General features: G+C 63.2%; 199 protein-coding genes and 4 pseudogenes (1 of these 203 only partly in view). 93 read left to right on the top strand and 110 right to left on the bottom strand.

What is annotated here, in order from left to right; genetic code table 11:
• The 5 genes from OHD62_RS01865 to OHD62_RS01845 all read left to right on the top strand — a co-directional run.
• Positions 1-862, top strand: the 3' portion of a protein-coding gene (locus tag OHD62_RS01865; RefSeq protein WP_263780532.1) for an efflux RND transporter periplasmic adaptor subunit. 311 nt of this gene lie to the left of the window's left edge; the window shows 862 of its 1,173 coding nt (coding positions 312-1,173); its start codon lies beyond the left edge, outside the window; it ends in the stop codon at positions 860-862.
• Complete coding sequence (locus tag OHD62_RS01860) at positions 859-3,999, top strand: efflux RND transporter permease subunit (RefSeq protein WP_263780531.1); 3,141 nt, start codon at positions 859-861, stop codon at positions 3,997-3,999. The genes OHD62_RS01865 and OHD62_RS01860 overlap by 4 nt, the downstream gene beginning before the upstream one ends.
• 1,052 nt (positions 4,000-5,051) lie before the next feature.
• Positions 5,052-5,621, top strand: coding sequence for a hypothetical protein (locus tag OHD62_RS01855; RefSeq protein ID WP_263780529.1), 570 nt, complete (start codon positions 5,052-5,054; stop codon positions 5,619-5,621).
• Positions 5,622-5,684: 63 nt separating this feature from the next.
• Positions 5,685-6,590, top strand: a complete 906-nt coding sequence (locus OHD62_RS01850) for a hypothetical protein (protein ID WP_263780528.1) — start codon at positions 5,685-5,687, stop codon at positions 6,588-6,590.
• Positions 6,591-8,002: 1,412 nt separating this feature from the next.
• Positions 8,003-9,061 (top strand): AraC family transcriptional regulator, encoded by a 1,059-nt coding sequence (locus tag OHD62_RS01845; RefSeq protein WP_263780527.1) that lies wholly within the window; start codon positions 8,003-8,005, stop codon positions 9,059-9,061.
• Positions 9,062-9,344: 283 nt separating this feature from the next.
• Here OHD62_RS01845 and OHD62_RS01840 read toward each other — a convergent pair whose 3' ends face one another.
• Both OHD62_RS01840 and OHD62_RS01835 read right to left on the bottom strand, forming a co-directional pair.
• Positions 9,345-10,871: a Do family serine endopeptidase gene (locus OHD62_RS01840; protein WP_263780526.1), complete on the bottom strand. Its 1,527-nt coding sequence runs from the start codon at positions 10,869-10,871 to the stop codon at positions 9,345-9,347.
• A 262-nt stretch (positions 10,872-11,133) separates the two neighbouring features.
• Complete coding sequence (locus tag OHD62_RS01835) at positions 11,134-11,430, bottom strand: hypothetical protein (protein ID WP_263780525.1); 297 nt, start codon at positions 11,428-11,430, stop codon at positions 11,134-11,136.
• A 540-nt stretch (positions 11,431-11,970) separates the two neighbouring features.
• Here OHD62_RS01835 and OHD62_RS01830 point away from each other — a divergent pair.
• The 6 genes from OHD62_RS01830 to OHD62_RS01805 all read left to right on the top strand — a co-directional run bounded on the left by OHD62_RS01830 (position 11,971) and on the right by OHD62_RS01805 (position 20,867).
• Positions 11,971-14,415, top strand: coding sequence for a PAS domain-containing protein (locus tag OHD62_RS01830; protein WP_263780524.1), 2,445 nt, complete (start codon positions 11,971-11,973; stop codon positions 14,413-14,415).
• Complete coding sequence (locus OHD62_RS01825) at positions 14,412-15,059, top strand: response regulator transcription factor (protein WP_263780523.1); 648 nt, start codon at positions 14,412-14,414, stop codon at positions 15,057-15,059. The genes OHD62_RS01830 and OHD62_RS01825 overlap by 4 nt, the downstream gene beginning before the upstream one ends.
• The gene (locus tag OHD62_RS01820) at positions 15,056-15,457 is read left to right on the top strand and encodes a response regulator (RefSeq protein ID WP_263780522.1); all 402 of its coding nucleotides are present in this window, start codon (positions 15,056-15,058) and stop codon (positions 15,455-15,457) included. The genes OHD62_RS01825 and OHD62_RS01820 overlap by 4 nt, the downstream gene beginning before the upstream one ends.
• Positions 15,447-16,199, top strand: coding sequence for a response regulator transcription factor (locus OHD62_RS01815; RefSeq protein ID WP_263780521.1), 753 nt, complete (start codon positions 15,447-15,449; stop codon positions 16,197-16,199). The genes OHD62_RS01820 and OHD62_RS01815 overlap by 11 nt, the downstream gene beginning before the upstream one ends.
• 598 nt (positions 16,200-16,797) lie before the next feature.
• Positions 16,798-19,677 (top strand): ATP-binding protein, encoded by a 2,880-nt coding sequence (locus OHD62_RS01810; RefSeq protein ID WP_263780520.1) that lies wholly within the window; start codon positions 16,798-16,800, stop codon positions 19,675-19,677.
• Between the two features lie 389 nt (positions 19,678-20,066).
• The gene (locus OHD62_RS01805) at positions 20,067-20,867 is read left to right on the top strand and encodes a sensor histidine kinase (RefSeq protein ID WP_263780519.1); all 801 of its coding nucleotides are present in this window, start codon (positions 20,067-20,069) and stop codon (positions 20,865-20,867) included.
• Between the two features lie 157 nt (positions 20,868-21,024).
• Here OHD62_RS01805 and OHD62_RS01800 read toward each other — a convergent pair whose 3' ends face one another.
• The 7 genes from OHD62_RS01800 to OHD62_RS01770 all read right to left on the bottom strand — a co-directional run bounded on the left by OHD62_RS01800 (position 21,025) and on the right by OHD62_RS01770 (position 31,538).
• Positions 21,025-21,261, bottom strand: coding sequence for a hypothetical protein (locus OHD62_RS01800; protein ID WP_263780518.1), 237 nt, complete (start codon positions 21,259-21,261; stop codon positions 21,025-21,027).
• A gap of 278 nt (positions 21,262-21,539) precedes the next feature.
• Positions 21,540-22,790 (bottom strand): efflux RND transporter periplasmic adaptor subunit, encoded by a 1,251-nt coding sequence (locus tag OHD62_RS01795; protein ID WP_263780517.1) that lies wholly within the window; start codon positions 22,788-22,790, stop codon positions 21,540-21,542.
• A complete protein-coding gene (locus tag OHD62_RS01790) occupies positions 22,787-25,960 on the bottom strand; it encodes an efflux RND transporter permease subunit (RefSeq protein WP_263780516.1) in 3,174 nt (1,057 codons plus the stop codon). The genes OHD62_RS01795 and OHD62_RS01790 overlap by 4 nt, the downstream gene beginning before the upstream one ends.
• A 353-nt stretch (positions 25,961-26,313) precedes the next feature.
• Positions 26,314-27,039: an alpha/beta fold hydrolase gene (locus OHD62_RS01785; RefSeq protein WP_263782260.1), complete on the bottom strand. Its 726-nt coding sequence runs from the start codon at positions 27,037-27,039 to the stop codon at positions 26,314-26,316.
• A 358-nt stretch (positions 27,040-27,397) separates the two neighbouring features.
• Positions 27,398-27,967 carry a hypothetical protein gene (locus OHD62_RS01780; RefSeq protein ID WP_263780514.1) on the bottom strand — a complete coding sequence of 190 codons (570 nt, stop codon included), beginning with the start codon at positions 27,965-27,967 and terminating at the stop codon, positions 27,398-27,400.
• Positions 27,968-28,157: 190 nt separating this feature from the next.
• Entirely contained in the window at positions 28,158-30,446 is a 2,289-nt protein-coding gene (locus OHD62_RS01775) for an FdhF/YdeP family oxidoreductase (protein ID WP_263780513.1), read from the bottom strand.
• A 99-nt stretch (positions 30,447-30,545) separates the two neighbouring features.
• The gene (locus tag OHD62_RS01770; protein ID WP_263780512.1) at positions 30,546-31,538 is read right to left on the bottom strand and encodes a helix-turn-helix transcriptional regulator; all 993 of its coding nucleotides are present in this window, start codon (positions 31,536-31,538) and stop codon (positions 30,546-30,548) included.
• 521 nt (positions 31,539-32,059) lie between these two features.
• Between OHD62_RS01770 and OHD62_RS01765 the strand changes: the two genes are divergently transcribed.
• On the top strand, positions 32,060-32,434 hold the full coding sequence (locus tag OHD62_RS01765) for a response regulator transcription factor (RefSeq protein ID WP_263780511.1): 375 nt from the start codon (positions 32,060-32,062) through the stop codon (positions 32,432-32,434).
• A gap of 366 nt (positions 32,435-32,800) precedes the next feature.
• Positions 32,801-33,460, top strand: coding sequence for a response regulator transcription factor (locus tag OHD62_RS01760; protein ID WP_263782259.1), 660 nt, complete (start codon positions 32,801-32,803; stop codon positions 33,458-33,460).
• Positions 33,461-33,621: 161 nt separating this feature from the next.
• Here the strand turns inward: OHD62_RS01760 and OHD62_RS01755 are convergent, their stop codons facing one another.
• The 14 genes and pseudogenes from OHD62_RS01755 to OHD62_RS01690 all read right to left on the bottom strand — a co-directional run.
• The gene (locus OHD62_RS01755) at positions 33,622-34,218 is read right to left on the bottom strand and encodes a sigma-70 family RNA polymerase sigma factor (protein ID WP_263780510.1); all 597 of its coding nucleotides are present in this window, start codon (positions 34,216-34,218) and stop codon (positions 33,622-33,624) included.
• Between the two features lie 307 nt (positions 34,219-34,525).
• Positions 34,526-35,368 carry a formate/nitrite transporter family protein gene (locus OHD62_RS01750; RefSeq protein WP_263780509.1) on the bottom strand — a complete coding sequence of 281 codons (843 nt, stop codon included), beginning with the start codon at positions 35,366-35,368 and terminating at the stop codon, positions 34,526-34,528.
• 169 nt (positions 35,369-35,537) lie between these two features.
• On the bottom strand, positions 35,538-35,969 hold the full coding sequence (locus OHD62_RS01745; protein WP_263780508.1) for an organic hydroperoxide resistance protein: 432 nt from the start codon (positions 35,967-35,969) through the stop codon (positions 35,538-35,540).
• 48 nt (positions 35,970-36,017) lie between these two features.
• Entirely contained in the window at positions 36,018-36,950 is a 933-nt protein-coding gene (locus OHD62_RS01740) for an acyltransferase domain-containing protein (protein WP_263780507.1), read from the bottom strand.
• Positions 36,947-37,837 (bottom strand): triphosphoribosyl-dephospho-CoA synthase MdcB, encoded by an 891-nt coding sequence (gene mdcB, locus OHD62_RS01735; protein WP_263780506.1) that lies wholly within the window; start codon positions 37,835-37,837, stop codon positions 36,947-36,949. The genes OHD62_RS01740 and mdcB overlap by 4 nt, the downstream gene beginning before the upstream one ends.
• Positions 37,813-38,475 (bottom strand): malonate decarboxylase holo-[acyl-carrier-protein] synthase, encoded by a 663-nt coding sequence (gene mdcG, locus OHD62_RS01730; RefSeq protein ID WP_412177333.1) that lies wholly within the window; start codon positions 38,473-38,475, stop codon positions 37,813-37,815. The genes mdcB and mdcG overlap by 25 nt, the downstream gene beginning before the upstream one ends.
• Positions 38,468-39,199, bottom strand: coding sequence for a biotin-independent malonate decarboxylase subunit gamma (mdcE, locus tag OHD62_RS01725; protein WP_263780504.1), 732 nt, complete (start codon positions 39,197-39,199; stop codon positions 38,468-38,470). Before mdcE ends, mdcG begins: the two co-directional genes overlap by 8 nt.
• Complete coding sequence (locus tag OHD62_RS01720; RefSeq protein ID WP_263780503.1) at positions 39,186-40,115, bottom strand: biotin-independent malonate decarboxylase subunit beta; 930 nt, start codon at positions 40,113-40,115, stop codon at positions 39,186-39,188. Before OHD62_RS01720 ends, mdcE begins: the two co-directional genes overlap by 14 nt.
• Entirely contained in the window at positions 40,108-40,425 is a 318-nt protein-coding gene (gene mdcC, locus OHD62_RS01715; RefSeq protein ID WP_263780502.1) for a malonate decarboxylase acyl carrier protein, read from the bottom strand. Before mdcC ends, OHD62_RS01720 begins: the two co-directional genes overlap by 8 nt.
• 11 nt (positions 40,426-40,436) lie before the next feature.
• The gene (gene mdcA / locus OHD62_RS01710) at positions 40,437-42,107 is read right to left on the bottom strand and encodes a malonate decarboxylase subunit alpha (protein WP_263780501.1); all 1,671 of its coding nucleotides are present in this window, start codon (positions 42,105-42,107) and stop codon (positions 40,437-40,439) included.
• Positions 42,108-42,401: 294 nt separating this feature from the next.
• The gene (locus OHD62_RS01705) at positions 42,402-42,674 is read right to left on the bottom strand and encodes a hypothetical protein (protein ID WP_263780500.1); all 273 of its coding nucleotides are present in this window, start codon (positions 42,672-42,674) and stop codon (positions 42,402-42,404) included.
• 974 nt (positions 42,675-43,648) lie between these two features.
• Positions 43,649-44,023, bottom strand: coding sequence for a DUF1330 domain-containing protein (locus OHD62_RS01700; protein ID WP_263780499.1), 375 nt, complete (start codon positions 44,021-44,023; stop codon positions 43,649-43,651).
• Positions 44,024-44,438: 415 nt separating this feature from the next.
• Positions 44,439-44,705: a hypothetical protein gene (locus OHD62_RS01695; protein WP_263780498.1), complete on the bottom strand. Its 267-nt coding sequence runs from the start codon at positions 44,703-44,705 to the stop codon at positions 44,439-44,441.
• A 209-nt stretch (positions 44,706-44,914) separates the two neighbouring features.
• Positions 44,915-45,538: pseudogene (locus tag OHD62_RS01690) on the bottom strand (transposase); the annotation flags it as partial.
• Between the two features lie 267 nt (positions 45,539-45,805).
• Between OHD62_RS01690 and OHD62_RS01685 the strand changes: the two are divergent.
• Together OHD62_RS01685 and OHD62_RS01680 are read left to right on the top strand one after the other, a co-directional pair.
• Complete coding sequence (locus OHD62_RS01685) at positions 45,806-48,613, top strand: ATP-binding protein (RefSeq protein WP_263780497.1); 2,808 nt, start codon at positions 45,806-45,808, stop codon at positions 48,611-48,613.
• On the top strand, positions 48,558-49,316 hold the full coding sequence (locus tag OHD62_RS01680) for an SDR family NAD(P)-dependent oxidoreductase (RefSeq protein ID WP_412177332.1): 759 nt from the start codon (positions 48,558-48,560) through the stop codon (positions 49,314-49,316). Before OHD62_RS01685 ends, OHD62_RS01680 begins: the two co-directional genes overlap by 56 nt.
• A gap of 523 nt (positions 49,317-49,839) precedes the next feature.
• On the opposite strand, the gene OHD62_RS01675 is transcribed toward OHD62_RS01680, so the two are convergent.
• From OHD62_RS01675 to OHD62_RS01655, 5 genes are all read right to left on the bottom strand, one after another.
• Complete coding sequence (locus OHD62_RS01675; protein WP_318528588.1) at positions 49,840-50,724, bottom strand: MBL fold metallo-hydrolase; 885 nt, start codon at positions 50,722-50,724, stop codon at positions 49,840-49,842.
• Positions 50,725-50,837: 113 nt separating this feature from the next.
• The gene (locus tag OHD62_RS01670) at positions 50,838-51,623 is read right to left on the bottom strand and encodes an alpha/beta fold hydrolase (RefSeq protein ID WP_263780495.1); all 786 of its coding nucleotides are present in this window, start codon (positions 51,621-51,623) and stop codon (positions 50,838-50,840) included.
• Positions 51,624-51,751: 128 nt separating this feature from the next.
• On the bottom strand, positions 51,752-51,934 hold the full coding sequence (locus OHD62_RS01665) for a hypothetical protein (RefSeq protein ID WP_263780494.1): 183 nt from the start codon (positions 51,932-51,934) through the stop codon (positions 51,752-51,754).
• A gap of 294 nt (positions 51,935-52,228) precedes the next feature.
• Positions 52,229-52,501 (bottom strand): hypothetical protein, encoded by a 273-nt coding sequence (locus OHD62_RS01660; protein WP_263780493.1) that lies wholly within the window; start codon positions 52,499-52,501, stop codon positions 52,229-52,231.
• A gap of 508 nt (positions 52,502-53,009) precedes the next feature.
• Positions 53,010-53,258 (bottom strand): DUF1127 domain-containing protein, encoded by a 249-nt coding sequence (locus tag OHD62_RS01655; RefSeq protein WP_263780492.1) that lies wholly within the window; start codon positions 53,256-53,258, stop codon positions 53,010-53,012.
• Between the two features lie 126 nt (positions 53,259-53,384).
• Between OHD62_RS01655 and OHD62_RS01650 the strand changes: the two genes are divergently transcribed.
• A complete protein-coding gene (locus tag OHD62_RS01650; protein ID WP_263780491.1) occupies positions 53,385-54,902 on the top strand; it encodes a winged helix-turn-helix domain-containing tetratricopeptide repeat protein in 1,518 nt (505 codons plus the stop codon).
• Positions 54,903-54,984: 82 nt separating this feature from the next.
• Here the strand turns inward: OHD62_RS01650 and OHD62_RS01645 are convergent, their stop codons facing one another.
• The 4 genes from OHD62_RS01645 to OHD62_RS01630 all read right to left on the bottom strand — a co-directional run bounded on the left by OHD62_RS01645 (position 54,985) and on the right by OHD62_RS01630 (position 58,338).
• A complete protein-coding gene (locus tag OHD62_RS01645) occupies positions 54,985-55,377 on the bottom strand; it encodes a GFA family protein (protein ID WP_263780490.1) in 393 nt (130 codons plus the stop codon).
• Positions 55,378-55,581: 204 nt separating this feature from the next.
• Complete coding sequence (locus OHD62_RS01640) at positions 55,582-55,893, bottom strand: UBP-type zinc finger domain-containing protein (RefSeq protein WP_263780489.1); 312 nt, start codon at positions 55,891-55,893, stop codon at positions 55,582-55,584.
• Positions 55,894-56,031: 138 nt separating this feature from the next.
• Positions 56,032-57,675 (bottom strand): FAD-dependent oxidoreductase, encoded by a 1,644-nt coding sequence (locus OHD62_RS01635; RefSeq protein ID WP_263780488.1) that lies wholly within the window; start codon positions 57,673-57,675, stop codon positions 56,032-56,034.
• 306 nt (positions 57,676-57,981) lie between these two features.
• Positions 57,982-58,338, bottom strand: coding sequence for a hypothetical protein (locus OHD62_RS01630; protein WP_263782340.1), 357 nt, complete (start codon positions 58,336-58,338; stop codon positions 57,982-57,984).
• On the opposite strand from OHD62_RS01630, the gene OHD62_RS01625 reads away from it, so the two are divergent.
• Together OHD62_RS01625 and OHD62_RS01620 are read left to right on the top strand one after the other, a co-directional pair.
• The gene (locus OHD62_RS01625) at positions 58,219-58,560 is read left to right on the top strand and encodes an NAD(P)-dependent oxidoreductase (RefSeq protein WP_263780487.1); all 342 of its coding nucleotides are present in this window, start codon (positions 58,219-58,221) and stop codon (positions 58,558-58,560) included. The genes OHD62_RS01630 and OHD62_RS01625 overlap by 120 nt on opposite strands.
• Positions 58,482-58,745, top strand: coding sequence for a nitrilase-related carbon-nitrogen hydrolase (locus OHD62_RS01620; protein ID WP_263780484.1), 264 nt, complete (start codon positions 58,482-58,484; stop codon positions 58,743-58,745). The genes OHD62_RS01625 and OHD62_RS01620 overlap by 79 nt, the downstream gene beginning before the upstream one ends.
• 44 nt (positions 58,746-58,789) lie before the next feature.
• On the opposite strand, the gene OHD62_RS01615 is transcribed toward OHD62_RS01620, so the two are convergent.
• Both OHD62_RS01615 and OHD62_RS01610 read right to left on the bottom strand, forming a co-directional pair.
• Complete coding sequence (locus tag OHD62_RS01615; protein WP_263782256.1) at positions 58,790-59,545, bottom strand: IclR family transcriptional regulator C-terminal domain-containing protein; 756 nt, start codon at positions 59,543-59,545, stop codon at positions 58,790-58,792.
• Between the two features lie 240 nt (positions 59,546-59,785).
• Complete coding sequence (locus OHD62_RS01610) at positions 59,786-60,727, bottom strand: dihydrodipicolinate synthase family protein (RefSeq protein WP_263780483.1); 942 nt, start codon at positions 60,725-60,727, stop codon at positions 59,786-59,788.
• A 219-nt stretch (positions 60,728-60,946) separates the two neighbouring features.
• Here OHD62_RS01610 and OHD62_RS01605 point away from each other — a divergent pair, with 219 nt between their 5' ends.
• Positions 60,947-62,083, top strand: coding sequence for an NAD(P)/FAD-dependent oxidoreductase (locus OHD62_RS01605; RefSeq protein ID WP_263780482.1), 1,137 nt, complete (start codon positions 60,947-60,949; stop codon positions 62,081-62,083).
• A 2-nt stretch (positions 62,084-62,085) separates the two neighbouring features.
• Here OHD62_RS01605 and OHD62_RS01600 read toward each other — a convergent pair whose 3' ends face one another.
• From OHD62_RS01600 to OHD62_RS01575, 6 genes are all read right to left on the bottom strand, one after another.
• Positions 62,086-62,823, bottom strand: a complete 738-nt coding sequence (locus OHD62_RS01600) for an amino acid ABC transporter ATP-binding protein (protein ID WP_318528589.1) — start codon at positions 62,821-62,823, stop codon at positions 62,086-62,088.
• The gene (locus OHD62_RS01595; protein ID WP_263780481.1) at positions 62,735-63,490 is read right to left on the bottom strand and encodes an amino acid ABC transporter permease; all 756 of its coding nucleotides are present in this window, start codon (positions 63,488-63,490) and stop codon (positions 62,735-62,737) included. The genes OHD62_RS01600 and OHD62_RS01595 overlap by 89 nt, the downstream gene beginning before the upstream one ends.
• Entirely contained in the window at positions 63,490-64,164 is a 675-nt protein-coding gene (locus OHD62_RS01590; RefSeq protein ID WP_263780480.1) for an amino acid ABC transporter permease, read from the bottom strand. Before OHD62_RS01590 ends, OHD62_RS01595 begins: the two co-directional genes overlap by 1 nt.
• A gap of 108 nt (positions 64,165-64,272) precedes the next feature.
• A complete protein-coding gene (locus tag OHD62_RS01585) occupies positions 64,273-65,115 on the bottom strand; it encodes a transporter substrate-binding domain-containing protein (RefSeq protein ID WP_263780479.1) in 843 nt (280 codons plus the stop codon).
• Between the two features lie 272 nt (positions 65,116-65,387).
• Positions 65,388-66,155 (bottom strand): SDR family NAD(P)-dependent oxidoreductase, encoded by a 768-nt coding sequence (locus OHD62_RS01580; RefSeq protein WP_263780478.1) that lies wholly within the window; start codon positions 66,153-66,155, stop codon positions 65,388-65,390.
• Between the two features lie 42 nt (positions 66,156-66,197).
• On the bottom strand, positions 66,198-66,956 hold the full coding sequence (locus OHD62_RS01575) for an SDR family NAD(P)-dependent oxidoreductase (RefSeq protein ID WP_263780477.1): 759 nt from the start codon (positions 66,954-66,956) through the stop codon (positions 66,198-66,200).
• Positions 66,957-67,103: 147 nt separating this feature from the next.
• Here OHD62_RS01575 and OHD62_RS01570 point away from each other — a divergent pair, with 147 nt between their 5' ends.
• The 3 genes from OHD62_RS01570 to OHD62_RS01560 are packed head-to-tail and all read left to right on the top strand — an operon-like array spanning position 67,104 to position 70,927.
• On the top strand, positions 67,104-68,072 hold the full coding sequence (locus tag OHD62_RS01570) for a 3-hydroxyacyl-CoA dehydrogenase (RefSeq protein WP_263780476.1): 969 nt from the start codon (positions 67,104-67,106) through the stop codon (positions 68,070-68,072).
• Positions 68,069-69,760: a 2Fe-2S iron-sulfur cluster-binding protein gene (locus OHD62_RS01565; RefSeq protein WP_263780475.1), complete on the top strand. Its 1,692-nt coding sequence runs from the start codon at positions 68,069-68,071 to the stop codon at positions 69,758-69,760. The genes OHD62_RS01570 and OHD62_RS01565 overlap by 4 nt, the downstream gene beginning before the upstream one ends.
• A 6-nt stretch (positions 69,761-69,766) precedes the next feature.
• Positions 69,767-70,927 carry an NAD(P)/FAD-dependent oxidoreductase gene (locus OHD62_RS01560; protein WP_263780474.1) on the top strand — a complete coding sequence of 387 codons (1,161 nt, stop codon included), beginning with the start codon at positions 69,767-69,769 and terminating at the stop codon, positions 70,925-70,927.
• Between the two features lie 68 nt (positions 70,928-70,995).
• On the opposite strand, the gene OHD62_RS01555 is transcribed toward OHD62_RS01560, so the two are convergent.
• Positions 70,996-71,757: an SDR family NAD(P)-dependent oxidoreductase gene (locus tag OHD62_RS01555; RefSeq protein WP_263780472.1), complete on the bottom strand. Its 762-nt coding sequence runs from the start codon at positions 71,755-71,757 to the stop codon at positions 70,996-70,998.
• A gap of 159 nt (positions 71,758-71,916) precedes the next feature.
• Between OHD62_RS01555 and OHD62_RS01550 the strand changes: the two genes are divergently transcribed.
• Positions 71,917-72,525 carry a TetR/AcrR family transcriptional regulator gene (locus OHD62_RS01550; protein ID WP_263780471.1) on the top strand — a complete coding sequence of 203 codons (609 nt, stop codon included), beginning with the start codon at positions 71,917-71,919 and terminating at the stop codon, positions 72,523-72,525.
• A gap of 4 nt (positions 72,526-72,529) precedes the next feature.
• On the opposite strand, the gene OHD62_RS01545 is transcribed toward OHD62_RS01550, so the two are convergent.
• Both OHD62_RS01545 and OHD62_RS01540 read right to left on the bottom strand, forming a co-directional pair.
• The gene (locus OHD62_RS01545) at positions 72,530-73,363 is read right to left on the bottom strand and encodes an IclR family transcriptional regulator C-terminal domain-containing protein (protein ID WP_263780470.1); all 834 of its coding nucleotides are present in this window, start codon (positions 73,361-73,363) and stop codon (positions 72,530-72,532) included.
• On the bottom strand, positions 73,363-74,817 hold the full coding sequence (locus tag OHD62_RS01540; protein ID WP_263780469.1) for an NAD-dependent succinate-semialdehyde dehydrogenase: 1,455 nt from the start codon (positions 74,815-74,817) through the stop codon (positions 73,363-73,365). Before OHD62_RS01540 ends, OHD62_RS01545 begins: the two co-directional genes overlap by 1 nt.
• A gap of 288 nt (positions 74,818-75,105) precedes the next feature.
• Here OHD62_RS01540 and OHD62_RS01535 point away from each other — a divergent pair, with 288 nt between their 5' ends.
• The 9 genes from OHD62_RS01535 to OHD62_RS01495 all read left to right on the top strand — a co-directional run bounded on the left by OHD62_RS01535 (position 75,106) and on the right by OHD62_RS01495 (position 84,870).
• Positions 75,106-76,470, top strand: coding sequence for an ABC transporter substrate-binding protein (locus OHD62_RS01535; protein WP_263780468.1), 1,365 nt, complete (start codon positions 75,106-75,108; stop codon positions 76,468-76,470).
• A 72-nt stretch (positions 76,471-76,542) separates the two neighbouring features.
• Complete coding sequence (locus tag OHD62_RS01530) at positions 76,543-77,454, top strand: carbohydrate ABC transporter permease (protein WP_263780467.1); 912 nt, start codon at positions 76,543-76,545, stop codon at positions 77,452-77,454.
• Positions 77,451-78,287, top strand: a complete 837-nt coding sequence (locus OHD62_RS01525; protein WP_263780466.1) for a carbohydrate ABC transporter permease — start codon at positions 77,451-77,453, stop codon at positions 78,285-78,287. The genes OHD62_RS01530 and OHD62_RS01525 overlap by 4 nt, the downstream gene beginning before the upstream one ends.
• A gap of 32 nt (positions 78,288-78,319) precedes the next feature.
• Positions 78,320-79,429 carry a sn-glycerol-3-phosphate ABC transporter ATP-binding protein UgpC gene (locus tag OHD62_RS01520; RefSeq protein WP_318528591.1) on the top strand — a complete coding sequence of 370 codons (1,110 nt, stop codon included), beginning with the start codon at positions 78,320-78,322 and terminating at the stop codon, positions 79,427-79,429.
• A 20-nt stretch (positions 79,430-79,449) separates the two neighbouring features.
• The gene (locus OHD62_RS01515; protein WP_263780464.1) at positions 79,450-80,856 is read left to right on the top strand and encodes an aminotransferase; all 1,407 of its coding nucleotides are present in this window, start codon (positions 79,450-79,452) and stop codon (positions 80,854-80,856) included.
• A 34-nt stretch (positions 80,857-80,890) separates the two neighbouring features.
• Complete coding sequence (locus tag OHD62_RS01510) at positions 80,891-81,796, top strand: dihydrodipicolinate synthase family protein (protein WP_263780463.1); 906 nt, start codon at positions 80,891-80,893, stop codon at positions 81,794-81,796.
• Positions 81,797-81,842: 46 nt separating this feature from the next.
• Positions 81,843-83,273: a diaminopimelate decarboxylase family protein gene (locus OHD62_RS01505; RefSeq protein WP_263780461.1), complete on the top strand. Its 1,431-nt coding sequence runs from the start codon at positions 81,843-81,845 to the stop codon at positions 83,271-83,273.
• A 71-nt stretch (positions 83,274-83,344) separates the two neighbouring features.
• The gene (locus OHD62_RS01500) at positions 83,345-84,127 is read left to right on the top strand and encodes an SDR family oxidoreductase (RefSeq protein ID WP_263780460.1); all 783 of its coding nucleotides are present in this window, start codon (positions 83,345-83,347) and stop codon (positions 84,125-84,127) included.
• Positions 84,128-84,129: 2 nt separating this feature from the next.
• On the top strand, positions 84,130-84,870 hold the full coding sequence (locus OHD62_RS01495) for an SDR family NAD(P)-dependent oxidoreductase (protein WP_263780459.1): 741 nt from the start codon (positions 84,130-84,132) through the stop codon (positions 84,868-84,870).
• On the opposite strand, the gene gcvPB is transcribed toward OHD62_RS01495, so the two are convergent.
• Together gcvPB and gcvPA are read right to left on the bottom strand one after the other, a co-directional pair.
• Complete coding sequence (gcvPB, locus tag OHD62_RS01490; RefSeq protein ID WP_263780458.1) at positions 84,867-86,429, bottom strand: aminomethyl-transferring glycine dehydrogenase subunit GcvPB; 1,563 nt, start codon at positions 86,427-86,429, stop codon at positions 84,867-84,869. The genes OHD62_RS01495 and gcvPB overlap by 4 nt on opposite strands.
• Positions 86,426-87,826 carry an aminomethyl-transferring glycine dehydrogenase subunit GcvPA gene (gcvPA, locus tag OHD62_RS01485; RefSeq protein WP_263780457.1) on the bottom strand — a complete coding sequence of 467 codons (1,401 nt, stop codon included), beginning with the start codon at positions 87,824-87,826 and terminating at the stop codon, positions 86,426-86,428. The genes gcvPB and gcvPA overlap by 4 nt, the downstream gene beginning before the upstream one ends.
• A 175-nt stretch (positions 87,827-88,001) precedes the next feature.
• On the opposite strand from gcvPA, the gene OHD62_RS01480 reads away from it, so the two are divergent.
• Positions 88,002-89,165 (top strand): ATP-NAD kinase family protein, encoded by a 1,164-nt coding sequence (locus OHD62_RS01480; RefSeq protein ID WP_263780455.1) that lies wholly within the window; start codon positions 88,002-88,004, stop codon positions 89,163-89,165.
• A gap of 26 nt (positions 89,166-89,191) precedes the next feature.
• On the opposite strand, the gene OHD62_RS01475 is transcribed toward OHD62_RS01480, so the two are convergent.
• Genes OHD62_RS01475 through OHD62_RS01445 form a run of 7 tightly spaced genes read right to left on the bottom strand, consistent with a single transcriptional unit; the run spans position 89,192 to position 97,143 of the window.
• Positions 89,192-90,994: an ABC transporter ATP-binding protein gene (locus OHD62_RS01475; protein WP_263780454.1), complete on the bottom strand. Its 1,803-nt coding sequence runs from the start codon at positions 90,992-90,994 to the stop codon at positions 89,192-89,194.
• Positions 90,991-91,935, bottom strand: coding sequence for an acetamidase/formamidase family protein (locus OHD62_RS01470; RefSeq protein WP_263780453.1), 945 nt, complete (start codon positions 91,933-91,935; stop codon positions 90,991-90,993). Before OHD62_RS01470 ends, OHD62_RS01475 begins: the two co-directional genes overlap by 4 nt.
• Positions 91,925-93,568: an ABC transporter substrate-binding protein gene (locus OHD62_RS01465; RefSeq protein WP_263780452.1), complete on the bottom strand. Its 1,644-nt coding sequence runs from the start codon at positions 93,566-93,568 to the stop codon at positions 91,925-91,927. The genes OHD62_RS01470 and OHD62_RS01465 overlap by 11 nt, the downstream gene beginning before the upstream one ends.
• Positions 93,569-93,613: 45 nt before the next feature.
• Positions 93,614-94,534, bottom strand: a complete 921-nt coding sequence (locus tag OHD62_RS01460; RefSeq protein WP_263780451.1) for an ABC transporter permease — start codon at positions 94,532-94,534, stop codon at positions 93,614-93,616.
• Positions 94,531-95,439 carry an ABC transporter permease gene (locus OHD62_RS01455; RefSeq protein ID WP_412177331.1) on the bottom strand — a complete coding sequence of 303 codons (909 nt, stop codon included), beginning with the start codon at positions 95,437-95,439 and terminating at the stop codon, positions 94,531-94,533. The genes OHD62_RS01460 and OHD62_RS01455 overlap by 4 nt, the downstream gene beginning before the upstream one ends.
• Positions 95,417-96,019: an ANTAR domain-containing response regulator gene (locus OHD62_RS01450; RefSeq protein ID WP_263780450.1), complete on the bottom strand. Its 603-nt coding sequence runs from the start codon at positions 96,017-96,019 to the stop codon at positions 95,417-95,419. The genes OHD62_RS01455 and OHD62_RS01450 overlap by 23 nt, the downstream gene beginning before the upstream one ends.
• Complete coding sequence (locus tag OHD62_RS01445) at positions 96,016-97,143, bottom strand: transporter substrate-binding protein (protein WP_263780449.1); 1,128 nt, start codon at positions 97,141-97,143, stop codon at positions 96,016-96,018. Before OHD62_RS01445 ends, OHD62_RS01450 begins: the two co-directional genes overlap by 4 nt.
• Positions 97,144-97,576: 433 nt before the next feature.
• Between OHD62_RS01445 and OHD62_RS01440 the strand changes: the two genes are divergently transcribed.
• The 3 genes from OHD62_RS01440 (at position 97,577) to OHD62_RS01430 (ending at position 100,251) form a co-directional block, all read left to right on the top strand.
• A complete protein-coding gene (locus OHD62_RS01440; RefSeq protein WP_263780448.1) occupies positions 97,577-98,428 on the top strand; it encodes a MetQ/NlpA family lipoprotein in 852 nt (283 codons plus the stop codon).
• Between the two features lie 91 nt (positions 98,429-98,519).
• A complete protein-coding gene (locus OHD62_RS01435) occupies positions 98,520-99,614 on the top strand; it encodes a methionine ABC transporter ATP-binding protein (RefSeq protein ID WP_263780447.1) in 1,095 nt (364 codons plus the stop codon).
• Positions 99,595-100,251 carry a methionine ABC transporter permease gene (locus OHD62_RS01430; RefSeq protein ID WP_263780445.1) on the top strand — a complete coding sequence of 219 codons (657 nt, stop codon included), beginning with the start codon at positions 99,595-99,597 and terminating at the stop codon, positions 100,249-100,251. The genes OHD62_RS01435 and OHD62_RS01430 overlap by 20 nt, the downstream gene beginning before the upstream one ends.
• A gap of 3 nt (positions 100,252-100,254) precedes the next feature.
• On the opposite strand, the gene OHD62_RS01425 is transcribed toward OHD62_RS01430, so the two are convergent.
• From OHD62_RS01425 to OHD62_RS01410, 4 genes are all read right to left on the bottom strand, one after another.
• Positions 100,255-101,370, bottom strand: coding sequence for an aminomethyltransferase family protein (locus tag OHD62_RS01425; protein ID WP_263780444.1), 1,116 nt, complete (start codon positions 101,368-101,370; stop codon positions 100,255-100,257).
• Positions 101,371-101,541: 171 nt separating this feature from the next.
• A complete protein-coding gene (locus OHD62_RS01420) occupies positions 101,542-102,318 on the bottom strand; it encodes an ABC transporter substrate-binding protein (protein WP_263780443.1) in 777 nt (258 codons plus the stop codon).
• 123 nt (positions 102,319-102,441) lie between these two features.
• On the bottom strand, positions 102,442-104,187 hold the full coding sequence (locus OHD62_RS01415) for a hydantoinase B/oxoprolinase family protein (RefSeq protein ID WP_263780442.1): 1,746 nt from the start codon (positions 104,185-104,187) through the stop codon (positions 102,442-102,444).
• A 1-nt stretch (position 104,188) separates the two neighbouring features.
• Positions 104,189-106,273, bottom strand: a complete 2,085-nt coding sequence (locus OHD62_RS01410) for a hydantoinase/oxoprolinase family protein (protein ID WP_263780441.1) — start codon at positions 106,271-106,273, stop codon at positions 104,189-104,191.
• A 210-nt stretch (positions 106,274-106,483) separates the two neighbouring features.
• On the opposite strand from OHD62_RS01410, the gene OHD62_RS01405 reads away from it, so the two are divergent.
• From OHD62_RS01405 to OHD62_RS01385, 5 genes are all read left to right on the top strand, one after another.
• The gene (locus OHD62_RS01405) at positions 106,484-107,311 is read left to right on the top strand and encodes a ferredoxin--NADP reductase (RefSeq protein ID WP_263780440.1); all 828 of its coding nucleotides are present in this window, start codon (positions 106,484-106,486) and stop codon (positions 107,309-107,311) included.
• Between the two features lie 167 nt (positions 107,312-107,478).
• Positions 107,479-108,528: a deoxyribose-phosphate aldolase gene (gene deoC / locus OHD62_RS01400; protein WP_263780439.1), complete on the top strand. Its 1,050-nt coding sequence runs from the start codon at positions 107,479-107,481 to the stop codon at positions 108,526-108,528.
• Positions 108,529-108,595: 67 nt separating this feature from the next.
• Positions 108,596-110,968 (top strand): aldehyde dehydrogenase family protein, encoded by a 2,373-nt coding sequence (locus tag OHD62_RS01395; protein WP_263780438.1) that lies wholly within the window; start codon positions 108,596-108,598, stop codon positions 110,966-110,968.
• A 186-nt stretch (positions 110,969-111,154) separates the two neighbouring features.
• Positions 111,155-111,886, top strand: coding sequence for an SDR family oxidoreductase (locus OHD62_RS01390; protein WP_263780437.1), 732 nt, complete (start codon positions 111,155-111,157; stop codon positions 111,884-111,886).
• A 33-nt stretch (positions 111,887-111,919) separates the two neighbouring features.
• Positions 111,920-112,765: a fumarylacetoacetate hydrolase family protein gene (locus OHD62_RS01385; RefSeq protein WP_263780436.1), complete on the top strand. Its 846-nt coding sequence runs from the start codon at positions 111,920-111,922 to the stop codon at positions 112,763-112,765.
• A 45-nt stretch (positions 112,766-112,810) separates the two neighbouring features.
• Here the strand turns inward: OHD62_RS01385 and OHD62_RS01380 are convergent, their stop codons facing one another.
• From OHD62_RS01380 to OHD62_RS01355, 6 genes are all read right to left on the bottom strand, one after another.
• Positions 112,811-113,809, bottom strand: a complete 999-nt coding sequence (locus OHD62_RS01380) for an ABC transporter ATP-binding protein (RefSeq protein ID WP_263780435.1) — start codon at positions 113,807-113,809, stop codon at positions 112,811-112,813.
• Between the two features lie 15 nt (positions 113,810-113,824).
• Positions 113,825-114,886 carry a Gfo/Idh/MocA family protein gene (locus tag OHD62_RS01375; protein ID WP_263780434.1) on the bottom strand — a complete coding sequence of 354 codons (1,062 nt, stop codon included), beginning with the start codon at positions 114,884-114,886 and terminating at the stop codon, positions 113,825-113,827.
• On the bottom strand, positions 114,883-115,722 hold the full coding sequence (locus OHD62_RS01370; RefSeq protein ID WP_097577214.1) for a carbohydrate ABC transporter permease: 840 nt from the start codon (positions 115,720-115,722) through the stop codon (positions 114,883-114,885). The genes OHD62_RS01375 and OHD62_RS01370 overlap by 4 nt, the downstream gene beginning before the upstream one ends.
• A gap of 11 nt (positions 115,723-115,733) precedes the next feature.
• A complete protein-coding gene (locus OHD62_RS01365) occupies positions 115,734-116,657 on the bottom strand; it encodes a carbohydrate ABC transporter permease (protein WP_263780433.1) in 924 nt (307 codons plus the stop codon).
• Positions 116,658-116,892: 235 nt separating this feature from the next.
• A complete protein-coding gene (locus OHD62_RS01360; protein ID WP_263780432.1) occupies positions 116,893-118,152 on the bottom strand; it encodes an ABC transporter substrate-binding protein in 1,260 nt (419 codons plus the stop codon).
• 2 nt (positions 118,153-118,154) lie between these two features.
• Positions 118,155-119,114, bottom strand: a complete 960-nt coding sequence (locus OHD62_RS01355; protein ID WP_263780431.1) for an N-acetylmuramic acid 6-phosphate etherase — start codon at positions 119,112-119,114, stop codon at positions 118,155-118,157.
• A 199-nt stretch (positions 119,115-119,313) separates the two neighbouring features.
• Here OHD62_RS01355 and OHD62_RS01350 point away from each other — a divergent pair, with 199 nt between their 5' ends.
• From OHD62_RS01350 to nagA, 4 genes are read left to right on the top strand one after another with little or no spacing between them, the layout of a single operon-like run.
• The gene (locus OHD62_RS01350; protein WP_263780430.1) at positions 119,314-120,192 is read left to right on the top strand and encodes an N-acetylglucosamine kinase; all 879 of its coding nucleotides are present in this window, start codon (positions 119,314-119,316) and stop codon (positions 120,190-120,192) included.
• The gene (locus OHD62_RS01345) at positions 120,189-120,971 is read left to right on the top strand and encodes a GntR family transcriptional regulator (RefSeq protein ID WP_263780429.1); all 783 of its coding nucleotides are present in this window, start codon (positions 120,189-120,191) and stop codon (positions 120,969-120,971) included. The genes OHD62_RS01350 and OHD62_RS01345 overlap by 4 nt, the downstream gene beginning before the upstream one ends.
• Positions 120,968-121,999 (top strand): SIS domain-containing protein, encoded by a 1,032-nt coding sequence (locus OHD62_RS01340; RefSeq protein ID WP_263780428.1) that lies wholly within the window; start codon positions 120,968-120,970, stop codon positions 121,997-121,999. The genes OHD62_RS01345 and OHD62_RS01340 overlap by 4 nt, the downstream gene beginning before the upstream one ends.
• A complete protein-coding gene (gene nagA / locus OHD62_RS01335; protein ID WP_263780426.1) occupies positions 121,996-123,156 on the top strand; it encodes an N-acetylglucosamine-6-phosphate deacetylase in 1,161 nt (386 codons plus the stop codon). The genes OHD62_RS01340 and nagA overlap by 4 nt, the downstream gene beginning before the upstream one ends.
• Here nagA and OHD62_RS01330 read toward each other — a convergent pair.
• On the bottom strand, positions 123,153-124,223 hold the full coding sequence (locus tag OHD62_RS01330; RefSeq protein ID WP_263780425.1) for an SDR family oxidoreductase: 1,071 nt from the start codon (positions 124,221-124,223) through the stop codon (positions 123,153-123,155). The two genes, nagA and OHD62_RS01330, sit on opposite strands and share 4 nt — an antisense overlap.
• A gap of 283 nt (positions 124,224-124,506) precedes the next feature.
• Between OHD62_RS01330 and OHD62_RS01325 the strand changes: the two genes are divergently transcribed.
• From OHD62_RS01325 to OHD62_RS01300, 6 genes are all read left to right on the top strand, one after another.
• A complete protein-coding gene (locus tag OHD62_RS01325; RefSeq protein ID WP_263780424.1) occupies positions 124,507-125,379 on the top strand; it encodes a sugar phosphate isomerase/epimerase family protein in 873 nt (290 codons plus the stop codon).
• 29 nt (positions 125,380-125,408) lie between these two features.
• A complete protein-coding gene (locus OHD62_RS01320; protein ID WP_263780423.1) occupies positions 125,409-126,209 on the top strand; it encodes an SDR family NAD(P)-dependent oxidoreductase in 801 nt (266 codons plus the stop codon).
• A 234-nt stretch (positions 126,210-126,443) separates the two neighbouring features.
• Positions 126,444-127,487, top strand: coding sequence for a sugar ABC transporter substrate-binding protein (locus tag OHD62_RS01315; RefSeq protein ID WP_263780421.1), 1,044 nt, complete (start codon positions 126,444-126,446; stop codon positions 127,485-127,487).
• A gap of 87 nt (positions 127,488-127,574) precedes the next feature.
• The gene (locus tag OHD62_RS01310) at positions 127,575-129,083 is read left to right on the top strand and encodes a sugar ABC transporter ATP-binding protein (protein ID WP_263780420.1); all 1,509 of its coding nucleotides are present in this window, start codon (positions 127,575-127,577) and stop codon (positions 129,081-129,083) included.
• A 1-nt stretch (position 129,084) separates the two neighbouring features.
• Positions 129,085-130,101: an ABC transporter permease gene (locus OHD62_RS01305; protein ID WP_263780419.1), complete on the top strand. Its 1,017-nt coding sequence runs from the start codon at positions 129,085-129,087 to the stop codon at positions 130,099-130,101.
• A gap of 72 nt (positions 130,102-130,173) precedes the next feature.
• Complete coding sequence (locus OHD62_RS01300; RefSeq protein WP_263780418.1) at positions 130,174-130,977, top strand: SDR family NAD(P)-dependent oxidoreductase; 804 nt, start codon at positions 130,174-130,176, stop codon at positions 130,975-130,977.
• A gap of 13 nt (positions 130,978-130,990) precedes the next feature.
• Here OHD62_RS01300 and OHD62_RS01295 read toward each other — a convergent pair whose 3' ends face one another.
• The 7 genes from OHD62_RS01295 to OHD62_RS01265 form a co-directional block, all read right to left on the bottom strand.
• Positions 130,991-131,878 (bottom strand): NAD(P)-dependent oxidoreductase, encoded by an 888-nt coding sequence (locus tag OHD62_RS01295; RefSeq protein WP_263780417.1) that lies wholly within the window; start codon positions 131,876-131,878, stop codon positions 130,991-130,993.
• A 45-nt stretch (positions 131,879-131,923) separates the two neighbouring features.
• Positions 131,924-133,126 (bottom strand): CobW family GTP-binding protein, encoded by a 1,203-nt coding sequence (locus OHD62_RS01290; protein WP_263780416.1) that lies wholly within the window; start codon positions 133,124-133,126, stop codon positions 131,924-131,926.
• A 125-nt stretch (positions 133,127-133,251) separates the two neighbouring features.
• On the bottom strand, positions 133,252-134,505 hold the full coding sequence (locus OHD62_RS01285; RefSeq protein WP_263780415.1) for a M24 family metallopeptidase: 1,254 nt from the start codon (positions 134,503-134,505) through the stop codon (positions 133,252-133,254).
• A 38-nt stretch (positions 134,506-134,543) separates the two neighbouring features.
• The gene (locus OHD62_RS01280) at positions 134,544-135,893 is read right to left on the bottom strand and encodes a dihydrolipoamide acetyltransferase family protein (protein WP_263780413.1); all 1,350 of its coding nucleotides are present in this window, start codon (positions 135,891-135,893) and stop codon (positions 134,544-134,546) included.
• Positions 135,890-136,879: an alpha-ketoacid dehydrogenase subunit beta gene (locus OHD62_RS01275; protein WP_263780412.1), complete on the bottom strand. Its 990-nt coding sequence runs from the start codon at positions 136,877-136,879 to the stop codon at positions 135,890-135,892. The genes OHD62_RS01280 and OHD62_RS01275 overlap by 4 nt, the downstream gene beginning before the upstream one ends.
• The gene (locus OHD62_RS01270) at positions 136,867-137,895 is read right to left on the bottom strand and encodes a thiamine pyrophosphate-dependent dehydrogenase E1 component subunit alpha (protein ID WP_263780411.1); all 1,029 of its coding nucleotides are present in this window, start codon (positions 137,893-137,895) and stop codon (positions 136,867-136,869) included. The genes OHD62_RS01275 and OHD62_RS01270 overlap by 13 nt, the downstream gene beginning before the upstream one ends.
• An 87-nt stretch (positions 137,896-137,982) precedes the next feature.
• Positions 137,983-138,354 (bottom strand): hypothetical protein, encoded by a 372-nt coding sequence (locus tag OHD62_RS01265; RefSeq protein WP_263780410.1) that lies wholly within the window; start codon positions 138,352-138,354, stop codon positions 137,983-137,985.
• Between the two features lie 30 nt (positions 138,355-138,384).
• On the opposite strand from OHD62_RS01265, the gene OHD62_RS01260 reads away from it, so the two are divergent.
• The 14 genes from OHD62_RS01260 to OHD62_RS01195 all read left to right on the top strand — a co-directional run bounded on the left by OHD62_RS01260 (position 138,385) and on the right by OHD62_RS01195 (position 152,626).
• On the top strand, positions 138,385-140,136 hold the full coding sequence (locus OHD62_RS01260) for an extracellular solute-binding protein (RefSeq protein ID WP_263780409.1): 1,752 nt from the start codon (positions 138,385-138,387) through the stop codon (positions 140,134-140,136).
• A gap of 238 nt (positions 140,137-140,374) precedes the next feature.
• Positions 140,375-141,529, top strand: coding sequence for an ABC transporter substrate-binding protein (locus OHD62_RS01255; protein WP_263780408.1), 1,155 nt, complete (start codon positions 140,375-140,377; stop codon positions 141,527-141,529).
• Between the two features lie 67 nt (positions 141,530-141,596).
• Positions 141,597-143,117 carry a sugar ABC transporter ATP-binding protein gene (locus OHD62_RS01250; RefSeq protein ID WP_263780407.1) on the top strand — a complete coding sequence of 507 codons (1,521 nt, stop codon included), beginning with the start codon at positions 141,597-141,599 and terminating at the stop codon, positions 143,115-143,117.
• Positions 143,114-144,076 (top strand): ABC transporter permease, encoded by a 963-nt coding sequence (locus tag OHD62_RS01245; protein WP_263780406.1) that lies wholly within the window; start codon positions 143,114-143,116, stop codon positions 144,074-144,076. Before OHD62_RS01250 ends, OHD62_RS01245 begins: the two co-directional genes overlap by 4 nt.
• The gene (locus OHD62_RS01240; protein ID WP_263780405.1) at positions 144,076-145,044 is read left to right on the top strand and encodes an ABC transporter permease; all 969 of its coding nucleotides are present in this window, start codon (positions 144,076-144,078) and stop codon (positions 145,042-145,044) included. Before OHD62_RS01245 ends, OHD62_RS01240 begins: the two co-directional genes overlap by 1 nt.
• Before the next feature lie 56 nt (positions 145,045-145,100).
• Positions 145,101-145,868 (top strand): SDR family NAD(P)-dependent oxidoreductase, encoded by a 768-nt coding sequence (locus OHD62_RS01235; protein ID WP_263780404.1) that lies wholly within the window; start codon positions 145,101-145,103, stop codon positions 145,866-145,868.
• Positions 145,869-145,890: 22 nt separating this feature from the next.
• Positions 145,891-146,958, top strand: coding sequence for a 2,3-butanediol dehydrogenase (locus tag OHD62_RS01230; RefSeq protein WP_263780402.1), 1,068 nt, complete (start codon positions 145,891-145,893; stop codon positions 146,956-146,958).
• 55 nt (positions 146,959-147,013) lie between these two features.
• Positions 147,014-147,793, top strand: coding sequence for an SDR family NAD(P)-dependent oxidoreductase (locus OHD62_RS01225; protein ID WP_263780401.1), 780 nt, complete (start codon positions 147,014-147,016; stop codon positions 147,791-147,793).
• 48 nt (positions 147,794-147,841) lie between these two features.
• A complete protein-coding gene (locus tag OHD62_RS01220) occupies positions 147,842-148,858 on the top strand; it encodes a Gfo/Idh/MocA family protein (protein ID WP_263780400.1) in 1,017 nt (338 codons plus the stop codon).
• A 20-nt stretch (positions 148,859-148,878) separates the two neighbouring features.
• On the top strand, positions 148,879-149,856 hold the full coding sequence (locus OHD62_RS01215; RefSeq protein WP_263780399.1) for a zinc-dependent alcohol dehydrogenase: 978 nt from the start codon (positions 148,879-148,881) through the stop codon (positions 149,854-149,856).
• A gap of 17 nt (positions 149,857-149,873) precedes the next feature.
• Entirely contained in the window at positions 149,874-150,173 is a 300-nt protein-coding gene (locus tag OHD62_RS01210; protein ID WP_263780398.1) for a putative quinol monooxygenase, read from the top strand.
• Between the two features lie 19 nt (positions 150,174-150,192).
• A complete protein-coding gene (locus OHD62_RS01205; RefSeq protein ID WP_263780397.1) occupies positions 150,193-150,912 on the top strand; it encodes an SDR family NAD(P)-dependent oxidoreductase in 720 nt (239 codons plus the stop codon).
• Between the two features lie 26 nt (positions 150,913-150,938).
• Positions 150,939-151,334: a cupin domain-containing protein gene (locus OHD62_RS01200; RefSeq protein WP_263780395.1), complete on the top strand. Its 396-nt coding sequence runs from the start codon at positions 150,939-150,941 to the stop codon at positions 151,332-151,334.
• 173 nt (positions 151,335-151,507) lie between these two features.
• A complete protein-coding gene (locus tag OHD62_RS01195; protein ID WP_263780394.1) occupies positions 151,508-152,626 on the top strand; it encodes an NADH:flavin oxidoreductase/NADH oxidase in 1,119 nt (372 codons plus the stop codon).
• 11 nt (positions 152,627-152,637) lie between these two features.
• Here the strand turns inward: OHD62_RS01195 and OHD62_RS01190 are convergent, their stop codons facing one another.
• Together OHD62_RS01190 and OHD62_RS01185 are read right to left on the bottom strand one after the other, a co-directional pair.
• The gene (locus tag OHD62_RS01190) at positions 152,638-154,164 is read right to left on the bottom strand and encodes a malonate--CoA ligase (RefSeq protein ID WP_263780393.1); all 1,527 of its coding nucleotides are present in this window, start codon (positions 154,162-154,164) and stop codon (positions 152,638-152,640) included.
• A gap of 123 nt (positions 154,165-154,287) precedes the next feature.
• On the bottom strand, positions 154,288-155,652 hold the full coding sequence (locus tag OHD62_RS01185; RefSeq protein WP_263780391.1) for a malonyl-CoA decarboxylase: 1,365 nt from the start codon (positions 155,650-155,652) through the stop codon (positions 154,288-154,290).
• Positions 155,653-155,795: 143 nt separating this feature from the next.
• Here OHD62_RS01185 and OHD62_RS01180 point away from each other — a divergent pair, with 143 nt between their 5' ends.
• Entirely contained in the window at positions 155,796-156,566 is a 771-nt protein-coding gene (locus OHD62_RS01180) for an SDR family NAD(P)-dependent oxidoreductase (protein ID WP_263780390.1), read from the top strand.
• 23 nt (positions 156,567-156,589) lie between these two features.
• Here OHD62_RS01180 and OHD62_RS01175 read toward each other — a convergent pair whose 3' ends face one another.
• From OHD62_RS01175 to OHD62_RS01165, 3 genes are all read right to left on the bottom strand, one after another.
• Positions 156,590-157,333: a GntR family transcriptional regulator gene (locus OHD62_RS01175; protein WP_263780389.1), complete on the bottom strand. Its 744-nt coding sequence runs from the start codon at positions 157,331-157,333 to the stop codon at positions 156,590-156,592.
• A 109-nt stretch (positions 157,334-157,442) separates the two neighbouring features.
• Positions 157,443-158,441, bottom strand: coding sequence for a Gfo/Idh/MocA family protein (locus OHD62_RS01170; RefSeq protein ID WP_263780388.1), 999 nt, complete (start codon positions 158,439-158,441; stop codon positions 157,443-157,445).
• Positions 158,442-158,473: 32 nt separating this feature from the next.
• Positions 158,474-158,767: a YciI family protein gene (locus OHD62_RS01165; protein WP_263780387.1), complete on the bottom strand. Its 294-nt coding sequence runs from the start codon at positions 158,765-158,767 to the stop codon at positions 158,474-158,476.
• 147 nt (positions 158,768-158,914) lie between these two features.
• On the opposite strand from OHD62_RS01165, the gene OHD62_RS01160 reads away from it, so the two are divergent.
• From OHD62_RS01160 to OHD62_RS01150, 3 genes are read left to right on the top strand one after another with little or no spacing between them, the layout of a single operon-like run.
• Complete coding sequence (locus tag OHD62_RS01160; RefSeq protein ID WP_263780386.1) at positions 158,915-159,787, top strand: fumarylacetoacetate hydrolase family protein; 873 nt, start codon at positions 158,915-158,917, stop codon at positions 159,785-159,787.
• Between the two features lie 47 nt (positions 159,788-159,834).
• Positions 159,835-160,698 (top strand): dioxygenase, encoded by an 864-nt coding sequence (locus OHD62_RS01155; RefSeq protein ID WP_263780385.1) that lies wholly within the window; start codon positions 159,835-159,837, stop codon positions 160,696-160,698.
• A complete protein-coding gene (locus OHD62_RS01150) occupies positions 160,698-162,071 on the top strand; it encodes an amidohydrolase family protein (protein WP_263780384.1) in 1,374 nt (457 codons plus the stop codon). Before OHD62_RS01155 ends, OHD62_RS01150 begins: the two co-directional genes overlap by 1 nt.
• Positions 162,072-162,080: 9 nt before the next feature.
• On the opposite strand, the gene rpe is transcribed toward OHD62_RS01150, so the two are convergent.
• The 3 genes from rpe to OHD62_RS01135 all read right to left on the bottom strand — a co-directional run bounded on the left by rpe (position 162,081) and on the right by OHD62_RS01135 (position 168,834).
• A complete protein-coding gene (gene rpe / locus OHD62_RS01145; protein WP_263780382.1) occupies positions 162,081-162,758 on the bottom strand; it encodes a ribulose-phosphate 3-epimerase in 678 nt (225 codons plus the stop codon).
• Positions 162,759-162,958: 200 nt separating this feature from the next.
• Positions 162,959-166,870 carry a DUF11 domain-containing protein gene (locus tag OHD62_RS01140; RefSeq protein ID WP_263780380.1) on the bottom strand — a complete coding sequence of 1,304 codons (3,912 nt, stop codon included), beginning with the start codon at positions 166,868-166,870 and terminating at the stop codon, positions 162,959-162,961.
• An 11-nt stretch (positions 166,871-166,881) separates the two neighbouring features.
• Entirely contained in the window at positions 166,882-168,834 is a 1,953-nt protein-coding gene (locus OHD62_RS01135; protein ID WP_263780379.1) for a hypothetical protein, read from the bottom strand.
• Between the two features lie 512 nt (positions 168,835-169,346).
• Between OHD62_RS01135 and dnaK the strand changes: the two genes are divergently transcribed.
• The 6 genes from dnaK (at position 169,347) to OHD62_RS01105 (ending at position 175,115) form a co-directional block, all read left to right on the top strand.
• Positions 169,347-171,263 carry a molecular chaperone DnaK gene (dnaK, locus tag OHD62_RS01130; RefSeq protein WP_097574666.1) on the top strand — a complete coding sequence of 639 codons (1,917 nt, stop codon included), beginning with the start codon at positions 169,347-169,349 and terminating at the stop codon, positions 171,261-171,263.
• 212 nt (positions 171,264-171,475) lie between these two features.
• Positions 171,476-172,606, top strand: a complete 1,131-nt coding sequence (dnaJ, locus tag OHD62_RS01125; protein ID WP_263780376.1) for a molecular chaperone DnaJ — start codon at positions 171,476-171,478, stop codon at positions 172,604-172,606.
• Positions 172,607-172,836: 230 nt separating this feature from the next.
• Complete coding sequence (pmtA, locus tag OHD62_RS01120; RefSeq protein ID WP_263780375.1) at positions 172,837-173,442, top strand: phospholipid N-methyltransferase PmtA; 606 nt, start codon at positions 172,837-172,839, stop codon at positions 173,440-173,442.
• 45 nt (positions 173,443-173,487) lie between these two features.
• Positions 173,488-174,084: an NADPH-dependent FMN reductase gene (locus OHD62_RS01115; protein ID WP_263780374.1), complete on the top strand. Its 597-nt coding sequence runs from the start codon at positions 173,488-173,490 to the stop codon at positions 174,082-174,084.
• A 17-nt stretch (positions 174,085-174,101) separates the two neighbouring features.
• Positions 174,102-174,800, top strand: coding sequence for an orotidine-5'-phosphate decarboxylase (gene pyrF / locus OHD62_RS01110; protein WP_263782252.1), 699 nt, complete (start codon positions 174,102-174,104; stop codon positions 174,798-174,800).
• A 27-nt stretch (positions 174,801-174,827) separates the two neighbouring features.
• The gene (locus OHD62_RS01105; RefSeq protein ID WP_263780373.1) at positions 174,828-175,115 is read left to right on the top strand and encodes a DUF1330 domain-containing protein; all 288 of its coding nucleotides are present in this window, start codon (positions 174,828-174,830) and stop codon (positions 175,113-175,115) included.
• A gap of 56 nt (positions 175,116-175,171) precedes the next feature.
• Here the strand turns inward: OHD62_RS01105 and OHD62_RS01100 are convergent, their stop codons facing one another.
• The 13 genes from OHD62_RS01100 to OHD62_RS01040 form a co-directional block, all read right to left on the bottom strand.
• Positions 175,172-175,525, bottom strand: a complete 354-nt coding sequence (locus OHD62_RS01100; RefSeq protein ID WP_263780371.1) for a cupin domain-containing protein — start codon at positions 175,523-175,525, stop codon at positions 175,172-175,174.
• A 26-nt stretch (positions 175,526-175,551) separates the two neighbouring features.
• Positions 175,552-176,937: an NAD(P)/FAD-dependent oxidoreductase gene (locus tag OHD62_RS01095; protein ID WP_263780370.1), complete on the bottom strand. Its 1,386-nt coding sequence runs from the start codon at positions 176,935-176,937 to the stop codon at positions 175,552-175,554.
• 24 nt (positions 176,938-176,961) lie between these two features.
• Positions 176,962-178,071, bottom strand: coding sequence for an ABC transporter ATP-binding protein (locus OHD62_RS01090; protein WP_263780369.1), 1,110 nt, complete (start codon positions 178,069-178,071; stop codon positions 176,962-176,964).
• 1 nt (position 178,072) lies between these two features.
• Positions 178,073-178,858, bottom strand: a complete 786-nt coding sequence (locus tag OHD62_RS01085; RefSeq protein ID WP_263780368.1) for an ABC transporter permease — start codon at positions 178,856-178,858, stop codon at positions 178,073-178,075.
• Positions 178,855-179,748: an ABC transporter permease gene (locus OHD62_RS01080; RefSeq protein ID WP_263780367.1), complete on the bottom strand. Its 894-nt coding sequence runs from the start codon at positions 179,746-179,748 to the stop codon at positions 178,855-178,857. The genes OHD62_RS01085 and OHD62_RS01080 overlap by 4 nt, the downstream gene beginning before the upstream one ends.
• A 10-nt stretch (positions 179,749-179,758) precedes the next feature.
• A complete protein-coding gene (locus tag OHD62_RS01075; RefSeq protein ID WP_263780365.1) occupies positions 179,759-180,829 on the bottom strand; it encodes an extracellular solute-binding protein in 1,071 nt (356 codons plus the stop codon).
• A gap of 29 nt (positions 180,830-180,858) precedes the next feature.
• Positions 180,859-181,527: a helix-turn-helix domain-containing protein gene (locus tag OHD62_RS01070; RefSeq protein ID WP_263780364.1), complete on the bottom strand. Its 669-nt coding sequence runs from the start codon at positions 181,525-181,527 to the stop codon at positions 180,859-180,861.
• Between the two features lie 98 nt (positions 181,528-181,625).
• On the bottom strand, positions 181,626-182,696 hold the full coding sequence (locus tag OHD62_RS01065) for a D-alanine:D-lactate ligase-like protein (RefSeq protein WP_263780363.1): 1,071 nt from the start codon (positions 182,694-182,696) through the stop codon (positions 181,626-181,628).
• Positions 182,697-182,825: 129 nt separating this feature from the next.
• Entirely contained in the window at positions 182,826-183,707 is an 882-nt protein-coding gene (locus OHD62_RS01060) for an SMP-30/gluconolactonase/LRE family protein (protein WP_263780362.1), read from the bottom strand.
• The gene (locus OHD62_RS01055; RefSeq protein ID WP_263780361.1) at positions 183,707-184,345 is read right to left on the bottom strand and encodes a 2-dehydro-3-deoxy-6-phosphogalactonate aldolase; all 639 of its coding nucleotides are present in this window, start codon (positions 184,343-184,345) and stop codon (positions 183,707-183,709) included. The genes OHD62_RS01060 and OHD62_RS01055 overlap by 1 nt, the downstream gene beginning before the upstream one ends.
• Positions 184,342-185,301 carry a 2-dehydro-3-deoxygalactonokinase gene (locus tag OHD62_RS01050; RefSeq protein ID WP_263780360.1) on the bottom strand — a complete coding sequence of 320 codons (960 nt, stop codon included), beginning with the start codon at positions 185,299-185,301 and terminating at the stop codon, positions 184,342-184,344. Before OHD62_RS01050 ends, OHD62_RS01055 begins: the two co-directional genes overlap by 4 nt.
• Positions 185,298-186,065: an SDR family NAD(P)-dependent oxidoreductase gene (locus OHD62_RS01045; RefSeq protein ID WP_263780359.1), complete on the bottom strand. Its 768-nt coding sequence runs from the start codon at positions 186,063-186,065 to the stop codon at positions 185,298-185,300. The genes OHD62_RS01050 and OHD62_RS01045 overlap by 4 nt, the downstream gene beginning before the upstream one ends.
• A 194-nt stretch (positions 186,066-186,259) precedes the next feature.
• A complete protein-coding gene (locus OHD62_RS01040; RefSeq protein WP_263780358.1) occupies positions 186,260-187,609 on the bottom strand; it encodes a putative bifunctional diguanylate cyclase/phosphodiesterase in 1,350 nt (449 codons plus the stop codon).
• A gap of 161 nt (positions 187,610-187,770) precedes the next feature.
• Here OHD62_RS01040 and gshB point away from each other — a divergent pair, with 161 nt between their 5' ends.
• The gene (gene gshB / locus OHD62_RS01035; protein WP_263780355.1) at positions 187,771-188,712 is read left to right on the top strand and encodes a glutathione synthase; all 942 of its coding nucleotides are present in this window, start codon (positions 187,771-187,773) and stop codon (positions 188,710-188,712) included.
• Between the two features lie 114 nt (positions 188,713-188,826).
• Here gshB and OHD62_RS01030 read toward each other — a convergent pair whose 3' ends face one another.
• The gene (locus OHD62_RS01030) at positions 188,827-190,329 is read right to left on the bottom strand and encodes a calcium-binding protein (RefSeq protein WP_263780353.1); all 1,503 of its coding nucleotides are present in this window, start codon (positions 190,327-190,329) and stop codon (positions 188,827-188,829) included.
• A 306-nt stretch (positions 190,330-190,635) separates the two neighbouring features.
• Between OHD62_RS01030 and OHD62_RS01025 the strand changes: the two genes are divergently transcribed.
• Positions 190,636-192,168 (top strand): YifB family Mg chelatase-like AAA ATPase, encoded by a 1,533-nt coding sequence (locus OHD62_RS01025; RefSeq protein WP_263780352.1) that lies wholly within the window; start codon positions 190,636-190,638, stop codon positions 192,166-192,168.
• Positions 192,169-192,426: 258 nt separating this feature from the next.
• Positions 192,427-192,777, top strand: a complete 351-nt coding sequence (locus tag OHD62_RS01020; protein WP_412177330.1) for a GNAT family N-acetyltransferase — start codon at positions 192,427-192,429, stop codon at positions 192,775-192,777.
• Between the two features lie 124 nt (positions 192,778-192,901).
• Here OHD62_RS01020 and OHD62_RS01015 read toward each other — a convergent pair whose 3' ends face one another.
• Positions 192,902-193,483: a TetR/AcrR family transcriptional regulator gene (locus OHD62_RS01015; protein ID WP_263780349.1), complete on the bottom strand. Its 582-nt coding sequence runs from the start codon at positions 193,481-193,483 to the stop codon at positions 192,902-192,904.
• Between the two features lie 197 nt (positions 193,484-193,680).
• Here OHD62_RS01015 and OHD62_RS01010 point away from each other — a divergent pair, with 197 nt between their 5' ends.
• Positions 193,681-194,271 carry a DUF308 domain-containing protein gene (locus OHD62_RS01010; protein WP_263780348.1) on the top strand — a complete coding sequence of 197 codons (591 nt, stop codon included), beginning with the start codon at positions 193,681-193,683 and terminating at the stop codon, positions 194,269-194,271.
• Between the two features lie 205 nt (positions 194,272-194,476).
• Here OHD62_RS01010 and OHD62_RS01005 read toward each other — a convergent pair whose 3' ends face one another.
• The 5 genes from OHD62_RS01005 to OHD62_RS00985 all read right to left on the bottom strand — a co-directional run bounded on the left by OHD62_RS01005 (position 194,477) and on the right by OHD62_RS00985 (position 200,518).
• Positions 194,477-196,651, bottom strand: coding sequence for a malate synthase G (locus tag OHD62_RS01005; RefSeq protein WP_263780347.1), 2,175 nt, complete (start codon positions 196,649-196,651; stop codon positions 194,477-194,479).
• 253 nt (positions 196,652-196,904) lie between these two features.
• Positions 196,905-198,932, bottom strand: a complete 2,028-nt coding sequence (locus OHD62_RS01000) for a hydantoinase/oxoprolinase family protein (RefSeq protein ID WP_263780346.1) — start codon at positions 198,930-198,932, stop codon at positions 196,905-196,907.
• Between the two features lie 177 nt (positions 198,933-199,109).
• Positions 199,110-199,481, bottom strand: a complete 372-nt coding sequence (locus OHD62_RS00995) for an endonuclease domain-containing protein (protein ID WP_263780345.1) — start codon at positions 199,479-199,481, stop codon at positions 199,110-199,112.
• Positions 199,482-199,569: 88 nt separating this feature from the next.
• Entirely contained in the window at positions 199,570-200,196 is a 627-nt protein-coding gene (locus tag OHD62_RS00990) for a CDGSH iron-sulfur domain-containing protein (protein WP_263780343.1), read from the bottom strand.
• Between the two features lie 91 nt (positions 200,197-200,287).
• On the bottom strand, positions 200,288-200,518 hold the full coding sequence (locus OHD62_RS00985; RefSeq protein WP_263780341.1) for a hypothetical protein: 231 nt from the start codon (positions 200,516-200,518) through the stop codon (positions 200,288-200,290).
• A gap of 297 nt (positions 200,519-200,815) precedes the next feature.
• On the opposite strand from OHD62_RS00985, the gene OHD62_RS00980 reads away from it, so the two are divergent.
• The gene (locus OHD62_RS00980) at positions 200,816-202,402 is read left to right on the top strand and encodes a reverse transcriptase domain-containing protein (RefSeq protein ID WP_263780339.1); all 1,587 of its coding nucleotides are present in this window, start codon (positions 200,816-200,818) and stop codon (positions 202,400-202,402) included.
• A gap of 80 nt (positions 202,403-202,482) precedes the next feature.
• Here OHD62_RS00980 and OHD62_RS00975 read toward each other — a convergent pair whose 3' ends face one another.
• The 3 genes from OHD62_RS00975 to lepA are packed head-to-tail and all read right to left on the bottom strand — an operon-like array spanning position 202,483 to position 205,548.
• Positions 202,483-203,187, bottom strand: a complete 705-nt coding sequence (locus tag OHD62_RS00975; RefSeq protein ID WP_263780337.1) for a hypothetical protein — start codon at positions 203,185-203,187, stop codon at positions 202,483-202,485.
• On the bottom strand, positions 203,184-203,708 hold the full coding sequence (locus OHD62_RS00970; RefSeq protein WP_263780336.1) for a Panacea domain-containing protein: 525 nt from the start codon (positions 203,706-203,708) through the stop codon (positions 203,184-203,186). The genes OHD62_RS00975 and OHD62_RS00970 overlap by 4 nt, the downstream gene beginning before the upstream one ends.
• A 34-nt stretch (positions 203,709-203,742) precedes the next feature.
• Positions 203,743-205,548, bottom strand: coding sequence for a translation elongation factor 4 (lepA, locus tag OHD62_RS00965; protein ID WP_263780335.1), 1,806 nt, complete (start codon positions 205,546-205,548; stop codon positions 203,743-203,745).
• A 221-nt stretch (positions 205,549-205,769) separates the two neighbouring features.
• Here lepA and OHD62_RS00960 point away from each other — a divergent pair, with 221 nt between their 5' ends.
• Positions 205,770-206,837 carry a TadE/TadG family type IV pilus assembly protein gene (locus tag OHD62_RS00960; protein ID WP_263780334.1) on the top strand — a complete coding sequence of 356 codons (1,068 nt, stop codon included), beginning with the start codon at positions 205,770-205,772 and terminating at the stop codon, positions 206,835-206,837.
• A gap of 99 nt (positions 206,838-206,936) precedes the next feature.
• Here OHD62_RS00960 and OHD62_RS00955 read toward each other — a convergent pair.
• Positions 206,937-207,365, bottom strand: a pseudogene (locus OHD62_RS00955) (endonuclease domain-containing protein).
• A 205-nt stretch (positions 207,366-207,570) separates the two neighbouring features.
• Here OHD62_RS00955 and OHD62_RS00950 point away from each other — a divergent pair.
• The 3 genes from OHD62_RS00950 to msrA all read left to right on the top strand — a co-directional run bounded on the left by OHD62_RS00950 (position 207,571) and on the right by msrA (position 209,491).
• Positions 207,571-208,269 (top strand): DUF1223 domain-containing protein, encoded by a 699-nt coding sequence (locus tag OHD62_RS00950; RefSeq protein WP_263780332.1) that lies wholly within the window; start codon positions 207,571-207,573, stop codon positions 208,267-208,269.
• A 102-nt stretch (positions 208,270-208,371) separates the two neighbouring features.
• Complete coding sequence (locus tag OHD62_RS00945) at positions 208,372-208,638, top strand: hypothetical protein (RefSeq protein WP_263780330.1); 267 nt, start codon at positions 208,372-208,374, stop codon at positions 208,636-208,638.
• 136 nt (positions 208,639-208,774) lie between these two features.
• Complete coding sequence (gene msrA / locus OHD62_RS00940) at positions 208,775-209,491, top strand: peptide-methionine (S)-S-oxide reductase MsrA (RefSeq protein WP_263780329.1); 717 nt, start codon at positions 208,775-208,777, stop codon at positions 209,489-209,491.
• 166 nt (positions 209,492-209,657) lie between these two features.
• Here msrA and OHD62_RS00935 read toward each other — a convergent pair whose 3' ends face one another.
• From OHD62_RS00935 to OHD62_RS00925, 3 genes are all read right to left on the bottom strand, one after another.
• Complete coding sequence (locus OHD62_RS00935) at positions 209,658-212,207, bottom strand: mechanosensitive ion channel family protein (protein WP_263780328.1); 2,550 nt, start codon at positions 212,205-212,207, stop codon at positions 209,658-209,660.
• 221 nt (positions 212,208-212,428) lie between these two features.
• Complete coding sequence (locus OHD62_RS00930) at positions 212,429-213,433, bottom strand: cytochrome d ubiquinol oxidase subunit II (protein ID WP_263780327.1); 1,005 nt, start codon at positions 213,431-213,433, stop codon at positions 212,429-212,431.
• Between the two features lie 5 nt (positions 213,434-213,438).
• A complete protein-coding gene (locus tag OHD62_RS00925) occupies positions 213,439-214,800 on the bottom strand; it encodes a cytochrome ubiquinol oxidase subunit I (RefSeq protein ID WP_263780326.1) in 1,362 nt (453 codons plus the stop codon).
• A 244-nt stretch (positions 214,801-215,044) separates the two neighbouring features.
• Here OHD62_RS00925 and OHD62_RS00920 point away from each other — a divergent pair, with 244 nt between their 5' ends.
• Entirely contained in the window at positions 215,045-215,971 is a 927-nt protein-coding gene (locus OHD62_RS00920; RefSeq protein ID WP_263780325.1) for an ABC transporter ATP-binding protein, read from the top strand.
• A complete protein-coding gene (locus OHD62_RS00915; RefSeq protein ID WP_263780324.1) occupies positions 215,968-216,729 on the top strand; it encodes an ABC transporter permease in 762 nt (253 codons plus the stop codon). Before OHD62_RS00920 ends, OHD62_RS00915 begins: the two co-directional genes overlap by 4 nt.
• A gap of 10 nt (positions 216,730-216,739) precedes the next feature.
• On the opposite strand, the gene OHD62_RS00910 is transcribed toward OHD62_RS00915, so the two are convergent.
• The gene (locus OHD62_RS00910) at positions 216,740-217,777 is read right to left on the bottom strand and encodes a phosphatidylglycerol lysyltransferase domain-containing protein (RefSeq protein WP_263780323.1); all 1,038 of its coding nucleotides are present in this window, start codon (positions 217,775-217,777) and stop codon (positions 216,740-216,742) included.
• 262 nt (positions 217,778-218,039) lie between these two features.
• Between OHD62_RS00910 and OHD62_RS00905 the strand changes: the two genes are divergently transcribed.
• A complete protein-coding gene (locus OHD62_RS00905; RefSeq protein WP_263780321.1) occupies positions 218,040-218,525 on the top strand; it encodes a MarR family winged helix-turn-helix transcriptional regulator in 486 nt (161 codons plus the stop codon).
• Positions 218,522-219,202, top strand: a complete 681-nt coding sequence (locus OHD62_RS00900; protein ID WP_263780320.1) for a GNAT family N-acetyltransferase — start codon at positions 218,522-218,524, stop codon at positions 219,200-219,202. The genes OHD62_RS00905 and OHD62_RS00900 overlap by 4 nt, the downstream gene beginning before the upstream one ends.
• Positions 219,203-219,304: 102 nt before the next feature.
• Here the strand turns inward: OHD62_RS00900 and OHD62_RS00895 are convergent, their stop codons facing one another.
• The gene (locus tag OHD62_RS00895) at positions 219,305-221,308 is read right to left on the bottom strand and encodes a PhoX family protein (RefSeq protein ID WP_263780319.1); all 2,004 of its coding nucleotides are present in this window, start codon (positions 221,306-221,308) and stop codon (positions 219,305-219,307) included.
• Positions 221,309-221,511: 203 nt separating this feature from the next.
• Here OHD62_RS00895 and OHD62_RS00890 point away from each other — a divergent pair, with 203 nt between their 5' ends.
• The 4 genes and pseudogenes from OHD62_RS00890 to OHD62_RS00875 all read left to right on the top strand — a co-directional run.
• The gene (locus tag OHD62_RS00890) at positions 221,512-221,850 is read left to right on the top strand and encodes a hypothetical protein (protein ID WP_263780318.1); all 339 of its coding nucleotides are present in this window, start codon (positions 221,512-221,514) and stop codon (positions 221,848-221,850) included.
• A gap of 22 nt (positions 221,851-221,872) precedes the next feature.
• Complete coding sequence (locus OHD62_RS00885) at positions 221,873-222,565, top strand: phosphatase PAP2 family protein (RefSeq protein WP_263780316.1); 693 nt, start codon at positions 221,873-221,875, stop codon at positions 222,563-222,565.
• 93 nt (positions 222,566-222,658) lie between these two features.
• A pseudogene (locus OHD62_RS00880) lies at positions 222,659-222,939 on the top strand (helix-turn-helix domain-containing protein).
• A 68-nt stretch (positions 222,940-223,007) separates the two neighbouring features.
• Positions 223,008-223,430 (top strand): annotated as a pseudogene (locus OHD62_RS00875) (SulP family inorganic anion transporter); the annotation flags it as partial.
• Positions 223,431-223,635: 205 nt separating this feature from the next.
• Here the strand turns inward: OHD62_RS00875 and OHD62_RS00870 are convergent.
• From OHD62_RS00870 to OHD62_RS00860, 3 genes are all read right to left on the bottom strand, one after another.
• Entirely contained in the window at positions 223,636-226,839 is a 3,204-nt protein-coding gene (locus OHD62_RS00870; protein ID WP_263780314.1) for an efflux RND transporter permease subunit, read from the bottom strand.
• A complete protein-coding gene (locus OHD62_RS00865; RefSeq protein ID WP_263782250.1) occupies positions 226,836-227,942 on the bottom strand; it encodes an efflux RND transporter periplasmic adaptor subunit in 1,107 nt (368 codons plus the stop codon). Before OHD62_RS00865 ends, OHD62_RS00870 begins: the two co-directional genes overlap by 4 nt.
• An 885-nt stretch (positions 227,943-228,827) precedes the next feature.
• Entirely contained in the window at positions 228,828-229,688 is an 861-nt protein-coding gene (locus OHD62_RS00860) for an SMP-30/gluconolactonase/LRE family protein (RefSeq protein ID WP_263780312.1), read from the bottom strand.
• A gap of 113 nt (positions 229,689-229,801) precedes the next feature.
• Here OHD62_RS00860 and OHD62_RS00855 point away from each other — a divergent pair, with 113 nt between their 5' ends.
• Positions 229,802-230,602: a helix-turn-helix domain-containing protein gene (locus tag OHD62_RS00855; protein ID WP_263780311.1), complete on the top strand. Its 801-nt coding sequence runs from the start codon at positions 229,802-229,804 to the stop codon at positions 230,600-230,602.
• Positions 230,603-230,686: the final 84 nt, after the last annotated feature.

The following is a 230,686-nucleotide window of genomic DNA, read 5'->3' as shown; positions in this document are numbered from 1 at the left end:
TCAGGCACAAATCGATCAGATTACCGCGACCCGCGATCGCGACCAGGCGCAACTCGTCAACGCGCAGGCAAATCTGGACCGCTACACGCCACTGCTGGCGAAAGGCTTTGCCACTTCCCAGTTGGTGGCCACGCAGAAGGCTCAGGTCATCCAGCTCCAGGCGACAATCAAGGCAGACGAGGCTCTGTTACAGGCCGCTCAGATCAATCTGAGCTACACCCGTCTGACCTCGCCGATCGACGGTGTAACGGGTATCCGGCAGATCGACGAAGGCAACATCATTCATCCGACCGATACTTTTGGTCTGGTCGACGTTGCGCAGGTCCAACCGATCTCGTTGATCTTTACGCTGCCCGAGGAAACGCTCCCTCAAATCCAGCAGCAGATGGCCAAGGGGCCGCTTACGGTCTTTGCGTACAGCCAGGACGACAAGACCAAGCTCGACGAAGGCAAGCTCCTGCTTGTCGACAACCAGATCGTCCAGACGACAGGTACGATCCGCCTCCGGGCCACGTTTCCGAACGCTGGCAAGCAACTCTGGCCGGGAGCACTGGTGAATGCGCGTTTGCTTCTTGATACCCGCACTGGGGGGCTGACGATCGCCGCGTCGGCGGTGCAGCAAGGTCCGAATGGCTCCTATGTTTATGTGATCGCACCTGATGGAACCGCGCAGATGCGGCCTGTCACTGTCGCACAGCTGACCGGGGGACAAGCTCTCATCGATTCGGGCCTCAAGGCGAACGAAACTGTCGTGGTCGACGGACAGTACAGGCTCGCGCAGGGCACCCCCGTCCAAGTGCTGCAGGGTAGAGCCGCTGATGAAGCCGCCCTGCAAAGCGCAGTGCAGCAAGCAATCCCGTGAATATCTCGGCCCCTTTTATTCACCGGCCGATCGCGACAGGCCTGCTGATGGTGGGTCTGCTGCTGTGTGGGCTCGCCACCTATCAGCTTCTGCCGGTCGCATCCTTGCCGAACGTCAACTTTCCCACGATTCAGGTGTCAGCGCAGTTGCCCGGCGCCGATCCCGAAACCATGGCGTCGTCGGTAGCCACCCCGCTTGAGCAGCAGATAAGCCAGCTCCCCGGCGTTACCCAGCTGACTTCGACCAGCGCGCTTGGCAGCACACAGCTCACCGTTCAGTTCGACCTGAGCCGGAGCGTCGACAGTGCGGCGGTTGACGTGCTGTCGGCGATCAATGCCGCCAGCCCCGATCTGCCGCTGGGCATCCCCTATCCGCCGACCATCCGCAAGGTTAATCCGGCGGATACGCCGATCCTGGTGCTCGCACTGACATCCGATACCCTGCCGCTGACGACGGTCGATGCCTATGCGGAAAACATCCTGCTGCCGAAGATCTCGCAAATCTCCGGCGTCGGTCTTGTCGGGATTGGCGGCCAGCAGAAGCCGGCGATCCGTGTGCAGATCAATCCGCAAGCCGCCGCGGCCCGCGGCATTGGACTTGAAGATGTTCGCAACGTGCTCGGCGAGGCCAATGTTGATATTGCGAAGGGCACGCTCAATAGCCCGCGTCAAACCTTCACGCTCAACACCAACGATCAGCTGCTCAAACCTGACCCTTACAATGATATTGTCGTCGCCTATCGCAATGGCTCGCCTGTGCGCATCCGCGACATCGGCACCGCGATCGACGGGCCTGAGAACCACTTTGTAGCCGCCTGGTTCGACAAGAAGCCCGCTATCTTGCTGGCCATCCGGCGCCTGCCCGGTGCCAATGTGATCGAGACGGTCGGCCGCATTCAGGCCTTGTTGCCCCAGTTGCAAGCCTCGATCCCGCCCGGCATCAAGGTATCGGTCGTTTCGGACCGCACACAAACCATCCGTGCCTCGGTCGCGGACGTGCAATTTACGTTGATGCTGACCGTCGCTCTGGTGGTGATGGTGATATTCCTGTTCCTGCGCAATTTCTGGGCCACAGTCATTCCCGCAGTAACCGTGCCCCTTTCGCTCGTCGGCACCTTTGCCGTGCTCTATGCGCTTGGTTACAGCCTCGACAATCTGTCGCTCATGGCCTTGTCGATCGCGGTCGGCTTCGTCGTCGACGATGCAGTCGTCGTGATCGAGAACATCGTCCGCCACGTCGAAGAAGGCCTTACCCCGATGGAGGCTGCGCTGAAGGGCTCGAGCGAGATCGGCTTCACCATCATTTCGATTACGCTGTCACTCATCGCCGTATTCATTCCACTATTTCTGATGGGAGGTTATGTCGGCGAACTCTTCCAGGAATTCGCCGTGACGGTGAGCGTCTCACTGATCCTGTCGCTGGTGATCTCGCTCACGCTGACGCCAATGATGTGTGCGCGTCTGCTCAAGAACGAGGCCAACGTCAGGCACGGGCGGCTCTACAATATTTGCGAACGCGGCTTCGACGCGCTGCTTGGATTGTATGAACGGGGCCTGAAGATCGTCCTGCGGCACACTTTCATTACGCTGCTCGTCATGCTCGGAACGATTGCCGTCACCGGCTATCTCTACCTTGTCATCCCGAAGGGCTTTTTCCCGCAACAAGACACCGGCCTGATTATCGGCGTCACAGAGGCCGATCAGGATATCTCGTTCCCGGCCATGGCCGAGCGCCAGCAGGCGATAACCAACGTTGTGCTGAAGGATCCGGCGGTAGCTTCGGTCGGAGCCTCGATAGGAGCAACTGGCGGGAGCACACTCAATCGAGGGACGATGTACATTGCCTTGAAGCCCAACAACCAGCGTGACGTCAGCGCCGATCAGGTGATCAGCCGGCTGTCATCCCAACTCGCCAAGACCCAAGGCATAGCGCTTTACATGCAAGCGGCGCAGGACATCACTGTCGGCGGTCGGGTTTCGAAGACGCAGTATCAATATACTCTGGCCGATGCCGATTCCAACGAGCTCAACCATTGGGCGCCGATCTTCCTCGACAAGCTTAGAGGGATACCAGGAATCGTTGACGTGGCCACCGATCAGGAGAATGCCGGACCACTGCTCGACGTGACCGTCAATCGCGAAGTCGCGTCGAGTTTCGGTATCCTTCCATCGACGATCGACAACACGCTCGACGATGCCTTCGGCCAGCGCATCGTCTCCACGATGTTTACCCAGCTCAACCAGTATCACGTCGTTCTCGAGGTCAGCCCGGAATTCCAGTACGGCCCCGAAGCGCTCAAGGATATTTATCTGAATTCTTCGACAGGGCAGCAGGTGCCGTTAAGCGCGCTGGTGACCAGCGTGACGAAGGCCGCGCCGATCGTGATCAATCATCAGGGCATGTTTCCGGCGGTCACGATCTCCTTCAATCTAAAACCCGGGGCGGCGCTCGGAAATGCGGTCGCCGCTATCCAGCAGTTCGAACGCGATGCCGGAAAGCCTGCTTCGCTTGCAACCAGCCTCCAGGGCAATGCGCAAGCCTTTCAGTCGGCGTTGTCAGGCACACCAATCCTGATCGGAGTGTCCCTGGTGGTGATCTACATCATCCTCGGAGTGCTCTACGAGAGCCTGATCCATCCGATTACAATTCTGTCGACGCTGCCTTCAGCCGCTATCGGCGCCTTGTTGTTGCTGATGGCGGTCCATATGGACTTCAGCGTGATAGCGCTGATCGGCGTTATCCTGCTGATCGGCATCGTCAAGAAGAACGGCATCATGCTTGTCGACTTTGCGCTCCAGGTCGAGAGGAACGAAGGTCTCAGTCCGCAGGAGTCGATCTACCGGGCTTGCACCATACGTTTCAGGCCGATCCTGATGACCACCATGGCGGCGATGCTGGGCGGCGTGCCGTTGATGCTGGGCACCGGCGCCGGATCGGAAATCCGCCAGCCGCTCGGCTACACGATCGTGGGTGGCTTGGTGCTGTCGCAAGTTCTCACGCTCTACACGACGCCGGTGGTCTACCTGTATCTTGAGCGGCTCGGCAAATTCCTGGGTGGCTTGCGAGGCGCAAAAACACCGCCTGTGGAACCCGAGCAGGGCGAACTCTTCTCCGAAACGACGCACCCGGCCGGCTAGACCACGACCCCGACAAGGGGGAACCGGTTTCAGGATAGGATCTTGGTCAGACTTGAGATAGAGCCCGTCCCGATTCCATCGGGATGGAACAGGCTCCAGGCGGTGATTGGTCGTGATTGCCCCGGTCATGTTCTCATAGATTGCCCAGCGTCAAGTCGCTGCGCGCGGTACGGGGGCAGACCTGCGCGGCTCGTCCGGTCCGCCGACGCGAGACAGTACGATGAGCTTGGTTCGCGGCTCAGCGGGGGAGGTTCAGGTCCCGTTGTCGGGGGGTATGAAGCAGTAGACGTTTTTCCCAGCCGCGCAAATGTGGGCTGTTTCGTTCCATGAGTAGGGGTGTTCAGGCACTCTTCTGGACGGCTCGATCGGCGTCCATACTCCGTTGAGTTTACCCCACCACTTTCCACCCTCGAACTTGGCAACCGTTGGCCGACAGTCCCCGCCGTGGCAGCATGAGCCACCCAGCGTGTTATGCATCCCCATGTAGATGTCGTGCCACTTCTCGTGCCCCTGGCCGTAGTTGCCCTCGGGAGGCCCAGCCGGGACGTGGGAGGTATGATCCTGAGCCAGTGCGGGGCTGGCCACCAGCAGGAAAACCAGTGGGCGGAAGTCCATCGCTCAACATCCTCCATTTGGTGTTGCGGGTTGTCTCGTCGAAACATTCCAGAGAGCAAAAGTAGTACTGGTGAGGTATTTTCACCTCATGCACGCAGCTTAGGCATTTCATTCGTTGCTCCTTCTCCTTCTGGAAGCATGCATAGGTTTTGCCATCGACTTGAATCATCCATTGGTATGGCTGCGTAAGCTAATTGGTGAAACGGTTACTTATGGCGCCCTATCGGGTAGGTATCGGAGGGATATTCCTGGCAAGAATGGCGAACGCTGCTAGAGCCACGCGCGCAATCAGCGCTCGACACGTGGGCTTTGCATGAAAGCCAATTGAAGAAGCCAAGGAACGCAACGGGCGAAATTCGAACCAGAGCGGCGTTTGCGAAAGATATTTTCTTTGCTTGAGCGCAACACTCGACGCTCGACCACGAGGATTTCAATGCATGGCGTCCAGGAAGTCGATGCGGCCCTACAAGTCCTCCGCCGGAGGTTGGGGCGTGCTGCGGGCCGGCCTGGCCCTCACAGAGCAAGGCATCGCAATGGGCGCTGTCCGGCTCGGGCGCTCCTTCCGCATGGGTTACGGTCGGCATGGTTCGGTGCTTGGCTCCGCAGTTGCCGCCGGCACAGGCCCGCTCGACTCGCCGATCTTCGATGCGTTGTCATGGCGCGGGTGTCTCGGTAAGTCGCGCTGGTTCGAACTCTTCGCCGTGATGGCACCGCCCTGTCTTTTTGCCGTGCTCGCGGGCTGGACCACGGACGCCAGCGCCAGATCGTTTTTGATTTGCCTCGCCATTTATTCGGATGCGTTGATCGCCTTGCTTTGGTTTGTAGAGAAAGACGATGCCCAGACTGAACCGCCCCTGTCTCATCCGCGCCCCTTGCGGACGGTCCGATGCGCGAGGGGCCAAAGGGATGATCGTCCGCAATTCCTGCAGCCAGTGGATGCAGGCGAAACCCATGGACGACGAAGCGCTCGGCACGGACGCTTCGAGGTGATCGAGGCCGAATCCTGATCACCGTCGCCTTCGATTGTGGGCGCCCGGCCTTAAGGGTGAATTTTTCGGTAGGAGAGTGGGATGGCTAACCGAGCCTGGCACCTGACGGTGCCCTGCTTCTTATTATCTCTCGTTGCAAGTTCGGAAGCGTCAGCGTCCTACGTCGGGGATCGTTTCTTTCCCTCTACCCTGGCGACCGTCGTTCCCACCCCGGCCGACTTCGTCAATTTTCCCCAATTGACGCAGTTGCCTGACACCGCCTCGCGCGAGATCGACTTTCCTTTCTCCTACAGCAAGCTCATCACCCCGGATTGGTCGGTCTCGTTCACCGCGAACTACCGCATGATCGATCAGGGGAGCACACGGGCGGGCTTCGACAATCTCATGCTCGGCACGCAGTATGAACTCTATTCCAGTGCCGAGCATGAGTTCGTGCTCTCGGCAGGCGGCACGCTGGCGCTGGGCGGCACCGGATCGTCCGAGATCGGGGCCAAGTCGTTCTCCACGCTGACGCCAACCATATACGTGGGCAAGGGCTTCGGCGATCTGTCGGACTCGATGGCGTGGCTGCGCCCGGTCAATGTCACCGCGACCCTCGGAGTCGCACTGCCAACCGAATCCAACACCGTGACCGGCACCACCAGGGTCGACAACCCAAACATCCTGCAATGGGGCTTCGCCCTGGAATACAGCCTGCTGACCAATTCGTATTCCGCCGGCAAGGGGAATGCTCACCGCTTCGCGGAGGGTTTGGTACCGCTGGTGGAATTCGCGATGCAGACGCCGCTGGACGGGCCGTCGGCTGGAGAGACCACGGGCACAATCAATCCTGGCGTCATCTGGGTGGGCGAGTACGCTCAACTCGGGGTGGAGGCGATCATTCCGATCAACGAGAGTTCGGGCCGCGACATCGGCGTGCGCGCACAGCTCCACTTCTATCTCGGCAACATCTTTTCAAACGCGATCGGAAAGCCGATCTTCGACTGACCGCGCGCCGCGTTGTGTATGAACATGACCAGGATCCTTCGCGGCCAGAGGCGAGGCCGCCATGCGAGGGCCTCGGACCAATCGACGACGAGGACCGCCCTGGTCTATGCTCCGCCTCACTTCTTGTTGGCCGAATTATACTCCAATCCTATGAAGATAACCAATTACAGCCACGCCGGATGTGTTTCGTATAGTGCATCGAGACGTGTTTCGAACCTATTTAAACATCGCCGGCATGAGCGACAATTCTGTCGCCAATTCGAGTTTCGCCGGCTGCGCCACAGAACAAGAGGTGAAACACATGAGCTCTCTCTCAATCGCGGCTGCAGTCGCGGCAGTCCTCCTGTCGACCGCTTGGGCCGCTGCAGCAAGTTCGCCTCATGGACACACGCGGGCGAAGTTCGATCATGTCGAACGAAAAACGAACAGCAACCACTCATTGTTGCCGAGGCACGTTCAAGCACCGACAACCAGATCGGCCAAGAAGCCCGTATCGCAGCCCGATAAGAACGGGGACGAGTATCCCTCGGCCGATTCCGGCATGTTTTCGGGCATCAACGGGTTTTGATGACAAAGGCCTCACGCGACGCGCGGTTGAGGCTGCCTTGACCGCGCCGTCGACTTGAGTAGGCCCCACCTGTGACAAAGCTTGGCGAACGCCGACAGCACTGTCCATTCCTTCCTGTCCAGGACGTCGCGATGAGGCGGTCGAGCGCCAGTTGCGACGTCAGATCCTTGTCTGCGAAATCGCGCGATGCATCGCGCCGCAAGCAAGTCGCATCGCCAAAGGTGCCGACGCCGGCAACGCTCGGCGACCGTGAATCGGTTCGCTTGGGAGGCAGGAGGAAAAATGGGCCGATGACAGCATGTCATCGGCCCAAGAACTCGAGCGGTGAGAAACGCTCCCGGGGGGAAGAGCGCCTTCACAATCGATCAGCGGGCGAGGGAGGGGAGAGGCCCGCAGGATCAATCTGGCACGAGTGGAGCACTGCCACGATGGTGGACGGAAATGGGATCGAAACCAGCGATCGCAGCGCCGATCTACAACCTAGTGCTTTTTGCCGCCGGTGCTTCGTCGTTCTTGCCGGCTTTGCATCCAGCTTGCGGATTTCGCGCGGAACGTCAAAAAGCCCAAGCCATGCAGGGGAACCTCATTCAAGATCATCAAGACGTGACGTCCAGTAGCGCCAAATCGACCAATCACCTGGGAACGGCCGCAATTGAAGAACCGGCCAACTGGCCCGCGCGGCACAAATACCATTACTATCGATCGCGACATCCAATCACAAACCAAAGTATGAGTAGTTCAAACCAATACTCTATAACAGCCGACGGATGTAGAATGGGATAAATCATCGCTGGCGCCTTACGCTGACATCAGATGGGATAACCCGAAGGATGTGCGCCAAGCCATGTTGATGAATCCTGCCTCCAGTGACATCGATACACTCGCGATTGCTGCCTTCGCAGCCAATGCTCGGCGACCGGAGCAAATGGGACCACTCCTGTCGGCGGATTGGCGTGCTCCGTTCAACGGCGGAAAGGCACAACGTACCAACTCCGTGGCGCATGCGCAGTTCCGGCGCCGGAGCGCCGAAGGGGCCGATTACCGTGTCGAGATATCTTCAGCCGACGCTGTGAGCAGTCGCACGGCGATTTCGGATGGGATCGTTGCCGAGGTGGTCCAAGCCGCCGGTCATGACAAATTCGAATTCCGGTTTCGCGCGCCCATGCACTTGCTGGTGGTCTACGAGCAGGGCACGCGGCGAGACGGTGATACCTTCGTCGAAGGTTTACCCCGATCGAAACTGCGGGATTTTGGTCGCCGGCTTACCTTGGTGCCCGCCGGTCGCGAATATCTTGAATGGCATGCGCCGCGGACGTTTGCGCGTCTCATGTTTGTCTACCTTGATCCTGCCAAGCTGCAAGTTCCGTTCAACGCTGGCATGACAGATGTGACGTTCGCGGCGAAGCTCTTCTTTGAGGACGCAACGCTTTTGGGCACGGCCCTCAAACTGATGAGGTCGCTCGAAACTCCAACCCCGGAGAATCGGTGCTACCTGGAAGCACTGGGCATCGTCCTAGCTCATGAGCTGATCCATTTCCACGAGGGGACGCCGAGAGCCGAACCCCAGCTTCGAGGCGGGCTTGCGGCTTGGCAGCAGCGGATAGTCACGGCGCATATCGAAGCGCATTTGGGCGAACCGGTACCGCTCGCCACTCTCGCGCAGCTTGCCAGGTTGAGCCCATGCTATTTTTGCCGCGCCTTCAAGCTGTCTTTTGGGATGCCTCCGCATCGGTACCTTACCAGCCGTCGAATCGAGCATGCCAAAGGTCTCCTTGCGACGCGCGCTCATTCGGTGACGGACATCGGATTGACTGTCGGATATAGCGAAACCAGCTCATTCACGGCCGCTTTTCGCAAGGCGACCGGCCTGACGCCGAGTGCTTACCAGCGGAGCCTCGGATAGACCCTGGACGTCCCCTGTGAAGCCAGCGCTCTTCGATCGAGACTTTGTGCTGGCTCTCACCTCCCCTGGCCCTTGGTCGGAGATCTGGTTTCTGGCGCAATTGGCGGGCGCGTTTTCCGTGCCCGTTCCGCTTCCGCTTCATCGCTCTTGCCAAGGGGGGCGCCAGCTCGGCGACCTGCAATTTCGTCCCTCCAGGAGACTGAAATCGTTTTCGCGTCAATCTGACGGTCCCGTCCCGGCGGTTTTGGCATATCTGATGTCAACCATTGCCGTATGTCTGATGTTAACCATTGCCGTATGGCACAGCGATGAAGGTCTGCTGTTCGCCACGCTTGATCAGCAGCAGCACCAACTTCTTGCTGGATTTTGTTGCGGCGCTAATGGCCTGGCTCGTCTCCTTAGCAGTCTGTACCGGCACGCGATTGACCGAGATGATGATGTCGCCCAATTCAATGCCGGAGGTGGCTGCCGGCTGGTCCGGATCGACACCCTCGACCACGGCACCACGCACCTGCGAAGGCACATTCAAGGCCTGGCGGACGGTTAGATCGAGGTCACCAAGCGCCAGACCGAGTGTTGGAAAACTGGAATGCATCGGCTGGGAAGAGTTGATTGCGGCCACCTGTTTGACGCTGTCGTCATTGCCGCCGACGACGACCGACAACGCAACTGTCTTCCCATCGCGCCAAACGGACAGCGTCTCCCTTTTTCCCGGCGAGAGATCCGCCACGGCTCGAGACAGGGTCTTGGGCTCCTTGATGGTTTGACCGGCAAATCCGGTGATGACGTCGCCGGTCTCGATGCCCGCATGAGCGGCGGGCGATCCATCGCCGACATGAGCGACCAAAGCACCTTCAGGCGTCGGCAGACCGAGGGCGTTGGCGAGATCCGCTGTAATCGGCTGCATCTCGATGCCGAGCAGCCCATGCTCGATCGAACCGTTCTTCACCAGCTTGGCGACGATCTGTTTGGCCTCATTGGAGGGGATCGCAAATCCGACGCCGACGCTGCCGCCATTGGGCGAGTAGATCGCGGTGTTGATACCCACGACAGCGCCGCGGGTGTCGACAAGAGGCCCACCCGAATTGCCGTGGTTGATCGGCGCGTCGATCTGAAGGAAATCGTCGTAGGGACCACTGTTGAGGTCGCGCCCGCGGGCGGACACGATTCCCGCAGTGACTGTCGTTCCGATACCGAACGGATTGCCAATCGCCAGAATCGGGTCGCCTGCCCTGAGGCCGTCGGAATTACCCCAGGCGATAGTGGGAAGGGGCTTTCCAGCCTTTACTTTCAGGACCGCAAGGTCCGACTTTGCGTCGTGGCCGACAAGGGTCGCCTGCAGCTCGGTTCCATCGTCAAGCGTCACCATGATATCCGAAGCTCCGTCGATGACGTGGTTGTTGGTGACGATGGTGCCGTCTGAGCTGATGATGAAGCCGGAACCGAGGGCCTCTGCCAGTTGCGTTGCTCCTTGCGGTGGTGCCTTGGGTGCCGGGATTCCCCGATTGCCGAAGAATTGAGGCAACCGCTCATCGGACGACAGACCGCTGTCCGAGGGCTGGATTTGATCATCGGGCGCCGATGAAGTTTTCACGATCGACGTGATCGTCACCACCGCCGGCTTGTCGGCCGCAACGATTGGAGCATAGGAGGTGGCCGAAGCGGAAATGGTGGAGCCAACCGGTGAAGGCCCCGTTTGCGTATCGGCCAGACTCGCGTTCAGAGCGACCCCAGCAGCGAGCGGCGCTACGAGGACGGCAGAGAAAAGCAGCACGGCGCGGTGCCTGCGGAGGATGTTGAAAGTTGACATGGTCGCGATCCGTGCGAGGCTTGGTCCTGGCGCCGTGGCGCGTTCCGCATGCGGAACCGTCTATCCGGCGTATGGCCGATCGGATGCCCTAGCCTCGCTGATGGACTCCCGATCGAACCGATTTACTTAAGCTGGTACTGGCCCGCTTCCGGATTGTGTTTTGTTTGCAAGGCTGCGGCAGTTACTTGCGGGACGGCGCAGTTTCTTTCGAGAAAGACCATTTCGCATGGAAGTGTCTCCTCGCTGAGGCCCGCATTGGGCGTCAGTCAACTTTGGCCACTTCAGCTGCCTGATCTGGAATCAAGAGCACCCTGTAGGTCATGCCCTCGCACTTGAGCAGGTAGACGGTCTGATTGGGGGCGGACTCGGCCTCAATGCGCTCCGCAGAAGTCGGATTTTTGCAACGGAAGCCTTGGCTTCGCACCTGGTCGGCAACGACGGTTGCCGCGGTGTTCTGGTCCTTGGCTGTGGCGGTCGCTACGGTGCCCGTGAGACAGATCGACATGAAAACGCCGGCGCCAATCGATGAAATCTGCAGCAGCGCTCGATTGCAGTCCATTTGTAGTCTCCTCGTCTTATTTCACCGGCAACCGCTACCGCAGAAAATCGGCGGCTTCGACCTTGGAAGCCGTCCGTCGCAGACGGTCACATCGTGACCTTGGGCCGCCTTCGATCACGTTCGGCAGCAGCATACCGGCTGGCTTGTGGAACGGCTTTGTCTGCTTTGCGGCCACTGGCCCTTCCTTGCGGTTATCAGTCCTGAGGTTGCAGCGTGTACCTGGCGATGGACGCTGCGTGTCCGGTCCGGGCCTGTCGGTCCCGGGGGGATGCTCGGCAGACCGGTGTCAGTCGGCCCGGTGCCCCGGGAATACACATATTTGAGCGTCACCCGCAGCTGTCCGCCCAGTTCACGGTGCAACGGCAGCGGCGGGCGACCGGCTGTCCATCACGTCTTTCCATTATGCCTGGGCGGCATTCTATTCTGATATAGTGCGGTGGAAGTCCGACATCTCGGGGGACCGATCATGTTGCCTTCTTGTGGGGCGAGGCCCTGAGGTCGCTCGCGCGGCAGCAGGAGCCGCGTCGGGAGTATCCGAAAATGAAAGCAATGTCGCCGCTGCGGACATATGGCTTGGCCATAGCCATTTCCGGCGTCGGCTTGTTGGTGTTCTGGCTGTCCGGCGAACAGGAAGAGATCACCGTGCGCCATACTTACATGCGTTTGGCCCTCCTTGCCGCAATTGCGATCGTGACCGGCTTTCTCATTCAAGAGTCGCAAAGGCAGGCTGCGTTGGACCGCGCTGTGTATGACACGCGTGAATTCCTGGAGCGCATTCCCGGACTGGCATGGATCGTCGACACGGAAGGCCGGTTGGCCAAGGTGAACACGAGCCTTCGGGATTATCTCGGCACCGGCGACACCGGTAATCTCCATTGTCGGCAGGTTATTCATCCGGAGGACTTCGACCGAACTGCAGGCCTCATGTCGCAATGCCTGGAGAATGGCCAGGAATTTCATGGCGCGTACCGGCTTCGTCGCCACGATGGCACCTATCGCTGGTTCCGTGTCGCGGCCTGCCCCAGGCACGATCGGAACGGCAAGTTCAACGGATGGTATGGAATCTTGCTCGATATCGATGACCAGAAGGTCCAGGAGGAAGCCCTGCGCGCGAGCGAGCACAGCGTCCGGTCAATACTCGACAACATCCCGGGGATGATCGCAACCGCTGACTCCGAAGGCAATCAAGACTACGCCAACAAGACGCAAAGGGATTATTTTGGACTGGACCTCTTCGAACTGAGTGGGCTGGGCTTTCTCAGCATCATTCATCCCGACGAGCGCGACAGCGTTGCGGCAGCGCGACAGCGTTGCATTCAAACCGGCGAGCCAATGGACCGCGCGTACCGCATGCGGCGACACGATGGCGTATACCGCTGGTTCCATGCGCGCGTCGAACCAATTTTCGACGAGGATGGCAAAGTCATACGCTGGTACGGCCTGTTCACCGACATCGATGACTTCAAGAGAGTGGAACAGGCTTTGGAGGCCAAAGAGCTTCAGCTCCAGCGGCTGATCGACGCTCTTCCGACACTGGTCTGGTCCGCCCACCCAGACGGATCCACCGAATTCCTGAACCGGAGATGGCTCGAATACACGGGCCTGTCTCAGGAGCAGGCAAGCGACTGGGGTTGGACTGCCGCCATACATTCGGACGATCGGGACCGGCTTGTCGAATACTGGCGATCTCTCCTGGCAGCGGGTGCGCCGGGCGAGATCGAGGCACGGCTGCGCCGCTTCGATGGCCAATACCGCTGGTTCCTTTTCCAAGGCGAACCAGTGCTCGATGCCTCCGGCATTGTGATCCATTGGTTCGGGAGTAACACCGATATCGACGATCGCAAGCGGGCCGAGGAGGCGCTGCGAGCCAGACAGTATGAACTCCAGCAGCTTGTCGACACCATACCGACACTCGTCTGGTCCGTCACTCCCGAGGGTGAACCAGCCTACATCAACAAGCAGTTGGAAACCTACTATGGCCGCAAGATCGACCACAGTGAGCCCAAGGAGGGTACCAAGCTGGACGGGGCACTTGGACGCCTTATGCATCCCGATGACTTGGAGGCTGTGAAGAGAAGCCTGATCCACTCATTGAAGACCGGGGAGCCTTTCGCCATGCGGTACCGCAACCGCCGGGGCGATGGCATCTATCGCTGGGTTGATAATCGCGCCCAGCCGCTACGGGACGACGATGGCCGCATCGTGAAATGGTATGGCGTCATCATCGACATCGATGACGAAATGAGAGCCCATGACATCGTTCGTGCGACGCAGGACAAGCTTTCGCGCGCTTCGCAGCTTGCGAGCCTCGCCGAGCTGTCGGCCTCGATCGCGCATGAGGTCAATCAGCCCTTGGCGGCTGTCATCACCAACAGTCATGCCTGCCAACGCTGGCTGTCGGCGGATCCTCCAAACCTGCAGCGGGCACGCATTACCGCGGAGCGAATGGTACGCGATTCCATGGCAGCGGCCGAGGTCGTCAGCCGGATACGAGCACTCTTCAAACAGACCGCTTCGTCCAGAACTTCAATCAATCTCAACGAGGTGATCAGCGAGGTGCGTCAGCTGATGTTCGATGAAATAATCTCGCAGGGCATCTTCGTTGAGACGGATCTCGATGCGGCCCTGCCGCCGGTGCTCGCGGACCGCGTACAGATGCAGCAGGTGCTGGTTAATCTGGTCCGCAACGGGATCGACGCAATGAAGTCGACAATCGACGTGTCGAAATCGCTCAAGTTTGGATCACGCCGCTGTGGAGAGAATGCGATCCTGGTCGACGTCAGCGACAACGGCGACGGAATTGCCGAACCAGAACGAATTTTCGAACCGTTCTTCACGACGAAGGCGGGGGGAATGGGTATGGGCCTGGCAATCTGCCGCTCGATACTGGAATCACACGACGGCCGGCTTTGGGCAGAGAACATCGAGCCAAGGGGAACGGTGTTCTCGTTTACGTTGCCGATCCAATCGGGCGACGCGGCATGACCCAGGACGACTGCCTCGTTTTCATCGTTGATGACGACCAGCGCATATGCGAGGCGCTGTGCGAGCTTCTGGCGGCAAGAGGCCTGGCTTCCGTCGCCTTCAACTCGATTGCCGACTATCTGGCTTTTCCCCGGCCGGACTTGCCCGGTTGCCTGATCCTCGATGTCGAACTCCCTGATATCAACGGGTTGGAATTCCAGAAACAGACCGACCACGAGCAACATCCGCCTATCATCTTCATCACCGGACACGGTGACATTCCATCTTCTGTACGCGCCATCCAGCGCGGCGCCGTGGATTTCCTCACCAAACCGTTCAGCGAAACCGAGTTGATGAAATCCATCCACACGGCGATCGATCGGGATTGCGGCGCCCGCCTGGAGCGGGCCGAGCTTGTGACGCTAAAGCGGCGCCTTTCCTCCCTGACCTCTCGCGAACGCCAGGTTCTGCCACTGGTCATCAGCGGTCTTCTCAACAAGCAGGCGGCTGCGGAACTTGGGATCAGTGAGGTGACGCTGCAAATCCACCGCAGCAAGATCATGCACAAGATGCAGGCTGCATCGCTGGCCGATCTCGTGAGGATCGCCGAAAGACTGCAGGTACCAGTAACCCATTCTCGGCGCGCGGGAACATCTTCGAAATGAAAGCAGCACGGAAATCAACGATCGCGGTTGTCGATGACGACGTTCGGGTCCTCGAGTCGATCGAGGATCTCCTAGAGTCGGCGGGGCACTCGGTTTGTTTGTTCTCATCCCCTCAGTCTCTCCTCGAACGCGACGTGTTGCGTAAGATAGATTGCCTGATTGCCGATATCGGCATGCCAGTTGTCGACGGCTTCGAGCTGCGCCGGCGAGCGCGAAAAGTGCGTCCCGACTTGCCCGTCATTTTCATTACGGCGCGCCATGAAGCCGCAGACCAAAGGCGCGCGGCGGCTGAAAGTCATCATGGTTTCTTTCGAAAGCCCTTCGATGCTTCAGCATTGCTAGCGGCGGTCGCCCTGGCCGTTTTGGCCTCACCAGAGGGGAGTAGTGATGACAAGTGATCTGATAACCCGAAAATATGAAGGCCTGCTGCTGCGGCCGACGCAGTCATACGCTCGTTCGGTGGCTGCCCCCATTTATGCCCGGACTACCCAAAATGCGTTCGTCTTCATCGTCGAAGACGATGTTTCGATGCGCGAAGGGCTGGTTGATTTGCTGGACTCCGTCGGTTTGCAGAGCGAGGCATTCTCGTCTCCGACCGAGCTGTTGAACATGGAATTGCCCGACCTTGCGAGTTGCTTCGTGCTGGACATTCGTATGCCCGGCATCAGCGGTCTCGACTTTCAGGCCCGCCTTGTCGCAGCCGGCGTCCGTATTCCAATCATATTCATGACCGGCCACGCCGACGTTCCGATGGCGGTGAGAGCCATGAAGGCAGGTGCCGTCGACTTTCTGACAAAGCCGTTTCGCGAACAGGAAATGCTGGATGCCGTCACAAGAGCCATCGAGCTGGACGGCATGCGCCTCGAAAGCAATCGGCAGGCGATCGAGACTTTCACCCGATTTCAGACGCTAAGCGAGCGCGAGCGCGAGGTGATGGATCTCGTGACGGCAGGATTGATGAACAAGCAGGTTGCCGGAAGGATTGGCGTGGTAGAATCCACGGTTAAGATTTATCGTGCTCAAGTCATGAGAAGGATGGGCGCGCAATCCCTGGCAGACCTGGTCAGGATGGCCGAACTGCTGCGCTCGGCACCTGCTCCCGTAACTAGCCTCAGGGCTATTCTGGATAGACCTAGGTAGTAGTCCAACCCGCCGATCGGATACGGATCTGTACCAAGCCAGAGTGGAGGCTCGGACACGCTTCCTTTATCCTTGCGCTCTCTCCGCGGCAGCGCGTGGAACGACATTCTGCCCGATCGCTGTCGAGGGGAGCTCGGAGCGGGTCATCGATGTCGGAGTTGCAGGACATTCTCGGTGGCACAGCGCCCTGCCCTTCGTGAAACGGCATTGCATGAAGCGCTACGGCGCGTTTGAGCGGGCCGTCTGCCCCCACCTGCCATGGGAGCCTCTAAAGCGACGATCAGAAAGCGGACCTGCCAGGGCCAAGATTGGTCCAATACAGATTTGGGGAGCAAAATCCCTTACCACCGACCGCGCCTTTCAGCCTTGAACGGACCTTGGTCCCAGACCTCATCAACAAGGACTAGCGCAATGCATTCCATCTGCTGCCACCGAGAGAATTGTCGTTTCTTCGCGTCGCGCAGCGCAGCACCAGGATGCGTTGGCGGCTCTGGTTCGCTACTTCCTTCGGACGCCGCTCAACATGACCCCGGAGGGCCGGTCTTGACGAGTTAAAGGTCGTAAAAAGATGCAAAGAAGGCCACCCGGATCTTCGAGCATGGGGCCGCCAGGGGCCGGGTCGGCTGTCACAAATGGCGGCGAACTGTCTTTCGGCTCCTTTCGCTTGATCGGGGCAGAGCGGGTGCTCCTCAGGGATGGCAAACCTGTCGCCATAGGCGGCCGCGCTCTCGACGTGCTGATTGCGTTGACCGGCCGGCCGGGCGAGGTGGTGAGCGGGCGAGAGCTGATCGATCTCGTTTGGCCGGGCGTCTTCGTCGAGGAAGCCAATCTTCGCGTGCACATCGCCGCCCTTCGCAAAGTGCTGGGGGGCGGCAAGGATGGCGTCCGGTACATCGTCAATGTTCCCGGCCGGGGCTACACCTTCGTTGCACCGGTCCGGCGCTCCGGCGCGGGCGGCACTGCCCCGATAGCTGCTCGTGCAAACCCGGCGCGGCCCGCGAATTTCCCGTCACCATCGCAGCTGCTGGTCGGCCGCAGCGAGACCGTCACCACGCTGTCCTCGCTGCTCTTGTCGCGGCGCTTCGTCAGTGTGGTCGGACCAGGTGGCATAGGCAAGACGACCGTCGCCGTGGCAGTCGCCAATGCGCTGCGCCAGGAATTCGGCGACGATGCGGTTTGCTTTGTCGTCCTCGGTTCGCTCACCAACCCGGCAGACGTTCCCAGTGCCGTCGCCTCGGCACTCGGCTGCTTTGTCCAGGGCCCGGATCACGAGCCGTACATACGCGCCTTCCTGGCTGACAAGCGGATTCTCGTCGTTCTCGACAATTGCGAGCATGTGATCGAGACGGCTGCGCCGCTCTGCGAACGTCTCTTCCGCGCAGCGCCGTCAGTGCACCTATTGACGACCAGTCGCGAGGCGTTGCGGGTTGAATCCGAGAACGTGTATTTGCTCATGCCTCTCGACAGTCCACTCGACGACACGCCGTCTGCCGTTCAGGCGCTCGCTACGCCCGCCGTGCAGCTTTTCATGAAGAAAGCGGCATCGAGCGGATACGAGGCCCAGCTCAGCGACACCGACGCTCCAATCGTTGCGGAAATCTGCCGCCGGCTCGATGGAATCGCTCTGGCGATCGAGCTGGTCGCCAGTCGTGTGGGTACCCATGGTATTCAAGGAACCGCCAATCTCCTGGACAGCAGCGCCGGGCTGTTCCTGCAGGGCCGGCGCAGCGCATTGCCTCGGCATCAAACGCTGCAGGCCATGCTCGACTGGAGCTTCAGGCTCCTGTCGGCGGACGAACAGAGAATTCTCTGCAGGCTGTCCGTGTTCGTTGGCCAATTCACGCTGGCGGCGACGCATGCGGTCGCCGGGGATGCCGGTGGCAAAACGCTAACAGTCACCAACGCGATCTTCAGCCTGGCTGATAAGTCTCTCATCTGGATCTCGTCGACAGGCGGGCCTGCCTACTACCGGCTCCCGGACACGACACGTGCCTATGCTGCGACGAAGCTCGCGGAAAGCGGGGAGGCAGAAGCGACCGCAAGACGCCATGCCTGCTACTTCGCCGGCCTTCTCAAGCAGGGCATGGCCAAAGGGTCGGCTTTTGATGGCCCCAACGTTGCCGTCCACGCTCCCCACATCGACAACGTTCGCAAAGCGCTCGCATGGAGCTTTTCCAGCTCGGATGACCGGTCTCTCGCCATTGAGCTGGCTGCCCATGCGGCTCCGCTATTCCTGGGGCTTTCACTGCTGGATGAGTGTCAGCAATGGTGCCGGCGAGCCCTGGGCGCGCTGCGGGAGGCGGATCACGGGACGCGATGGGAACTGGAACTCCAGGGAGCCCTGGCGATGTCATCCATGTACGCCCGCGGCAACAGCCTGGAAGTCAGGGCCGGGATCGAGCGCGGCCTGGAACTCTCCGAGATTTTGCAGGATGGACGGCATCAACTCCAGCTGCTTTCTGGACTCTACATTTTTCTCACTCGCCAGGGCGACTTCAGCGGCGCGTTGGCGGCAGCCAAACGAAGCGCCGCCGTTGCCAAGGCCAGTGGAGGCCCGACCGAAAACGCCATGACGGAATGGATGCTGGGCGGATCATATCACTTGACCGGCAATCAGGCGGCTGCGCTGCGCCACTGCAAACAAGGCTCGAAGCTGGCGTCGGATTTCAGGCTGGGAAGGGTGAGCTTCTTTGGCCACGACCACCATGTATCGGGGCTCGCAACGCTCGCCAGGTCCTTGTGGCTGTGCGGCTTCGCGGATCAGGGTTGCAAAGTGGCACGTCAGGGAATCAAGAGAGCGCAGAGCTACGATCACCCAGTCTCATATTGCATTGCTCTCATCTATCTCGTCCCTGTTCTCCACTGGAGTGGCGACTTCAGGGCAGCGGAAGAGCATACCGAAATCGTAATCGAGCAGGCTATCAAATACTCCCTTGCTCCCTATCGCGCCGTCAGCCTCGCGCTGAAAGGTGAACTCATGGTCGCGCGCGGCGATGCGCCATCGGGCGTCGAGATCTTGCGGGCGGGGCTGAAGGCGATGGATGCCGATCAATATCGCATCGTGACGCTGCCGACGCGGCGTGCCTTGGCCGAAGGACTGGCCCTTTCCGGACGGCCGCAGGAAGCGCTGGCCACGATAGACGAGGCTGTGGCGCGTGCGGAGCAGATCGGCGAGATATTGTGGTTACCCGACTTGCTGCGGGCCCGAGGCGAAATCCTGCTGACGCAACCGCGACCGGACCTTCCGGCGGCTGAGCGTGCACTGCTTCGCTCGATCGATTGCGCCCGCAAGCAATCGGCCTTGAGCTGGCAGCTGAGAGCTGCGATCCCGCTGGCGCGCCTGTGGAAGGAGCACGACCGGGGCAAGGACGCCCGCTCCATGCTCGAGGACATCCATCAGCGATTTACAGAGGGATTTGGAACCCAAGACCTCGTTGCCGCGCGCCGACTTCTCGAAGAGCTGAACTCGACTAACTGAGATCGGCAAACCAGTCGCGGTTCGCCTTCAACCCCATGGCTCTTTTTCATGTCACCGCCAAGCGTTGGAGCGATCCTCAACGCATGTGGTTATTCACTGTCTGTCTTGGGCGCGGATATTTACAGCTATTTGCAACGCTAAACTCGCATCACAGCTCATAGGGCGGATAATCCATGGCATGAATTCCAGGCAATCGCCACGCAGGAGAGGGTCATGATGTGGGACATTCGCATAGCTTCATCACACCGAACGCTCCGGAAGATTTCCTCCCCGGCAGAGGGAATAGTCTCATCGCGCCCATTCGCACGGTCAGGCGGATTGATCTGCTGCAGCCCTCGGTACCGCTCACGACCAAATCGCACCCCTCTTGCCGTAGGAGCCCGTATCTAATGTATGGCACCCAATCGACAGCAATAAGCGAGCGCGCGGTGTGCATCGCGCATGAAGTGAACCAGCCGCTTACCGCCATTCTGACAAACGCGGAAACCGCCTTGCTGTGGTTGACGAGAGACCCGGCGAATCTCGATGAGGCGAAACAGGCCATCGAACGGATCATCGGCAACACCCTTCGCGCCGCCGATGTCGTCAGAGGTATTGGGGATCTGGTCCGAAAATCCCCGCCCATGGCGGCTAAGCTCGACATCAACGACTTGATCAAGGACCTCCTCAATCTTGTCAGCCTCGATCTGCGCCTTCACCGCATCGCGGTCGAGGTCGAACTCGCTGAGAACCTGGAGCCGATCAGGGGTGATCGCGGTCAATTGGAACGAGTCGTCGCCAACCTGGTCGCGAACGGCATCGAGGCGATGCGCACCGTGCAGGATCGGCAACGAAAGTTGCGGATCAGCACCCGGCTCGACAAAAATGGGGATGTGCTGGTTGCAGTCGAGGACACGGGCACGGGGCTCGATCCAGCGCTTGTCGAGCACATCTTCGATCCCCTGTTCACGACCAAGTGCGAGGGCATGGGTTTGGGACTGTGGATATGCCGCTCCATCATCACGGCCCACGGCGGTCGGCTGTGGGCCACGCCCAATCTTCCGCACGGCAGCATTTTCCGGTTCGTTGTCCCAGCCACGGTCGGGCCAAGTACGGTTGGGTCAAAAACAGTTGCGCCAAGTCGATGCCGGCAGACGATGCGAACGAACCGCCAGGTCGAAAGGTTTGTTAGCGGCGCTGCATGTTCATGATCGAAGTCGAAACCATGCCTGGTTTGAGGAATACTCCAGGTAGCCAGGCTTTCCTGCAGGCGGCTGGTCTCTGCGCCTTTGGCATGCGTAGGCTTCATGCTGCAGACCCCGCCGTTCCTGAGAGACGGCGGGGCTGCGGCGAGACGGTAGGGCCTTCTCATTCACCCATGAACTGCTGGAGGAGGTTCTTGCCCGCAGTCGGATGGGCCTTGAACGAATTGATGCCGTCAAACCATCCATTCTGCGAGAAGTCGCCGTACAGGCTGCTGCCGCCTTGGCCATGGCCGTGATTGCCGTCATGGTCCCCGCCGCGCGACGAGGCGGCAAAGGCGCCGGTGAGTGGGATGGCGACGATCATCGCGGCAAGCGCCGCCTTCAGAGGGATAGAACGCATGATTAGATCTCCTTTTCGTTGAGGAAGGCGGCCGTTTGTCCACCGCGCATTCCGGCTACAGGCACTCGGGAAGCTTCGGGTTGCGATGTTCGTCTCGCCTCTACTGTTCTCGGCCTGCATCGATTATTTAGCAACGATCGGAAGTAATACATAGCATATCAAAGTATCATTCATGTATAAGGTAGTATGGAGTGCTGGTGTTCGGTTCGTGTATGGCGCCAAGGACGATGGTCGCGATTTCACGCCGGGCGCCTTGAACTGAACCAGGGTGAACGGAACTAGGGTGTTCCGACGGCTGCAGGACTGATCTGCACCTTGCTGCCCTCGGCAAGTTCGACCGGCGGATTCAGGATCACCAGATCCCCCTGTTTGACGCCGTCACGGACCTCGACCTCCGTTCCGAGATCGCGCGCCACCGATATCTTTCGAATATGCGCAACGCCGTCCTCGACCACGGCAACCTGCAAGCCATCGGCGTTGAAGATGATCGCATCTGCCGACACGGAGAAGCTGGGCGTCTTGCGCGGAATCTGGAGTTCGACGGTGCAATAGGTGCCGGGCGTGAGGACACCGTCGGGGTTAGGAATGTCGATTTCGGTCAGCAAGGTGCGCGTGCCCGGTGCCAGCGCATCGGCGATCCGCGTCACCGTGCCCGGGAAGGTACGGCCGGGGATTTCGGGGACCTGGAGCACAGCCTTGACCCCCGGGGTTAGTCCAAATGCCTGGTCCTGGGGGACGTAAACCTGGGCACGGATCACATCCCCCTGCATGATGGCGAACAGGAAAGTGCTGTTGGTCGTGTCGGCCTGCACCAGGCTGCCGATATCGACGTTGCGTTGAGTGATGACGCCGTCGAACGGGGCGACGACCTGCTGGTAGGCCTGTTGCTGGTCGAGCACGCGCAGCTGGTCCTGCTGTGCATTCACATTGGCCTGCGCAACGCCGACAGCCGCCTCCTGTGCCTTGAGGCTTTGGACGTCGATCGTACCCTGCTGCTTGGTGATCCAGCCCTGGTCCACCAGGGGTTTGTCTCTTTGCCACGTCACCTTGGCGAGATCGAGATTGGCTTGTGCCTGTTGCAGCGCCGCCTTGAGCTGTCCCAAGGTTGCCTGGGCCTGTAAAATCTGGTCATCGAGTTCCGGCACGGCAATCTTGGCCAGCAACTGTCCCTTCTTGACCTTGTCCCCGATATCGACCTCACGCGTCTCGATATAGCCGCTGGCCCGTGCGAAAATGTCGGCGACGTCGTAGGCAGTTGTGGTGGCGGGCAGACTGACTTGCACGATGTCGTCGCTCGGCCTTACCGCCGCAACACGCACCTGCGGGATGAAGTCACGCGCCTGTTCGGCGGCCGCCGCGAGCTCGCGGTTGCGCGAATAGTATCCCTGGACGCCATAGGCCAGTCCCGTCGTCAGCAGGGTCAGCGCGCCCAATCCAAGCAGCCAGCCTCCGCCTCGGCGCGGCGGCCGCTCCGTTGCGCCATTCATCACCATGTCGTCGGGCTGATCCAGATGGTCCCTCGGTTTCATGCGATTTCCTCGTCGAAGACGCCGTGAGCCGTCTTGCCGTCCTGTCCGCTGCGCAGCATCGCGAACAGGTACGGCACGACGAGGAGCGTCGTGGGCGTTGCAAACAAAAGCCCCCCGATGACCGCGCGCGCCAGCGCGGCATTCTGCTCTTCGCCCGCTCCGCCGATCGCCATGGGGACCATGCCGACGATCATCGCGGCCGCGGTCATGAGCACGGGCCTGATCCGGGTATGACCGGCTTCGATCGCCGCGTCGAACGCGGACTTGCCGGCCAACTGCTGGTCCCGGGCGAAGGTCACGAGCAGGATGGAATTGGCCGAAGCGACCCCGACCGCCATGATAGCTCCCATCAGTGAAGGCACGTTGAGCGTCGTGCCCGTGATGAACAGCATCGTCACGATGCCGCACAAGGTCGCCGGCAAGGCAAGGATGACGACGAAGGGGTCGCCGAAATTCTGATAGTTCACGACCATCAGCAAGTAGACGAACACGGCGGCGAACAGGATGCCGATGCCGAGGTCCCAGAAGGCATCGTTCATGCTCTGGATCTGGCCCAGGACCTGGATGTTGTTTCCCGGCGAAAGCTGCTTCTGCAGGTCGGCAACGACCGCGCTGATCTGGCTGGAGACACTTCCCAGATCACGGCCCTGGACGCTTGCATAGACTTCGTAGACCGGCTGGACGTTCGCCTGGTTGGCGTTGGTCGGGAGACTGTCGCGCTTGAACGTCGCGACGTTGCTAAGCTGCCCAGGAACCTGTGCACCGGCCGTGTTGATGGTTGAGGACACTGGCGTGTTGCCGAGATCGTTCAGTGACGCGATTTTGTTCTCCGGCGTCTGAACGGCCAGATAGTAGGGAATGCCCGTGGTCGGGTCGGTCCAGAAGTTCGGCGACACCTGCTCGGAGGAACTCAGGCTCACATTGATGTTGTTGGCGATCGTGCTGGCATCGAGGCCGAGCTGCGCCGCCCGCGTGCGATCGATATCGGCATAGAACGCCGGCGCGTCGACTTCCTGCTGCAGGTGTGCGTCGACTACACCGGGAATGGCTGCGATGCGGCGCCGCAGTTCCATCGCGATCCGCAGATTGGTTGCGCGGTCATAGCCGACCGTACGGACATCGATCTGCGCCGGCAGTCCGAAATTGAGGATCTGCGTGACGATGTCGGCCGACTGGAAGTAGAACAGAACGTCTGGAAAGGCACTGGGCAGCGCTGCGCGCAACTTGCGCACATAGTCGGCGGTCGGCGCGTGGCCGTCTTTCAATGAGACCAGGATCACGCCGTCATTCACGCCGATGGTCGATCCGTCCGTGAACGCCAAATTGTAGGCACGCGCCGGCAGGCCGATATTGTCGACGACAAGCTGGAGGTCGCGATCGGGAACGATCTCGCGGATCTTGTCCTCGACAGCCTGGAATATCTTCTCCGTCTCCTCGATCCGGGTTCCGGCGGGGGCCCGCACATGGAGTTGGATCTGGCCGCCGTCGATCGCGGGAAAGAAATCGCGACCGACGAGCGTCGACAGCAGAGTGCCCAACGCGAGCACCAGGGCTGCAATGACGGGAACGATGAACCGGTGCCTGAGGAGTACGGCCAGCAGCTCAGCATAGTGCAGCCGCATGGCCTCGAAACCATGTTCGAACCTGGTGTGAAACCTGCCGAACCAGCCCGTCGATGCGTCGTGGCGCTCGCTTTTGAGCAGTAACCCGATGGTGATTGGGGTGAGCGTCCTCGAAAGTCCATAGGACGCGAGCATCGCGAACACGACGGCAAGACCGAGCGGCGTGAACAGATATTTTGCCGGACCTTCCAGAAAGACCACCGATGTGAACACGCAGCTTATGGCTAGCGTCGACACCAGGGTCGGCACGGCGATGCCGGCGGCTCCATGCAGCGTCGCCTGCGGCAGCATCTGTCCTTCCTCGGTGAGCAGGCGATGGGTGTTCTCGAGCGTCACCGTCGAATCGTCGACGAGGATGCCAATCGCCAGCGCCAGGCCCCCCAGCGTCATCGTGTTGAGCGTTTCGCCCAGGAAATACAGCGCCACGACCGACGACAGGATCGCAAGCGGGATCGAGATCATGACGACCAGCGTCGATCGCCACGATCCGAGAAACAGCAGGATCATCAGGGCGGTGAGCGCGGCCGCGATCACGCCCTCCCGCAATACGCCGGCGATCGATTGCTTGACGAATACCGACTGGTCGAAGAGCTCCTTGATTTCCATGCCGGGAGGTGCTGCGGCACGCGCCGTCTTCAAGGCATCCCGAACGGCATCGACCACCTCCAGCGTCGAGGCGTTGCCGTTCTTGATGATACTGAGCAGAACCGAATGCCGGCCATTCTCGCGGACGATGTTCTGCTGAACGAGCCATCCGTCATGGACCTGGCCGACATCCTTGACGAACACCGTGGCGCCATTCACGACCTTGACCGGAATATTGTTGAGTTCGTCGATGGTTGCCGGCGTGGCATTGGTGTGCACGACATACTGTGTGTTGCCGATTTTGGCGGTGCCTGACGGCAAGGTCAGGTTCTGGGCGTTGACCGCGCTGACGACGTCGAGCGGCGTCAGGCCCTTGGCCAGGAGCTTCGACGGGTCGAGGTCGACCATGATCTGGCGATATTTTCCGCCTGCGGGTGTTGGCAGCGTGACACCCGGGATCGGGGCCAGTTGCTGGCGGATCCGATAGATGCCGTAGTCGTAAAGCTGCTGTTCGTTGAGGGTGTCGGAGCTGAGGCTGATCTGCAGGACCGGCACGCTGGAGGCGTTGAACTGCACCACGAGCGGTGCCTGGATTCCCGGTGGCAGGAGGGCGCGAATGGCGTTTGTCGCCGAAACGATCTGCGCGATTGCTAGGTCGAGATTCACATCCTGCTGAAAATAGATCTTCTGGACCGACAGCCCCCCTAAGGTCTGCGCCTCGATGTTCTTGATGCCATTGACGTTGGAGCTGATCGCATACTGGCTGTAAGTGGTGACGCGCTGTTCCATCTCTGGCGTGCTGAGGCCGCCATAGCTCCAGATTACAGTCACCACCGGAATGTTGATTTCCGGAAAGACGTCCAACCGCATCTCGCGACCTGCGACGGCGCCGAGAAAGAGAATCAAGGCAGCCAGCACATAGAACGTGTGCGGAAATCGCAGCGCGAACCGAACGATGCCCATGTCTTAGCCGATGACCTTCCTGGCGACGTTAGTCGGAACGGCTCGAGCGATGAACGTCGCCGTATTGCCGGATTCTAGTGAGTGTCTGCGAAATGGCTTTGCGCGCATTGCCTTGAATGTCCGGTGCTTGCGCCCAAAAAAGCGTCGGTGCCGAGCGTTGCCCTGTGACGCCGCCAGGCTCATGGCCGGGCGCAATTCGCCTCATGGCGGGCGCGACCGGTCAGCCATCATCAGTTTGCTGAGCGCGACTGGTTTGGGCACATCAGTGCAGCGGGCGGGTCGTCGCTGGGACCGCCCGCCCAGGCCGTCAGGCCCGTCCGCATCGCTTCGCCGGGGCAGTTTCAGATCCAATGTCATCGACCCGCGGCAGCCAGAATGAGGTCGGCGACCTCCTTGGGATGTGAAACCAGCGACAGGTGGCCCGCATCGATCTCCACCGTCGTCGCGTGCATGCGTTTCGCGAGAAACCGTTCGAGATCAGGGTTGATCGTCTTGTCCTGCTTCGACACCGCATAGAACGATGGCTTGGAATGCCATGCAGCTTCGGTGGTTCGTCCGCCGAAGATAGTCGCCGCGGTGGGTTCCTGAACCGCATACAGGACCTTCGCTTGCCTGGGCGCGACACCGTTCGCGAAGTATTTCAGGAATGACTCTTCGGACAATCTGGAGAAACCATCATTCACCTGGATGCCGGCCCGGACGGGTCCTGCGGGAAATTCCGCGGAGAGAGCGACGAAATCCTCACCGGCATCCGGTGCTCGCGCAGCCACATAGACCAGTGATGTGACCTTGGGATCAGTCCCCGCTTCGCTGATGACGGTGCCGCCCCAGGAATGCGCTACCAGCACGGTTGGCCCATCCTGCAGCGCCAGCGCCCGGCGCGTCTCCGCGACCGAGTCTGCCAGCGATGTCAGCGGATTCTGCACCGCGGTCACTTTCAGGCCGGCTGCCTGAAGGAGCGGGATCACCTCAGCCCAGCTCGATCCGTCCGCCCACGCTCCGTGCACGAGCACGACGTTGCGCGCCACGGTATGCGCGGGCTTGGGCGCAGGCTTGGGATTGTCGGCGGCATCCGCCACGGCGACTCCCGACAGGCCAAGAGTGATGGCAATTGCGATGGCTTTGATGATCTCGCGCACGGGTCTCTTCCTTCCGTTTTTGCAAACAATCGAACGCGCCGATGACCGAGATGAGGGCCGGCGATGCGGTAGCAAATCCTGCGGCCGGCTCCGTTGCCGAGGCTTGTCGGAAGTGGCTCGTTGCGACAATCTCGATTTCGCGGTTCGGCGTCTTTCAGAAACGCCCCTGCCTTTCTCGCCCCGCACGGGCAGGTCCGGTGGCGAGCCGTCCTAAACGACCGAAGCCAAAAAAGGGGCGGGGATCGCTGATGCGACCCACCGCCAGTTCGGACGCCCGCGGGAGGAGCGGACAGGCGCCTCAGGAGTTCGGCAGAATGGCGCGTGCGCGGCGTGCGTGGGCGCTTCGCCTCCAACGCAACGCCTCGCCGCGCGGAACAGGTTGGGCGGCAAACATTGGGTGAGGGGCAAAGAACAGGGCGACGAGAAGTCGCGTCGCGGAAAGCTCGTCGCCGGCCGTCGGCAGTGCCAGCATCGCACACTGCCAAATCCGCCCATCGAGCGCCCAGGTCGCGTGTCGCGCTTGCGGCAACTGCTCCGCTGCGGCCCGCACACATAGGCGGCGGAGCTGCCCCCGGCTGGGCTGAGGGAGCGCGGACAGCTTGTGACCATTACGGTCCCCACCACAAAGCGCGCCCAGCGCCGCGCCCCATTTTGCGAACACGAAGTCAGCTCCCCGCTCCAGCACGACTGCTTCGGCAAGATAGGGTTCCAAAACCCCAAACTGCGCCAGCTCGACACTGCCGCTGGCGCCATCGGTACCGCGACCGAACCCATCCAGCCACTTAGCTGCGACCCAGTGCGACGCGGCTCCAAGATCGCCACTGCGGAGCCTCCTGGGGGCAGATCGGCATTGGTCATGAGAAATCATTTTGCCACTCCGGTTGCTTTTCGAAGCAAATCTCGTGGATGCCAGTGAACAACTAACGCTTCGAAAAGTATTGCTATTGAGCCCGTTCGCTTTCGTGAAGGAACGTTTGTCAACGAGAAGCACACGACATCGAAACGGCAGGAAAAATCCATGGTGAGGATGAGCTGAAGGCACGCGACCGCGCCGATGATCAAACCGCCTCGGTACGCGAGCGCGAAATGCGTATCGGAATTGCTTTGTAAGAGGGTGTGAAGCTCATCGGATCGTGCGAATAGAGCGGCACGAGAGGGTTTGCCTCGGGATAGTAGGCAGCACAGCTGCCATTTGGGAACGCATACGGGACGATCCGAAAATTGGACAGGCGGCGCTCAACGCCATCGGTGGACAGAGTGATCAAGTCGACGCGGTCGTCGGCCTGGAGACCCCGCCTTTCCATCTCCTGTTCGTTGAGGAAGACCACGTCGCGCTGACCGAAGACACCGCGATAGCGGTCGGACATCGAATATATCGTGGTGTTGTACTGATCATGACTGCGCACCGTCGTCAGCCATAGTACGTCGGGACTGTCCTGGGGTGGATCCTCGCCGAGACCGTCGAAGACAAGGAAATTCGCCTTGCCGGAAGCTGTCGCCCAGATGCGTTCGCGCGCGTTTGACGTCAGATGGAAGCCGCCCGGGATGCGAATGCGGGCATTGTAGCCCTGGAAGATCGGGAACACGTCTTCGATCGCGTCGCGGATAAGGTCATATTCGGCGGTAAAGCTTTCCCAGTCGACGACGGAACGTGCACCCAGTGTTGCCCGCGCAATGCCGGCGACGATTGCAGGTTCGCTCCTCAGATGCTCTGACGCCGGAGCATTGCGGCCCGCCGAGGCGTGCACCATCGACATCGAATCCTCGACCGTGACCGACTGCGGCCCTGTTGCCTGGACGTCGATTTCGGTGCGCCCGAGGCAAGGCAGGATCAGCGCATCGCGCCCGTGTACCAGATGGCTGCGATTGAGCTTGGTCGACACTTGGACCGTCAGGTCGAGCTTACGCAAGGCAGCGCGTGTCACCTCCCAGTCGGGGATGGCGGACACGAAGTTGCCACCTATGGCGAAGAACACTTTCACCGTGCCGTCTTTCATGGCCTCCAGCGCGGTGACGACGTTGTGGCCGTGCTGGGACGGCGGCATGAAGCCGAAGCGGCGCTCAAGCCGATCGAGAAATTCCCTTGTCGGCGTTTCGGTGATGCCGACCGTGCGATCGCCCTGGACGTTGGAATGGCCGCGTACGGGGCAAAGCCCGGCGCCCTCCCGGCCGATATGGCCGCGCAGCAGTGCGAGATTGGCCAGCTGCTGCACGCTTTGTGCGCCCCGCCGGTGCTGCGTGATGCCCATGCCATAGACGATGATCGCTCGTTCGGCCTGCATGTAGGCGCGAGCGGCGTATTCGATGTCGTCGCGAGCGAGCCCTGACTGAGACACGATGTCCTCCCATCGCGTCGCCCGCAGGTCGGCGGTGAGAGCCTCAATACCCGTCGTATGGCCCTTGATGAAATCCCAGTCGAGGATCGCCGGCAGTTCGCCTGCGCGCGCCGTATCGTCTGCCTCCATGAGAACTTTCATGAGTCCCTTGACGACCGCGACATCGCCGCCGACACGCACCTGATAAAGCTTGGCGCTGATCGGCGTCGACGTGAGCGTTGCCATTTCGACCGGGCTCTGGGGCGACTGGAACCGCTCCAGAGCGCGTTCGCGGAACGGATTGAACGACATGATGGTTGCGCCGCGCCGCGAAGCGTTGCGCAGGCTCGTCATCATGCGAGGGCTGTTCGTGCCCGGATTCTGTCCGAAGATGAAGATGCAGTCCGTCTTGTCGAAATCGGAAAGCAGGCAGGTACCCTTGCCGACGCCGAGCGAGTGCGGCAGGCCGACGCTGGTAGCCTCGTGGCACATGTTCGAGCAATCAGGGAAATTATTGGTGCCGAATTCGCGCACGAAGAGCTGGTAGAGGAACGCTGCCTCGTTCGAGGTGCGGCCGGATGTGTAGAACTCGGCCATGTTGGGATCCGGCAACCCGTTGAGGTGGCGGGCAACGGTTGCAAAGGCCTCGTCCCAACCGACCGGCACGTAGTGGTCGGATGCGGCGTCGTAGGCCATCGGATGAGTTAGTCGCCCAACCATCTCGAGATCGAAATCGCTCCAGCTTGAAAGCTCGGCAACGGTATGGGCGGCGAAAAACTCCGGCGTGCAGCGTTTCGCCGTGGCTTCCCAGGCAACCGCCTTGCCCCCGTTCTCGCAAAACTCGAAGGACGAAGTGTGCTTGGGGTCCGGCCAGGCGCAGCCGGGGCAATCAAATCCCTCCGGCTGGTTCATGCGCCCCAGAGTGACCGCCCCCTTGATCGGGATTCCCTGCTCGACAAGGTGTTCGCCCAGCGCCTTGAGCGCTCCCCATCCGCCGGCCGGGGCATTGTAGGGACGGATATCATCGGCCATTGGAGATGCCTTTACGGAGAGCTGAAGAATCCTCCCTGGGAAAGGAGCATTCTGGCAAGCAACATCTTTCCATCGCAGGGATGCTGCCAGCGATGTCGACTATGTTGCGCCGGCAGCGCTGCGGGGTGGCAACTCTCCCGGAGATGCCAGCTGAATGGGCCGCGTATCCGACCCACGAGGCGGATAGCGCCAACAGGCGGGATCGCTGTCGGAAGGGCGATCTGCGACATCCGTGCGGTTGCCGCAACGCCAGCGATAGGGGGTCTCGCCAACGAAACGTCTGAAGACCGTGGTGAAATGGGCTTGGTTCTGAAAGCCCACGCTCAGCGCCACATCGACCAGGGTCATCTCGGTCTCGATGAGCATCTGCTTGGCGCGGTCAATCCGTCGCCGCAGCAGGAATTCATGCGGACGAATGCCGGTGGCCGCCCGGAACTGTGCGGCGAAGTACATTCGGCTGAGCCCCGCCACTGCTGCCATGTCGGCGAGCGTAATCGTCTCATCGAGATGTGAATCGACGTATTCGACGACGCGCTTCCATCGCCATTTCGGCAGGGCGGCCGTAGCGCGTGCCGTCGGCTCATCCAGGTCTGGCTCCGGATCTGAGCGCAGCGTGAGCAAGCGGGTTACGATGGCAAGGCGGACTGCGTCGGCATAGAGGTTGCCAAATCCATCATGGCTGCCTTCGGCCGCCTCAAGCGCTCGGGAAAGACGCTCGACCACCGGATCAGAGGAGTGCCGTTCCGGGACCAGCTCGGCAAGGCCGAGGTCGCGGGGCGCGTGCAAGATATTCAGCCCGTCGATCGCGCTTCGGCCTGCTTCGGCGAATTGCGCCATGGGCCCCCTGGGCACCGCCGCGGGATCAGGGTCTGCCGCTGCATTTGCATGCATCGTCAGACCGCCGCGATGGGGTTGCAGCATCGCTGCGGCGGACACCGAGAGAACGACATTCATATGAGTGAGGGGGATCGAAATCATGCCGGAATCTGGCACCACCTTGTGGGCGCCGCGGCTGGCGTCGAATGGGTCGAACAATGACGAGCCGAATTCAGGCGTTCGGGGCGGGGCGGCGGCGTGCATCGGTCGGGCCATGCCGTCACCTCGAGGAAGGACGGGCCGATCCTCTCCCGGCTGCCGATCGTAATATTCGGATGCAGACAATGAGTGGAACTGCATTGGACCATTGCTCCTCTGCCCTCAGAATTTTTCTTCTGCTTGCCGGGCCAAGGTACACGGGTGGGAAACCTGCTCCATTGAATGGCAGTCTGAATGAATCATATCATCAGTTATGCGGCATATACGATGGTATCACTGTTGGCGGAGGCGGCGCCTTGGGTGTTCTGGCGATGACGGCAACCTTGCGCAGGAAGGCCGCCGGCGCCGTGCGACAATGATATCCCACGTGCAGTTGAACCTTGACGCAGCGGCGTAACCGGACGGTTCTCCGACCGGTCGCCAGGTCACGACTTCGCTGCCTGTGAACCTCAGCTCGCCCAAACCTCTGTATAGTTTCGGTCCTGGCCCTGCGCTGTATGCTGGTGCCGAGATGACATTGCGCCGGGCGACGCCGGACGACACAGTCTCCGGGGGACACCGAGGTGCCGAAAATTCCTATGATTGCCATTGTTGACGACGACGAGGCGATCCGCACGTCCACCGCGAATCTGATGCGTTCCTTCGGCTTTGCCACGAGCCTGTTTGCCTCGGGCGAGGAACTCTTGCGTTCGCCCCGGCTCGCCGATGCCTGCTGTGTCATTACCGATGTGCAGATGCCGGAAATGAACGGTTTGGAACTGCAGACGTTGCTCTTGGCACGTGGCCACACCGTTCCAGTGATCTTTATCACGGCCTATCCTGACGAGCGCACCAGGCAAAATGCCCTCGCTGCAGGGGCGGCAGGCTTCTTCTACAAGCCTTTTGACGCCGCCGCCATGATCCGGTGCATCGACAATGCGCTGAACTGGCCACGCGAAAACAAGCCGGAATGACTTCTTTTTGGTGATCCGAGTGCTGCCACCTCCATGCTCTTGGAGTAAAGTCGCGTGCGTTCCGGGAAGATTGCCGCCAATCTGTGCGGTTGAATTCCAGGCAGGTTTCGGTGATCGCCCGTCTGGCACCGCTGCGCAGAGAGCGCGACGGTGGAGGCATCAGCGCGCTTGAGCTGCGCCGGCAGGTGGATCGGTGGTATTGATGGTGTATTTGAACGAACCATCGCGGAAGCGGTCCAATCTGCCTCGGCATTGCCGACAGTCGCGACCACGTCTCGCCCTGTGGCGGGGGCCGTTGCCAAATTAATATGCTAAGATGGCGCTGTGCCATTCCGCAGCGGGAATCGTGAGAGGCGTATCGCTATCGTGACAGCAGGTTCCAATCCAGGCCGAACCGCGTCGACCGCTTTTGCGTCGACCGTCTATGTGATCGATGATGATGCTGCTGTGCGGGATGCCCTGAGCGGCCTGTTCAGATCCGTGGGGCTGCATGTCGAGCTGTTCGCCTCCGCCAGCCAATTCCTGCAGGGCAAACTGCCGGAAACGCCAAGCTGCCTCGTGCTCGATATCCGGTTGCCCGGCGTAAGCGGCCTCGATTTCCAGGCTCATCTTGCAAAGTCGAACATTCAAATGCCGATCGTCTTCATGACCGGACACGGCGATGTCCCGATGTCGGTGCGCGCGATGAAAGCCGGGGCGATCGATTTTCTGACCAAACCGTTCCGGGACCAGGACATGCTTGATGCGGTCTACGGCGCGCTCGAGACCGACCGCATAAGGTGGAAATCCGGCAAGGAAGTGGCGACGATATCGGCCCTGTACCAAACACTGACTTCTCGCGAAAAGGAGGTCATGTTTTTCGTGACCAAGGGCTTGATGAACAAGCAGATCGCGGGCGAGATGGGCCTCAGCGAAATTACGGTCAAGATCCATCGCGGGCATCTCATGCGGAAGATGGCGGTCCGAACCTTGCCTGACCTGGTGCGGGTTGCAGAGCGGTTGGGCCTTCGAAGCGCAAACCACTAGAGCGATCCCGCCCGCTCGCTCCAGCCATTCTCGATGCTGTAGCCGCGGTCCGGCCACATACCGGCTCCGCCGTTCGCCGGATATGGCCCCGTGACGCCGCGCCGGCGTGGACGGCCGGTGCCTTGGGCTCATCATGCAAACGGCGCCGGTTCTTTCTTCGCTCACCCTGGTCGTCCGGGCCGCGAGACACCTTCGAGGATCGATCGCAACTCCTCCCTGCCCCTGGCGATCCGCGACGTCAGCGTGCCCGCCGGAATACCCAGCGCCTTCGTGGCATCGGCGTAGGAGAGGCCGTCGACCGCGACAAGCACGAGTGCCGCGCGCCGTTCGGGATTGATCTGCTGAAGCGCCGAGAACACGTCCAGCGATATGAGCCTGTCAGTCTGTGGCGACGTCGCGATCGCATCTATCGTTTCTGAAATCGTGGTCACCGCCTGGGCATGGCGTTTGGCGCGCCGCAACTGGTCGACGAACAGATTGTGCATAATCGTGAGCAGCCAGCGGCGCGGCGTATCGCCTGCCGTCCAATTCGCCATCCTGGACAGCGCCCGTTCGAGGCTGTCCTGCACAAGGTCCTCGGCGGCATCGCGGTCCCGCAGCAGCGCGCGCGCATAGCCGCGCAGCCGTGGAATCTCCGCGACGATCGCTCGCCTGCGTTCGTCGGCGATTTCGGCCGCCGCGAGGCTTGCCGAAGCGGCGTCAGCCGAGTGAAAACGTGACTGCCGCGAAACACCGGGCGGACATTCAAGATGCGTCATGTTCGTGGTCATCAGGCAGTGCGCAAGGGCGGCGATTGCAACTCGTGATCCGGACTGAACCCGGTCGGACACGAAGCAGACAGCCACAGCCATCCGCTCGTTCGGGACTGCACGTCTGGTCTCTGATGCATGTGCGGCTCCTGGCCTGCTGCGGCCAATCGATACTGTGCGCGGCTGGGGTGCCGTCGGCGCCACCATGGCGGACCCAACAGAGGGCTTCTTTTCGAAACGACTACATTCTTTCGCGATGCAATGTGGGCGGCTCGATGTTGAGGAAGGAGGTGTGTTCGCGAGAGTGCCGACCCGATCACTCGGCCGGGCCGAATGACATCCTCGCCGCGGGGGCGGGCATGCCTTCTGCGCCGCCCCTCAGATAGGTCCAAAAGAGAGGAAGCCCCGTGAACAGGAACCCGCCGGCAATGTTGCCCAGGGTAACGGGTATCTGGTTCCAGTACCACCAGTCTGCGAAGCTGATCTTGGCCCCGAGCATCATCCCCATGGGAATGACGAACATGTTGACGACGCAGTGCTCGAAGCCGAGTGCGAAGAAGGCGAATATTGGCAACCAGCATCCGACGATCCTGCCGACGACGGACTTCGAACTCGTTCCCATGACGACGCCGAGGCAGACCATCCAGTTGCAGAGCATGGCCTTGACGAAACCGGTCACCAGTCCATCATATCCATATGGCTCATAGGCGATCGTCTTTGCTTCGGCGAGCGCGCGCAGATGATCTCCGAGCACACCCGCCCCGACATTGCCGACATCGGTCAGGACGACATAGAACAGCCCAGCGAAGGCCAGCGAGCCGAGCATGTTGCCGACAAAAACCCAGAACCAGTTGGCCAACATCCGGCCGACCGTCGTGCGGTGAGCCAGGACGGCCAGTGGTACCAGTCCAAAATTCCCGGTCAGGAGTTCGAGGCCAAGGATGATGATGATGGCAAACCCCACCGGGAAGATGAGAGCGCCAACGAGTGGGACATTTGTCTGAAGCGCACCCTGCAGGGCCAGACATGTCGCGAAGGCGAGGAGCGCGCCGGAAAGCATGCCGCGGATCAAAAGATCAGGAACGCTGTGAGCGGCTTTGGCGGCGCCGAGATCCACCATTGCGCGCGCGATTTCGAGCGGTGAGAGGCTGTCATTCATGATCGCTGTCCTTACGGGTCAGGCACGTCTCCCGTGCGTCGCCAACCAGGACTGGATAGCCGACGGCATTTCGCCGCGACATTCTACGCAGGGCAACCAGACTAAGCGCTTGATTTAGGTCCAGACATCCCTTGGTATGCGTTGTCGGCCGCGATCAGTCTTATCAATGTCACAGCGCAACGACCGTCTTGGCGACATCGACGTTCCCGCGGATCGCATTGGAATAGGGGCAGATGGCATCGGCGCCGCGCACCAGTTGCTCGGCGGTCGCCTGGTCGACGCCGGCGATGTTGACCGCGAGTGTCGCGTGCAGCACGAAGGCATCGGCCTCGTTGCGGCTGAGCCCGATCTCGGCGACCACCTCGACATCGCCGTCGGCGAAGCGATGACCGGACTGGCGCGCCACCCGCAGCAGCGCGTTCTCGAAGCAGGCGGCATAGCCACCGGCAAAGAGCTGCTCGGGATTGGTGGCTCCGCCCATGCCGCCCAGTTCCCTGGGGATAGCGAGCTTGAGGTCCAGTGTGCCGTCCTCGCTGCGGATCGTGCCCTTGCGGCCACCGGTCGCCGTGACCTTGGTCGCGTAGAGAATGGTCTCGGTCATTGTTTTCCTCGTGAGTGAGCGGTTCGGTTCCATTATCCGTATGGGCGTTCAGACTGCCGCTTCCATCCAGCGGCGCAGGCCAGTGATGGAGCGGAAATCGGCGGCGCTGCGCGCCGGTATGCCGGGCTCGAACTCGGTCATCATTCGCGCCAGCGCGTCGCCGGGTCCGAGTTCGAGCACGCGGGCGGGACGCGAGGCGCGGCAAGCATCCATGCAGGCCGCCCAGTCGATGGTTGTCGCGACCTGCGCGGCGAGCTTGACGAGACCGTCGGCGATCCGGCGAACCGGCGTCCCGTCGATCCCACTGATCAGCCGCACCTCGCGCGGCAAACGGGCGTCCGCGACGGTTTCCCTCAGCAGCCCGCCGAACCGCCCGGCTGCGGCCTCGAGAGCCGGCGTGTGCGAGGCGACGTGGATCGGCAGTATCGTCGCGCGGGTGGCGCCGCGTGCCGCGGCGTCCATGAGTCCCCGCCGGAGCCCCGCCACGCGCCCACCGACGATGACGTGCAGCGGACCGTTGACGATGGCGACGTCGAGCCCATGGGCGCGGCAAAGTCCGTCAACGACATCGCGCGGCAAGCCGACGATGGCAGCGAGCCCGGAGGGCTCGCGTGTCGCCTCGTCCATGAACGCGGCGCGGCGCGCCACGAGGTCGAAGGCGCTCGACGCGTCCATGACGCCGGCGACAGCCCAGGCTGGCACTTCGCCCGCACTGTAGCCGGCGATGATCCGCGGGCGTGGAGCTGATGGCCCGATAATGGCCCAGGTGGCTAGCGCCGCCGTGCAGCACAGCACCTGGGCGACGCCGTTGCGTTGGATGATGCCGCCGCCCTCCCGCACGAGGTCGCGCGCGTCCCGCCCGCCGAGCGCTCGGGCGGCCGCGGCAAAGACCGCCGCCGCCGCCGGCTCGAAGGCGACGAGGTCGAACATCTCCGGGCTCTGGCGGCCCTGGCCCGAGCACAATATGGCGGTGCTGCTCACAGCCCGTTCCCGAGGCGATCGAGGAAGATCGTCGCGGCCAGCAGGTCGGCCGAGCCGCCCGGGCTGAGGCGCCGCGCGACGAACCGGCGATGCACCGCGATGGCATGGGCGAGCCAGTCCGGCCGGCCGACGCCGCCGACGAGCAGGAAGTAGCGCGCCGCCTCGCGAGCATCCCTGAGGCCCTCCGCGCCGCCGCGATGCAGCAGGTTGGTGTCCTCCATCGCCGCCAGCAGCGCGAAGAAGGCGTGTACGCGCGCCGCCTCCTCATTACCGGAGAGGCTCCTCCCGGCGTGAAGGGCGGGCAGTCCGATCCGCACGGCGTGCGGGAAGCCGTTCGCGGCCTCGGTACGCGCGCCACCGGCACCGAAACGGCGCAGCACGCCGCTGCCATGGCTGTTCAATGGAATCGGGCCGCGCAGGATCGCTGCGGCCCACCTGTCGCGGACCATGGAGGTCAGTCGTGCCGCCGTCAGTCCGGCCGCGCATTCCGCAAGAGTTGCACCCGCTGCAGCGCAGAGCAGGCCGAGCGCGAAGATGGCGCCCCGATGAGTATTTACCCCGCCGGTCGCGGCTAGCATAGCCGCTTCCGCCCGCAGCCCCGTCCACCGCAGCGCGTCCATGCCTGCGCCTGCCGCACCGGCTCGCGCGAGTTCGACGTAGAACGGCCGAAGCGCGGCGATGCTGCGCCGGAAGGTGCCAGCATCCATGTTATCGTGGCTGCCGGCATCGACGAGGCTGACGAGGCCGGGCTTCGGCCAGGTTTCCAGCTCGTCGGTCAGCGCCTGCGCCGCCGCCTCGCCGATCCACGCGAAGACGGCCTCGTGAACTGGCTCGGTGCCGGCCGGACCAGTGGTGGGAGCGGTCAGGCGAAGAGGGTGCGCGCGCATCTCAGTTCCGTTCCCTTCATGGATTTCACAAGAACCGCGCCGGCGGGTCGACCGATTTCGGCATGGAGCTCGCGCCAGTTCACCCCGGCCCCGCCGGAGAACAGGATCTCGCCATCGAGCCGGACGGCGCCGTGCTCGTCGATCCGCGCGAGTCCGGCCAACAGATCGGGTTGGATGTCGCGGTCCGGTGCCGGCCAGAGCAGGTCGAGGTCGGAGGCGGGCCGCAGATAGGAAAGCCCGGTCAAGTGCTGCCAGAGCAGCGCACCGAACACGGCCGGCCGCAGCGCCAGGCGCCGCCCGAGCGCGAGGACGGCGTCGATCTGGGGCCGCAGCCTGGGCGGCACCAATGCGGCGGCCTCCTCCAGTGCGACCAGGGGGAGCATCCGTGCGACGGCCGGGACCGGGACTGTGAGACCGACGCGCCGCTTGCCGAGCGCGGGGGGCATGGGCACGCCGACCGCGATGCCGCCCGTCTCGCCCAGCGCCGGACGGCGCACGATCACCGGCCAGCCGCGCTCCGCCCAGCCGGCGAGAAGCTCCCGCTCGTCGCCCGCGAGCTCCGGCATGCGGAGGGCGCGGTCGAGCACGTCCGCCCATGCCTCCGGCCGGATGCGCAGGAGTTGGTGGCGGCTATGCACGGCGGTCTTCGCCCGCCTGGTCCGCCACGCGCCGGGCGATGCCGGCGGCGAGGAGCCGCCCGCCGCGCTCGGCACCCAGTGCGTCGCGCACGTCGTGCGCCGGGATGGTCGCGAGCGTCGCCTCGAACTGGACGTCGAGCGGCTTCGCGGGGTCCCAGACCTGCGCGATCGCGCCGACCTTGGTCATCGAATCCAGCCCCGGCGCGAAGACCGGGGTGGTTTTCGACAGGGCCTCGAGCTTTTCCTGCGGCAGCTTGGTCACGCGCGCCATGGAGGGCAGGTCCATCACAGCCGGCTCGGCGTCTGGCAGCGCGACAAGGACGTCGGTGGCTAGCGCAGTAGCGAGGAAAGCGCCGGCGACGGCCTTGCCGTAATTCAGCCCGACGGTGGCATGGCCGCTGCGGCTCGCCAGCAGCAGGCATTTCGCTAGGTGGGCGAGATACTCGTTGAGGCCGAGCATCTCGTCGCGGCGGGACATGAGTTGGCCCTGCGTGTCGACGATGACGAGGATCGGTGTCTTGCCGCCGGTCGCGACGATGTCGAGCACGCGTCGGGCCAGCGGCAGCACCCCCTCGATCCCCAATGCCTCGCCGTCGGCGATGCCGACCACCTCGACCGTGCCACCATTGGCCCGCTTTCCCGTGCCGAGGATCAGATGATCGGGCCGAGGATCGATGTCGTGCCCCATGAGGAAGAGACTTGAGAGGATCTCATCGAGCTTCATAAGCAGCTCCTCTCAGGCCTTTGACGATCTCCGCGAAGGCCGCATCATCCAAGTTCCGTATGGTTTGCGGTTCGGCAATGCCGAGCGCTACCCACATCTCGACCGCGGAGTTGCACGCACCAAGGCACTCTATCCGGTCGGCGAGCCGTCGTTGCTCGGCGCGCAGGGTCACCAGATCGAAAGGCGGCGCTCGGTCGATCAACGCGAGCACGGCGTCGCGGAAGCCCGCCACAGTGTCCCCGGCATAGGCGTCGGCGCCCCCGAGCAGGCGGCGATTGCGTCCTCCGGTCACGCTCCAAACCAGCGCTTTGTCCTGGGAGTCGAATTCCTCGACGCCTTTGTTGGTCTCGATCACCTCCGGGCCTGACACGCCGGTGCGCCCCTGTTCCGAAATGACGATCCGCGAGCACGTGGCGGCGGTGAGGCCCGCGCCGCCGAAGGCGCCTGCTCTCCCGCCGACGAGGGCGATGACAGTCACGCCGAAGCCGCGCGCTTCGACGATGGCGCGCATCACCTCGGCCACTGCGAGCTCGCCGGCATTGGCTTCCTGTAATCGCACCCCGCCGCTGTCGAGCAGCAAGAGGACGATGCGCGGCAGCTTCGGATCGTCGCGTGCGGCGCGTAGCAGGCCGACGAGTTTGGCCCCGCTCACCTCGGCGAAGGTGCCGCCCATGAACTGGCCTTCCTGTGCCGCGACAAGCACGGCACGTCTCCCGAGCCGGCCGCGCCCGACAACCATGCCGTCGTCGAAGGCGGCGGGCAGGTCGAACAAGGCGAGGTGGGGGCTCTGCGCGCGCTCCGTCGGTGGCAGGAACTCGGCGAAACTACCCGGATCGAGCAGCCCCGTGAGGCGCTCGCGTGCGGTCGAGAGGAACCAGCTTGCGGTATCGGCAGAGGGATGCTTCGGGTCAGTCATGGCCAGTCTCTATGGTTCGCACGCCCTGCAACAGCCGCAGCATTACCGTGTCGGGTCGGGCGCCGCTGTCATTGATGGAGATGCGCAGGCCGCCCGGCGAGGCGCGTTCGACAAATTCGGCGACGACGGCCTTCCAGACATCGTCATAGCCGCGCACCGGGGTGGCGATTTCGACGGTGCATTCAGTATCGGCAAGCGTGCGTTCCAGCAGCACTTCGAGATTGCCGGAGGCGACGACGCCGACAAGGGCGCTGCCAACGGTGCCGGCGGCTGGACCGCGGGTTTTGTGGTGGACTTTGAGGATTTCCATGTGCCGCCTCCTCACCAATTGCGGAACTTGGCCGGCGGATCGTAGAGATTGCCCGACCAGTGCATGAGCTCCTTGATAGAGCGCGCGGCGAGCAGGCTCTTGTTGGCCTCGAGCGGATCGATGCCAAGGTCTTCCGGCCGCTGGATCACCTTGCGGGCGCGCAGTTCCTCCACCGCCCTGGCGTCGCGAGCGCGCCCGACATCCGTGTAGCCGGCGACGCCCCGGATCGCCTGCTCGCGCTCGACGGGCGTGCGGCAGAGCAGGAGATTGGCGATGCCTTCCTCGGTCACGATGTGGCTGACGTCGTCGCCATAAATCATCACCGGGGGGAGAGCGAGATCGAGCGACTTCGCCAGCTCGATGCTGTCGAGGTTCTCGACGAAGGTCGGGCTGAGCTTCTCGCCGAAGGTCTCGACGATCTGCACCACGAGTTTTCGCCCGCGCGGCAGGCGCGTCGTCTCGCCCGCGGCCTCGCGGCCCGCCTTCAGCCAGGCATCGCTCGCATGGCGGCGGCCGCGCGGATCGGAGCCCATGTTCGGCGCGCCGCCGAAGCCGGCAATGCGGTCCTTGGTGAAGGTCGAGGAATTGCCGGCGAGGTCAATCTGCAGGGTCGAGCCGATGAACAGGTCGGTGGCGTAGAGCCCCGCAGACTGGCAGTACATGCGGTTCGAGGCCATGGAGCCGTCGCGGCCGGTGAAGAATATGTCCGGTCGAGCACGCATGTAGTCGTCCATGCCGACTTCCGAGCCGAAGCTGTGGACCTGTTCGACCCAGCCGCTCTCGATGGCCGGGATAAGGGTGGGGTGCGGGTTCAGCGCGAAATGGGTCGCGATCCTGCCCTTCAGGCCGAGCTGCTCGGCATAGGTCGGCAGGATCAGCTCGATGGCGGCAGTATTAAAGCCGATGCCGTGGTTCAGCCGCTTCACGCCATAGGGCGCGTAGATGCCCTTGATCGCCAGCATGGCGCCGAGGATTTGCGTTTCGGTGATCTGTGCCGGGTCGCGGGTGAACAGCGGCTCGACATAGAAGTTCGACGGTGCCGCCACGACGAAATCGACCCGGTCGCCCGGTACGTCGACGCGCGGCACCTTGTCGACCAACTCGTTGACCTGCGCAATGACGATGCCTTGCTTGAACGCGGTCGCCTCGATGACGACGGGCGAATCCTCGGTGTTCGGGCCCATATAGAGATTGCCGTCGCGGTCCGCACAGCGCGCCACGGTGAGCGCGACATGCGGGGTCAGATCGACGAAGTAGCGCGAGAACAGCTCGAGATAGGTATGAACCGCGCCGAGCTCGATCTTGCCGGCCTTGAGCGCGCGCGCGATCGCTGCTCCCTGCGGGCCGGAATAGGAGAAGTCGAGCCTCTTGGCGATGCCGGCCTCGAACAGGTCGAGATGCTCGGCCAGCACCACGCCCGACTGCACGATGTGCAGGTCCTTCACCACCGCAGGGTCGACCTCGGCGAGCCGGGCGGCGAGAAAGTCGGCCTGCTTCTGGTTATCGCCTTCGAGGCAGACCCGGTCACCGGCACGGACCACGGCCTCCAGCAGCTTCGTCGCGTCCTCGTGGGAGACCAGCTTGCCCCTGGCGTAGCGGGCGGCGGCGGCCAGGCGCTGCTCGCGCGATTGCCGGGTCGTATCCCAAGCGCGTTGCGATGGACCGTTCGATCGGGCATTCATGGACGAACCTCGTGCACCGGGAAGGAAGCTGCCGCGCCTTCGCACGCGACGGCTTTGCGATTTCCCATTCGGTCGCCTCGCCGCCTTGTGGGCCGCCTGCTCGATGAGGGCGGCAACCCGCACGGGATCCGAATGGCTGGCACCTGGCACGACGACGAAGGGGGCCCTGGCGCGCTCATGGTGGAAAGCGCTCGAGGTCGGGATTAATGATCTGGTCGTTGCCGGCGACGATGTCCCAACGCGGCTTGGTCTTCCACGCCGTGGCGGCCGGTGTTGAGCGTGACTAACTCGGTCTTAGTTATGGCCACCGAGCGTATTCACATTCGCGCAGAAAGCGGTGTAGGGCTGCCTCATGTCCGCGCACTCCTTCTTCATCGCTTCTCGCTTTTCGGCGGGCATGGCCATGAATACGGCCTTGAATTCCTCCATCGGCTTCATGGTTTTCATGCTGGCATCCGTAAAGAACGGCTCCATAGTGTCCGGCTCATCCAGCGTACCGGCAAGTGCAATGCCGCCAGACGCGGAAAGTGCAATTGCGGCACCGAGACAGATAGCTTTGATGTTCATGGGTATGGTCCTTCCCTGGAGTCAGCGGGTGGTGCCAACGACAAACCGCGTTGGTGGGGTAGAAAAATAACTCCCAACCCGACTTGTGTATTTTCTCCAACCACTAGTTTTTGTCTGGATGACTGTTGAAGGCCTTGCCATGGCGAATAAAGCCGCAGCAATGGACGCAGCGGCGAGCGTTACTTTGCATCGGCCGGGTTATGTCAGGGACGACCTGGTCTGGCCGTCTTGCGCTGAGCCGCAGGCGGGAGAAAATCGCGCCCTGCCACAACCTGGAAATTTGGCGATGATTTCAAATAAACGTAGTGATCAAGAATTTCCGCCGCCACGAGCGTTCTCAAGAGTTCCGATGTCGATCCTATGATGCGAACTCGGTATAGGAGACCTCGGTGCGCTGTGCCAGCGCGTAGGTGATCCCGCCCATAACCGCCTCCCTCAAGCCGCAGCTTTTCGCTAGCGACATTGGCAAAGCCCTCAATCATGTCCGGCGTGACCGCCTGATTACCGGTGGTGCGCTTTCGGCGTCGGTTATGGCCTGATCCCGAATCGACTTGAGACCTGCTATGCGCTGTTTCAGTATAGCATCATTGAGATCAGCGAGTCGTAAACCGATTGAGCCGCTGGTCCGTCTCCGTGATTCGCCGGTTAGTTCGGCGAGATATTCGTGGCCGCGCTCGGTCCCCTCTTGGCGACGATCGAGTTGACTGGTGACGACTGTTTCGTTTCCACTCGCTTGGGCTCGAGGAGCCTATCTTCGAGATGGTTTCGCCCATGCTGAGAAGATCGGGCAGCGAGCGGGCTTCCATCTTTCGCACCACTTGACCTCGGTGCGCCTTACGGTGATCTCGCTAGCTGTGAGCTTTCAATAGGTTGTCCATCCGGCCCGAACCGGGAAGCTGAGGTTGTCGAAGCTTCAGTGATTCTCGCAGGACCGGATGAACATCCACAAGTGTGGCCTTGCTTCGTTCGAGCGCCTATGCACCCCGAGCCACTTCCCCTCCACTGCCCTGAACTGCCCGACGAACCTCAGCCGCAAAACCTTTTACCGTGAAGCCTTCTGGAAGATGATCGATCAGGATGAGATCCGAGATCGCGTTCTTGGTGCGCAGCGGACGTATGGCTTGATATTCAGGCGAGCCGTACCAGGTCGTCGCGGCCGTTCGGTTGGGGAATTCCATCAGCACCACCGAACCGGGCCATGCACCTTCGATGACATCGACCTGGCCTTGAGCAAGCCACTTTCCGCCGTATGGCGCGACAGTCGCTTCGACCTCTTCGAGGTAAGCCAGTGCCTCGACATTCGGAATATCCCCAGGAAGGCGAAGGTGATTGATGAGATAGGTCTTCATGTTAGTAACTCCGTGGATAGAGAGCAGAGAAATCGCCTAGGTCGAAGCAACAATCCGCCGAAGCCGATCAGACCAGCGAGGAGAGATGTTAGTGGATCATGCCCGGTCGATCGTCACATCGGTGAGGTCGATGGTGTTGGCACGAACCCCTGGCTTGCCGTTGGCATCATGCAGCAGGACGCCGCCGCGTTGAAAAGACGAAACCGCCAAATCTCATCGGGTCATAAGTGTAGTGCGCAACAGGCGGGCTGCCGGTCACATTGCTATCACCGTGCTCACGCTGCGAAAGTAGACATTCGATGACTGGATCGGATGGCATGCCGTCTGACGCTGGAAATCTCGTGAAACCTTGGTTCGTTGTACGGGGGTCCAGGGCTGCGCGGAGATCGACAGAACGACATCGATATAGGGAAGGTCAATCCGTAAGATCGAGCCCCGTAACATCCGGCGACATACTCGCTACAGCTATCGTCCCAGTTGTTCCGGATTGGCGCCCGACAGGGTCGCGCACGCCGTTAGATGCCACGACACCGTCAGGAGGTATCTTTCGCTGAATATTGTCAAGCAACTGAATAGTCATTGGCCAGAGACCTTCATGAAAAATGTGCTTCTGGAAGCCGCGGCCAAGATCGGCGGTCGGAGCCAAGCTGAAGCTGCCAAAACGCAGGCGCAGGCCAGCCAACTCGTCCGCCCTTGGCGAGTGCGGTCTCAGAATATTTGAGCTGTCGACGCGCACAATTATACGGGAGTTTGGGGAATCTACATCATACGTCGAAAAACCCCCTACCTAGATATGATTTCGATGACATCCGTATCCAAACGAGTTGGCCAGCGCTCCTTTCAACGGTTGTGTGCGTCAAGTTCTGCAAATTGAGGCGGCCATACTGCTGGTCATGCGGCTTGGCGTAGAGCGAGCTTCTTGTGCTCGCGCAGGTCGTCCATCTTGATGTAGCGGTTGGCCTCCATCCAGTTTTCGTTGGTTTCGACGGCGAGCGCCCTGACCATGCGCAGGCAGCTTTCGGCGTTGGGGAAGATGCGCACGACATAGGTGCGCCGGCGGATTTCCCCGTTGAGCCGTTCGAGCATGTTGGTGGACTTGAGATGCTTGTGGTGCTGTCTCGGCAGCCTGAAGAAGGTCAGGGTCTGTTCGATGGCATCCTCGGCCCAGCCTGTCAGGCGCGGATAGCGCGGCGACCATTTGGCGAGCCATGCGGCGAGATCGGCCCTGGCCTCAGCGAGATCGCGCCGGTCGTAGAGCCAGCGCAACTCCTGCAGGCAGTCGTCGCCGTGCTTGCGCGGCAGATGATCGAGCGCGTTCCTGAGGAAGTGCACGTAGCAGCGTTGCCAGGCTGCTTCCGGGATCACCTCGCCGATCGCCGCCACCAGACCGGCGTGATCGTCGGACACGACCAATTCGACGCCCTTGAGGTCGCGTGCCTTCAGTGAGACGAGAAAGCCCTTCCAGGCCGAGCGGCTCTCGCGATTGGCCATCTCCACAGCCAGGATCTGGCGCCGGGGCGGTGCCAGAAGGGCTGATAGTCGCTGGCTACGGCATTGGAGAACTTGCCGCTTGGGGTGTCGCGACCTGGATCCAGAACGGATCGTCGATCTTGACTCACGTGCGGTCATACAGCGATGTTTTGGATCAAGGACGTACGACATCTTTCAGTGTCGCGTCACGGCCCGGCCAGGGGGCTTCGAGTAATGAGCAGTACTAGCCACCCGAGTGCTAAGAGAGCCGTCTCGTTCGGTCCGTTTCGATTGATGCCAAACGAACGGCTGTTGACCAGGGATGGCGTACCGGTTGCCGTTGGCGGCCGCGCTTTGGATATTCTCATCGCTCTGACAGATCGGGCGACTGAAATCGTCAGCGGCCGCGATCTGATCGACACTGTTTGGCGCGGCGTAACGGTCGAAGAGGCCAATCTCCGCGTCCACATCGCAGCCCTTCGTAAGGTGCTCGGCGATGGGAGGGACGGTAAGCGTTATCTGATTACCGTGCACGGCCGTGGATACACCTTCGTTGCGCCACTCGGTTACCAAGCCAGCCGATCCCCAACCGAGGTCGACCTCGCTCTGCAGCCGCCTAGGTTGAGGACGCTGCCGGCGCCTTTGAGATCGATGGCTGGCCGTGACGAAACGGTGAGGGACTTGGCAAGTCGGGTCTCGTCGGATCGTCTCTTGAGTATCGTAGGGCCAGGCGGAATCGGCAAGACGACCGTGGCGGTTGCGGTGGCCCATTCGCTCTTGCAAAGTTTCGGAGCTGAATCGGTCTTCTTTGTCGATCTCGGGTCAGTTGATCACAAGGCCGACGTCGCAAGTGCTATTGCCACCGCAATCGACTGTCCCATGCACGGTCTTTCTCCGGAACCCGCCATCCTCGATTTTCTGGCCGAAAAGCACGCATTGGTGGTGCTCGACAGCTGCGAACACGTTCTCGAGACCGTGGCGCCCTTGGCCGCACGTATCCTTGGCACTACGCCATCCGTGCACCTGCTGACGACTAGCCGAGAAGCCTTGCGGATTGAAATTGAGAACGTTCATCTGCTCCGACCCCTTGACTGGCCTATGGAGGACTTCCCCTCCGCCGCTACAGCGCTCCGATCGTCGGCGGTGAAGCTGTTCATGGACCGCGCTGCGTCGAGCGGTCATTGGGACAATCTCAGTGATGCCGACGCGCCAGTGGTGGTGGACATTTGCCGACGGCTCGACGGGATCGCGCTGGCCATCGAACTCGTCGCCAGTCGGGTTGGCACATATGGCATTCTGGGTGTGGCCGATCTTTTAAAGCACCCCAACGCGCTTCAGTTGCCGGGGCGACGCAGTTCGCTCCCACGCCATCAAACGCTCCATGCGATGCTGGACTGGAGCTTTAACCTGCTGTCGCCGAGCGAGCGAGAAACACTTTTCACACTGTCAATATTCGTGGGTCAGTTCCCACTCGAGGCCGCCTATTCAGTTGCCGGCGTCGCTCCGCATGAACGCCAGGGGTTCGCTGCTGCGATCTCGAGCCTGGTCGATAAGTCTCTGATTACAATCTCATCGACAAGCGGTCCGGTCTATTACCGGCTACTGGACACAACCAGGGCGTACGCCTCCGGCATTCTGGAGGAGACTGACGAGGTTGCCGCGATTGCCTCACGCCACGCCTCCCACTTTTGCGCCTTTCTCAAATCGTTCGTAGCCGATCGGCAGGGTTTCGACGGCCGTGAAGCGGCGCAGTATGCCCCTCATCTCGGCAACATCCGCAAGGCGCTTAGCTGGAGCTTCTCGGATAACGGCGAGCCGTTGGTTGCGCACGAACTCGCCGCTTATGCAGCGCCTCTCCTGCTCGGATTGTCACAGTTCGATGAATGTCAGCGATGGTGCCGACAGGCCCTTGCCGGATTGACAGATAGAGAAATCGGAACACTGCGAGAGCTGCAGCTATTACACGCGCTCTCGCGGTCCGCTATCTATGCGCCGACCGACTTCAACGAGGCCAAAGCGACTTTTGAGAGGGGGCTTCAACTTTCTAAAGACCTCCACGACGAACGTCGTCATTTCGACCTGCTGGCCGATTTCAACGTCTTTCTGGTTCGCCATGGCGACTTCAAAGGAGCTATGGCAACCGCCAAAGAGAGTGCCGCAGTCGCGAGCAGCACCGGTGATGCCGCGCAACGGGTCCTTTCTGAATGGATGTTGGGGGCCTCATACCACGCAGCAGGCGATCAGGCAGCTGCCTTGAAGCACTGCCGGAGCGGCTTTCGCTTGCACGCCACGAGCGGCCCCCTGCAATTGGATCTTGCGTGCGAGGCCCGCGCGCGGTTTGGTTTAACGCGGAGTTTGTGGCTGCAGGGATTTCCGGATCAAGCTCTTGAAAGCGCCTATCTGACGATGAGCCACATGGCAAAATACAGCCATCATGCCTCTTATTGCTTCGCTCTCGTGTGGACGATTCCGGTTCTCATCTGGTGTGGCGAAACCGACGCCGCGGTCGAGCCGATTGAGGTCGCGCTGGCGCACTCGGCCAAGTATTCTCTCGCTAGTTTTCATGCCATCGCCAAGGCACAGAAAGCCGAGTTGGTGCTGACCAAGGGCAACGACCGACATGCCCTGGAAATGCTGAGTGATGTCCACGCGGCGATGCTCGCTAGCCAAACTTACAGTATCATAGCCTCATCAACGTCTTGCGTCTTTGCCAAGGCGTTGGCGAATGCGGGCCGAAGCGGAGAGGCCGTGTCTATCATGGAGGCCGCGCTCGCACGTGCGGAGCAGGTTGACGAACAATGTTGGAGGCCCGAATTGCTGCGGACCCAAGGGGAGGTCGCATTGCTCGCGCCAGAGCCCAACAAGATAGAGGCAGAGCGCTTTCTTGTGCAGTCTGTGGAGTGCGCCCGGTCCCAGGGCGCACTCGCTTGGGCTCTGAAGGCAGCTATCCCGCTTGCTCATTTGTGGCGCGCAACAGGCAGGACAGCCGAGGCACAATCGCTCCTTGCTGGCGTTTATGGGCAATTCACCGAAGGCTTTCAAACGCAGGATCTGATCGCGTCACGTGCGCTACTCTGCGCATTGGGATCAGCATCCAGGATGCGAGCGCGCACGACCTAGCCCTTGCGGCAGTCGGGGCCGCTGCTGGCATAACCGCGCAGCTGAGATTGACCGGCGCTGCCGGAATTGTCATCGCCGTGATGTTCGCGGGGACGCAGCAGTTGGCGAGCTCGGCGATGCAGCCAGGGCAGTCGTGGTCGACATCACCGATGCCGAGGCGGTGCTTGCGGCACACGCCCGCACCGAAGACGAGATTGGGGACGTCTCGATCCTGGTCAATTCGGCGGGGATAGCCGGGCCCAATCATACGCTCGATGCATACCCGCTCGATGCCTGGCGGCGCGTCATCGATATCAATCTCAACGGAACCTTCCACGTCAACCGCGCTGTCGTGCCTGCCATGAAGGCGCGCAATTACGGCCGCATTGTTAACGTCGCCTCGATCGCCGGCAAAGAAGGCAATCCCAACGCCTCGGCTTATTCGGCCTCCAAGGCAGGTGTGATAGGACTGACCAAGTCGTTGGGCAAGGAACTTGCCGGCTACGACATAGCGGTCAACTGCATCACGCCGGCTGCGGCGCGCACGCCGATCTTCGATCAGATGAAACAGGAGCATATCGATTACATGCTGTCCAAGATCCCGCGCGCGCGGTTCCTGGAAGTCGACGAGGCGGCAAACATGGTCGCCTGGCTGGTCTCGAAGGAGAACAGCTTCACCACCGCGTCGGTGTTCGATCTCTCCGGCGGCCGCGCCACCTATTGATTTCCAAACCAGGAAAATTCGCGAAACCGGCGGCAGGCTCAAGACGAGCAGCGGAATAAAAGATAAACACATTGATAAATAACGATAATGGTGGGCCCGAAGGGCGTACCTGAATTATTGATTTCATTGGCTTTTTTCGTGGGCCAAAATCAGAGATTTTCCCGTATCGTTCCGCATGGTCCCGCACGCCAGCCATGATCTCGAATTCGATTGCCACCTGCCGAAGCGGTTATCTGACGGCCCATGGCGCGCGACATGGCCCGCGATATCACCGCCACCGACACCTATGTCACTTCGCGCTGCGAGCGGGAGAAGTCGAGAGGCTGTTGGCCTACCTCAAGCGCGTTCTGAAGCTGGATCGCCTGCGACTATGAGGACCAACAGTGGCCCCGGCCTCCGAACATCCTCAAATGGCGACCAACGAACGCGCTGCCATCAGCCGATTTCTTCAAAACGATCCGCCAGAAAGCACGATGAAAGCCCGGCGAGTCGAATCCCCGGGGCAAATGGTCGCCGGTCTGTCTTAGCCGCGCTGCTTGGCCCTGTTTGCACCGCCCCACAGCGAACCGGGATTTGCGTGACGCGGATACAGCGCCAGCATCGCGTCGTAGAGTTCTCGTGCGTTGGATGTGACCGCGTCGAGGCGATTGAAATCGCGCAGATACTGCTGCGTCTCGGTAACGATGCTTGGGTCGTCCCTATTCTCCGGCGCCTTGTGGCCGGCGATCACTGCCTTCGGGTTCAAGGCCGCCAGCCTTTCCAGCGCAGCAATCCACTCGAGCCTGCTTTCGGCATCGGTCTCGCCGAGATAGGGGTGGATGCCGTTGTAGACCACGTCGCCCCCGACAATCAGGCCGATCGACGGCACATGAAGGACGGTGGAATGGGCGGTGTCCGTGCGGCCGGTCTCCACAACCTCCAGTTTGTGCCCCTCCAGGTCCATCGTGCCGCTTTCAAGCGGATCGGCGATGCGCAGATGTTCCGGAATCTGATTGGGAAAGAGGCGGCGCCAGAAGTCTTTCTGCCACGCCTCAGTCAACTGGCTGCGCATGGCCTCGACCACCTCTGGCGTGGCGACGGCGCGTGCTGCCGGAAAGCGTTCCAGCAATGGAGCCAGGCCGAAAAAATGGTCCCCGTGCCCATGTGTCACATAGATGGTGACGAGCTTCTTGCCGCTGACGGCAACCCAATCCACCAGCGTGCGTGACTGGTCTATTGTCAGAAACGTATCCACCAGTACTGCGTCGCGCGCGCCGTGAATCAGCGTCGAGGAGTTTGCCACCCACGCCAGGTCTTCCATGCCCGGCGGCAGATCGCGGGTAAGCCCGGGTCGCGTGACCGTCAGCACATCCCATTGGAGGCCGCTGTTGTGAGGTTTGTTCGATGTCATGGCGCGATCCTTATTCACAACTTTACTGGCCGGCGCCGGAAGCGCCCGCGTTGACTGATGCGGAATGGACGTCTTAGGGGCAGCCCAGGCCGTCGGGACGCCCGGCTCGCTGCCTCGCCGTCGGCCAGCGGCTATTTTGCGCTGGCCGCCTCCTTGATCAGGGAAGCTACCTGTTTTGGGTGGGATACCATGATGACATGGGAAGCACCGTCGATGGCCACCGTGTCCCGCGACTTGGCCCGGTCGGCCATGAACTCCATCGCGGCCGGCGGGATGTTCCGGTCAGCCGTGCCGTAGATCCAGTATGAGGGCACCGTCTTCCAGGCAGCCGCACCCGAGGGCTCCGTCAGAGCTGCCTGCGCCACCGGCCGCTGGGTGGCAGCCATCAACCGTGCCTGCTCCACCGGTACGTCGGAGGCGAATTGCTGCGGGAACTTGGACTGCTCGATATAGAGATCTGTCATGCCATTGCTCAAGGCCACCGGCGGAGCGAGCGTGTCGCCAAGGGTACTGCCCGGAAACTTGCCCGTCAGGCCGAGGCTCGTCTCGCCCGTTTCAGGCGCGAACGCCGACACATAGACAAGGGCCTTCACGTTCGCGTTGCCGTTCGCAGCCTCGGTGATCACTGCACCACCATATGAGTGACCGACCAGGATCACGGGGCCTTTCACGGACTTGACCACGGCTGACACGGCGACTCCGTCGCTGGCTACTCCACGCAGCGGATTGGCGGCCGCTATGACGTGGAACCGATCCTTTTCCAACTCTTCGATGACGCGGTTCCAGCTCGACGATCCTGCGAAGGCTCCGTGTACCAGGACGACTGTGGGCTTCGGTTCCTCAGCGCTGTGCGCGGCTCCTGCGCCCGAAAGGCCGACAGCAGCTGCGAGTGCCAGGTTATTGATAATTTTGCGCATAATGTTCCTCCTTGATTGAACGGAATGCGGATGGGGAGAAAGTGACGTATGGGAATCGCCAGTCACACGTACGTACGATGCAGCCTGCGCACCGGGTGGCCGCCCGGATCAACACGCTGCATATTCGGCTACCGGGAACAGGGGAGGTCAAGCCTCTTCGCGATGCCGGCCTCGAACAGGTCGAGATGCTCGGCCAGCACCACGCCCGACTGCACGATGGCGTAGCGGGCGGCGGCGGCCAGGCGCTGCTCGCGCGATTGCCGGGTCGTATCCCAAGCGCGTTGCGATGGACCGTTCGATCGGGCATTCATGGACGAACCTCGTGCGCCGGGAAGGAAGCTGCCGCGCCTTCGCGCGCGACGGCTTTGCGATTTCCCATTCGGTCGCCTCGCCGCCTTGTGGGCCGCCTGCTCGATGAGGGCGGCAACCCGCACGGGATCCGAGTGGCTGGCACCTGGCACGACGACGAAGGGGGCCCTGGCGCGCTCATGGTGGAAAGCGCTCGAGGTCGGGATTAATGATCTGGTCGTTGCCGGCGACGATGTCCCAACGCGGCTTGGTCTTCCACGCCGTGGCGGCCGGTGTTGAGCGTGACTAACTCGGTCTTAGTTATGGCCACCGAGCGTATTCACATTCGCGCAGAAGTCGGTGTATGGCTGCCTCATGCCCGCGCACTCGTTCTTCATCGCTTCTTGCTTTTCGGCGGGCATGGCCATGAATACGGCCTTGAATTCTTCCCGCGGCTTCATGATTTTCATGCTGGCGTCCGTAAAGAACGGCTGCATAGTGTCCGGCTCATCCAGCGTGCCGGCAAGTGCAATGCCGCCAGACGCGGAAAGTGCAATTGCGGCACCGAGACAGATAGCTTTGATGTTCATGGGTATGGTCCTTCCCTGGAGTCAGCGGGTGGTGCCAACGACAAACCGCGTTGGTGGGGTAGAAAAATAACTCCCAACCCGACTTGTGTATTTTCTCCAACCACTAGTTTTTGTCTGGATGACTGTTGAAGGCCTTGCCATGGCGAATAAAGCCGCAGCAATGGACGCAGCGGCGAGCGTTACTTTGCATCGGCCGGGTTATGTCAGGGAGGCGGACCGTCGTCTGGACGTCGTGCACCGCGCCGCATGCCACGCGGCTTGGCGCTGTCAATTCGTAACGATCAGTGAGGCCCGTGAGTTGAACCTGCCCGGCGAAAGCTTGACCGGAGACAGACCGGTCAGAGACAGAGGGGAGCCGCGTCGAGAGGCGCAGTCCGGAATAAGCTGTCACCCATCTCTCCGCAGAACTATGAACGCTGAACGCCGCCGATTGTACGCTCGGCGTGGCGACGAGCGTACGTGGCAGTTTCGATTTCGACCTCGCGATCCCGTCTGTGCAGCATGCGCATTATCGTTGCCAGAAGGGCAGCTTGGCGATCTCTTCCTCGACCTGCCGTCTCGTCAGGCCGATGTCGTCGATCAAATGGGGGTTGTCCTTCGACATTCGCTTAAGTTCCCAGCGAAAGCGTGTCTGCTCGCGCCAGGTCACGATAATGCTTCTCAGGGCCGCGAGGCTGTAGCGCCGACGCGACGCCCGCCCCACGCACGTTCCCGGCCGCGCTGCCTGAAGCGGGGCTGACGCAAGGGTGTTGTTCATGGCAACCTCCATATGGTTTGAGGGCCGGTGGCCCTCGACCTGAAAGAGGTTGAATTCTGCAGGATACGAACAGCGTCGTAATTAAGCTCTCCCAAATAGTTCTCAAAACTTCCAAACGGGCTATAGATGCGCCTTATGCAGGGAGAGCGCTTTGCCTTTGGTCCGTTCGTGCTTGATTCCGATGCGGGAACGCTCCTTCGGAACGATATTCCCGTTGCCGTTGGCTACCGCGGGCTGAAGCTGCTTGCGGCGCTCGTCGGACGGCCCGGCGAAATCCTTGAGAAGGCCGAGTTGATGGACGCGGCGTGGCCGGGCACGGCCGTCGAGGAAGGCAACCTCACCGTCCAGATCTCGCAACTGCGCAAGCTGCTCGGTCCGGCCGCCGACGGCGGTGAATGGATATCAACGGTTCCGCGCGTCGGCTACCGCTTCACGGGGACCACCGAACAGCTCGGCGACGCGAAGCGAAAACCTTTGCCGCTGCCCGGCAAGCCATCGATTGCCGTGCTGCCCTTCGTCAACTTCAGCAACGATCCCGAGCAGGAATCCTTCGCGGATGGGCTGACCGAAGACCTGATCACCGACCTGTCAAGGAACGCCGGCCTGTTCGTCATCGCACGCAACTCGGTCTTTGCCTACAAAGGAAAGGCGATGGACGTGCGCGAGATCGCTGAGGATCTTGGCGTGCGCTACCTGCTGGAGGGCAGCGCACGACGCGCCGCGGCGCGCGTGCGCATCAACGCGCAGCTGGTCGACGCGGTGAGCGGCGAACATCTGTGGGCGGAACGCTTCGATCGGAGCCTGGAAGACATCTTCGCCGTTCAGGACGAGGTGACGGCCAAGATCGTGGAGGCGTTGCTCGGCCGGCTGCGTGCACCGCCGCCGCGCAATCGGCCCAAAAATCTAGAGGCTTACGATCTCTGCGTGCGGGCGCGCAAGCTGATCGACGATTCGCCGCAGACGGCGCGGGAAGCGCATCTGATGCTCACGCGCGCGGTTTCGCTCGATCCGGAATACGCCGAGGCCTATCGCTGGCTTGCCATGAACCACTGGATGGGATGGGTGCATTGGGGCCAACCTATTGAACCTAACCGTAGCGTTGCCTTGGAACTGGCGCGCAAAGCTGTAGCGATCGATCCCAACGATGCTGGCTGCCACTGGGTGCTGGCCAACCTGCTGGCCTATGAGCGCAGCTTCGCCGAGGCGGATGCGGAATTTGCCAAGGCGTTCGAGCTCGACCCGAACGAGGCCGACGCCTGGGCGACACTGTCCGACATCACGACGCTGGCCGGGCGGGTCGAGGAGGGCCTTGAGCAGATTCGCAAGGCGTTCCGGCTGAACCCGTTTCCGGCAAGCTGGTACTATCTGACGCTCGGCCAGGCGCAATATGCGGCCCGCGAATACGAAGCCGCTGTCGAGACCCTGCGCAGGGACGAGACTTATCGCACGAGCTCACGCCGTTTCCTGGCGGCAAGCCTCGCGCAACTGGGTCGGCTGGACGAGGCGCGCGCGGAGGTTGAGCTGTTCCTTGTCAGCAACCCGCATTTCACAACCCACTTCTGGGTCACGACGGAGCCATTCCGCGACGCTGCGATGCTCGATCATTTCGTCGATGGCTTCCGCAAGGCGGGCCTTCCGGAGTGATGCGCCGGCGTGACCTCCCAAACGGCCATTCGATCCGAAAGCTGCCGGGGTGATGCGGACATGAAGGTGCCGCTCGTGCGGCCTACTCGTCAAAGCGGCCGGTGGCGTCACGATCGCGGTCGTATCGTCTCGTGAGCGGAAACGGCGGCAACCAGGACTCGCGACGGACGGTCCAGCTTTCATAGGTTGGCATCAGTTGGTCAGGGGCATCGAGGGATCCCAGGTGCACTTCGATTTCGTCCGCGCTGCGTGCGAAAACGGACGAGCCGCAGCGGGGGCAGAAAAACCGCCCGGCATAGTCGCGTGTTTCGCCATCGATCGTCACCGCATCCTGAGGGAACACCGCGGCAGCGTAGAAAAGGGCTCCATGATGCTTGCGGCAGTCGAGGCAGTGACAAATGCCGACCCGGTATGGGAGTCCCGACGCCACTATTCGGACGTTGCCGCACAGGCAACCACCGGTGAACCGGTCCATGCCGCGTCTCCTCTAAAATGCGGTCGGAATGGTTACAACGAACCGCACTGTCATTGCAATTGCCGCTGCGGGCAGGGACTCGTCGTTCTTCCGTAGCGGGCTGGACCCCGCCCGCGCTTTGTTCTCACGCAGTTTCGTGCTGATACGGAACGGAGCGGCTTGCGAGCGGTGCCAGGCAAAATGGGCGGAGCTATCGCCCACCCCTCAATAAAAACGCGGGATCGGGCCGTTCTGCGAGGTGGTTCGGTCGCCGAGGTCGAGGAAGACTTCGTCGATATAGCACCAGCCCCAGCCTTCCGGCGGGTCGTAGCCTTCGATGACCGGATGGCGGGTGGCGTGGAAGTGCTTGGTGGCGTGGCGGTTGGGCGAGTCGTCGCAGCAGCCGACATGGCCGCAGGTGCGGCATAGCCGCAGATGCACCCAGCGCGAACCGCTCTTCAGGCATTCCTCGCAGCCGAGCGCGCTCGGCGTCACATCCCTGACATCGCCTGCATGTCTGCATTCATCCGCCATCATAGCCTCCTGACCGGTTCGGGTGCCTTTGTTTTATGCCTGTCGTTGCCCCAAAACCGCTGCACGCTTTGGGCGACATGCATTCTTGTTTTTATGCATGTCGTTCTCGCAAAACCGCAGCACACTTTTGCGCGACATGCACTAGCCTTGCGCCAGATATGCGTGCAGTGCCGCCACCACCTGGGCGCCCTCGCCGACGGCGGCCGCGACGCGTTTGACCGAGCCGGAACGCACATCGCCAATGGCGAACACGCCACTGCGGCTGGTCTCCTGCGAAGCATGCGATGGGCCGAAGTCCGACCCGGTGCGGACGAAGCCCCTGGCGTCCAGCGCCACGTTGCAATTGGCGAGCCAGTCGGTGTTGGGGTCGGCGCCGATGAACAGGAAGAGATGGCGGATCGGGTGTATCGTTGCCACGCCGCTTTCGCGGTTGCGCCAGCGCACTGTGGTAAGATTGCCCTCGTGGCCGTCCAGCGCCTCGACCTCGGTCCCGGTCAGCACCTCGATGTTTGACTGCGCCCTGATGCGCTCGACCAGATAACGCGACATGCTGGCATCGAGGCTTTCGCCGCGCGCCAGCAGCCAGACCTTGCCGACATGGCTGGCCAGATAGACTGCCGCCTGGCCCGCCGAATTGCCGGCACCGACCAGCGCCACCTCCTGCCCCGCGCACAGCCGCGCCTCGATCGGCGAGGCCCAATAGTGCACGGACTGCCCCTCGAACGGCGCCAGGTTGGCGATATCGAGGCGGCGATAGCGCGCGCCGCTGGCGATCACCACCGTGCGCGCCCGCACGGTCTCGCCATCGCCGACATCAAGCGTATAGCCGGTCATGCCGGCCGACCCGCTCAGCAGCCTGGCCTCGTCGGGTATGACCATTTCGACACCGAACTTCTGCGCCTGATTGTAGGCACGCGCCATCAGCGCCATGCCCGAAATGCCGGTCGGGAAGCCGAGATAGTTCTCGATGCGCGAGGAGGCGCCGGCCTGTCCGCCGAAGGCACGGCAATCGAGCACGATCGTCGACAGGCCTTCGGACGCAGCATAGACCGCCGCCGCCAGCCCCGCCGGGCCGGCGCCGACAATGGCCACGTCATATAATTTGCTGGCATCGATCGGCCGCAGCAGGCCGATGCAGCGAGCCAGCTCGTTCTCGCCGGGATTGTGCAGCAGCTTGCCGTTTGGACAGAGCACAATCGGCAAATGGTGGGGATCGACCTGGAAGCGCTCGACCAGGGTTCTGGCGCAGGGATCAGTCTCGGCATCGAGCGCGCGGTAGGGCTGGCCGCTGCGGGCCAGAAAACCCTGCAGCCGCAAGACGTCGCCACTGTCGAGAGCGCCGATGATAACCGGTCCGCTGGCGCCACTCTCGAGCAGGCCGACACGGCGCAGAATCAGCGCCCGCATGATTCGCTCGCCGAGATTGGCCTCCTGCACCATCAGGTCGCGCAGTCTCTGCGAGGGGATGACGAACGCCTCAACCGGCTCGATCGCCTCCGCATTGACCAGCGAGGGGCGGGCCGAAAGCTGCGCCAGTTCGCCGACGAAGCTGCCTGGCTCATGGGTGACGATTGTCTCGCGCCGTCCGAGCCCACTCTGGGTGATATCCACCTTTCCCGACAGGACGACGACCAGGCCCGGCGCCACGTTGCCGGCTTTGACGATGAGCTCGCCGGCGGCGTAGGAACTGGCTTGCCCGAAACGGCGCATACGCCCAATGTCGGCCTCAGCCAGCGTGGGGAACATCTGATCGCGACGGGCCGTGAAGGCTGTGGATTGGGACATGGGTTCGACCGTATCGCGGCGGCCGCTCAGTTTGAAGCGGTTTCTGATCGTCAGGAGCTGTGGCTCGAAACAGGGTCGACACCGATCGGAACGACATCTGATTAAAAATCTGTCTTTTGGTCGCGCTTGCAGATTTCGAAGAAATCGCGCTGATCGGTCGGCGAACCGGACATGAGTTGCAGGGAAATCCGAGCACACGGCGATGACAGTTGGCCCCACCGTAATCCTCCACACCAGCGCGCCGGCGCTTGCCATGAAGCTGTTGCGCGAAAGACATCCGGGGCTGGCGGTTCATCCCTGTGAGAGCTACGCCGGGCTTGCAGCATCGATAGAGGAGACAAAGGCCGAGATCGTATACTCCGTACGCTTCGACGGTACGGAGCGCTTTCCGCGATCCGCGCTGCTGCAAAGCCCGGCGGTGAAATGGGTGTCGGTCGGCGGGTCGGGGACGGACCATCTCGGCCCCTGGGCCCCCGAAAGGGTCACCGTGACGAATGCTGCCGGCGTCGCCGCCGACATGATGGCCGAATACGCGCTGGGGCGATGCTGTCCTTCTCGCTCAATCTTCGAAATTTCGCCAAGCATCAGCGCGCACGGACCTGGGTGCCCGGCATGGTCGAGCCGATCCAAAATATGACCTTGCTGCTGCTTGGCCTTGGCCATACCGGGCAGGCCCTAGAGCGGCGAGCGAAGGCGATGGGCATGACGACGCTCGGAGCCCAGGCCAACCGCCGATGTCGACGAGGTGCACGGCGTGGGGGCATTGCTGAGGTTATGGGGTCGGGCCGACTTCATCACCTGCTCCGATGCAGGCTGGCGCCTATCAGAACACGGTCTGGGTGGCGGCAGCGGCCAAGGCCGGTATCGAAGACGGCCAGGCCTTGATCGGCGGCTCCTGCATCATCGCGCCGACCGGCGAGATCGCCGCGCAGGCGATGTCGCTGGGCGACGAGATGATCGTGCACCGCGCCGACCTCGACCTCATCGCCGTCTGCCGCAAGGTGAATTTCGACTTCGCTCGATATCGCCGGCCCGACCAGTACCGGCTGATCGCAGATCCAATGACATGACGGCCTCGCCGGCAGTGCCGCCTACCGAGCCGTTCTGGCGCTTGTCAGCCCAGCAGCTTCCTCAATTCGCCCTGCAAAGCGAGCAAGCGGGGCAGCACGTCGCTGATCAACGTTTCGGACGACATGCGCGATGCCTGTACGCCGACATTGGCCGCCGCAACGACGCTGCCGCGGCTGTCGAAGATCGGCACCGCGATCGAGCGCAGGCCGATCTCAAGCTCCTCGTCCATCAGGGCATAGCCCTGGCTGCGGACGCGGGCGAGTTCCTTCATTAGTTCGCCGATCCCGGTGAGGGTTTTGGGCGTGAGCTTTTCGCGTTTGGTCGCCTCCAGCCGGCGGCGGGCCTGGTCCTCCGGCAGCGCCGCCAGCAGGACGCGCCCCATCGAGGCGCAATAGGCCGGCAGGCGGCTGCCGACATTGAGGCCGATGAGCATGACGCGCCGCTGCGCCGAACGCGCCACATAGACGATCTCGCTGGCATCTAGAATGGAAGCCGAGGAGGATTCGTGGATCGCCTCGGACAGCTGCTCGAGATAGGGCTGGATGATGCCGGGCAAGGGCGTCGAAGACAGATAGGCATAGCCGAGCTTGAGAACGCGCGGCGTCAGCCGGAAGAACTTGCCGTCGAACTCGGCATAGCCGCCATGGACAAGCGTCAAAAGGCAACGCCGCGCCGATGCTCGTTCGAGCCCGGTCAGGCGGGCGACATCGGCGATGCTGAGCTTGTGCCGCTGCTGGTCGAAGGTTTCGATCACCGACAGACCCTTGACGAAGCCGGCGATCAGATCTCCATCACGGATGCGCAGTCCCGAATCCATACACCCTCCGCCACGTGCGACATCCGAACGTACATGCGCCTATCGCCCTTGGCCAGCAGAAGGTTCGATTTAAGACTTTTTGTGCGCCATGCGGACGGATTGGGTCGAGACGCGCAAGCCAAATAACCCTCGCCTTGGCAATCAAAGCCAGGACGGCATCGCTGCAAGGCCATCGACGACCAGATCGCCCGGGGACCGCTTTGGCGAGCCCGACGGATATCGTCAGGCGGCCTTGGCCTGCAGCCGGTCCATCAGTTTGTCGAGCTCGCCCATGATCGCCACCAGCTTTTCGCGCCGCGATGCGCCTTCAGCGCCGAGCTCGGCGAATGTCGTCAGCGGCGCGCGCACGTCGCCGACGGGGTAGCCGGCCGCCGCCGCAAGGGCCTTGGAATAGCATTGATGGCCATAGGTCGGATGACCTTCGGCGATGATGTGGTCCATCCTGTTGATCAGGGCCTGGATGGCCTGGGCGTCCTCGAGACGTCCGGCGACGAGGAAATCCCAGATGCGCGACGAGGCGCGCGGAATGTAATTGCCATAGGGGTTCACATAGCCAACGGCGCCGAGGCGGTAGCTCTCGACGATGCGCTCCCCGGCAAAGACGTTCATCACGCCTTCGGTCAGTTCGACAATGTCGAAAACGCGGCCGACATTCATGCTCGCTTCCTTGATATAGCGCACATTCTCGAAGGCCTTGGTCAATTTGGCCACGAGCTTGGCCGGCATGTCGACATTGGTCGTGACCGGATTGTTGTAGAGCATGATCGGGATGGTCACCGCTTCCGAGATGGCCTTGTAGTAGTTGAAGATCTCGTCATGCGTGGGGGTGTAATAATAGGGCGGAGCGATCATCAGCCCGTCGGCGCCGAGCGCCTCGGCCTCCTTGCTGTAGCGCACGGCGTTCGGCGTATAGGCATTCATCGTGCCGACCATGACCTGCATGCGGCCGGCAACATGCTTGACCGTTGTTTCCACATAGCGTTGACGCTCGTCGTCGCTGACGGTCAGGAATTCCCCCGTCGTGCCAAGGATGATAACTCCAGGCACGCCACAGGCGATCTGCCAGTCGAGAAAACGCTTCAGCGCCACTTCGTCGATGCCTTTGCCATCCGGCGTAAAGGGCGTGACGGTGACGGTGTGACTGCCGCGGAACTGCTTGGCCATGAAGGGTCTTCCGAATTGGGAGGTTGAGCTGGGACGCTGACGGTTGGTACGAAATCGGTTGATTGGACACAGGCTGGACGCGCATGGCGGCACCTCGCCGGCGGTGCGTTAAATAGCAGGCTCCACAGCAAAAGGCGCGTTCACACAGCGAACGATTGTTACTATAGCGAATGAAATAATGTAGGCAAGCAGTTCGTGACTTCTCTTGCGGGGCCTCTCATGTCGGACGTGATCGTGATTGGCGGCGGGCTCACCGGATGCGCGACCGCCTATTACCTGGCCACCGATGGCGTGCCGGTCACCCTGGTCGAGCACTCGGACCTCAACACGCTCGCTTCGGGGTCCAACGCCGGCAGCCTGCATGCGCAGATCCCGCACGATCCCTTCATCAACAAGGGCGAGGATTGGGCGCGCATTTTCTCGCCGACGATCGGCCTGCTGGCCCGTTCGATCGAAATGTGGCGCGACCTGCCAAGGCTGCTCGGGACCGATCTCGAAGTGTCGCTGAAAGGCGGCCTTCTGGTCGCCCCCAATGCGGAGCAGATGCGGGACATCGAACGCAAGGTTGTGTTCGAACGCGAGCAGGGGCTCAAGATCGATCTCCTCGATCGCGCGGCATTGCGTAGACTTGCGCCCTACCTCGCCGACCATATCGTCGGCGGCGCCTTCTGTCCCGACGAGGGCAAGGCCAACCCGTTCCTGGTGGCGCCTGCCTTTGCCACCGCCGCCGAGCGCGCCGGCGCGACGATCCTGCGCCACACCACTGTCGAGGCCATTGCGCGTGAGCGCGACGGCTTTGCCGTTGCGACCAACAAGGGCCTTCTGAAGGCGGCGCGCATCGTCGACGCAGCCGGCGCCGAAACCGCCGACATTGCGGCGATGCTCGGCATCGATCTCGCCGACGTCCAACGTTTTCCGATCCAGGTCAGCGCGACCGAACAGGTCGGCGCACTGGTGCCGCATCTCGTCTACTTCACCGGCGAAAAGCTGACGCTGAAGCAGAACGGCGCCGGCACGATCCTCATCGGCGGCGGCTGGCCGGCGCGCTACGGGCGCCATGGCAACCCGGTCGCCGATCCGGACTCGCTCGCCCGTAATCTCGCGGTCGCCGTCTCGGTTGTGCCGGCTCTGGCTGACATCAGGATCGTTCGCACCTGGGCTGCGATCGTCAATGGCACGGATGACTGGAAGCCGATCCTCGGCGAAATACCGGGGATGCCGGGCTTCTTCGTCAATTTCTTTCCCTGGATGGGCTTCACCGCGGGACCGATCGCGGCCCGGATCGTCGCCAGCCTGGTGCAAGGCGCGACGCCGCCGGTGGATGTCGACTTGAGGCCGTTTCTGCCCAAACAATAGGTTCAATGGCGAAGGATCTTGCCGACGAACTCCCTTGTGCGCGCTTCTTTCGGGCTGCCGAAGATCTCGGCCGGCGAGCCGATCTCGACGACCTGCCCCTTGTCCATCATGACGACGCGGGTCGAGACTTCGCGCACGAAGGCCATTTCGTGCGAGACGATGAGCATGGTGATGCCTTCGCTGGCCAGCGAGCGGATGGTGTCCAGCACTTCGGTGACCAGTTCGGGATCAAGGGCTGCCGTCACTTCGTCGAGCAGCAGGATCTCGGGCTTTAGCGCGAGGGCGCGGGCGATCGCGACGCGTTGCTGCTGGCCGCCCGAGAGCTCGTCGGGATAGGCATGATGCTTCTCAGCGAGGCCGACCTTCAGGAGAAGAGCCGTGGCTTCGCGTTCGACATCGGCCCTGGGGCGCTTCTTGATCTTGATCGGCGCGATGGTGACGTTGCGCAGCACGTCCATGTTCTGGAACAGATTGTACTGCTGGAAGACAATCGCCATCCGGTCTCGCATGGCCCGCAACTGGGGTCGCGAGCGGTAGTCGATCGCCCCGCCGTCGATGCGCACCTCGCCGGCCGTTGGCGGCAAAAGCCCCATCAGCACGCGCAGGAAGGTGCTCTTGCCGGAACCGGAGGGACCGATAAGGCTGATCACCTCACCCTTGTTCACCGACAGGTTCACTTTGGACAGGACCGGGACCCGTCCATACGCGCTGGATAGATTCTCTGCTTCGAGAAGTGGCAAGGCGGTTCTCCAGATAGGCGCCGAGGCGGCTGAGCGGATAGGACATCACGAAATAGCCGGCAAGGACGGTTCCGTAGACAAGAAAGGGCGAAAAGCCGCGCCCGACGAACATCTTGCCGGTGAAGGCGAGCTCGACGACGCCCATTTGCGAGACGAGCGCGGTGTCCTTGATGAACATCACCATGAAGGCGAAGCCGGGCGGCAGGATCACCTTCCACGCCTGCGGCAGGATGACGAGAAGCAGCGTGCGCATGAAGCCGAAATTCATCGCTTCCGCGGCTTCACGCTGCATTTTCGGCACGGACTCCATGCCGGCGCGGATGATCTCGGACATGAAGGCTGTCGACACCATACAGATCGAAATCAGCGCGATGGCAAACAGCGATATACCCCGGCTGACGGCCTGGATGCCGAACATGACGATGAAGAGGATGACGAGGAAAGGGATGCGCCTGAAAATCTCGACATAGACGGTGACGAGAAGGCGCAACGGCAACAGGGCGCGCGCCCGCGTCGACCTTATGGCGGCGATGGCAAAGCCGAAGATGAAGCCGGCGACGCAGCCGATGACGGTGAGGGCCAGCGTGCGCCCCATCGCCTGAAGCACGAAGATGGCGTTATAGTAGGTGAAGAAGTCGGGCGCTTCCTGGACGATCCGGTCCCACATCAGAAGATCCTCGCCCGGACGCGGAAGGCCCAGCGCCCGACCAGCGCCAACGCGATCGAGGCGATGAAGGTCAGCGCGATATAGATCACGGCGATGACCGAAAAAGTCTCGATGGTGCGAAGGTTCTGGGTCGAGATGTTGATCGCCCGGCCGGTCAGTTCCTCGACACCGAAGATCGCCGCCATGGAGCTGCCAAGCACCAGCCAGATGAAGAAATTGCTGAGCGGTGCATAGATGGTCTTGGCGATATGGGGCAGGATGACGAACCGCACCATTTGCGGGCCGGACATGCCCAGAACCTGCGCGGTCTCGATCTCCTCGCGGCGGACGGAGAGGATACCGGCGCGCAGGATGTCGGTGAGATAGGCGCCGGAATTCAGCGTCATGCCGATGACCACCGCCGTCATCGGCGTCAAAAGGATGCCGGCATCGGGCAAGGCATAGAACAGGAAGAAGATCTGAACCAGGGCCGGTGTGTTGGTGAAGAACACGACATAGGCATTGATCAGCCAGCGTATCACACGGCCGCCATACATCTTGCCCAGCGCCCCGAAGAGGCCGATCACGGCGCCCAGCCAGAAGGACAGAAACGCCACTTCGAGCGTCAGCAGCGCCCCGCCAAGCAGATAGGGCAGCTGGGCGAAGACAACGCCGAATTGGAATGTATAGTTCAACTGCCGCGGCCTCCATATCTCTCGGGGTATTCCACGCTGCCGCGCAGGCCGCCGCGCAACGCTTCCACCCGGTTCACACTATCAGGAGAGTGAGCCGGGTGTCTGCTTTCAGAAATAGGGATTGGCAACGACCGGCTTCAGCATCGGCTGGCCATACCATTTCTGCCAGGTGTCGTTGACGTAGTTGCTGGAATGAAGGTCGTAGAGCAGGACGTTGAGGAACTGCCGCAGACCGTCATTGCCCTTCGACACGCCGATCGAGTCGTAATTGACGAAGATCGTATCATTGAGCGTGCGCCATTTCACATCGGCATAGCTCTTGGTGAAGGCCAGGAAAAAGTCGATGTTCTCGATGATGGCATCGCCGCGCCCCTGGGCAACAGCGCGAACGGTGTCGGCATTGGTCTCGACAAGCAGGACTTTGGCGTTGGGGAGCTTCTCCTTCAGGAAGTCGACCGACCAGTTGCCGCGCATGTTGACGAGCGTGTATTTGTCACTGTTGAAGTCGGTCCATTTCTCGACTGTGTTCTTGTCGGTGGTGAGCACCGCCATCGATTCCGTGTGCAGCGGCACCGTGAAATCGATCAGCTTGGCGCGTTCGGCCGAGCGGGTCAGCGCGCCCAGCGAAATGTCGATCTGGTCGGCGACGAGATAGGGAACGCGCTGCGCCGTCTCCGTCGGTACGAACTCTGCCTTCACGCCGAGCGCGGTGGCGATCTTGTTGCCGACATCGATGTCGAAACCTTCGAATTCGTTGGTCTTGCCGTAGGAGCTCATCGGCGGAAAATTCGGATTGACGCCAATGCGGATGGTTCCGGCCTGAATGATCTGGTCAAGCGTACGGGCGTCCGCAGTCTGGGCGAGCATGACGCCGCCGATCAGCGCCGCGGAAGCGATGGAGAGAAGTTTGCGCAGCATGAAATCGTCCTCTTCCGCCGGCGTGGCCGGCATATGGTTTCCCTCTGACAGGCCGCCTGGCGCTGATGCGCTTCTGTCTCCAGCCTCGATCCATATGCTGGCAAAACACGTGCTTCCGGTCAACAGAAATGTACGTTATACGAACGTTTGTGCGCAAATAGCACATTTTGACGGCCGGCATGCAGCCGCGTTCGCAGTGGCAACACCGCGCAGAAAAGTTTCTGGATTAGTGCAGGGAAGCGGATCACGGTCTCGGATGAGCCGAGATTCAGGTTAGGCCGGCCTCATCTGGATATCAGCGCAGCCTAGCGGATGTAGGTCGCGCCATTGACATCGAGCGTGGCGCCGGACAGGTGCCGCGACTTGCCTGTGGCCAGGAAGGCGACGAGATGGCCGATGTCGTCGGGCGGCACCCATTCGCCCATGGCAAGGCCGGCGAAGACCTTGTCGGTGCCGCCCTGGGTTGCCGCGAACGCTTCCGACATCTGCGTGCCAACCACGCCGGGCGCGATGATGTAGGTGAGGATGTTGTCGCGGGCATGCGCCCGGGCAATTGTCTGGGCCATGGCCTTCACTGCCGCCTTGGAGGCGGCATAGGCCATCGTCGCCGGATTGGTGACGCCGCGCTGCGCGCCCCAGCTCGAAATGGTGATCAGGATGCCGCCACCGCTGCCGAGATAGTGCTTGACCGCCCGGCGAACGAGACGGGCCGGCGCCAGCACGTTGACCTGCAAGGTCTCGGCCCAGACGGCATCCCAGGTCGCGTCGTCTTCCTCGATACCGCCATTCCAGCGCATGATGGCGGCATTGTTGACGAAGACATCGATGCGGCCGCGCCACGCCTGCGCCTCGTCCCAAAGTCTCTCAGTGGCATCGAGATCGTGAAGATCGGCCTGCACGAAGCGCTTTCGTTCCGCAGGCACCGCAGCCAGGGCGGCCTCGGCGCCGGCCAGGTCGGAGCCATAGTGGGCGATGACGAAGGCGCCGGCCTCGCCGGCTATACGGGCGATGGATGCCCCGATGCCTTTGGAGGCGCCTGTGACGAGAATGGTCTTGCCATCGAGATCGGACATGAAGGGCTCCAGCTCTAAGGACGCAATGGTCCAGATCGGGGGTCAGGCGAGGCCGGCATCGACAGGAAGCAGTTCCCCGCTGATGCCGCTGGCCAGGTCGCTTGCCAGGAAAAGTGCTGCCTTGGCGACTTCGTCTGAAGTCGCCAAGCGCGCCAGCGCATTGTCGGCGGCCAGTGCTGCCAAAGCCTCCTGCTCCGGCGGGCCGCCATTTCGTGCCCGCGTGCGGATGCGCTCGAGCAGGGCGTCCGTCGCGATCGGGCCGGGAGCGATGCCGTTGACCCTGATGCCGAACCGGCCGAGGTCGCGCGCCGCCGCCCGGATGATGCCGAGCACGGCGTGCTTGGAGGCGGTGTAGAGCATCTGCCGGGGATGGGCGAGGTAAGCGTTGATGGAGGCCATGACGATGATGGCGCCGCCGCTCGCCTTCATCGCCGGCGTCGCGTGCTTGATCGTGGCGGCGACACCGCGCACATTAACGGCCATGACGCGGTCCCATTCGGCCATGTCGAGGCTTTCCGTTTCCCGCCAGGGCGGAACGAGGCCGGCATTGGCAACGACGACATCGAGACGGCCGTGTTCGCGCATAGCCGCTTGCATGGCCGCCTCAATCGTCGCCTCGTCGCCGACATCGACGGCGGTGGCGCTGAAGCCGGCGGGCAATTGCGCGCCCGCGCTGGTTTGCGCGAGATCAAGCGCATGGCCGACCGCGCCTTCGGCGGCGAAGCGCTCGGCGATGGCGAGGCCTAGGCCACGCGATCCGCCAGTGATCAAGGCAATACGGCCGTCGAGGAGTGGAGGCATGATTTCCCGTCGCTTGGTTGTAGAACTCGCAGCCCAACGGCTTGCGGAATATCCGGGGCAGTGTAATTCTGTGTACACAAGTTCGCAATGCGAACGCAACGACTACCCCGCCCTCACTTCGCTTTTCCTTGTTCCACGGTTTATTCGATGACAGCACACCGTTCCGGCACCGCGCCCCAAGGGAAATCCATTGCGGTCATCGGCGGCGGCAGCATCGGTGTCGCCTTCGCCATCGTCTTTGCCCGCGCCGGGCATGCGGTGCGCCTCAACGAGCCCGACGCGGCAAGACGCCAATCCATCGCGCAGATCCTGCGGGCGCGGCTCGATGATCTCGGCAGCTACGGCCTGCTCGACGAGCCGACCGACGAAATACTGAGCCGGATAACCATCGTCGCCAATCTTTCCGACGCAATCGCGGACGCAGCTTATGTGCAGGAATGCGCGCCCGAACAGCTTGCCCTGAAGAAGACGCTCTTTGCCGAGCTCGACCGGCTGGCGCCGACGGGAGCCGTGCTGGCCAGCGCGTCTTCAGCGATCACGGCCTCGGCTTTCGCGGCCAATCTGCCAGGCCGCGAGCGCATGCTGGTCGTTCATCCCGGCAATCCACCCTTCCTCATTCCGGTCGCGGAGGTCGTGCCCGCTCCCTTCACCAGCGAGGCGGCCATTGCCTTTACGCAGGACCTTCTCACTGGCGCCGACCTGACGCCGGTTCTCGTGCGCAAGGAGGTCGAGGGTTTCGTGTTCAACCGTCTTCAGGGCGCCTTGCTGCGCGAGGCCTATTGCCTGGTGCGCGACGGCGTCGTTTCCGTCGAGGACGTCGATCGCATCGTGCGCGACGGGCTCGGCCTGCGCTGGTCGGTGATCGGACCGTTCGAAACAGTCGACCTCAACACGCAGGGCGGCATTGCCTCGCATGCGGAAAAGATGGGGCCGGCCTATCAGCGCATGGGGGCGGAGCGGGGGCAGGACGATCCCTGGACGCCGGAGCTGGTCGAAAGGGTCGCGGCGCAGCGCCGGGCGCTGTTGCCGCTGGAGCACTGGGCCGAGCGCGTCGCCTGGCGCGATCGCCGCCTGATGAGCCTTGTTCGCCACCGCAAGACCGAGCTTGAAGCATGACCGGCACCATCACCATCGATTTCGAAGGCACTCCCGTGGAAGCCAGAGCCGGCGAAAGCCTGGCCGCCGCGCTCACCGCCCACGGCGTAAACGTGTTTCGCACGACGCGCTGCGCGGCCGAACGCGGCCTGTTCTGCGGCATGGGCGTCTGCCAGGATTGCCTCGTCGAGGTCGACGGCAAACCCAATCAGCGCGCCTGCATGACCAAGGTCGACCGGCCGCTGACAGTCCGCCGCGAGGCCCATGCCCGTCCGCTGATGCCCGCCGGACAGGGCCGTCCGCCCGTCACCATCGGCGATGTCGAGGTGAGGACGCCCGAACTGCTCGTCATCGGCGCAGGGCCGGGCGGCCTTTCGGCGGCGATTGCCGCCAGAAAGGCAGGTGCCGAGGTTCTTGTCGTCGACGAACGCAGCCAGGCCGGCGGCCAGTATTTCAAGCAATTGAGCGTTGGCCCCGAGGGAATATCCGCGCCCGACGCGCAGCATCGCGAGGGTGCGGCGCTGATCGAAACGGCTGTTGGGCTCGGTATTGAAATCACGTCCGGCGTCACGGTGTGGGGCGCCTTCGAGCCCAACGAATATGCGGCAACCGCCGAGGGGCGCACGCTGCGCCTGCTGCCCAAGGCGGCCATCATCGCCACCGGCGCCTATGAGCGGGGATGGCCGGTGCCGGGCTGGACGCTGCCGGGCGTGATGACCACTGGTGCCGCGCAGACCTTGTGGCGAACCGCGCGCCGCCTGCCGGGCGAGACCGTGCTCGTCGCCGGCAACGGGCCGCTCAATCTTCAGCTTGCGGCCGAGCTCATTGAAGGCGGCGCCAGGGTCGTGGCCGTCGTGGAAGCGGCGGAACGGCCGAGCGTCACCAAGGTCGGCGCACTCGCCAGCATGGCGCTGGCGTCGCCGGCGCTGATCCGCGACGGCCTGCGCTATCACGCCGTCAGGCGCTCGGGCGGTGCGGCGATGATTTATGGCAGCATCGTCGCCGGAGTCGAAAAGACGGCGAGAGGTCTCAGCGTACGACTTCTGCCGGCCTCGGGCAGCGGTGAGGAGATTCGCTTTGAGGTCGACGCGCTCTGCCTCGGCTATGGCTTCGAGCCGTCGAACGAGCTGTTGCGGGCGCTGGGTTGCGGGCATGATTTCGATCCGGTCCGGCGCCAACTGGTGACACGGCGTGACGCAGACGGATTGACCGATGTGGCTGGTGTCTATGCGCTGGGCGACTGCACCGGTCTTGGCGGGGCGCGCGCAGCACTTGCCGAGGGCGTGCTGGTTGGCCTTGCCGCGGCACGCGCGCTGGGACACACGACGTCCGCCGGTCTCGATGCCGAGGCGCGTCGCGCCCGATCCCATCTGGCCAGGCACAGGCGCTTCCAGCAGGCGCTGTGGACGCTCTACGCGGCGCTCGCCTATTCGGCGGCGCTGGCGACGCCAGAAACGCTGATCTGCCGCTGCGAGGAGGTCACTTTCGGCCAGATCGAGGAGGCGCTCGGCGAGGAGATGCAGCTCATCGGCGCGGTGAAACGGCGCACGCGCGTTGGCATGGGGCGCTGCCAGGGGCGCTATTGCGCGCCGGTGCTCGATGCCTTGCTGGCCGAACGCTTCGGCCGTGCCCGCGACGAGTTCACCGGCTTTGCGCCGCGCGTGCCGGTGAAGCCGGTGGCGATCGAAGATCTGGCGCGTCTGGGCTGACCGGCAATGACCGGCGCTGCGCATCCCCTTGTCGGCGACATCGATGTTGCCGTGATCGGCGGCGGCATCGTCGGCTCATGCCTTGCAGGCTTTCTGGCCGAGGACGGTGTCGGCGTTGCCCTGATCGACAACGGACGCATCGGCGGCTCGAACGCCAATGCCGGCAGCCTGCACGTCCAGATGCAGAGCCGCTTCATGCGCCTCTACCCCCAGAACGTGCCGGGCATGGAGCGCCAGCTTCCGCTCTATCCCAAGGCGGTTGCCTTCTGGCAGGCCATGCAGGCGCGGCTCGGGGCGGATTTCGACCTGAAGATGACTGGCGGCCTGATGGTCGCGGAAAGTCGCGACCAGCTCGATTTCCTCGAGATCAAGGCGAGACGTGAGCGCGAACTGGGGCTCGATGTCGATATCCTCGATCGTACGGCGCTCGATCGCATCGCGCCCTATTTCGGGCCTGCTGTGGTCGGCGCCGAGATCTGCGCCAATGAGGGCAAGCTCAATCCGCTGCTCGCCAACGCCGCGATCCGCCGCTGGGTCATCGAAAAAGGGGTGGTGCTGATCGAGGGCGAGAGCGCCGGACCGGTCAGGCGCGAGCAGCAGCGCTTCATTGTCGAGACGGGAAATGGCTGGATAAAGGCCGGCCGGGTGGTGCTGGCGGCCGCTTCCGGCAGCAAAGCGCTGGCGGCGGAGCTCGGCGTTGCGATTCCGGCGGAACCCGAACCGCTGCATATGAACATCACCGAGGCCGTGGCGCCGCTGATCGGGCATCTCATCCAGCATGCCGACCGCATGATCACGCTCAAGCAGTTCGGCACCGGCCAGATCGTCATTGGCGGCGGCTGGCCGGCCCACCTCGCCGGCGCGCGGCGGCATCCGACCGTCGAACTTGCCAGCCTCGTCGCCAATGCCACGCTGGCCCAGCACATCGTGCCGCGGATTGCATCGCTGAGGATCATCCGCACCTGGGCCGGGATCAACACGTCCGTCGACGGCAAGGGCGTGCTTGGGCCGATCGGGCGGGTGCCGGGACTGTTCGCGGCGATACCCGGCGATGCCGGTTATACGCTCGGCCCGCTTTCGGCGCGGCTTGTCGCCGACATGATGCTCGGGCGCCAGCCGAACGAGGATGTATCACCCTTCTCGCCCGACCGTTTCGAAGCCGCCTGAGCCTTCCCTTGAGATCAACGCCGGAAAAGTATCTCGTCGAACCCTCGTCTTCGGCCTGATTTCGTTGCTCAGATACCGAGGCCGCCAGCTATATTTATCGTCTCACCGCTGATGTAGCCCGCAGAGGGTCCGGCGAGGAAGCAGACGGTTTCCGCCACTTCTTCGAGGGTCGCAATGCGACGGATTGGATGCATGTCCAAGATGGCTTCGCGGTCCGGAAGCTCACCGGCAACGTCCGAGGCCATGTCCGTGGGCATGATGCCCGGCTGTATGACGTTCACAGTGATATTGCGGGGGCCAAGGTCGCGCGCGATGCCCTTCGCGTATCCGGCGAGCGCCCACTTTGTTCCGGCATAGTCGGCGACACCCGCGAAGGGCACGTATGAGCCGAGGAGAGAGCCTATGAAAATGATCCGACCACCATCGGTCAATTTGGGTGCCGCCGCGCGCGTGTTGGCGATTGTGCCCATGACGTTGACCTGCCACTGGCGATTGTATTTGTCTCCGTCAAGCTCGGGATCGTCTACCATGTGACCCTGGATCGCGATGCCAGCATTGTTCACGAGGATGTCGAGCTTGCCGAATTCGGCGATCACCGACTCGATCAGTGGCTTGGCGGTAGAAAGGTCGGCCTGGTCACTCTGGATCGCGAGAGCCCGGACGCCCTTCGCCTTCAGCTTCGCGACCACAGCTTGCGCCTTCTCGGCCGACGCGACGTAGCTGATCGCAACGTCCGCACCCTGGTCGGCAAGTGCCTCAGCCGTAGCGGCCCCAAGGCCGCGTGAGCCGCCGGTAACGAGGGCGACCTTGCCCTTCAATATGTTCGACATGAGAATCCTTTCTATACGCCATTGGAGCGCCGCCTGATCTTGGCGAGCGGCAGTGCCTGTTAACGTAATGATCATTACGATAACGATTGGTATGAAATGTAGACACGGGCTGTCAAGTGGTTTAGTAATGGCCATTATGAAAAAGGCTGGGTTCCGCTGATGGGACGCCATCGCGAATTTGACGTGGAGAAAGCGCTCGACGCCGCGCTATGCGTTTTCTGGCGCAAAGGTTACGAGGGTGCTTCCTACGCTGACCTGACCGAGGCTGCCGGCGTAGAGAGGCCCGCCCTCTATTCTGCATTTGGCAACAAGGAAGCGCTCTTCCGCCAAGCCCTGGCTCGGTATGACGAGCGATACCTGGGCTACATTCCAGAGGCACTTCAGCTACCCACGGCGTGGGAGGTTGCCGCACACATCCTTTACAATGCGGCCGACCTCAATACGCGTTATCCCGACCGCACGGGATGTTTCGGTATCAACGGGGCCCTGGCAGGATCGGATGAAGCGGAACCAGTGCGACAGGCGTTGATAGATTTTCGCGCGGCTGCTCAGGCGCAGCTTCGTGAACGCTTCGAACGGGCGAAGGCCGAAGGCGACTTGCCGGAGACGGCCAAATCCGATGCCCTTGCGGCATTCGTGATGGCTGTCACTCACGGCATGGCAGTGCAGGCCAAAGCCGGCTTTAGCCGCGCCATGCTGGAGGCCGTTGCTGAGCAAGCGCTTTCCACGTGGCCTACAGGTAGTTCCACATCCTCCGGAACGTCCTGAAGCCTTAAATCTGCAAGGCTCGGGTGATGTTATTGGAAGCTTCCAGCGCTTCGGCCAGCACGCGGGTGCGCATGTCTTCGGGCGTGATGCGCATGCTTGGGCAGCAGACATTGAGGGCCGCGACGATCTTGCCCTGCCCGTCGCGGATCGGCACCGAGAGCGAGCGCAGCCCGACCTCCAGTTCCTGGTCGACGATCGACCAGCCCTGCAGCCGGACCTCGTCGATCAGGCTGCGCAGCTGGACCTTCGAGGTAATCGTGTTGGGCGTGAATTTGGTCAGCGTCATCTCGTCGAGATATTGATGCAGAAGGTCGGGCGGCAGCGCGGACAGCAGCACCCGGCCGGTCGACACGCAATGTGCCGGCACGCGGCTGCCGATGTTGATGCCGACGCTGACACGCTGATTGGAAGTGGCGCGCGCGACATAGATCACCGAATCATGATCGAGCACGGCGGCAAAGCAGGATTCCTGCAGCCGCTCCGAAAGCGCATTCATGATCGGCTGCGCCACGTCCCAGATGTCCATCGAGGACAAAGCGGAGAAGCCAAGCTCGAGGATCTTCGGGCGCAGGTTGAAATGCTTGCCATTGGTTTCGACATAGCCTTCCCGCACCAGGGTCAGCAGAAACCTGCGGACGGTGGCGCGGGTCATGCCCGTTGCCTGCGCGACTTCGCTCAGCGTCATCTTGGGCGTCCGCCGCGAAAAGACCTTGATCACCTCAAGGCCACGGGCCAGCGAGTTCACATGGTCGCGGTCGTTGAGGTCGGCAGGGGCGTCGGCAAAGCCGGCGGCTTCGTCCCTGGCCAGAAGATCGTCGTTCACGTCGGAGGCGCTCATCAGTTCATATCACCCAAACATAGATATTTAAGCTCGAGGAATTCTTCAATTCCGTGCCGGGACCCCTCGCGGCCGATGCCCGACGCCTTGACGCCCCCGAAGGGCGCGCCCTCATATGCCGTAATTCCGGCGTTGATACCAACAATACCGAATTCGAGCGCTTCACCCACACGCCACGCGCGCGCCAGATCGCGCGTGAAGAAGTAGGCAGCAAGCCCGAATTCCGTATCGTTTGCCAGAGCTATTACTTCCTTTTCCTCAGCAAAGTGGAAGATCGGCGCGACGGGGCCGAATGTCTCTTCACGCGAGATGCGCATTTGCGGTGTTGTGTCGGCCAGAATTGTCGGCTCGTAGAAAGTTCCACCGAGACGATGACGCTTGCCGCCGGTGACGATGCGGGCGCCCTTGGCGAGAGCATCCGCGACATGGTCCTCGACCTTGGCGACGGCGGCCTCATCGATCAGCGGACCCTGCTCGATGCCTTGCTCCATGCCGTCGCCGATCTTGAGGGCGGCGACCACCTCGGCGAAGCGTTCGACGAAGGCGTCATAGATGCCGTCCTGGACGTAGATCCGGTTGGCGCAGACGCAGGTCTGGCCGGCATTGCGGAATTTCGAGGCCAAGGCCCCCTGCACCGCCGTCTCCAGCGAGGCGTCGTCGAACACGATCAGCGGCGCGTTGCCGCCCAGCTCCAGCGAGACCTTCTTGATGGTGCCGGCCGCCTTGGCCATCAATTCGCGGCCGACTTCGGTGGAGCCGGTGAAGGTTATCTTGCGCACGATGGGGCTGGTGACGAGTTCTTCGCCGACGACCGATGCCGCGCCGGTGACGACGCTGAAGACGCCGGCCGGCAGCCCGGCGCGCTCGGCCAGCACCGCCAGTGCAAGCGCAGAGAACGGCGTGGCGCTGGCCGGCTTCAGCACCATGGTGCAGCCGGCGGCGATGGCCGGTCCGGCCTTGCGCGGGATCATCGCCATCGGGAAATTCCACGGCGTGATCGCCGCGCAGACACCGATCGGCTGGCGGATGGCCATCATGCGCTTGTCGGCGGTCGGGGCCGGAAAGACCTCTCCGGCGACGCGCTTTGCCTCCTCGGCGAACCATTCGAAAAAGGCGGCGCCATAGAGGATCTCGCCGCGCGCCTCGAGGAAGGGCTTGCCCTGTTCGGCAGTGAGGATGCGCGCCAGATCGTCGGCATTGGCAACGATCTGGTCATACCAGCGGCGCAGGACGGCGGCGCGCTCCTTGGCGGGACGGGCAGACCAGGCCGGCAGCGCGGCCTGCGCGGCGACGATCGCGGCCCTCGTCGCCTCGCGGCTTGCCTTGGGCACCGAGCCGACCGGCGCGCCGCTCGCGGGATTGGTCACAAGGATCGAGCCCTCGCCTTCCGTCTCCCATCGGCCGTTGGCGAAATAGGCCTGACGAAGAAGCGACGGGTCCTGAAGTGCATGCATGTCCATTTCCTTGCGGCTGCGAAAATGCCGGGCACGGTATCTTGCGAAATTTTGTTTGTCACTGTTTGCGAACAAATGTTCGCAAAATTCACAATGCCACTCTTGCGAACTGCCTCGCCCCGATCGCAGCGTGGGTGAAGTGCGGTGAAGAACCGTGCACTCAAATGACGACGACGCCCGATTTTTTCCAGTTTTCCGCTTGCCAAGCTTGGAAAACGAGTGTCACAATAGCGGACATGCGTGCGCATAGCGAATGAAATGACCGCGCTCCAACAAGAGGGGAATACAATGGATTCGAACAGTATCTGGCTCCGCAGAACACTGATGTCCGGCATTTCACGCCGCTCGGTCCTCCAGGGCCTGGGCACGGCGGGTCTGGCGGCAGGCTTGTCGCTGCCGCTGGCGGGCCGCGCCGCCGCCGCCGATCCGGTCACGCTGCGCTGGTGGTCGCCGCAGGCTTCTCCGGATCAGCTCAAAATGTATCAGACGCAGATCGCCACATTCGAGGCCGCTCATCCCGGTGTGAAGATCGCCTTCGAGCCGACCTCGGACGAGGGCTACCCGGCCCAGCTCGCCGCCGCCTTCGCCTCCAAGCAGCTGCCCAACATCGTCACGCACCTGCCCTCCTTCGCCGCGCAGAACTATTACGGGCAAGGGCTGCTCGAGCCGATGGACGACGTCATCAAGGCGATCGGAGAGGACAAGTATTTTCCAGGCGCCAACGACGTCTACAAAACCGCCGACGGCCATTATTGCGGCACGGCGATCGGCAACACGGCCGCCGACATGCTGTGGCTGCGCAAGGACCTGATGCAGAAGGCCGGTGTCGACGCAGCACCCACGACCTGGGACGAACTGCGCACCGCCTGCCAGAAGATGCAGGGCGGCGGCATTTACGGAGCGCCGCTGCCCTACGGTCTCAACTCGATGACCTCGCTGATCTTCATCGGCTTCATCCACCGCGCCGGCGGGCAGATCTTCTCGCCCGATCTGGCCGTGGCGATCGACAGCCAGCCGACCTATGACGCGCTCGAATTCTACAAGTCGATGCGCGAATTCTGCCCGCCGGGCGCCACCAATTACAGCTGGGGCGAGAGCCTGACCGCCTTCGTTTCGGGCGCCACGGCGACGGGCATCTATGCCGGGCGCGTGCTGGCCAATGTCACCAGCCAGAATCCTGCTATCGCCGACAGCGTCACCTGCGTGACCTATCCGACCATCTCCAAGGATGTGGCGAGCTGGACCTTCAACGACTTCCCCTCGGTGTTCATCCCCAAGGACATCGCCAACATGGCCGAGACCAAGGCCTTCGCGGCCTTCCTGTTCGAGCCGAAGGGCTACGTCCCGCAGCTTTTGGCGGCGCCCGGCCATGTGCTGCCGGTGCTCAAGACCATCGCCGAGGATCCGACCTATCTCGCCGATCCAATCATCCAGAAATACAAGGCGGAAGTAAACCTGATGGCGGGCGCGGCCGCGGCCGGCAAGAACCTCGGCTACGAGACCGACAAGCACAAGCCCAACCTCAAGGCGAACGAGATCATCGCCTCCAACGTCATCGCCGAGCTGGTGCAGCGCGTCGTCCTCAACGGCGAGGACGCCAAGGCGACTGTCGGCGATATCGCCAAGAAGCTCGAAGGCCTGATGAAGGCCTGATCCCCGACGAACCTGCCGGCGGGTGGAAGCGGCCCCGGCCGCTGCCACCCGCCTCCTCATTCCGGAACCGCCATGACGATTGCCGCAAGCCAGCACCGGACGCAAAACCCGCTCGAGCGGCGCTATGCGCTGCTCGGCGTGCTGTTGATCGCGCCGACCGTGCTTATCCTGTGCGCGGTGATCGTCTATCCGCTTATCTCGGCGATCTATCTGTCGCTGTTTTCGATCTATACGCCGACGCTGAAGGGAAGCTGGGTCGGCCTCGACAATTATGTCCAGGTTTTCGGATCGTCAGGCTTCTGGAGCGCGCTCGGCACCACCGTCACCTGGACCGTCGGCACGCTCTTCCTGCAGATCGTCTTCGGTGTGGCGATGGCTTTGCTGCTCAACCAGAACATCCTGTTCCGATCGCTGGCCCGTAGCCTGGTGCTGTTCCCCTATTTCGTCTCGACGGTCGTGGCCGTGCTGATCTGGCGCTGGCTGTTCAACGATCTCTACGGCATCCTCAGCCATCTGCTGATCCAGTTCGGCGTCGTCGACATGCCTGTCGACTGGCTAGGCAAGATGCCGAACGCCATGGCGAGCGTGATCTTCGTCGGCGCCTGGAAGTTCTTCCCCTTCGTCGTCATCGCCGTGCTGGCGCGGCTGCAGACCATCCCCGAGCAGCTCTACGAGGCTGCGACGATCGACGGCGCCGGCGTGTTCGGGCGGTTCTTCGACGTGACCCTGCCGCAGCTCAAGGACGTGCTGACGATCGTCATCCTTTTGCGCACCATCTGGGACTTCAAGGAATTCGACCTGATCTACCTCCTCACCGGAGGCGGACCGGTCAACAACACGCGGACCTTGCCACTGATCGTCTACCAGCAGGCGTTCGGCCTCAACCAGATGGGCGTGGCGGCGACCTATGCGGTGGCGATGATGCTGGTGATGCTCGCCTTCATGCTGATCTATCTCTACCGGGCGCGGAGGCAGTCACCATGATGCCAGCCAGGCGTTCGACGACGATCCTCGCCAATCTGGTGACGTGGGGCCTCGTCCTTCTCATCTCCTTCCCGCTGATCTGGATGGTCGTGACCTCGGTGCGGCCGCAGACCGAGCTTTTCCAGATCCCGCCGACGGTCATCCCGCGCGCCATCACCTTCGAACACTATATCAAGCTGCTCGAAGAGACGCCCTTTCTGCGCTACTTCATGAATTCGATGATACTGGCGACATCGACGACGATCGTCGTCATCGTCGTCGGTACGCTCGGCGCCTACAGCCTGGTGCGCTTTTCCTATCGCGGCCGCGAGACGCTGGCGGCGCTGGTGCTGTTCACCTATCTCCTGCCGTCGGTCGTGCTGATCATTCCGCTCTATCTGATGATGGTGAAGCTCGGGCTCGCCAACACGCTGACCAGCCTGGTGATCGCCTACACCACCTTTGCCCTGCCCTACGCGCTGTGGCTGCTGCGCTCCTTCATGGCCGGCGTGCCGGAGGATCTCGAATCCGCCGCCCTGGTGGATGGCGCCAGCCGCATGGGCGCGTTCGTCGACGTGATCCTGCCGCAGGCGCTTCCGGGCATCATCTCGACGGCGCTGTTCACCTTCATCCTGGCCTGGAACGAATATCTCTATGCCCTGGTGATGGTGAATTCCGACCAGGCCCGGCCGCTGACGACCGGGGTGATGAACATGCTCATCACTTCCTTCAACATCGAATGGTCGCTGCTGATGGCGGCCTCCGTGATGATGAGCATTCCGCTCATCATCATCTTCGCATTCCTGCAGAGCTACCTCACCCGCGGCTTTGGCGCCGGCGGCGTGAAGGGTTGACCGCGCCGAAGGAGATTTTCCAGTTGGTCACAGTGACGTTCGACAAGGTGCGCAAGGCGTTTGGCGCGACGGTGGCGATCCCCGGCCTCGACCTTGCGATTGCGTCCGGCGAATTCGTGTCGCTGCTCGGCCCCTCGGGCTGCGGCAAGACCACGACGCTGCGCATGCTGGCCGGGCTGGAGCAGCCGACCGCCGGCGAGATCCGCATCGGCGAGCGCACCGTAAACAATCTGGCCCCGAGCGAGCGCGACATCGCCATGGTGTTCCAGTCCTACGCGCTCTATCCACATATGAGCGTGCGCGAGAACATCGCCTATCCGCTGAAGAAGCGCGGCGTGCCGAAGGCGGACCGGCCGGCCATGGTCCAGGCCGCCGCCGACCTGCTGCAACTCGGCCCGCTGCTCGACCGCAAGCCACGGCAGCTTTCCGGCGGCCAGCAGCAGCGCGTGGCGCTCGGCCGGGCGCTGGTGCGCGAGCCGAAAGTGTTCCTGCTCGACGAGCCGCTCTCCAATCTCGACGCCAAATTGCGCGCCCATATGCGGGCGGAGCTGATCGAGCTGCACCGCCGGCTCGGCAAGACCATGGTCTATGTCACCCACGACCAACTCGAAGCCATGACCATGTCGACGCGCATCGCCGTAATGCAAGGCGGCGTGCTGCAGCAATTCGCGATGCCGGGCGAAATCTACCACAGGCCCGCCAACACATTCGTGGCCGGCTTCATAGGCACGCCGTCGATGACGCTGGCCGATGGCGAGATCGCTATGGACCAAGGACGGCCCGTGCTGAAGCTCGGCACGCTGTCGCTGGAACTGCCCTCAGACCATCTCAGCGATCGGCCCGACGGAACAAGACGCGTCACCGTCGCGGTGCGGCCGGAAGACATCATCATCGGCACGGGCAGCTTCCGGGCCAATGTCCGTCTGGTCGAGCCGACCGGGCATGAATCCATCGTGCTGGTCAATGCCGGCGATGTCGGCTTCACCGTGCGCGTGGCCGGCGACACGGTGCTGAAGGCCGGCGAGACGATCCCGCTCGATCTGCGGCGTGAGCGCATTCACGTCTTCGACCGCGAGACCGGACGCCGGCTCAACGCCGACCGGGCCGCGGCGACGGCCGACTCCGTCCGCTCTCGCGCCTAGCCTTTGGAGATAATGACCGCATGAACACTGTGTTGCGCAACAGGCCTGACCTCGAAACGCTGGACAAGCGCTATCTCTTTCATCCGTTCACCGCACTTGCCGACCATGAGCGCAACGGCCCGATGATCATCGTCCGGGGCGAAGGGGTCTGGCTCGAGGATAATAACGGCAAGCGCTATATCGACGGCATGGCCGGCCTGTGGTGCGTCAATGTCGGTTATGGCCGCAAGGAGATCGCCGACGCCATCCAGCACCAGGCGGTGACCCTGCCCTATTTCCATTCCTTCTCGTCCTGGACGACGGACACGCCGATCCTGCTTGCCGAAAGGCTGATCGAGATGGCTCCAGTGCCGATGTCGAAGGTGTTTTTCGGCCAGTCGGGCTCGGACGCCAACGACACCCAGGTCAAGCTCGTCTGGTACTACAACAACGCCCGCGGCAAATCTGCGAAGAAGAAGATCATCGCGCGCAACCGCGGCTATCACGGCGTGACGGTGGTGGCCGGCAGCCTGACGGGAATGCCTTCGCTGCATTCCGGCTTCGACCTGCCGCTTTCCTTCGTGCGGCATACGACGGCGCCCTATCGCCTGTGGGAGGCCGAGCCCGGCATGTCGGACGAGGCCTTCACCGCCAAGCTCGCCAAGGACCTCGAAGACCTGATCGTCGCCGAGGGACCGGATACCGTTGGCGCCGTGATCATGGAGCCGGTGATGGGAGCGGGCGGCGTGATCGTGCCGCCCAAGGGCTACTACAAGGCAATCCGGGCGGTGCTCGACAGGCATGACGTGCTTTTGATCGCCGACGAGGTGATCTCCGGCTTCGGCCGGCTCGGCACGATGTTCGGCTCGACGGCAGTGGAGATGCAGCCGGACCTGATCACGGTGGCCAAGGGCATCACCTCGGCCTATGTGCCGTTGTCGGGCTGCATGGTCTCGGAGAAGGTCTGGCGTGGCATCGTCGACGGCCAGGCGACGCTGGGCGCCTTCGGTCACGGCTATACCTATTCCGCGCATCCGCTGGCGGCTGCGGCCGCGCTCGCCAATCTCGACATCATCGAAAATGACGGGCTCGTCGCCCAGGCGGCAGACCGTGGTGCCTTCATGCACCGGCAGCTTCAGCAGGCCTTTGCCGGCCATCCGCTGGTCGGTGACATCAGGGGCATGGGCCTGGTCGGCGCGGTGGAATTCGTCGCAAAAAAGCAGCCGGCGACGCGGTTCGAGCCGTCGCTGAAGATCGCCGCCCGCATCGTCAAGGCAGCACTGGCGCGCGGCCTCATCACCCGCGCTTTGCCGCATGCCGACACGATCTCGTTCTCGCCGCCCTTCGTCATCTCGGAAGACGAGATCACGCAGATGGTGTCCCGCGCCCGCGAGGCGGTGGACGCGGTGATGGACGAGCTGGTGCGCGAGAAGATCTGGTCAGCCTGAGGCCGCAACCACAACATACGAGGAATGAATTTTCATGGATAGAACGAGTGTTGACTGGACCGGGCCGATGCCGGCGATCACCACCCCGTTTCACGACGATGGCCGCATCGACGAGGCGGAGTTCGCCGCCAATATCGAACGGCTGATGCAGGACGGCGCGACCGGCGTGGTCGCCGGCGGCTGCACCGGCGAGTTCTGGGCGCTCAGCCATGACGAGCGCAAGCGCCTCTATGAAGTCTCGAAAGAAGCGATAGCCGGCCGCGGCACGCTGATCGTCGGCACGGGTGCTGTGACCGTCGATGAGGCGGTGGCGCTCAGCCGCCATGCCGAGAAGGTCGGCTGCGACGGCGCGCTCATCCTGCCGCCCTATTTCGTCAAGCTTTCGGACGACGAGATCTTCGCCCACTATGCCGATGTGACCGCAGCCATCGGCCTGCCGGTCGTGCTCTACAACATTCCGGGGAATGCGGTGAATGCGCTGACGCCGGCGCTGGTCTCGCGGCTTGCCGAACTCGATCGTGTCGTGGCGGTCAAGGAAAGCTCGGGCGACTGGAACAATTATTACGGCACCAGCCTTGCCGTGCGCGATCGTCTCAGGGTGTTTTGCGGCCCGTCCTCGGTGTTCGGCGTTCCGGCGGTGGATCTCGGCGCCGACGGCACCATCGACTGTTTCCCAAATGTCTGGTCGCCGGGCGGGCTCGATCTCTATTTCGCGCCGAAGCGCGGGGAGCGCGCCGAAGCCGAACGCGTGCAGGCGCTCGGGCGCCGGCTCACCGATCTCTTCACCAGCGGCGGACGCACGCTCTACCCCGCGACGAAGGCGGCGATGGACATGCTGGGACTGCCCGGCGGCGGCAAGCCGCGGGCGCCGCTCAGGGCGCTCGCGGGCGAGCCGCTGAAAGGCCTCGAGCGGGGCTTGAAAGATCTCGGCCTGCTGTGAGGCGGTCATAACCAACGGCGATTTATCCGATGAGAGGGTCACGATCATGAAAGAGAAAACTTCCAGCCAGGCACCGCAGCTCACGCCGATCGACTACAAGGTGAAGTTCGGCGAATTCATCGGCATCGGCCCGAATGGCCATCTGTTCGTCGACGGCTGCGACGTGCAAGAGCTGGCCGAGACATTCGGCACGCCGCTCTACATCATCTCGGAGAACCAGCTCCGCTACACCTATCGTGCCTTCCGCGAAGCGTTCCGCCGGCACTATCCCGATGTCGAGATCCTGTTCGCCAACAAGTCGAACAACGGCCTCGCCATCCGCCACATCATGAACCAGGAAGGGGCGGGCGGTGACTGTTTCGGGGCGCAGGAAATGTACATGGCGCTGCTTGCCGGCACCGACGCCAGGACGCTCGTGCTCAATGGCTCGAACAAGCAGGACGAAGAGCTCGAAATGGCGATCGCCAACGGGCTTTGCGTCAATATCGACGCCATGGACGAACTCGACCGCATTGCCGCGATCGCCGACCGGCTTGGCGTCGACGTGGATGTCGGCATCCGCCTCAAGCTCGACCTCGAACCGCTGCGCGAGCGCAAGGGTGTCGCCATGCATGGGCCAGGCACGCTGAAGCAACAGAGCGACTCGACCAAATGGGGCATGACGCGCGAGCAGACCGCCGAGATCGTCAAGCGCGCCCTGGCCATGCCGAGGATCAAGCTCAAGGAGACGCATTTCCATCTCAGCCGGATGTCGAACGACGCCGCCGATTTCGCGGTGATGGCGAAGGAGATGATCACCTGGTCCGGCTATTTGCGCGACAAGACCGGCTGGACGCCGCCCTGCATCGACATTGGCGGCGGCTGGACCTTCGGAAAATGGTACGGGACCGGCCCGAACAGCCAACTCGACGACGCCAGCGCGCCGACAGCCGAGGATTATGCACGGCTCTGTGCGGCGGCGGTCAAGGAGGAAGCGGCACGGCTCGACCTGCCGCTGCCCAAACTGCGCCTCGAACCCGGCCGCGCTCTGTCGGGTCCGTCCGGCGTGGCGGTCGGCCGCGTCGGCGCGGTGAAGACCGGCGCCACCAAGAAATGGGTGAACCTCGACCTGTCGACCAACCATCTTTCCTGGTCGGCGGTGCTCGATTGGTACTATCACGCCGTCGCGGTGGCCAATGCCGAGGCCGAGGGCACGGAGGTGGTCGATCTGGTCGGGCCGCTCTGCAATTCCGACGAGGTTGGCTCGCATCGCAAGATGCCGGCGCTAAAGCGCGGCGACTATGTCGCCTTCCTCGATGCCGGCGGCTACACGGAATCGTCCGCCGCCCGCTACAATGCGCAGCTTCTGCCGGCGACGGTGCTGGTTGCCGGCGACAAGGCGGAAATCACCACGGAACGCGAGCAACTCAGGGACGTCATGGGGCGCTTTCGCGTGCCGCCGCGGCTGCTCGCCGGCTCTTTCACGCCGCGTAACTGATTTTGTTTGAGCATCGGATTCTCCCAAAACCGGTTCCGCTTTTGGGTCCGATGCTCCAGTAAGGACGCATAATGGATCTGGGTATCAGGGGGCGGCATGCCCTCGTCACGGGCGGCAGCAAGGGCCTTGGCAAGGCAGCCGCCGTCTCGCTCGCCGGCGAAGGGGTCGATTTGACCCTGGTTGCCCGCACGGCCGAGACACTCGAAGCGGCGGCCCGAGAGATTGCGGCGGCCACGGGCGTGCGTGTCACCACCGTCGCGGCCGATGTGACGACGCAGCAAGGGCGCGCGGATGTGCTGTCGGCCTGCCCCGACCCGGACATACTGGTCACCAATCCCGGCGTCAGGCAGACGCCGGACAATTTCAGGACCATGAGCCGAGCGGAACTCGACGGCTGGATGGAGGCGCATTTCTTCTCGGCGTATGAGTTGATCCGCGCCGTGGTGCCGGGCATGAGCGAGCGCAAGTTCGGCCGCGTGGTGAACATCTCGGTCAGCTTCATCAAATTCCCGCAGGTCAATTTCGGCCACTCGCATGCGGCGCGCCTGGCGCTCGCCGGCGCTATCGCCTCAATGGTGCGGGAACTGGTGCCGCACAATGTCGTCGTCAACAGCGTGCTGCCCGGCTTCTTCGATACGGATGCGTTGCAGACCAACCTCCATGGCCATGCCGCGCGCGGCAACACGACCTATGAGGCGATCGTCGCCGACCGTCTCAAGACGACGCCGGCCGGCCGCTTTGCCGACCCAAAGGAATGCGGCGACCTGATCGCCTTCCTGTGCAGCGCGCAGAACGGCTATATGACGGGCCAGAACATCGTCAACGATGGCGGCGTCTACCAGGGATTGTTCTGATCATGGCCGATGCTTCGGCAAGCCCCGAAATGCTCGACCCCACTGGGCGCGTGGTGATGCTATCGGGCGCCTCGCGAGGCATTGGCCTGGCCATCGCGAGACGGCTGCATGCGCAGGGTTACACGCTTTCGCTCGGCGTGCGGAACCCTGACGCCGCAGTGTTCGCCGCTTTCGATCCGGCGCGGACCCTGGTCCAGCGCTTCGACGCCGAGCAGGCCGAGACGGCGGCGCAATGGGTGGACGCAACCGTCGCCCGGTTCGGGCGTATCGACGCGCTTATCAACAATGCCGGCATATTGCGCCCGCTGGACCTGCGTTCAGGCGACGAGAGCGTGCTCGACGAGATGTGGGCAGTCAATGTCAAGGCTCCGTTCCGGCTGATCCGCCTTGCCTTGCCGCATCTGGAGAAAGGCGGGCACGGACGGATCATCAATGTCGCCTCGACCGACGGGAAGCGCTACCGCGATACGGTTTCGGTCGCCTACGCCATGACCAAGCACGCGGTCATGGCACTCACCCATGCCGCCAAATTCGCCGGCTGGGAAAAGGGCGTGCGCGTGACAGCCCTTTGCCCCGGCGCGGTCGATACCGATCTTGTTGCCTCCGTTCCCGGCGTGACGCCGTCGGCAAACCGTATCGCTCCCGAAACGATCGCCGAGACGGTGGCTTTCCTGCTGCGCCTGCCTAACACGGCTTCGGTGGCCGAGCTTGTTCTCAACACGCGACTGGAAAGCTGGATCTAATCAGCCTTGCTCTGCGCGCGCTTGCGCACATGAGCGCGCCAGGTCATCGCCCAATGGGCCGGGTCTTCGAGCGGCGCGCCCTTGATCTGGTGGACGGCCTGGTTGTGAGGCGCCGAGCGCACCTTGTCGGGATCGGCATAGGCCTCCTCAATAACCGCCCCCAGCACCGCGATCCAGGTGTCGAGATCCTCCTTCGACCACATCTCGCCAGCCTCCGGCGTGAAGGGCTGCGGAACGATCCACGGTTCGTGCGACAGCCAGAAAGCGTCGATGCCGTAGTCGACCATGCGGTTCTGGACATCCATGGCGCTGACGCCGGTGTCCTCGAACAGCTTGCCGAGGCTGAAACGCGTCATCTCCATGCGCCAGGCGTCGATGTTGGGATGCGAGCGCGAGACACCGCGCAGCTTCAGCAATTCATGGTCCATGTAATTGTTGGCCAGCACCGACAGGTCGGCCGCCTCGCGAATGCCCTCGGCGCCGAGTGAGCGGACCCAGGCATAGGCCTTGAGTACGACAGGGATGTTGCCGAGGAATTCGCGGACCTTGCCGATGCTGTCGTCCCGGTCATTGTCGAGATGATAGTTTTTGCCATCGAAGGTCACGACGGGCTTGGGCAGGAAAGGCGCAAGCTCGGCGCTGCAGCCATAGGCGCCGACGGCGGGGCCGCCGCCGCCCTTCGGCGCTCCGAAAGTCTTGTGCAGCATGTACATGCAGGCGTCGAAGCCGAGCTCCCTCGCCCTTAGCCGGCTCATCACGCCGTTGAAGTTGGCGTGGTCGTAGAAGCAGAGCCCGCCGGCTTCGTGGACGACGCGCACCCATTCCTTGATGTGCGGATTGTAGATGCCCATGTCGTCGGGATTGTTGATCATCAGCGCCGCGGTGCGGTCCGACACCGCCGCCTTCAGAGCTTCCAGCGAAGGATAGCCGTTCTCCTCCAGCGGCAAGGTGATGACCTTGAAGCCGGCTGTCGCGGCGGTGGCCGGATTGCAGGGGTGCGCCTGAAGCGAGGTAACGATCTCGTCGCGCTTGCCGAGCTCGCCGCGGGAAGCGAGCCAGGCGCGGGTAACGCAGACATGGGTGTAGGCGGCATCGGCGCCGCCGGCCGCCTGGAACACGAACTGGTCCATGCCGGAGAGTTCGCGCAAAGCGAGGTCGAAGCGATGGATGATCTCGAGCACGCCCTGCAGCGTTTCCTCATCCTGCAGCGGATGGATTTCGGCGAGTTCGGGGCGTGCCGCCAGCGCCTCGTTGAGGCGGGCATTGTATTTCATGGTGCAGGTACCGAACAGGCTGATGCCCATCATGCCGAGCGTCTGCTGGGAAAGGTGGAGATAGTGCCGGAGCACGTCTGGCTCCGACATTTCCGGCAAAGCGGGCGGCGTCGTGCGGCGCATGCCTTCGGGAAGCAACGTCTCGGCGCAGCCCACCGCAGCGGCGACCGCCGGCTCGGCGGCCGGAAACATGATGCCGCGCCGGCCGCGCCGGCCCATCTCCATGACCACCGGCTCGTCCCAGACGGCCGCGTGGTAGCGCCGCAGCTTGGCCATGTCGCTCATCGGCTCAGAATCTCCGCAAGGCTAGCCGCCAGGCGATCGATGTCGGAGCGGCTGTGGACTTCCGTCACTGCATAGAGCGCGGACTGGCCGAGAGTCGGGAAAGCGGCGGACAGATCATGGCCGCCGAAAATCCCGCGCTCGCGCAAGGCCCGGTTGACGTCGCGCACGGTTTTGCCCGATGCGTCGAAACGGACGACGAATTCCTTGAAGAAGCCGCCGGGAAAGACGAGGTCGATGCCGGGCACTTCAGCCAGCACTTTTGCCGCGTAATGGGCCTGCTGGACGATAAGCTCGCCGACCTCGCGAAACCCTTCCGGGCCCATCAGCGACATGTAGACGGCGTTAGAGATTGCCCAGAGATAGACGGAGTTGCCGGTCCAGTCCTTGCCGTTCTCGCGCGAACCGTAAGAGGACTGGTGCAGCAGCGACAGGCCGAAAGCGTGTTCTCCGGGCTGAACCGTCTCGGCGATCGACACCAGCAGCGACGGATATTCGCGGGCGTAGCGCTCCTCGTCGCAGCTGGCGATGAAGCCGCCGGTGCCGCCGCCGCAATTCATGTGGACGCCGAGCGGTTGCGTGGTGCCGACGACGATGTCGGCGCCAAAGCCGGCGGGCGGGGCAAGCACGCCAAGCGAGATCGGATCGACGCCGACGATGAATTCGGCGCCGGCGCGATGGGCGAGTGCGGCGATCTCGCCTGCATGCGCCTCGATGACGCCGAGATAGTTCGGGGTCTCGATATAGACGGCGGCGGTGCGCGAAGACAGCCTTGATTCGAGTTCGGCCAGATCGAGAAGGCCGGTGCCGGCATCGAAGCCGATTTCGACCACGGCGATGTGGCTCGGCATCTGCTGCGGTTCACAATAGTTGCGGATGACCGAAAGCCGTTCGGGATCGATGATGCGCGGCACGATCACCTCGTGCCTGCCGGTCAGGCGCGAGGCCATGCGGATGGCGTGGCCGGCGGCGCAGCCCCAGCTGTAGACGGGCAGGCCGACGATCTCCATGTCGAGCAGTTCGCCGAGCTGGCTGGTGAACTCGAACCAGGCCTGGTTGCGGCCATGGTCCGAAGACGGCGTGCCCCAGACAGGCGTCAGGAATTCGCTGCGTCCGGCGATCTCGTCGCAGATCGCCGGCACATGGTGCTGCCAGCAACCGCCGCCGAGAAAGCTGAGATTGGTTTCGCAATCCTCGTTCTTCCTGAGAATGGCAAGCAGATGCCGGCGAAGCTCGGCCTCTGAGCGCAGGGCCGGCGGCAAGGCGAGCTCGCGTGTCATGCGATGATCGGCCGGGATCTGCTCGAACAGCGCCTCGATCGACGGGGCGCCGATGGCGTCGAGCATCTCCTTTTTGATGGCCGGAACGGAGTTGGCCATGAAGGGGTGAGTGAAGGTCATGACGTCTCGCAAGCGGTAAAACGGACTGGCCGACTGTGCCGAACTTGACCCGCATCTGTCAATCGGTTGTACGCATTGCGCACGGAAGTTACTATATCGAACGAAACGGCTAGATCGACCAGGGCAGAAAAGGACGATCCGCCGCGTATCTGCCGACAATTTGGTAAGAAGGCTGATGGCGACATCGAATCTTGCGAACAGCCGGACGCTGGCAAATGGCGGGAGCGGCATCGAGCCGCCACGGATCGGCTTTCTGGTCAATCCGCTTGCCGGGCTTGGCGGCCGCGTCGGCCTGAAAGGATCCGATGGCGCCGACACCGTCGCGGCGGCCTTGGCGCTCGGGGCGCAACCGGCGGCATCCGACCGCGCCGCGCTTGCCCTGCGTGAGCTTGCGGGCAGCGGCATCGCGATCCTGACGGCAGGCGGCGCGATGGGCGAGACAGCCTGCCAGAGAGCCGGTATCCACCATCATGTCGCCTTCGCCCCGGCAGGACCGGAGACATCGGCTAACGATACGATTGAAGCCGCGCGGGCCTTTCTCAAAGCGGAAGCGAAACTCGTTCTCTTCGCGGGCGGCGATGGCACGGCGCGCGACATCCTGTCGGCCGTCGGTCGCGACATGACGATGGTCGGTATTCCGGCTGGCGTAAAAATGTATTCCGGCGTCTTTGCCCTGTCGCCTGTCCATGCCGGCCTGCTGGCCAGAACCCATCTCGCGCAAGGTGCCGACGCGCCAACCGACGAGCGCGAAATCCTCGACATCGACGAGGCGAGCCTGCGACAGGACAGGCCGGCCACACGCCTTTATGGCTATGGCCTGGTGCCCCGCGATCCGACAATCCAGGTCGCCAAGGCCTCGGCTATCGGGAATGATGATGTGGCAGCGCTCTGCCGCGCCGCGGCGGCAGATCTCGAACCGGGCTGCGTTCACATCGTGGGGCCCGGTTCGACCATGCAGCGTCTTCTGGCCGAGGCCGAGCTCGAAGGTTCCCTGCTCGGGGTCGATCTGGTCGCGAACGGCAAGCTGCTGGCGAAGGATGTCGGCGAGGCGGACATTCTGGCCTGCCTCGACCAATGGCCGGCGCGTATCCATGTCGGCGTCATCGGCGGCACCGGCTGCCTGTTTGGCCGCGGCAACCAGCAGATCAGCGCCAAGGTGCTGCAACGCGTCGGGCGCGAGCGCATCGCCATTCTCGCACCACCATCCAAACTTGCTCTGCTGGGGCCGGCCGGCTTCTTCGTCGATACCGGCGATGCCGAGGTCGACCGGATGCTCGGCGGCTATATCAAGGTGCGCACCGCGCCGCGGCGCGAGATGGTGATGCGCGTTCGCGGCTGAGCACTTTTGGACGACATGCGTTGGCGTCAGGAAACAGCAACGAGATGACCGTTGCCTAGATCTTGCAACACCAGTTTCGACGGCGTCTCGCCGATCTTTCGGGCCGAGCTCGGAATCTCCTGATCGAGACGGGCGAAGCGCGGCCGGCGCTTTGCCGGATCAGGCACAGGGACGGCTTCGATCAAACGCTTCGTGTAGGGGTGGCGCGGGTTCGAAAAGACCTGATCGCGGGTGCCCATCTCGACGATCTGGCCGAGGTACATGACGGCGACGCGGTCGGAAATGTTCTCGACCACCGCCATGTCGTGAGAGATGAACAGATAGGCGATGCCAAACTCGCGCTGCAATTCCTTCAACAGGTCGAGCACGCGAGCCTGCACCGACACGTCGAGCGCAGAAACGCTTTCGTCGGCGATGATGAGTTTGGGCCGAAGCGCCAGAGCGCGCGCGATGCAGATGCGCTGGCGCTGGCCGCCCGAGAATTCGTGCGGATAAAGCTCCATCTGGTCGGCCGAGAGGCCGACGCGCTCGAACAGCGTCGCCACCCTTTCCCTGCGCTCCTGCTTCGAGGCGATACCATGAATCAGCAGCGGCTCGGCGACGAGATCACCGACGCGCATGCGCGGGTCGAGCGAGGCGTAGGGATCCTGGAAGATCATCTGCACATCGCGGCGAACCGCCTTGCGCTCGTCACGGCCAAGGCCCGCCAGATTGCGCCCGCCGATCACGATATCGCCCTGGTAAGGCACAAGCCCGGCCAGCGCCTTGGCGGTGGTCGACTTGCCGCAGCCGGATTCGCCAACCAGCGCCAGCGTCTCGTGCGGCGCGATGGAAAAGCTGACGCCTTCTACGGCGTGGACACGGCGATTCACCTGGCCGAAGAAGCCGCCGCGCAGGTCGAAATGGACATGCAGATCGTTGAGCACCGCGACACTTCCGGGCCTTTCCGCTTCGGCGGATTTCCGGCGGCCGACGCCGGCGCCAATGCGCGGCACCGCAGCGAGCAGTTCACGCGTGTAGTCGGCTTGCGGGCGAGCGAAAATATCGGCGACCTTGCCTTCCTCGACCATGCGGCCATGGCGCATCACGATCACCCGATCCGCCATTTCCGCCACCACGCCCATGTCGTGGGTGATGAGGATGACGCTGGTGCCATGCTCGCGCTGCAGATCGCGCAACAGTTCCAGCACCTCGCCCTGCACGGTGACGTCGAGCGCCGTCGTCGGCTCGTCGGCGATCAGCACATCCGGTTTCAGCGCCAGCGCCATGGCGATCATCACGCGTTGGCGCATGCCGCCAGACAGTTCGTGCGGAAACTGCTTCAGCCGGCTTTCGGCTTCCGAGATACGCACGGCCGTCAGCGCCTCGATGGCGCGCCGGCGCGCCTCGGCGCTCGACAGATTGGTATGCGCCTCGATGGATTCGGTCAGTTGGCGGCCGATCGACAGCACCGGGTTGAGCGAGGTCATCGGCTCCTGGAAGATCATCGCGATGCGGTCGCCGCGAATGCGCTGCATCTGACGCTCGTTGAGCGTCGCGAGGTCGATCTCGCCAAGCTGGATCATGCCAGAGGAAATTCGTGCGGCAGGCTGCGGCAACAGTTGCATGATCGCCAGCGCCGTCATCGATTTGCCGGAGCCGGATTCGCCGGCAATGCAAAGCGTCTCGCCACGCTTGAGCGTCAGCGACAGGTCCGACACGACTTCCCGTTCGCCGTCCTCGCCACGCACGCTGACACACAGGCCAGCGATCTCCAGCACTGACCTGCCTGCGGGCGAACCAACCGGAGTTGCTGCCCCGGTCGGTCTGCTGGTGACGCCTGCACTCATTCGAAGACGCAACGCGGGAAGTAGAACGACACCACCCAGTTCGGCATGTCGACGATCTCGCTGATCCGGAGATCGCCGCAGACCGATACCAGCATGTAGGCTTCGACGGGGTCCATCGCGTAGCGATCGGCAAGCAGATCGACCATCTGGGCAACCGCTTCCCTGGCGCCGGTCATAAGGTCCGGCCCGATGCCGGTCGTCACCTCGTAACCCTTGGCGTCGAGATGGCGCGTCACCGGACCCGGCGTGGTGAAGCGCGGCGTCTTCAGCCTGATATCCTTGACCAGATCGAGCTTGAGCACGACGTCCATCGGGCTTTCGATCGCCGTTCCGCAGACCTCGCCATCGCCCTGTGCGGCGTGTGTGTCACCGACCGAGAATAGCGCACCTGCCACTTCCACCGGCAGATAGAGCACGGTGCCGGCGGCGAGATCGCGGATGTCGAGATTGCCGCCGACACGCCTTGGCGGCACCACCGAGTGGAGACCCATTTCGGCCGGCGCATTGCCGATGGTGCCGGCGAAGGGTTTCAGCGGCACGCGCGCGTTCTTTCCGAACAGCGCCGGCTCGAGCGAGGCGGCGTCGTATTTCCAGATGTTCAGCGCCGGCTCCGGAAAATCATCGGCGAGCAGGCCGAAGCCCGGAATGTTTCCCGTCCAGCCAAAGCCGGACGGTTTGAACATCTCGATCGTCACCTTCAGCGCGTCGCCAGGCTCGGCACCCTCGACGAAGATCGGTCCGGTCACCGGATTGATCCTGTCGAAGTCGAGCTTGGCGACATCGGCAACGGTGCTGTCGGCCTGAAGCTGGCCACCCGACGAATCGAGGCACTGGAACTCGATCGTCGAACCGGGCGCCACCCGCTCGGCTGGGACAAGGAAATTGTCCCAGCCGAAATGGTGGTGGCGCCCGTGGATGGTGTAGTCGCAGTTATTGCACATCGGTCACATACACATTGTCGTAGTTGATCGGGATATGGACGGGGTCGACATAGAGGTTGTCGGCACCGCCCATGCGGGCCGATTTCATGGTGAAGCGCTGCTCGTTGAACACCGGCGCCCAGGGCGCATCCGCCATGATCTTGTCGTAGATCGCGCTCCACATCTTGTCGCGTTCGCCTGACTTGGCCGGGTCGACGACCGAGTCGGCCTCGGCCGCCTTGGCGTCGAGATCCTTGTTGCAATACCATGACCAGTTCCAGCCGCCGGGGACAGCGCCGGCGCAGCCCAGGATCGGCCCGTAGAAGTTGGACGGATCGGGGAAATCGGCGATCCAGGCCATGCCGCCGGACCAGATCATTGGCGCGCCGGCCTTGTCGCCGCCGGCGGCGATGACGTTGGCCTGGGCTAGCGACTGGATGCTGGCCTTGATGCCGACCGCCGCCAGATCCTGCTGGATCGCCTGCGCGATGCGCGGGTTGGGGTCGGTGTTCATGGCGAACAGCTGCGTCTCGAAGCCGTCGGGATGGCCGGCCTCGGCGAGCAGCGCCTTGGCCTTGGCCACGTCATGGGGATAGCCCTTGAATTCCTTGTCGTAGCCGGGCATCGACGGCGGCAGCGGCTGGTTGGCGGGCACCGCGCGGTTGTTGATCAACTGGACGATGCGGTCCTTGTTGATCGCCATATTGACCGCTTGCCGCACCTTCACATTGTCGAAGGGCGCCATGGTGGTGTTCATGGTGACGTAGCCGGTGTGCAACTGGCCGCCCACGACGACGCGCGCCTTCTGCTCGGGATCGGCCATCACCTCCTGGAACTTGGCCGGCGGAATGCCGTCGCCGGGAATATCGATCTCGCCCTTCTGCAGGCGCAGCAGCGCCACGATCGGCTCCTGACCGATCTCGAAGGTGACCTTGTCGAGATGCGGCAGGCCCTTGTGCCAGTAATCCGGGTCGCGCTCGAAGACTATGCGCTGGCCAAGCGTCCATTCGGCGAGCTTGAAGGCGCCGGTGCCGACCGGATGCTTGCCGAAGTCGGCGCCGTATTTCTCGACCTCCTCCTTCGGCACGACATGCGCGAAGTTGATGGCCATGACATGCAGGAAGGTGGCGTCGGGCCGGGTCAGCTCGAACTTGACCGTGTAGGGGTCGACGACGGTGATACCCGACAGGCCTTCCGCCTTGCCGGCGGCGACATCGTCATAGCCCTTGATCGAGCCGAAGAAGCCGGCGCCTGGGCTCTGGGTCTTTGGGTTGGTCACCCGGTCGATCGTGTACTTGACGTCGTCGGCCGTCATTTCACGGCCGTTGTGAAACTTCACCCCGTGGCGCAGCTTGAAGGTGAAGGTCTTGCCGTCCGGCGCGATCTCGTAGCTTTCCGCGAGGTCGGGCTTGAGATTGGTGGTGCCTGGCTCGTAGTCCATCAGCCCGTCGAACAGGCTCTTGATCATCGACCAGTTCTGCCAGTCATAACCGATGGCGGGATCGAGCGTGGCCACGTCGTCCTTGTAGGTGACGGTGATGGCGCCGCCCTGCTTGGCGTTCGGATCGACGGCGTCTTCCGCGCGAGCGCTTGCCATGCCGAGCATCAGCGCGAGCGCCGACGCCGCCACGGTGGATGTCAGAAATTTCTTCATCTCATGTTCCCTTTCTCTGGTTTGTTATCGGTCTTTTCTTGGTTTTCATCTGAGCTTGATGCGCGGGTCGATGAACGGTGCGACGATGTCGGCCAGGAGATTACCGAGCACGATGGCGAAGGCCGACACCAGGGTGACACCCATGATGATCGGAATGTCGACGCGCTGGATGGCCTGCCAGGCGAGCTGACCGATGCCGGGCCAGCCGAACACGCTTTCGACCACCACGATGCCGCCCATGAAGATGCCAATGTCGATGCCGACCATGGCGATGACCGGCAGGATGGCGTTGGGCAGCGCGTGGCGAAAAAGGATGGCGCCGCGCGCCAGACCTTTGGCGCGCGCCGTGCGCACATAGTCCTGACGCAGCACGTCGATCATCGACGAGCGCATCATGCGGGCGTACCAACCGGCGCCGAGGATGCCCATGGTCAGCGACGGCAACACCAGATGACGCCAGCTGCCGTAGCCGCCGATCGGAAACCAGCCGAGACGCACGGCAAACACATAAAGCAGCAAGAGGCCGACGACGAATTGCGGCGCCGAGACGCCGACGAAGGAGGCGACCATCAGCGTCTGGTCGGTGGTGGTGCCGCGTTTGACGGCGGCGATGAGGCCCATGGTCAGGCCGATCAGAAGCTCGCAGAGGATGGCGCCGACCATCAACAGCAGGCTCGCTGGCAGGCGCGAGACGATGAGCTCGGTGACCTCGGAACGCTGGATGTAGGAGCGCCCGAGATCGCCGCTGAGCAGGCTCATCAGATAATGCCAGTACTGGACGACGAAGGGTTGGTCGAGGCCGAGTTGCCGGCGGATGTTTTCGACTGTCTGCGGTGTGGCGCTGCGGCCGGCGATCTGGCGCACCGGGTCGGCCGGCAAGAGGTAGAGCAGCGCAAAGGTGATCAGCGAGACGCCGAGCAGGATGAGCAGCGATTGAATGACGCGACGACCGAGATAGGGGATCATGCCCGGCCCCTTTGCGTCGGATCGAGGATGTCGCGCAGTGCATCGCCGATGAGGTTGAACGCCAGTGCCAGCGCCAGGATTGCGGCGCCCGGAAAGAAAACCAGCCAGGGCGCTGCCTGAAAATAGGTCTGGTTCTCGAAGATGATGTTGCCCCACGACGCCGTCGGCGGCTGCACGCCGATGCCGAGATAGCTGAGCGTTGCTTCGAGCAGCACCGTCGTGGAGATGCCGAGCGTGCCCCAGACGATGATCGTGGGCAACAGATGCGGCAGGATATGGCGAAACAGGATGCGTGGCGCACCGGCGCCGATGGTGCGCTCGGCATCGATGAACTCGCGTTCCGACAGCGAGCTTGTCTCGGTGTAGATGACGCGGGCGGTCTGCACCCAGTTCACCAATGCGATCGCCATGGCGACGATCCACAGGCTCGGCTGGAGCACCGCCGCCAGACAGATGGCGAGCAGCAGCGCCGGAAAGGCCATCATCAGATCGGTGAAGCGCATCAGCGCGCTGCCGATCCAGCCGCGGTAATAGCCGGCGGCGACGCCAACCAGCGTGCCGATCAAAAGCGCCACGCCATTGGCGACAATGCCGATGATCAGTGAGGTGCGCGCGCCGTAGAGGATGCGGGTCAGCAGGTCGCGGCCGAGCAGATCCGTGCCCAGCCAGAATTTGGCATCAGGCGGCAATGGCGCGCCTTCAAGTGTCAGCCCGTCGAACATCTGCTCGTTTGGATCATAGCCCGTCAGCCATGGCGCCAGGAGGGCGCCAGCCACGACGATGGCGATGATGACCAGGCCGAGCAGCGCCAGAGGCCGTTTGACCAGACGCCGCCAGACGCCGGCGCGTGGCTTGATCGGCATGCGCCCTGTTGCCGGAAGATCAGGCGCGATGGGATTGGTCATCGCCGCCTTCTTCTTCCGTCATCGCCACGATCCGGCGCGCAGCCTCCTCGACACTGATCTGCCAGCTCATCGCCAGCGACCGCAGCTGCGCGTAGGCGCGGCCGTCCCCGGCGCCTTTCGACAAGGCCTCGACCGCGCGCACGATGGTCTGACGCTCCGCGACGCGCAGGCGAAGTGACGATATTTCGCTTGCCTGCAGCTTGCGCGCCTCGAAACTCTGCCGCGCGATCAGAAGCGCGCTGTAGACACCTGCATTGCCGACCGGCTTCAGCAGCTGGGCGTCTGCCTGGTGCGACAGCGCCCATTCGATACGGCCCGGCGCCTCGGAGCCGATCAGCGCCACCATCGGCATCGGCGCCTCGCCTGGCTTCCATGGAAATTGTTCATCGAAGCCGAGATCGGCATCGAAGAAGACGAAATCCGCGACCAGGACCTCGGCCGGCAGTTCCGGCCAGCAGCCGACCGTCTCAAGCCCGATGGCCGACAATTGCCGCGTGATCGCCTGCACCGTCGGATGCGGACGATGCAGCACAAAGGCCCTGGCGCCGCCGAGATTCGGGATGCGTGGGACCTTGCTCACGACACCACTCTCAGGCGCGGGCGGCCGAATGTCTCGGTCCGGTCATAGCGGGACAGATAGGGATCGGGCGCGACGCCCTTGGTCACCGTGACGGTCTTGAACGCGGTGCCCTCGATGCGGCCGATCTGCACCGGCAAGGTCGCATGCTGGGTCTGCGGGTTGATGGAGATATCGCCCAGCGGCGTTCGGAACGAGGTTCCGGCAAAGGCCTGGGGCAGATCCGTCCATTGCGCATCGGGATTGCGGACGAGAATTTCGGCAAGCGTCCGCACCGAGGCATAGGCCGCCGCCTCGAAGGACGAGGCTGGCATGACGGAGGGCGCCGAGCCCCCATGGCGATCCGTTGCCAAGGCATCGTGAAAGTAAGGTCCGACGGAAAGGTGACCATTGCCCGCCCCGTTGAGCGCCGGCAACTCGCATTCGGTGAGATTGCAGGACAGGATCGGGCAACGCTCCGGCCTGAAATGCGGGTCGCGTTCGGCGAGTTCGGCATAGGCCGCGATGAAGGCGTAGGACGAAGAGCCGATCAGATTGTTCAGGACGAAATCCGGCCGGGTCGCCTGGATCTCGGCGATCAGCCTGGAAACATCGATCTCGCCGAGCGGCAGATAGCGCTCGCCCAAAACCTTGCCGCCGGCGTCGGCGATCAGGTCGCGGGCGACACGGTTGGTCTCCCAGCCCCAGATGTAGTTCGAACCGAGCAGGAAGCCGTCGGCACCGAAGCGCGGCACGACATAGGCCAGCAGCGGGACGAGATGCTGGTTTGGGCAGGCGTGCATATAGACGACATGCTCGTTCGCTTCGAAGCCCTCATAGGGACAGGCATACCAGAGCGTGCCGCCGGCGCGCTCCAGGATCGGAATGACCTCCTTGCGGCTCCACGAGGTGATGCAGCCGATGATGTGGCGCGCGCCGCTGTTGGCGAGAATGTCGGCACAGCCTGTCGCGTAGCCATCGATATTGCCTTGCGGGTCGCGCTCGACCGGAACGAATTCGATCGGGCTGGCGGGATCGGCGTTGACATCGGCGATGGCCGTCATCGCACCCGAACGGCAGGATTCGGACAGCAGGCGGTAGTTGCCCGACCGCGAGTAAAGGATGCCGATCTCGATACGCCGTCTCAAGCAAATCCCCAAAAATAACAATGCCCCGCAGCCGCCGCCGCGGAAGGCGAGGCATACGAGGCATTTTTGCCGTCCGGCGATCAGGGCCGGTATTTTCCTCGTTAGAGCGAGGTGCGTCCACTTGGACGCACAAAGTACGCTCTAACACCTTGAATCTACGCATCGCGCTTTCCGAAAATCGAGTTCGATTTTCGGGCCGATGCGATAACGTATTCGGTACGGCGGGTCAGTCAAGCGGGAAAATGGCGGCGTTGTGCAATGCACGCGGCAAGGCGTCTGTGCTCGCATTGGCAGAATCTTTGAGAGAATATTCCCGGCTTTGCATTTGGCGCGAAACACGGTTCTTTGATCTAATCATCAGCATTTCCGATGATGCTGACAAGGCTTCGCATTCCGCCTAGCCGAAATGATTTAAAAAACGACGGGATTGATCATGTCAAAGGGCAACAACACTTTTATTCCATCCCTTTCTGCAACTATAAACCGACGCTCAGGTCTTGCATTACTTGTCGCTTCGGCTGTCGCAATTGTGGGTCTGGCACCCAATCCGTCATTCGCCGAGGAAAAGAAGGCGATCAAGGTCGGCATCATCAGCGGCGAGGACGAGGACGTCTGGCGCGTCGTCACCGCGCAGGCGGCCGAGAAAGGGCTGACGATCGAGACCGTGGTATTCAACGACTACACCCAGCCGAACGAAGCGCTCGAGCGCGGCGAAATCGACGCCAACGCCTTCCAGCACCAGCCCTATCTCAACAATCAGATCAAGACGCAGGGCTATCATATCGTGCGCGTCGGCTATACCGGCGTCTGGCCGATCGGCCTCTATTCCAAGAGATACGCCAAGGTGGCCGAGCTGCCCGAGGGCGCGGTGATCGGCGTGCCGAACGATCCGTCCAATGAAGGCCGAGCGCTGCGCGTGCTGCAGAACGAGGGCCTGATCAAGCTGAAGGACGGCACCGGCATTCTCGCCACCACCGCCGATATTTCCGAGAATGCCAAGAAGGTGGTGATCAAAGAGCTCGACGCCGGCATTGTCGGGCGCTCGGTGGAAGACCTCGACGCGGCCGTGGTCAACACGGATTGGGCGCTGAAAAGCGGCCTCACCCCCGAAAACCGCATCGCCCAGGAGCCGATTGCCGACAATCCATACCGCAACTTCATCGCGGTGAAGGCCGGCAACGAAAACGAACCCTGGGTAAAGACGCTGGTTGCCTCCTATCAGAACGAGGCGGTGAAGGCCGAGTTCGACAAGGTCTACAAGGGCACCGGCCTCAGCGCCTACTGATGAGCTCCTGATCCTCAGGTGTCAGAAGAGCGGTCCGCGTGCGAGCGCGGACCGCGATCGCATTTGCGGGATTGTCGAAACAGGAACTGACATGAACCAACATCTGTCCGCGACCGCCGACGCCGCGGTTCCAATCGGCACTTCCGATGTGCCTAGCGACGTCGTGCGTCTCGTCGAGCTGAAGCGCCGCTTCGGGGTAACGCCAGCGCTCGATGGCGTCTCGCTCACGGTGCGCAAGGGCGAGATCCTCGGCATCATCGGCCGCAGCGGTGCCGGCAAGTCGACGCTGATCCGCTGCCTGAACGGGCTGGAACGGCCGGATTCCGGCCAGGTCTTCATCGAAGGCCGCGAGATCAGCCGGCTCGGCGAGCGCGAATTGCAGCCGCTCAGGCGGCGCATCGGCATGATCTTCCAGCACTTCAACCTGCTGTCGGCCAAGACGGTCGAGGAAAATGTGGCGCTGCCGCTCAAGATCGAAGGCCGTCCGAGGGCCGAGCGCCTGGAGCGCGCGGCCGAGCTGCTCGCGCTCGTCGGCCTTTTGGAGAAAGCAAAAGCCTATCCGGCATCGTTGTCGGGTGGTCAGAAGCAGCGCGTCGGCATCGCCCGGGCGCTTGCGGCGCGTCCGGCGCTATTGCTCTCCGACGAAGCGACCTCAGCGCTGGACCCGGAGACGACGCGCTCGATCCTGGCGCTTTTGAAAGACATCAACCGGCAGCTCGGCCTCACCATCCTGCTGATCACCCACGAAATGGAGGTGATCCGCTCGATCGCCGCCCGTGTCGCGGTCATCGATGCCGGCCGCATCGTCGAGCAAGGCCCGGTCTGGTCGGTGTTTGCCGATCCGAAGTCGGCGATCACCCAGAGCCTGCTCGGTGGCATCCGGCCGCAATTGCCGGCCGAGATCCAAAGCCGGCTAACACGGACGGAAAGCGGCGAGGCGATCCTGAGGATCGACGTGGCGGGCGAGGCCGCGCGGCAGCCGCTTCTATCCGACCTTGCCGCTGCCGTGCCCGGCTCGTTCCGCCTCATCCATGGCGGCATCGACCATGTCCAGCAGCAGCCTGTCGGCACGCTGTTCCTGGCAGTGCCGGGCAATGACGCAAATCATCTAACGCGCGTGATCGCGTTCCTGAAAGCCCGCGATGCACGGGTGGAGGTGCTTGGCCATGTCGCCAATCCTGTTTGAGCTTCTCATCCGTTCGATCTGGGAAACGATCCTGATGACGGCCGCGTCAGGCCTCATCTCGCTGGTCTTCGGCCTGCCGCTCGGCCTGGCGCTGATCGCCACCGACCGCGGCGGCATCGCCGAGAGCCTGTGGGTGAACCGCGCGCTCGGCGCGGTGATCAACGGCTTCCGCTCGGTGCCGTTCATCATCCTGCTGGTGGCGCTGATCCCGGTGACGCGGCTGATCGTCGGCACCTCGATCGGCACCTGGGCGGCCATCGTGCCGCTGTCGATCGCGGCCACGCCCTACTATGCCCGCATCGCCGAAGTGTCGCTGCGCGAGGTTGACCACGGCCTGATCGAGGCGGCGCGCGCCATGGGCGGCAACCGCTGGACGATCATCCGAGAGGTGCTGGTGCCGGAGGCCCTGCCCGGTATCGTCGCCGGCTTCACGGTGACGCTGGTGACGCTGATCGGCGCCTCGGCCATGGCCGGCGCCATCGGCGCCGGCGGACTGGGCGACCTCGCCATCCGCTATGGCTACCAGCGCTTTGAGACCTCAGTCATGGTCGCCGTGGTCATCGTGCTGATCATCCTGGTTTGCGGTATCCAGTGGGCCGGCGACCAGCTGGTGGCCAGGCTGGATCACAGGGTGTGACAGCTAGGCCCTCAGCCTGACGCCGTCGGGATCGAAGAACGGCATCGGCGACACCACCGCTCGTGTCGGCTTGCCGTCGATGTCGATGCTGAGTTCGGTGCCGACGCTCGTGAAAGGCAGCCGCAGATGCGCGGTCGCCAGCACCTTGCCCAGGGAATAGCCGTGGTCGCTGTAAGTGACGACACCGGCATCCTCGCCATCGGCCAGAACCCTGGCATCTGTCGCGGCGGGCTTGTCGCCGTCGAGGATCAGGCCGGTCCAGCGTTCGTCGATGCCTGTGTCGCGCACTTTGAGCAGCGCCTCGCGGCCGACGAAATGGCCCTTGTCGAACTTGATCCAGCGGTCGAGCCCGACATGGAACGGCGTGCGCGTCTCATCCATATCGATGCCGTGCGCGGGATAGGCCTTCTCCAGGCCAAGCGTGAACATCGCCAGCACGCCATAGGGTTTCAGGCCGAAGTCCGCCCCTGTCCGCATCAGCGCGTCCCAGACGGAAGTCGCCTCGTCGGCCGGCACGAACAGCTCGAAACCGAGCTCGCCGGTCACGCCGGTGCGTGAAATCAGCACCTTCGTCTCGCCAACGCGCCCCGACGCGAACGACCAGCGCTTGAGGCCGTCCAGATCGGCATCCGAGACCAGCGTCTTCAACAATTCGCGCGAGCGCGGCCCCTGGATCGTCGGAAAGGCGACAGCCGCCGTGATGTCGGTGACATAGGCCTTTCGACCCTGCGCATGATGCAACAGCCAGGGCAGCATTTTGAGGCGATTGACCGAACCGGTGACCAGCATGAAGTGTTCCGGCCCGAGCCTGAACACGGTAAGGTCGTCCATGATGCCGCCATCCTCGCGACATACGGTCGAATAGCGGACCTGGCCGGGTTTCATCGCCGCGGCATCGTTGACGATGACATGGTTGACCAGGGCCTCGGCCTCCGGCCCCTTGATGTCCATCTTGCCCATGGTGCTGAGGTCCTGGACGCCGACATTCCTACGTGTGTTCAGGTGCTCGTCGGCAATGCCGGAATAATATTTCGCCGAGACGAAATCGCCGCCGACCCGACCCATCGTCGCGCCCTGGCCGACGATGCTGTTGTAGAAAGGGGATCGCCGTTCAGGCACCAAGGTCTCCATCACTCATTGCGGTTGTGAGACCGTTTCGAAAGTCGCCCTGGCGAGTCATCTGGTGGTGGTTTCGAGAACCGGAGCGCAGCGGACATTGGGGTCCGTGAGCACCGGAAGCGCAGAAAACGCCATTAGATGGCTGCCAGAGTAGAGTTTTCAAACAATCTCTCAGCTGCCGTAGACGTCGAAGGCGAAGTACTTGTCGTTGATTTCCTTGTATTTGCCATTGGCGCGCAGCGCGTCGATCGCGGCATTGAGCTTGTCGGTCAACTCCTTGTTGCCCTTCTGCAGCGCGATGCCGACGCCGGGCCCATGGATGGCCGGATCGGCGGTCAAGGTGCCGAGCAGCTTGCAGCAGGCGCCATCAGGCTTCTTCAGCCATTCGGTGAGGATGATCGAGCCATCCATCACCGCGTCGAGGCGGCCATTCACCATGTCGGCGCGGGCATCGTCGCCGGTCGGATAGGCCTTGACGGTCGAGCCGCTGTATTTCTGCTCGGCGAAATTCTGGTGGATCGTCGCGCTTTGCACGCCCAGCGCCTTGCCCTTCAGATCCTCGGGCGAGGTGCCTGTGATCGTCGAATCCTTCGGCACGGCAATGGCCGGCGGCGTCTGGTAGTATTTGTGGGTGAAGTCGACCTTCTCGGCGCGCTCGGGCGTGATGGTGATGTTGATGATGGCGTCGAACTTGCCGGCTTGCAGTGCCGGGATCGAGCCGTCGAAATCCTGCACGACGAATTCGCATTCGGTCTTCATCTCGGCGCACAGCGCCTTGCCGAGATCGACGTCGAAGCCGCCCAGCGTGCCGTCGGCATTGGCATAGTTGAAGGGCGGATAGGCGCCCTCGGTGCCGAGCTTGAGTTTCTTGTCCTGGGCAGAGGCGCCGCCGGTGGCGAGAGCCAGAGCGAGCGAAGCGGCAAGCACGAAACGACCGAAAAGACGCATGTTCCAGATCTCCGTTGATGGGCCAAGTCTACGGGCTTTTATGCCCCCGGCGGAGACTGAAACGACATGGCCTGCGGCGATCACGGCGCTGCAAGGCCGGTTTGGCAGCCTCGTCGATCAGCGCTATGCAGTTGTGCGCTTGCGCTTTGTCGCCGCGTTGTCGACCGCCAACCTGTCCGCAGACAGGGCAACGCCGAATTTCTCGGCGGCCTCCTCGGACGTATAATAGCCAAGCGCCACATCCTTCAGCACCAGATCGGCGTCGCGCTGGAATGGATCGCCATAGCCGCCGCCGCCTGGTGTGCCGACGCGCACGCGGTCGCCGACCTGCAGCGGGATGTCCTGCTCCTTGGACAAATGCGGCGGCACATGTTCCTCGCCGTTGCGGAACACGGTCACCGTGTTGACCGCGCCGTCCTTGCCGCCGAGCGCGCCTTGCGGCCCGAAACGGCCATGGTCCATGACGAAGGAGGCGCGGGCGTCGCCGCGCAGGATCTCGACCTCATAGGCGAGGCCGAAGCCGCCGCGGTGCCTGCCGGCACCGCCCGAGCCTTCGCGCAGGGCGTAGTGACGGTAGAGCACCGGAAAGGCCTGTTCCATAATCTCGACCGGCGGCGATTTGGAGATGCCGATGGTCGAGCAGCCATTGGTCAGGCCGTCATGGCCGGCATTGCCGCCATAGCCGCCGCCGGAGATCTGGTACATGACATAGTCGCGGCCGCGCGCCGGATCGTTGCCGCCGAGCGCGAAATTGCCGCTGGAGCCGGCGGGAGCGGCCGTCACCTTGTCCGGCAGCGCCTGCACCATGGCCGCAAATACAGCCTCGGCGATGCGCTGCGACACCTCGGCGGCGCAGCCCGACACCGGGCGTGGATATCTGGCGTCGAGGAACGTGCCTTCCGGGCGCTTGACGTGAAGCGGCTCGAAGGCGCCGGCGCTGATCGGCACATCCGGGAAAATATGACGCATGGCGAGATAGACCGAGGACAAGGTCGTCGCCAGCACGCTGTTCATCGGCCCGGCGCAAGGCTTCGACGAGCCGGCGAAATCGAAGCTCAGCGTGTCGCCCTTTTTTTCGACGGCCAGCGCAATGGTCAGCGGCTCATTCACCACACCGTCGGAATCGACAAAGGCTTTGGACCGGTAGATGCCGTCCGGAATGGCCGATATGTTGGCGCGCATCTGTTCGGCGGCGCGGCGGCGCAATTCGGTGATAGCCTCGACAACCGTTTCGTCACCGTAACGATCCAGGATTCCGTTGAGCCGGTCTTGGCCGATCAGCAGTGCCGCCGCTTGCGCGCGGATGTCGCCGATGCGCTGGTCGGCGACGCGGATGTTGGAGCAGATGATGGCGTAGATTTCGGGATCGAGCACGCCCTTCTTGAACAGTTTTACTGGCGGCAGCCGCAATCCTTCCTGTTCTACCGCTGTCGCCGAGGCGGAAAACCCGCCCGGCACCGAGCCGCCAATATCGGGCCAATGGCCGGTGTTCGACAGCCAGCAGAAAATCTTGCCGTCCCGGTAGACCGGCATGGCAAAGCGCACGTCCATCAGATGGGTGCCGCCGAGATAGGGATCGTTGACGATGTAGATGTCGCCCGGCTCGGGCGGCAGGCAGCGGCCGTCGGCGATCATCTCGATCACCGTTCTGGTCGAATATTGCATGACGCCAACGAACACCGGCAGGCCCTGCGAACCTTGCGCGATCAGCGAGCCGTCGACGGCCGAATAGATACCGTCGGAGCGGTCATTGGCCTCGGCGATGACAGGTGAGAAAGCGGCGCGCGAGAAGGTCAGGTCCATCTCGTCGCAGACCTGCTGCAGCGCCGCCTGGAGGACCGAAAGCGTAATAGTGTCGAGCTTTTCCATCTCAGGCCTCGCCAATGTCGATGACGATGTTGCCGTCAGCGTCTGAGCGCGCCCTGTCGCCGGGTTCGAGCACGGTGGTAGCGTCCATCTGTTCGAGGATCGCCGGCCCTTCGATGACGGCGTCGAGCGGTAACTTCTCCCTGCTGTAGACCGGCGTGTCGTGCCAGCGTCCGCCATACCAGACCGGCCTGACCTCGCGCCGCGCCTCGTCGAGGGTTTTGGCGCGCCCTGCCGGGTCGATCAGTCGCGACAGGTCGATCGCCGGCCTGACGCCGGTCACCGAGGTGTTGAGATTGACCAGATTGGCGCGGATTTCCGGCAGCTCGACCTTGAAGCGGGCGAAATATGCCTTTTCGAACAGCTGCTGCAATTCGTGCCGGGTCACCGAGGACGACGGCAGCGGCACGTTGATGATGTGGGTCTGGCCGAGGAACTGCATGTCGGCGGAATGCGTGACGCGGATCGTCTCCGGTTTCACCGCTTCCTTGCCGATCAGCTCCTCGCCTTCGTTTCGGTGCCGTTCCAATACAGAATGAAGCTGGGTTTCATCGAGTACCGACACCGGTTGGTTGACCGTGTTGACGAAGTCATGCCGGAGATCGGCGACGACGCAGCCCAGTGCGTTGGTGATGCCCGGCCGCGCCGGCACCAGCACTTTTGGCAGACCAAGCTCGCGCGCCAACGCTGTCGCGTGCAGCGGCCCGGCGCCGCCGAAGGCGAACAGCGCAAAATCGCGCGGATCGTGGCCACGCGACACCGAGACCATGCGAATGGCGCCGGCCATCTTCATATTGCCGAGCCGCAGCACCGCGCCGGCCGCCTCGACGCCGGACAGGCCGGTCGGCTTGCCTATCCTGTCCTCGAAAATGCCGGTGACGTGCTCCGATGTGACCGGGTTTTCGACCGCCAGCAGCTTCTTAGGCGCCAGCCGGCCCAGCACCAGATTGGCGTCGGTGATGGTCGGCTCCAAACCGCCGCGCCCGTAGCAGATCGGGCCGGGATTGGCACCGGCACTTTCCGGGCCGATCTGGATCAGGCCGGCCGCATCGACGCGGGCGATCGAGCCGCCGCCGGCGCCGACTGTGTGCACAGCCACCATCGGCACATGGATCGGCATGGCATATTCGATCTCGATCTCGTTCGACACGGCGGGCTCGGCATTGCGGATCAGCGCCACGTCGGTCGAGGTGCCGCCCATGTCGTAGGTGACGAGGTTTTCGAAGCCGGCGCGTTTTCCCGTATAGGCGGCTGCGATGACGCCGGAGGCCGGGCCTGACATGACGGTCTTAGCCGATTCACGTGTGACGAAGCGGGCCGAGATCATGCCGCCATTGCCGTTCATGATCAGGAAGTCGCGGGCATAGCCCTTGGCCGCCAACTCCTTGCGCAGTCTTTCGACATAGCGTTCGAGGATCGGCTGCACCGAGGCGTTAACCGAAGCCGTCACCCCGCGCTCGAATTCGCGCGCTTCCGACAGCAGCGCATGGCCCGTCGTGATGTAGCCGTTCGGCCAGAGTTCGGCGGCGATCTCGGCGGCGCGCCGCTCATGCGCGGGGTTGGCGTAGGAATGCAGGAAATGGATGACGAGGGATTCGCAGCCGGCGGCGATCAGCTGTGACACCGCCGCACGCATTTCGGCCTCGTCGAGCGCAATCCGCACCGCGCCCGAGGCCTCGACCCGCTCCGACACTTCGAGCCGGAGGTTGCGAGGAATGATGGGCACGAATGTGCCCGTCATGCCATAGGGCTGCGGCCGGGTCCGCCGGCCAAGCTCGATCACGTCGCGAAAGCCGCGCGTGGTGATCATGCCGGTCCTGGCCAATCGGCGCTCGAGCACGGCATTGGTGGTGGTGGTCGTGCCATGCACGATGAGATCGATGCGGTCGATCGGAAAGCCGGTGACACCGAGCGCCGAAACGACCCCGAAGGCCTGGTTGTCGACCGTGGTCGGGGTCTTGGCAATATGCACCCGGCCACCGTCTCGGCCGTCGATCAGAAGCAGGTCGGTAAAGGTTCCGCCGACATCGATGCCGGCGACGACGCTGCCCAGGGAATCCAGCGTCTGCGCCGAAAAATTCTCTTTCATTGTCGAAACCCGAAATGCCCGGACTACTTATATGTCTCAGTTTGGAAAGGTGTTTCAAGGTAGCATCTTGACGCAAATATCGTTTGTATACTAATAAATTCCGGACACAAGAGCTTACCGCTTCGGAGTGTGCAAACGGCACGCTGGAACCTGACCGGTTCGGGCGCGCAGGAGAGGGTTTGGCGTCAGCGCGCCAGAAGGTTGGATTTGATGAACACCACATCCGCGTTCAACACCGCCGGCGCCCGCCCGCTGCAGTTTCCGATTCCGGCCAATGTCTATGCCGAAACGGTCGTCTCGGTGAAGCACTATACCGACCGGCTGTTTTCGTTCCGCATCACCCGGCCGCAGTCGCTGCGCTTCCGCTCCGGCGAGTTCGTCATGATCGGCCTGCCCAATGCCGAGAAGCCGGTCTACCGTGCCTACTCGGTCGCCAGCCCGGCCTGGGACGACGAGCTGGAATTCTTCTCGATCAAGGTGCCGGACGGCCCGCTGACTTCCGAATTGCAGAAGATCCAGGTCGGCGACACCGTCATCATGCGTCAGAAGTCGACCGGCACGCTGGTGCTCGACGCGCTGACCCCGGCCAAGCGCCTGTTCATGATCTCGACCGGCACCGGCATCGCTCCCTTCGCCAGCCTGCTGCGCGACCCAGACACCTATGAGAAATTCGAGCAGGTCATCCTGACCCACACCTGCCGCGACAATGCCGAACTCACCTATGGTCAGGAACTGGTCGCGGCGCTGGAGAACGATCCGTTGATCGGCGAACTGACAGGCGGCCGCGTCACGCTCTACAATTCGACGACACGTGAAGAGTCCGAGCGCATGGGCCGCATCACCGCGCTGATCGGTTCCGGCAAGTTCTACAGCGATCTCGGCATCGACAAGCTCAACCCCGAGACCGACCGCATCATGATCTGCGGCTCGATGCATATGCTGAAGGACGTCAAGGAACTGGCCGAGAGCCTCGGCTTCCAGGAAGGCTCACTGCATCATCCGTCGAGCTTCGTCGTCGAGCGCGCCTTCGTCGGCTGAGACGCCGGGGCGGTTCGGCGCCTGTCTCGTTCAGAATCGGGTTTTGACCGTACGGTCAAAAACCTGCTGCTTTTGCCGCCTTTTTCAACTATGACCGCTTGAAAGACTCGTGAAGCGCTGCTTCGCGGGCTATCTTCAGCGCAAGTCGTTGAACGAAAGGGCAGGAGATGAGCAGCACAATCCGCGACGCCGATCTCGGCGCGTCCAAGGTCACGCCGTTGCCGGCGCGTATCGCCGCCAACACACCGGCGCCGCAGACTCGTGGCGTTGCCCGCAATCCCGGCATGCGGCTCGACCTCGGCTTCATGGAATCGGTGCGCAGCGTCAACCGTTCGGCGCTGGAACGCCGCGTCGCCAGCCTGACCAAGCGGCGCTCGATCAAGGCCGACAACCAGGCGGCCTGGCTGCTGCGCGCCGTCGCCTGCATGGACCTGACGACGCTGAATTCCAACGACACCGAGGAACGCGTGCGCCGGCTTTGCGCCAAGGCGATCAACCCATTCCGCCGCGACATCGTCGAAGGCCTGGGTACAGCGGGCGAAACCATCCGGCCGGCGGCGGTCTGTGTCTATCATCCCTTCGTCGCCACCGCCGTAGAAGCGCTGCGCGGCACCGGCATCCATGTCGCCGCCGTTTCCACCGCTTTCCCGCACGGCCTCGCACCGCTGTCGACGCGCCTGCAGGAAATCGAGGCCTCTGTGAGGGATGGCGCCGACGAGATCGACGTCGTCATCCCGCGCGGCCTGGTTTTCGGCGCCAAATGGCAAGAACTCTATAACGAGATCGTTTCGATGCGTGCCGCCTGCGGCGAGGCCCATCTCAAGGTCATTCTCGGCACCGGCGATCTTGCCACGCTGCGCAATGTCATGCTGGCCTCCATGGTGGCGATGATGGCGGGGGCGGATTTCATCAAGACCTCGACCGGCAAGGAAAGCGTCAACGCCACGCTGCCGGTCGGTCTCGCCATGGTGCGCGCCATCCGCGCCTATTTCGGGGAGACCGGCTATCTCATCGGCTTCAAGCCGGCCGGCGGCATCTCGACGGCGAAAGCCTCGCTCGATTGGTTGGTGCTGATGAAGGAAGAGCTGGGCCGGCCTTGGCTGGAGCCCGAGCTGTTCCGCTTCGGCGCCTCAAGCCTGTTGACCGACATCGAACGCCAGCTCGAGCACCATCTGACTGGCCATTATTCGGCCAATCACCGCCACGCGATGGCGTGAAACCCCCACCCCGATCGGCTTTGCCGATCGACCCTCCCCACAAGGGGGAGGGTGAAGGAGGCACCACATGAACATTCTCGAACGCTATCACGCCATGGAATACGGCCCGGCGCCGGAGGCGCGCAACGAGGCCGATGCCTGGCTGGCCGGACGCGATTTTTCGAAGGCGCTGTTCATCGGCGGTGATTGGAAAGCAGCCACAGGCGGCAAGACCTTCGAGACCAGCGACCCCTCCTCGAGCAAACTCCTGGCCAAGGTGTCGGATGCCGGCGCCGCCGATATCGACGCCGCGGTTTCGGCCGCGGCCAAGGCGCTGTCGAAATGGAGTGCCAGCACCGGCTACAGCCGAGCGAAAGTGCTCTACGCCATCGGCCGCGCCATGCAGCGCCACCAGCGCCTGTTCGCGGTACTGGAATCGATCGACAATGGTAAGCCGATCCGCGAAAGCCGCGACATCGACGTGCCGCTGGCCATCCGCCATTTCATCCACCATGCTGGCTGGGCGCAGGCGCTGGACAGGGATTTTCCCGGTCACAAGGGCGTCGGCGTCGTCGGCCAGATCATTCCGTGGAACTTCCCGTTGCTGATGCTGGCCTGGAAGATCGCGCCCGCGCTTGCCGCCGGCTGCACGGTGGTGCTGAAGCCGGCAGAATTCACGCCGCTCACCGCCATCCTGTTCGCCGAGATCTGCGAACGCTCAGGCGTGCCGAAAGGGGTCGTCAACATCGTTCAGGGCGGGCCGGAGGCGGGCGCGGCCATCGTCAACCATCCAGGTATCCAGAAGATCGCCTTCACCGGCTCTTCGGAAGTCGGCAAGATCATCCGGAAAGACACCGCGGGGTCCGGCAAAAAACTGTCGCTGGAACTTGGCGGCAAGTCGGCCTTCGTCGTCTTCGAGGACGCCGATCTCGACAGCGCCGTGGAGGGACTGGTCGACGGCATCTGGTTCAATCAGGGCCAGGTCTGCTGCGCCGGGTCGCGGCTGCTGGTGCAGGAGGGCATCGCGGATGCCTTCATCGCCAAGGTCAAGGTGAGGATGAGCCGGCTGCGCGTCGGCAGCCCGCTCGACAAGAACACCGATATCGGTCCGCTGGTCGATTTGAGCCAGCTCGACCGCGTCAAGGGTCTGGTCGCGGAAGGGGCGAAACAGGGCGCCGTCTGCTGGCAGCCGGACGCGGCACTGCCGTCTTCCGGCTATTACCATCTGCCGACACTTGCCACTGGCGTTTCGCCGGCTAATATCCTGGCTCAGGAAGAGGTGTTCGGGCCGGTGCTCGCCACCATGACCTTCCGCAACACCGAGGAAGCGATCGAGCTTGCCAACAACACACGCTACGGGCTGGCGGCCTCGGTGTGGAGCGAGAATGTCAACCTCGCTCTGCATGTGGCGCCGCAATTGAAGGCCGGCGTCGTCTGGATCAACGGCACCAACATGTTCGATGCAGCTTGCGGCTTCGGCGGTTACCGTGAGAGCGGTTTTGGCCGCGAAGGCGGGCGCGAGGGCATGTTCGAATATTTGTCAGTGAAACTGCCGCTCGGCCCGGTCATCAAGCCGGCAGCGAGTTCTGCCCAGCCTGTCGATCAGGCGGAAGGCGACGCCATCGACCGCACGGCGAAACTGTTTATCGGCGGCAAGCAGGTCAGGCCGGACGGCAACTATTCGATTGGCATTGCCACCGCCAAGGGCAAGCTTGCCGGCGAAGTCGGTCTCGGTAACCGCAAGGACATCCGCGATGCCGTTGCTGCAGCCCGCGCCTGTAAAGGCTGGCCGGAGGCAACCGCCTATAACAGGTCCCAAGTGCTTTACTATCTGGCCGAGAACCTCTCTGGCCGTGCCGATGAATTCACGACGCGTCTCGCCGAACTCACCGGCGCCGCCGCCAAGGTGGCGCGTGAAGAGGTCGAGCAGTCGATCGAGCGGCTGTTCCTCTATGCCGGCCTTGCCGACAAGTTCGAAGGCCGCGTGCATCAGCCGCCGGCCCGCGCGGTCACGCTGGCTTTGCACGAGCCGGTCGGCGTCGTCGGCATCGTGGCGCCGGACAATGCGCCACTACTCGGATTGATCTCGCTGCTGGCGCCGGCGCTTGCCATGGGCAACACCGTGGTGGCCGTGCCTTCGGAAAAATACCCGCTGCTTGCCACCGATCTCTATCAGGTGATCGAGTATTCCGACGTCCCGGCCGGCGCCATCAACATCGTTACCGGCCGCAGCGCGGAGCTCGCCGGCGTGCTGGCCAAGCACGACGATGTCGACGGGCTCTGGATCTTCGCCGATGCCGAGACCTGCGCCAAGGCGGAAGCCGACTCCATTGGCAATCTGAAACGCGTCTGGACCGGCAATGGCCGTAGCCTCGACTGGGCTTCGGCTGACGCGGCAGGCGAAGCCTTGCTGCGCCGTGCGGTCGAGGTCAAGAACGTCTGGGTGCCCTACGGCGATTGAGAGTTTCGGAGTTTGATTGTGATCGTGTTCGGGCTTGACGCCCGCATGCGTGTTCTTTAACGAGAAAAAACATTTTTACCAGTGAACTGACAAAGGCACAGGCTGCATGATAGCGCCTGACTGGCACATGACGGCCTGGCTGTCCGCCGATAGATGCGGATGACCCGAGCGGGCGAGGAGAAAAGCATGGCGGATCTGGCAGGCAAGGTCGTTGTCGTCACGGCGGCGGCGCAAGGTATTGGTCGGGCGAGCGCGCTGGCTTTCGCCAAGGCAGGCGCCGTGGTGCACGCCACCGACATCAACGAGGCGCTGCTCGCCGAACTCGGCAAGACATCAGGGATCAAGACCCGCAAGCTCGACGTGCTGAACGATGAGGCCGTCAACACCGCCTTCGCCGAGATCGGCGTCGTCGACGTGCTGTTCAACTGCGCCGGCTTCGTCCATTCGGGCTCGATCCTCGAGATGAAGGATGCCGATCTCGATTTTGCGTTCAACCTCAATGTGCGCGCGATGATCCGTACCATTCGCGCCGTGCTGCCGGGCATGCTGGAGCGTGGCGATGGATCGATCGTCAACATGTCTTCGGTCGCCGGCGCCGGCAAAGGTGTCCCCAACCGTTTCGCCTATGGCGTCACCAAGGCCGCGGTCATCGGCCTGACCAAGGCGATTGCCGCCGACTATGTCGGCAAGGGCATTCGCTGCAACGCGATCTGTCCGGGCACCGTCGAGAGCCCTTCGCTGCAGGACCGCATGCATGCGCAGGGCGATTATGAGGCGGCCCGCGCCGCCTTCATTGCCCGTCAGCCGATGGGCAGACTGGGGACGCCCGAGGAAATCGCCGATCTCGCCGTCTATCTCGCCGGCGCCACCTATACGTCGGGGCAGGCTTATAATATCGACGGTGGCTGGTCCATCTGAGAGGCCTCTGATCACAATCAGGAGAAAAATTCTATGAAACTGCTGCGCTATGGCGAGGCGGGTAGCGAACGCCCCGGCCTCATCGATGCGGATGGGACGATCCGCGACCTCTCCGCCCATGTCGCCGACATCGCCGGCACTGCGCTCCATCCGGCCTCGCTGGACATGCTGTCGAAGCTCGACGCGAAATCGCTGCCGGCGGTTTCCGGTAGCCCGCGCATCGGCGCCTGCGTTGCCGGCACCGGCAAGTTCATCTGCATCGGCCTCAACTATTCCGACCACGCCGCCGAAACCGGTGCCACCGTGCCGCCGGAGCCGATCATCTTCATGAAGGCAAGCTCGGCCATCGTCGGGCCTGACGACGACGTGGTGATCCCGCGCGGCTCGGTCAAGACCGACTGGGAGGTCGAGCTTGGCGTGGTCATCGGCAAAACCGCCAAATATGTCAGCGAGGCGGATGCGTTCGATTATGTCGCCGGCTACTGCGTCGCGCATGACGTGTCCGAGCGCGCTTTCCAGGCCGAGCGGCAGGGCCAGTGGACCAAGGGCAAGAGCTGCGACACGTTCGGGCCGATCGGGCCGTGGCTGGTTACCAAGGACGAGGTGAAGGACCCGCAGAACCTGCCAATGTGGCTGAAGGTCAACGGCAAGATGATGCAGAACGGCTCGACCAAGACCATGGTCTATGGCGTCGCCTACCTCGTTTCCTATCTCAGCCAGTTCATGTCGCTGCACCCGGGCGACATTATTTCGACGGGCACACCGCCTGGCGTCGGGCTGGGCATGAAGCCACCAGTGTTCCTGAAGGCCGGCGACGTGGTTGAGCTGGGTATCGAAGGCATGGGTACGCAGAAGCAGACGTTTAGGGCTGACATCTGAGCGCAAATCTTCCCTTCTCCCACAAGGGGAGAAGGACAGGCCGCGCTACTTCAGCACCTTGCCATCGGCGCCAAACCGATAGGTCTTCGCCGGATCCGGCGTCGCGTAGAGCGTCGCGCCGGGTTCGGCATTGTAGACGCCGAAGATGCGCACGGTGATCAGCCCGGCCTTCTCGCAGTCGAGATAAAGATTGGTGTCGGCGCCGAGATGCTCGGCGTGCACCACCGTGCCCTTCCAGGTGCCGGATTTCGGATCGACGGTCAGATGCTCCGGGCGGACGCCGATGGTCTTGGCCGTCTCGCCGAGCCTGGCGCCATCGACGAAATTCATCTTCGGCGAGCCGATGAAACCGGCGACGAATTCATTGGCCGGCGAATTGTAAAGCTCCATCGGGCCACCGATCTGCTCGATCCTGCCGGCGTTGAGCACGACGATCTTGTCGGCCAGCGTCATCGCCTCGACCTGGTCGTGGGTGACATAGATCATCGTCGCTTTCAGCCGGCGATGCAGCTGCGCGATCTCCAGTCGCGTGTTGACGCGCAGTGCAGCGTCGAGATTGGACAAAGGCTCATCGAAGAGAAAGAGCTTGGGCTCACGCACTACGGCGCGGCCGATGGCGACACGCTGGCGCTGGCCGCCGGAGAGCTCCGCCGGCCGCCTCGAGAGATAGGGCTCCAGCGACAGCATGGAGGAGGCTATGCCGATGCGGCGCTCGATCTCGGCCGCCGGCGTACCGGCCTGCTTCAGGCCGAGGCCCATGTTGTTCTTCACTGTCAGATGCGGGTAGAGCGCATAGGTCTGGAACACCATGGCGATGCCGCGTTTGGCCGGCGGCGTGGCGGAGACGTCCTCGCCGTCGATAACGACGCGGCCCGAAGTCGAATCCTCCAGTCCGGCAATGACCCTGAGCAGGGTCGACTTGCCACAGCCCGACGGGCCGACGAAGACGACGAACTCGCCATCCGTCACTTCGAGGTTGATGCCCTTCAGCACCTCGACCGGCCCAAAGGCCTTCTTCACATTCTCGATGTTCAGCGAGCCCACAATATCGTTCCTAGCTTAGAGTTTGACGGCGGCGCCACTGCGCACGCTCTCGTCGGCGGCAAGGCAGACGGCGAGCGACTTGACCGCGTCATCCATATGCCTGGTGAGATCCAGATCCTCACGGATCGCCTTCAGCACAAAGGCCTGTTCGAGGTCGCAAAGATCCTGATGGCCAGGTTCGCCTGCCATCGACAGCATCTCGTCAGGCCTGGCGAACTTGCCATCAGCGCCGGTCGCGGCACTGTGCAGGCGGATGGTCGAGGTCTTGGTGTGAGTGTCGATGTCATCGGACCTGACACCCTCCTTCATGACGATCGACACGCAGCCATTCGGCGAGATGACATCCTTCACGAAGAAGGCCGTCTCCGAAATCATCGGTCCCCAGCCGGCTTCGTACCAGCCGACGGAACCGTCATCGAACAGCACCTGCAGATGGCCGTAATTGTACATTGAAGGCGCGACCTCATCGGTCAGCCGCACCCCCATGCCGCGCACCTCGACCGGCCTGGCGTCGGTGATCTGCAGCATCACGTCGAGATAGTGCACGCCGCAATCGACGATCGGCGACGTCGTCTGCATCAACTGCTTGTGCGTCTCCCAGGTATGGCCGGAGGATTGCTGGTTGAGGTTCATGCGGAAGACGTAGGGGCCGCCGAGTTTGCGCGCCTCGGCAATCAGCCTGATCCAGGACGGGTGATGGCGAAGGATGTAGCCTATCACCAGTTTCCGGCCATTGGCCTTGGCCGCCGCGACGACGCGCTTTGCATCGGCGACGGTGGTTGCCAGCGGCTTTTCGACGAAGACGTGGCAGCCCGCCTCGAACGCCTTCACCGCATAGTCGGCATGGCTGTCGGAATAGGTGGCGATGCAAGCGACATCGGGCTTCTCGTCGCGCAGCGCCTCGTCGAAGGAACGCCGGATGCCGTAGCCGGAAAGGCCGGCGGGCAACGGCACGTCGGAACGGTTGACGAGTGCGGCAATCTCGAAGCCCGGATTGCTGTGATACGCCAGCGCATGGCTGCGGCCCATATTGCCAAGGCCGGCGACGACGACGCGAAGAGGCTTTTGCGAACTCACTTGACGGCTCCGGAAGTAATGCCGCGGATCAGCTGCCGCGAGAAGATGACGTAGAGGATCAGCACCGGCATGATCGCCAGCGACAGCGCTGCCAGGATCGCGTTCCAGTTGGTGACGAACTGGCCGAGGAACAGCTGCGCACCGAGCGTCACCGTCTTTGTCTCTTCCGAGGGCGCCAGGATCAGCGGGAACCACAGATCGTTCCAGATCGGGATCATGGTGAAGACGGCGACCGTCGCCATCGATGGCCTGACCAGCGGCAGCACCAGCCGGAAGAAGATGGTGTATTCGGACAGTCCATCGATGCGGCCGGCATTCTTCAGATCGTCGGATACCTGCTTCATGAATTCCGACAGGATGAACACGGCCAACGGCAGGCCTTGCGCGGTGTAGACGAGGATCAGCGCCGTCAGCGTGTTGACCAGCCCGCTCGCCACCATCAATTGCAGGATGGCGACGGTGCCGAGGCGGATCGGGATCATGATGCCGAGCGCGAGATAAAGCCCCATCATCGTGTTACCGCGGAAGCGGTATTCCGACAGCGCGAAAGCGGCCATGGCACCGAACAACAACACGAAGAACAGCGAGGCGACGGTCACCACAAGGCTGTTCTGGAAATAGTGGATGAAATCGCCCTGGCCGATGACCGTGGTGTAACCGATCAGGTCGAAGGTTTTCGGCGTCGGCGGCGTCAGCGGCGCGCCGAAGATGCCCGCGCGAGACTTGAACGAATTCATGATCACGATGATCACCGGGAACAGCGCGATCACCGTGTAGGTCAACAGGATCGCGTGGGCGCCGATGGTGCGGGGTAGCGAACGGGTCGCGGTGCTCATCTTTCGCCCCTTCAGAACTGATAGCGACGCAGGCGCGTCTGGATGAGGAAGAGGTAGACGCAGACGCCGCCGAGGATGATCAGGAACATCATGGTGGCGATCGCCGAGCCCATGTTGGGGTCGCCGATTTGCAGCTGGAAGCCGAAGAAGGCGCGGTAGAGGAAGGTGCCGAGGATGTCGGTCGAATAGTTCGGACCGGCCAGCGCGCCTTGCGCGGTGTAGATCAGGTCGAACGCGTTGAAATTGCCGACGAAAGTCAGGATCGAGATGATGCCGATCGACGGTAGGATCAGCGGCAGCTTGATCTTCCAGAATTGCGACATGCCGGTGATGCCGTCGCATTCGGCCGCCTCGATCACCTCCTCGGGGATGGACAGCAGCGCTGCATAGATCAGCATCATCGGGATGCCGACGAACTGCCAGACCGAGATCAGGCTGAGCGTGGTCAGCGCATACTGCTCCTTGCCCAGCCACGGCGTGAACAGGCTTTTCAGGCCGACAAGATCCATCAGGTTCGGCGCCACGCCCCATAGCGGCGACAGGATCAGCTTCCAGGCGAAACCGACGATGACGAAGGACAGGATGGTCGGCACGAAGATGGCCGTACGGTAGAATGCGGCGAAGCGCAGCCTCGGGCTGGACAGGAGTGCCGCCAGCATAACGCCGATCGGGTTCTGCACCAGCATGTGGATGATGAAGAACCAGACATTGTTCCTGAGCGCATTCCAGAAGCCCACGGACCAGTTGGGGTCACCGAACAGCGTGCGGAAGTTTGCCAGTCCCACGAAGACCTGGGACTGGTCTATGTTGCGGAACAAGGAGAGCTGTAGCGTGCCGGCCAGCGGCAGGATCATGATCGCCGTATAGACCAGCACCGCCGGCGCCAGAAAGACGCCGATATGCCAGCGGAACGGTCGTTTCGATGCTGCGGCCATGAGTTCGGTCCCCGACGTCTCTCGGTTCCAAATGGTGTGATGCTAGATGATGCCTCGATGCATTGCCCGAATGTCCTCCCTATGCGGGAAGGACCAAGGCTTGCGACAGGTCAGCCAGCCTTTCCCCACAAGGGGAGGGTAAGGCCGAGAGGCGGTGCCGACAATCGCAATCTCAAAACCGGTGCAATCTGAATACCGGCCGGGCATGTGCCCGGCCGGTCCGTTGCCTGAGCTCTTACTTCGCCGGCTTGTACCAGCTGTCGAGACCGTCCTGCAGTTTCTTGGCGGCGGCTTCCGGCGTATCGGTGCCGTTGATGACGTTGGCCGATTCAACCCACGTCTCGTTTTCGAGGTTCGGCGTACCGCGGCCCAGGATCTGGTAGGTTGAGCGGATCGTCGACTTGCACTTGCCGCGCCAGGAGACGAATTCCTGCGCCAGCGGGTCTTCCATCTTCACCGGCGTGTTGTTCAGGCTGAAGAAGCCCGGCAGCGCGTTGGCGTAGATGGCGGCGAAGTCAGGCGAAGCGACCCAGGACAGGAAGGTCTTGGCCGCATCGGCATTCTTCGAAGCCGCATTCAGACCCATGCCGATGTCGGTGTGGTCGGAGATGTAGCAGGTGTCGCCGGCCTTCTCGACCGGCGGTGGGAAGGCGCCCATCTTGAACTGCGCCTGGGTGTTGAACAGCGCGATCTCCCACGAGCCGGCCGGGTAGATGGCGGCGCGGCCGAGCGTGAACAGGTTCTGGCTGTCCGGATAGGTCTGAGCCTCGAAGCCGTCGCCAAGATAAGGCTTCCACTTGGCAAGTTCTTCATACGGCGCGACCCAGTCCTTGTCGGTCAGCTTCTGCTCGCCTTTGATCAGCGCTGTCCGGCCATCCTCGCCTTTCCAGTAGTTCGGGCCGATGTTCTGGTAGCCCATGGTGGCTGCTTCCCAGAGATCCTTGGTGCCCATCGCCATCGGGATGTAGGTGCCGTCAGCCTTGATCTTGTCGAGCGCGGCGAAGAATTCGTCGCGGGTCTCCGGCACCTTGATGCCGAGCTTGTCGAAGGCGTCCTTATTGTAGATGAAGCCGTGGATGACCGAGGCCATCGGGACGCAGAAGGTCGCCTTGCCATCGTCGGTCTGCCAAGCTGACTTGGCCACGGGGGAGAAGTTCTCCATGCCAGGCAGCGCCGACAGATCGGCGAGATTGCCCTTCTTGTAGAGTTCCAGCGACTTGTCGAAGGGGCGGCAGGTGATCAGGTCGCCGGCCGAGCCGGCGGCGAGCTTGGCACCCAGCGCGGCGTCATATTCGGTCGGCGCCGACGGCGCGAACACCACCTTGATGCCCGGATTCTTGGCCTCGAAAGCCGGGATCAGCTTGTCCTTCCAGATGGCAAGGTCGTCGCCGCGCCAGCTTTCGATGTTGAGGGTAACGTCGGCGGCATTCGCGACCCCGGCGAAGCCGAGAATGCTGGTGCCGAGAAGCAGTGCCGTCAATAGTTTCGTTGTCATGCTCAGTCTCCCTGTTGACCTTTTTCAGGTTCGGTTTTGATGAGAACAGGAGCATTGCGCCCCTTGCTCCCCTCGATCGCGGAAAGCGCCGGTCGCAGTTTCTGGCCGGTCCCTTCCAGTATCTTCTCGGCCGCATCGGCGCTGGCAGCACCGGCGGCGAGCAGAATGGCGGTCTTGACGGCGCCGCCGCTCTTTTCGAGCAGGCGCGCCGCATCGTCCCTGCCGCGCCCCGAGATGGCGGCGACGATGCGCGCAGCGCGGTCGCGCAGCTTGATGTTGTCGGCCATGAGGTTGACCATATAGCCGTCATGGACGTGGCCGAGATGGATGGCGGTGAGCGTCGACAGCATGTTGAGCGCGATCTTCTGGGCGGTGCCGGCGCCCATGCGCGTCGAGCCGGCGATCAGCTCCGGCGGCGTTTCGAGCAGGATGGCGACATCGGCCAGCCGCAACAGCGGCGCATCGCTGTTGTTGGCGATGGCGATGGTGGCAGCACCTCGCCTGCGCGCCTCCTCCAGCGCCCTGACCGCATAAGGCGTCGAGCCGCTGGCCGAAACGGCGATCAGGCAATCATCCTTGCCGATGCCGGCAGCGGCGACCGCGGCCGCGGCTTCGCCGGTATCGTCTTCGGGACCGCCGGCCAGCGTCTTGAAGGCTTCGTCGCCACCGGCGATCAGGATGGCGATGCGGTCGCGCTTGATGCCGAAAGTCCCCGGCAGTTCCAGCGCGTCGGCCAGCGCCATCAGGCCCGAGCTGCCGGCCGCCGCATAGGCGAGCTTGCCGCCGCCGTTCAGCCGGCCAGCGATGATCTCGGCCGCATCGGCTATTGCCGGAATGGCGCCGCGCACGGCCCTTGCGGCCTCGATCTGGGCATCGGCCAATGAGGAAAGGATGGCATCCGGAGCCTGGATATCCAGCCCCTCGGCATTCTGGTGATGCGCTTCGGTGCGCTTCTCGGCCATCCAATGTCCTCCAACTCACAAAACAATACCAAAAAAATACCACTTGTCCACACGCATTAACGAATTCGACGCTTGAGAATTGCCTTGCCGGCGAAATATCCAAATTTTTCAATCAAATACGCCTTAATCTTTTTGAAACGGAAATTAACCCTTGGCTATTGGTATTTTATTGGTATTATCCGCCCGGAGGAGAAATCGCGTGAATTTCGTGCTCGGCATCGATGGCGGCGGCACCAGCTGCAGGGCGGCCCTTGCGACAGCGGACGGCCGCGTCGTCGGCCGCGCCAAGAGTGGTGCGGCCAACATCCGCACGGACCTTACCGGCGCCAGAGCCAACATAGTCGATGCAGCGAGGCAGGCCTTTGCCGCCGCCGGCGAGGATCCGGAACTGATCCCGCAGACGCCGGCCATCCTTGGCCTGGCAGGCGCCAATGTCGGCACCTACAGGCAGCAGCTTGAAGCGGTCCTGCCGTTCAGCATCAGCCGCGTCGAGACCGATGCCGAGATCGCGCTCGAGGGTGCCGTCGGGTCCGGCGATGGCGCCATGGCCATCCTCGGCACCGGCACCGCCTACATGGCGCGCAAGGACGGCAAGTCGCGCGCTGTCGGCGGCTGGGGCTTCCAGGTCGGCGACCAGGGCAGCGGCGCCCGCATCGGCCGCGACCTGCTCGAACAGACGCTGCTCGCCTATGACGGCATCCGCCAGGGATCGCCGCTGACGCAGGCCATGCTCGCCATCTTCCGCAATAATCCCGAGGACGTGGTCGAGTTCACCACCAACGCCAAGCCGGGTGATTTCGGCGGCTTCGCGCCCAAGGTCTTCGACCACGCCGAAAAGGGCGACATTGTCGCCAACTGGATCCTCGACAAGGCGGTCGCCGATGTCGAGGCAGCGCTCGGCGTGCTCGATCTCTCCGATAACGCCCCGCTTTGCCTGCTCGGCGGGCTGGCGCCGCTCTACGCGCCGCGCCTGTCGGCGCGCTACCGGGCGCTGCTGAAGCCGCCGCTCGACGACGCGCTGGGCGGCGCCGTGCAAATGGCGGTACGTATTTTCGCGAGAGCGGAGGCGGCGCGATGAGCGAGGCTGCCGACCAGATCTTCGCCACGCTGAAGCAATCCTCGCAAAGCGGCGCGCCGCTCTATCTGCAGCTCAGAAAAAGCATCGAGGACGCCGTCAATCGCGGCCTGATCGGACCCGGCGACGCGCTGCCTTCCGAGCGCGACATCGCTAGCAAGGCCGATATTTCACGCGTCACCGTGCGCAAGGCGGTGCAGGATCTGGTCAAGGGCGGCATCCTCGTCCAGCGCCATGGCTCCGGCACTTTCGTTGCGCCGCGCATGGAGCGTGTCGAGCAATCGCTGTCGCGTCTGACATCTTTCACCGAGGATATGGCGCGGCGCGGCATGGCCGTGCGTTCGGCCTGGCTCGACCGCGGCCTCTATGCGCCCTCGCCCGATGAGATGATGGTGCTCGGCCTGTCGTCGAACGAGCTGGTGGCGCGTGTGGCGCGCCTGCGCATTGCCAACGACACGCCGCTGGCGATCGAACGCGCCGCGCTGTCGGCCAGCGTGCTGCCCGATCCGGCGGGGATAGGTTCCTCGCTCTATGCGGCGCTGGAATTGACCGGCCACCGGCCGGTGCGGGCGGTGCAGCGCATCTCCGCCGCCAATCTCGGCGACGACGACGCGCGCCTGCTGGAAGTGCCGCCCGGCATTGCCGGACTGCACATTGAGCGCATTTCCTATCTGGCGAGCGGCAAGGTGATCGAGTTCACCCGCTCCATCTACAGGGGCGACGCCTATGATTTCGTCGCCGAACTCCGGCTGAGCGGCCCGGGAGAAGAGAGCAGGCCATGAGCGCAACCAAGACCCATATGCGACGCGAGATCGAGGAGATCCCGGAGGCCACCGCCCGCCTGCTCGACGGTTCGGGCACCGTGCTGACCGAAGCCGGGCGCGGCATCCGCGAGCGCGACCCGCATTTCATCGTTACCGTCGCGCGCGGTTCGTCCGACCATGTCGCCACCTTCATGAAATATGCCGTGGAACTGACGGCCGGCCTTGCCGTCGCATCGGTCGGGCCGTCGATCGCCTCGATCTATGGCGCCAAACTCAGGCTCGCCGGCTCCGCTTGCCTTGCCATCTCGCAATCAGGCAAGAGCCCGGACATCGTCGCCATGGCGCGGGCGGCGAAGGCCGGCGGTTCGCTGACCGTCGCCATCACCAACACCGCCGATTCGCCGCTGGCGCGAGCCTCGGATTACGCCATCGATATCTTGGCCGGGCCTGAACGCAGCGTTGCGGCAACGAAAACCTTCGTCAATTCGGCGGTCGCCGGCCTCGCCTTGATGGCGCATTGCACCGGCGACGACAAGCTGCTCGCCGCACTTGCCCGCCTGCCGGAGCATTTCAGCAAGGCGATCGCTTGCGACTGGATGGCGTTGGCTGCAACGTTCGAGACGCCAAAATCGCTGTTCATCCTCGGGCGCGGTCCGTCTTCGGCGATCGCCAACGAGGCGGCGCTGAAGTTCAAGGAGACCTGCGCCATGCATGCCGAGGCCTATAGCGCGGCCGAAGTCATGCATGGCCCATTGGCGCTGGTCGGGCCTGGCTTTCCGGTGCTGGCGCTCGCCGCCCGCGATGCTTCCGAGCCGTCGGTCGCCGAGGCTGCGGACGCTTTGGCGGGCAAGGGTGCGGCCGTCTTTGTCACCTCGGACAAGGCAAAGGTTGCCCAGCACCTGCCGCATGTCGCCACCGGCCATCCACTGACCGACCCGCTGACGCTGATCGTGTCCTTCTATGGCTTCGTCGAGGCCTTTGCCCGCCATCGCGGCCTCGACCCGGATCTGCCGCCCAATCTGCGCAAGGTGACGGAAACAGTATGAGCGGCCGTTTTGCCCTGACTGGCGCCCGGATATTCGATGGCGATGACTGGCACGACGATGCGGCCCTTGTCGTGCGCGACGGTCTGGTCGAAGCCATCATTCCCAAGGGCGCCATCCCATCCGGCATCGATCGTATCGAGACTGGCGGCGGCATGCTGGCGCCGGGCTTCGTCGACCTGCAGGTCAATGGCGGTGGCGGCGTCATGGTCAACGACCATCCCAATGTCGCCTCTATCGAAACCATCTGCCGGGCGCATGCGCCCTTCGGCACAACGGCGCTGCTGCCGACGCTGATCACCGACACGCCCGACATCACCGCCGCGGCGGTTGCCGCAGGGGTTGAAGCCGCGCGGCAGAAAGTGCCGGGCTTTCTCGGTCTTCATCTTGAAGGCCCGCATCTGTCGATCGCCCGCAAGGGCGCACATGACCCGACGCTGATCCGGCCGATGACGGATGCCGACCAGGCCGCGCTGATCGCCACGCGGCGGAAGCTGCCGGTGCTGCTGACGACGATCGCCCCCGAATCCGTCGAAGCCGCCCGCGTCTCAGTGCTGGCTGAGGCCGGCATCGTCGTCAGCCTCGGCCATTCCGACACCTCCTACGCCACGGCGCGCGCCTTTGCCGAGGCCGGCGCCACGATGGCCACGCATCTGTTCAACGCCATGAGCCAGATCGGCAATCGCGAGCCGGGGCTGGCGGGCGCCGCCCTCGACATCGGCACCTTCAATGCCGGCATCATCGCCGACGGCATCCATGTCGATCCCGCCACCATGGCGATTGCTTTGCGCGCCAAGAAGGGCGCGGGCAGGATCTTCCTCGTCACCGACGCCATGGCGACGATCGGCACCGACATGACCTCGTTCACGCTGAACGGCCGCACCATCTACCGCAAGGACGGCAGCCTGCGGCTGGCCGATGGAACTCTTGCCGGCGCCGATCTCGACATGATCACCGCCGTTCGATACGTCCACCGCGCCGTCGGGCTGGAACTCGGCGAAGCCTTGCGCATGGCCTCGCTCTATCCGGCTGAGGCGATCGGCCAGGCGCATCGGCTCGGGCGCTTCGCCAACGGCACCGCCGCCGACATCGTCGCACTGTCGGACGATCTCGAAGTCAAGGGCGTCTGGATCGGCGGCGCCAAGGTTTTTGACGCCTAAGGGATCAGCCGTTCGGCCCGCAGCTGCGCGAAGAGGTCGAGGAAGGAGCGCTCGGTCGACTGGTAGTCGGTGAAGCCGAGTTCGCGGCTCTTGGTCATGTCGGTCATCACCTCGATCGGGCGGCCGAGATCGAGATCAGTATGCCAGGGTGAGGCCAAACGGTCGAGGTCGGCCTCCTTGAGCTTGTACTTCGCCACCATGCCTTTCCAGATCGCCGGCGCGTCGGCCATTTCGGCCTCGAGCGGATGGATCGTACCGTCGAAGCCGGCCGGCTCGACGCCGAACCATGCCGCCAGGCGCGGCCACAGCCAGTTCCAGCGGAAGAAGTCGCCATTGACGACGTTGAAGGCTTCGTTGCGCGCCGCCTCGGTGGTGCTCGCCCAGGCTAGATGCTTGGCCAGGATGCGGGCGTCGGTGACGTCGCACAGGCCGTTCCACTGGCCGGCGGCACCCGGCCAGTGGAAGGGGCGGCCGGTCTCCTTGCAGATCGAGGCGTAGACGGCCAGCGTGCTGCCCATGTTCATCGCATTGCCGATGGCCTTGCCGATGACGGTGTGCGGGCGGTGGATCGACCAGGTGAAGCCGTCGCGCCTGGCGGCGGCATAAACCTCGTCTTCCTGGGCGTAATAGAAGTTCGGCAGATCCAGCCTCGGCTGTTCCTCGCGCAGCGGCGTTACCGGCAGGAAACCGCCGGAGACATAAGCGTCGAACGGCCCGAGATAGTGCTTCAGGCCGGTGACCAGCGCGACATGCTGCACGGATTTCCTGGGCGACAGCGCATCCAGCACATTCCTGACCATGGCGCTGTTGACCTCGATGTTCTCCGCCTCGGTCGGGCGCCGCGTCCAGGTGGCAAAGAACACGTGCGTCGGCGCGACATTGCCGAGCGCTGCCTTGACGCTGGCCGCGCTGAGCAGATCGGCGGCGACCGGCAGCATGCCCGGCACATCGCCGCCCGGGTTGCGCGAGAGGCCGTAAACCGTCCAGCCACGGCCGACCAGTTCACGGGCAAGATTGCCGCCGATCATGCCGCTCGCGCCAACCACCAATGCCGTATGATCTGCCATGCGTAGTCTCCTCCGAGGCCGGTCCGCCGCGACGCGAGAACCGGCATTATGCTTGTTGCCGGCCAAGATAGAACGTCACGCCAAAGCGGCAACGGCCGTGTTGTTCAGAATGATAAAGTTTGGGGCGACCTCTGCTGCGGGGCGCCGGCGGAATGCTCGATTTGATAATTCTTCCTGTTGCATCCCCAAAAGCCAAACGGAAGATGCCCGATTGGAGGAACGGGTCGGCTTTGGACGATCCGGCAGGCAATGGCTTGCCTGAAGCATTCAAGGAGGAGACAGGATGGCCAAGAAGGTGGAGTTGCTGGCGGCGTATTGGACCATTGCCGGTGACCGATACCCGATGGGTCCGAGCGAAGTCAGTCCCTTCTCCTTGCGCGAGCGGGCCGAGGCCGCTTCCGCCGCCGGCTATACCGGCATGGGCCTGGTCTACCAGGACATCATGGCCAATGCCGTGAAGATCGGCCTCAAGGGCATCAAGCAGATCTTCGACGACAATGGCATCGTCCATGTCGAGGTCGAATTCCTCGGCGACTGGTTCGAAACCGGCGAGAAGAAGGCCGCCTCCGACAGGATCAAGCACGACCTGCTCGAGGCGGCGGCGGTGCTTGGCGCGCGTGATCTGAAGATTGCGCCCAAAATGTATGCCGAGACGATAGACATTCCGCACTATGCGGCGGCCTTAGCCCAGGTCTGCGAGGACGCCAGGGCGGCCAACACCAATGTCGCGATCGAGATGCTGCCCTTTACCAACATACGTGATTTGAAGACGGCGCGGGAGGTGGTGCGGCAGGCGGGCCAGGACAATGGCGGGCTGTGCATCGACATCTGGCACGTGGCGCGCGGCGGCATGGACTATGACGAGCTTCGCGCGCTGCCGGCCAGCTATTTCAAATCGGTCGAGCTCAACGACGCCAAGGCGGAGGTCGTCGGCACGCTGTGGGAGGACACGCTCCATCATCGCCTGCTGTGCGGCGAAGGCGCGCTCGACCCGCGCGCCTTCATCAGGGCGGTCCAGGCGACGGGCTTCGACGATTTCTTCTCGGTCGAGGTGCTTAGCGAGACCCATCGGCTGCTGCCGCTCAAAGAGCAGGCGAAGCGCTCCTACGACACGACGATGGCGATGTTCGAACCGGCTGAAAAAGTCGCCGGCTGATAAATCAAAAAACGATCGGGAGAGAGAAAATGCAGACCAATCTCGCTGGAAAAACCGTGCTGATCACCGGTGCGGCGCTCGGCATCGGCCGCGCCACCGCGCTCGCCTTCGCCAAGGAAGGCGCCCAGGTCGCGCTGGTCGACATCGACCGCGCCGGGCTCGATGCGGTGATCGCCGAAATCAAGGCGCTCGGCGCCAAGGCCAGCGCCGGCATCGGCGACCTCAGCACCGGCGACGGCGTCATCAACGCGATGGGCGAGGCGCTGAAGCCGTTCGGCGGCTCGCTCGACGTTCTCGTGAACAATGTCGGCTCGGGCGCGGTGCGCACCTTCGACCAGCTCACTGACGAGGAATGGGACAAGACCTTCCAGCTCAATTTCATGAGCTACGTCAGGGCAACGCGCGTGGCGCTGCCGATCCTGCGGCAGAAGGGCGGCGTCATCATCAACAACGCCTCCGATCTCGCCCGTCAGCCGGAGCCGGTGCCGGTCGACTACAGTGCGTCCAAATCCGCCGTGCTGGCGCTGACCAAAGGCCTGGCCCGGGCGGAAGCGCCGAAGATCCGGGTCAATGCGGTGGCGCCAGGGCCGATCTGGACGCCGTTCTGGTCTAAGCCCGGCGGCTTCGCCGAAACAATGGGCAAGTTCCACAACATGCCGCCGAAAGAGGCCGTGGAACACGAGATGAGCTTGCGGCAACTGCCGCTCGGGCGTCTCGGCGAGCCGGAAGAAGTAGCCAATGTCGTGGTCTTCCTGGCCTCCGATCTCGCCTCCTTCGTCACCTCCGCCGTCTGGGGCGTCGACGGCGGCTCGATCCGCAGCATCATCTGATCCGCCACCACGACGCTTCCAGATTTGCGCATGATCCTTCGGCTTCCGGGATCATGCGCAACGGCTGAGCCGGCGCGCTCGCTTTGCCGGCTTATGAAGGCCTACTAAGCGCCCGGCCTGCCATTCTATCAAAATGATATTCTTGCGTGTTGAAACGCCGGGGACGCCAGCGAACACTGTCCGGGCATTGGCGCCGAGGGAAGAGGCTGGCGCCGGTGATTGGGAGGAATGAAAATGCAAAGCGTGTTCAAGACGAAACCGCGCCGCTCCGGCGTGGCTGTGATGATCGTTTCAGGCGCCGCGATCGCTCTTGCGGCGATGCTGATGCCGGCCAATGCCGAAAGCATCAAGCTCGGCTATTCCGCGCCGTTCCTGACCGATCCGTTCCAGGCGATCATGGCCAACCAGACGCTGAAGGCGGTCAAGGATGCCGGGATGGAGGCCATGCCGGCAACCAACGCCAATGGCGATGCCGGCAAACAGGCGACCGACATCCGCAACCTGATCTCGGCCGGCGCCAAGGTGCTGATCGTCAATCCGACCGACAGCCAGGCCATCGTGCCGGTGCTGGAATTCGCGGCTTCGAAGAACGTTCCGACCGTGCTGATCGACATTGCGCCGGCCAAGGGCAAGTCGGCGATGATCGTGCGCGCCGATAACAAGGGTATCGGCGGCAAGGCGTGCGAGGCGCTGGGCGCGGCCATCGGCGGCAAGGGCAAGGTCCTTTCGCTGATGGGCGACCAGGCCACGACCAATGGCCGCGACCGCACCACCGGCTTCAACGAATGCATGAAGGCGAAATACCCCGATGTGACCATCATCGAGCAGCCGACATACTGGAAGACCGACAAGGCGACGTCGGCGGCGCAGACCGTGGTCACCACGACGCCCGATCTCGTCGCGATCTACATGCAGAGCGACTCGGTGATGCTCGCCGGAGTGCTCAACGTCTTGAAGAGCGCCGGCAAGCTGACAAAGGTCGGCGAGCCGAACCACATCTTCCTGGCAACTGTCGACGGCACGCCCTACGCGCTGGAGAAGATCCGCGAGGATCTGCTCGACGTGGCGGTTGCCCAGCCGCTCGATCTCTATGCCAAGTATGGCGCCTTCTATGCCAAGGCCGCCGCGGAAGGAAAGACCTTCGCTGCCGGCCCGACGGACCATAATAGCGAGATCGTGCCGGTCGGCGACAATCTGATGGACTATCTGCCGGCGACCGTCGTCACCAAGGCCAATGCCAGCGATCCGTCGCTCTGGGGTAACCAGACGGATAAATGATCTTTTGATGCGCGGACTTCTGCCCAGAGGAGGAGTCCGCGCATCGCGATCGTTTCTGACTGAGTTCAGAATGCCCGGAACTGACCGATGAGCGCCGTCGAAACCTATGCAGCCGAAGCACACGGCATCAACAAGCGCTTCGGTCCGATCGAAGTGCTGCACGATGTCGGGATCTCGATCCCGGTCGGCGATGCGCGCGCGCTGGTCGGCCGCAACGGCGCCGGCAAGTCGACTCTGGTCGGGCTGCTCACCGGCCTATACGGCGCCAATGCCGGCGAGATCCGGCTCGGCGGGAGGCCTGCGCCTTCGCTCGGCGACCGGCAGGGCTGGCGCGAGCGGGTGGCCTGCGTCTACCAGCGCTGGATGGTCATTCCGCACCTGACGGTGGCAGAAAACCTGTTCCTGAACAACCAGCCGCGAAACGGTCTGGGGTTAGTCGACTGGCGCCGGCTGCGCGAGGAATCCATCGCCGTGCTCGACGATTGGGGCCTCGACGTCGCGCCCGATCTCGATGCCTGGCGGCTGACCGTCGAACAGCGCCAGATCGTCGAGATCGCGCGCGCGCTGTTGCAGGGAAGCCGCTTCATCATCCTCGACGAGCCAACGGCCGAGCTCGAGCGGCGCGAGGTCAATCGCCTGTTCGAGCGCATCCGCGGACTGCAGGAGCAAGGCGTCACCTTCCTCTACATCTCGCATCATCTGGAAGAGATCTACGAGATCTGCCGCACCGTGTCGGTGATGCGCGATGGCCGCGTCGTTGCCGACGCCAGGCTCGACGAGTTGCCCAAGGACCGGCTGGTCGCCGCCATGGTCGGCGAATTCGCGGCATCGGGCGCGGGCAGGAAGAGCGGCAATTCTGCGAGCAAGGCGCGGATGACTTCAGGCCTCGACATCGGCGGCCTCACCGTGAAGGACAGTCTGGAGAACATCGATCTTAGCGTCCATTGCGGCGAATGCGTCGGGCTGGCAGGGCTCGCGGGCTCGGGCAAGGACAAGATCGCCGAGGCCGTCGCCGGCCTGCTTAATCCGGATGCCGGCAGCATCGCCATCCATGGCACAAAGACGCCGCTCGGCGATGTCGGGGCGATGCGCGCGGCAGGCGTCGGCTATGTCGCGCGCGACCGGCATGTCAGCGGCCTATTCCCGCTGATGTCGCTCGGCGACAATCTGACGACGACCGTGCTGCCGAAGCTCGGGCCGTTCGGCTTCGTTTCGACCGGCCGGCAGTCAGACATGGTCGACCGGCAGATCGCCGAACTCGGCATCGTCGCGGCCTCCGGGTCGCAGCCGATCGGCGAGCTCTCCGGCGGCAACCAGCAGAAGGCCATGGTCGGCCGCGCGCTCGCCTCGGACCCTAAGGTGCTGGTGTTGGCGGCGCCGACGCAAGGCGTCGACATCGCCTCGAAGGATGCACTCTACCGCATCATCAACGCCGCCAGGGATCGCGGCATGGCCGTTCTCGTCGTGTCGGACGATCTAGACGAACTGGCGATCTGCGACCGGGTCGAGGTGATCTTCCGCGGCCGCCTGACGCGCAGCTTCGCCAGGGGCTGGAGCGACCAGGACGTCGTCGCGGCAATCGAAGGACTGTACTGAGATGACGAACGCTTCCCTCGAAAAAGCCGCCATCGCCCGCCCAAGCCAAGGCCTGTTTGACCGCTTCAGGCTGCGCGAACTGGTGCTGATCCCCGTCATCGCCGTCGTCATCGTCATCGGCAGCTTCGTCAGTTCGTCCTTCCTGATGCCGGAGAACCTGCTGAACATCCTGCAGCAATCCTCCGAACTGTCGATCCTGGTGATCGCGCAGTCGTTGATCCTGATCTGCGGCAAGTTCGACCTCTCGCTGGAATCGACCGTCGGCATAGCACCGATGTTCGCCGCCTGGCTGATGATCTCCGACGTGTCGATCGGCGGCTCCGGCATCGGCATCAGCGGCTATGCCGGCATCGCTGTGGTGCTCGCCACCGGCCTGCTGATCGGGCTGATCAACGGGCTGCTGGTGGTCAAGCTCAGGCTCAACGCCTTCATCACGACGCTGGCGATGCTGATCCTGCTGCGCGGCATCACGCTCGGCATCACCAACGGCCAGACGCTGTTCGACCTGCCGGAGGAGTTCCTCTATCTCGGCAACGCGAAATGGCTGGGCATCCCTGCTTCGATCTGGATCGCCGGGCTGCTGTTCCTCTTCTTCGGCTTGATGATGCGCTACCATCGCATTGGCCGCGCCATCTACGCCATCGGCGGCAATCCGGAGGCGGCGCGCGTCGCCGGCATTCCGGTCGAGCGCATCACGCTCGGCGTCTTCATCATGGGAAGCCTGCTGGCCTCCTTGGCCGGCCTGTTGCTGACCGGCCGCATCGCCTCGGTGGTGTCGAGCCAGGGGCAGAACATGATCTTCTACGTCTTTGCCGCATCGGTGATCGGCGGCATCAGCCTCAATGGCGGCCAGGGCCGGATCATCGGCGCGTTGACCGGCGTGCTGCTGCTCGGCCTGCTGCAGAATGTGCTGACGCTTTCGCAGGTGGCGGCCTTCTGGATCGACGCCTGCTACGGCGCCATCATCCTGCTCGCCCTCATCATCACCCGGCTCAGCGGCGAGACGCCGCGCGCCTGACTCGCCCGGTATCGCCGGCGGCGTGGCGGATGCTGCGTCGGCGAACCCGTCTTTCAACAAGGAACAGTTTCAATGACCTCAAGACCCACCCTCGCCCTCACTCTGCCGCAGACGGTCGTCGTCACCGGCGCGGCATCAGGGCTCGGCTATGAGCTTTGCCGATTGCTGCTCGATGCCGGCGTCGCCACGATCGGGGTCGACAGGGCGGCGGCGGTCGCCGACCTCGCAGGCGAAGCGGACTACACGCATGTCGAGGGCAGCGTTTCGGACGAGGAGACCTGGCGTGCAGTGGAGGCCGAGCTCAAGAAATCCGGCACCACATCGCTCGGTCTCGTCACGGCCGCCGCGATCCTCGATGTCGGCACCATCATCGAGACGAGCAAGGAAATGCTCGTGCGCACGCTGGACGTCAATGTCGTCGGCACGGCGATGGCGATCAAGGCGCTGCTGCCGCGCATGATCGACAATGGCGGCGGACCGATCGTCGTCGTCGGCAGTGTCTCGGCGACATTCGCCGAGCAACAGCTTGCCGCCTATTCGGCCTCCAAGGCCGCCGCCCGGGCGCTTGCCCGCACCATCGCCATGGATCATGCCCGCCAGGGCATCCGCGTCAATGTGCTCAGCCCCGGCCCGATGATGGCGGGCCTGTTCAAGCGCCATCTGGAATCGGCGGCCGACAGCCAGAAATTCCTGGCAACACGCGCCAACCGCCAGCCCGGCGGCAGCATCCTCGATCCGAAGCAGATCGCGCTGTCGGTCGCCTATCTCTTGTCCGACCAATCGGGCGCCTTCATCGGCGCCGACCTGATGGCCGATGGCGGTCTGTCCACAAGCTTCGATTTTCGCACCGGCGCGGAGGGTGCATCGATTGACTGAGGATTTGCCGGCTTCAGGTTAGGTCTTTCTCCACGCCGGCAAGTTCGGCCATTTCCCTGACCAGCACGAAGAGGTCGCGCTCGCCGTGGCCGTGCAGATAGGCGCTTTCGAACTGCTGCCTGATCTGCGCGGCGAGCGGTTGCGGTGCGTGGTTCTCCCGACCGACATCCAGCAGGATATCGAGGTCCTTCATGATCTGCGACACCGCGAAGGCAGGTTCGTATTTCCCCTCGATGATCATGGCGCGCTTGTACTGCATCAGCGGCGAGGCGACCGCGCTGTCACAGAAGACCTCCATCGCCGCTTCGAGCTCGATACCGCCCTTGCCGCTGAAGGCGAGCGACTCGGCCAGAAGCGCCGCCGTCGCGCCGACCATGGCGTTGACGGCGAGCTTCATGTAGCGCGACTGCTCGCCATCGCCGAGATAGAACTGCTTGCGCGTGTAGGCGGCGAGCAGCGGCTGCAGGCGCTCGAAGTCGGCACGCGGTCCCGAGACCATCGTCGTCAGCGTGCCGGCCGCGGCCAGCGCGGTGGAGCCGGAGATCGGCGCGCGCAGATAGGCGACGTTGCGGGCTTCGAGCCGCTTTGCCACCAGGTTCGACGCCGAGGGCGAGACGGTGCTAGTATCGATCCAGCTCTGCCCTGCGCGCAACTGTGCCGTCAGCGCATCGTCGCCGACGGCGATCTCGAGCAGCGCCGCGTCGTCGGAAATCGCGGTGAAGACGATATCCGCATTCTCGGCAAGTGCACTCATCGTCGAGACAGGCTGATAGCCATTGTCCGTGGCGCGCTCGCGGCCGGCATCGTTGCGGACATAGGCGGTGATGGCGTGGCCGGCGTCATGCAGACGCCGCGACATGGGCAGGCCCATCTTGCCGAGGCCGATCCATCCGATTCTCATGGCTGTTCCTCGCTATTTCGGCGCGCAGGGTCGTCGTGTGCTGGCCTAATTTCTCCCGCCGGGAGACGACTGGCGCAAGCGGCTGCCGCGCTCGCGGGCCTTGAAGGTGCGCTGGCTGACACGGTCGAGAAGGTCGATCATCTCGCGCAGCTCGTCGCCGGCTATGCCCTGGGTGATGAAGACGATGCGCGTGCGCCTGTCGTCGTCGGGCCATTTTTCGAGCCAGGTCATGGTGTGCAGAAGGTGCTGGGCGCCCTGGATGACCGCCGGCTGTCCCGGTTCCTCGGCGATGTTGACCAGCCCCTTCACGCGCAGCAGGCTAGGCCCGAGATTCTGGCTGATGCCGTCGAGCAGGAACTGAAGCTCGTCGCGCGACAACGGATTTTCGCGCAGCAGCACGAAGCTCTCTATGCCCTTGCCGCGCAGATGATAGTGCGGCTCGTGGTGATCATGATCGCGATCGCCGGCATGGTCGTGATGCGCATGATCATGCGCATCGTGATCATGCTCGTCGTGATCGTGCCCATCGTGATCGTGCTTGTCGTGGTCGGCGAGCCGCAGCCATGGCCTCGGGTCGGCCTTGGCGTCGGCAGCGTCGAAGCCGGGTGCGGTCAGCATCTCGGCGATCGGTCCCGGCGTCCAGTCGACGATGCCGATCTCGGCGCCCGGGTTGAGGTCGGCGATGTCGCGGCGCACCAGGGCCTCGGCGTTCGCCCGCTTGGCGAGATCGAGCTTGGTCAGCAGGATCTGGTCGGCGAAGGCGACCTGGCGCAGCGCTTCGTCATGCCGCTCCGATGTATCGCGCCAGTTAACGGCGTCGACCAATGTGACGACGGAAGCGACGCGGTAGAGCCCGTCGAGCGTCGGCTCCGACAGGAAGGCCTGCAGCACCGCGCCCGGCTCGGCGAGGCCCGAGCTTTCGATGACGACATTCTCGAAAGCCGGAATGCGGCCGGCCTCGCGATCGTGGTACAGCGCGTTGAGCGTGCCGACCAGATCGCTGCGGACCGTGCAGCAGAGGCAGCCATTCTCCAGCACGACGACGGAATCGCTGCTCGAGGCGAAGAGCTGGTGATCGAGGCCGACCTCGCCGAACTCATTGACCACCACCACCGTGCGCGCCATCTGCGGCGCCCGCAGCGCGGCATTGATCAGCGTCGTCTTGCCGCTGCCGAGAAAGCCGGTGACGAGCGTGACCGGAATGCGGCCCGAGCCGCGCGCGGCGGAAGTTTTCGGCTCGGTCCTCATCTCATGCCCCGATTCAGTTTCTTTGTTTAAGCATGATCTTTTCCGAACCGAAGGTCAGCGAAGCAAAAACCGGTTCCCACTTTTCGCTGACGCGGACCTCCGGTTCGGGATCATGCTCTGTTACCTCAAAACACTTCGCAGCCGGGCAGGCCGCACGAAATCAGCCGGTCGGACGGGAAGTTGGTGATGATCTCGCAACCGTCCTTGGTGACGACCACCTCTTCCTCGATCCGGGCAGCACCGGTGCCGTCCTCGGCACCCTTCCACGTCTCCAGCGCAAAGACCATGCCTTCGCGCAGCGGCGTGTTCTGGCCACGGAAACGCTTGGAGAAGATCGGACGTTCCCACAGCGACAGGCCGACACCGTGACCATATTGCAGCAGGAAGGCTTCCGCCTCGTCGCGGTAGCCGAAATCCTGCGCATCGGGCCAGACCGCCGCGACCTCGTCAGGCGTGATGCCCGGACGGATCATGTCGATCGAGGCGCTGAGCCATTTCGAAGCCGCCTCATAGGCGTCGACCTGGTGCTTGTTCGGCTCGCCGCAGATGAAAGTGCGGTAGTAGCAGGTACGATAGCCGTTGTAGGAATGCATGATGTCCAGGAAGATCATGTCGCCGGGCTGGATCATGCGGTCGGAGAAGGTGTGCGAATGCGGCCGCCCGCGCGAGCCGGAAACCGAGTTCACGCATTCGACCCGTTCCGATCCCATGCGGAACAGCCGGTCGTTGGCGATGGCGACGAGTTCGTTCTCCCTGGTGCCGGGACGGATGGCGCGAGCGATGTCGACATAGGTCGCGTCGACCATCGATGCCGCGACCTTGAGCAGTTCGATCTCGTCGGCGGTCTTGATCTCGCGGGCGTCGAGCAGCGCCTGCTGGCCGTCGACCACCTCGATGCCTTCGGCCTCGAGCGCCCGCAGCATGCCGAGCTCCATCAGGTCGATGCCGAGCGGCTCCTTCTCGATGCCGTAATGGACAAGCGCTTTCTTGATCTGCCTGGCGAAGTCGCGCTGCACGTTCATATGCGGCGGGATGGCGCCCTGCATCGTGGTAACGGGGGCCGCGACATTGTCGGCGATCCAGGGCGAGGAGATGCGCTTGGCCGGCGGCGCCGGGTCCCACAGAAAGGGCGAACCCTCGACCGGGCAAAGCGCATAGCGGATGAACTTGTCGCGCGCCCACTCACCGATATGGGTGGCGGTGACGTAGCGGATATTGTCGAAGTTGAAGCACAGCACGGCGCCAAGGCCGGCATGGCGTATCGCACGCTGGGCGCGCGCCAGGCGCTCTTTCGAAAGCCGGCTGTAGTCGACGCCCTGCTCCCAATCCTTCGCCATCTGGCCCCATGCGGCCGTGGAATAGGGACTGTTGTATTTCATTGATTATGCTCCTCCGCCATCACCTCGGATGGGTCTCGTTACGCAAATTCCGCACCCCAATCGCGCTCTTCAAGCACGGCCTTCAGCCGTGACAGGAAAGCCGCCGAATAGGCGCCGTCGAAAGCACGGTGGTCGAAACTCTGGCCGACCATGCCGGTCAGCCTGGGCGCGACGAACGCCCCTTGCGGCGTCTCCACCACACTCGCGCGCAGGCGGATTGCATCGGTCGACAATATGGCGACCTGCGGCGCGTTGATGATCGGCGCCGTGAAGGCGGTGCCGAATGCACCGTTGTTCGAGATCGAATAGGTGCCCCCGGAAAAATCGTCGCCGGTCAGCTTGCCGGCACGCGCCTTCTCGACCTGGCGGCCGATGGCACGCGCCAGACCGGGCAGCGTCAGGTCGTCGGCGTTGCGGACCACCGGCACGACCAGCCCGTTGTGTGACAGGTCGACGGCGATGCCGAGATTGATTTCCGATGCAAGCACCAACGTGCCGCCATCGAGTTGCGCGTTGATCTCAGGAAAATCGCGCAGTGCAAGGCAGGTGGCGCGGGCGATGAAGGGCAGATAGGTCAGCGACAGACCGAAATCGCTCTTGAACCTCTCCTTGCGCTTCGACCGCACCGCTTCGACCTGGGTAAAATCGACTTCGATCGCCTGGAAGACATGCGGGATCGTGCGCCAGTTCTCGGCGAGCCGTTCGCCGGTGCGCTTGCGGATGGTGTTCAGCGTCACCACGCTGCCCGACACTGCCGGTCTGGTGGCTTGCGGCGCCGCTGGCGAGCTTTGCACTGCGGCTGGCTGGGACCGTGGCGCGGCGAGCGCGGCGCGCACGTCCTTCTCGCCGATCTTGGTGGCGCCCGCGGCGGCGACGGTGCGGGCAATAGCCTCGGTGTCGAGGCCGTTCTGCGCGATCAGCCGACGTGCCAGCGGCGTCACCCTTATGCCGGACGGACCTTTCGCCGGGCCGAAGGATTCGATCGGCGTCGACACTTCTTCAAACGGCGAGCGCAACCTGGTAGGTGCGGCGTGGCCGGCCCCATTGCCCGACGCGGCCTGTGGCGAAGTTGGGGCAACCGTGGCGGCGCTTACCGGTGCCGGCTTGGCGGGTTCGGATCGGGCTGGTTCGGATGCCGCGGCAGGTTTTGCCGCGCCGCCGATGACGGCGACCACGGCGCCAACCTTGGCGACTTCACCTGATTTCACCCTGATCTCGCCGAGCCGTCCGGCGACGGTCGACTGGACCTCCATCGTCACCTTGTCGGTTTCGATCTCGAAGAGATTGTCGCCTTCGCTGACCTCGTCGCCCTCTTGCTTGAACCAGGTGAGGATCTTGCCTTCGGCGACGGTCTCACCGAGTTGCGGCATCAGGACGTCCGCGCTCATCGCACCGATCCGTTCATGACGCGGCTAATCTTCTCGACAATGCGCGGCGTGTTTGGCAGCGCCAAGTCCTCAAGATGATCGGCGGCCGGAAGCGGGATGTGCGGCGTGGTGATGCGCACGATTGGGCCATCGAGATCCCAGAACGCCTCGTCGGCGACGATCGAGGCGATCTCAGCGCCCCAGCCGCACAGGCGCGGGTTTTCCTCGACCGTGAACAGATGGCCGGTCCTGGCGACGGAATTCAGGATCGTGTTGGTGTCGAGCGGCACCAGCGAGCGCACGTCGATGACCTCGCAGTCGATGCCGTGCTCGGCGGCCAGCGTTTCGGCGGCGGCGAGAGCGCGCGGCACCATCAGGGCCAGCGCCAGGATGGTGGCGTCCTTGCCCGGACGAAGGATCCTGGCGGTGCCGAGCGTGTCGAGGATCTCGCCGTCGGGTACCTCGCCCTTCACAGCATAGAGCGATTTGTGCTCGTGGAAGATCACCGGATTGTCGTCGCGGACAGCCGCCGCCATCAGGCCGATGACGTCGATGGGCGAGGACGGCGCCACGACCTTGAGGCCGGGGATCATCATCGTCCAGTTCTCGATCGATTGCGAGTGCTGGGCGCCGAAGCGGGCGCCGCCGCCATTGCCGGTGCGCACCACCAGCGGGCAGCCGAGCTGGCCATTGGTCATATAGCGCAGCTTGGGGAACTCGTTGGCGATGTAGTCGAAGCAGACGGCGGCGAAGTCGGCGAACATGATCTCGGCGATCGGCCGCAGGCCCGTCATCGCCGCGCCCATCGCTGCACCGAGGATCGCCTGTTCGGAAATCGGCGTGTCGCGCACCCTGAACGGCCCGAACTTCTCATAGAGCCCGACCGTCGACTTGAACACGCCGCCGGCCTTGGCGACGTCCTCGCCGAGGAAGACGACATTGTTGTCGCGCTCCATCTCCTGGGCAATGCCGCGAGCAACCGCGTCGCGATAGGTCAGTTCCGCCATGACCAACCTCCGTCGGCATAAACATCGGTGGTGAGCAGTTCGACAGGCGCCGGCGGCGAGGCCTTGCAGGCCTCGGTGGCGGCATCGACCTTGCGCTTGCTCTCGGCGTCGATCGCCGCGACCTGCGCGTCGGAGATGCCGAACTCCTTCAGGCGTTCGCGGTAGATCTTGATCGGGTCGCGTTCGAGCCATTTCTCGAGCTCGCCCTCCGGGCGATACTTGGCCGGGTCGGCGCGCGAATGGCCCGAGTGCCTATAGGTCATGCATTCGATCAGCGAGGGGCCGTCGCCCTTGCGCGCCTTGGCGAAGGCTGTCTGCGCGGTGCGATAGACGATATCGGCATCATTGCCGTCGATAACGATCCGCTCCAGTCCGTAGGCCGAGGCCCGGTCGGCGGCCGGATGCTCGACCGCCGTGACGTCGCCGATCGGCGTGTATTCCATGTAGAGGTTGTTCTCACAGATGAAGACGACCGGCAATTTCCAGATGGCGGCGAAATTCAGCGCCTCGTGGAAGGCGCCAATATTGGTCGTGCCGTCGCCGAAGAAGCAAACGGAGACGTCCGTCTGGCCGAGATATTGCGCCCGCCAGGCCGATCCGCAGGCGATCGGCAGATGCGCGCCGATAATCGCGTAGGAGCCCATGACACCGTGTTCGACGGAGGTGAGATGCATCGAGCCGCCCTTGCCGCGCATCAGGCCATTGTCGCGCAGCATCAGTTCGCCAAGCACTTTCTCCATCGGCACGCCGCGGGCCAGCGTGTGCGCGTGGCCGCGATAGGTGCAGAAGGATTTGTCGCCCGGCTGCATCGCCACCGCGACGCCAGCCGCGATCCCTTCCTGGCCAAGCGAGAGATGGCTCGTGCCCTTGATCAGGTTCTGGAAAAAGAGATCGTTGGCTCTTTTTTCGCAATCGCGGATCTCGACCTGGAGCCGATAGAGCTCAAGACGGATATCGGGACCGATATCGTCGTTTGGCAGGCCCGCGGCGCGGGACCCTTTCTGTTTCTCTCGCATGTTATTGTTCCACCCTAGATGGCCGACCATGCCAAAATCGTTTGGGCCGGGCATGGGCCATTATTCTCATATTGAACAATCTCTTCCTTACGTTCTCCTTGAATGCATGCCCGTCTCCGGGCTTGCATTCAGCCCCAAAGGATTCTCATTTTGAGAAAATGCGCGTGGGCAGTATCGACCCGTGGTGCTAGCATCCGAAGTGGGAGGAGCAGCGCCGGCCCCCGGCATCGACCGGGTGATCTGTCGCAACAATTGCTCCATGAGAACGATATTGGAACTGCCCGGTGCCGCGGAAAGCGCCTTGCGCGGCTTTGCCCGGCAGGATTTCCTGGGCGTCAGGGCCATTGCCGGCGTGTCAGCATGCCGGCGCATTGCGAAAGGAAGAAGAGCCGCGAAAAGCGCGATGCGAATGCGGCGCTGATGATTGGGTTCATGCCGTTTGACGGTGCGCTCGCGCAAGCGCCTCGCTTTTGCCGATGGGAGGATCCGGTGTTAGGTTTGGTGGAAGAGCTGCACGAAGGGCCGGTAACCGATCGAATGACCGATTACGAGTTGCTTCGCATCATCAATTTCCTCGAGCGCATCCGCGCGCCCTATGATGAGAAGCTGAACGCGGCCACCCCTGATCCGGTTTGGAACATCGTCCTTTATCTCATGAAGAGCCATCTGCGCGGCGACACCGTCACCATGTCGTCGCTGGCGTCGGTTTCCCAGATCCCGTTTCCGAGCGCAATGCGGCGCATCCACAGGCTGATCGACGACGGCGATGTCGAACAGATGAGCCGCAGCCCGACGGGAAAGTCGTATTTCCTGGTTCCCAGCAGAAAGCTCAAATCCAATTTCGTCGCCTACGCCATCCGGGTGAAAGCGCTGCTTGCCGAAACCTTCGGGCTCGGCGGCGGCAGCGCCAATGCGGAGGAGTATTATTTCGGCGGTTCCTACCTCGCCGACCAGATCATTCCACCGCTCAAGCTGATGGAGAACCGCCAGGCGCCGAGCCAGGACTTGCGCTTTCTGCTGCATGACGACAACTACTTCTCCTCGATGCGCAACATGTGGTCGGACTTCCGAAGCAAACTGTCCTCGCGGCGCAATTTCCGCCTGCTGGCGCTGCCGGAACTGCACAAGGAGATCTTCAAGAATGCGCGCCGCCCGGCTAGCGAATACGATGTCATGGCCGTCAACATCCCGTGGCTGGGTGAGGTCGTCAAACATGGGCTGGTGCAGCCGCTGAACAGTTTCCTGGTCGACAGCGGCATCAATTCGCTCGACTTCCACCCCAACATCTGGGCGACCGGAAACTGGGACACCGTGCAATATGGCGTGCCTATCTACTGCACCATCGAGACGCTGGCGGTGCGCAAGGATCTGTTCGAGACTCACGACCTGCACATGCCGACGAGTTTCGAGAAGGTGCTGGACGCGGCGCGCCAGCTTCACAATCCCAAGCGCGGCATGCACGGCATCGTCTGGAATGCGGCGCGCGGCATGCCGATCGCCCATTCCTTCATGTTTTTCATGGGCGCCTGCGGCACGCCTGTCATCAACGTGCCGATGGCGCGCGTCGCCTTCGACTACAGCCACATGGCTGGCGAGATGTACCGGCCGCGCGTGAACACCGAGCAAGGCATGAAGACGCTTGACTACATGCGCCGACTGCTGGCCTTCTCGCCGCCCGACATACTGGTCATGGACTGGAACCGGGCGCTGGACTGTTTCATGCTCGGCCAGTCGGCGATGATCTATTGCTGGACGATGCGCGCCTCGCGCTTCGAGTACGACATCCGCTCGGTGGTCAAGCGCAAGGTCGAATATCTGCCGCATCCGCACGGGCCTGGCGGAGCCGTGGTCGGTCCCGTCGGCGGCTTCCTGCTGACCATCCCCGCCGGCCTGCCGCCGGAGCGCACCAAGCTCGCCTTCGAGGCGATATCGTGGATGGCGTCGCCCGCCGCGATGAAGGAGCATGTCAAGAACGGCATACCGGTGGCGCCCCGCTTCAGCGTCACCGCCGATCCCGAGGCGGCCGCGACGACGCCGATCGTGCGCATGGTCGACAGGCTGGCCAAGCAGAACAAGCTGCATGGCTGGCACCGGCCGCCGATCCCGGAATACACGCTCATCGAAAAGATCATCGGCGACGAGATCTTTGCGGCGCTCAACGGCGAGCTCACCGATCGCGAGGCGCTCGAACGCTGCCAGAACGGCATCGACAAGGTGATGCGTGCAGCGGGCCACTATTGACCGCTGGCGTCGAGATCAGGCGCTCAGGGCGCCGGTCAAAGTCTCAAAATGATAAATTTTGCAGTTTGATCCGAACATCAGAACTGCAACTCTCCTGTTAGACGCCAGGGAGGGCGTCTCCAGTCAAATCGACCGGACCAAGCAACAGGACGCCCCCGGAACCATGCGCCGGGCGCGACGGGGTCGGCTGCGCCGCAGCGCGAGCCCCCGGCTGAAACGCAGGTGGAGGAACTTCTAAATGAGCAACATCTCAAGACGCTTTGCCATGCTTTTGGTGGGCGCTGCCGGTCTGGCCGCCTTTGCTGCCCCTGTTCTGGCGCAGGACGCGAAATTCTATAACGGCGCTCCGCGGACCTATCTCTACAATCCGGACACCGACGTCTGCTTCAAGGACACATCGCAGTACAAGAAGGAAGGCCCCTATACGATCGGGTTCTCCAATGCGGGCCTCGGCGATTCCTGGCGCGTCGTGATGCTGCATTCCATGGAGGCCTCCGCCGCCAAGCACAAGGACCAGATCAAGAAGCTGATCATCACCGATGCCGGCCATGACGACGCCAAGCAGGTCGCCGACATCCAGGACCTGATCTCGCGCGGCGTCGATCTCCTGATCGTCAGCGCCAACACGCAGCAGGCGCTCGATCCGGCCGTGTCGCAGGCGATGGCGGCCGGCATCCCGGTGGTTATGGTCGACCGTCGCGTGGCCTCGGATAATTTCGTCACCTTCGTGACGGCGTCCGACGCCATGATGGGCCGCCTGTTTGCGCAGTGGATCGTCGAGAAGCTCGGCGGCAAGGGTAACGTCATCATGCTGGCGGGCCAGGCAGGCTCAAGCCCGTCCGAAAATCGCGAGAAGCCGGCGCGCGAAGTCTTCGCGCAGTACCCCGGAATCAAGGTGCTCGAAACCGTCTATTCCGACTGGTCGCCGGTCAAGGGCAAGCAGGTGATGCAGGCGATGATCGCCAAGTATGGCAAGGAGATCAACGCCGTCTGGTCGGCGCATGGCTTGCAGACTCCGGGTTCGATCGAGGCCTTCATCGAAGCCGGCTACAAGGATGGCGAAATCCCGCCGCACACCACGGCGGACGTGAACGGTCCGCTGCAGATGGCGATCGAGCACAAGGTGCCGATGCTCGAAGTCGGCTATCCGCCGGCGATGGGCGGCATCTCGGTCGATGTCGCGCTGCAGGTGCTGGCTGGCGCGCCGGTGCCTTGCATCTACACGATCAACTCGCAGATCGCTGTCTCGGAAGGCGACAACACGCCTTCGATCGAAACCCCGCTGCGGCTCACCGACCTGGTTGTGCCGAAGGGTGCGCCCGACATGCTGATCACCGGCGGCATGGGACCGGACTACGACCCCAAGACCTTCAAGGTCGACTACCCGCAATAGTCTTCGATTTCGCCAGGGTGGCCCGGGGCAATAGCCCTCGGGCCATCCCGCAAATTGGACAAAGCGCATGTTGAATCTTTCGGGCATTTCAAAGAGCTTCATCGGCGTGCAGGCGCTGTCGGGCATCAATCTCGACGTGCGGGCGGGCGAAATCCATGCGCTCGTCGGTGAAAATGGCGCCGGCAAATCGACCACGATCAAGATCGTCGCTGGCGTCTACAAGCCCGATGCCGGCCAGATGGAGTTCGAAGGCAAGCCCGTGCAGTGGGCGAGGCCCGCCGACGCCAAGAATGCCGGCATCCATGTCATCTATCAGGAATTCGTGCTGTTTCCGCATCTGACGGTGGCCGAGAATATCTATCTCGGCCATGAGCGGCGCAACCGCTTCGGCTTTGTCGACCACGCGCGCACGCGCCAGGACGCATCAGACCTGCTGCGCAAGCTCGGTGTCGATATCGATCCGCAAATCCTGGTTTCGGAGCTGACGGTGGCCGACCAGCAGATGGTCGAAATCTCCAAGGCGCTCGTCCACAAGGTCAAGCTCCTGATCCTTGACGAACCGACCGCCGTCATCTCCGGCCGCGAGGCCGATCTTCTGTTCGCCAGGCTGGCGGCTCTCAAGGCCGAGGGCGTCGCCATCCTCTACGTCTCGCACCGGCTCGAAGAGATTTTCCAGATCGCCGACCGCGTCACCGTCTTCAAGGACGGCGCGCATGTCGCGACGAAGGATATCGGCGACGTCACCCGCGACAGGCTGATCTCTATGATGGTCGGGCGCGACCTGAAGGACATCTTCCCGCCGAAGAAGCCGAAAGGCGAGCCCGGCAAGGTGGTGCTGAAGGCGGAAAACGTTTCTGTCGAGGGCCGTGTCAGGAATGCCGGCATCGAGGTGCGGGCCGGCGAGATCACGGCGCTGGCCGGCCTGGTCGGCGCCGGGCGGACGGAACTGGCAATGGGCATATTCGGCGGCCTGCCGATGTCGTCCGGCAGCGTGTGGATCGACGGCGAGAAGGTCGACGCGATCACGCCGGCAACGGCAATCAGCAAGGGCGTCGGCTTCGTCACCGAGGACCGCAAGGGACAGGGGCTGGCGATGTTCCTCGATGTCGCCGCCAACATCAGCGCCGCCAACCTTTCGGCGGTGACCCGCAATGGTTTGATCGACCGGCGGTTGGAAAATGAGATCGCCCGCAAGGAAATCGACAATTACCGGGTCGTCTGCCGCGGTCCGGCGACCAGCGTGGCGACGATGTCGGGCGGCAACCAGCAGAAGGTGATCGTGGCGCGCTGGGCGCGCACCAGCCGCAAGGTGCTGATCCTGGACGAGCCGACCCGCGGTGTCGATGTCGGCGCCAAGACCGAGATCTACCGCATCATGCGCGGCCTTGCCGGCGAAGGCATCGCCATCCTGATGATCAGTTCCGAACTGCCCGAAGTCGTCGGCATGTCGGACCGCGTGGTCGTCATGCGCGAGGGCGCGATCAGCGGCGAGCTGACGGGAGCCAACATCAGCGAGGAAGCGATCATGAGCCTTGCCACCCAGCATCCGACAGGCAAGGTCCCAACGGCGGAGGTCCTTGCACAATGACCGCGCTGGCTCCTATCAGACTGTCGTCAAGGCTGCGCGCGAACCAGGGCGTCCTGGTCGTTGCCGCGTTGCTGGTCATCCTGCTGATCTTCGGCGCCTTCATTTCCGACCGGTTCCGGACCACTTCGAACATCCTCAACATCTTCGAGCAGTCGACGGGCCTCGCCCTGGTCAGCCTCGGCCAGACCTTGGCGATCCTCACCGGCGGCATCGATCTTTCCGTCGGCTCGATGATCAGCCTGCTGTCGACGCTGACCTCCGGCCTGATCGCCGGCAAGGTGTCGATGGTGCTGCCGGTGGCCATCGGCATCCTGCTGCTTGGCCTGCTGATCGGCATCTGCAATGGCCTGCTCATCATCTGGCTGCGCGTCCACCCGCTGATCGTCACGCTGGGCATGAGCGCGGTGCTGCAAGGCATCGTCCTGCTCTATTCGCTGGGGCCGGCGGGCTCGGTGCCGCCGAGCTTCAACTTCCTCGCCTATGGCAAGGTGCTCGGCCTGCCGATCGGGGCCGTCTTCATCCTCGTCCTGTTCCTGCTGGTGGCGCTGTTCCTGCGCTATGCCAGGCTCGGCCGCTACATTTACGCGGTCGGCGACGACGAGGTCGGCGCGCGGCTGATGGGCCTGCCCAGGGCGCGGGTGATGCTGACGGTCTACGGATTTTCCGGCTTCTGCTGCGGGCTGGCCGCCATCTATCTAACCAGCCGCTTCAGCGTCGGACAGCCTTACACTGGGCTCAACTACACGCTTGCCTCGATCACGCCAGTGGTCGTCGGCGGCACGCTGCTCAGCGGCGGCAAGGGCGGTGTCTTCGGCACGCTGCTCGGCGTCTACCTCATCTCGCTCCTGAACAACGTTCTCAACTTCATGGACGTGTCGACGCATTACCAGCTCATCGCCCAGGGCCTCATCGTCATCGCGGCGGTGTCGATCTATGTCGAGAAGAAGAAGAGGGTCTGATGGTCGACGTCTCTCAAGCACGCGCCACGGAGGGTCCGGCGATTTCGATGAAAAGCCGGCTGTCGCCCTATGCGCTGCCGATGTTCCTGATCGCCCTGATCGCCGTTTCGGGCATTGTCTCGCCGGCCTTTCTGTCGACCAGCAACATCTCCAACATGCTGCTGCAGGTTGCCCCGCTCGGCATCGTCGTCATCGGCCAGGCCTTCGTCATCATCCTGCGCGGCCTCGACCTTTCGGTGTCCTCGGTGATGGCCACAGCCGCGGTCATCGCGACCGGATTCTCCGGCCAGAACTCCGACGTGCTTTCGATCCTTTTGATCGCGCTTGGCATCGGCATCGCCACCGGTCTCGTCAATGGCTGGCTGGTGACCAAGCGCAGCGTTTCGCCGTTCCTCGCCACGCTGGCCACGATGATCGTGCTGCAGGGTTTTCGGTTTGCCTATACGCAGGGCGCGCCGTCGGGCAACGTGCCGCCGCTGTTTCGCCTGATCGGCTCGGCGACCTGGCATGGCGTGCCCTACAACATGATGCTGCTGGTGGTGCTGGCGATCGTCTTCGGCGTCGTCCTGGCCAAGTCGCGCTTCGGGCGCGAGGTCTACATCACTGGCGGCAACCCGACGACGGCACGCCTGCTCGGCATCAATGCCGACCGCGTCACCATCATCGGCTATGTCATTTCCGGCGCGCTGGCAGCGATCGCCGGCCTGGTGCTGAGCGGCTATGTCGGCATCGTCGACAATTGGGTCGGGCGCGGCTTCGAACTGGATTCGATCGTCGCGGCGGTGATGGGCGGCATATCGCTCTCGGGCGGCCAGGGCGGCATCCTTGGCGGGCTGTTCGGCGCCGCCATCCTGGTCGTCGTCTTCAACGCCGTGCTGTTGTTCGGGCTGCCGGTGCAGTTGCAGATCATCATCAAGGGCTTGGTCATCGTGCTGGCCGCCGCCTTCTACGTGCGGCGGCGCATCTAGCATCCGCTCGCACAGTCGTCGGTCGGCTCGCAGACAATCGTTCAAGGAGGAACACAATGGGCAGGCTTCAGGACAAGGTCGCTATCGTCACCGGCGGCGCGCGCGGCATCGGCGGTGCTACGGTTCGCCGTTTCGTCGAGGAAGGCGCCAAGGTGGCGATCATCGACGTGCTCGCCGATGACGGCGAGGCGCTGGCCAAGGAGCTGTCGCGCGGCGGTGCCGAGGCGATCTTCCTGAAGGTGGACATCACCAAGGAGCAAGAGGTTCAGGCGGCGGTCGACAAGGTGGTCAAGAAATGGGGCCGCCTCGACATACTGGTCAACAATGCCGCGATCACCGGCGCCAACAAATTCGCGCACGAGGTGACGGTCGAGGAGTGGGACAAGGTCTTCGACGTCAATGTGAAGGGCACGTTCCTGTGCACCAAATATGCGGTGCGGCCGATGATGGAACAGAAGTCCGGCGCCATCGTCAACTTCTCGTCGATCTACGGCCTCATCGGCAATGACGACATCCCGCCCTACCACGCCACCAAGGGCGCGACGCTGATGATGAGCAAGACGGACGCGATCTGCTACGCGCCCTATGGCATCCGCGTCAACGCGGTGCATCCCGGCTCGACCATGACCGAGATCTTCATGAAGTGCGCCGACACCTATCCGAAGGGCAAGCAGGCCTATCTCGACATGATGAAGGAGAAGCATCCGCTGCGCCTCGGCGAGCCGGTGGATGTGGCGAACTGCGTTTTGTTCCTCGCTTCGGAGGAAGCGCGTTTCGTCACCGGCGCCAGCCTCGTCGTCGACGGCGGCTACACGACACAGTGATCGCATTTCCGGAGAGCAGAGCATGAAAGCCGTCCGATTCCACGCCGCCAGGGACATCAGGGTCGAGGATGTCGCCGAACCCACAGCGCGGCTCGGCGCGCATGACGTGCTGATCAAGCCCGTCATCACCGGGATCTGCGGTACCGATCTGCACGAATATATCGCCGGGCCGATCGTCACGCCCGTTACCCCGCATGTCTATAGCGGCGCGACCAACCCGCAGATCCTCGGCCACGAATTCAGTGCTGTCGTCGCCGATATCGGCTCCGGGGTGACGAATGTGAAAGTCGGCGACCGCGTTTCGATCCAGCCGCTGATCTCGCCACGCGACGATTACTTCGGCCGGCGCGGGCTCTACCACCTCAGTCCGCAAATGGCCTGTGTCGGCCTGAGCTGGAAATGGGGCGGCATGAGCGAGCTCGCCATCGTCAACGACTACAATGTCGTGCCGGTGCCGACGGGCGTCAGCGACATCCAGGCGGCGATGATCGAGCCGGCCGCCGTCGCCATCTACGGCACCGACCGTGGCGGCGTGCAATCGGGCTCGACAGTGCTGGTCTCCGGCGCCGGACCGATCGGCGCGCTGACGCTGCTGGCGGCCAAGGCGGCGGGCGCGGCGCAGATCTTCGTCAGCGAGCCGAATCCCAATCGCCTTGCCAAGGCCAAGGAGCTGGTGCCGGACTGCATCGCCATCGATCCGACGAGGGACAATCTCGACGAGATTATCGCCGACTTGACCGAGGAAGGCGTCGGCGTCGACGTCGCACTTGAATGTGTCGGACTGGAAGCGAGCCTCAACGCCTGTGCCAGGGCGGTGCGGCGACAAGGCAAGGTGGTACAGACCGGCCTGCATATGAAGCCCGCCAGCATCGACGCGATGCTGTGGGCGCTGAAGGACATCACGGTCGAGGCGACCTGGTGCTACCCGGTGCAGGTATGGCCGCGCGTCATCCGCATGGTCGAAGCCGGCATCCTGCCGCTGGAAAAAGTGGTGACCGCGAAGATCTCTGCCGACGACGTGGTGGAGAAAGGCTTCGAGGCCCTGCTCGACAAGGCCGGCAAGCATTTGAAGATCCTGGTGAGCGTCTAAGCGGCGATCGCCCGGCTGTCGCGACCCAATACTGATGACTGGAGGAAACATCGAAATGGCAAGCAATGCATTCGCGAACTATTCGCTCGAGGGCAAGACGGCAATCGTGACCGGTGCGGCCGGCGGCATCGGCAGCGCGATCACCGAGCGGCTGGGCAGCCTCGGTGCGACGGTCGTGCTTGCCGATGTCACCGACCGCGTGGTCGATGCCGCCAAGGAATGGTCGGACAAAGGTTTCAAGACCAAGGGCATCAAGGTCGACGTCACCAACAGCGCCGATGTCGAGAAAGCCGCGGCGCGCCTCAACGAGGAGTTTGGCGCGATCGACATACTGGTCGCCAATGCCGGCATCTCCTACGAAAGCACGACCGCGGATCATTCCGACGAGGACTGGCGCCGCTGCATGTCGATCAACCTCGACGGCATCTTTTTTTGCGTGCGCTCCTTCGGCAAGCGCATGGTCGAGCGCAAGCGCGGCAGCATCGTGTGCATTTCCTCGATCGCCGGCATCAAGGCGGTGCGGCCGGAACTGCATGCCGGCTACGATGTCTCCAAAGCCGGCGTCGCCCATCTTTGCCGCGTCGTCGGCGTCGAATGGGCGCCCTATAATGTCCGCGTCAATGCGGTCGGGCCTGGCTACACCGAGACCGAGATGCTGAAGAAGGTCGGCGCGGCGCAGCCCGACGTGATGGCGACCTGGATCAATGACACGCCGATGAAGCGGCTCCTGCAGCCGGCCGAAATCGCGGCGTCTGTCGCCTTCCTGGCGTCGGATGCGGCGAGCGGCATTACCGGCCATGTGCTGATGACCGATGCCGGCTACTCGGCTTCATAATCGTTGCCCGAAGCAACGGCAGAAACAGCATCAGAATCGGAACCGAGCATGACTTCAGCACAGGACAGGCCCGTCAGGGTGGCAATGGTCGGCCTTGGCTGGTGGGGCCGCAAGATGGTGGTGGTGCTAGAGGGCGCCAGGGCGCATCTCGAGGTGGTGTGCGCCGTGGAACCCGCGCCCGGAGCCGAGGAATTCTGCGCGGAGCATGGCCTGAAGCTGCTCGCGAATTATGCCGACGCCTTACAGAATCCCGACGTCGAAGCCGTCATACTGGCGACGCCGCATTCGCTGCACGAACAGCAGATCGAGGATGCGGTGGCGGCGGGCAAGCACGTCTTTTGCGAAAAGCCGCTGGCGATGACCAAGGCCGGAGCGGAAAAGGCGGTGGCGCTGTGCAGGGAGGCAGGTCTCGTTCTCGGCATGGGGCATGAGCGGCGCTTCGAGCCGCCGATCGCCGGCATGCTGGCGGCCGCCGCCGACGGCCGCCTCGGCCGCATCCTGCAGGTCGAGGCGAATTTCAGCCATGACAAGTTCCTCGGCCTCGATCCGTCGAACTGGCGGCTGAACGCCAGCCAGGCGCCGGCGGCGGGCATGACCGCGACCGGCATCCATCTGACCGACCTGTCGGCGAAGCTGCTCGGGCCGGCGCGCGATGTCCGCGTCGCCTGCGAGAACCTCGCGTCGCAGATCCCGCAAGGCGACACGCTGAGCGCGCATATCCGCTTCCATGGCGGCGGCACGGCCTATGTCTCGGCGACGCTCGCCACGCCCTTCGTCTCACGCTTTGCCGTGTTCGGCACCAAGGGCTGGATCGAGGTGCGCGACAAGGCCCATGTCGAGGCGCCGGCCGGCTGGGTAGTGACCAGCGCCTCGACCGGCACGCCGATCGAAGTGGAAGAGGTCGGTCCGGCCGAACCGGTGCGCGACAATCTGGTGGCCTTCGCCGCGGCGGTGCGCGGCCGGCAGGCCTATCCGATCACCGGCGAGGACATGATCAACAACATCGCCATCCTCGAAAGCATCATCAAGTCGGCGGCGACCGGAATGGTCGAGACGGTCGGCTGAACGACACGGGAGACATCGAAATGCGCGCGCTGGTCTTTGAAACCCCCGACAAGCCTGTGATCGTCGACAGGCCGATGCCCGGCATCGGCGATGGCGAGGTCCTGATCAAGACCAGGACCGTCGGCATCTGCCATTCGGATTACGAACTGCTGGCGGGCCGCTACATCATCCCGATCTCCTATCCGGTGACGCCCGGCCACGAATGGTGCGGCGAGATCATCGAGGTCGGCCGTGGCGTCAAGGGCTGGAGCGTCGGCGACCGTGTCGTCGGCGAATGCGTGGTGCGCACGCCGGAGCGGCTGCACCATTTCGGCTTCTCGATGGATGGCGCCGACCGCGAGTATTTCTCCGTCAATCCGGACTGGCTGCACAAATTGCCCGAAGGCATCGACGACAAGCGCGCCTCGCTGATCGAGCCGTTCACCTGCGGCTTCTATGCGGTGTTACGCTCGGGCGGCACCAATGCCAGCGAGACCGTGGTGATTTCGGGCGGCGGCACGATCGGCCTGGTCTCGGCGGCGGCGGCGATCGGCATGGGTGCGCGCGTCATCGTCGTCGACCCGATCGCCCGCCGCCGCGAGGTGGCGCTGCGGCTGGGAGCGACCGAGGCCGTCGATCCGGCACAGGAAGCCGTCGCGCAGGTCATGGAATTGACGGGCGGCAAGGGCGCCGATCTTGTGGTGGAGGCGTCCGGCCACGATGCCTCGCTGGCCAACACTTTCGAATTCGCCCGCGAGGACGGCCGCGTGTCGATGGTCGGCATCAATATCGGCCGCAAAATCCCGGTCGAACTCGGCAAGATCCAGATCAAGAACCTGACGGTCAAGGGCTGCATCGGCTCGCCGGGCGTGTGGCCGGCGGCGATCCGCTTCCTGGAGCGGACCGGCATCGACCTGACGCCGATCCAGACCCACACATTCGGCCTCGACGAAGCGGTCGCGGCGTTCGAGCTCGGCAAGGACGCCAGCCAGTGCATCAAGGTCACGCTGACGGCCTGACCCAAGAGGAGAAAAACATGTCGAAGCAACTGACGGTGGTCGCGCATCTCGTCGCCCGGCCGCACAAGATCGACGAGACGAAGAAGTTCCTGCTGTCGCTCATCGATGCGACCCGGGCGGAGCCCGGCTGCATCGACTACGACCTGCATCAGGACGACGACAGGCCGGCCGAGTTCACCTTCTATGAAAACTGGAAGAACCGGGCGGAGTGGGACAAGCACATGGAAATGCCATACCTGCACGAGTTCGCCCGCCGCGCCGACGAGCTGTTCGCGGTGCCGCCGCACATCCGGCTGATGACGATGATCAGCAAATAGATTCTGGGGAGGCGCCTTCATGGCAAAGCTTGATGGAAAGATAGCGCTGGTCAGCGGTGCGGCGCAGGGCATCGGCCGCGCGGTTGCCGAGCTGTTCGCCGAGGAAGGCGCCACCGTCTATGCCGGCGACGTCAAGCCGGTGAAGCCGGCCAAGGGCATCGAGGCGCTGACGCTGGACGTTTCCAGCCCGGACGATTGGGCGAAGGCGGTCGAGACGATCCTCGCCCGGCACGGCAAGCTCGACATACTGGTCAACAATGCCGGCATCGTGCGCGCCTATGAGCAGCTGATGGAGACCGATCTCGACGCCTGGAACGCGGTCGTTGCCGTCAATCTCACCGGCAGCTTCCTCGGCATCAAGACGGTGCTGCCGGCGATGCGCAAGGCCGGCAAAGGTTCGATCGTCAATTTCTCGTCGATCTGGGGCAGCGTCGGGGTTGCGGGTGCTGCCGCCTACAATGCCGCCAAAGGCGGTGTGCGCAACATGACCAAGAATGCCGCGGTGACCTACGCGCCCGAGAACATCCGGGTCAATTCGGTGCATCCCGGACTGATCCGCACGCCGCTGGTCGAAGCCCAGTCGGACGACATGAATGCCGGCATCATCGCGCAGACGCCGATGGGCCGGATGGGAACGCCGCGCGAGGTGGCGAATGGCTGCCTGTTCCTGGCAAGCGACGATTCTTCGTTCATCACCGGCAGCGAGTTGGTGATCGATGGCGGTTACCTGGCGCAGTAAGGCGCATCCAATAGCGGAGGATTGACATGAACGTAACCAACGCAAGGATCGAACCGACCATCGAACATGGCGGCACTTGCCGCACCTACTTCATGGTGCCGAAGGAAGCGATGCGCGCCGAGACCGAAGGCTCCTATCTCGAATATGTCTCGGAGTTCGAGATAGCAGCCGGCTCGCATCTGGAGCCGCACCGGCACAACACGCATGAATTCTACTATGTGCTCAAAGGTCGCGCGCTGATGCAGATCGGCACTGAGAAGCGCGAGGTCGCGCCCGGCGACCTGATCCACATTCCGCCGAACGCCGTACACACGATCGCGCCTGTCGGCGATGCGCCGCTGCGCGCTCTGGCCTTCGCCGCGAGTTTCCTGCCACCGGGTGGGGCCGGCAGCGAGGCCGAAAAGGCCGAGTTACCGGCCTGACAGACTACACAGTTCCTCTTCCCGCAAATTCCTCCCAGGACCTGGCTCCGCTGCGAAAGCAGCGGGCCTTTTTTCTGGAGCACCGGCCGAGGTTTCATATTGAGAATCATTGCGCATGCCCCGCTCTTCCGGCTTTGGCATGGTGCGGACGGCGCAAGGGAGGAAATCGGGAAATGACCAGTGCTCTGTTTTCGCCGATCTCGCTCAGAGCGCTGACCTTGCCGAACCGCATCGTCGTGTCGCCAATGTGCCAGTACAATTCGGTCGAGGGTTCCGCCACCGACTGGCACATATTGCAGCTTGGCCAGTTCTCGCTGGGCGGCTCCGGCGGGCTGGTGATGACCGAGGCTACCAATGTCAACATGGTCGGCCGGATCACGCTGAAATGCGCGACCTTGTGCACCGACGACAATGAGCGGGCGCTGAAGCGGATCATCGATTTCTGCCGGCAGTATGGCGTCGCCAGGCATGGTATCCAGCTCGGCCATGCCGGCCGCAAGGGATCGACCCTGCCGCCGGCGCTCGGCGGCAAGCCACTGACGGAGGAGCAAGGCGCCTGGCAGACGGTGGCGCCTTCAGCGCTGGCCTATGACCAGGGCTGGCATGTGCCACGGGCGATGACGCCGGACGACATCGCGGAGCTCAAGTCGGACTATGTGGCCGCTGTCGGCCGTGCCGAACGCATCGGCTACGACCTGATCGAACTGCATGCCGGCCACGGCTATCTCATGCATCAGTTCCTATCGCCGCTATCGAATGTGCGGACCGATGCCTATGGCGGCAGCCTCGAAAACCGCATGCGGCTGGTGCTCGAAACCTTCGCGGCAGCGCGGGCTGCGTGGCCGCAGGACAAGCCGATGGGCGTGCGCGTGTCCGCCACCGACTGGGTGGATGGAGGCTGGACGATCGAGGATACGATCGTGCTGGCCAAGGAATTGAAAGCGCTCGGCTGCGACTATATCGACGCGTCGAGCGCAGCGCTCGATCCGCGCCAGAAAATCCCGCTGTCCCCCGGCTATCAGGTGCCTTTTGCCGAAGCGGTGCGGCGCAAGGCCGGTATTCCGACGATGGCGATCGGGCTGATCACCGGCGTGCGGCAGGCCGAAGAGATCATCGCCAGCGGCAAGGCCGACTTCATCTGCATGGCGCGCGGCGCCATGTGGGATCCGCGCTGGGCCTGGCATGCGGCAGAGGAGCTGGGCGCCGAGGCGCCTTACGCACCGCGCGCCATGCCGGCTCATCCCAACGCGCGGCCCTCCGTGTTCTCGAACCGGCAGAAGCCGGCAGCCTGAGCTCCACGCCGTTAGCCGGCTTTCTGAGAAACGTAGAGGTTCTTGTAGGTCTCGCGCAGCACGTTCTTCTGCACCTTGCCCATCGTGTTGCGCGGCAATTCGTCGACGAAGATCACCTGCTTCGGGTGCTTGTATTTGGCGATCCGCCCGGCGATGGCGCCGACAATATCGGCGGCGGTGACGGCCGAGGCCGGGGCCCGCACCACGACCGCGGTGACGCCTTCGCCGAAATCCGGGTGGGCGACGCCAATGACGGCGCTTTCGCTGACGCCGGCAAGGGCGTCGATCTCGCTCTCGACTTCCTTCGGATAGATGTTGTAGCCGCCGGAGATGATCAGGTCCTTGCCCCGTCCGACGATGTGGACATAGCCGTCGGCGTCGATCCGGCCGAGATCGCCGGTGATGAAGAAACCATCGTCGCGGAACTCGGCTCTGGTCTTCTCCGGCATGCGCCAATAGCCGGAAAAGACATTAGGCCCTTTCACCTCGATCATGCCGACTTCGCCCTGGGCAAGCGTGCCGCCGCCGTCGGGATCGGTGATGCGCAACGCGACGCCGGGCAGTGGGAAGCCGACCGTGCCGGCGCGCCGCTCGCCATCATAGGGGTTCGACGTGTTCATGTTGGTCTCGGTCATGCCGTAGCGCTCGAGGATCGAATGGCCAGTGCGTTCACGCCAGGCCTTGTGCGTCTCGGCCAAAAGCGGCGCCGAGCCGGAGATGAACAGGCGGATGTTCTTCGTCGACTGCTGAGTCAAGCCGTCCTGCTGCAACAGACGTACATAGAAGGTCGGCACGCCCATCAGCGCCGTGGCGCGCGGCAGCAGCGAGACGATGCGGGCCGGGTCGAATTTGGTTTCGAACAGCATTGCGGCGCCGGCCATCAGGATGACATTGGTGGCGACGAACAGGCCATGCGTGTGGAAGATCGGCAGCGCGTGGATCAGCACGTCCTTGCTGGTGAAGCGCCAGTGGTCGACGAGCACACGCGCGTTGGAGGCGAGGTTTTCATGGCTGAGCATGGCGCCTTTCGAGCGGCCGGTCGTGCCCGACGTGTAGAGGATCGCCGCCAGATCGTCCGGTCCGCGCACCACGTCATGAAAATCAGCGGATTGCCGCGAGGCCTGCTCCGTCAGCGAGCCTTCGCCGTTGCGGCCAAGCGTCACCGTCGTGGCGCCCGATGCCTGCGCCAACGGTTCGATATCGGCTGCGCTGCGGGGATCGCAGACGACCAGGCGCGGCTCGGCATCGCCGAAGAAATAGCCGAGCTCGGTCAGCGTGTAGGCGGTGTTGAGCGGCAGGAAGACGGCACCGGTGCGCAGGCAAGCGAGATAGAGCAGGACCGCCTCGGGACTTTTCTCGACCTGGACGGCGACGCGGTCGCCCGGCTTGACGCCCAGTTGCAGCAGCGCGTGCGCCAGTTGCGCCGACCGCGCCAGCATGTCGCCATAGCTGAGCGAGCGACCGTCATCCGTCTCCATCAGGAGTCTCCCGGGCGCCGGCATCCGCGCGCGAAAAGCATCGAACAAATGATTGCTCATGTATTTCTCCAGAGCATGATGCCGAAAAGTGTGAAGTGGTTTTCGGACGACATCATGCTCTATCTCTTTAGATTTAGAGCCGGATTCAGATTTCAGGTCGATTCGACCTGAAATCATCCGGCTCTAGGGTTGGGCGGATCGGCCAGGCGGCAGAAGCTGCGGCGCGGCCGGCCTTGTTGCGGGTTTCGGCAGCAGGCGGCGCACGGTGGGCGCGGCCGCTACATCGTTTTTGGCGACGAACAATTCGTGGTTCTTCTCGATGTCGTCGAGCTTGTAGCTGTAGTTGACCATCAGGCCATGCGCCTGCCGCAAGGCACGAGGCGACAGGTCGCCGAGAAGGTTGATGCGCTCCAGCCGAGCGCCATTGCCGAGATGGAACCGCGCGACCGGGTCGATCACCTTGCCTGAGGGCGTGCGGGCTTCGAGGAAATACTGCGCCGCCAGGGGAAGCAGGACTTGGCCTGCGCGCTCGCGCAGCGCGGCGTCGGCATGCCAACCCTCGTTGGCGACGAGATTCAGCGCCTCGGCGGCGGATGGGCCGGTCTGCTCGGTCAGCCAGCGGGCAAAGCCCGGCACCGGCGAGAGCGTGACGAAATCGGTCAGGCCGGAAAGGTCGCGGCGCAGATCCTCGACCACCTGCTTGATGAGGAAATTGCCGAAGGAGATACCGCGCAGCCCCTCCTGGCAGTTGGAGATGGAATAGAACACCGCCGTCGTCGCCTGCCGAGGCTGCACCGGCGGCCGCTCGTCGGCGAGCAGCTCGGCGATCGTCAAGGGCATGGCGCGGGTAAGCGCGACCTCGACGAAGATCAGCGGCTCGTCGCCGAGCTGCGGGTGAAAGAACGCGTAGCAGAGCCGGTCGTCGGGTTCGATGCGGCGGCGCAGATCGTCCCAGGTGTGGATGGCATGCACCGCCTCGTAACGGATGATCTTTTCCAGGATGTTGGCTGGCGTCGACCAGTCGATCCGCCGCAGCACCAGGAAGCCGCGGTTGAACCACGACGACAGAAGATGCGTGAAGTCGGCGTCGACGATGGCAAGGTCTGGCGATGTGGTTAACCGGGCAAGCAGATCCTCGCGCATGCGCACCAATGTCTCGATGCCGCCGGGCGCCAGGTTCAGGCGGCGCAGCAGTTCCTGCCTGGCCGGCTCGGCTGCGTCATGCAATGCGAGCGCCGTGCGATCGTCGGGTACTGAGCGATAGGCATCCACCGCGGCGGCGAGCCTGCCATGATCGGTGCCGAAACGATCGCGCAGCACATGCAGGAAAGCCAGCCTCCCGTCAGCATCGAGGGTGCGCCAGCGCTCGAGGATTTCGCGGGCATAGGCGACGCCCGAGGCTTCGCCCTGGCTGGAAAGCAAGCGCGTGCACAGACGCGCCAGGCTGTCGGCCGAAACCGGCTCGTCGCCGCGAACGAGGTTCAGCATCATCCGGCCGCGATCGGCGATGGTGTTCAGGAGATCGGCGAAGAAAGGGCTGCGGTCCATCAATCCTGACCACTGAATTGGAGTTGCGGAAGCAGGCTCGGGAAGGCGTTAAGTCTCTCCGAAAAATATCGATATAACTTTGACGTGGCAATAAAAATCGCTAAAAATGGCTTGAAGGTTTTCTCGCTGAAGGATGAATTTTCATGGATGTGGCAGGGCAATTCACGCTGGCCGGCAAGACCGCCTTCATAACCGGCGGTGGCGGCGGGCTCGGCGTCGCGGTGGCCGAAGCCTATCTCGCTTCCGGTGCCTCCGTCGTCATTTCCGATGTCGACGCCGACAAGGTCGACGCCGCTGTGAAAAGTCTGGAGCCCAAGGGCACGGTGATCGGCGCGCCCTGCGACGTCACCGATGCGGCCAGCGTCGCGGATGCCGTCGGCAAGGCTGAAACGGCGCTCGGCAAGATCGACATATTGATGACGGCGGCGGGCTTTGCCAGGCGCACCGCCGCGGTCGACCTCGACCCCGAGGAATTCGACCGCATCATGGCGATCAACGTCAAAGGCACGTTCCTGCCGGCGCAGGCCGTGGCGCGCGGCATGATCGCGCGCGGCCAGGGCGGCAAGATCATCACCATCGGCTCGGTGCGCGGGCTTGTCGGCCATCCGCTCGGCTATGTCAGCTACGGCACCAGCAAGGGCGCGGTCCATCTTCTGACGCGTCAACTGGCGACGGAATGGGCGCAGCATAGCATCAACGTCAATTGCATCGCACCGTCGGTCATCAAGACACCTCTTGCCGATTTCATTCTCAAGACACCGGAAGTGCGTGATCTCTTCATGTCGCGCATTCCGTTCAACCGCCCCGCCGAACCGGAGGAATTTGTCGGCGCCGCGATTTTCCTGGCGGCCAGGGCTTCCGACTTCGTCACCGGCCATGTCCTGTTCGTCGATGGCGGCAGCACCGCAGGCTAGCGCGTCGGACCCAAAAGTCGCCGCTACTGCCGGCGGCGCGCCTTGCCGAGCTGTGTCTTCGGATCCTCGCTCTGGCTGAAGCGCTCCATGCACAAGGCGGTCGTCAGGCGGTAGTGGTCGAGCAAGGCCTCGACCGCGCCATCGGCGTCGCCGTCAAGCGCACGTTCCGCAATCTTGCGATGCTCGCCGAGCTCGTCGCGCTGAACGCCGGTGCCGCCGCGCGCCATCTGGCGGTAGCGATAGGCCTGGTCGGCAAGCTGGTCGCAGAAGCCCACCAGCCAGCGCGACCGGCAGGCCGAAATGAGCGCGCGGTGGAAGGCGCGATGCAGCTTCTCCCAATCTGGATTGGTCACTGAAGGATCCTCGGGCAAACGGCGCGGCGTGCGCGACAGGCGGTGCAGCGCCAGCACGAGCTGCTCCTCCCACTCATGCGTGCGGTTGGCGATGGCTTCGCGCAGCGCCCGCTCTTCCAGCCAGCAGCGTGTGCGCGTCAGTTCCTCGAGCTCGGCGGCGCTGAGCGGCATGATGAAGAAGCCACGCTGGTCGTGGCGGCCGAGCAGGCCTTCCGAGGCAAGCCGATTGAGCGCTTCGCGAACAGGTGACGCGCCGGCGCCGTAACGGGAAACCACCCATTCGACGCGCAGCTTGCTTTCGGTTTCGAGGACGCCGTGCAGCAAATCATCGCGAAGCTGATGATAGACGGTGCTGGCGAGCGTGCTCTTGGACGCAGCGCCCTCGTCATTCAGATCGGCCGTTCCGTACGTCAATGCGGCTCCTGTTGCCTCAAGTGACCTTGCCCGTGGCCGTGCCGCGGTCGGGCTTCTCGCTTACCCTACAATGTCGGGCTTACGGCCCTCAAGGGCAAGATCGTGCTCCTCAAAGGCGAACGGCCGCGCCATCCTGGCTTGCCGACGTGACGATGGCCTCGAACAGCTTGATGTTGTCGAGAAGCTGGGCGGGGGTGAAGCGGTAGGGCTTCCCGCCGGCGACGGCAGCGGCCCAGGCCTCGAAATTCGCGGTCACCGTGTCGGTCGGGTGATGGACCGACACCTGGCGCGGCTCTCTGGTGCCGGTGCAGACGGTGACGATCGTCGGCTTGCCCTGGTCGACATTGCCTTCGCTGACCACCTCGATCCAGCCCTTGTCGCCGAACACCGTGACGCGCCCATAATAGGGCGTGCAGGACAAAAGGCTGACTGTGCCGCGCGCCCCGGATTCAAAGGTCAGCGACGCCGTCACGAAATCGGTGGCGGGCGATTCGAAGATCAGGCTCGACGTCTGCGCACGGACTTCGGCGGGAGCGCCGAAGAAGGCGACGCAGAGATCGGTCTGGTGGATGCCCGTCGCCGTCATCATGCCGGCCGGCGCGTGTCTCGGGTCGAGCCGCCAGTTCGAACGGTCGATGCCGCGAAACAGATCGTGGCTGATATTGGCCTCGAACAGCAGCGGCTTGCCCAGCGTGCCGTCGTCGAGCAGTTTCTGGACCTGCTCGAAGCAGGCCTCGTAGCGGCGCTCATGGCCGATGCCGAGGATCTTGCCGGCTTTCCGGCAGGCGTCGATGACGCGGGCAGCGCCCGCGGCGCTCATGGTGAGCGGCTTTTCGCAGAACAATTCCTTGCCGGCGGCGATCACCGCCAGGCACTGCTCCTCATGCAATTGGTGTGGTGTGGCGAGGATCACGCCTTCGACGGCCTCGTCGGCAAGCACCGTGGCCAGATCGGTGGCATGGCCGACACCATGCTGGCCAAGGAAATCGAGCACGCCTTCCGGCGGCGTCGGATCGACGCCGTAGAGCACCTGGAAACGCGCACTCTTGTCGAGGCACGAGATGATCTGCTTGCCCCACCAGCCAAGGCCTGCGACCGCCACACGCATCCTGTCCTCCGTGTTCGATAGACTTCCGGGTGTCAGCCCTGACGTTTCTGAAAGGCGGTGATCGTCACGCTGCCCCAGACGCCGGCCTTCCTGTAAGGATCGGCACCATTGAACGCCTCGACCGCGGCCCGCCCATCGGCGTCGACGATCAACAGGCTACCCTTCATCGTGACACCGTCGTCTTCCACCAGCGGTCCGGACATAATGAGGGTGACGCCATAGGTCGCCGCCGTCGCCAGATGCGCCTTGTGCGCATCCTGGCTGGTCAGCCGGCGCTGCAGGCCATTGTCTCCGTCGAGAGCATGGATGGCGAAAAGCATGGGCATTTTTCTCCTCTAGCGGTCCTGAGTTGGTCTGCCATGGCGATCGTCTCGACCATAGGGAATCGCGTCTGGCTTTGCAATAAAATCGATAATATATTGACATCAATAAAATTAGCGATTTTAACAGAGGGCAGATTGCAGGAGGATTTCATGCGTTTTGCGGTTTGCATCGAGGATGGCGAGCGGCGGCTGGGCGTCGTACGCGGGACCGACATTGCCGTGCTCGGCTCATCGAGCCCTGACCTGCTCGAGCTGATCAACTGGGGCAAGGACGGGCTTGCCGCGATAGCCAAACAGGTTGAGGTCCTGCCGCCCGCCGCCTGGCAGAAGCTGGCGACGACGCCTTTGGCACTGCCCTTCGAACCGTCGGGCAAGATCGTCTGCCTTGGCCTGAACTACCGCGCGCATGCGCAGGAAGGCGGCTACGCGGTGCCGGACTATCCGGCGATCTTCCTGCGCACGGCAACGTCGCTGCTGCCGGCGGGCGAAGCGATCATCATGCCGCGCGTCTCGGAAAAACTCGATTTCGAGGCGGAGCTGATGGTGATCGTCGGGCGGTCCGGACGCTACATCCCGAAGGCCGATGCGTTGGATCATGTGTTCGGCTACACATGCTTCAACGACGCCTCGATCCGCGATTACCAGCGCAAGACGCATCAATGGACGCCCGGCAAGAATTTCGACAGGACGGGTGCGGTTGGTCCGGTCATCGTGACGGCAGACGAGTTGCCCGCCGGCGCTTCCGGCCTCGGCATCGCCTGCCGGCTGAATGGCGAGACGGTGCAGAATGCGAGCACCGCCGATATGATGGTTTCGGTTGCCATGGCGGTCTCGATCATTTCCGAGTTCATGACACTTGAACCTGGCGATATGATCGCGATGGGCACGCCGCAAGGCGTCGGCTATGCGCGCACGCCGCCGCTCTGGATGGGTCCCGGCGATGTGGTCGAGGTCGAGATCGAAGGCATCGGCATCCTGCGCAACAGCATCGCGGCCGAAGAACCGCGTTCCACCGCCAAGTGACAAGCGGGTAAGGGAAGTGACAGGCCGGCACGGGAGGAGACGGCACCATGCGCGACATCACCGCCGACAACATCACCGAGGCTGTGCAGCAGGCCTGGGGCAACGCGCCCGACCCGCGCTTGCGTCATGTGCTGCAGCGGCTCACCCACCATGTCCATGCCTTTGTCCGCGAGGTCGGGCTGACGCATGAGGAATGGCTGTCGACGATCGATTTCCTTTGGCATGCTGGCCAGATCAGCGACGACAAGCGCAACGAATTCGCGCTTTTGTCCGACGTCATGGGCGTGACCTCGCTGGTCGATCTCCTGAACGCAACGCCGGGCGCCACGATCGGCAGCGTGCTTGGTCCCTTCTATTCAGACGACAGCCCGACGGTTCCCTTCGGCGCCGATCTGGTCAAGGACAATGAAGGCACGACCGTGCTGGTTACCGGCGTCGTGCGAGACACGGCTGGGAAGCCCATTCCCGGGGCGATCGTCGACATGTGGCAGACCGATGCGAAGGGCGAATATGCCACGCAGGACGCGGCGCAGGACGACGAGAATTTGCGCTGCAAGCAAGAGTGCGATGATGAAGGCCGCTATGCCTTCACCACCGTCGAGCCGGCGCCCTACACGATCCCGATGGATGGTCCGGTCGGCGCGGTCGTGGCAGCGGCGGGCCGCTCGCCCTGGCGGCCGTCGCATTTCCACTTCATCGTCAAGGCCGAACGCCATAAGCCGATCGTCACCGAGATTTTCTTCGCCCATGACAAGTTCGTCGACAACGACGCCGTCTTCGGCGTACGCGACCCACTGGTGCGAAAGCTGGACGCCATGCGCGACGACGACGGCCCCTCCGGCCTTGAACGGCGACCGGACAAGCGGCTCGATTTCGATTTCACGCTGGTGCCGCTGCAGGGCAATGCCTGATGGCACAAGAGCTACGCACCCTGATCCGCAACGCCATCGTGTTGTCGATGGACGATAGGGTCGGCGATTTCCTCGACGGCGACGTGCTGGTGGCCGGCGAGCGGATCGCCGCAGTCGGGCAGAACTTGCAGGCGGATCAGGCCGAGGTGATCGACGGGCGCGGGCGCATCGTCATTCCCGGCATCGTCAACGGCCACATGCATACGTGGCAGACCGGGCTGCGCGGCCTCACCTCCAACATGACGCTGCTCGAATATTTCCGCTGTGTGCACCGGGGGCTGGCGACAGCCTTCCGGCCCGAGGACATCTACATCGCCACGCTTGCTGGTGCGATCGGCCAGATCAATGCCGGGGCGACCACGCTCGGCGACTGGTGCCACAACAATCCGACATCAGATCATACCGATGCCGCCGTCGAGGCGCTGTTCGCAAGCGGCATCCGCTCGGTCTTCCTGCACGGGTCACCGAAGCCGGACCCAAAGCCCGGCAAGCCGCATTTTTCCGAAGTGCCGCATCCGCGCCACGAGATTGAGCGCCTGCTGCGCGGCCGCTTCGCCAGCCGTGGCCAGCTGGTGACGCTCGGTCTGGCGATTCTGGGACCGCATTATTCGACCATGGAGGTCGCCCGCGCCGATTTCCGGCTGGCGCGCGAGCTTGGCATGGTCGCCTCGATGCATCAGGGCGGCGGCGAGGCCAAGACGCCGGGCGGCTGGGAAACGCTGGAGGCCGAGGGGCTGGTCGGACCCGGCATCAATGTCGTGCATGGCAACAATCTGAGCGACGAGCAGATCAGGCGCTTCGTCGGCGCCGGCGTCTCCTTCACGGTGACGCCGGAGAACGAGATGACGCAAGGCCATGGCTTTCCCATCACCGGCCGCGTGCTGGCGGCCGGCGGGCAGCCATCCTTCGGCGTCGACATCGAATCGCTGGTTTCCACCGACATGTTCACGGTGGCGCGCATGGCGCTCGCCTGCCAGCGCTCGCTGGACAATGATCTGTCGCGCCGGACCACCGGCACGATACCCGAAGCCTGCACGGTCTCTACCCGCGATGCCCTGCGCTGGATCACCCTGGAAGGCGCCAGGATGCTCGGGCTCGACGGCCAGATCGGCTCACTGACGCCTGGCAAGCAGGCCGACATCACCATTTTGCGCGCCACGGACTGGAACATGTGGCCGGTTCACGATCCCTATTCGACCGTGATCATGCAGTCGAATGTCGGCAATGTCGAAACGGTGATGGTCGCGGGCCAATTCAGGAAGCGCGACGGAAAGCTCCTGTGGAACGATGCCGAGCGGGTGAAACGCGACCTCGAAGCCTCGGGCAGGCGCATCGTCTCACAACTCGGCATCCCGACGCAGTTGAACGGCTGAGGCGCTGCGTCAGCCGGCCGCCCTGTCCGCCGCCGTCCGGATCGCCTCGATGTTCGCGCGATAGGCTTCGACGCTGCCGCCCTTGAAGATGGCCGCACCTGCGACCAGCACGCTGGCGCCCGCGGCTGTGACGAGCGGGGCGGTTTCCGGTGAGATGCCGCCGTCGATCTCGATGCGGATCGGTCGTTCGCCGATCAGCGCCTTTACCCGCTTCACCTTGTCGACGATCGCCGGGATGAAGGCCTGGCCGCCAAAGCCCGGATTGACGGTCATGATCAGGATCAGGTCGAGCCGGTCGAGCACATATTCAACGGCACTTTCCGGCGTCGCCGGATTGAGCGACACGCCGGCCTTCTTGCCGAGATTCCTGATCGTCTGCAGCGAACGGTCGAGATGCGGCCCGGCCTCGGCATGCACCGTCATGCCGTCGCAGCCGGCCTCGGCGAAGGCGGCCAGATAGGGATCGGCCGGCGCGATCATCAGATGGCAGTCGAAAAAGGCCTTGGTGCGGTTGCGGATCGCCTTGATCACCGGCGGGCCGAAGGTGATGTTGGGCACGAAATGCCCGTCCATGACGTCGAGATGGATCCAGTCGGCGCCAGCCGCCGCCACCGCCTCGACCTCGTCGCCGAGCCTGGAGAAATCCGACGCCAGCACCGATGGCGCGATCAGGGTCTTCTTGCTCATGATGCGGCCTTTCCAGGCGCCCTTGGTTGCGGGCGCATCGTCTGGATCGACTGCTAGACCATGATCCTAAAAAGGGGAAGCCGGTTTGTCCCTGCCGGAACCTTCTCCCCGTTCTTCACGGGGTGAAGGTAAGGGTGAGCGGCTGGGCCGATATCGGCAGCAAAACCCCGCCGGATCGCTCCGGCGGGGGGTACGGATAGTTAGTTCAATATGCGCGCCGGATCCTGCTGCCGGGGAATCCGTTGCTTTTGCCTCGGCACAAGCTGCTGCAGGATGTTCGGGTTCAAGAGATTCGGATTGATCTCCAGGCCCGGCCTTCTGCGGATCGGGGCGCAGTCCGGATAGCGGCCGACTGTCCCGACCGGGCAGCGCCGCTTGATGATCGGCTGGCATATGCCGTTGATCACCTGGCTGCCGGGCGCGCATTCCACCCTGATCTTGCGGCAGGCACCGCCGCGCACTTCGGTGCCGCGCGGGCAGACACATTCGCCGCGCTTGTTGTGCACCTGGCCACGAATGGTGCACTGCTCCAGCTCAAGCTTCTTCTGCCGGCAGGCGCCATTGCGGATCTCCGTACCCCTCGGGCAGACGCAATTGCCGTTGGAGTCGTGGATCTGGCCACGGATCGTGCACTGCTCGGGCTTCGGCCGGATCGGTCGGCAGGCCCCATTGCGCACCTCGGTCCCTCTTGGGCAGACGCAATCGCCGTCGGCATTGCGGATCTGGCCGGGGATTCGGCACTGCTCCGGCTTTGGCCGGATCGGCCGGCAGGCGCCATTGCGAACCTCGGTCCCCCTCGGGCAGACACAATCGCCGTCCGCGTCATGGACCTGACCGCGAATGGTGCACTGCTCGGGCTTCTGCTTGTCCCGCACGCAGGCATTCTTATTTCTGTCGAGATGCGTGCCAGCGGGGCAACGGCAGTTGCCGTCCGCTGTCGGGACCGAACCGGGGATGGTGCAGCCCTGCGTGATCTTCACGCAGGCACCATCCTCGAGCTCGGTTCCGCGCGGGCAGATGCAGCGTCCGTCCTCGGTGCGGATCTGGCCTTTGAGCAGGATGCAGGGCTTCGGCTTCGGCGGGATCGGGACAATGACGCCGCCACCGCCCGAGCACTGACCGTTGCGGAAGGTGGTGCCGGACGGGCAGACGCAGCGGCCGGCGTCGTTCATGACGAAGCCTGCCGAACATTCCTTCTTCACCTCATTCCTGATGGTGAAGGGATGGCAGGCATAGGCCTTGCCGCGGTCGCCCTGGATGTTGGCCTGACCGCCGGAGAGCACGTCGCCGCCTTGCACCCGTGTGTCGGGAGAGAGCACGCCGACGCAGTTCTGGCCGTTGACGCTGCCCTGCAGATTGGCCAGGCGGCCGTCGTCGGGAAGCACCACGGTCACGTTGTGAACGTGGCTTTCCCCGGCGCCGAGCGTCAAATTGGCGATGCAGGAGACAGGCAAGGTCGCCGGTTCCGGCGAGCAGCCAAAGGGCGGTTCGATCGAGGTGATGGCGACGCCTTCCAGCCGGCCGAGACCTTCGATGCCGATCGCATCACCAATGCGGACCGGACCGGAGAAGGGGCTCGTCCCCTCATTCGTGATGGTGATCTCGAACGAGCAGGGTTGGCCTGGCCGGCACTCGGCGTCGCCGGTCTTTTCGACACGGATAGTGGAAGTGCCGCCGCCCTTGGCGCAGGCCCGGCCGATTGGGTAGACGATGTCGTCGCCTGGCGCCGGGCCGTAGGAGCCGCGCGCACAGTTTTCGAACTCGCCATTGCCGGCAACCGTCACGTCGAAGTGGCGGCTGGTTCCGGGCGTCATGACGGCGCCGGGAATCTGGCACGACAGCGTGTTGGCCGGAACCGGACCGCACGCCCATTCCGCGCCGTCTGATGTGACGGTCTGGATCTGGACGGGCGCGCCGCCGGCAACCAGCGTGGCGGCATCGTTGACCCGTACCGGACCGGTTGGAGCAACAGCACCGACGCTGCTGACGGTTATGCGGCAGGAAACCACTGCTGCACCCGCCATCGCGCCGTTGCACACCTTGGTGATGCGCAGCGCCGGCTGACCGCCATTGGGATGACGGATGCGTTCCTTGGCGCAGGCCCTGTTGTTGGTGAGATCGTTCTCGCCGGGAATGGCCTTGACCTCGGCGCAGTTCTCGACCGTGTCCGGCCGGTAGCCGGCCGGCAGCACCGCCTTGACGAAGATCGGCGTCGAGGCGCCCGGCATCAGCACGATGCCGGCATTGTCGCAGCGGAACTGGCCGGGGCCGTTGGGTCCGCATGTCCAGGGCGGGGTCGGGCCGAAGGTCGAGGATGCCGGCGCGCCGCTGGGATAGGTATCGATGACCGTCAGCGGCCCGTTATGGGGGACGCTGCCATTGTTGATGATGTCGATCACGAAGGTGCAGACGCCATCGGCCGAGCAGAATTCGGTGCGGGCGCGCTTCTTCAGGATGAGATCGACCTTCTTGTCCACCGGCGGCCGGCAGTCACGGTCGCCACGCCGGCAGATCGGGATCGAGGCGCAGCCGCGATCGTTCTGCCGGCTGCCGAACAGCGGCTTGCCGCTCGCCCCGTAATTATAGGTGGCGCAGTTGCGCAAGGCCCCGCCTTGCCAGCCTCCGGCCGGCTTGAAGCCGAGCTTGAGGTCGACGGAGGCGCCGGGATTGAGCGTGGTTACCGGATGGGTGCAAATCATCGGGGTAGTGCCGGGCACGCAGACCCAGGGCGGGTTCGGCCCTGAATCCAGCGTCGAACCGGCCGGCAGCGTCACCTCGTCGAGGACGATCTTGCCGTTGTAAGGGCCATCGCCGACATTCGTGACCCGGATGGTGAAGTCGCAGCCGCCGGCCATCGTGCAACGCGTCACGTCGGCGCGTTTTTCGACCTTGAGATCCGGCTCCTTGTCCTTCGGCGGGCACCTCTGGTCACGCGGGATGACGATGTCGATCGTCTGCGTGCAGCACAGGCCCCAGCCCTCCTCCGGTCCGGCATAGGTTTCGATGCCGGTGACGATGAGATGGATGACGTCTCCAGGCGAGGCGCCGACGATCTTCCAGTTGAGCACGCCGCCACCCGCCGGCACCTTTTGCGTATTGGGGATGATGGTGATGCCGGGCGTCGTCGTCGAAACCTGCACCCACTTGCCGCTCATCTCCGGGCCGACCGGCATGTAGTAGATGAAGGCGCCGCCGCCGGGCACGCATTCGACCGTGCCGCGTTCGACCTTGAAGCATTCCTTGCCGGGAGGTGGCGGCGGCGGGTTGCACTTGGTCAGGTCGATCCTGATCGAGGTCTTTTCACCGGTGAGGAAATTGCCGTCGTCCGGCTTGCCCGGATCCTGCGACGGGATGGTGGTGCCCGGGCCCGGTCCAACCGTCACTTTGATCGTCCCCTGGTTGTCGACCACGGTCGGCGCAGGGAACGCCGCATGGTCGATCGTGGCGGTGATCCGAAAGGTGATGACGCGTTCGTTAGCAGCACCCATGCCATCGAGATCGCTGGCGGAAATCCGGAAATCGGAAACATCAGCCGTATCGTCGGGATTGGCCGAGCTGCTGATCGTGGCTGTGGGCAAAGCTCCGCCGGCGGCGTCGGTGCCGTCCCCGGAGACGCTCACATTGACGATTTTCAAGCCATGCGGAAGCTGGTCCTTGAAGTCGAGCCTCGCCTTTTTCAGCGCGGCCGCAAATGCCGGATTGGCAAAAGCTTGCGCATTGCCGCGCAGACCGAAACTCAGCGTATAGAAGACATAGTCGCAGCTTCTCTGGCCGCCCTTCTTGGTGAAGAAGGGCACGATCCGCCCCGGCTCCGGATTGACGATGCGCGGATTGTCGAGTTCGAGCTTCGGCTCCGGGCCGGCGATGACGATCGAATCAGGATCGATTGGTTGCGGCTTGTCGATGTCGGCCTGGGCGGTCTTGACTGGTGCAATCTTGGCCGGCGCAAGGTCCTCGGCGAAGCCGGGCACCGGGGTGAGCATGGCGACCGCGATACCGGCCGCCATCAGCCAGCGCGCGCCGCGCCTGGCAAATGACAGGGGTTTCATGATCGTCTCCATGACGGTTGGTTTGTTGCCGGTCGCGAGCGGGGAAAGTGCAGAAGTGTTCATCTTCCCCCTCCTCAACGTTCGCAGCTGACGGCAGGCGTTCTGAGCGGCACGGTCATCTTGCAGCAAGGGTAGTAGCCACCCTTGTCGCGGTCGGACTGCCTGTAGAAGCAGAGCCTGACATCGACCGTATCGCCAGGGTAGTGGCCGGTGATGTTGACCGTGTAAGGCGAGCCGGGCGCATGCGACAGGGGTGCGCTCACCCCGACGCCTGATGTCCTTGACTGCGCCTTGATCGAATCGCCGCCAAAGCCTGAATGGTCATGGAGATAGAGGTCGGCCTCGAGGCCTGAGGGCGTGCAGAAATACCTGACATCCTCGACATCGAGACAGGGAGGCAGATTGCCGGGCGGTGGGAAGTCCGGCGGATAGAAGGGTGGCAGATAGCCGCCTCCGGGTATCTCATCATAGTAGCCGGCACGGCCTTCGCAGGGGTGCCAGACCTCGACATCGCCGACATGGCCTTCCACTTCGGGGTCTTCGAAGTAACCGTCGAAATCGACGAACCAGGAGCCAAAGGGCGGCACATTGGTCGGCTTGACCAGCGGCGTCGGCGTGATTTGCACGCCGTGCACGGCGAGCGGTCCGCCGGCGGCGAGTTGTTCGGCCAGAGCCGGATTGTCGCGCAATTTGTCGCCGGTGTTGACCAGCGTGTCGGTGCAGACCGATGTGTCGATATTGCCGTCGGAATCGTAGCCATATTGCAGGTCCAGCCCTCCGGCCGACTGCCGGTTGCCTTCAGGGAAGCCGACCGCATATTCCTGCGGCATTTCCACCCAGACCGATTCCGTCACCGGATCGTCCGGGTTTTCGCGCCAGTAGCGGATGACCTCGCCTTTGCCGGAATCGGCGAACTGCATGTAGTCGTAGCGGTTCTCCACCGGGCCGCGCTGCGCCAGATACATGAAGCCCTTATTGTCGAAGGCGATATCGGTGACGGCGTAGTCCTTGTCGGCCTTGACCGTCAGTTCCCAGCGCGGATCGCCAGCGAAACCGCCGTCGCGGGCAATGCCCACCGACCAGATCTCGGCCTTCTCGCCGACCGAATAATAGAGCCGGCCGCCATGATAGGCGACGGACCAGACGCGGCGCTCGTCTTGCGTGTAGCCCCATGTGTCGGGGTCTTCACTGTCGAAGGCAGCGCCCTGAATGTCCATCACCGAGCCGTCGTCGGCGACGGGGGCCAGCCCATGCGCCGGGCGCCCGGCAACGCCATGGTCGAAATTGTCGACCGGCGTGCCGTTGGCGTCAATACGGTGGATCAGGCCGGTGTCGAGGTCCGAGGCGAAAAACTGGCGGTGGATGTTGTCGAAGCTGATATCGCCGATGCCGGGACCGCTGTTGGCGTCGAGATCGGTGAATTTGGATACGGCGCCGGTGATGCCGTCGATCTTCCAGATCGTGCCCGGTCCGCCGCCGTTTTCGGTGCCGAACTGGCCTTCCATGAAGGTGGCGCCTGCCGCACCGCGGCGCTGGCGCTCGGGCCGCCCGTCGGCGTCGGCGTCCGGTGTGACGATGCGGATGCCGTGGAGCGAGGTGGCGCCGGCATAGAGGTTCGGAATGCCCGAGGCAACGCCGTCGCGTACGCCGTCATCGTAAGTAATGGCGAACACCTGGCCAATCTGCCCAGCGGTCACCTCGAAAGGCGGCGGCGTGTAGACGAGCTGGCCCGAAGCCGGCCCGCCCAGCCCTGAAACGTCGAAAACGCGCAAGGTGGCGCGCGCCGTATCGATGAAGGTCTCGTCGACTGGATCGATGCCTGGCGGCAGGCCTTCCTCGAAATTGGGAATGATGGTGCCGGAAAATCCGGTCACGGCCATCGAACCCGGATGGATGATCTGCGTTTCCTGCGCCCGGGCGGCAGCGCCAAGCCACAGGCTGGCGGCGATCGTCAGGAAAGCGATGGTTTTATGCATCGCGCGGCGCAAGCGGCCGGCGGGCACGAACGTGCCGTGTTCACAAGACATGAAATTTCCCCCGCGGGCTACGGGAGAAACATCCGGCCTTGCCGCGCAAATCAGGGCAAGGCGCGGGGTTCCGGCACGTTTTTCCCTGATCGAATTGCCTGCTTTCCTCGCCGTCACGATACGCCTGCACCTCGGCAGGGTCAACGGAATCAGCGGAAAGCCCAGCGCATCGGCTCCGTCCCGAAGGCGGTGGTCGCGCCGAGCTCCTGTTGCTCCCGCAAACCGTGGAATCTCTGGTTTTCCAGTCATGGGGCTGTCCTTTCCGGGCCGCGCCACGCGGCGCCTGAGCATCAGTCGCGGACGGACGCGGAAAGGTTCATGGGGATGCTGTAGCAAAGGGTGATGGACACCTTGCGCAGAATGCTTGCGCGTCGCTCAGCCTGTTCTTATATACGCGCCAAGCCGTTCGGCGCCGGAATGTCGGTTGCTGGAACGGAATTTCTTGTGAACAGGGGCTTTCGTCGGAACGCCTTACGGGTCCTGAGAGCCTGCTTAGCGGAGAGACTAGAACAATGGCAAAAGTAATCGGTATCGATCTGGGAACGACCAACTCCTGTATCGCCATCATGGATGGCAAGGAGCCGAAGGTCATCGAGAATGCGGAAGGCGCGCGCACGACCCCTTCCATCGTCGCCATCAACAGCGACGGCGAGCGCCTCGTCGGCCAGCCGGCCAAGCGCCAGGCGGTCACCAATCCTGAAAACACCATCTTCGCGGTCAAGCGCCTGATTGGCCGCCGCTATGACGATCCGGTGACGGAAAAGGACAAGAAGCTTGTCCCCTACAAGATCGTCAAGGGCGACAATGGCGATGCCTGGGTCGAGGCCGGCGGCAAGAAACAGTCGCCCAGCCAGATCTCGGCGATGATCCTGCAGAAGATGAAGGAAACGGCGGAGGCCTATCTCGGCGAGAAGGTCGAGAAGGCTGTCATCACCGTTCCGGCCTATTTCAACGACGCCCAGCGCCAGGCCACTAAGGACGCCGGCAAGATCGCCGGCCTCGAAGTGCTGCGCATCATCAACGAGCCGACCGCGGCCGCCCTTGCCTATGGCCTCGACAAGAAGGAAGGCAAGACCATCGCCGTCTATGACCTTGGCGGCGGCACGTTCGACATTTCGGTGCTCGAAATCGGCGACGGCGTCTTCGAGGTGAAGTCGACCAATGGCGACACCTTCCTCGGCGGCGAGGATTTCGACATGCGTCTGGTCGAATATCTGGCGGCTGAGTTCAAGAAGGAACAGGGCATCGACCTGAAGAACGACAAGCTCGCCCTGCAGCGCCTCAAGGAGGCGGCCGAAAAGGCCAAGATCGAGCTGTCGTCCACCACGCAGACCGAGATCAACCTGCCGTTCATCACCGCCGACGCAACCGGGCCCAAGCACCTGACGCTGAAGCTGACGCGGGCGAAGTTCGAGAGCCTGGTCGAGGATCTCGTCCAGCGCACCATCGAGCCCTGCAAGGCGGCGCTCAAGGATGCCGGCCTGAAAGCCGGCGAGATCGACGAGGTGGTCCTGGTCGGCGGCATGACCCGCATGCCCAAGATCCAGGAGATCGTGAAGCAGTTCTTCGGCAAGGAGCCGCACAAGGGCGTCAACCCGGATGAGGTCGTCGCACTGGGCGCCGCCATCCAGGCCGGCGTGCTGCAGGGCGACGTCAAGGACGTGCTGTTGCTCGACGTGACGCCGCTGTCGCTTGGCATCGAGACGCTGGGCGGCGTGTTCACGCGCCTCATCGAGCGCAACACGACGATCCCGACCAAGAAGAGCCAGGTGTTCTCGACGGCCGAAGACAGCCAGTCGGCCGTGACCATCCGCGTCTTCCAGGGCGAGCGCGAAATGGCCGCCGACAACAAGGCGCTCGGCCAGTTCGACCTCGTCGGCATCCCGCCGGCGCCGCGCGGCGTGCCGCAGATCGAAGTCACCTTCGACATCGACGCCAACGGCATCGTCAACGTTTCGGCCAAGGACAAGGGCACCGGCAAGGAGCACCAGATCCGCATCCAGGCGTCGGGTGGCCTTTCGGATGCCGACATCGAGAAGATGGTGAAGGACGCCGAGGCCAATGCCGAGACCGACAAGAAGCGGCGTGCACTCGTCGAGGCCCGCAACCAGGCCGAAGCGCTGGCGCACTCCTCGGAGAAGTCGCTGAAGGAATATGGCGACAAGGTTCCCGAGGCCGACCGCACGGCGATCGCCGATGCGATCGCGGCGCTGAAGACGGCTGCCGAAGGTGATGACGCTGCCGAGATCGAGGCCAAGACCCAGGCGCTCGCCGAAGTTTCGATGAAGCTCGGCCAGGCCATGTACGAGGCTTCGCAGAAGGAAGCCGCGGAAGCCGACGCCAAGGCGGACGCCGCCAAGGATTCGGACGTGGTCGATGCCGATTTCGAGGAAATCGACGAGGACGACGACAAGAAGAAGTCGGCCTGAGCGCCTGATGGCAAATTAAAGCAGAAAGCCCGGCGTACAGCCGGGCTTTTTTGCAACCCTCGCCGAAAAAATGCGGACCTTGTCGAAAAAATGCGGGCAACCTCTTCTCGACACTGGCATCCCGACCCCATCGCACCTAAATCGAAACGGCAGTGCCGGCAAAAGATACGAACAATGCCTCAAGACATTGAACATCCGGGCAGCGGGAAAAGATGAAAGCTGATTTCTACGAAACGCTGGGCGTCCAGAAAGGTGCCGACGACAAGGAGCTGAAGAGCGCTTTCCGCAAGCTCGCCATGCAGTTCCATCCCGACCGAAACCCCGGCGACCATTCCTGCGAGCACAAGTTCAAGGAAATCAACGAGGCCTACGAGACGCTGAAGGATCCGCAGAAGCGCGCGGCCTATGACCGTTTCGGCCACGCCGCCTTCGAGCAGGGCGGCATGAATGGCAGCGCGCAAGGCTTCGGCGCCGGCGGCTTCGCCGACATTTTCGAGGATATTTTCGGCGACATGATGGGCGGGCGCCAGCGCCGCTCCTCCGGCGGGCGCGAGCGCGGCGCCGATCTGCGCTACAATATGGAAATCACGCTGGAAGAGGCGTTTGCCGGCAAGACCGCGCAGATCCACGTCCCAGCCTCGATCTCGTGTACGGAATGCTCCGGCAGCGGCGCCAAGCCTGGCACCCAGCCGGCCACCTGCTCGATGTGCAATGGCCACGGCAAGGTGCGGGCCACGCAAGGCTTCTTCTCGATCGAGCGCACCTGCCCGCAATGCCAGGGGCGTGGCCAGACCATCAAGGAGCCGTGCCCGAAATGCGCCGGCCAGGGCCGCGTCACCGAGGAGCGATCGCTGTCGGTCAACATCCCGGCCGGCATCGAGGACGGCACTCGCATCCGGCTTGCCAATGAGGGCGAGGCCGGCTTGCGCGGCGGCCCGTCCGGCGATCTCTATATTTTCCTCGCGGTCAAACCGCACGAATTCTTCCAGCGCGACGGTGCCGATCTCTACTGCAAGGTGCCAATCTCGATGACAACGGCCGCCCTTGGCGGTTCCTTCGAGGTGGCGACGCTGGATGGCACCCAGACCAAGGTGAAGGTGCCCGAAGGCACCCAGAACGGCCGCCAGTTCCGCCTCAAGGGCAAGGGCATGCCGGTGCTGCGCCAGCCCAATGTCGGCGATCTCTACATCCAGACCGCGGTCGAGACGCCGCAGAACCTATCGCGCCGCCAGCGCGAGTTGCTGGAAGAGTTCGAGCAGCTTTCCTCGAAGGACAATTCGCCCCAGTCGAGCGGCTTTTTCGCCCGCATGAAGGACTTTTTCGAAACCTTCAGCGAACGCTGAAGCAATTCCAGCGGGCAAGGTGTAGAATAGAGCTGCTCGCAGGGCTTGCTCAAAGCGCATCCCATTCAACGCGCTTTGAACTTGTTTGATGCATGTCGTTATCGCAAAACCGCTGCGCACTTTCGCGCGACATGCCTTAGCGTCATCAACACCTTATCCGGGCATTCGCCTTGCCTTGAACCCCGTAGCTGCTAAGTAGCGTCCCGGGGGGAGCGTTCAGGAGAACTTGCATGGCACGTGGTCCCGGATTGCGAAAAACGCTGGCGGAAAAGTTCGACGACGAACTGAAATTCTTCAAGGGCTGGATCGACAAGCCGAAGGCAGTCGGTTCGATCGTGCCGACCAGTTCCATCACCGCGCGTAAGATGGCCTCGATCGTTAATCCGAAATCGGGCCTGCCGGTGCTCGAAGTCGGGCCTGGCACCGGCGTCATCACCCGTGCCATCCTCGCCCATGGTGTGCGCCCTGAAAATCTCTATGCGGTTGAATATTCAACCGATTTCGTGCGCCATCTGCGCCGGCTCTATCCCGGTGTCAACATCATCGAGGGCGACGCCTTCAATCTCGACGCCACGCTTGGCGACAAACGCGACCTGGTGTTCGATTCGGTCGTCTCCGGCGTGCCGCTGCTCAATTTTCCGGTCACCCAGCGCATCGCCTATATTGAAAGCCTGCTCGACCGCATACCGGCAGGCCGCCCGGTCGTGCAGCTGACTTACGGCCCGCTGTCGCCGATCCCGCCCGGCCGCGGCGACTACACGGTCAAGCATTTCGACTTCATCATCCGCAACATCCCGCCGACGCAGCTCTGGATCTACCGGCGCGAGGCGCGTTGATTTGAGCAGCCCTTGGCTGTACCTGTCCGGGGACAAGGCTGGCCAATGGCAGTGATCCCGAAAATTCTCGTCTTCGCCGGCTCGGTTCGATCAGGCGCCTATAGCGGCAGAACCGCCGATGTGGCGCAGAAGGAACTTGCCATGCAGGGCGCCGAGGTGACCCGCATCTCGCTCGCCGACTATCCGCTGCCGATCCTGGACGAGGATCTGGAAAAGGAAAAGGGCATCCCTGAAAACGCCATGAAGTTCGGCCGACTGATCGCCGCCCATGACGGGCTGCTGATCGCGACGCCCGAATATAATGGCTCGATCCCGCCGCTGCTCAAGAACAGCATCGACTGGGTGAGCCGGGTGCGCAAGGATGGCAGCCGCTCGTTCAGGCCGCTTGTCGGCAAGGTCGCCGGCCTCTGTTCGTCTTCCAAGGGACACTTCGCCGGGATACGCTGCATCAACCATCTGCGCGCCGTGCTGGTGCGTTGCCAGATGGAAGTGGTGACGCCGGAATGCTCGGTGCCGGAGGGCGGCAACGCCTTCGACGAGGCCGGGAATTTCAGGGACGAAAGACTGCACAAATCGATGGAGCACCTATGCCGCACGCTGATCGAAACCTCGCGCATGCTGTCCACCCGGATCGAGGCGTGATCCACACCGAAGACGCGATGCGCGTCGGCACCATGCAGGACAGGCTGATCGTAGGCCTCGACGTGCCAACGCTGAAGGAAGCCGAAAAGGCGGTGCGCGAGCTCGACGGCGTCGTTTCCTTCTACAAGATCGGCTATCAGCTCGCCTTCGCCGGCGGGCTGGATTTCGCCCGGGAATTGGCGAGTGGCGGGACCAAGATCTTCCTCGACATGAAGCTGCTCGACATCGACAACACGGTGGCCAAGGGCGTCGAAAACGTCGTCAAGATGGGCATGACCATGCTGACGCTGCACGCCTATCCCAAGACGATGCGGGCGGCGGTCGAGGCCGCCAGGGGCAGCGACCTCTGCCTGCTTGCCGTCACCGTGCTGACCTCGATGGATGAGCAGGACGTGATCGACGCCGGCTATGAATACGATCCACATACGCTGGTGCTGAGGCGCTCCGAACAGGCGCTGCATGCCGGCATGGGCGGCATCGTCTGCTCGGCCGAGGAAGCGGAAGCGGTGCGCCGGATCGTTGGCCCCAACATGGCCGTGGTGACGCCTGGAATACGGCCCAAGGGCAGCGACCATGGCGACCAGAAACGCGTGGTGACGCCGCGCCAAGCAATCCGCAACGGCTCCAGCCATCTCGTCGTCGGCAGGCCGATCGTCGGCGCGGCCGACAGGCGGGCGGTCGCGGAAGCCATTCTTGAGGAAATGCGCTCCGCTTGAGTGCAACAGGACGTTCGGAGAAGAAGAATGCCCAAGGGATACTGGATCGCCCGCGTCGATGTGCGCGACACCGAAGGCTACAAGGAGTATGTCGCCGCCGCCAAGCTTGCCTTCGACCGTTTCGATGTGAAATTCCTGGCCCGCGGCGGCGAGCATGAAAAGGCCGAAGGCCCTGGCCGCGCCCGCAACGTGATCATCGAGTTTCCATCGCTCGCCGACGCGCATGACTGCTACCACTCACCGGAATATCAGCGCGCCGTCGCAATCCGTCAGAAGGTCGCCGATGGCGAGATTGTGCTGGTCGAGGGGATCTAGCCTCTCTCCATCTCCGATGGAATCGGGTTGGGGAGCGACCACAACCGCCGTGGCGGTCAGGCCGAATGCAGAATGTAGAGCTTCCGCGTTTTCTCGTGGATGGTCCATTCGCCCTCCCAGCCAAGCGGCAGGACAAGCAATTCGCCGGGTCCGACATCTCTGACCGCGTCGTCAGGGCCGTGCAACGTCACACGGCCGGAGACGATGTGGCAAATCTCCGAATTCGTCTCTCGGCGCGCGGTGAACCGGCCCTGCGAACATTCCCAGACACCGACTTCGATCTTGCCGTCATCCGAAGTCCAGAGGGTGTTGGCTGCTTCGAGCTGATCGCCCTCCACCGAGGTCGGTTTCAGCACGGGCTCACCGAGGTCGATATGCGCAAGGTGGGCGAAGGTCTTGAAGTCGATCATGCTGAATATCCTCGAGGCGATGTGGTTCAGTGCCCGGTGATGCGATCGGCCAGGGCCGCCAGCCGCGATGTGCGCGGCAGCCCCTTTGCTTCCCGCTCGTCGGCAATTCGATAGAGCTGATACATGGAATGGACGCCCAGCCAGCGCAGCGGCTCTGGTTCCCACTTGCGCACCGTTCGATTGACCCAGGGTAGGCGCGTCAGGTCGGTGTCGTTGCCCAGCAGCAGATCCCTCAGCGTGCGCCCCGAGAGGTTCGAAGTGGACACGCCGAGGCCTACATAGCCGCCTGCCCATCCTATTCCGGTCTGCTTGTCGAAGCCCACTGTCGTGCACCAGTCGCGCGGCACGCCCAGCGCTCCACACCACGCATGGTCGAGCTTGAGCCCCCTGGTCTGCGGCAGAAGCGTCGTCAGGATCTTGTGCAGCTTGTCGATTGTCGCCTGCTGGGTGACGCCTCGAACATCGGTCTTCGAGCCAAATCGATAAGGCACCCCGCGTCCACCCATGGCAATGCGTCCTTCCCGGGTGCGCTGCGCGTAGCAATATGTGTGCGCGGCATCACCGAGAACCTCGTAGCCATCCCAACCGATTTCGCGCCACAGTTTTTCGGACAATGGCTCGGTCACCACGATGGCGCTGTTGAGTGCCAGCCAAAGCCTTTCGTGACCGGCGATACCCGCGGTAAAGCCTTCGGTCGCACGCACGATCTTTTCGGCGCGCACCAGGCCTCGATCGGTTGCGACCTTGCTCTTCTCGATCGACAGCACGGTCGTCTGTTCGTAGATCGGGACACCGAGGCGCTCCACAGCCTTTGCGAGCCCCTGCACCAGCTTTGCGGGCTGGACCCGCGCCACGTTTTTGAGGACGAAGGCGCCCCGCGCGTTGTGTACCGCGATGCGCCGGTGCATCTGCGCGGCATCGATATATCCGACGCGTTCGTCGCTCAGCTCCCATGACCTGGCATGGGCATACATCGCCTTGGCACGCTGCTCCTGCGCCTCGTTGGTTGCGACCAGCAATTCGTCAGTACGGCGAATGTCGGCGTCGATGTCTTCGGTCGCCGCGACCGATATGACCTCGTTGACCGTGCCCGTCATTGCCGCCTGCATGGCGATGACGCCGGCGCGCGACGATGCCTTCTCATATTTTTCGCGCGACCATGAGAATCCGCCGGACAGCCAGCCGCCATTGCGTCCCGAAGCGCCGAACCCGGCGAACTCCTTCTCGATGATGGCGATGTTGAGGTGTGGCGCCGCCTGCTTCAGGTAGTAGGCGGTCCAGAGGCCAGTGTAGCCGGCCCCGACGATGCACACATCCGCCACGATATCGCCCGGCAATGGCGGCCGATAGCCTGGCACGCCACCGATGTCGGCATACCAGAATGAAACGTCGCCGTTCTTCTTCACGTCCATTTGTCGCGATGTCCCGGATAGGGTTCAGGTCTGGTTCAGGTCGGCCTTCTCGTCGTCCGCCAGCAGCTTCACGTCGCTGCCGGCAAATATGAGGTCGACCTCGTCGCCGATGGCGAAGGTCTCGGCATCCAGCGTCGAGCGCACGATCGCCTTGGAGGTGTCGGCCAGCACGACCTCGTATTTGGAGCCCGATCCGAGATAGATGGCCTCGCCAATGCGCCCGGGCAGGATGTTTTGATCCTGTCCGCCCTTCCCCCGTCTGACGAGGCTCAGCTTTTCCGGCCGCAGCAGCATCGCTGGTTTGGCACCGCCGGGAAGGCGTTTGGCGGTGGTCACTTTGCGTCCGGCTATGTCGATGGCGGTCTCGTCGCCGGAGGTGGAGGGCGCGCCACGCAGTATGGTCGAGTCGCCTACGAACTTTGCGACGAACAAGGTTTCGGGCTCGTCGTAGAGTTGGCGGCCGGTGCCGACCTGCTCGATACGGCCCTGGTTGAACACGGCGATGCGATTCGAGAGGACCAGGGCCTCCTCCTGGTCGTGCGTGACATAAACGAAGGTGGTGCCCAATTCCCGGTGGATTCGTTTGATTTCGAGCTGCAGCCATTCACGCAACTTCTTGTCGAGCGCCCCGAGCGGCTCGTCCATCAGCAGCAGCGGCGGGTCGAAGACGATGGCGCGGGCCAGCGCGACACGCTGCTGCTGCCCGCCGGAGAGCTCGCTGGGGAAGCGGTGACCGAAATCCGTCATCTTCACCATGTCCAGGGCCTTGTGCACCCGGGCTTCGCGACCGGGATTGGCGATGCCGCGCAGGGTCAGTGGATAGGCGACGTTCCTGCTGACCGTCATATGCGGAAACAGGGCGTAGTGCTGGAAGACCACGCCGATATTGCGTTTGTGCGCCGGGACGCCGATGACGCTCTTGCCGCCGACATCAAGCGAACCTGAACTCACCTCGGTGAAGCCGGCGATGATGTTCAGCGTGGTCGTCTTGCCCGAACCGCTGGGCCCGAGCAGCGTCATGAATTCCCCCGGCTCGATGCGTAACGATACCTCATCAAGAGCGATGAAGCTGCCATAGTGCTTGCTGACGGATCTGAGATCGATGGCTGCGCCGCGGGTTGATGGTGAGGCCATGTCAGCGTTTTCCCTGCCGCGAACCGATGAGAAGCCCCGCCCCGATCACCAGTGACGTCGCGATGAAAAGCAGCGTGCCCACGGCCGCAACGGTGGGGTCGGCGTCCCGGGTAATGCTGGAGAATATCTGGACCGGCAGTGTCTTCAGATAGGGGCTGGTGATGAACAGCGCGACGATGATCTCGTCGAATGAGGTGACGAAGGCAAACAGCAGGCCCGACAGGATCCCCGGCGCGATCAGCGGCAATGTCACGGTCCTGAACGCAGTCAGCTGGGTGGCGCCAAGACTGGCCGCGGCAGTCTCCAGCCGTTTGTCGAAGACTTCCAGGCTGGCGGAGACGGCGATGATGACGAAAGGAACGGCGAGCATCGTATGGGCCAGCACGAAACCGGTCATGGTGCCGACCAGCTGCGTGTCGAGATAGACGGCATAGATGCCGACGGCGAGCACCACCCCTGGCACGACCATTGGCGTGATCAGCAGTGCGCGCAGCACGCCGCTGACGCGGCTTTTCATGCGATCGAGGCCGAACGCCGCCAGCGTGCCGATGACGGTGGCGAACACCGCCGTGACGACGGCAACCTTGAGCGAACTGACCAGGCTCGCCGACCATTCGGGGTTGGTGAAAAAGTTCTGGTACCACTGCCAGGAGAAGCCGGACGGCGGAAAGGCCAGCGACTTCTTGTCGTTGAACGACATAGGCACGACGACGATTGTCGGTGCGATCAGCCAGACGGCGACGAGCAGGCAGAACAGACCGAGCAGGATTCGACCGGGCAGTTTCATTGGCGTTTCGACCCCGTCTTGTGCGGCTGGCGCGACAGCGGTGCCGCAAGCGCGAGCAGCACGAAGGTCGCGATCAGCAACACCACACCCATCGCGCCTCCGCGGCCCCAGTTGAGCAGGCTGAGCACCTGGTTCTGGATCAGGGTCGAGAGCATGGTCGAACGCGGACCGCCGAGCAGTGCGGGCGTGATGTAGAAGCCGAGCGCCAGAATGAACACGATGATGGCGCCGGCGTAGACGCCCGGAAGCGAAAGCGGCAAATAGACCTGGGCAAAGGCGCGCGCAGGGCTTGCGCCGAGGCTTCGTGCCGCCTGCAGGAGCCGCAGGTCGATCGCCTTCATCACCGAATAGAGCGGCAGGATCATGAATGGCAACAGCACCTGCGCCATGCCGATCACCACGCCCGTCTGCGTGCGGATCAGCTTGACCGGACCGAGGCCGATGCCCCGGATGACCGAGTTGATCACGCCGGAGTCCTGCAACAGGATGACCCATGCCAGGGTGCGCACCACGCCACTCACCCAGAACGGCACCAGCACGCACAGGATGAGGACGAGCCGCATCTTGGGTCCGACCACAGTCATCACATAGGCATAGGGGTAACCGGCAATGACACAGGCCAGCGTCACCCAGGCGGAGATCACGAAGGTGCGCTGAAGGACCGTCAGGTTGACCGGTGTCCCGAAGAACCAGGCATAGTTCTGCCATCCCCATTGCGGCTCTGAAAAGCTGCGAAGGGTGACGATGGCGAGCGGCAGACCCAGGCAGACGACGAGCAGCAGCAGCGCCGGCGCGACGAGCCAGAAAGCCTGTCGCCGAAACCAGCGCCACCGATCGCCCGCCGCGACAGCCGGACCAGTGTCCCGGCTGTCGCTCGCTCGCGCTACCACGGTGGCGGACCTAGTTGCCCGCCATCAGCGCATTCCACTTTTCGTTCGCCACCTCGAAGTTCTTCACCCAGAACTTGATGTTCTGGTGATAGCCAAGCTTGAGCTTGTCGGGCGTGTTGGTCATGAACGCTGCCGTAGCCTCGTCCACTTCGGGCTTCGCGTCCTTGTGGATCGGCGTATACGAGGTTGTTTTGGCCAGCGTCTCCTGCGCGCTCTTGCCGACATAGGCGTTGATCAGCGCATGCGCAGCGTCGGCGTCCTTGACGCCCATCGGAATGGTCATCTGGTCCATCACGACCAGCCAGTCCTGCCACACCGGCGTGTACTTCGCGCCATTCTTCACCGCGGTCATGGCACGTCCGGTCCACATTGCGATCATGTCGGCTTCGCCGGATTCAGCGAGTTGCTGGGAATCGGCGCCGGTCTTCCAGAAGATCGTGTCCGGACCGAGCGACTTCACCTTCTCGACGGCCTTGTCGATGTCGGCGACAGTCATGTTTTCCACCGATCCGCCGGCTGCGAGCAGCGCCTGCTCGATCATGCCGCCGGACAGATCGCCGCTGCCCTCCAGAGCGCGCGAGCCCGGGAACTTCTCGATATCGAAGAAATCCTTCCAGCTCTTGGGCGGATTATCCTTGTACTTTTCGGTGTTGTACATCAGCACCACGCCATAGTTCATGGCCGGCACACTGCATTCGCTGATCTGGCCTTCCGGAATGTTGGACGTGTCGATCTTCGAGAGGTCCAGCTTCTGGAACAGCTTGCCGCAATAGACGTAGGGCGCGAAATCACCGGTATCGACCACGTCCCAGGTCACATTGCCGGACTCGACCTGCGCCTGCAGTTTCGAGATTTCGGTCGGCCCGTCGCTGAGCAGCTTCACACCGGACTTGTCGACGAATTCCTTCAGCGCGGCGATCTGACCATCCTGATAAATGCCTCCATACGAGACGAAGGTGAGCGTCTTGTCCTTCAGCGAGCCCTCGGCCACCTCGCCCGCCACGGGCTTGCTCTGTGCAAGCGCCGCGGTGGTAATCATCAGCAGCCCGAAGGCGATCCCTTGTCCAATCCTGGTCTTCATGTTGCATCTCCCATTGACGTGCACCCGCATTACTTCGGTCCGCCCGGCTGCGAGCCTTGTCCGGGCGTGTATTGATTGAGCTCCGCCGCACCACTGGTTGGCGGTGCGATGATCCACAGCACCTGCGCCGGCGTCTTGCCGATGTTCACCGTGCGATGCGGCGTCGAGGTTGCGTACTCGATGCTGTCGCCCTCGTTCATGACGAAGCGCTCGTCGGCCAATGTCAGCTCGACTGTTCCCTTCAGGACGACGAACATCTCGTGCTTGCCGCCATGCGTGTAAGCGTCATCGCCGGTCGAGCCGCCAACGTCGAAATCTCCCGAATAAACCTCGAATTCATGGATCGGCCGCCGCGACAGCAGCGTCTTTCGGCAACCATGACTGATCGGCAGCAGGGGGCGGTCGGCTCTGGTGAGTACCTTGTGGAACGCACCTTCGGTCTGCTCGAACAAGTCATTGATGCCGAGGTCCAGGGCAGCCGCTATCCGCATCAGCGTGCTGGCGCTGGCTCCGCTCAGATTGCGCTCGAGCTGGCTGATAAAGCTCGCCGTCGTGCCGATCATGTCGGCCAACTGGCGAAGTGAAATGCGACGGGCCGTACGTATGGCCTTGATCCGCCCACCGACATGCTTCGCCTTGCCCGCTTCCGTCGCCGCCAGCGCGGTCGCCTCATTGTAAGTCGCAGGGTCGACTTTCACCGAGTTCCTCCCTCACTTAACACCCTATTAAGTGGCGCGTCGGAACGCAAGCCATTTGTCGAGACACGATCCAGGCCAGCCGCGTATGCGGGCGCCGCTCATTTCGTTGGCGAGGTAAAAAAACGGCTCGCCGCGGCCTCAGCCATCGCATCGGCAAGCCCCATCCCCCATTGCGTGCGGCAGTAGTCGCGGAAATCGAAACAGGGCAGGCCGGGGCAGACTTCGAACTCGATGAGGTGGATGGTATCGTCGGCTTCGACCCGAAGATCGATGGAAAATACGTCGCGCAGGCCAAGGCCGGTGATCAGCCTTTGCGCGATCTGGCGTATCCTCGCGTCGGCCACCGGCTGGCTGTCGGCGACTTGCTGCAGCACCGGCTCGGCATATGTTCCCGCCGCCTTAGCCGCTTCGCCGGTGTCGCCGTACAGCGCCAGGCTGTCCGCCATAGTCTGAAAATCGCCGCCCGAATCGACAAAGGCGATGCCGAGCGCCTCGACGCCAGTGTCCGGCTTCAGGCCGAGAAAGCTCGCGCGCACATTGCGCCCAGCGACATAGGGCTGCACGACGACGTCGTCGCGATAGGCGGCAAAGACACGCCGGCTGAGTTCCAGCGCATGGCCGAGATCGCTGCTGCGCGAATCCGGCCAGATGCCGATCTTGGCGCCGAGCCGGTTCGGCTTGACGAACCAGCCGGCTGGCGAGGCCGGCGGCTCGACCAGCCATCGGCCATCGCGGGCGAGGCCTGCCTGCGGCATCGGCAGGCCGAGCGCGCCGAGCAGGGCGCCGGCGCGGAACTTGTCCTGGCAGAGCGCAAACAGCGCGTCGTCGGCACCGATAAGCTTCAGGCCGTTCAGCCGCGCCAGCGCAGGTGCGGCGCCGCCGCGGAAATAGGCGATGCCGTCGGTCAGCGTCCAGACAAGAGTCGCCTTGGGATCCTCGCCTGCGAGCGCGCCGGCGGCATCGTCAAGCGCCACCGGAGCAAAGGACAGGCCGCGCTTCAGGCAGGCCGCCGCCAGCGCGTCAAACTCGGGGGCGATGTCGGTCGATTGCGCCAGATAGGATGCGATTTCAGCGGCCCGCTCGGGTGCGTGGCCATCGGCGACCAGCCGCTCGATGCAGGCCTTTTCCGGTTCGTAGACGAGGATCAGCTTCGGCTTGCGGCTTGACATGGGATGAGCGATTCCTGGCGGTGCGATCGCCTAGCATCGCATGGCGGATGTATCAGGCTTTCGCGGAACCGACACGCGCCGGACGCCGGGGTAACAGCACTCGCGGAATCGGTTAGCGAGATTCGGCTATCAGGCAATCAGCACGCGCGGCTCAAAACGGCCATTGACGGGAATGTCGAGCAGAAATGTCATGCCGCCCTGGAGGTCCAGCAGGCGCTGCTTCTCATCCTTGCCCGACCAGGCGGAGGTGACCGCCAGCCGGTCGGCATTCCTGCCGACAAAGGCCGGGCACGAGGGCTGCGTGACCGGCATGGCAACCGTACGGACGAGCTTGCCGTCGGGTCCATAGGCCTCGACGACGCTGCCGCCCCAGCAGGCGTTCCACAATATGCCGTCGCGGTCGAGCACCGAACCGTCGATATAGCCCTTGGCCTTGCGGTGATCGACGAAGACTTTTGGTTCCCCGGAGGGAAGGCCGGTCGCCGGATCGCAGCCGACCCGCATCAGCAGGCCGGTAGAGGTGTCGGTGTAATGGGCGACCGTGCCGTCCTGCGAAAAGCAGATCGAGTTCGACACGGTGATGCCGGAATAGAGTTGCCGCAACTCCCCCTTGAAGAACCAGTAGATCGAGCCGGCGCCCTTCTCCTCGCCCTTGCCCATGGTGCCGACCCAGAAAGCGCCACAAGGGTGGACGCGGGAATCGTTCGAGCGGGTGACCGTATTGTCGGCCTCGATCGGCGTGTGCAGCGTCAGCTTGCCGGTCGCGACATCGCGGACATGGAGGCCGGTCTCGGTGGCGATGAGCTGGCGCTGCTCGTCGATGACGGCAATGGCGCTGGCCATCTGGCCAAGCTCGTGGACGCTGGTCGCACCGCCGGAAAGACGCTTTTCCAGAAGCTGGCCGTTGACGATGTCGAACCAGAAGAGCGTGTCGGTGGCGGGGTCATAACTCGGCCCCTCGCCAAGCTGGCAGACATGGTCGGAAAAGACGGAAACGATCGCTTCGCTCATCATGCGCCTCCGAACGCCGCATCCCAGGCTGCGACGGCCGCCTGCGCCCGCGTCGCCACCTCGTCGACGCTCATGCCTGGCTTGAACAAGCTGGAACCGAGGCCGAACACGCTGACGCCGGCCGCCTTGTAGCCGGCAAAGTCCTTGTCCGAGACACCGCCGACCGCGCCGACCAGCGTCTTGGCGGGCAAAACCGCGCGCATCGCCGCGATGCCGGCGGCGCCAAGCACGCTGGCCGGGAAGAATTTCAGCGCCGAGGCACCGAGTCGGATGGCCTGGAACGCCTCGGTGGGCGTGAACACGCCAGGCATCGTCACCATGCCGTATGTCATCGCGCGACTCATCACCTCGGCATCGATGTTGGGGCTGACCAGCAGCCGCCCGCCGGCCTTGTGCAGGCCATCGACATCGGCCGGGGTCAGCACCGTGCCGGCGCCGACCAGCGCCGTCTTGGGCAGCGCCTCGACGAGGCTGGCGATCGAGGCAAACGGCTCCGGCGAATTGAGCGGCACTTCGATGGCTTCGATACCGGCCTCGAAGACCGCCTGACCGACGGCCACCGCCTCGTCCGCCCTGAGGCCGCGCAGGATGGCGACGAGGCCGCGCCCGAGCTTCGGAAAGGGTGCGGTCTCGGTCATGCGGCAACTCCACTTTTGGCGATCATGCCATTTTCGCGCGCCGCCTCGACCAGGCCGGCGCGCACCGCCTCGTCGGCATCGACGGGCCTGATTTCAAGCCCGGCAAGGCCGAGCGCTTCGGCGTAGAGCGCGCCGAGCGCGCCGGACGCGATCAGCACGACGGGCTCGGCACTTTTCCCATAGCGGCGGCTGGCCGAGGCGATCTCGCCGCCGATCAACAGGCCGGACAGGCAAGCGGCGGCATCGTCAGCCTTCAGATCCTGCAACAGGCCGGCGGCCCGGATTGCAAACAGTCTCGATGTGACATCGCCGCCTTCGTCCAGCGCAGTCGCGCACCAGCGCCGGAAGAACGCATTGTCCGAAATGACTGGACTGGGCTGCTCGCCCAGCGAATGACGTAGGATCGAATGCGCCGCCAGCACCGAAAACAGCTCGCCGGTCGGCCAGGTGCCGAAACCGGTGATCGCGCCGTCCTCGACGACGACCCATTTCGAATGGGTGCCCGGCATACAGATGAGATGGCGGCCTTTTGCCGGCAAACCGGCGCCGGCAAGCTGTGTTTCCTCGCCGCGCATGACGTCGGGCGCGTCGGCTAGGCGCTGGGCGAGGCCCGGCACGATGCGTATATCGCGGCGCTGGCCAGGGATGCGGGCCGCCTCCGCCAGGATGGCGCCAATCGGCGCCGGCACGGTGACGTAGGGCGCCTCCAGCCAGCCCTGGCGCGAACCGGCCATGCCGCAGATGATGACTGACAGCGACGCCGAGGCGCCCATGGCGGCAAGGTGGCCTTCGAGGACGGCGGAAAAGCCTTTTTCGCGCGCGGTGATCAGCCCGTCGTCGCCACGGCGTTCGGCAAGCACCGTGCCGGCATCGTCAAGCAGCCAGGCCCTGAGACGGGTTGTGCCCCAGTCGATCGCCGCGACCGCCGGCGTTTTGCGCGCAGACCCTAGGTTCACAGGAAGCCCCCGTCGACGATCAGCATCTGAGCTGTCAGCATGCGCGAGGCATCCGAGGCCAGGAACAGCACCGTGCCGACCATATCGTCCGGGCGCATGACGTCCTTGATGCACTGCTTGGCAACATGGGCGGCGAGCCCCTGTTCGGTGACCCAGCGTTTCTGCTGCCGTTCGGTGATCACCCAGCCTGGCGCGACAGCGTTGACGCGGATGCGGTCGGGCCCAAGCTTGCCGGCCAGGCCCTTGGTGAGACCCAGTATGCCCGCCTTGGCGGCAGTGTAGGCCGGCATGTCGGGGTGGTTGATCAGATAGGATGTCGAGGTGAAGTTGATGATGGAGCCGCCGCCGGCCCGCTTCATGCCCGGCGCTACCGCCTGCGCGGTGAAGAAATGCGGGCGCAGATTGATCGCCTGGTTGTTGTCCCAGAATTCCACCGTCACGTCTTCGACAGCATGGCGCTCGTCCCATGCGGCATTGTTGATGAGCACCGTGACATCGCCATGCGCCTCGGCCGCCCTGGCCGCCGAGGCCCGCAGCGCCTCGATGTCGCGCAGATCGGTCTTGAGATAGAGCGGTCGCCGGCCGAATTCTTTCTCGATGCGATCGGCAAGCGCGATGCTGGGCTCATCGGCGATGTCGATGAAGGCAACACTGGCGCCCTGGCGCACAAAACCCTCGGTCAGCGCGGCCCCGATGCCGGAGCCGCCGCCGGTGATCAGCACCGAAGCCGCTTCAAGGTCGGCAAAACGCGCCGATGGCATCATTTTTCTCTCCCGATCCGGGCCCCTGTCCGATCGGCGCGCATCCTATCCAGTAAGGTCGGGGGAGCAAGGGCGAAAAAGCAAATTCGCTGGCTTGTTTTTATGCAAGTCGTTATCGCAAAACCGCTGCGCACTTTTGCGCGACATGCATTATGTCTGACAAAATCGTCGCGCCGCGGCGGCGGCGCAACCGGTCGTCAGATCGCCGTGGCGCGCATGGTGCCGCGGAACGAATCCCTGATATAGGCGAGCGTGGCGTCGGCGTCGACCGGCCTGCCGAACAGGAATCCCTGTCCGCCGGCGCAGCCGAACTGGATGAGACGCTGGGCCTGCGCCTCCTCTTCGATGCCTTCGGCGACCACGTCCATGCCGAGCCCCTCACACATGGCGAGGATTGCCCGGATGATGTGTTCCGACGGGCGGTCGTCAAGAATGGAGGAGACGAAGGCGCGATCGATCTTAAGCTTGTCGAAATGGAATTCGCGCAGCCGTCCGAGCGAGGACTGGCCGGTGCCGAAATCGTCGAGCGACACACGGATGCCGACGCGGCGCAGGTCCTCGACAATCTTCTCGGCGGACGCCGGATCGTTCATCAGGCCGGTTTCGGTGATCTCGATCTCCAGTCGGCGCGGATCGACGCCGGTGCGGTCGAGGATCGTCAATATGTGCAGGCCGGTGTTCTGGTCGACGAGCTGCGACGGCGACAGGTTGAAGGACAGGAACAAATCCTTCGGCCAGTTCCTGGCCGCCTCGGCGGCCTTGCGCAACACGAGCTGCGACAGGGGACCGATGATGCCGCGTTCCTCGGCAATCGGAATGAAGACCGTCGGCGAGACCGAACCGAGGTCGCGATCGGTCCAGCGCGCCAGCGTCTCGAAGCCGATGGTGCGGCGGGTCCTGAGATCGACGATGGGCTGGAAATGCGGCTCGACCTCGCCGGCCGAAACGGCGCGACGCAGCGCCTGCTCGATGCGGGTGACGCGCTTGGCAGCCTCTTCCATCTCTCTGCTGTAGACGACGACCCGGCCGCGGCCCGAACGCTTGGCATGGTAGAGCGCCGTCTCGGCCTTGCCGACCAGGATCTCGGTGGTCTCGTCGCCCGAATAAAACAGCGAGCAGCCGACGGAGGCTGAAAGCCTGGCGGTGCGTTCGCCGACATCGTAGGGCGCCGAAAGGATCTCGATCAGCATGCGCGATCTTGCGGCGGCCACCTCCTCGCTGAACACCATAGGATAGAGAAAGGCGTATTCGTCGGCGCCGATGCGGCAGACAGTGGAATGGCTGTCCATCGAAGCGCGCAGCCGCATCGCCACCTGAACCAGTATGTCGTCGCCGGCCTTGTGCCCGAACAGGTCGTTGATCGGCTTGAAGCCATCGAGATCAAGGATGCCGACGGCGAAGGGCGCCGGGTCGTCGGCGCGGTCGCTGATCAGGCGATCGACCTTGTCGAAGAAGCGGCGATGATTGCCGAGGCCAGTCAGCGGATCGGTGAAGGCCTGATCCGTGCTGTCCCTGCCTGTCTGCCCGGTGCCAAACGAAGTTTGCATCGGCGTCCCTGTTTCAAGCCGGAATAAATTCCGACACTGGCAGCAAACGGTTTAGGAAGCGTATCCCTGCGCCAAGCGAAGCGTGCGTCATAAGAGCTCTGGCCAATTGGCAGAGGGCGCCGAGTTCCGTATATGGCGTTCGTTGAACGTGGAGACCTGCCGTGAAGCTGAAAGTCGCCGTCCAGATGGACCATGTCTCCACTGTCTCGATTGCCGGCGACACCTCGTTCGCGTTGTCGCTGGAGGCGCAGCGGCGCGGCCACCAGCTGTTCCACTACACGCCCGATCGGCTGTCGATGCGCGACGGCAAGGTGTTCGCCCGCATCGAGGAAATGACAGTCCGCGACGAGAAGGGCAACCATTATTCGCTGGGCGAGAAGGTGCGAACCGATCTGTCCGAGATGGACGTCATCCTGCTCAGGCAGGATCCGCCCTTCGACATGAACTACATCACGACGACGCATATCCTCGAGCGCATCCATCCCAAGACGCTGGTGGTCAACGACCCGGCCTGGGTGCGCAACAGCCCGGAAAAGATCTTCGTCACCGAATTTCCCGACCTGATGCCGGAAACGCTGATCACCAAGGATCCTCTGGAAGTCGCCGCCTTCCGCAAGGAATTCGGCGACATCATCGTCAAGCCGCTCTACGGCAATGGTGGCGCCGGCATCTTTCATCTGCACGAGGCCGACCGCAACCTTGCCTCGCTGCTCGAAATGTTCGGCCAGATGTTCCGCGAGCCCTATATCGTGCAGCGCTATCTGAAGGACGTGCGTAAGGGCGACAAGCGTATCATCCTGATCAACGGCGAGGCGGTTGGTGCCATCAACCGGGTGCCGGCCGAACACGATTCCCGCTCCAACATGCATGTCGGCGGCCGCGCTGAGAAGACGGAGCTGACGGAACGCGAGCGCGAAATCTGCGACCGCATCGGCCCATCGCTGAAGGAGCGCGGTTTTATCCTCGTCGGCATCGATGTGATCGGCGACTACATGACCGAGATCAACGTGACCTCGCCGACCGGCATTCGCGAGGTGCGGCGTTTTGGCGGCGCTGATATTGCGAGCCTGTTCTGGGATTGTGTTGAGGGGAAGAGGCGGTAGTCCACGTGACTGCGTCCCACCGACCCTCTAACTCTTTGTTTTTACGCAATTCCCCAGGGAAAGCGCTATGCGCTTTTCCCGGGAAAACCGTTGCACGGTTTTCCCGGAATTGCGCTAGACCACGAAGAAGTCGTCCGCGGTGAGCCAGGTGCCTGGGCGCACGGTGGCGAACTGGACAGCCGCCGCTCCGCCCGCCGCGTCCACATCGAACCGCAGAGCGCCTGTCGTGTCGTCGTAAAGGATGTGGTCGCTGTCATCGATGGCTTTCGTGCCGAGCGCGAAGACCGCAGCGAGCAGCGGGCCGGCCGACAGGCCGACGAATACGGAACTGTCCAGCCGAAACACATCATCAAGCGCATTGAAGTCGTCGATACTGTCGTAGTTCGCCGGTCCAATCGCGTCGAACACGAAGACATCCCTGCCTGCATCGCCGGCCAGCCGGTCGCGGCCGGCGCCGCCATTGAGGATGTCATCGCCAGCGCCGCCCCGCAGGTCGTCGGAGCCGGCGCCGCCGTCGAGGAAATCGTCGCCGCTGTCGCCGCGGATGCCGTCGGTGCCGGCACCCCCGCTCATCTCGTCATTGCCGGCGTCGCCCTTCAGCCAATCGGTACCCGCGCCCCCGATGATCGTGTCGGCGCCTTCGCCGCCGAACAGCTGGTCGTGGCCGGCGCCGCCGTCGAGCGTATCGTTGAACGGGGTACCGCTGACGCGGTCGCCGCCGCCCAGGGCGGCGATGAGCACGGCATGATCGTAGCTTCCATAGCTCACGGTGTTCGTGGTGTCGCTCAGCGCGATGGATTCGGCCGGGGGTGTGACCGTGATCGCAATCGTCGCCACATTGCTGTTGCCCTGGCCGTCGGTGGCGTAAACCGTAAAGCTGTCGGTGCCGACGAATCCGCCCTCGGGAATGTAGTCGAACAGATTGTCGCTCAGAAAGCCCGCATGATAGTGCAGGCTGGTGCCGACGTGACCTTGGTGAAACGGATAGTAGTTGCCATCGAAACGCGTGCCCGGCTCAAGAGTGCCGTGGTCCGGCCCGTCAAGGACGACAAAGCTCAGGAGATCGTAGTCGGCATCCGCCGCGCTGAATTTGATGTCGTCGAGAAATTGCCCCTGCGAAACCGACAGATTCAGATTGGCAACCGTGGGTGCATGATTGACGAAGGTGTCGGGCTGAAGCGCGCCGCCTTCCAGGATGATCTGATGCTGGCCGTACTGGGTGTTTTCGCCGCCGAAATATTCGTTCGCCCCGATCCATGTCACCGTGATCGTGTCGGGGCTGTCGGCGTTGACCGAGACGATCCGAGCCGACAGGTAGGCCGCCTGGTCGGACAGGGTGCGGATGAAATTGCCTTCGTTGTCGAAAACCTGCGTTTCCACCGCCGTCCAGGTTTCGGTCCTGCCCTCGTGGGTGAAGCTGGTGATGGTGAAGCCATCGAAGACATCGACTGAAGCCAGGTCGATCCCACCGAATGGGAAATCCGCCTTTGCTCCTATCGGTCCGATCACGTCGCCGTCGGTTTCCGTAATGCTGAAAAGCACCGCGTCAGGGCTCGGATTGGGATATTCGGGTTCTTCCCATACGGTGAGCTCACTGCCATTGCTTAAGGTCGGCATCCTGTCTTCCTCGCTTTTGCGCCGGGCGCGCTGCGGATGTCCCCAGACTTCCAACCATAACATCGTATGCGAGTCGGATCGGTGACAAACCCCTTCACCTTTTCCATGTTGGTTAATTCCGTCTCGGGCGGAGGCAGTCCGATGGAGTTCTTTGCACCGCGGTGACATTCATCGGAAGGCAATAGCAACCGCATGTTCCTGTAATGTTCTTGATTAGCCCAGAAATCTGTGCTTGTCTTGCCTGACCTCGCTCACGGCCTGATTGCACCGGCTTCGAGCGAGCCAGGTCCGGGGGCGTTGAAAAAGATGGTAGCGCGGGTTCGCACGGTGGCTTTCCAGGGCATCGAGGCCGTGCCGGTCGACGTCCAGGTGATGATCGCGCCGGGCAAGGTGAACATGCATATCGTTGGCCTCGCCGACAAAGCGGTGGCCGAAAGCCGCGAGCGGGTGCAGGCGGCATTGCATGCCTCCGGCCTGTCGATGCCGTCGAAGAAAGTCACGGTCAATCTGGCGCCGGCCGATCTGCCCAAGGAAGGCAGCCATTACGATCTGCCGATCGCGCTTGGGCTGATGGCGGCACTTGGCGCCATTCCCGGCGACATGCTGGCCGGCTATGTCGTGCTGGGTGAGCTGTCGCTCGACGGCACCATCGCCGCGGTGGCCGGCGCGCTGCCGGCGGCGATCGGCGCCAATGCCGAGGGCAAGGGGCTGATCTGTCCGTTCGCCTGCGGGCCGGAGGCGGCCTGGGCCGGCAAGGAATTCGACATATTGGCGCCGCGCAGCCTGATTGCGATCGCCAACCATTTTCGTGGCACGCAGGTGCTGTCCAAGCCCGAACCCGGCATTCAGCTGGCGACGCGCGACCTGCCTGACCTCTCTGACATCAAAGGCCAGGAGAGCGCCAAGCGAGCGCTCGAAGTGGCGGCGGCCGGCGGGCACAATCTGCTGATGGTCGGGCCGCCGGGGTCCGGCAAATCGATGCTGGCGCAGCGGCTGCCATCGATCCTGCCGCCGCTGGCGCCGAAGGAGCTTCTGGAAGTCTCGATGATCGCCTCCGTCGCGGGCGAGCTCGGCGAGGGCAAGCTGACCGACCGGCGGCCGTTCCGCGCCCCGCATCATTCGGCCTCGATGGCGGCGATGGTCGGCGGCGGCTTGCGCGTGCGACCGGGCGAGGCCTCGCTTGCCCATCACGGCGTGCTGTTCCTCGACGAATTCCCGGAATTCTCGCCGCAGACGCTCGACGCACTGCGCCAGCCGCTGGAGACGGGCGACTGCATGATCGCGCGCGCCAACCATCGCGTCACCTATCCGGCGCGCATCCAGCTGGTCGCGGCGATGAACCCGTGCCGCTGCGGCATGGCCGGCGAGCCAGGCTATCGCTGCCTGCGCGGTGAACGCTGCCGCACCGACTACCAGGCGCGCATATCCGGCCCGCTGCTCGACCGCATCGACCTCAGGATCGAGGTGCCGGCGGTCTCGGCTGGCGATTTGATCCGGCCGGAGCGGGCGGAGAAAAGCGCCGCGGTGGCGCTGCGCGTGGCGCGTGCCCGCACCATCCAGCGCGAGCGTTTCGAGCGGCTGGGCGTCACTTCCGCCACCACCAACGCGCATTGCTCGCCTTCCGTCATCGAGGAGATCGCCATGCCGGATGCATCGGGCCTGTCGCTGCTCAAGGACGCCAGCGAAAAGCTCGGCTTTTCCGCGCGGGCCTATCACCGCGTGCTGAAGGTGGCGCGCACGCTGGCCGATCTCGACGCCAGCGAGACGGTCGGGCGGATTCATCTGGCCGAGGCGATCTCCTATCGGATGATGTCGGAGCGGATGGCGCAGGCGGCGTAGGGCGACTTGCTGCTCGCTGGAAGTACGGTTGCGGGTTCGCGCCAAATGGTCGCATATGTTACGATCATGGACCTAACCGGGGCTGAGGTGGAGATGATTTCAGTCTCACCGGCGCGCAGCGCCGAAGACTTCGAGACCTTGGCAGGGCTCTGTCGCAAGCTTGCGCAATGGGATGTCGACGCTTAGGCGCCCCACGGCGTCTCGGAGGAGGATATCAGGACCCTCTTCCAGCCGGAAACAAGCGGCCCCGAGCTGGCAATGCAATTCGGCGTGCCGGATGCCATGGCGTTCATTGCGCGATCGGAGAGCCGGCCGGCAGGCTGCCTCGCCTTCGACCAGTTCGACGACAACACAGTGGAGCTTCACAGGTTCTTCGTCGACACATCCTTCCGCGGACTAGGGATAGGTCGCGAGCTGATGGGCGCTGCATTGGCGGATATCGAGAAAGGGCCAGCCCGCACGGTGCTGATCCACACGACCTTCTATATGAGCAACGCCATTGCCGTGTACGAGGCGTTCGGCTTCAGGCCCTGCGCGCCTTTCCGCGAAACTCCGGCGCATGTCAGGCATACGGACGTCTTCTTGTCGCGCTCGATCACGCCTGCATAAGCGCGGATGGTGCACATCGAGGTTGGCGCACTACACGCATGACCCCACCCGGCCCATCGGGCCACCCTCCCCTCAAGGGGGAGGGGGACGCTGGCGCCCGGTTTGTGCCTTTTGAAGCCTGCCCTCAGGCGCGAATCCGTTGAACGGACGCTTCCACGATGACGCTGAATCGCTGGGGATCGTCGAAGGCGCGGGCGGCAAGCATGCCGCCATATACTGCCGCCATGATGGTTTCGGCCTCGACCGCTGGTGATGCTTCAAGGCGCATCGTACCCTGTTCGACCCCAAGCGACAGCACCTTCTCAAGCCATTGGGCGAGGTCGATGAAATGCCCACGAACGGCCCTGGCGATTTCCGGTGGCAGTGAGGGGAGCTCGGCGGCCAGCACCGCGGCGAGACAAAATGGCGCCGTCTGATCCCTGATGCAGCGCTCCCAGTAGCCGGTGTAGATCAGAAGCTGCCCCATGGCCTCGGGTGAGGTTTCATCAAGCAGCGCGATTTGCGCCCTGATCAAGGCTCGCGCCTGTTCGACAACGGCCACCACCAAATCGACCTTGGACGGAAAATGGTGGTGGATGCTTGCCTTGCGGATGCCGAACCGCTCGGCAAGGTCAGCGTAGCTGAACCCATTATAGCCGCCACGCATAATCAGCTGGGCTGCCCCGCCGACCAGCTTTTCCGCGGTATCACCCATAGCTGCAGCCATGCCACCCTGCCTTCCAATTGTCGATATGGCCGTTTTCACAGGGATTGCAAGCGGCCGAGCGAACGCCGTTCCGTCGCGACCAGACACCTCTCATCCCGGATCAGCGGAGACCCTGCAAAATTTCTGGCCATTTCGCAAAACCTATTGACGTTAGTTAATCTACCAACTAGTAGGTAGATAATCAACAGGAGAATGTGATGCCTAGTCAGACAGTCAACCGCCAGCCCCTCCAGCCGTCATCGGGATGGCTTAAGAGTTACTACTTCACCCGTTTCGCCGTTGCCGCAGCCTGGGTTGTACTGGCGTTCGCGGTCGCCAAGGACATGCCCTTGCTTGCCGCGTTCATGCTGGTCGCCTACCCGGCCTGGGATGCCCTGGCGAACTTCGTCGACGCCAGGCGTAATGGCGGCCTTGGCCGCAACAAGTCGCAGATGTTGAACCTCATTGTCAGTTCGATCACCGCGGTTGCGGTCCTCATCGCTCTCGGATCGAGCATGAACGCGGTTCTCGGGGTCTTCGGCGTCTGGGCTGTGCTGGCGGGGCTCTTGCAGCTTGCAACCGCGGTTCGCAGATGGAAATCGTTCGGCGCGCAGTGGGCCATGATCCTGAGCGGCGCGCAATCCGCGCTGGCCGGAATCTTCTTCGTCAAGATGGCCGGCGGCGCTGCACCGGTCGGGATCGAAAACATCGCGCCCTATGCGGCTTTTGGCGCCTTCTATTTCCTCGTCTCGGCCATTTGGCTGACCGTGAGTGACGCGCGGAAGAATTCAGTTCGCACCGCGAGCTGATTGTCCGCGCGCATGCGCCAGGATTGAGGTCGGCGCGCTGCACGCGGGACCCCTCCCGGCCATCCCGCATCGGCCCGAAAATCGTGTTCGATTTTCGGAAAGCACGATGCGGAAACTCAAAGTCTTAGAGCGTCCTTTGCGCGTCCGACGGACGCGCTGCGCTCTAATGGCCACCCTCCCCTCAAGGGGGAGGGGGACGCTGGCGCTATCCGGCCCGGTCCCTTGCCTTCAGCTCCAGCCGCCGCGCGTGCAGCACCGGCTCGGTGTAGCCGTTGGGCTGGACGGCGCCCTTGAACACCAGGTCGCAGGCGGCCTGGAAGGCGATGGACTTGTCGAAATCCGGGGCCATCGGCCGGTAGAGCGGGTCGCCGACATTCTGGCGGTCGACGATGGCCGCCATGCGCTGCAGCGAATCCATCACCTGGATCTCAGAACACACATTGTGGCGCAGCCAGTTGGCGATGTGCTGGGAGGAAATGCGCAGCGTGGCGCGGTCCTCCATCAGGCCGACATCGTTGATGTCGGGCACCTTGGAACAGCCGACGCCCTGGTCGATCCAGCGCACGACATAGCCGAGTATCCCCTGGGCGTTGTTGTCGAGCTCGCGCTGGATCTCGTCCGGCGTCCAGTTCGGCCGCACCGCCACCGGCACCGAGAGGATGTCGTCGAGCTTCGCCTTGGGCCGACTTTTCAGCGCTGCCTGCACGGCATGGACATCGACCTTGTGATAATGCGTGGCGTGCAGCGTGGCCGCCGTCGGCGACGGCACCCAGGCGGTGTTGGCGCCGGCTTTCGGATGCGCGATCTTCTGTTCCAGCATCGCCGCCATCAGATCCGGCATCGCCCACATGCCCTTGCCGATCTGGGCATGGCCGGCCAGCCCGCATTCCAGACCGGTATCGACATTCCAGGCCTCATAGGCGGAAATCCAGGCGGCCTGCTTCATGTCGCCCTTGCGGATCATCGGGCCGGCTTCCATCGAGGTGTGGATCTCGTCGCCGGTGCGGTCGAGGAAGCCGGTGTTGATGAAGACGACGCGCTCCCTTGCCGCGCGGATCGCCTCCTTGAGGTTGACGGTGGTGCGCCGCTCCTCGTCCATGATGCCCATCTTGATGGTATTGGCAGGCATCCCGAGCAATGCCTCGACGCGGTCGAAAATCTCGACGGCGAAAGCGACCTCTTCAGGCCCGTGCATCTTGGGTTTCACGACATACATCGAGCTGGCGCGGGAGTTGGCGCGCCGCCCGTTCGGCCCGACATCGTGCAGCGCGATCAGCGCCGTCAGCGCCGCATCCATGATGCCTTCCGGCACTTCGTTGCCGTCGCGGTCAAGGATCGCCGGATTGGTCATGAGGTGACCGACATTGCGCACCAGCATCAACGAGCGGCCGGGCAGCGTCAGCGTGGAACCATCGGGCGCGGTGTAAGCGCGGTCGGGATTGAGCTTGCGGACAAAAGTCTTGCCGGCCTTGGTGATCTCTTCCGCCAGGTCGCCCTTCATCAGGCCGAGCCAGTTGCGATAGACGACGACCTTGTCCTCGGCATCCACCGCCGCAACCGAATCCTCGCAGTCCTGGATGGTGGTCAGCGCCGATTCCAGCACGACATCGGCAATGCCTGCCGGGTCGGTGCGGCCGATCTGGTTGGCGCGATCGACAAGGATTTCGATGTGCAGGCCGTTCTTGACCAAGAGCACGGAATCGGGATTGGCGGCATCGCCGCGATAGCCGGCAAATTGCTTGGGGTCGGCCAGCGTGGTGGCGCCGGCGCCCTCGCCCAGCCGCAGCATGCCGTGGGCAATCGAGAGACCGTTCACCCCCGCCCATTTGCCCGAGGTGAGCGGCACCGCCTCGTCGAGGAAATTTTTCGCCCAGGCGATGACTTTCGCGCCGCGTGCGGGATTGAAGCCCTTGCCCTTCTCGGCACCGCCGGCCTCCGGAATGGCATCGGTGCCGTAGAGCGCGTCATAGAGCGAGCCCCAGCGCGCATTGGCGGCGTTCAGCGCATAGCGCGCATTCATCACCGGCACGACCAGCTGCGGCCCGGCAACGCGTGCGATCTCCGGGTCGACATTGCCGGTGGCGACCGAAAAGGCCGGCCCTTCGGGCACGAGATAGCCGATCTCCTTCAGGAAGGTTTTGTAGGCCTCCATGTCGACGGGCGCGCCATGGTCGCGGTACCAGCCGTCGAGGCTCTCCTGCATGGCATCGCGTTTTTCGAGCAGCGCCCGGTTCTTCGGTGCGAGATCATGGACGATGGCCGAGAAGCCGTTCCAGAAAGCGTCCGCCTCGATGCCGGTGCCCGGCAGCGCTTCGTGCGCGACGAAGTCGTGCAATTCGCGGGCAATCCGCAATCCGGCGATCTCGATGCGATCGGTCATCAGGGGCTTCTCCAGGCGAAGGCTTTGCGCGCCTTTGGCATGTTGGGGTGGCAGGGTCAATTCAGCTTAGGGTGAAGGTGGGCATTTTGCAGCCGATCTCCCCCCTTGAGGGGGAGATGGCCGCGAAGCGGCCAGAGGGGGTCGGTCCGACCGGGCTCGGCCTGCTGCGGCAGATGAGGTTGGCGCTCCACGCGCGGTGACCCCCTCTGTCGCCTTTGGCGACATCTCCCCCTCAAGGGGGGAGATTATCCGCTCACACCGCGATCCTCGGCCTGCCCGAGGCCACCGCCACCACATGCGCCTCGATGAACATGCGCTGGGCTTCGACGGTCGAGACGCGGAATTCGGTGGCGACCTCGATCTCGGCGCTGTCGGTGCCGGCGTCCCTGGCTCGCCCGGCGGCAAGCGCGCGCACATCGGCCTCGGCCGCCGCGAGCGCCGCCGCCTCGTCGAGAAAATCGCGCACGGTTTCGCCTGAGGCGACGCGGAACAGCCCTTCCTTGGGCTGGCTGACGCGCGCCTCGGCCGAGACGCGGACCTGGCCGACGACGGCGCCGAGCGCGTTGGCGACGTCGGTATCCTGCGGCACGACGCAGTCATTGCCGACCAGTTCGGCGAGGCCCGCGTAGTGCAGCGGCGCCGAGGCGCCGAGGCCGATGACCGGGCGGTCGAGCGCGACGCTGAGCCGGGCGATGCCGGGATGAGAATCGACGGCGCGCTGCACCAGCGCATGCGCCACGGTCGCGGCACCATCCAGCCCATCCTCGGCGAAGGCGGTTTCGAGAATGTATTCGGCCGACCAGCGGGTCAGCGTCACCAGCACGCGTTCCGAGATCGCCTCCGGCGTCGCGGCAATGAACTGGCCGCGGCCGTCGCGCTTGCGCGAAAACAGCTCGGCGCCGAGTCGGGCCGGTGCCGCGTCCCAGTTAGCCTGCTTGCCCAAGACATGTGCGGCATCCGACGGCGTGAACCCGGAAATATGCACCAGGCCGCGCGACACCAGCCGGTTCAAGGTGGCGTTCTGGGCGTTCGAGGTGAGCAGCCTGTCCAGCGCCAGCGGCACGCTGCCGATTGCCTCGTAGAGCCTCGCTTCCGGCGCGGTGAGGCCGGCGGCGAGCCGCTCCGGTACGCCGGTGCGCACGGCGAAGCGGCCATCCATGCGGCCGGGGTTCGGCGCGCGCAGCTGGCGCTCCAGTTCCGATGTCACGGCCTCGCCATGCACCATGCCAGCCAGCGCCAGCGGCACCAGGCGGCGCGGCCCGAGCAGGATTTTCGGGTTAAGCGCGCCATCCTCCAGTGCCACTTCGGAATCGCCGCCGAGGCCGTAGGTGCGCATGGCCACCGCCTCGACCATGGTGCGGAAGCCGCCGACCGTGGCGCCTTCCGGATCGAGCCTGGGGCGGCCCTGATCGAGCACGGCGACATCGGTGGTGGTGCCGCCGATATCGGAGACCATGGCATTGTCGAGCCCGGTCATGTGGCGGGCGCCGACCAGGCTGGCGGCGGGGCCGGACAGGATCGTCTCGATCGGCCGCTGGCGGGCAAAGGCGGCCGAGACCAGCGCGCCGTCGCCGCGCACCACCATCAGCGGCGCGGCAATGTTGCGCGCGGCCAAAAACCCTTCGGTCGCCGCCACCAGCCGGTCGATCATCGAGATCAGCCTGGCGTTGAGCAGCGTGGTGAGCGCCCGGCGCGGGCCGCCGAGCTTGGCCGACAGTTCGTGGCTGGCAGTGACCGGCAGGCCGGTTTTCTCGCGGATCAGGTCGCGGGCAGCGAGCTCATGCGCCGGGTTGCGAGTAGCAAAGTAGGCGCAGATGGCAAAGCCGGACACCGAGGCGCCGAGCTCCGGCAGGGCGGCCTCCAGCCCGGCGAGATCGAGCTTGGCTGCATTGCCATGGACATCATGGCCGCCGGGGCAGAACACCACCGGGTCGGTGCCAAGTGCCGCCTTCAGCCCGTCGCGGGCGAGGTCGCCCTCGGAAAAGCCGATCATCACCAGCGCCACGCGCCCGCCCTGCCCCTCGACCAGCGCGTTGGTGGCGAGCGTCGTCGACATCGACACAAGTTTGATCGCGGTCGGATCGGTGGCGGATTTCTCCAGCACCGCATCGACCGCGCCCGATATGCCGACCGCCAGATCGTGGCGGGTGGTCAGCGCCTTGGCCTTGGCGAGCACCTTGCCCTGGGCACCACCGGCTTCCGACCACAGCACGGCGTCGGTATAGGTGCCGCCGGTGTCGATGCCGAGGAACAGGGGCGAGGGTTTGGGCTTGGCGGTCATGGGCGGGCAGCGGTCCGGGGAATTTCGTCCCCGCCCCTTAGCCGATACTGGCGGGCCGATAAAGCCACGAGCGCTGGTCCAACAGGCGATGATCGCGGTGACGGCCAATCTCCCCCCTCGTGGGGGAGATGTCCGGCAGGACAGAGGGGGGCGCTGTCCCGCCGGCCTTGCCACGATCTAAGGCACCTCGGCGAGCCCCGCCGCAATCACAATATGCTGGCAGACATTGTCGATGTCGCGGATAATGTCGTCGTTCCAGAAGCGCAGGACGGTCCAGCCATCCTGTTCCAGACGCGCAGTCCTTGCCGCGTCGCCCGCAACAGCATCGCCTTGCGCATGCTGGGAGCCATCAACCTCGACAATCAGTTTCTTCTCCGAACAAGCGAAGTCGACAATGTAGCCGGCGATCGGAAATTGTCGCCGGAAGCCAAGCCCCATCAACCGGTGCGCGCGAAGCTCGTTCCAAAGCTTCAGTTCGGCTGGTGTCATGACCTTGCGCATCGATCTGGCGTTTGCGCGATGTTTTGGAGGCAGAAGTGTGTGAGGCATTGTGCTGCTGAAATTAGCGCTCTACGGCGCCCCCCTCTGTCCTGCCGGACATCTCCCCCACAAGGGGGGAGATTGGCAGTTCGACCACCTACCCCACAAACCCCACGCGCTTGTGGCTGCCGTCGCAGAATGGCTTGTTGGCCGAATGGCCGCAGCGGCAGAGGAAGGTGCGCGTTGTGCGGTCGACCGTGTGGCCGGTGCCGGTGACGATTTCGACATTGCCTTCGAGCTTGAGCGGGCCGTTGGTGGTTGGCGTCACCGTCAGCGGACCATCCCGCGCCTCCAGCGCCGGCGTGTCCTTCAGCGGCGGCTCGCCGGTGGCGGTGAAGCCGGCCTTGATGTGGCTGTTGTCGCAGAACGGCTTGTTTTCCGAGGCGCCGCAGCGGCAGAGCGTGGCGCGGAAGAAGGTCTCGCCGCCGAGCACGATCTCGGCATGCATCGCAAGCGGGCCGTTTTCCCTGACCCGCACCGTGTTGACCACCGGCGGCTTCTCCTGCGGTCCGCCGTCCTTCCTGACATAGGTGATGGCGCCCGACGGGCAGCTTTCGGCGATCGCCACGATCTTCTCGACGCTGGCCGCCTCGGGATGGATCCACTGGCCGGGCGCGTTGGGCACGAAGACATGCGGATCGCCCAGCACGCAATTGCGCGAATGAATGCAGCGCCGGCCCGAAAAGCCGACATCGATTTTTTCGCCTTGGACCGTGCCTGCCATGGGTGGGGTCTCCTGGGTTGCAGGCAGGCTAAGGCTGCTGCGCGAAGGGCGTCAAGTAGCGATCTCCCCCCTTCTGGGGGAGATTGGCCGCTCACGGCACCAGATCAATCTCCTCGGTCTCGCCGTCGTTGAGATAGAAATCCTTGCCATCGCCCGGCCAGACATAAGCAGCCGGCGCGAACGATGCGGCAAAACATAGCGCGACGGCAAAGCGCCGTGATGATCCCCCCGGAATGAAACGGCCCGCCCGGCCGCGAGGGAGAGCGCCCCACAGTGTTGATGAGAACAGACAATTATAATTGCTTTCCGAAACAGCGAGCAAATGATCGTCGTTGCGGCTATTGTTTGTAAACGTTGCGGCAGGTCCTTGCTCCCAGTGTGCATTTGCTGTGCAAAACGTGAGGCGCCCCGCAACCTCTATGGCGCGAGCAACGCTACTTCGGTAGCGTAGATGTTGACGTGGGGTCTTGGGAGATTGAGTTCTGTTGACGTTACTGCGACAGAGATTAAGACGTTACCGACTTTCGCTCGACACGGGCCTGCAGACCGGCGAGCACGCCACGGGGTCGCCCGGGGCTACAGGTAAGAATACCTAATAGACCCCGCGTCACCCAATCGAATGCCAATAATTCAAAATGACAAACTTGCCACCTTCCGGAAGATAGCGGGGCGTCGGGCGCTTTGCTCATTTTTGAAGACTTCATATGCAAAGAATTATTCTTATTATTTCTACCGCCTTCAGGAGTCTCTTAGGTACAAGGAATTTTCTATATCTAAGCGAAATGGGGAGGCTCGCGTTATTTCACGCCCCATTAACGGCATACGGTTCATCCAAACTCAGCTTTCAAACCACCTTTATAGCTTTTATGATCCCGGTACAGCTGTCCACGGCTTCGCCAAAGGTCGATCAATCGTAACGAACGCCAAAGCTCACTTGCGGCGAAAGTGGATCCTCAACATAGACATTGAGGGTTTTTTTGACAGCATTAACTTCGGCCGCGTTCGAGGTCTTTTTCTGGCGAAACCATTCGAGCTCCCCGCCGATACTGCGACGGCTTTGGCTACCATAATTTGTCACTGCAACAAGCTGCCTCAAGGCGCGCCGACGTCACCGATTGTGTCGAATTTAATCGCATCAACTCTAGATCGGGAGCTGATAAAACTCTGCAAGGGACTTGGCCTGCAGTACACACGGTATGCCGACGACATAACGATATCGTCCCGGCGAGCATCTATCCCAACCCAAGTTGCGACCTTGGAAGGCGACGTCTGGAAATTATCAAATCCGCTGCGGGCCATATTCGAAGCCGCAGGATTCAAAGTTAACGATAAGAAAACTAGGCTGTCGAAAGCTAGCAGTCGCCAAACCGTGACTGGATTAACGGTCAATAAATTCGCCAACGTGGACAGATCCTATATCAGAGATCTGTACGCGTCTTTTCACGCTCTGAAGAAATTCGGCCTTGAGAGGTACACGGAAACTTACAACAAGAAATTTCTTTCGAAAAACAAGTCGAAGCCATCGGCCGTCATTGATAAACTCATAGGTCAGATACAGTATGTTGGGCACGTACGCGGATATGACGATCCGGTGTACACTAAGTTGGCTTATAATTTTAACAAACTGGCACTAAAAAAGATCAAGGTATTTGATAAGATCGATCACTATATGAATTCAGTTTTTATAGTCGAGGACGACGACAATATAACTCAAGGAACTTGTTTCTTGATCGACGACGCGCACGTGGTTACTTGCTACCACTGCGTTCCATCGGAGAACATCACTATTTTCTCACCGAACCAACCATCCGTAAGATATGAAGCGAAAAAGGTGAGATTCAACGAGGAGATGGACATAGCTGTCCTAGAGATAAAGCACCCGAACAAATCGTGGAAGCCGCTAAAAATCTACGACGGCGACCCTCCAGCTATCGGAACAGACGTAACCCTTTTGGGATATCCCGCCTGGGCGCCCGGGAAGACTATTGCCATCAAAAACGCCCAGATACAGGGCTTACAAACTAAAAGCACCCTACAGCACTACATATTAGACAAATCAATTGTTTCAGGAAACAGCGGTGGACCGTTGATTGACGCAAATGGCTTGGCCATAGGTATTGCAACGCACGGCGCCGAAAATAGCGACAAGGCTGATACCGTCTACGAGCATAAGGTGATGAGTATAGACATCCTCAAGAAAATTTAGCTGATAGCGCGTTGCGGCAATCAAGCCGCGACCTGCTGTCGCCTAAGGAGCTAGTTCGAAATGAAAGCAGCTGACCGAGCTCAATCGAACAATGGTAGGTCTACATCACGAAGAGGCTTGACCCTCTTCACCTTCAATTCGCGCTTTTCGATCTCGTCCATCGCCGATGCGACGACGCCGAGCTGATCCTTAAGGCGCTCCTCTGACCACATGTCCAAATCCGCTGAGGAATACGTCTTCCGATTTCGAGAGCTGCCTTCTTCGTCCGATGAACAGTCGACGTACTCGACGTCGCAGATTTCACCATAGAATTCCTGCTCCAGAAGGAATTTTTTGTGCACCGTGAGCATGCCACAGTAGACATCCTTAGAGAGAACGAAAGACTTTCTGTACTGAAGGAAATAAAGTCGAACGATACCGCTCTCAGTGAAAAAGAACGGAATCCTATATGTTGCGAACCTATCCCGAGCAAAAGGAAACCTACGACCGTTCAGATCAAAAACCTGCGTAGTGCGACCAAATGCTAGTGGACTGGCTAAGGCGATTACGTCCTGATTTGGCTTGTAGCCGACGCGTTGCTGGACCGAGATGGGCGCTGCTAGCAACTGGTCTAGACGATGAAGACCCTGGTACGCCCTCCTGACCGCTTTCACCGAACGCAGGTAGTTAAATTTGCCGCCATCGGCAGGATTGTAGAATTCCAGCAGCGACCGCATTGCGGTTTGTACGTTTGTCGTGTCGGCTCGCAGGACTTCCACCAGCGGAGGATTGGTAAGGGGAATCACGTGTTCGCTCCTTGTTCACCCGAACGATAGAGCCTTCCCCCAGTTTTTTCAAACCATTCAAGGATGAGATCATCGGGGATCAACATCCCCGGTACGGCATTCTTTTCAGCTGTGTTCCAAACGATGTCCCAGGGTGTGCCCTTTTCGTGTGTCAGATCCGATAGCTTGTACGGATGGAACTCAGAATAGTAAGCGAACACGTTCTCAAGAAAAACGCGCCGCTCTCCCTGAACGGCGCCTTGGGCTTCGACAAAAGTTCCGGTGGAGACATCAAGTTTCCGCAAGCGTTCTGTTATGGGACCCGCGCCGAACCACTTGATTTGGTCGTAGACAACTCTGTTGACCGGGCCATGCTTCCAGGCCTCAAATTTCTGACCTATCAACGGCTCTTTATATTTTGCTAGATGCCATGCGTGCGCAAAATAGAGAATTTTTAGTAGCGCCATGGACGTCAGTCGACGGCCTCTAGCGTCGGCCATCTCGAGGAACAGGTTGGAGATTTCGCGGGCGTCGTAGCTCATCTCAAGCAGAACATATCAGGAACATTGATGCCCCTCAATCCCCCATCTTCAGCGCCTGGATAAACGCCTCCTGCGGGATATCCACCTTGCCGAACTGGCGCATGCGCTTCTTGCCCTCTTTCTGCTTGTCGAGCAGCTTGCGTTTGCGCGAGACGTCACCGCCGTAGCATTTGGCGGTGACGTCCTTGCGCAGGGCCGAGATGGTCTCGCGGGCGATGACCTTGCCGCCGATCGCGGCCTGGATCGGGATCTTGAACAGATGGTGCGGGATCAGCTCCTTGAGCTTCTCGCACATCTGGCGGCCGCGCTTTTCCGCCGCCGTGCGGTGGACCAGCATCGACAGCGCGTCGACCGGCTCCTCATTGACCAGGATCGACATTTTCACCAGGTCGCCTTCCTTGTAGTCGGTCAAATGATAGTCGAAGGAGGCATAGCCCTTGGAGATCGATTTCAGGCGATCATAGAAATCGAAGACGACTTCGTTGAGCGGCAGGTCGTAGGTCAGCATGGCGCGTTTGCCGACATAGGAGAGGTCGGCCTGGATGCCGCGCCGGTCCTGGCAAAGCTTCAGGATGCCGCCGAGATAGTCGTCGGGCGTGAGGATGGTGGCGCGGATCCAGGGCTCCTCGATGGCCGAGATTTTCACCACATCGGGCATGTCGGCCGGGTTGTGCAGTTCCTTCATCGTGCCGTCGGTCAGAGCCAGCCGGTAGACGACGCTCGGCGCGGTGGCGATGAGGTCGAGGTTGAACTCGCGCTCCAGCCGCTCCTGGATGATTTCGAGATGCAAGAGACCAAGGAAGCCGCAGCGATAGCCGAAGCCGAGCGCGGCACTGGTTTCCATCTCGTAAGAGAAAGAAGCGTCGTTGAGGCGCAGCTTGCCGACGGCGGCGCGCAGATCCTCGAAATCGGCGGCGTCGACCGGGAACAGGCCGCAGAACACCACCGGCTGCGCCGGCTTGAAGCCGGGCAGGGCATGCGCGGTGGCGCGCTTGTCCTCGGTGATGGTGTCGCCGACGCGGGTGTCGGCCACTTCCTTGATCGAGCCGGTGAAGAAGCCGAACTCGCCGGGGCCGAGCTCGTCGACATTGATGCGGGCTGGCGTGAAGACGCCGGTGCGCTCGACCAAGTATTTGGCGCCGGTGCCCATCATGCGGATGGTCTGGCCCTTTTTCAGCACGCCATCGATGATGCGCACCAGCACGATGACGCCGAGATAGGCGTCGTACCAGGAGTCGACCAGCATGGCCTTCAGCGGGGCTGATATGTCGCCCTCGCGCGGCGGCGGCAATTGGTGGACGATGGCCTCCAGCACATCGGGAATGCCGAGGCCGGTCTTGGCCGAGATCAGCACGGCGTTGGAGGCGTCGATGCCGATCACCTCCTCGACCTGCTCGCGGATGCGCTCGGGCTCGGCGGCAGGCAGGTCGACCTTGTTCAGCACCACGACGATCTCGTGGTTGTTGTCGATGGCCTGGTAGACATTGGCGAGCGTCTGCGCCTCGACGCCCTGGCTGGCATCGACGACCAGCAGCGAACCCTCGCAGGCGGCCAGCGAGCGCGACACTTCATAGGCGAAGTCGACATGGCCGGGCGTGTCGATCAGGTTGAGGATATAGTCCTCGCCATTGTTGGCGCGGTATTTCAGCCGCACCGTCTGCGCCTTGATGGTGATGCCGCGCTCGCGCTCGATGTCCATCGAGTCCAGCACCTGCTCCTTCATGTCGCGCAGCTCCAGCCCGCCGGTGGACTGGATCAGCCGGTCGGCAAGCGTGGATTTGCCATGGTCGATATGGGCGACGATGGAGAAATTGCGGATGTGGTCAAGCGGCGTGGTCATGCCGCGCGCTTTAGCAGGGGCGGGTTGCAGGGGCAAGCCGGCGGGCGATGGGGGCTTGTCGTGCAACATCGGCGGTTGGCGAAAGATGCCGGCAGGCAAGGGGCCGCACCAACGCCAGAATGGTCACGCAAAATCGTTAAACTTTGATCCACTGGATTAGAGCATAGTTTGCTGGCTGCGTGATAGCTCATGGCGCGTCACGCCCTTGGGGGGAATTAGAAATGCTGTCGTCCGCAACCCATTTTCTCAGATCAGAGGGCGGCTCCTTTGCGCCGCTCCTCGTTTTCCTGGCCGTTCCGATCATCACCGCTGTAGGCTTTTCGGTCGACTATACGTCGGCGGTCCAGACCCGGTCGAACGAGCAGGCGGCGCTCGATGCCGGAATTCTGTCGATCACCACGATGGATACGGCCTCGACGAAAGCGCAGCGCCAGGTGGTGCTCCAGGATTCCTACAAAGCCAATGGCGGACAGGGCACTGCGACGCTGAACACCTTCGACGTCAGCGCCAACGGTACCGCCACCGCGCAGGCCACGGCGAGCTACTCCATGCCGACCGTGTTCATGCAGATCGCCAGGATCACCACGGTGCCGGTCGCGGTCGCGTCGGCGGTGACCAAGACGCCGGCGCTGGTGGCCGCCAACTTCAAGGTCACCGGGGTGTCTGGCTACTGGAACAAGAAAATGACACTCTACGGCACGAAGTTCGGCGCGACGGTGGGCAAGCCGCTGATGACGATCGACTATACATATGGCGGCACCGGAGATCCGAAAGGCTATGGCACCACCATCGTCAACGTCCTCACCACCGATTCAGCCGGCAGGACCGTCACCACGATGGCCCAGAAGCAGGTCTGCAAGCTCGTCAGCTCCAGCACGCCCGCCGGGGCGGTGATCCAGACCGACAGGTTCAACACGAAATATTACTGTGTCGATACGATGTATCCCGCCGATGGCGCCGGCGCGAATATCGATGTCAGCCAGATGGCCGGCCTCTATCTGCAGATGGACGTGCCGTCGGGCAACCCGAAGAAGCTTATGTCGAACGATCCGAACACGTCCAACCGGCTCTACAGCTCGGCAAGCAAGGACGTCCCCCCGGTCGAGATCGCGACCGGCCAGATCGTTGATATCTTCGGCCTGGTGCCTTGCAGCGAGACAGGCTACCAGGCCTGGGAAGACGGCGGCAACCCGGTTCCGGCGCCTGTCAGCAACGCCGACTTCTTCTACAACGTCACCGGCAAGTGCGACTTCAACAAGCGGCCCTCCAACACGGTGCTGACGCAGTAGGGGGCACCTTCCCTTCTCCCCTTGTGGGAGAAGGTGGATCGGCGCGAAGCGCCGAGACGGATGAGGGGTGCTCCAGCCTGGCGCCGACGTTTGCCCGGCTCAGCGCCACGGCTGCAAGCCAACGTCGCGCACATAGGCTATGATCGTATCGCAGACGGCGTTCAAGTCCTTCAGAACATCGTCGTTCCAAAAACGCAGCACACGAAACCCCTCGCCTTTAGCTCAGCTTGGCGGATCTTGTCGGTCTCCGAGTCGGCGTGCTGGCTGCCATCGATCTCGACGAACAGGCTTTGTTCTTATGCATGTCGTTGTCCCAAAACCGCTGCACACTTTTAGGCGACATGCATTAGCTTCGAGGCAAACGAAATCGGCGATGTACCTACCGACCGGAACCTGGCGCCGGAATTTTATCCGATCGAGCCTGCGGTCACGCCGCTCGTACCACAGTCTGCCTTCCGCTTCCGTCATTTCCCGCCGAAGTGAGCTGGCAAAGCTGCGTTTGGCTGGCGGAACGGGCTGATGCAGCATGGCCTCAGGTTAACCAGCCCCTGCGTTCTGTCCAGCACCCCTCATCCGTCTCGGCGATGCGCGCCGATCCACCTTCTCCCACAAGGGGAGGAGGGAAAACGCACACCTGATCACAAACCGGTGAGCGCTGTAACGAAATCCGTGGCGACGACGAAGTGGGGACATGACCGGCGCATCCAGGCGCCGCCACCCACGGAGCAAGCCATTGTCGGGATCACAACGCAGAAAGCTCGTCGCCGGCGTGCTCGCCGCCTCGATATTCTCCTCGATCGGCGTGGCCGCCAGTCAGCCGCTCACTGTGGTCGAGCTGTTCACCAGCCAGGGCTGCTCGTCCTGCCCGCCGGCCAACGCCAATCTGATCAAGGTCAGGGACAAGCCCGGCGTGCTGGCGCTGTCCTTCAACGTTACCTATTGGGACTATCTCGGCTGGAAGGACACTTTCGGCAAAAAGGAATTCACCCAGCGCCAGGTCACTTACGAACCGTCGCTCGGCCGTTCGGGCCCGTTCACACCGCAAGTGGTGGTCAACGGTAACACTGACGCGGTCGGCGCCGCACCCGGCGAGATCGAGCAGCTTATTTCGAGCAGCGGCCACCCAAAGGGGCCGGCGCTGTCGCTCGACGGCGGCAAGATCAGCATCGGCGCCGGCTCGGCGCCCGGCGGCAAGGCCGATGTCTGGCTGGTGCGCTACGCCAACGGCGTCATCGAGGTGCCGGTGGCGCGCGGCGAAAATACCGGCCGCACGCTGCCGCACGCCAATGTCGTGCATTCGCTGACCAGACTGGGCAGTTGGACCGGCGACGCCAAGACGCTGGCGCTGCCCGCCGCATCCGGCGGCCTCAGCAGCGCGGTGCTGGTGCAGACGCCGGGCGGCGGGCCGATCCTCGCCGCGGCCACCAACTGATTCTCGTCAGGGCAAGATCACGCTCAACCAAGATTGCGCAACGCCGCAGGAGCGGCACCGCATCCACCCGGCCGCAGTGCCATCAACCCTTAGGAGACCACCATGACCAATCGCCTGACCCTGCCGGCACTCGCCTTCGCGCTGTGCTCGACCGCGCTGTTCGCCGGAACAGCCGCACGCGCCGAGGATGCGATGAAGCCGGCCGATCCGATGGCCACCGAGGCCATGAAGCCGGCAACGGATGCGATGAAACCGGCCGATCCGATGGCAACGGACGCGATGAAGCCGAAGACGGATGCCATGAAACCGGCCGATCCGATGGCAACGGACGCGATGAAGCCAGCCGACGCAATGGCGCCGGCCAAGTAGGCGTCAGCCGCTCCCTGTCCGGGCCGGGGTTCCCTGTCCCGGACAGCTTGGCGCGCACGGCCCCACACGCACGGTAATGTGAAACCGCGGCGCATCGCGCTATCGTATAGTCAAACACCATCCTGGGAGATCAGACATGTCCGTGAACAGATCCTTCGCAAAAGGTGCGCTGGCGGCGCTGATCGTTGCCGCGGCGGCTGCCGCCTTCTGGCAGACGCCGGCGATCTCGGCCGAGGAGGCGGTGGTAATCCCGCCGCCGGCGATCGACGAGAAGCCCGCCCCCGGCACCGAAAAGGCGGTCTTCGCCGGCGGCTGCTTCTGGGGCGTGCAGGGCGTGTTCCAGCACGTCAAGGGCGTGACCAAGGCGGTCTCCGGCTATGCCGGCGGCGAAAAGGACACCGCCGTCTACGAGACGGTCGGCAGCGGCCGGACCGGCCACGCCGAAGCCGTCGAGATCACCTATGAGCCGTCAGAGGTGACCTATGGCCAATTGCTGCAGGTGTATTTCTCGGTCGCGCACAACCCGACACAGCTGAACTTCCAGGGACCGGACAGCGGCACCCAGTACCGCTCGACGGTGTTTGCCGAAAACGAGGCGCAGAAGAAAATCGCCGAGAGCTACATCGCCCAGCTCGACAAGGCCAAGGTGTTTCCAAAGCCGATCGTGACCACGCTGGAAACGGGCAAGACCTTCTATCCGGCCGAGGACTACCACCAGGACTTTTTGACGCTGAACCCGACCTATCCCTACATCGTCTACAACGACCTGCCCAAGATCGAGAATTTGAAGTCGCTGTTCCCGCAGCTCTACAGCGACAAGCCGGTGCTGGTGATGGCGGCCAACAAGAGCTGAGGATGGGTAATCTCTTCCCTTGAGGGGGAGATGGCCGGCAGGCCAGAGGGGGTCGGCGCGACCGGGTGCGGCCTCCTGCGGCAGATCAAGGCCGGCGCTCCACGCGCGACGACCCCCTCTGTCGCCTTCGGCGACATCTCCCCCTCAAGGGGGGAGATCAGCAGCCCTACGCCGCCCCCTTTTTCCAGGGCAGGCTCCAGCGCACCTTTTCCAGCGTTGCCCTGGCCTCGGCCGATGTCGGGTCGGGCTCTGTCTCCCGGTAATGCGCCGAGCCCTGCGGCGGGTAGGTGTGGGTGTTGTTCAGTGCAAGCTTGTCGATCTGGCTGAAATCGGGGAAGGGCAGGTTTTCCTCGTCGCGCCAGGCGTTGACCCGCTTCTCGGCGGCGATGCGCTTTTCGTCGTCGATGGGAAGGTCGGCGGCGCTGTATTCCAGCTGCGAGGGGAAGGCGAACTGCGCCCCGGCCTCGTCCATGATGTTGATCATGGCCAAGAGGATGTCCTCGCGAATGGCGAGGAACTCGGAAAAGTCCGCCGTCATGATGTAGGTGAACACCTCGATGTCGAGCGAATAGGGGCCGAAGCCGACGAAGCGCACGCGGCACGGGTCGTCGATGACGCGCGGATGCGCGATCAGGAGCTTGCGCAGCGCGGCCAGCGTGTAACGCAACTGGTCGGGCGTGGTCTCGTAGCGCAATTGCAGCGTCGTGCCGAAGCGGGTGCGGTCGCGATGCGCGTAGTTTTCGATCTGCATGCCGGCAAAGTCCGAATTCGGCACCGAGATGACGGTGCGGTCGAGCGAGCGGATGCGGGTCGAGCGCATGCCGATATGCTCGATGGTGCCGGACTGGTCGCCGAACTTGCAGAAGTCGCCGACGCTGACCGGCCGGTCGGCGTAGAGGGTGAGGCCGGAAAGGAAATTCTGCAGCGTCGGCTGCGCCGCCAGCGCCACGGCCAGACCGCCGATGCCCAGACCGGCGATGACGCCTTCATAGGGGATGGCCAGCACTTCGGCCAAAAGTAGGAAGGCGACGACCAGCACGGCGACGCGAGCGACGCCGGTGGACAGCGAGATCAGCGTGTCGTGATAGCCGGGCACCTGCCAGAGCTTGCGATAATGGCCGGCGATGCGGCCGATAAGGTGCCAGACAACCGGCACGGCGCCGATGACGATCAGGCTCCAGGCCGCGGCCTTCGCGGGTGCCGCGACCACCTGCGGCAGACCAAGCGGGCGCAACGCGATCAGCAGGAAAAGACCGAGGAAGATCGAGCGCACCGCCCATTCGACGACGCGGAAGAAGGCAGAGCGCTGCGAGCGGTCCTGGCCGCGCGCAAAAAAGGAAATCACCGCATTGGCGATGAAGCCGAAGACGATGCCGGCCAGCACCGCCAGGCCGAGCATCCACCATTGCCAGCGTTCCATCGGGCCGGCGCGGTCAAGCAGGCCTGGGCTGATCTCGCGGGCGAGGCCGCGCGCGATGAAGAACGGGTCGTTGCTGGCGAAGGCGGCGAACTCCGGCGCCACCGGCACGTCCTCGACATCGGCATAGAGCGTGCGGATGTTGGCGAGCGTCTCGGGCGTGAATTGCCAGACCTTGCCACCCTTGTCCGTCTCAACGGGGCCGACGACGATGTTGCCGGACGGATGCTCGAAATAGACATAGGGCGTGTTGCTTTTGGGATCGTCGGGAATTTCCTGCCAGTAGACATAGCCGATGCGATCGATGACCTTCTTCAGGTAGCGTTCGAGCAGGAACGCCTCGTCGGAGCGCACGGCCGGATTGTAGTCGCGCAGATCGAGCGCTGCCTTTGCCGGGTCGCCGGCCTCGGTAACGCCGCTCAGGAGCACCTTGAACGTATCGCGTGGCGAGGCCAGCTTGCTCGGATCGTCGACCTGGTCGACGGCCTCGCCCCGCGCTGCCTGGAATTCGGCGAGCTTGGCCTGAAGGAGGCCGAGCGGCGGCCCGACGATGGACCACTCGCCGTTCTTGCGGCGGAAGGTGACGTCGAAGGCGACCTTGGTGTCATACTGCTGGAGCTTGGCGCCCACCTCATCGCCGGCGATCGTGTCGTGCGGCAGGCTCCACAGGCGGAAGGTCGCCTTGTCGATGACAGTGAACAGGAGCTTGCTGTAGTCGGGCATGTTGAGACCGCCGCGATCGGCCTCCGTGACATCGATGAGGCCGGCGGCCAGGGCGGCGAGGCCCATGCCGCCACCGTCGGCGCGCGGCACATTGTCGGCGCCGCTTTCGTTCATGGTCTGCAGGAACGAGCGCATCGTGGTCATTGGGCTCGCCTGGTCGACACGGAGGTCTTCGACGGCGCCGACGCGCACGCCCGTCCACCATTCGGCGGTGGCGGCTTCGAAGCGGCCCATGAAGCTTCCACCATCAGGCGCCTGGACGAAGCTGAAATCGCCCTGGCGAGCACCCTCGAACCAGCGTCCGACAAGCTTGTCGCCTTCGGCCTTGGCCTCGATGCGGCCATTATAGAGCGGATAGACGCCCTTCACCTCGGCGCCGTTCTGCTCGAATTTGATCTGGGCGCCGCCGCCGCGCCATTTCGTGTCCCAGATGCCAGCCCAGTTGGCGGTCTCCTGGGCATGTGCAGGCTGCAGGAATGGCAGCAGGCCGAAAAAGGCAAGTGCTGCGATCAGGGCGACCATGCGGAGCAGCACCGGGGCCAGCCGATCTTGTCTCGCAGATGCAACGGAGGTCATTGCGTTGCCCTTCTTCTCGCCTGCCGCGATGGCTGGCCGGTAACAGTCGAAGAAGGGTTATTCCCCCGGAAGATGAATATTCCATTTCCGCAGGGTCATGATCTCGTCAGCTCCGCCGGATAGCGGCGCTTGCCGGTCAATCTCATTTTTGCGCAATTCCCCAGGAAAAGCGCTACGCGCTTTTCCCGGGAAAACCGTTTCACACTTTTCCTGGAATTGCTCTAGTCGTAGGTCAGATCCGTCGCCTTGCCACCGAAGACCCGGTAGGCATAGAAGGAATAGAAGATGATGATCGGCAGCACCACGATGGTGCCGGCCAGGATGATGGCGAGGCTTTCCGGCGCGGAAGCCGCCTGCCAGATGGTCAGACGATCGGGCACGACGAAGGGGTAGAACGACCAGGCGAGCCCGGCGAAACCGAGCGCGAAGATCGCCGCCAGGGTCAGGAACGGCGTCAGCGCATGGCGGTCGTCAGGCTTCGGCAGATGGAAGGTCTGCCGCCACAGCCAGGCAAACAGCACCGCCGACAGGATCGGCAGCGGCGACAGATAGAGCATTTCAGGCCAGACGAACCATTTGTCGAAGATGCGCGGGCTGGCGAAGGGGGTGGCCAGCGACACCGCGGCCATGCCGAGCGCTGCCAGCACCAACGCCGTGCGCAGCCATCGCACCGCCTTCTTCTGCAATTCGCCTTCGGTCTTGTAGATCAGCCAGGCCGCGCCCATCGCCGCATAGGCGGCGGCGAGGCAGAGCGCCACCAGCACGCCGAAGGCCATGCCGCCCAAGCCGACATCGAGGCCGAGCACGTAGACGCCGAGCATATAGCCTTGCGCCAGCGAGGCGATGACCGAGCCGAGCAGGAAGATGCGGTTCCAGCGATGCTTCCTGCCGGCCGGCACCTTGGCGCGGAAATCGAAGGCGACGCCGCGCAGGATGAGCCCGAGCAGCAGCAGGAACACCGGAATATAGAGCGCGGTGAGGATGGTGCCATGCGCCAGCGGGAAGGCGACCAGCAAAAGGCCGACGGCAAGCACCAGCCAGGTTTCGTTGGCGTCCCAGAAGGGGCCGATCGCGGCAATCATCGTGTCCTGCTCGGCATCCTCGGCGGCGGCGAACAGGATGCCGATGCCGAGGTCGAAGCCGTCGAGGATGACGTAGATCAGGATGGCGAGGCCCATCAGGCCGGCGAAGATGAGGGGCAGCAGGGTCGGCCAGTCGTAGGTCATCGCCTTTACTCCTCTGCAGCCGGTTGCGACAGCGCCGCGTTCATGACGCCGGGCAGCGGCGAGGTGTCGCCATCCTTCGCCGCCTTCAGCGCCAGATGCACCAGCACGCCGAGATAGGCGATCAGAAGCAGCACATAGAGGACGAGATAGATGGCAAGCGTCAGCGCGACATGGCTGCCGGCGACCGGGCCGACCGCATCGGCGGTCTTCAGCACGCCGGTGACCAGCCAGGGCTGGCGGCCGATCTCGGTAGTGTACCAGCCGGCCAGCGTCGCCAGCCAGCCGGACAGCGCCATCGGCACCATCAACAGCGCCAGCGGTTTCGGCAGGCTGTGGTGGCGCTTGAGGAAGAAGGCCGCCGACCAGGAGACGAGGAGCATCACGACGCCGGTGCCGACCATGATGCGAAAACCCCAGAACACCGGGAAGACCGGCGGATGATTGCCGGGATAGTCGTTGAGGCCCGGCACCACGCCGCTGCTGCTGTGGCGCAGGATCAGGCTGGCGCCGTCGGGGATGGCGAACTCGAACCTGTTCTCCTTGGTCGCCTCGTCGGGAAGTGCAAACAGCACCAGCGGCACATTGGGGCCGGTGTTCCAGTTGGCCTCCATGGCGGCGATCTTCTGCGGCTGATGCTCCAGCGTGTTCAAGCCATGCTGGTCGCCGGCGAAGATCTGGATGGGGATCAGGATCGCCGCCGTGAAGACGCCGGTGCGCAATGCCTTCCACATCGATTCCGAACGGTCGCCATAGAGGTAGCGCAGTGCCGACAGGCCGGCGATCAGGAAGGAGACCGTCAGGCCGGAGGCGAGCAACATGTGGACCAGCCGGTAGGGCATCGACGGGTTGAAGACGATTGCCCACCAGTCGACGGCGTGCGCCACGCCATCACGCATCTCGAAGCCGGCCGGCGTCTGCATCCAGGAATTGAGCGCGATGATCCAGAAGGCGGAGACGGTGGTGCCGCCCGCCACAAGCACGGTCGCCAGCGTATGGATGCGGTTGGAGACGCGGCGGAAGCCGAACAGCATGATGCCGAGGAAGGCTGCCTCGAGGAAGAAGGCGGTGAGGATCTCGTAGGCGAGCAGCGGCCCGGCGATGTTGCCGACCTTTTCCATGTAGCCCGGCCAGTTGGTGCCGAATTGGAAGCTCATGGTGACGCCGGAGACAACGCCCATGGCGAAGGAGAGCGCGAATACCTTCACCCAGGTGAAATAAGCACGCATCCAGGCGGAATCGCCGGTCGCGTTGTAGCGCAGCTTGAAGAACAGCAGCACCCAGCCAAGTGCAATAGTGATCGCCGGAAACAGGATATGAAACGAGATATTCGCGCCGAACTGGATACGCGACAGAATGAGCGGGTCCATGGTGGGCTCCGGCTGCTGCTTATGGTTGAAAGAATACGGCCGAAGCGTGGCTTGGTCAAAGCGTCGTGGCGTCACGCGGGGCGTGTTGTCGCAGTACCTGGCGGGAAAACGTCAGCGCGGGAAATGTCCGCAATCCGGGAACGATTGTCCAGAATTGTCAGGAGCGGCATTGACTTCCCGCCGCGCGCACCGACATTCAGCGCAATAAAAATCTCCAGCCACTTTCAAGCAGCCGTTTTCAGCCATGCCCTCCATTATTTCCATTTCCGGGGTCACCAAGACCTACGCCACCGGCTTCAAGGCGCTGAAGGAGATCAACCTCGAGATCGAGCGCGGCGAGATCTTTGCGCTGCTCGGGCCGAACGGCGCCGGCAAGACGACGCTCATCTCGATCGTCTGCGGCATCGTCAACCGCTCGTCGGGCACGGTGACGGTGGACGGCCATGACATCACCCGGGACTATCGCGCGGCGCGCAGCCTGATCGGGCTAGTGCCGCAGGAGCTGACCATCGACGCGTTCGAGAGCGTATGGGCGACGGTCAATTACAGCCGCGGCCTGTTCGGCAAGCCGGCTAACCCAGCCTTTGTCGAGAAGGTGCTGCGCGATCTCTCGCTGTGGGACAAGAAGGACGCCAAGGCGATCACGCTGTCGGGCGGCATGAAGCGGCGGCTGATGATCGCCAAGGCGCTGTCGCATGAACCCAGGGTGCTGTTCCTCGACGAACCGACCGCCGGCGTCGACGTCGAGCTGCGCCAGGACATGTGGGCGATGGTGCGGCGGCTGCGCGAAGACGGGGTGACCATCATCCTGACCACGCACTATATCGAGGAGGCCGAAGCGATGGCCGACCGCGTCGGCGTCATCAATCGCGGTGAGATCGTGCTGGTCGAGGAGAAGGCTGAACTGATGCGCACGCTCGGCCGCAAGCGGCTTGTGCTGGAATTGCGCAGCCCGATCGCCGCCATCCCCGAGACGTTTTCGCGCTATGGGCTGGAGCGTTCGCCGGACGGCGGACAACTGACCTATACCTATGACAACCAGAGCGAACGCCCGGGCGTTGCCTCGCTGATCCGAGACCTTGAAGCGGCCGGCATCCAGTTCCGCGACATCGACACGCAAAACAGCTCGCTCGAGGAGATCTTCGTCAATCTGGTGAGGAAGGACGCATGAACCTGCGCGCAGTCTGGGCGATCTACCGGATGGAAATGGCGCGCGCCTTCCGCACGGTGCTGCAGAGCATCGTCTCGCCGGTCATCTCGACATCGCTCTATTTCGTCGTCTTCGGCTCGGCCATCGGCTCGCGCATCACCGAGATCGACGGCATCAGCTACGGCGCCTTCATCGTGCCGGGGCTGATCATGCTGTCGCTGTTGACGCAGTCGATCTCCAATGCCTCCTTCGCCATCTATTTCCCGAAATTCGTCGGCTCGATCTACGAATTGCTGTCGGCGCCGGTGTCCTATCTGGAGATCGTCATCGCCTATGTCGGGGGTGCGGCGACCAAGTCGATCATACTCGGCCTGATCATCCTAGCGACCGCTTCGCTGTTCGTGCCGCTTCACGTCGAGCATCCGGTCTGGATGCTCGCCTTCCTGGTGCTAACGGCGGTGACCTTCAGCCTGTTCGGTTTCATCATCGGCATCTGGGCCAAGAGCTTCGAGCAATTGCAATTGGTGCCGCTTTTGATCATCACGCCGCTGACCTTCCTTGGCGGCAGCTTCTATTCGATCGACATGCTGCCCGGCATCTGGCGCACGGTGACGCTGTTCAACCCTGTCCTCTATCTGGTCAGCGGCTTTCGCTGGAGTTTCTACGGCAAGTCCGACGTCTCGATCGGTATCAGCCTCGGCATGACGGTCGTGTTCCTGCTCGTCTGCATAGCGATCGTCGCCTGGATCTTCCGGACCGGCTACCGGCTGCGAAACTGACGGATCCTGCTTAGATTGCCTTGATCAGGCGCAGCAGCCCCAGCATCTCGATATAGGTCCCCTTGCGGAAGGCGATGTAGGTCGGCTCCTCGATGCCGTGAAAGCGGCGCTTGAAGGCCGCCTGGCCCTGCAGGTTGAACTTGCTGCGATTGACCCATGGCGAATCATAGGCGCGCTGGAAGGCGTTACGCCAGAAGTCGCTTTCGGCAAAGCCACTCGGTCCGATGTCGACAAGCGGCGACAGGCCGAGCGTCACGACCGAGATGCCTTCCTCGCGAAAACGGTCGACGGCGAATTTGGTCAGGCCGATCTCGGCATGCGGCGTGGCGTCGACATGCTTGCGCTTGAACGAGGTGGTGTAGCCGATCACCTTGCCGCCGCTGAACATTGGATCGAAGTCGAGCAGGGCGACGAGTTCGCCGTCAGGGCCATGGAGGACGAAGCGGCGCATGTCGATGCCGAGCTGATCGTTGAAAGGGCGGTTGAGGAAACCCATTTCCCATCGTTTGACGATGCGGTCCGCCCGCCAGTTCTGCGACAGCCGCTGGATTTCGTCGAGAAAGACGGTGCGCTTGTCCTCGTCGAGGGAAAACCCTTTCTTCAACAGCCAGCGCTCGGAATAGCGCACGGTTTCGTTGCGCTTTCCCGAAAAATCATGCGCCGGCAGGACCAGCCGCGTATCAATGCCGAGACGATTGACCTGGTAGCCGAGCCCGGCCAGCACGCGCGCCGTCTCTTCGCCGATCTGCACGAACCAGGGACTGCCGGCGGCCTCGACGAAACGCCTGATATAATCGGGCCTATCCGGCGGATGAACCACCGGGTCGCCGAGCGCGAAATGGTGCTTCATCTTGGTGCCGAAGGCGATGTAGCCGTCGGCATCGCCGAAATAGGAAAGCTTTTGCTGGACGGCGGTCGAATAGGCGAGCGAAAAATCGCCATGCCGGCGCACCAGCGCCAGGCGCTCGACATGCGTCAGCTCCCGCCGCTCGACCTTGGGGGCTGCGCCTTCCAGCAGCCGATCGAAATGAATGCGCAAGGAGGGCATGGTCGAGGTTCCGCGTGCCGCTTGGGTAATGGAGGCCAGCCCGCGGCCTCGAATCAGTCGCCTTGTGCGATTGATTGCCGATCATATCGCGCAAGCGCCATATAGGATGCAATCGGCGCCGACTGAAGGGAAATCTCCACCAAGTGGCGGTGGCTCCATCCCGGAGTCATCCGCCGGATCGAGTTGCGCCCAGCGGCTGCGCCCTTTGACTTTCCATATATTGCTATATATCATGTTATGCTTAAACAGGGACGTGTTGATTATGGAAGACGTCATCCGATCTCTTGGCTTCCTGTGCCTGGGCAGCAGGTTGAAGCGTATCGGCGAGCAGTTGCAGGCGGATACGCAGCGAGTTCTCGATCGCCTGGATGTCCCGGTCCAGTCGAGCCAGTATCCGCTGCTGGCCGCGCTCGACAGGCTGGGGCCTCTGCCGGTTGGGGAACTGGCACAGGCTCTTGGGATTGCGCAGCCGGGCATCACGCGAAGCGTGGCGCTTCTGGCCGAACTGGGATTGGTCGAAGTCAGCCCGTCGAGCAATGACCAGCGGCGCAGGATTGTCTCGCTCACCGGGAACGGTCGACGGCTCGTCGATGTTGCCAAGCGCGACGTCTGGCCACGCATCGAGAAAGCCGTCGCGGATTTGTGCGCGGAGCGTTCGGGACCGCTTCTTGACCAGTTGGCCGCCATCGAGGAGGGCCTGGCCGAGGTCCCCCTCGACCGTCGCGTGGAAAGGGCGGCCGTGCCATGAATCACGTCCTCGACCGTCCCATCTGGAGCGCGCTTGCGACGCGACATCAGGCTTTTGCACAAGGTGACAGCCTCGCCAGGCGATACCTGCCGTCGATCGTTCCTTTTGCCGCCACCGCAGCGGACGACGCGGAAAGCATGCGGGCGCTGAACAGGCTTATTCCCCCGCTCGAAAGCGCCATCCTGGTCCAGGCTGACGCAATCACCTTGCCCGCGGAGCTTTCCGCCACTTCGACCGCGTCCCTGGTGCAGATGACTGCCGAACAGCCGGTGCAGACCGTGTCCGACGAGCGTGTGCAACGACTGACGCAACACGATGCGGCCGAGATGCTCGCCTTGGCAATGGTCACCAAGCCCGGCCCATTCACACTGGAGGCGCTGAGCCTCGGCGATTTCTGGGGCGTGAAGATCGAAGGCAGACTTGCGGCGATGGCCGGCGAACGCATGAAGCAGCCTGGCCATACCGAGCTTAGCGGCGTGTGCTCGCATCCGGATTTTCGCGGCGGCGGCCTGGGAAGGCTGTTGTCCCTGTTCGTGGCAAATCGGATCATGGCGCGCGGCGAAGTTCCCTATCTCCACGCCTATGCCACCAACGTCGCGGCCATAAGACTGTACGAGTCCATTGGCTTCCGGTTGAGAAGCATGATGAATATGGCCGTGGTTCAGCGTGCCGACTGAAGGGTCCGGCGTAAAGGCTGATGCATCCCGGGTAACGAGAGAAGGAAGGATTTCGTATTGCCGAAATCCTTCCTTGAGACTGCAAACCAAGCTTGCCGCGTGTCAGACCGCGATCTTGCCGCCGCCCTGCTTGGTGATGGCGACCACCGACGGCCGCACCGGCATGTCAGGCTTGAAGTCCGGCCAGCGGGTCGACAGGTCCTCATAATAGGAAGGGCGGCCGAAAGGCTCCCAATCATCGCCGCCGTCGGCAGGATGCTGGACGGCGACAAAGGCGGTCTGGTCGTCCGGCAGGAATAGCGGACCGCACATCTCGGCGCCGACCGGCACGCGGAAGAACAGTTTCGAGGTCGCCCGCGCCGTCCCTTCCGTATCGACCGCCCACAAGCCGTCTGTGCGGCCGGTGGCTTTCGGCCCCTGACCGTCGGTGGCGACCCAGAGGCGACCGGCCGAATCGACCGCGCAATTGTCCGGCATGCCGAACCAGCCATTGGCTGTGGTCGCGGTCGAGAAGGTGGCGCCGACGTCGGCCACCGAGGGATCGCCGCATTTCAGCAGCACATCCCACTTGCCCTTGGTGGCGGTGAAATCGCCGTCGTCCTCTGATATCTCGATAATGTGACCAAAGGCGTTTTCGGCGCGCGGATTGGCGGCGTCGACCTGGTCGGCCTTGCGCTTGGAATTGTTGGTCAGCATGACATAGACCTTGCCATTGACGGCATTGGGCTGGATGTCTTCGGGACGGTCCATCTTGGTGGCGCCGAGAAGGTCGGCGGCGCGACGTGTCTCGATCAGCACATCGGCCTGGCCGGCAAAGCCGTTCTCGGCGGTCAGCGGGCCCTGGCCAAAGACGACCGGCAGCCATTCGACCGAACCGTCCTCGGCGAATTTGGCGACGTGGAGCGTGCCGTCGTCGAGCAGGTCCATGTTGGCGGCGCGGTCGTTCGGGTTGAACGTGCCCGTGGTGACGAATTTATAGACGTAATCGAAGCGCTCGTCGTCGCCGAGATAGAAAACGACGCGGCCATCCTTGGCGACGATGGATTCGGCGCCCTCGTGCTTGAAGCGGCCCATGGCGGTGCGCTTCTTCGGCGTCGAGGTCGGATCGTTGACGTCGACCTCGACGATCCAGCCAAAACGATTCGGCTCGTTCGGCTCCTTGCCGAGGTCGAAACGGTCGTAATGCGCCGCCCATTCATAGGCGCCTTCGGGAATGGCCAAGCGCTTGTAGTTGGCGGCTTCCTTGTGGCCTTCCGGTAATTCGCCCGAGAAATAGCCATGGATGTTTTCCTCGGCCATGACATAGGTGCCCCAGGGCGTGACGCCGCCGGCGCAGTTGTTGACGGTGCCGATGACTTTCGTGCCGGTCGGGTCGGCGCTGGTCTTGACGCGGTCGTTGCCGGCGACCGGACCGGACAGCTGCATCTCGGTGTTGGAGGTGATGCGGCGGTTGAGCTTGCCGTCGCGCACCACTTGCCATTTGCCCGCCTCCTTGCGGATTTCGACGACGGTGCCACCGTGCGCGGCCATCTCGACATCGATCTGTTCCTTGCTGAGGGGGGCGACTTCGAGCTCTTTCTTGCCGTCCTTCTCGACGATCTTGACGATACCCGGGAACATCAGATGCGAATTGGTGTATTCGTGGTTGACCACGAGCAGGCCATGCTCGGCCGAGCCGTCGATCGGGATATAGCCGACATAGTCGTTGTTGTAGCCGAACTGCCTTGCCTGGGCCTCGGCCGACTGCTTGACCGGATCGAAGTCCGGCGAATCGGCAAACAGCGGATCGCCCCAGCGCAGCAGCACGTCGGCGTCGTAACCAGGTGCGACGTGATGCTTTTCATCGATGCCGGCTTCGAGTTCGTCAAAGGTAAAGGCCGATCCTTCGGCCGCACGAGCATTGTCGGCGGTGATCAGCGCCAGCGGGCTGACGGTGGCGGCGATGGCCGAGACGGCCAGCGATCCCTTAAGGAAACCGCGGCGCGAAAAGCGCGCGGCGATGATCTCGCCCATGGTGGGGTTGTCTGTGGGATTGGTGGCCGGGCCGTCGTTGTCCTCGAGCAGGCTGGTGCGGAATCGGGTGTCGGGGGAGCGATGTTCGGTCATGGGCTGCCTCTGGCTTCCTGAGTGGCTGGAGCATGTTATCTGGGTCGACCCCCGTACAGGCGGCAGATCACAGAATGATGACGCGCCGGCTAATTTCCGCTCCGATTTTCGTGTGTCCTGTCAGCCCGGCTTGACCGCGGCCGATGCTTCGGAAACAAGGTCTGCGACACGCGCGGGAAGGACCGCATCTAGGGGGACGGGAATTGAGTTTCTGGGGACTGGTGCAGCTCGGCATTTCAACGATAATCTTCCTGCTGGCGGCGGCGGCCGCCAAGCAATGGGGGCTGGCGCCAAGCCTCGGCAAGATCGTGCTGACGCTCGGGCTCTATTCGCTTGGCAATCTGGTCATGCTGAGGCTGGTCCGTGAGTTCGGCATGTCGGTGTCGTTCAGCCTGTCGGCTGTCATCCAGCTGGTGTCGGTGAACGTGGTGGCGCTGGCCTTCTTCGGCGAGCGGCTGAACGCCTTGCAGGCGACCGGCGTCGTGCTCGCCATCGCGGCCGTGGCGCTGATCACGCTCGGGCCCTATCTGCAAAGGCTGTAGTTGAATTGCTGATGACAGGCCGATGAAGCACCCGCTGCTCAACTGGATCGAATTCCCGGTACTGCTTGCCGGCGTGATCATCGCCGGCGGGCTGTGGGGGTTCGAGGAGCTGATGGAAGTGGCGCGCGCCACCACGCCGCACGCCTTCGATACCGAGATCCTGCTCGCCTTCCGCAAGGCGGGCCAACCCGACAGCCCGATCGGCCCGCCATGGCTGGAAGGGGCGATGCGCGACATCACCAGCCTCGGCAGCTCCAGCGTGCTCGTGCTGATCACGGCGGCGGTGATCGTCTATCTGCTGCTGATCCGCCAGCCCGGAACGGCGCTGTTCATATTCGTGGCGGTGGCGGGTGGGCAGGTGCTGTCGAGCCTGCTGAAGGTTGGGGTCGACCGGCCCCGCCCCGAACTGGTTTCGCACCTCGTCAACGAGACCTCGCTTTCATTTCCGAGCGGCCATGCCATGCTGTCGGCGGTGACCTACCTGACGCTCGGCTCGCTGGCGGCGCGCTTCCTGCCGGACCGGACGACGAAGATCTTTGTGCTGGCGCTCGCGGTGCTGACGACGGTGCTGGTTGGCGTCAGCCGTGTCTATCTCGGCGTTCACTGGCCGTCAGACGTGCTGGCCGGCTGGTGCGCCGGCTTCGCGTGGGCGATGCTGTGCTGGCTGACGGCGCGCTTCCTGCAGCGGCGCAAGGTGGTGGCGGATGATGCGTGACCTACATGTTTGGTATATGCATTATGATTCTTGAAACATCATAATAATGGTATTATACACTCGTATTGCAGACTCAGACGGGGGTTCTGGCCGATGATTGCCGCCGCGCAGATGCGCGCCGCGAGGGCGCCGGCCGGCATCGATCAGAAGAACCTCGCCGAGCGCGCAGGCGTTTCGCTTCCAACCATCCAGCGCATGGAAGCGAGCGACGGCGTGGTCAGGGGCGTGGTCGACACATTGACGAAGGTCATCCAGGCCCTTGACGAGGCCGGGGTGGAACTGATCGGCGAGAACCAGACCAGCGAGCGCGGGCGGGCAGGGGCGTGCGCCCCAAGCCGGCCGTGCCGCCCAATCCGAAAGCTGAGCCGGCATAAAGTCGCGACGGCGACCGCCGACAGTCCTGCCGACGATCCCGCCGCTTTTCAGGAGCGGAAGGCCGTTCATGGATCAGATCCGGCAGGCAAATCATCAACCGGTCCAAAGACCGGCAAAGTCGACATTTTCCGAGCTGTTCACGCCTAAGCTGGTGACGGTTCTGCGCGAGGGCTACACATCGGAGCACCTCAAGGCCGATGCCATCGCCGGGCTGACAGTGGCCATCGTGGCGCTGCCGCTGTCGATGGCGATCGCGATTGCTTCGGGCGTGACGCCGGAGCGCGGCCTGTTCACCGCCATCGTCGGTGGTTTCATCGTCTCGGCGCTCGGCGGCGGCCGCTTCCAGATCGGCGGCCCGGCCGGCGCCCTCATCGTGCTGGTGGCGGCGACGGTCCAGCGCGAAGGCATCGACGGGCTGCTGCTGGCGACGATGATGTCCGGCGTCTTCCTGCTCGCCATCGGCTACCTCAGGCTCGGCACCTATATCAAGCCCCGCCTGGTCGACCAGATAGAAGATCGCATTGGCTCGCCGCCCGACATCGTCTCGCTGAACTGGATGCGGCTGTGGGGCTGGATCAGACCGAGCAGGATCTCCGCCGCACCTCGACGCCGAGGTCGCGCAGATTGTGGCCGTTGCCGCGCCGCGCCGATTTTCTTGAGTGATACGCCGCGCCCGACGCGGCGAATTCGTAACCCTACTCGGCGGCCGTCTCCGATGGCGCCTCTGCCGGACCCGAGGGCTCTGCCTCGGCACGGGGCTTGCGCCGTGAAAACAGCGACCTGAGCGTGACGTAGAACACCGGCGTCAGGAACAGGCCGACGAAGGTGACGCCGAGCATGCCGGAGAACACCGCGGTGCCCAGCGACTGGCGCATTTCTGCGCCCGGGCCTGTTGCGATCATCAGCGGCACGACGCCGAGGATGAACGAGAAGGCGGTCATTAGGATCGGCCGCAGCCTGAGCCGGCAGGCTTCGACGGCAGCCTCGGCGGCCGAAAGGCCGCGTTCCTGCGCCTGCCGCGCGAATTCGACGATCAGGATCGCGTTCTTGGCGGCAAGCCCGATCAGCACGATGAGGCCGATCTGCACGAGGATGTTGTTGTCCAGCCCTCGGAAAGACACGCCGAGCAACGCCGCGAGCACGCCGAGCGGCACCACCAGCACAATGGCGAACGGCAGCACCCAGCTTTCATATTGCGCCGCCAGCGCCAGGAACACGAACAGCACCGACAGTCCGAAGATATAGACAGCGGCATTGCCGGTGTTGCGCTCCTGATAGGCGAGCTCGGTCCATTCATAGGAGGTACCGGCCGGCAGCGTCTTTGCCGTGATCCCTTCCATCAATGCCAGCGCGTCGCCCGTGGAAACGCCGGGCGCCGCGTTGCCCTGCAGCGGCACCGAGACATACATGTTGTAACGCTGGACCAGCGCCGGGCCGGTGACGTCGCGGATCTCGATCAACGTGCCGAGCGGAACCAGCGCGCCGGTCGCCGAGCGCACCTTCAGTTTCAAGATGTCGGCGCGATCGAGACGGAACGCCTGGTCGGCCTGCGCCCGCACCTGGTAGACGCGCCCGAAAGCGTTGAAGTCGTTGACGTAGGCGGTGCCCAAATTGATCGACAGCGTCTCGAAGATGTTGGGGATCGGCACGTTCAGGATGCGCGCCTTGTCGCGATCGATCTCCAGGAAGAATTGCGGGCTCGACGCGGAGAACGTGGTGAACACGCCCGTCAGCCCCGGCGTCTTGTTGGCCTCGCCGGCGATTTCGTTGGCAAGCGCCAGGATCTGCCGCATGTCGGCGCTGTTGCGCTCCTGGATCTGCAGCTTGAAGCCGCCGGCATTGCCGACGCCGCGGATTGGCGGCGGCGGCAGTGCGATAATGAAGGCTTCCTTGATGCTTTGCAGGCTGCCGAACAGATTGCCGATGACCTGGGTCGCCGACTGGCCGGCTTTCAGTCGCTCGTCAAACGGCCTGAACCTGGCGAAGATCACGCCCGCGTTGCTGGCGTTGGTGAAGGTCGCGCCGGAGAAGCCGGCGAAGGCGACTGCGTAGTCGACGCCTGGCGTTTTCTGGATGATCTGCGACGCCTGCTGGATGACAGCATCGGTCCTCGACAGTGAAGCGCCGTCCGGCAACTGGACGACGACGATCGCATAGCCCTGGTCGAGCGACGGAATGAAACCGCGCGGCACCGTCTGCACCATGTAGACCGTGGCGTAGATGAGGGCCGCGAAAACGGCCAGCATGGCGGTGATCGCTATCCACGAGCCGACCAGCACGCGGACGATGCTTGCATACCAATGGGCGACCCTGTCGAAGCCGCTGTTAAAGCCGTCGGCGAGCGCCCGTCCGAACCGCGCCAGGAAAAAGCGCGGCGGCGCCGCCGCGGCGTGGTGCGGCTTGAACAGCAGCGCGGCCAGCGCGGGCGAAAGCGTCAGCGAATTGAATGCCGAGATCGCCGTCGACACCGCGATGGTGATCGCAAACTGCAGGTAGAACTGCCCAGAAATGCCGGGGATGAAGGCTGTCGGTACGAACACGGCTATCAGCACCAGCGAGATCGCGATGACCGCCGTTCCGACTTCGTCCATGGTCAGGTGCGACGCCGGATTGGGCGCCAGCCCACTGGCGATATTGCGCTCGACGTTTTCGACCACGACGATCGCATCGTCGACGACGATGCCGATCGCCAGAACGAGGCCGAACAGCGTCAGCATGTTGAGCGAGAAGCCGGCGGCGTAAAGCACCGCCAGCGTGCCGATCAGCGACACGGGGATCGCCACGATCGGCACGATCGCCATGCGCCACGATTGCAGGAAGACGATGATGACGATGATGACCAGCACCATCGCCTCGAGGATCGTCTTGTAGACCTCCTGGATCGACTCGGCGACGAACTCGGTCGGATTGTAGACGATGTCGTAGCTCAATCCCTTGGGGAAGTCGCCTGAAAGCTCCTTCATCTTGTCCTGGATCTCCGCGGCTGCGGCGAGCGCATTGGTGCCCGGCCGCTGGAAGATGGCGAGCGCCACCGCCGGTTTGCCGTTGAGATAGGAGTTGGTGACATAATCCTTGGCGCCGAGCTCGATACGCGCCACGTCCTGCAGCGAGATCAGACGGCCGTCGTCGGTCGATTTGACGATCACGTATCGGAAGTCGCGTGCGTCGTTGAAGCGGCCTTGCGTGGTGACAGTGTACTGGAACGCCGTGCCGGTGTTGGTCGGCGGCGCACCGATCGAGCCGCCCGACACCTGGACGTTCTGGTCGCGCAGCGCCTGCACCACATCGCCCGAGGTCATCCCCAGGGCGGACAGTTTTTCCGGATCGAGCCAGATGCGCAGCGAATATTCGCGTTCGCCGAAGATGATGAGGTCGCCGACGCCGTCTAACCTGAGCAGTATGTCGCGCACCCGCGAGCGGGCGTAGTTCGAGACGTAGAGCTGGTCATAGGTATTGTCGGGCGACAGCATGTGCACGACCATCATCAGGTCGGGCGAGCTCTTGGTGGTGGTGATGCCGAGGCGGCGGACTTCTTCGGGCAGGCGCGGCTCGGCGACCGACACGCGGTTCTGCACCAGCACCTGCGCCTGGTCGAGATCGGTGCCCAGCTTGAAGGTGATGGTCAGCGCCATCGCCCCGTCGCCCGACGAATAGGACGACATGTAGAGCATGCCCTCGACGCCGTTGATCTCCTGCTCGATTGGCGTTGCCACCGTCGCTGCGACCGTCTCGGCGTCGGCGCCCGGATACTGCGCGCGAACGACGATGGTCGGCGGCGCGATCTCAGGATATTGCGCGACCGGTAGCTGGGTATAGGCAATCCCGCCGAGGATCAGCAGGACGATCGAAACGACCGATGCGAAGATCGGACGGTCAACGAAGAAATGTGCGAACCTCATTGCTGCAACTCGGCGGTCTCGGCCTTGGGCGGCAACGTCACCATCTCGACCTTCACCTTGGTGCCGGGCCTGGCGTGCATCAGCCCGTTGACGATGATCGTCTCGTCGCCGGTCAGGCCCGCGCGGATCACCCGGTAGCCGTCGAGACGCGGGCCGGTGCGCACGGGCTTCGCCGACACCATCCCGGCCTCATCCACCAGGAACACGATGCGGCGATCCTGATCGGCGCCGATCGCCTCGTCGGGCACCAGCACGCCGCTATGCGGCAGCGACCCCGGCACGTTGATGCGCCCGAACATGCCTGGCTGGAGAACGCCGTCGGCGTTGGGAAACCTTGCACGCACTCGCATGGTGCCGGTCGCGTTGTCGATCCGGTTCTCGGCAAAATCGAGCTTGCCTTTGAATACCGCCTCCGTGCGGTCGGCGACGCGAACCACCACATCGAGCCCGCCGGCGCCTTCCTGCATGCTGCCGCCGCGCTCCTTCGCGTCGCGGGCGTAGCTGAAATACAGGCGCTCATCGACGTCGAAATAGAAGTCGATCGGATCGCGCGTAACGATGGTCGTCAGCAAGGTGGAATCCGGCTGCACGAGGTTGCCGACTGACACCAGCCGGCGGTCGATGCGGCCGGACAAGGGCGCCTTGATCTCGGTGAATTCCATGTTCAGGCTGGCCGTCGTCAGGGCAGCCGTCGCGCCCTGCATCTGCGCCTGCGCCGAAAGGTACTCCCGCCGGCGGTCGTCGACCGTCGCGGTTGAGATATTGCCGGTCTTGGCGAGTTCGTCGGCGCGATCCAGCTGCATCTTGGAGAATTCGAGCAGACTCTTGGCGACGTCCACCTGCGATTTGGCGGCATCATAAGCCGCCTGGTACGGACGCTTGTCGATGGTGAAGAGCAGGTCGCCCTTATTGACCAGTGCGCCGTCCTGGAAACTGACCTTGTCCAGATAGCCGCTGACGCGCGAGCGGATGGCGACCTGGTCGACGGCGTCGAAGCGCCCGACGAACTCGTCGTCTTCGACGATTTCACGAACCACCGGCTTGGCCGCCGTCACCTCGGGTAGCTGCTGGTCCTGCGCAAACGCAGTGCTGCTGAAAGCCATGCCGAGCAGGAATGCCGCCGACGCGGCGGCGCGGGCAAGCCAGCCGGCCGATCGACGGGGCCGCCCGCCCGCGTCGCGATGCAATTGCCCATTCCCTGGGGTGTCCATTTGCGTCCTCGCTCGCTGGACCCGGAGGTCGGTTGATCCGCTTCTACGCTCAGGCTTTTCGATGAGATCAGAGCACTGCAGTGTTGTGTATGGCGACATGATCATTTTCCATGTGAGCTGAAATGTCCACCCTGTGGCTGCCTCGCCATCGGGCTAGGGTCAGTCGCGATTTAAAGGATTCAGGATTCCTTTGATGGGCGGCCTATGATTCATATTGGTCGAAGGAGACCGATATTGGCATTACCACGCTGGCCGGGTTCAATGGACTGCAACACTGCGGCATCGAGCAGTGCGTTGACATATCCCTCCCGCTGCAGCCGTTGTTCCGCCTCATTGAAGACGATACATCGACACAGAGAACCAGTTCGAGATCCACCGAGGAAACCTGCTCCGCAGTGGCTGACAGCGACGGTGTCAGGCTCACCGCCAGAGCGAATAGCACGCCTCGTGCCCGTTCGGGTTTTTTCCGACCAGCGAAGCGTGGAATGAAGACATCTTCTCGGCGCGTCCATCCGGTTGGTCAAACGGGAGGATGCTGCCGGGACTTTGTCTCACATCACCCGCATGGGTGAACCGGGCTACGCTTTTGCTGGATAGTGTGCGCTATAGCGCGCTGTCTCTCTGAGGCACAACGCGCCACTGGATGTTACCTTCCCGACCACGGAGTTGGTCGATGCGTGTGGAACGAACTGAGCGGGCCATCGACCTTCGCCGACGAATGTTTGTTAGCGAAGGTCTCCTGGATGGGCTCCAAGGTGCCGCTCATAGCCCACACTCTCAGTCGAGCGTCAGCGCCGCCACTTCGCCCTCATTCATCAGCGGCACATAGATGGTCGACTTGCCGTCGGTGCCGATATCGGCGCTGCCCGGCTTGAAATGCGCAATCGCCTCGGGCGTGCCGCCGGCCTGGTAGCGATAGAGCGTGCCGGTCATGTAGGCGGTGGCGTAGATGCTGCCGCCGATGGCGATGACGCCGTCGAGGTCGGCGAATTTCTGTGCGCCGGGCAGCGGCGTGACCACCTTGCTGGCGAGATCGACCGAGAGCAGCCCGCCCGGCTCGGCGGTGCTGAAATCCGGCTTGATGCCCTTGCCCCACGAGGCGACGATCAGCCTGTTGCCATCGGCGAAGATGCCATTGGGCGAAGCGAGCGCTGCATCCTTCGCGAACAATTCCGGGCGGTCGCCGTCGATGCGGTAGATCGCATCGGCCAGCATGTCGGTGACATAGACCTTACCGGAGCTGTCCGCGGTCATGTCGTTGAGGAAGACGGCATTCGGCACATCGATCGTCGAAACCAGCTTGCCGCTTTCGAGATCGACGACGCGCGCATGGGTGATGTCGGCGACGTAGAGCTTGCCGCCCGAGATCGCCATACCCTTGGGTGCGTCCATGCCGTCGGTCCAGTGACGGGTGGTGATCTTGCCGTCGAGCGACAGCACCGACAGATAGCCGTTGCCGTCGGCGTCGCCGGGATTGCCGACGATGTTGGAAACGATGATGCGTTGGTTGGCGGCGTCGAACAGCGCCGATTCCGGCTGCTCGAAGCCGGCGGCACGCCAGATTTCCCCGGCATGGGCGGCAGGCATCGTTGCGACGCCGATGACAGCGAGAAGTGTCGAGCGGATAAGGGTTTTCATGGTTGGTCTCCTGTGGTGATAACGGAGACCTAGATTTTCCGATACTTTTCTGGAAGGTTGATTGCGGCTAGTATCGAAAATCGATACGAAACTGCGGCAAAGAGGTGCATCGCATGAATGGCCTGATCTTCGAGGCGCTGAAGCGGACACTGAAGGCGAAGGGCGTCACCTATCGCGAACTTGCCGAACGCATGGGTGTTTCCGAGCCGACGGTGAAGCGCATCTTCCATGAACGCAATTGCAAGCTCGACCGCCTGATGGACATCTGCGCTGCCGTCGGCGTCGAGCTCGAAAACGTGCTCGGCTCGATGAACCGGGGGCCGGGGCCGGTCAACCGCATCGCGCCGGAGATCGAACGCAAACTCGCAGGCCGGCCGGCGCTGCTGTTCATGTTCGTCATGCTCTCCGAAAAATTCACGCCCGAAGGCATCATGCGCTCGCAAGGCTTGAGCGAGGCCTCGATGTTCCTCTATCTGCGCGAGCTTGAGGATCTGGGCCTCGTCGCGCTCGGTCGTGGCCTGTCGGCAAGGCTGCTGGTCGAGACGCCGATCCAGTGGAATTTCGAAGGGCCACTCAGGCCGCTGTTCGAGATGACCAACAAGAATTTCATCGGCTGGGCGATCACGCATCTGGAGCGGGAGGCGACCTTCGTCAGCTTCTCCAGGCGAATGCGACCGGAGACGGCGGAGATGGTGAGACGCGAAGCGGAGGAGCTGGCGGAGCGCGCCAAATTGCTTGCCCATCACGATCAGCACACGACGCCCGAAGACGGGCTCACCGGCTATAAATGGACATTTGCCTTTGGCGCGACGCCGTTTCCGGCGATCATGCCGATCGGCCCGCATCCCCGCGATGCCGGGGCGTCCGACCGGCCCGCCGCTCCTGCAAAGGGACGCCGTCCTTTGCCGGCCTGACACAGCCAATCATCCCGAGCAGGATTGCATCTGCATTCATGGTAGAGTTCGCGCACTGATTTGCCAGTAGAGGGCGGGTTTGCC

It is taken from the genome of Mesorhizobium sp. YC-39, assembly GCF_025753795.1.
In the GTDB taxonomy this organism is placed as follows: domain Bacteria; phylum Pseudomonadota; class Alphaproteobacteria; order Rhizobiales; family Rhizobiaceae; genus Mesorhizobium.
The sequence above is the reverse complement of the archived record's forward strand: the minus strand, read 5'-3'. Positions and strand labels throughout refer to the sequence as shown.

Coding starts and splice junctions, on each gene's coding strand:
- OHD62_RS01855 (WP_263780529.1), top strand. CDS start 5,052: ATGGCGTCCAGGAAGTCGATGCGGCCCTACAAGTCCTCCGCCGGAGGT.
- OHD62_RS01850 (WP_263780528.1), top strand. CDS start 5,685: ATGGCTAACCGAGCCTGGCACCTGACGGTGCCCTGCTTCTTATTATCT.
- OHD62_RS01845 (WP_263780527.1), top strand. CDS start 8,003: ATGTTGATGAATCCTGCCTCCAGTGACATCGATACACTCGCGATTGCT.
- OHD62_RS01840 (WP_263780526.1), bottom strand. CDS start 10,871: ATGTCAACTTTCAACATCCTCCGCAGGCACCGCGCCGTGCTGCTTTTC.
- OHD62_RS01835 (WP_263780525.1), bottom strand. CDS start 11,430: ATGGACTGCAATCGAGCGCTGCTGCAGATTTCATCGATTGGCGCCGGC.
- OHD62_RS01830 (WP_263780524.1), top strand. CDS start 11,971: ATGAAAGCAATGTCGCCGCTGCGGACATATGGCTTGGCCATAGCCATT.
- OHD62_RS01825 (WP_263780523.1), top strand. CDS start 14,412: ATGACCCAGGACGACTGCCTCGTTTTCATCGTTGATGACGACCAGCGC.
- OHD62_RS01820 (WP_263780522.1), top strand. CDS start 15,056: ATGAAAGCAGCACGGAAATCAACGATCGCGGTTGTCGATGACGACGTT.
- OHD62_RS01815 (WP_263780521.1), top strand. CDS start 15,447: ATGACAAGTGATCTGATAACCCGAAAATATGAAGGCCTGCTGCTGCGG.
- OHD62_RS01810 (WP_263780520.1), top strand. CDS start 16,798: ATGGGGCCGCCAGGGGCCGGGTCGGCTGTCACAAATGGCGGCGAACTG.
- OHD62_RS01805 (WP_263780519.1), top strand. CDS start 20,067: ATGTATGGCACCCAATCGACAGCAATAAGCGAGCGCGCGGTGTGCATC.
- OHD62_RS01800 (WP_263780518.1), bottom strand. CDS start 21,261: ATGCGTTCTATCCCTCTGAAGGCGGCGCTTGCCGCGATGATCGTCGCC.
- OHD62_RS01795 (WP_263780517.1), bottom strand. CDS start 22,790: ATGAAACCGAGGGACCATCTGGATCAGCCCGACGACATGGTGATGAAT.
- OHD62_RS01790 (WP_263780516.1), bottom strand. CDS start 25,960: ATGGGCATCGTTCGGTTCGCGCTGCGATTTCCGCACACGTTCTATGTG.
- OHD62_RS01780 (WP_263780514.1), bottom strand. CDS start 27,967: ATGATTTCTCATGACCAATGCCGATCTGCCCCCAGGAGGCTCCGCAGT.
- OHD62_RS01775 (WP_263780513.1), bottom strand. CDS start 30,446: ATGGCCGATGATATCCGTCCCTACAATGCCCCGGCCGGCGGATGGGGA.
- OHD62_RS01770 (WP_263780512.1), bottom strand. CDS start 31,538: ATGGCCCGACCGATGCACGCCGCCGCCCCGCCCCGAACGCCTGAATTC.
- OHD62_RS01765 (WP_263780511.1), top strand. CDS start 32,060: ATGATTGCCATTGTTGACGACGACGAGGCGATCCGCACGTCCACCGCG.
- OHD62_RS01755 (WP_263780510.1), bottom strand. CDS start 34,218: ATGACGCATCTTGAATGTCCGCCCGGTGTTTCGCGGCAGTCACGTTTT.
- OHD62_RS01750 (WP_263780509.1), bottom strand. CDS start 35,368: ATGAATGACAGCCTCTCACCGCTCGAAATCGCGCGCGCAATGGTGGAT.
- OHD62_RS01745 (WP_263780508.1), bottom strand. CDS start 35,969: ATGACCGAGACCATTCTCTACGCGACCAAGGTCACGGCGACCGGTGGC.
- mdcB (WP_263780506.1), bottom strand. CDS start 37,837: ATGCGCGCGCACCCTCTTCGCCTGACCGCTCCCACCACTGGTCCGGCC.
- mdcE (WP_263780504.1), bottom strand. CDS start 39,199: ATGAAGCTCGATGAGATCCTCTCAAGTCTCTTCCTCATGGGGCACGAC.
- OHD62_RS01720 (WP_263780503.1), bottom strand. CDS start 40,115: ATGACTGACCCGAAGCATCCCTCTGCCGATACCGCAAGCTGGTTCCTC.
- mdcC (WP_263780502.1), bottom strand. CDS start 40,425: ATGGAAATCCTCAAAGTCCACCACAAAACCCGCGGTCCAGCCGCCGGC.
- mdcA (WP_263780501.1), bottom strand. CDS start 42,107: ATGAATGCCCGATCGAACGGTCCATCGCAACGCGCTTGGGATACGACC.
- OHD62_RS01705 (WP_263780500.1), bottom strand. CDS start 42,674: ATGAACATCAAAGCTATCTGTCTCGGTGCCGCAATTGCACTTTCCGCG.
- OHD62_RS01700 (WP_263780499.1), bottom strand. CDS start 44,023: ATGAAGACCTATCTCATCAATCACCTTCGCCTTCCTGGGGATATTCCG.
- OHD62_RS01670 (WP_263780495.1), bottom strand. CDS start 51,623: ATGCGCAAAATTATCAATAACCTGGCACTCGCAGCTGCTGTCGGCCTT.
- OHD62_RS01665 (WP_263780494.1), bottom strand. CDS start 51,934: ATGAATGCCCGATCGAACGGTCCATCGCAACGCGCTTGGGATACGACC.
- OHD62_RS01660 (WP_263780493.1), bottom strand. CDS start 52,501: ATGAACATCAAAGCTATCTGTCTCGGTGCCGCAATTGCACTTTCCGCG.
- OHD62_RS01655 (WP_263780492.1), bottom strand. CDS start 53,258: ATGAACAACACCCTTGCGTCAGCCCCGCTTCAGGCAGCGCGGCCGGGA.
- OHD62_RS01650 (WP_263780491.1), top strand. CDS start 53,385: ATGCGCCTTATGCAGGGAGAGCGCTTTGCCTTTGGTCCGTTCGTGCTT.
- OHD62_RS01645 (WP_263780490.1), bottom strand. CDS start 55,377: ATGGACCGGTTCACCGGTGGTTGCCTGTGCGGCAACGTCCGAATAGTG.
- OHD62_RS01640 (WP_263780489.1), bottom strand. CDS start 55,893: ATGATGGCGGATGAATGCAGACATGCAGGCGATGTCAGGGATGTGACG.
- OHD62_RS01635 (WP_263780488.1), bottom strand. CDS start 57,675: ATGTCCCAATCCACAGCCTTCACGGCCCGTCGCGATCAGATGTTCCCC.
- OHD62_RS01625 (WP_263780487.1), top strand. CDS start 58,219: ATGCTGTCCTTCTCGCTCAATCTTCGAAATTTCGCCAAGCATCAGCGC.
- OHD62_RS01630 (WP_263782340.1), bottom strand. CDS start 58,338: ATGGCCAAGGCCAAGCAGCAGCAAGGTCATATTTTGGATCGGCTCGAC.
- OHD62_RS01620 (WP_263780484.1), top strand. CDS start 58,482: ATGCAGGCTGGCGCCTATCAGAACACGGTCTGGGTGGCGGCAGCGGCC.
- OHD62_RS01610 (WP_263780483.1), bottom strand. CDS start 60,727: ATGGCCAAGCAGTTCCGCGGCAGTCACACCGTCACCGTCACGCCCTTT.
- OHD62_RS01605 (WP_263780482.1), top strand. CDS start 60,947: ATGTCGGACGTGATCGTGATTGGCGGCGGGCTCACCGGATGCGCGACC.
- OHD62_RS01595 (WP_263780481.1), bottom strand. CDS start 63,490: ATGTGGGACCGGATCGTCCAGGAAGCGCCCGACTTCTTCACCTACTAT.
- OHD62_RS01585 (WP_263780479.1), bottom strand. CDS start 65,115: ATGCCGGCCACGCCGGCGGAAGAGGACGATTTCATGCTGCGCAAACTT.
- OHD62_RS01580 (WP_263780478.1), bottom strand. CDS start 66,155: ATGTCCGATCTCGATGGCAAGACCATTCTCGTCACAGGCGCCTCCAAA.
- OHD62_RS01575 (WP_263780477.1), bottom strand. CDS start 66,956: ATGCCTCCACTCCTCGACGGCCGTATTGCCTTGATCACTGGCGGATCG.
- OHD62_RS01570 (WP_263780476.1), top strand. CDS start 67,104: ATGACAGCACACCGTTCCGGCACCGCGCCCCAAGGGAAATCCATTGCG.
- OHD62_RS01565 (WP_263780475.1), top strand. CDS start 68,069: ATGACCGGCACCATCACCATCGATTTCGAAGGCACTCCCGTGGAAGCC.
- OHD62_RS01560 (WP_263780474.1), top strand. CDS start 69,767: ATGACCGGCGCTGCGCATCCCCTTGTCGGCGACATCGATGTTGCCGTG.
- OHD62_RS01555 (WP_263780472.1), bottom strand. CDS start 71,757: ATGTCGAACATATTGAAGGGCAAGGTCGCCCTCGTTACCGGCGGCTCA.
- OHD62_RS01550 (WP_263780471.1), top strand. CDS start 71,917: ATGGGACGCCATCGCGAATTTGACGTGGAGAAAGCGCTCGACGCCGCG.
- OHD62_RS01545 (WP_263780470.1), bottom strand. CDS start 73,363: ATGAGCGCCTCCGACGTGAACGACGATCTTCTGGCCAGGGACGAAGCC.
- OHD62_RS01540 (WP_263780469.1), bottom strand. CDS start 74,817: ATGCATGCACTTCAGGACCCGTCGCTTCTTCGTCAGGCCTATTTCGCC.
- OHD62_RS01535 (WP_263780468.1), top strand. CDS start 75,106: ATGGATTCGAACAGTATCTGGCTCCGCAGAACACTGATGTCCGGCATT.
- OHD62_RS01530 (WP_263780467.1), top strand. CDS start 76,543: ATGACGATTGCCGCAAGCCAGCACCGGACGCAAAACCCGCTCGAGCGG.
- OHD62_RS01525 (WP_263780466.1), top strand. CDS start 77,451: ATGATGCCAGCCAGGCGTTCGACGACGATCCTCGCCAATCTGGTGACG.
- OHD62_RS01515 (WP_263780464.1), top strand. CDS start 79,450: ATGAACACTGTGTTGCGCAACAGGCCTGACCTCGAAACGCTGGACAAG.
- OHD62_RS01510 (WP_263780463.1), top strand. CDS start 80,891: ATGGATAGAACGAGTGTTGACTGGACCGGGCCGATGCCGGCGATCACC.
- OHD62_RS01505 (WP_263780461.1), top strand. CDS start 81,843: ATGAAAGAGAAAACTTCCAGCCAGGCACCGCAGCTCACGCCGATCGAC.
- OHD62_RS01500 (WP_263780460.1), top strand. CDS start 83,345: ATGGATCTGGGTATCAGGGGGCGGCATGCCCTCGTCACGGGCGGCAGC.
- OHD62_RS01495 (WP_263780459.1), top strand. CDS start 84,130: ATGGCCGATGCTTCGGCAAGCCCCGAAATGCTCGACCCCACTGGGCGC.
- gcvPB (WP_263780458.1), bottom strand. CDS start 86,429: ATGAGCGACATGGCCAAGCTGCGGCGCTACCACGCGGCCGTCTGGGAC.
- gcvPA (WP_263780457.1), bottom strand. CDS start 87,826: ATGACCTTCACTCACCCCTTCATGGCCAACTCCGTTCCGGCCATCAAA.
- OHD62_RS01480 (WP_263780455.1), top strand. CDS start 88,002: ATGGCGACATCGAATCTTGCGAACAGCCGGACGCTGGCAAATGGCGGG.
- OHD62_RS01475 (WP_263780454.1), bottom strand. CDS start 90,994: ATGAGTGCAGGCGTCACCAGCAGACCGACCGGGGCAGCAACTCCGGTT.
- OHD62_RS01470 (WP_263780453.1), bottom strand. CDS start 91,935: ATGTGCAATAACTGCGACTACACCATCCACGGGCGCCACCACCATTTC.
- OHD62_RS01465 (WP_263780452.1), bottom strand. CDS start 93,568: ATGAAGAAATTTCTGACATCCACCGTGGCGGCGTCGGCGCTCGCGCTG.
- OHD62_RS01460 (WP_263780451.1), bottom strand. CDS start 94,534: ATGATCCCCTATCTCGGTCGTCGCGTCATTCAATCGCTGCTCATCCTG.
- OHD62_RS01455 (WP_412177331.1), bottom strand. CDS start 95,439: ATGACCAATCCCATCGCGCCTGATCTTCCGGCAACAGGGCGCATGCCG.
- OHD62_RS01440 (WP_263780448.1), top strand. CDS start 97,577: ATGTCAAAGGGCAACAACACTTTTATTCCATCCCTTTCTGCAACTATA.
- OHD62_RS01435 (WP_263780447.1), top strand. CDS start 98,520: ATGAACCAACATCTGTCCGCGACCGCCGACGCCGCGGTTCCAATCGGC.
- OHD62_RS01430 (WP_263780445.1), top strand. CDS start 99,595: ATGTCGCCAATCCTGTTTGAGCTTCTCATCCGTTCGATCTGGGAAACG.
- OHD62_RS01420 (WP_263780443.1), bottom strand. CDS start 102,318: ATGCGTCTTTTCGGTCGTTTCGTGCTTGCCGCTTCGCTCGCTCTGGCT.
- OHD62_RS01415 (WP_263780442.1), bottom strand. CDS start 104,187: ATGGAAAAGCTCGACACTATTACGCTTTCGGTCCTCCAGGCGGCGCTG.
- OHD62_RS01410 (WP_263780441.1), bottom strand. CDS start 106,273: ATGAAAGAGAATTTTTCGGCGCAGACGCTGGATTCCCTGGGCAGCGTC.
- OHD62_RS01405 (WP_263780440.1), top strand. CDS start 106,484: ATGAACACCACATCCGCGTTCAACACCGCCGGCGCCCGCCCGCTGCAG.
- deoC (WP_263780439.1), top strand. CDS start 107,479: ATGAGCAGCACAATCCGCGACGCCGATCTCGGCGCGTCCAAGGTCACG.
- OHD62_RS01395 (WP_263780438.1), top strand. CDS start 108,596: ATGAACATTCTCGAACGCTATCACGCCATGGAATACGGCCCGGCGCCG.
- OHD62_RS01390 (WP_263780437.1), top strand. CDS start 111,155: ATGGCGGATCTGGCAGGCAAGGTCGTTGTCGTCACGGCGGCGGCGCAA.
- OHD62_RS01385 (WP_263780436.1), top strand. CDS start 111,920: ATGAAACTGCTGCGCTATGGCGAGGCGGGTAGCGAACGCCCCGGCCTC.
- OHD62_RS01370 (WP_097577214.1), bottom strand. CDS start 115,722: ATGAGCACCGCGACCCGTTCGCTACCCCGCACCATCGGCGCCCACGCG.
- OHD62_RS01365 (WP_263780433.1), bottom strand. CDS start 116,657: ATGGCCGCAGCATCGAAACGACCGTTCCGCTGGCATATCGGCGTCTTT.
- OHD62_RS01360 (WP_263780432.1), bottom strand. CDS start 118,152: ATGACAACGAAACTATTGACGGCACTGCTTCTCGGCACCAGCATTCTC.
- OHD62_RS01355 (WP_263780431.1), bottom strand. CDS start 119,114: ATGGCCGAGAAGCGCACCGAAGCGCATCACCAGAATGCCGAGGGGCTG.
- OHD62_RS01345 (WP_263780429.1), top strand. CDS start 120,189: ATGAGCGAGGCTGCCGACCAGATCTTCGCCACGCTGAAGCAATCCTCG.
- OHD62_RS01340 (WP_263780428.1), top strand. CDS start 120,968: ATGAGCGCAACCAAGACCCATATGCGACGCGAGATCGAGGAGATCCCG.
- nagA (WP_263780426.1), top strand. CDS start 121,996: ATGAGCGGCCGTTTTGCCCTGACTGGCGCCCGGATATTCGATGGCGAT.
- OHD62_RS01330 (WP_263780425.1), bottom strand. CDS start 124,223: ATGGCAGATCATACGGCATTGGTGGTTGGCGCGAGCGGCATGATCGGC.
- OHD62_RS01325 (WP_263780424.1), top strand. CDS start 124,507: ATGGCCAAGAAGGTGGAGTTGCTGGCGGCGTATTGGACCATTGCCGGT.
- OHD62_RS01320 (WP_263780423.1), top strand. CDS start 125,409: ATGCAGACCAATCTCGCTGGAAAAACCGTGCTGATCACCGGTGCGGCG.
- OHD62_RS01315 (WP_263780421.1), top strand. CDS start 126,444: ATGCAAAGCGTGTTCAAGACGAAACCGCGCCGCTCCGGCGTGGCTGTG.
- OHD62_RS01310 (WP_263780420.1), top strand. CDS start 127,575: ATGAGCGCCGTCGAAACCTATGCAGCCGAAGCACACGGCATCAACAAG.
- OHD62_RS01305 (WP_263780419.1), top strand. CDS start 129,085: ATGACGAACGCTTCCCTCGAAAAAGCCGCCATCGCCCGCCCAAGCCAA.
- OHD62_RS01300 (WP_263780418.1), top strand. CDS start 130,174: ATGACCTCAAGACCCACCCTCGCCCTCACTCTGCCGCAGACGGTCGTC.
- OHD62_RS01295 (WP_263780417.1), bottom strand. CDS start 131,878: ATGAGAATCGGATGGATCGGCCTCGGCAAGATGGGCCTGCCCATGTCG.
- OHD62_RS01290 (WP_263780416.1), bottom strand. CDS start 133,126: ATGAGGACCGAGCCGAAAACTTCCGCCGCGCGCGGCTCGGGCCGCATT.
- OHD62_RS01285 (WP_263780415.1), bottom strand. CDS start 134,505: ATGAAATACAACAGTCCCTATTCCACGGCCGCATGGGGCCAGATGGCG.
- OHD62_RS01280 (WP_263780413.1), bottom strand. CDS start 135,893: ATGAGCGCGGACGTCCTGATGCCGCAACTCGGTGAGACCGTCGCCGAA.
- OHD62_RS01275 (WP_263780412.1), bottom strand. CDS start 136,879: ATGGCGGAACTGACCTATCGCGACGCGGTTGCTCGCGGCATTGCCCAG.
- OHD62_RS01270 (WP_263780411.1), bottom strand. CDS start 137,895: ATGCGAGAGAAACAGAAAGGGTCCCGCGCCGCGGGCCTGCCAAACGAC.
- OHD62_RS01255 (WP_263780408.1), top strand. CDS start 140,375: ATGAGCAACATCTCAAGACGCTTTGCCATGCTTTTGGTGGGCGCTGCC.
- OHD62_RS01250 (WP_263780407.1), top strand. CDS start 141,597: ATGTTGAATCTTTCGGGCATTTCAAAGAGCTTCATCGGCGTGCAGGCG.
- OHD62_RS01245 (WP_263780406.1), top strand. CDS start 143,114: ATGACCGCGCTGGCTCCTATCAGACTGTCGTCAAGGCTGCGCGCGAAC.
- OHD62_RS01240 (WP_263780405.1), top strand. CDS start 144,076: ATGGTCGACGTCTCTCAAGCACGCGCCACGGAGGGTCCGGCGATTTCG.
- OHD62_RS01235 (WP_263780404.1), top strand. CDS start 145,101: ATGGGCAGGCTTCAGGACAAGGTCGCTATCGTCACCGGCGGCGCGCGC.
- OHD62_RS01230 (WP_263780402.1), top strand. CDS start 145,891: ATGAAAGCCGTCCGATTCCACGCCGCCAGGGACATCAGGGTCGAGGAT.
- OHD62_RS01225 (WP_263780401.1), top strand. CDS start 147,014: ATGGCAAGCAATGCATTCGCGAACTATTCGCTCGAGGGCAAGACGGCA.
- OHD62_RS01220 (WP_263780400.1), top strand. CDS start 147,842: ATGACTTCAGCACAGGACAGGCCCGTCAGGGTGGCAATGGTCGGCCTT.
- OHD62_RS01215 (WP_263780399.1), top strand. CDS start 148,879: ATGCGCGCGCTGGTCTTTGAAACCCCCGACAAGCCTGTGATCGTCGAC.
- OHD62_RS01210 (WP_263780398.1), top strand. CDS start 149,874: ATGTCGAAGCAACTGACGGTGGTCGCGCATCTCGTCGCCCGGCCGCAC.
- OHD62_RS01205 (WP_263780397.1), top strand. CDS start 150,193: ATGGCAAAGCTTGATGGAAAGATAGCGCTGGTCAGCGGTGCGGCGCAG.
- OHD62_RS01200 (WP_263780395.1), top strand. CDS start 150,939: ATGAACGTAACCAACGCAAGGATCGAACCGACCATCGAACATGGCGGC.
- OHD62_RS01195 (WP_263780394.1), top strand. CDS start 151,508: ATGACCAGTGCTCTGTTTTCGCCGATCTCGCTCAGAGCGCTGACCTTG.
- OHD62_RS01190 (WP_263780393.1), bottom strand. CDS start 154,164: ATGAGCAATCATTTGTTCGATGCTTTTCGCGCGCGGATGCCGGCGCCC.
- OHD62_RS01185 (WP_263780391.1), bottom strand. CDS start 155,652: ATGGACCGCAGCCCTTTCTTCGCCGATCTCCTGAACACCATCGCCGAT.
- OHD62_RS01180 (WP_263780390.1), top strand. CDS start 155,796: ATGGATGTGGCAGGGCAATTCACGCTGGCCGGCAAGACCGCCTTCATA.
- OHD62_RS01170 (WP_263780388.1), bottom strand. CDS start 158,441: ATGCGTGTGGCGGTCGCAGGCCTTGGCTGGTGGGGCAAGCAGATCATC.
- OHD62_RS01165 (WP_263780387.1), bottom strand. CDS start 158,767: ATGCCCATGCTTTTCGCCATCCATGCTCTCGACGGAGACAATGGCCTG.
- OHD62_RS01160 (WP_263780386.1), top strand. CDS start 158,915: ATGCGTTTTGCGGTTTGCATCGAGGATGGCGAGCGGCGGCTGGGCGTC.
- OHD62_RS01155 (WP_263780385.1), top strand. CDS start 159,835: ATGCGCGACATCACCGCCGACAACATCACCGAGGCTGTGCAGCAGGCC.
- OHD62_RS01150 (WP_263780384.1), top strand. CDS start 160,698: ATGGCACAAGAGCTACGCACCCTGATCCGCAACGCCATCGTGTTGTCG.
- rpe (WP_263780382.1), bottom strand. CDS start 162,758: ATGAGCAAGAAGACCCTGATCGCGCCATCGGTGCTGGCGTCGGATTTC.
- OHD62_RS01140 (WP_263780380.1), bottom strand. CDS start 166,870: ATGAACACTTCTGCACTTTCCCCGCTCGCGACCGGCAACAAACCAACC.
- OHD62_RS01135 (WP_263780379.1), bottom strand. CDS start 168,834: ATGTCTTGTGAACACGGCACGTTCGTGCCCGCCGGCCGCTTGCGCCGC.
- dnaK (WP_097574666.1), top strand. CDS start 169,347: ATGGCAAAAGTAATCGGTATCGATCTGGGAACGACCAACTCCTGTATC.
- dnaJ (WP_263780376.1), top strand. CDS start 171,476: ATGAAAGCTGATTTCTACGAAACGCTGGGCGTCCAGAAAGGTGCCGAC.
- pmtA (WP_263780375.1), top strand. CDS start 172,837: ATGGCACGTGGTCCCGGATTGCGAAAAACGCTGGCGGAAAAGTTCGAC.
- OHD62_RS01115 (WP_263780374.1), top strand. CDS start 173,488: ATGGCAGTGATCCCGAAAATTCTCGTCTTCGCCGGCTCGGTTCGATCA.
- pyrF (WP_263782252.1), top strand. CDS start 174,102: ATGCGCGTCGGCACCATGCAGGACAGGCTGATCGTAGGCCTCGACGTG.
- OHD62_RS01105 (WP_263780373.1), top strand. CDS start 174,828: ATGCCCAAGGGATACTGGATCGCCCGCGTCGATGTGCGCGACACCGAA.
- OHD62_RS01100 (WP_263780371.1), bottom strand. CDS start 175,525: ATGATCGACTTCAAGACCTTCGCCCACCTTGCGCATATCGACCTCGGT.
- OHD62_RS01095 (WP_263780370.1), bottom strand. CDS start 176,937: ATGGACGTGAAGAAGAACGGCGACGTTTCATTCTGGTATGCCGACATC.
- OHD62_RS01090 (WP_263780369.1), bottom strand. CDS start 178,071: ATGGCCTCACCATCAACCCGCGGCGCAGCCATCGATCTCAGATCCGTC.
- OHD62_RS01085 (WP_263780368.1), bottom strand. CDS start 178,858: ATGAAACTGCCCGGTCGAATCCTGCTCGGTCTGTTCTGCCTGCTCGTC.
- OHD62_RS01075 (WP_263780365.1), bottom strand. CDS start 180,829: ATGAAGACCAGGATTGGACAAGGGATCGCCTTCGGGCTGCTGATGATT.
- OHD62_RS01065 (WP_263780363.1), bottom strand. CDS start 182,696: ATGTCAAGCCGCAAGCCGAAGCTGATCCTCGTCTACGAACCGGAAAAG.
- OHD62_RS01060 (WP_263780362.1), bottom strand. CDS start 183,707: ATGAGCGAAGCGATCGTTTCCGTCTTTTCCGACCATGTCTGCCAGCTT.
- OHD62_RS01055 (WP_263780361.1), bottom strand. CDS start 184,345: ATGACCGAGACCGCACCCTTTCCGAAGCTCGGGCGCGGCCTCGTCGCC.
- OHD62_RS01045 (WP_263780359.1), bottom strand. CDS start 186,065: ATGATGCCATCGGCGCGTTTTGCCGACCTTGAAGCGGCTTCGGTGCTG.
- OHD62_RS01040 (WP_263780358.1), bottom strand. CDS start 187,609: ATGCAAACTTCGTTTGGCACCGGGCAGACAGGCAGGGACAGCACGGAT.
- OHD62_RS01030 (WP_263780353.1), bottom strand. CDS start 190,329: ATGCCGACCTTAAGCAATGGCAGTGAGCTCACCGTATGGGAAGAACCC.
- OHD62_RS01025 (WP_263780352.1), top strand. CDS start 190,636: ATGGTAGCGCGGGTTCGCACGGTGGCTTTCCAGGGCATCGAGGCCGTG.
- OHD62_RS01020 (WP_412177330.1), top strand. CDS start 192,427: ATGCAATTCGGCGTGCCGGATGCCATGGCGTTCATTGCGCGATCGGAG.
- OHD62_RS01015 (WP_263780349.1), bottom strand. CDS start 193,483: ATGGCTGCAGCTATGGGTGATACCGCGGAAAAGCTGGTCGGCGGGGCA.
- OHD62_RS01010 (WP_263780348.1), top strand. CDS start 193,681: ATGCCTAGTCAGACAGTCAACCGCCAGCCCCTCCAGCCGTCATCGGGA.
- OHD62_RS01005 (WP_263780347.1), bottom strand. CDS start 196,651: ATGACCGATCGCATCGAGATCGCCGGATTGCGGATTGCCCGCGAATTG.
- OHD62_RS01000 (WP_263780346.1), bottom strand. CDS start 198,932: ATGACCGCCAAGCCCAAACCCTCGCCCCTGTTCCTCGGCATCGACACC.
- OHD62_RS00995 (WP_263780345.1), bottom strand. CDS start 199,481: ATGCCTCACACACTTCTGCCTCCAAAACATCGCGCAAACGCCAGATCG.
- OHD62_RS00990 (WP_263780343.1), bottom strand. CDS start 200,196: ATGGCAGGCACGGTCCAAGGCGAAAAAATCGATGTCGGCTTTTCGGGC.
- OHD62_RS00980 (WP_263780339.1), top strand. CDS start 200,816: ATGCCAATAATTCAAAATGACAAACTTGCCACCTTCCGGAAGATAGCG.
- OHD62_RS00970 (WP_263780336.1), bottom strand. CDS start 203,708: ATGAGCTACGACGCCCGCGAAATCTCCAACCTGTTCCTCGAGATGGCC.
- lepA (WP_263780335.1), bottom strand. CDS start 205,548: ATGACCACGCCGCTTGACCACATCCGCAATTTCTCCATCGTCGCCCAT.
- OHD62_RS00960 (WP_263780334.1), top strand. CDS start 205,770: ATGCTGTCGTCCGCAACCCATTTTCTCAGATCAGAGGGCGGCTCCTTT.
- OHD62_RS00945 (WP_263780330.1), top strand. CDS start 208,372: ATGACCAATCGCCTGACCCTGCCGGCACTCGCCTTCGCGCTGTGCTCG.
- msrA (WP_263780329.1), top strand. CDS start 208,775: ATGTCCGTGAACAGATCCTTCGCAAAAGGTGCGCTGGCGGCGCTGATC.
- OHD62_RS00935 (WP_263780328.1), bottom strand. CDS start 212,207: ATGACCTCCGTTGCATCTGCGAGACAAGATCGGCTGGCCCCGGTGCTG.
- OHD62_RS00930 (WP_263780327.1), bottom strand. CDS start 213,433: ATGACCTACGACTGGCCGACCCTGCTGCCCCTCATCTTCGCCGGCCTG.
- OHD62_RS00925 (WP_263780326.1), bottom strand. CDS start 214,800: ATGGACCCGCTCATTCTGTCGCGTATCCAGTTCGGCGCGAATATCTCG.
- OHD62_RS00920 (WP_263780325.1), top strand. CDS start 215,045: ATGCCCTCCATTATTTCCATTTCCGGGGTCACCAAGACCTACGCCACC.
- OHD62_RS00915 (WP_263780324.1), top strand. CDS start 215,968: ATGAACCTGCGCGCAGTCTGGGCGATCTACCGGATGGAAATGGCGCGC.
- OHD62_RS00910 (WP_263780323.1), bottom strand. CDS start 217,777: ATGCCCTCCTTGCGCATTCATTTCGATCGGCTGCTGGAAGGCGCAGCC.
- OHD62_RS00905 (WP_263780321.1), top strand. CDS start 218,040: ATGGAAGACGTCATCCGATCTCTTGGCTTCCTGTGCCTGGGCAGCAGG.
- OHD62_RS00900 (WP_263780320.1), top strand. CDS start 218,522: ATGAATCACGTCCTCGACCGTCCCATCTGGAGCGCGCTTGCGACGCGA.
- OHD62_RS00895 (WP_263780319.1), bottom strand. CDS start 221,308: ATGACCGAACATCGCTCCCCCGACACCCGATTCCGCACCAGCCTGCTC.
- OHD62_RS00885 (WP_263780316.1), top strand. CDS start 221,873: ATGAAGCACCCGCTGCTCAACTGGATCGAATTCCCGGTACTGCTTGCC.
- OHD62_RS00870 (WP_263780314.1), bottom strand. CDS start 226,839: ATGAGGTTCGCACATTTCTTCGTTGACCGTCCGATCTTCGCATCGGTC.
- OHD62_RS00865 (WP_263782250.1), bottom strand. CDS start 227,942: ATGGCTTTCAGCAGCACTGCGTTTGCGCAGGACCAGCAGCTACCCGAG.
- OHD62_RS00860 (WP_263780312.1), bottom strand. CDS start 229,688: ATGAAAACCCTTATCCGCTCGACACTTCTCGCTGTCATCGGCGTCGCA.
- OHD62_RS00855 (WP_263780311.1), top strand. CDS start 229,802: ATGAATGGCCTGATCTTCGAGGCGCTGAAGCGGACACTGAAGGCGAAG.